This window comes from Paraburkholderia sp. GAS33 (assembly GCF_050436645.1).
In the GTDB taxonomy this organism is placed as follows: domain Bacteria; phylum Pseudomonadota; class Gammaproteobacteria; order Burkholderiales; family Burkholderiaceae; genus Paraburkholderia; species Paraburkholderia phenazinium_B.
Window position 1 is genome coordinate 344,455 of sequence record NZ_JBNDMP010000003.1, and the last position, 226,451, is coordinate 570,905.

A 226,451-nucleotide genomic window follows, 5' to 3' on the forward strand; every position below is an offset into this window, starting at 1 on the left:
GCAGACAGGCGAGCGGCTCTTCAGACGCAGGGATCCTGACGACGGCCTCTACTGCGTGCTGGATGGCCTCATGCGTATCAGCGCAGCGAGCTTTGCCGGTAAAGAAGCACTGCTTGCGGTGATCGAACCGGTCAACTGGTTTGGCGAGATCGCGTTGTTCGACGGCCGCGAACGCACGCATGATGCATACGCCGAGCGCGAGTCCGTGCTGTTTCATTTGCCGCGTGCGGAACTGGCTGGGCTGCTCGAACGTGCGCCGCAGTACTGGCATTGCTTCGGTCTGCTGTTGACGCAAAAGCTGCGCCTCGCGTTCGACGCGATTGAAGAGGCGGCGCTGTTGCCGGCGGCGCAGCGCATCGCGCGTCGCTTGCTGCTGATGGCGGGTGGCTACGGCGAACCGGGTGTTTTGCGGCGTGTGCTGAAGGTGCCGCAAGAAGATCTCGCGATGATGCTGGCGTTGTCCCGCCAAACCATCAACCAGATTCTTAAGCAGTTCGAAGCACAGGGTGCACTGCAACTGCGGTATGCTGAAATAGAAATCGTCGACGTCAAGATACTCGCGGCGCTCGCCGATCCTCATGCGAATCAACGTTCGTAGATTCAATCATGTGCGATCGCCCTACGTAAAAGCAAAAAAGGCGAGTCCGTAGACTCGCCTCCCCAACGGCATATTCGGCTTCGACTATAAGACCCCGGCGGCCGGATTATGTCGGCGACCGATCACCCTAGTTGGTTTTGGTAGCGTCGGTCTTTGCGCCGTCTGCCTTCACCGGCGCAGTGCTGGCCTCCTTGCTGCTATCCCCTGCGGCCTTTGTTTTTTCGGCATTGGCAACCGAGGCGTGCTTCTTCTTGCTGACCTGATGCGCCTTGGTCTTTTGCGTGTGAGTGGGCGCGGTCTTTTTGGCGTGAAGCTTTGCTTCGGTCTTTTCGGTGGAAGCGCTGTCTTGCTTCTTCGAGACGTCGGTCTTCGCTGCGTCCTTAGACGCCGCGCCGCCAGCTTTGAGATTTGCCTGGCCAGCCGCTTGAGTTTGTTGATCGCCTGACATCGCCGGTGCAGCGGTTTGTGCAAACGCCGTCGAAACGAGCAGGGTGGAAGCGAGGGCAGCAAGAATCATCTTCATGGTTTAACTCCGTGTGTCGCGGCTGAAAAGGTTCAGCGCTGCCGGTTTAACGCTAGCCGGATCACAGGAGTTGACGCTGCTCTGGTGACAAAACGTAACGACGGAAACAATCGCTTCTCACGGACAATGCGTAAGCGTCGAAGCTCACGCATATGAAGATTTAAGTTTTCCTTAAGAAATGCGAGAGGCGAGTGTGCGTGCGATGTGAAGCACGCTCGTGAACATGACGCCGGAGCGTGGCAACACTTGATTAGATATGCTGATCGGTACCGGCGTGTTGCTCAGAACTTCTCTATGGCGTCGCGGTAGACTCCCGCGATTTGCGGCGCGATCACCGAGTGGTCGAAGTGCTTGCGAGCGTAGCGGCGGCATGCGTCGTGACTTGGGGTGAGGCGTACGCCGAGTAGCGCATCGGCGATACCGCCGCCAAGCGCCATGTGGTCTCCGGACTGCACCACCAGATCGTCCGATAGTGGCGCCACGGCGTTCGCAGCGCCGCCTTCGGAGGTCACCAGAACCGGCGTGCCAGTCGCCAGCGATTCAATGGCCGTCAGCCCGCAGTCTCTCATGTTGACGGTCGGCACAACCGTGAGGTCTGCCGCGCGGTAATACTCGGGCAAGACGTCATCCGATACGAAGCCGGCGAGCCGAACATGTTCCTCAAGACCGCGCGCGATGATGCGCCCGTAAAGCCGGTTTTGCTCGGGACCCATGCCAGCCATCACCAGAAGTACCTCGGGCACGCTCCTCTTGACGATAAAGATCGCGTCGACCAGCTCGTCGAGGCCGATGCCCGGGACCAACGGCCGTGCGCAAAGCAGAATCGGCCGGTCGTTCGGCAGACCGAGGCGCTTACGCGCCTGCCTTTTGGTGAAACGTAACGCAAAGCGCGAGGTGTCGACGCATCCTGGCACCACGCTAATCGCTTCTTCCGGCACCTGGTAGCGCCTGTGCAGGACGTCACTGGACTCCTGCGACAGCACGATATGGCGAGTAGCGCCGCCGTACACCATGCGCTCGAGGCCGTAGCGTATCGGCCCTAACAAGGCGGCCCCGCGTTCGGTCCTGTGTTCGTCGACCCAGGAGCCGTGAAAATGCACGACACGCGGTATCTTGCCGAATTTGCCCAGGGTCGGCGCAGCCTGTGACGCAAAGTGCAACGCAACCACGTCGGGTTGACGCACCGGTTCAAGCGCGCCTTTAGGAGGGGCGCGGCGTAAAAGTTTGGCGAGGCTCGCCTGCGCGTTCGCGAAGGTCTGCACGATGGCGTTCGATGGCGCGGTTGAAACGGGCAGCGGTGGGAGCACCGGCGATTCAGCGCTCGGATCGTGTACGTTGACGCCATGACTGGGCAGTGCCGCGGCCAGGGTCTGGAGCATCCGGTCGAGACCATCGGCCCTGGCCGACGGGCGGTGCATGCCAATCTGCAAGGAATCAATCGGTTCGCTCATGATGGCGCTCGCGCTAACGATTGCGCGACTGCAGCGCAAATGTTTTCCGGTACGAGACACGTACGCTTCTGGAACGAACGGACACCGGTGCCGCATTTCCGGCTACCCCGATTGCCTACCTGCCCGACGTCCACGAGGAACTGCGGATCTTTCCAATTCATGACTGCCCCTGCGGCTTGTTTGGTGCGGCGCGCCCGGTTCAGGCAGCGCTAAGTCTTTGTGCGTGCACGGTACGTCTGCAAATCGCGTATTTCTGTGTGCTAGCGCACCCAACGCCTGGCAGGAGGCTAAGGTTTTTACAAATTGTTACGATGTCGATCGTCTTGTCGGCGCTTTTGGCCTGACATGGCCGGTTTCGCCAGAAATCCGTCAATTGAATGGATTGTCGGTGACGGCGGGTTTTGCGTCCGGTTCGTCCTTGATCTGCTCAGGTAAATGAGCTTGGGCCTGCAATGTTTCGACAACCCGATCCAGCGCCTGCTTCAAGGCAAGCGCAGCCTGCAGACCGCGTTGGTCTTTGGTCAACTCGAGCGTGCCGCTCAGCGTGACACGCGTCGTACCGTTGCTGACGGTCAGCGCGTCGCCCTCAATGTTGAGTACGTCGTTGTCGTTCGCGAATGCGTTAAACACCTTTGAGTCCTCCTGGCCGTTGATCCTTCAGTGACTCGGGAATGCCCGGAAAGCGGATCCCGCTCATCGTTTCGAGTTCGTGCACGGTTTTGATGTCGTAGCGATTCGTCGAGATGTTGTCGACCACCACCGCGAATGCCATCTGCCTCGACGGCACATACACGACCTTGAACAACTGCGTCGGCACGAAGACTCTCGTGGGTCCGATGGTTTGCAATTGCTGGCCATTGAACATCGGGCCGGTCACGACATAGGTGTCGTCGTAGCGGAAGGCGATCCCGCGTACCGAGGTTTCGATGCGCGCCCACAAACGCTGATTGTTCTCGCGATTCTGCGGTACGACATTCGCCAACGTAAACGACTGTGCCATTGCCTGCGGATTCCAACGGTTCCCGGCGGGACTCATATGACCACGGTCATAGCCACTGCGCTTGTAATCGTCGAGGGTCGCGCCCTCACCATCCGGCAGACGTGCGTCCGCAAAAAACTTGTTGGTGCGCACCATGTCCTGCGCGGCATCCATATGCGCACGGGTCAGATGTTCTGCAGACCAAAGCGGTCCATGCGTGATGCCCGAATGCAAGACCGCGAAGTCGGAGTAACAGAGCATGCGCGTCTTCGGCGCCATCCGCGCATTGGCCAGTACGGGCCATTGCGCGTTGGGCGTGAAGTCGGTGCAGGAGGAGGGTGCAGCAATCGCGTGAGCCGCGACGGCGAACAACAGAGAGGCAAACCACTTCTTCATGGGTGAGGTATAGGACGAACGAGGGGGCAAAAGTATAGCGTCGTGCGTGAGGTTCGCGCGAGCAAACCGACGCATCGACGCGTGGGATCAGAAGTGACGCGAAGCAACAGAAACAACAACCCGGCCGCTCAACCCAAACTCAGCCCTAGCTATCGAACACCCGATGTTCCGCGCGCGTGGGCTGACGATCGACAGCTTGCAGACGCCAGTATCCATTAGTGGGCGCACGCGCCGGCACACACGTCCACGCGGCCGACCCCTGCGCCGAGCTGACGCGTTGCTTGCGGTCCACGTGCAGTCCGCGCAGCGTGCAAAGCGGTGCGTCGGTGCTGGGCGCGCAGAGTGTCGTGACGCCGTCGGCGTCGCGCAGTTCGCCCCAAGGGGGCAGATCGATCCCTTGATGCGCTTCTCTCGACCACCGGCGCTCATCGGTGTCGAGCCATAGCACAGCGTAATCGTGACTGACGGTGGGATCGGAACCGTTGATGAGAATGGTCAGGCGCATGGCAGTTCCGTTTACAGAGTGCGAAGTATCGCCTTAACAGTCTAGACCGGACTTCGCGTTATGCAAGGCAAACGGCTATCGGCGGCATTGAAAAACACAATTGGGGAACGTCTTGTCCAGCTTCTAGATTTAAAGACACCGTGCAGTCATGCGCGTCTGCCCGGGAGGTGACCGGACGATCGCTCGTCCACCGTCGCGCACCCCACATTACAGGTTTGTATGGAGGCTCAGATGTCGCAACTCAAGGGTTCGAAGACCGAGGAGAACTTGAAGGCAGCATTCGCCGGCGAATCGCAGGCGAACCGTCGTTATCTGTATTTCGCAGCAAAGGCCGACGTCGAAGGCCAGAATGATGTCGCGGCGCTATTTCGCTCCACCGCCGAAGGCGAGACGGGTCATGCGCACGGACACCTCGAATATCTCGAAGCGGTAGGCGACCCAGCCACGGGACTGCCGTTCGGCTCGTCGCGGCAAAATTTGCAAGCGGCCATTGCCGGTGAAACGCACGAATATACCGACATGTATCCGGGCATGGCGAAGTCGGCACGCGAAGAAGGCTTCGACGAAATCGCCAACTGGTTCGAGACGCTCGCAAAGGCCGAGCGTAGTCACGCGAACCGTTATTCGAAAGCGCTCGAAGCACTGGTTGACTGATACGGCGCGCTACGACAGCCCGGCACGCATCGGCGCGAGCGCCGACCCTGGTTAGACAGGCAACGAAAGCCTGCGGCACGGTCCGCAGGCTTTCGTTCTTGTGGGCGCGCCGCATGGTGCGGTGCACCGTCGGCTACCAAACATAAAAGCAAACCCGCATTCAAGGAGTTCGACTCCATGCCCCACAAAGAAGGCAGCCTCGAGGCGCCCACCCGGCATCCGCTCGACTGGCTTTCGGAGGCGTTCTACGATCAGGACGCGCTTGACCAGGAACTGGCGCGCGTCTTCGATATCTGCGCGGGGTGCCGCCGCTGCGTCTCGTTGTGCGGTGCGTTTCCAGCGCTGTTCGATCTGGTCGACGCCACCGACACCGGAGAAATACACGAGGTCGATAAAGCCGAGTTCGGCAAAGTGGTCGATCAGTGCTATCTGTGCGACCTGTGCTACATGACGAAGTGTCCGTACGTGCCGCCGCATCCGTGGAACGTCGATTTTCCGCACCTGATGCTGCGCGCCAAGGCGATCGACTACAAAAGCGGCGACGTCAAGCTGCGCGACAAGTTTCTCTCGAATACCGACGCGCTCGGCCACCTCGCAGGCATTCCGGTGGTGACCCAAACGATCAACGCAGTCAATCACACCGCTGCGGCGCGCGGGATGATGGAGAGCGCGCTTGGTGTGGACAAGAACGCCTGGTTACCGAATTTCGCTCCACGCAAATTCCGCAGTGCCGCAAAGAAGTCTCGCACCGCTGCCGTGCGCGATGGCGAGCGCACGCCCGGCAAAGTGGCGATTTACGCGACCTGTTACGTGAATTTCAACGAACCGGGCATCGGTCACGATCTGCTCGCCGTGCTCGCGCACAATGAAATTCCTTACGAACTGGTGAAGAGCGAAGCGTGCTGCGGCATGCCGTTGCTCGAACAGGGCAATCTGCAGGGCGTCGCCGATAAAAAGGCCAAGAACATCCCTGTGCTCGCGAAATACGCTCGCGAGGGCTACGCGATCATCGGCGCGATTCCGAGCTGCGTGCTGATGTACAAGCACGAACTGCCCTTGATGTTCCCCGACGACGCCGATGTCCGAGCCGTCAGCGAGGCCTTCTGGGATCCGTTCGAATATTTCGTGTCGCGTCATCGCGATGGACTCCTGAAGACCGACTTCAAGAACCCGCTCGGAAAAGTGGCGTATCACGTGCCGTGTCATGCGCGGGTGCAGAACATCGGCCGCAAAACGTCCGAGACGCTGGCGCTGGTCCCCGATACGCAGGTCACCGTGGTCGAGCGCTGTTCCGGACATGCCGGCACATTCGGCGTGAAGAAGGAGTTCCACCGCACGGCGATGCAGATCGGCACGCCGGTTTTCAAGGCGATGGCGCAGCCGCACCCCGATTACATTTCATCGGATTGCCAGCTGGCCGGCCATCATATCGAACAAGGGCTCGACGAAAGCGGCTTGTCGAAAGGACAGCTTGCGCATCCGCTGACGTTGCTGCGCAAGGCGTATGGCCTCTGATACCCCCTCACTGACTGGAAGGACACCGAGATGAGCATCGCCCGTAACTCGCTGCTGTCGCTCGAAAACTATTCGAAGTCGCGTATCGCGATGCGCGCCAAGGTGATCGAGCACAAGAAAGACCGTACGGTCGCGCTCGGCAACCACGTCACGTTCCTGTTCGAAGACGAAACCACGATCCGTTATCAGATTCAGGAGATGCTCCATATCGAGAAAATTTTCGACGAGGACGGCATTCAGGGCGAACTGAACGCCTATTTGCCGCTGGTGCCGGACGGCAGCAATCTGAAGGCGACAATGCAGATCGAATACGAGAACGAGATCGAGCGGCAGGCGGCGCTGGCGCGGCTGATTGGGATTGAGGACCGCGTGTTCCTGCAGGTGGAGGGCGAGCCGCCGGTCTATGCGATCGCCGACGAGGACCTGGAGCGCGAAAACGAGCAGAAGACCTCGGCCGTGCATTTCGTCCGCTTCGAGCTGACGCCCGCGATGAAAGCGAAGCTACGCGACGGCGCAGCGCTGCAGATCGGCTGCGATCATCCGAATTATCCGGTGCCGACCGAGGCTATCGAGCCGAAGGTGCGAGCGGCGTTGATGAAGGATCTTGCGTGAGGTGCCCGACGCAGACCCTAGGGGTTTATCCCTTGCGCAAATAAGTGCGTGCCAACCTTACTGGGCAAGCTCGGCCATGTAGGATAGCGGCGTCAATACGACGATCGCGGAGGCGCGTCATGCTACGTCGATGGATGCAACCCGCCGTCGTGGCGGCGTCGCTCGGTACGCTTGCCATTGCCAGTTGCGCCGCTGACAGCGCGCCGCTTCCGCCCCCGATCGTCTATGTGGCTGACTTCGATCTCGACGTCGCCAACGTCAAGCCGGACAGCGGCCCTGGCAGCCGACTGCGGCGCTTTGGCAGTGCGTTGCCGAGCGGTCCCCTACGCTCGTCGAAAGATCCGCAAACCCATGCCAAAGAGATCGTCGCCGAAATGGCGGAGAACCTCACGGATGATCTGAGCAAAGCCGGGATCGACGCGCGCCGGATGCCACCCGGCGCGGCGTTGCCGGCTACGGGCTGGCAGGTGCGCGGCGTGTTTCTGAGCGTCGACGACGGTAACCGCCTGCGTCGCGCGATGGTAGGTTTCGGTGCGGGCCAGACTGACTTTCAGGTGGCCGTTTCGCTCGACGATCTGTCGACGCCCACTCTCCCACCGCTCTACGAGAGCACCGAACAAGGCTCGAGCAAAGATAAACCCGGCGCCGTCATCAAGCTCAATCCGTACGTGATTGCCGCGAAGTTCGTGATGGCCGGTCAGGACGAGAAATCCACGATCAAAAATACCGCACAGCAGATTTCGGACTCGGTGGTGGAGAAGTTGAAGGCCAAAGCGCAGTAAGGGCGGAACGGGGATGTCGTGAAGGCACGCGGCTGCAGCCTCCGAGGTGAGTGCCTACTTACGTCAGACGGGCCGCCCGACGGTCCCGCCACCAGCACTGGCAGGACCGCCGCACGCCTTTGCCAATCAGGCTAGATTCAGCGTTCCCGTCATATCGCCCAGCGGCGCCAAGCCGTTTTGCGCGAACGCACGATCGCGCGCCACCACCCCTTCGAGCGGCCTCAGTCCGTGCACCCGCGTGATGAAGCGCAGGATCGAATTGGTGTCGTAGACGGTGTGATCCACATAGCCCTTCTTTGCCAGCGGCGAGACGACCAGCGCCGGAATCCGTGAGCCCGGACCCCAGCGGTCGCCCTTCGGCGGCGACACCGGATCCCACCAGCCGCCGTTTTCGTCGACGGTGACGATCACCACCATGTTGTTCCACTGTGGGCTGCGCTGCAGATGGTCGATCACCGTGGCGATATGGCGGTCGCCCGATTCGACGTCCGCATAGCCCGCGTGCATGTTCAGATTGCCTTGCGGCTTATAGAACGTGACGGCCGGCAAACGCCCCGCGTCGATATCGGCGAGCAGGCGATTGGTCGACGCGTCGTCGCCCACGCCCGCGTCGCGCAGATGCTGGCGGCGCGCCTCGGTTCCCGGCGCATAGCTGACGAAGTAGTTGAACGGTTGATGGTGATACTGAAAGTCGGGCACATCGCCGGTATCGTGATGATCCATCGCGTACTGCCACGCACCCGCGTACCACGCCCAGTCGACGCCCTTATCCGACAGACGATCGCCAATGGTTGCGTAGTTCTGCGGCGGCAGCACGCGCGGATTGGACAGATCGGCCATCGATTTGTCGCCGCCCGGCGCGGGCGGCACGAAGCTCGGCTGATACGGCGGCGCCATCGTGTTGACAGCGTAACCATCGGGCGTGAACAGGCCGTCGTTGACGAACTTCGGCGGCCCATCGAGTGCGGAAGCAGGCGAGTGCGCCGCCACCTTGAGCGCTGTGCCGGCCGGATCATCGCCTTCGACCACCGAGACAAACTGCTTCGCCGCGCTGTTATGCACATCCGGCACGAGCGGCGCCTGGGCGGAAATCAGGAAGATGTGGTTCAGCCACGAGCCGCCGAAGGCCGCCATAAAGAAGTTGTCGCACAGCGTGTACTGCTGCGCGAGATTCCAGATCCGCAACGTTTCGGCGGAACTGCGGTAATGCCCCATCACCAGACCGCCCGAGTCAGCCCAGGCGACGAACTGGTTGTTGCGCCCGGCGTTGATCTGCATCTGGTTCTGATAAAAGCGGTGCCACAGGTCGCGCGTGATCACGCCGTTTGGCAAAGGCGCGCCCTGTGCATCGGTGATGCGGAATGGCTTGTTGTTCAGACCGGCGATGTCATGCTCGCCAATCATGTAGCGCTTGCCGTCCACCTCCTGCGCTTGCGGCACGAGGCCGCCCCAGATTTTCGGCAGTTGCGGCAACGGCGTCTTGCCGTCGCGATCGAGTTGCACGTAGCGCTCGGCCGGTACGGCATCGAGCGGATGCTGCACGCCCGGGAAATTGCCATACAGATTGGCGAAGCTGCGGTTCTCGGCGTAAATCACCACGATCTGCTTCACCTGATCGTGCAACGCGGCGTCGAGCCGCAGGTCGGCGGCACTGCGCGGGGTAGCGGCTGCATGCTCTTCCGTGGTGCAGCCGGCGAGGGCAAGTCCCAGCCCTACCGCCGCGATGCCGGTGAGGACCCGGCGCCGCTCGGGGTTGTCAGGGCTGTCGTCGCCGGCAAACTCCGCGTTCGCATGCGGCAGGGGCAAATCGTCTTTTTCGTTCATTGGTATGGCTCCTCAGGTCTGGTTCGCTCCCGCGTGCCGTTCGCACACGTCGACGATCCGCAATGATCGCTCGCGACGTCGTCATTTTGTGTGTCAAACGAAAGACACGGCTACAGATAGCGGTTCGACTTCGGCGACATCGTACGATGCCAGAATTCGCTTCATCCGGCCAAATTCGCCCGTGACGCTTCGCGCTATCATGCTGTCCTATAGACGATCAGCACGAACCACAGCCGGACATGGCAAAAGAAAACATGACAGGAGCGGGACGCAAACAGGCCAGGCCGCGCAGCGATGCGCCAGCCCCGCACGAAGAGGCCGCAGCACCCGTCGACCTGACCGACACTGCCGATGACGAGAGCGCCGGCGGCTCGACCTACCTCGTCCCGGGTCTGGAGCGCGGGCTGCGCATTCTTGCGGAGTTCAGCGCGCGTGAACCGGTGCTGGGTGCGCCGGAGTTATCGAAGCGCATCGGCATTCCGCGTACCACCACCTTCCGCTTGCTGCAGACGCTGGAAGCGCTCGGGTTTCTCGAGCGCGTGAACGGCGACCGCCATTTCCGGCTGAGCGTGGCGGTACTGCGGCTGGGCTTCGAATATCTGAGTTCGCTCGAACTGACGGACGTGGGCACGCCGCTGCTCGAGCGCTTGCGTGACGCGACGGGACTCAGCGCGCATCTTCTGATCCGCGATCAGCGCGACGTGGTGTTCGTTGCGAAAGCCCAGGCGCACGATCCGATGTTCAGCTCGGTCAAGGTGCATGTCGGCACGCGTCTGCCGGCGCATGCGACTGTGCATGGCCAGGTGTTGATGGGCGATCTTAGTTACGACGAACTGCGCCAGCTTTATCCGGAGCCGCAACTTGAGCGTTTTACCGATCGCACGCCGGCCACTGTGGAAGAACTCAACGAGCGGGTGCGCGAAAGCGCGGCGCAGGGCTATGCGGTGAGCGAAGCTTCGTTCGAGCGAGGCATTTCGGTGGTGACGGCGCCGGTGCGCGACCAGACTGGCCGCATCGTGGCGGCCTTGACGGTGACGGTGCCGCGCTCGGATATTGGTGACGCCAGCGAACGCGAACCGTTGATCGCAGCGGTGTGCAACGCGGCTGTTGAGTTGTCGACACGCCTCAATTACCGTCCGCCCGCAGACGATCCGACCGCGGTCGAGGCACGCCGCAGGACTATCGCGGCTAGCTAGGCCAACCGGGCGAACCGGGCAAGCGACGCCGCAAAGCGATGTGGCCGGCTGCAGGGCAACCGGCCGCTTACTCAACTCTCTAAAGAAAACGCCCGGCCGCCCCAGATTTTCTCGAGCACATCGGCGGACCTGCCACGTAGTGACAAATCCGGTAGCACTCAGAACGAGTGGTGAATACCCGTCAGAAACACCGTCTGATTACGGCTATCCGAGACGCCTGCCGTGAAGAACGCCGCGTCCGTATTCGATCCCGCACGCTCATACAGCGCGTTCACATAAATCTGCGTCGACTTCGACAGCGCATAGATATCGCCGATCTCAAACTGCGTCCAGCGATGACCATCGAAGCTCGTCGTCGCCGCGCCACCCGCTACGCTGTTAAACGGCGTGAACTGATAGTTCGCGCCCGCATCGTAGCTCTGATACGTGCTCGAGTAGCCGGGCGATTCCAGCTTCACACGCGTGTACAGACCATGCACCAGCAGGTTGCCGAACTGGTAGGACGCACCTGCACCCATGTTCTCGACATTGTCGGCCGTGTATGCCGTGGCCGCGACACCCTGGAAGTGCGTGATGCCGGTCGTGACGATCGACGGCGTGCGGTCATGTTCATTCGAGTAGACCGCGCCAGCATTGAACGGCCCGTTTTTGTAGCTGGCCTCGAAGCTCAAGGTGCGACCGGTCGCGAAGTTCGTCGTATTGCCCAGCCCCATCATCGCGCCGACCGTGAAGCCGGCAAAGCTGGTTGAGCGGAACTTCACCGAGTTGTTGAACGGCACGACACTCGTATCTGCCAGCTCATCGATATTGCCCGGGTGGAACGCATACCAGCTCGCGGCGAGATAACCCGTGCTCAACGGACCCAGCACATCGAAGTTAAACGGCGTTTGGTGACCGAGCGTCAGCGTTCCGATCTGATCGGAACTCAAACCGACATACGCCTGGCGATTCCACAACGTTCCGGGCGAAGCCATTGCGCCAGTCGTCGTATAGAAGCCGTTTTCCAACTGGAAGATGGCGTGCAGACCGCCACCCAGATCCTCTACTCCCCTCAGACCCCAACGGTCAGGCTGCATGTTGCCCTGCTCTGCGATCCATTTCGAACTTCCGCCGGCATTGCTGATGTACGCGACTCCGGCATCGAGACTACCGTAAAGCGTGACACTGCTTTGTGCCCACGCCCCTGTCGTGGCGCACATCGCTGTAAGTGCGACTGCAATGATTCTTTTCACCGTTGGTTCTCCTAATCGTGTGACGAATGGCTGGATCCCATTCCGCCGTCCGTAGTGCATTGAGTGAGGGAGCGTTGGTCCTGGTTTATGCGCCAAAACTTTGCTTCTTATTTGTTCCACCTATGGGCATATGTATCGCCTATGGAAAGTATAGGGTCTCCAGAAGTGGTCAAAATAAATTTTCGAGCCCCGAGGAAACCCGAATGCCGCGGGAGGGACGGTTTCGGTCGTGGACAAAAAAGCCTTACGGAATAGGCACGTAGGCTGACGTTCGTGGTCAGCGGAGGAAGGGAACGGTGTCCTTCCTCCGCCACATCAGTGTTTTCCCCTAACGCCGCAGATTTTTATTTTTTCTCGCTCAGACGGCTCCTATAATTGTCCATACACGAACTGATGTTCCTTGTATGGAACATGCGGGATTCAGGAGAAGGTAGCACATGACTGAAGAATGGCGTTGCGCCGGACATGCCGGCGACCTGTCCGAAGACGCGCCGCTCGAGTACAAGCTCGAAGGCACGGAGATCGGCATCTACAAGGTGGGCGATGCGCTGTACGCGCTGGAAAACGTCTGTCCCCACGCGTACGCGTTGCTGACGCAGGGATTTGTCGACGGCGATACCGTCGAATGCCCGTTGCACGAAGCCGTGTTCCATATCCCGACTGGCAAGTGCTTGAAAGAGCCGGGCGGCCGCGACCTGAAGATGTATGCGGTTCGTCTCGCCGGTGAAGAAATCCAGATCAAGGTGGAATGACATGCGAGAGCAAGCCGTGAAATTCAATCCCTCCCTGAAGCCGTGGCTCGCGCCGCAGCCGAACAACGTCGCCGGCAAAGGCGTCATCGAAAAGCCGGGCGAGGCGCAAAACCTCGTGTGGCAAACCCGCAAGGCCGAACCGACGCAATACGAGAACGACTTCGGCGATGCGCTCGAGAAGGTGTTCGATGCGGGTGCGGTGGAGTTGCAGGACGTTGTCGACGGCTTGAACCGCATCGGCTTCCGGACCCCGGAAGGCGCGGCGTGGACCGCCGAACGCCTGACCGCCGAATTCCGCCTGCTCGCCGAATAGGCGCGCTACCCAGACAACCTTGCGAAACCGTCGCACCGCCTACGCATCTGGAGTCTTTTATGACGTCCCCCACACCCCATCCCACCACGGACCACGGCACGGCCGATCCGCTTCAGGCTTACCTCGACCTCGGTCTGCGCAATTACTGGTATCCGGTCGCCCCGAGCTGGCAAGTCGGCAATGCGCCCATCGGCCTGACGCGCCTCGGCGATCAGATCGTCCTGTGGCGCGATCAGGAAGGCCGTGTCCATGCACTCGAAGACCGCTGCCCGCATCGCGGTGCGCGTCTGTCGTTGGGCTGGAATCTTGGTGGCAGCGTCGCGTGCTGGTACCACGGCATTGAAATCGACGGCGGCGGCACGGTTACCAAAGTCCCGGCCGTGTCGAACTGCCCGCTCGAAGGCCAGAAGTGCGTGAAGTCGTATCCCGTGCAAGAACATGCGGGGGCTATCTTCCTGTGGTTTGGCGACGACGCTCACAAGGAACCCGCGCCACTCGTTTTGCCGGAAGAACTGGTGAACGAGGAGTACGCGAGCTTTCTGTGCATGTCGAACTGGAAGTGCAATTACCAGTACGCGATTGACAACGTGATGGATCCGATGCACGGCGCCTATCTGCACGCGACCTCGCACTCGATGGCCGAAGGCGACAAGCAGGCCGACATGCGCGTGCGCAAGACCGATACCGGTTTGATGTTCGAAAAGGTCGGCCAGCGCGACGTCAATTTCGACTGGGTGGAGCTCGGCGAAACCGGTTGCCTGTGGATGCGCCTCGCGATTCCCTACAGGAAGAAGTTTGGCCCGGGCGGTAACTTCGGGATCATCGGCTTCGCCGTTCCCGTCGACGAGAGCAACTGCCAGGTTTACTTCTGGCGCACGCGCAAGGTATCGGGATGGCAGCGCGACGCATGGCGTTTCATGTACCGCAACCGCCTCGAAGGTCTCCATTGGGACGTGCTGGAGCAGGACCGCTATGTCCTCGAAAGCATGGCGCCGGATGCACGCAAACACGAATTCCTTTATCAGCATGACGTCGGCATGACGCGCGTGCGTCGTATGTTGCGGCAGCGCGCGCAGCAGGATTTCGATGCACTCGCCGCGCACCGTGCGCAAGCGGCCACTGCCACGACGGGTACAGCAGCAGGGCATAGCCATGCATAACGCCAACGCTGCGCCCGCGGCACTCACCGGCCGACGCGTGATCGTCACGGGCGGCGCGCGCGGTCTTGGCGCGGCGTTTGTGCGCTCGCTGGTGCAGGCCGGCGCGCAAATCGTGTTCGGCGATGTTTTGCACGACGAAGGTCGTGCGCTCGCCGAGACGCTGCAAAGCGAAGGTCACGGGGCGCACTTCCTGCCACTGGACCTCGCCGATCCATCGAACATCCAGAGCTTCGTCGTCCAGGCGGTGAAGCAGCTCGGAGGCCTCGATGCGCTCATCAACAACGCGGCAATCACCAACTCCGGCGGCAAGCTGGCCGGCGAACTGGCGGTCGATACGTGGGATGCGGTGATGAACGTCAACGTGCGCGGCACGTGGCTAATGAGTACCGCGGCGCTGCCGCATCTGCGCGACTCGTGCCGCGGCAGCATCGTCAATATCGCTTCGGATACGGCGCTGTGGGGCGCACCGAAACTACTGGCTTATGTCGCCAGCAAAGGTGCCGTGATCGCGATGACGCGTTCGCTGGCGCGTGAATTCGGCGCCGACGGCATCACGGTCAACGCGATCGCGCCGGGGCTGACCGAAGTCGAGGCCACCGCCTACGTGCCGGCCGAACGTCACGAGTATTACCTGAAAGGCCGTGCGCTGACCCGCGCCCAGGTTCCCGACGATGTGACGGGGCCGGTCCTGTTCCTGTTGTCCGATGCCGCACGCTTCGTGACCGGCCAGTTGCTGCCGGTGAACGGCGGCTTTGTGATGAATTGATCTTGTCTTGACCGAAAGGAGAAAGAGATGGCGGACACCGATTTCGAACGTAAGTCGTGGGATCAACCCGCGGAAGCCAGTTTTGCGCAATGGATGGACACACGCGTTGCACGTCTTGAAACCCGTCGCTACGACTGGGACGCACTGAAGTTTCAGGCCGATTACGACCCGAAGTATCGCCGGGCGCAAATGCGCTATGTCGGCACGGGCGGCACGGGTGTCGCGAAGGATGTCAACACGGTGCCTGCAGGGGGCTTCACGTTCTCGACCATGGTGATCCCGGCCGGCAATATCGGGCCGAGCCATATTCATATGGACGTCGAAGAAATTTTCTTCGTGCTGCGCGGCAAGATGAAAGTGATCTGCGAACGCGACGGCGAGACCTGGGAATCGGTGCTCGGCGAACGCGATCTGATTTCGGTGCCGCCGGGCGTGTATCGCACGGAAGTGAATATCGGCGAAGAGGATGCGCTGATGTGCGTGATGCTCGGTTCTCCGAAGCCGATCACGCCGACGTATCCGCCGGATTCGCCGCTTGCCAAGCTGAAGCGATAAGCGATAGGCGCTTGGGTGCGCAGCGCAAGGTGGTTGCCCGTTCGACGCTTTGCACTAGCCATACCCACGCGACAACCCTGTGCACCGCACCGTCGCCGCACTGACGTCACCTTACTTTGCACTTGCAGATAGAAACCATGTCCGCTGTCCCGTCTGTTACTGCCGATCTCGCCGCCTCGCTGGAAGCGCGTCTTGCGCGCTTTCCGCTGCAGCAGGCCGTTACCGCGGCGACGCAGACGGTGGGTTATCGCGAAGCGCAAGAGCTGGCTTCTGTGCGCGACGAGGCGTTGCCGCTCGTGCTGCTGCACGGCATTGGCTCGGGAGCAGCGTCGTGGGTACAGCAGTTTGAAGCGCTCGGTGCGACGCGGCAGGTGCTTGCCTGGGATGCGCCGGGATACGGCGTTTCGACGCCGGTCGTCCCAGCTTCGCCCCAGGCGGCGGACTACGCAGACGTCCTGCGCGGCTGGCTCGACGCGCTCGGCATCGCGCGTTGCGTGCTGGTAGGGCATTCGCTGGGCGCGATTGTCGCTGGCGCATTTGCTGCTGCAAATCCGCAGCGCGTCGCTGGCCTTTTGTTGCTGTCGCCTGCTGGCGGTTACGGCGCGGCGACAACAGACGTACGCGAATCAAAGCGCGACCAGCGTCTTGCGATGCTCGCCGAACTCGGCCCCGCAGGTCTTGCCGAAAAGCGCAGTGCGAACATGGTGTCTGCACACGCTGACGAGAACGCCCGTGCGTGGGTGCGTTGGAACATGGCGCGCATCGTGCCGCAAGGCTACGCGCAAGCGACACATCTGCTCGCCAATGCCGATCTTGCCGCCGACCTCTCGCGCTTCCACGGACTGGTCAACATTGCTGTAGGCGCTGAAGACACCATCACGCCGCCGTCCGCATGCGAACGGCTGGCCCTCGCGGCACGTACGTCCTTGCAGATCGTGCCGCGCGCCGGTCACGCCGGCTATATCGAAGCCGCTGACGCGTACACCGCGATCATCGACACGTTCTGCCGCGCGAGCGCGGCACCACGGAGCCACTGAAATGACGCCCGACACGATCAACGCCGAGCGCGCAACCGACGACGACAACGCCGAACCCGGCTACAAAGTGCCCGGTCTCGAACGCGGTCTGAAGATTCTGACTGAGTTCTCGCCACGCGAGCCGGTATTGGGCGCACCGGAATTATCCCGGCGCTTGAAGATTCCCCGCACAACGGTCTTCCGTCTGCTGCAGACGCTCGAATCGCTCGGCTTTCTCGAGCGAGCCGATAAGGACCGCAACTATCGCCTGGGCGTCGCGGTGCTGCGCCTCGGCTTCGAATATCTGAGCTCGCTCGAACTGACGGATCTCGGCTTGCCGATCATCGAGGCCTTGCGCAACGACACAGGCCTGACGAGCCACATCCTGATCCGCGATGGACGCGACGTGGTGTTCGTTGCCAAGGCGCAAAGTCACACGCCGATCTTCAGTTCGGTGAAGGTCAACGTAGGCACACGCCTGCCCGCACATGCGACGACGCACGGCCAGGTGCTGATGGGCGATCTTACGCTCAACGATTTACGCGCGCTGTACCCCGAGCCGAAGTTGCATCGCTTTACCAAACTCACACCTGAAACGGTCGAAGAGTTGTACGAACGAATTCGCGATGACGCGCAGCGCGGTTTCGCGATCAGCGAATCGTCGTTCGAACGCGGCATTTCGGTCGTGACGGCGCCGGTGCGTAACGACACGGGCCGCATCGTCGCCGTGATCACCACGACGATCCCGCGGCCGGAGATCGATGCAGCGCTGCTCGACAGCGGTCTGATCGACAAGGTGCGCGGCGCGGCTGACGAACTCTCGCAACGCCTGAACTACCGTCCCAAGAACGGGCCGGCCGCGGGCAGCAAGTATATGAAGGCATTGGGGCTCTAATGATCCAGATCGATTTGACCGGTCAGGTAGCGGTGGTGACGGGCGGCTCGTCCGGCATCGGACTCGCGACCGCCGAACTGTTTTTGCGTGCGGGTGCATCGGTCGCCATCTGCGGACGCGACGCCGAACGCCTGACGCATGCGGAGACGGCTCTGATGACGCAATTTCCGTCTGCGCAACTGCTGGCAACGCGCTGCGATGTGCTCGACGCAGAAGAAGTCAACGCCTTCGCGCAAGACGTTCAGCGCCGCTTCGGCCGCACTGACATGCTGGTAAACAACGCTGGCCAAGGCCGCGTCTCGACCTTCGCCGATACCACCGACGATGCCTGGCGCGAAGAACTCGACCTGAAATATTTCAGCGTGATCCGCCCGACTCGCGCGTTCCTGCCAATGCTGCGCGACGCGGCTGGCATGGGCAACGCGTCGATCGTCTGCGTGAATTCGCTGCTCGCGCTGCAGCCGGAGCCGCATATGGTGGCGACTTCCTCGGCACGCGCGGGTTTGCTGAGTCTCATCAAGTCACTAGCGGTCGAACTCGCGCCGCTGCGTATTCGCGTGAATTCGATTCTGATCGGCATTGTCGAATCGGGCCAATGGCGCCGCCGCTTCGAGACGCAAGCCGCGCCGGGCCAGAGTTGGAAGGACTGGACGGCAGAACTCGCACGCAAGAAGAACATTCCGCTTGGCCGCTTCGGCCGTCCCGAAGAGGCCGCACAGGCACTCTTTTATCTGGCTACTAATCTGTCGTCCTACACGACAGGCAGTCATATCGATGTCTCTGGAGGCAATGCACGACATGTCTAATAAAACCACCGTCGGCGAGCTGATTGCCGCCTTTCTCGAGCAATGCGGCGTTCGCACGACGTTCGGCGTGATTTCGATCCACAACATGCCGATCCTCGACGCGATCAACAACCGCGGCAAGATCCGTTATGTCGGTGCACGCGGCGAAGCCGGTGCGGTCAACATGGCCGATGGTCTGGCACGTGTGTCCGGTGGCCTTGGCGTCGCGTTCACCAGCACGGGCACCGCGGCCGGCAACGCAGCAGGCGCGATGGTCGAAGCGCTGACCGCTGGCACGTCGCTGCTGCATATCACTGGCCAGATCGAAACCGAATACCTCGACAAGGACCTCGCGTATATCCACGAAGCGCCGGACCAGTTGTCGATGTTGTCGTCGATCTCGAAGGCCGCCTACCGCGTCCGCACTGCCGAGACTGCACTCCCGACGATCCGCGAAGCGGTGCGCGTCGCGCAGACCGCGCCGAGCGGCCCGGTGAGTGTCGAGATTCCGATTGACATTCAGGCGGCAGAAATCGAATGGCCCGCTGACCTCAGCGCGCCGCACGTGACGACGCTCACGCACGACAGCCAGCGCGTCGTGCAACTCGCCGATGCGCTGGCCAAGGCCACGCGTCCGCTGCTGTGGCTTGGCGGCGGCACGCGTCACGCGCGGGCGGCGGTTGAGCGCCTGGTGGCGCTGGGCTTTGGCGTCGTGACCAGCGTGCAGGGCCGCGGCATCCTGCCGGAAGATCATCCGGGGACGCTCGGTGCGTTCAATGTGCACGCATCGGTTGAAAGCTTCTACAAGACTTGCGACGCGGTCCTCGTGGTCGGTTCGCGTCTGCGTGGCAATGAAACGTTGAAGTACAAGCTTGCGCTGCCTCAACCGCTGTACCGCGTCGATGCCGACGCACTCGCCGATAACCGCGGCTATCGCAACGAGCTGTTTGTGCATGGTGACTCCGCTGCGGTTCTGGAAGAACTCGCGACGCTGCTCGAAGGCCGTCTCAAGGTGGATCCTAAGTTTGCCGCCGATCTGGCCGCTGCCCGGGAGATCGCCGTAGCGGATGTAGGCAAGGGTCTCGGACCGTACAAGCGCCTCGTCGACGCGCTGCAACGGTCGGTGGGCACAGACTATAACTGGGTGCGCGATGTGACGATCTCGAACAGCACGTGGGGTAACCGCCTGCTGCAGATTTTCACGCCGCGTGCGGGGGTGCACGCCTTGGGCGGTGGTATCGGTCAAGGGATGCAGATGGCAATCGGTGCGGCGCTGGCGGAAACAGCGGCGAAGACGGTGTGCCTCGTCGGCGACGGTGGTCTGATGGTCAACGTCGGTGAACTGGCGACGGCCGTGCAGGAAAACGCCAACGTCATGATCGTGCTGATGAACGACCAATGCTATGGCGTGATCCGCAACATTCAGGACGCGCAATATGGCGGTCGCCGCTGCTTCGTCGATCTGCATCAACCGGACTTCGCGCAGTTCTGCGAGAGCCTGAAGCTCACGCATTACCGCATCAAGTCGCTCGACGACGCAGACGAGATCATCCGCGAAGGTCTGGCGAAGACGGGCCCGGTGCTGGTTGAAGTGGACATGCTGTCGGTCGGCTCGTTTGCCACCGCGTTTGCCGGCCCGCCGGTCAAGAAGCAGGAGCCAGAACATGCATGATCTTCGCCACGCGGGACATCATGCGCCCGTCGACGTTGCGATGATCGGCTTCGGGGCGATCGGCCAGGCGGTGTATCGCTCCGTTGCAGCAGATCCGCAAGTGCGCGTGTCGCATGTGATCGTGCCCGAGCGGCATGCGGCGTCGGTGCGAGAGGTGGTGGGCGCGTCGGTAGATGTGGTGTCGTCGGTGGCCGCGCTGAGCAGTCGCCCGCAGTTCGCGCTGGAATGCGCGGGCCACAGTGCGTTGGTCGACCACGTTGTTCCGTTGTTGAAAGCGGGCACCGATTGCGCGGTGGCTTCTATCGGCGCTCTCTCGGACGTGCTGCTGCTCGACGCGCTCTCGGCCGCTGCGGATGAAGGTGATGCCACGCTGACGCTGTTGTCCGGCGCCATTGGCGGCGTAGACGCTTTGGCCGCGGCGAAACTGGGTGGCCTCGACGAAGTGCTGTACACGGGTCGCAAGCCACCGCAGGGCTGGCTCGGCACACCCGCCGAAGAAATCTGCGACCTGCAGAGCCTGACGGAAGAGCGGATCATTTTCGAAGGTAGCGCCCGCGAAGCGGCACGGCTTTATCCGAAGAATGCCAACGTGGCGGCGACGATTGCGCTGGCAGGTCTCGGCCTCGATCAGACCATTGTGCGTCTGATCGCAGACCCCGCGGCGACGCGCAATGTGCACCGCATCCTGGCGCGCGGCGCATTCGGCGAGATGTCGCTCGAAATGTGCGGCAAGCCGTTGCCTGACAACCCCAAGACGTCCGCGCTGACCGCGTTCAGCGCGATCCGTGCCCTGCGCAATCGCGCGGCGCGTTGCGTGATTTGATGAGAAGTAACTGAGCGGATGACCGACATGATTCACTTCGATACCAGCCTCGTGCCCACCGGCGATATTTTCATCGGCGGCGAATGGCGGCAAGGGCGTGGCAACCCGTACAAAAGCCTGTATCCGGCAGATCAGTCGGTCAACATGGAAATCTCGACGGCCAGCGCCGACGATGCGCGCGATGCGGTCGAAGCCGCGGACATTGCATGGCGCAAAGCGGATTGGGCCGGTCTGAAGCCGCATCAGCGTGCCTTGGTTCTGTACCGTATTGCCGATCTGATCATGGCGCGTCACGAAGCACTGGCGCATCTGCAGCGGCGCGATAACGGCAAGCCGATCGGCGAAACACGCGTACTGGTGGCGAGCGCTGCCAACACGTTCCGCTATTTCGCTGCGTGCCTCGAAACGCTCGATGAAGAACTGACGCCATCGCGCGGCGACTACATGACCATGAGCGTGCATGAGCCGATAGGCGTGATCGCGGCTATCACGCCGTGGAACTCGCCGATCGCATCGGATGCGCAAAAGCTTGCCCCTGCGCTTGCGGGTGGCAACGCGGTGGTGCTGAAGCCAGCTGAAGTGACGCCGCTGGTCTCGTTGGCGTTGGCGCGCGTCTGCGAAGAAGCGGGCGTACCGAAGGGCGTATTGAGCGTGTTGCCCGGTAAAGGTTCGGTGATCGGCGATGTGCTGGTGCGTCATCCGCTCGTGAAGAAAGTGTCGTTCACCGGCGGGACCGAGGTGGGGCGTGGCATCGCGCGTATCGCCGCGGACAAGCTGATGCCGGTATCGCTGGAACTGGGTGGCAAGTCGCCAACCATCGTCTTCGAAGACGCGGATATCGATCACGCGGTGAACGGCGTGCTGTACGGCATTTTCAGTTCATCAGGCGAGGCATGCATCGCGGGCTCGCGTTTGTTCGTGCATCGCCCGATCTACGACACGTTCATGAAGCGGCTGGCTGAAGGCGCACGCAGGTTGCGCGTGGGCGACCCTTCGAGCCCGGAAACACAGATGGGCCCGTTGATTACGCCAGCGCATCGCGAATCGGTGGAACGTTATGTCGCTTTGGGGCTGGAAGAAGGTGGACGTCTGTTGTGCGGTGGCGAGCGTCCCGTCGGCGACGGACGCGAACAAGGCAACTTCTATCAGCCCACGATTCTCGAAGGCCTGTCGAACAGCGCTCGCATCTGCCAGGAAGAAATCTTCGGACCGGTGCTGGTCGCCATGCCATTCGATGACGAAGCCTCGCTAATCAAGCAGGCCAACGACAGCGTGTTTGGCCTCGCTGCCGGCATCTGGACGCGCGACTACAAACGCGCCTGGCGCGTGGCCCGCGCGCTCGAAGCGGGCACCGTGTGGATCAACACCTACAAGCTGTTCTCGATCTCGACGCCGTTCTCCGGCTGGAAAGAGAGCGGGATGGGTCGCGAGAAAGGGCGTCTCGGCATTCGCGAGTACATGCAACAGAAGAGCCTGTACTGGGGCTTGAACGACGCACCTTTGGCCTGGGCCAATGCGCCCCAGACGAATTGAGAAACAAGAGGCACGACATGACGATTCTCGGCATTGAACAGATTACCTACGGTGTGACGGACCTCGAAACCTGCCGGCGTTTTTTCACCGACTGGGGTTTGAAAGAGACTGCGCACGACGAAACCCGCGCTCGCTTCGAATCACTGAACGGCTGCACGATTCTGGCCGTGGATTCTAACGATCCGTCGCTGCCGCCCGCTTTCGAAGAAGGTCCGACGCTGCGTGAGGTGACGTGGGGTGTAGCGACGCGCGCCGAACTCGACGCGTTGCGAGGCCACTTCGCAGGTCAGCCTGGACACTTCGAAAACGACGACGCGGTGGGTTGCATCGACCCGAACGGCATGGCGATTCGTGTGGAAGTCACCCGCAAGCGCGACGTCGAAACGCATGGCTCACCTTCAAACGTGTGGGGCCAGACGTTACGCGTGAATCAACCGTCGCCGATCTATGAGCGAGCTGAACCGGTGGAAGTGGGGCATGTGGTGTTCTTCACCAACAACCTTGCCGAAACGGAGAAGTTCTATCAGGAACTGCTCGGCTTCGAGATGTCGGACCGTTACCCGGGACGTGGGGCGTTTCTGCGCTGCGCGCCGCATGGCGGACACCATGACCTGTTCCTGCTGGCGTTGCCGAACGGCAAACGTGGCCTGAATCACGTGGCCTTCACCGTGCGCGATATTCACGAAGTGTTCGGCGGCGGCATGCATATCAGCCGCTGCGGCTGGGACACGCAACTAGGGCCGGGGCGCCATCCGGTGTCGTCTGCTTACTTCTGGTATTTCCAGAATCCGGCTGGCGCGCTCATCGAGTACTACGCGGATGAGGACCAACTGACGCCCGAGTGGCAACCGCGCGATTTCGAGCCGGGGCCGACCGTGTTCGCCGAATGGGCAATCGATGGCGGCATCGACGGCAACACGCGTCGTCAGAAGAATGCGAAAGCGCCGGAGGGCAAGTTCATGACGGAGCGCAAACATGACTGACGCCGCTGCATCAAGCGCACACGCGAGCCTGGAGACACCACGCACGATCGTCGTGATCGGCGGTGGCCAGGCGGCCGGATGGGTCGTGAAGACCTTGCGCAAGGAGGGTTTCGGCGGTCGCCTTGTGATGATCGCTGATGAGATCCACTTGCCGTATGAGCGTCCACCGCTGTCGAAGGCGGTGCTGGCGGGCGAAGCGGATATCGACACCGTGCGCCTAGTCAAGCCAGGCGACTTCGACGCCCTGAATATCGAAGCGTGGCAGCCGGATACGGCTACGTCGATTGATCGTGAGCAGCGCATCGTGCGTACGCTGTCGGGCCGCGAGGTGCAATACGATCGCTTGGTGATTGCCACGGGTGGGGCCGCGCGACGCTTGCCCGATGCGCTGGTGAAGACTTCCAACATCGCTTACCTGCGCACGCTCGATGAAGCGGTCGCGCTCGGCGAACGGTTGCGCGCGAGCCAGCACGTTCTGGTGATTGGCGGCGGCTGGATCGGGCTGGAAGTGGCGGCAACGGCACGCAAGCTTGGTGTGGCAGCAACGGTCGTCGAAGGCGCGCCGCGTCTGTGCGCCCGCTCGGTGCCGCCGACTATTTCCGGTTTCCTGGCTGAACTGCATCGGGCCAATGGTGTGGACGTGCGCCTCGATTCAGGCCTTGTATCGCTCGACGATCACCCCGATAACCCCCACGGCGTGCGTGCCACACTGGCCGACGGCACCACGCTTGATGCCGATTTCGCCGTCGCGGGTATCGGTCTCACGCCGCATACGGCGCTCGCGCAAGCAGCAGGCCTTGCGATTGCCGACGGTATCGTGGTCGACCATTTCGGTGCGACCTCCGACCCGCGCGTCTTTGCATGCGGCGACGTGGCGAATCATCCGAGCGCGTGGCTAAAGCGCCGCGTACGGCTCGAATCCTGGGCGAACGCGCAGAACCAGGCTATCTCCACGGCGAAAGCCCTACTCGGCACGTTCGAGCCGTATGCTGACATTCCGTGGTTCTGGTCCGATCAGTACGACGTGAACCTGCAGATCCTCGGCGACATTCCCAACGACGCGCAACTCGTCGTACGCGGCGATCTGCCAGGCAAACGCGCCACGCTCTTCTACGTGGAAAACGGTGCGATTCGCGGGGCGATTGCGATCAACACGCCGCGCGATCTGAAACTCGCGCGCAAATGGATGAACCAGGGCCGCACGGTCGACCTTGCAACTCTCACTGACGCCAGCACGGCGCTCGCGTAACTCTTTTCGGACGGCGACAACGGCATGAGAACCATCGACAACACCATGGGGGACCGCAGCAGCGCCGGTGTCTCAGGCCCTGTAACCCGGGGCTCGATCATTGCGCGTCTGGAACGCTTGCCGGGCAATGCGATGCAGGTTCGCGCGCGAATCCTGATTGGACTCGCGACGTTCTTCGACGGCTTCGATGTGATCGCCATCGCTGCTACGTTGCCGATTTTGATCCAGAAATGGGGGCTCACGCCGTGGGAGATCGGTTTTCTGATCGCGTCGGGATCGATCGGGCAACTGTTGGGCGCGTTCGTGTTTCCTTGGTACGCCGAGCGTAAGGGGCGCGTGCGCGCGATTGCGTTGAGCTCCGGGATCATCGGCGTGACGAGTATTGCGTGCGGATTCGCGCCGACGTTTGTTGCGTTCGTTGTGCTGAGGATCGTCCAGGGCCTGGGCCTGGGTGGCGAGTTGCCGGTGGCCGCGACGTATATCAACGAAATCAGCCGCGCGCATGGCCGTGGGCGCTTTGTGCTGCTGTATGAGATCGTGTTTCCGGTGGGTTTGCTGGCGTCGAATGCGTTGGGTGCGTGGATCGTGCCGCGCGTTGGCTGGCAGGCCATGTATTTCATCGGCGGCTTGCCGTTGATCCTGTTTTTCGTGCTGCGCAGACTGGTGCCGGAATCGCCGCGCTGGCTAGCTGAGCGCGAACGCATGGCCGATGCGGATGCAGCGGTGCTGGCCTTCGAACGCGCGACCAAGGGACCGCTGGCGCCGGTTGAGCATGCAGTCGAATTCGAAGCGATGGCGAGTCGGCATCCTAAGCGCCGTATCGGCGATCTGTTTGGGCCGGCTTATCTGAAGCGCACGTTGGCGGTGGCGATGCTATGGGTGACGTGCGGATTTATTCAGTACGGGCTTTCCACTTGGCTGCCCACGATCTATCGCACGGTTTATCACGCGCCGTTGCAACTGGCGCTGAACCTTGCGGTGGCGGCTTCCGTACTCGGTGTGATTGGGTCGCTGACCTGCGCATTGCTCGTCGACAAGGTGGGGCGCAAGCCGATCATCAATCTGTCGTTTGTGTTGTGTGCGATTTCGCTGGCGCTGGCCGGTGTGTTCCACGATTCGTCGGTGTATGTGGTGGCGGCGTGTTGTGCATTTGCGCTGGGCTTCCTGGCGTGCGGGTTTATCACGGCGTATGTCTATACGCCGGAGTTGTATCCCACTAGCATCCGTGCGTTTGGCTGCGGAGTTGGCGGTGCCTGGCTAAAGGTGGCGGCGATCTTCGCGCCGGCGATCGTTTCGAAGACGATGGTGGGCGGTCATCTCGACACCGCTTTTTATATTCTCGCAGCTGTACCGTTCCTCGCCGCGCTGACGGTGCACTTTCTCGGGATCGAGACCAAAGGAAAGGTGCTGGAGCAACTGGAGGCGTAGCGGCTCTTGTAGCTCGGCGCGCTAGCGTAACGGGAAGCGCGCATCGTTCCGGCAAGAAGCCGTGCGATGCGCTTTCTCGTTACAAAGCCTTCCTATAAACCACAAACCCCGACCGGTCAGCGACACGGTCATACAGCTTCATCGCCGTCTGATTCGTCTCGTGCGTTTGCCAATAAACGCGACTTGAACCTGCCGCTTTTGCCTGTTCGTAGACGGCTTCGATCAGCGCTCGCCCGACGCCTTTGCCGCGCTCGCTCTCGAGCGTGTAGAGATCCTGCAGATAGCAGATGGGTCCGGCCATCGTGGTGTGTCGATGATAGAGATAATGCACGAGACCGAGCAGCTGACCGTCGCGCTCGGCGACCATCGCATGCATGGGTTCATAACCATCGAAAAAACGCGACCACGTGAGAAGTGTTATTTCGCGGGGCAACGCTGTCTCGCCGGAACGTCCGTAGAAGGCGTTATAGGCATCCCACAGCGGCAGCCATGCCGGAAAATCGGCGTTGGTTACTGGACGGATCTGGATTGATTGAGTCATGCACAAAGCTCCTCGGCTGCGTCGTGAAACAAAGCTTCACGACCACCGTCAGCTTAAGAACTTTGCGGCACTATTGTTAGCTCCACGGTTCAGCAATAACCTGGAGCCACGCACTTGCGCTGAGGCCCGCTAACGTGAGATTTCCGGAGCTTGTGCTGCGCCCGCATGCGCCTAGGCACGTCGCACGCGAACGCACGACATGAACGGCGGAACGATCAATCGAGCGAAGAAGCCCGCGCGAACCGCGGCGTTGGTGTTAGTTCTTCCGGCTTCCTGAATGTCGCAGCGTGTCGCGCACCTTCTTGGCGACCAGCAGCGGCATGTAATCGAACACTCGAGCATCAGTCTTATAGTTGGCCAAAGTATCGGCGTAGATCTTCGAGACCGTTTCCGTGGGCGTATTGGTTTCCGCGGCGATGGCCTGTACAACTTCGTCAACGTTGGGCTGGGGCTGAGCCATTGAGGTTCTCCGGGTTTGGCAGGGGGGAAGTGCAAACGGCAGGAGTTCCATTACAGGACGAGCTTGGCCAGGATGCCAATTGAATCGTCCTATCGCGCTTTCGGATCTGGAAAGGGAGCGATCGCAAATCGCGATCGCTATGCTCAATGTGAGTGCCGATGATGAATATCTGGGAAATGCGCATGCGTGTGCGTGATTGGTGCATGCCGGTGCGGATGCACATGCGGCTCCTCGCCGTCCCATTCGAAATCGTGTTCGTGCTGATGATGTTCGTCATGACGGTGCCGGTGGTTATGCTCCAGCACCTGGTGCGTATGCGGATGGTCGTGCCGCTCGCGGATATGCAGCCAGATGCCGAGAGCCATCAATGCCGCGGCGACCCAGAATAGCAGCGGCGGCATTTCGGGCCACAGAATCAGCGAGATCGTCACGCCGAACAGCGGCGCCACTGAAAAATATGCGCCGGTGCGCGCCGTACCGAGATTGCGCAGCGCGACCACGAACAGCACCAGACTGACCCCGTAACCGGCGAACCCGGTCACCATCGCGGCCGCCATGATTCCGGCATGTGGGAGTTGAGCGCCCAGCAGCAATGCAATGACGAAATTCACCGCTCCTGCGGTCAGCCCTTTCAGACAGGCGATGACCATCGCATCGTTGGTGGAGACCTTGCGCGTGAGATTGTTGTCGATCGCCCAGCATGCGCACGCCGCGGCCACCAGCAGGGCGCCGAGCGGCACGCTTGTAGCGCCGGGATGCCATGACAAGGCCACACCGCCCGCCACGATCGCCACCATGCCCAGAAACACCTGGGCGTCGACGTTCTCGCGAAACACGATCCATGCGATCAGCGCGGTGAAAACGCCTTCCAGATTCAGCAGCAACGAACTCGTGGCTGCCGGCGTCGCGTTCAGGCCGAGCATCAACAGAGCGGGTCCCGCGACGCCGCCCGTGACGATGGCGCCGAGCAGCCACGGGACTTCGCGCAAATGGATCTGTCCTTCGTTGGCTCGCTCGTCGTTGCTCAGTCTCAGCTTGCGTACGAGGATCGTGATAGCCAGGCCAACGCCGCTGCCGAGGTAGAAGAGTCCCGCCACCATAAACGGCGACAGGGTGCCGAGCAGCGCCTTGGCAAAAGGCGTCGCCGCACCGAACAGGGCGGCGGCGAGAAGGGCGGTGAACGGTGCGTTCAAACGTGCTGACATGGTTTTTGTCGCGATGAATCGGGCAATCAGCTTAAGGTGCCGGCGGCACCGCGTCGAGTGCTAAGCAGTTCTGGCTGGTTCGGGAAACAGGCGCTCAGAAAGAAAATCGACCCAGACCCGCAGTTTGGGCGACAACTGTCTGCTCGATGGCCATAGCACCGAGAATTGTCCGGCCTGCGCGAGGTGGTCCGCCATGACCGATTGCAACGCGCCTCTTTGCAAGGCGTCGCGCGCGAGGAACTCGGGCATATAGGCGATGCCAAGCCCCAACTCTGCCGCTGCCCGGAGCGCCTCCATGTTGTTGCAGGTCAGCGCGGTCGGAAAGCGTGTGACCGTGTCTTCCGGCAGATCGCGAAAGCGCCACGGCTCCAATTTTCCCGAAGTCGGAAAACGAAACCGCAGGCAGGCATGCTGCGCCAGATCGGCCGGCACCTGCGGCACGCCGCGCCGCTGTAGATACGTCGGCGACGCGCACAGCACAAAACAGAACGGCCCCAGCCGCCTGGCCATCAGTTGCGAATCGTCGAGCGGCCCGCTGCGGATCGCGGCATCGAAACCGCCTTCGATTACATCGACCAGACGGTCGTTAAAGTCCAGTTCGAGATCGATCTCCGGATAGCACGCCGCGAACTCCGGCACGATCGGCAGCAAAAAACGGTAGCCGATGGTCGGCAGGCTCACCCGCAGACGGCCGCGCGGGGTCGCTGTGGCTTGCAGCATCATCGTTTCGGCGTCGTGCACGGCCTCGAGAATCTGACGGCAGCGCTCGTAGAAGCGCTCGCCGTCGTCCGTCAGGCTGACGCGCCGCGTGCTTCGCTGCAGGAGTCGCACGCCAAGATGCTGCTCGAGGCGCGCCACGCTTTTGCCAACCGCCGACGCAGACACACCGAGCCGCTGCGCGGCGCCGACAAAGCTCGAAGCCTCCGCGGTTCGCACGAACGCGATCATGCCGGTCAGGTTTTCCATGGCGTCATTCGAGAGTTTTTGTCCGGATTGATCCGACTTTAGCAGTATTTATCACGTTCGAGTCCGTAACTAGACTTGCCTGACCCGTTTTCCGTGTGCGTCGGAAATCGCCAGTCCTCGGTGCCCTGTCTATCCAAAGGAAGCGTCATGTCTGACTCGATCGATCACACCGCCTCGCGAGGCGCCGCCGTGCTTGCCGCGGTTTGCGTCGCGGCGGTTATCCTGCCGCTCAGTTTCTCGGCGGGCGCCATCGCGACACCGGCAATCGGCCGCGCTCTCGGTGGCGGTCCGGTAGCGCTGAACTGGATTACCAATGCGTTCATGCTCGCGTTCGGCAGTTGTCTGATGGCGGCCGGCACGCTTGCCGATCGCTTTGGCCGCCGCAGCGTGTTTCTCTGCGGGGTGAGCGTGTTCTCGCTGATGTCGATGCTCCTCGCGCTTGCTCCTGGCATCGTCTGGGTCGATCTGCTGCGGGCAGCGCAAGGGGTGGGCGCCGCCGCTGCGCTGGCGGGCGGCTCGGCGGCGCTCGCGCAGGAGTTCGACGGCCACGCCCGGACCCGCGCGTTCAGTCTGCTCGGCACCACCTTCGGCGTCGGCCTTGCGTTCGGACCGGTGCTGGCCGGCGGCCTGATCGAACTGTTCGGCTGGCGCGCGGTGTTTGTTTCGACCGCGCTGCTCGGCGCGATGTCGCTGCTGCTCGCGGCACCCGGCATGCCGGAGACGCGCGATCCGCACGCGTCCGGCGTGGACTGGCCAGGCATGGCGAGCTTTACGGCGGCGCTCGGGCTGTTCACGGTCGCGATTCTGGAGGCGCCGGATATCGGCTGGGGCCATCCGGCAGTCGGTTCGCTGTTCGCGGCCGCAGCCGGGTCGCTCGTGGCATTCGTGCTGATCGAGCGGCATACCGTCCGGCCGATGCTCGACCTCTCGTTGTTCCGCTATCGCCGTTTCGTGGGCGTGCAGTTGCTGCCGATCGCGACTTGCTACTGCTTCGTGGTGCTGCTGGTGATCTTGCCGATCCGCTTTGTCGGCATCGAAGGATACGCGCCACTTAATGCCGGCTTGATGATGATTGCGCTTTCGGCGCCGATGCTGGTCATGCCCGCAGTCGCCGTGCGCCTGACCCGGCACGCATCGCCGGGGCTGATCTCCAGCCTGGGTCTGCTGATTGCAGCAGCGGGACTGGTTTGGCTCGGCGGCGTACCGGTAGGCGCGGAACCCGCTGCGCTGCTGGTGCCAATGGGTGTGATCGGCATTGGTACGGGGTTGCCATGGGGATTGATGGACGGTTTGTCAGTCAGCGTGGTGCCGAAGGAGCGTGCCGGCATGGCAACCGGCATCTTCAGCACGATGCGTGTGGCCGGCGAAGGACTTGCTCTGGCGATGGTCAGCGCGGCGCTGGCTGGCATCGTGGCGGCGCGCCTTACGCCGGTTGTTGCCGCGTTGGCGCCCCCTGCACCTGGCCACAAGTTAATGGCCGCTGGTAGCGGTGCGCCGCGCATGGCGATTGATCTCGCAGCCCAACGGCTTGCAACCGGTGACCTAAGCGGCGCGTCGGCGCTATTGCCTGGGGTCTCACTAGCGATGCTCCGTCAGCACTATGCAGATGCGTTTCATCTGTTGACGTATGGGTTAGCTGCCATCACGGTATTGGCGGCGCTGGCGACATTGCGCTACCTCGGCCTGGGCGATCGGCAGGGGGCGTCGGTCGCGACCACCGCGGCCACTGCAACCACCGTTACCTGCGACGACGCGCGCTGATTCACCACGGTCGTTCAATCCGCGACGTGCACGCCATCCCAACGCCGCGCTAGCCCCAGCATTATCGGCATCAACACCGCCCATCCTGCCCCGAGCGCGGCGAACGCAAGCATCGGGTCGGGAAAGCGCACCGCGCCCAGCGCTGCGCCGGCACGAAACGACAGCGGTCCGGCCAGCGCGCCCAACAGGGCAGCCAGCAGTGGGCGATGTTTCAGCCAGCCGAACACGACGTTGAACTGGACCGCGAACAGAGCCCATAGCGCGAGGAGCCACCACGGCGCGGTGCCGGGAATCAGCACGCCGTTCGGATAGACGAGTAGCCCCGTCGCGACGAGGACACTTTCCCAGACCGCCCCGATCAGCACGGCTGCAGCCACCAGCTTGAGTTCCTGCGCAGGCGCGGGCACCTGGCTGGCGTGCCAGACGACCGTGGCCATCACGAACAGCACGCCAATCCACGCCAGCCCGTGCGCCGCGCTCATCACGCAGACCATCCAGCCGGCCTGACAGACGATGAAATACAGCCACGCCTTTGGCGCGCCAGCGCGCGGAGTTCTGGCGCCGGCGTTAGCGTTGGCGGCCCGGTGAAGATCTCCAGATGACATGCGATGGCACCGTCCACGTGGTCTCATATCTCTGCTTACGTGGCAGGGTGCCGGTTGGATTCAGACGGGAGCGAGCGGTAAGCGCATCCAGCGGAGCGCGTCGAACGTAATACCTATATCGCCACGACACCCCGAGGTCATCATGCGCCGCTTTGCCTGCGCTGCCACCGCCGTTTTTCTGCTGTTCATGCTGAACGGCTGTTCCGGCGAGCCGCCCAATCCCAACCCGCGCGCCAGTGTGCCGCTTCAGACCGTGCCGGTCGATCTGCCGCGCTATATGGGCCGCTGGTACATCATCGCCAACATTCCCTATTTTGCCGAGCGTAACTTCGTGGGCGCCTATGCGGAATGGAAGTTGCGGCCCGACGGGAAGATCGACGATTCGTACCTCGCGCACAAAGGCAGCTTCGACGCCCCGCTCAAGCACTACCAGTTCCTCGATACGCCGGTGCCTGGTAGCGGCGGCGGTGAATGGAGCGTTCAGGTGTTCTGGCCGGTGCGATTCAAGCAGCTCACGTTGTATGTCGACCCCGACTACCGTTACACGATTCTCGGTTATCCGGGCAAGAACCTCGGCTGGATCTTTTCGCGCGACCCGGACATGAGCGACGAGACCTATCACGCCATGCTTGCCAAGCTCGACGAGATGGGCTACGACACTTCGCGTTTCAGGCGTGTGCCGCAGCGGCCCGAGCAGATTGGTATGCCGGGCTTTGGGTCGCCCGGTGACAAGAACTAGCACTGCCTTCATGGATGCGGTGTGTCGGGCCACGGAGTCGCATCCACTGGGCATTTGTCTGCGTATAAATCTGCATTGCCAATGAATGAGGATGTCATGCCGCCTGTCTTCGCCGCCGTGATTGCATTGATCGGGCTTGTGCTGGTGTTTTCCGCCGTCTGGGCGTGGCAGCTGAAGTCGGAAAACGCGGGCATGGTCGATCCGGTCTGGGCGTATTCGCTCGGCGCAGTCGCGGTTTTGTATGCCGTGCTGGGTAAGGGTGATTCGTCGACCCGCGCGCTCGCGGCGCTCGGCGGCCTCGTGTGGGGTGTGCGGCTCGGCACACACCTATGGCGCCGCAACTTCGGGCAGCCGGAAGATGCACGTTACCGGCGCTTTCGCGAGGAATGGGGCGATGCCGCGCCGCGCCGGATGTTCTGGTTTTTCCAGTTGCAGGTCGTGATCTCGATGTTGCTTTCCCTGGCGTTTCTGGTGCCCGCTTACCGCTCGAGCGAACCGTCGACCGTCTGGCTCGTTCTGGCCGCGGCGGTGTGGATCGCTTCGGTTGTGGGGGAGGCGATCGCGGACCGGCAACTTCAGCGTTTCAAGAGCGATTCATCGAGCCACGGCAAGGTGTGCCGCGTCGGACTGTGGAATTACTCGCGACATCCGAACTACTTTTTCGAATGCGTGCACTGGGTGTCGTACATCCTGCTGTCGATCGGCTCACCGTGGATTTGGCTAACGCTGTTGCCGCCGATTCTTATGGCGTGGCTGTTACTCAAGCTGTCCGGGATTCCCTTGCTTGAAGCGAGTCTCGCTAAAACCCGCACCGGTTACGCGGAGTACATGCGCACGACCAATGCGCTGATCCCATGGCCGCCGCGGCGCTCGCCGCGGGACTAACTGCGTGACGGAGTCGATGACACCACAACAAGACCTACGAGTCGCCGTTCGCGTCGACGTCGTGACCGCAAAAGGAGCCAGCCGATATGAGCCTCTCGACCCTTGACCCCACCCTGCCGCAGCCGCCAGCTTCGGCTCCCGCAGCCCCCGATGACGGCTGGCTGATCCGTTGCTGCGAGCGCCGCTGGCTGCCCGATCCGCTGATCCGCCTTGGCATGCGTCAACTGATGGGCCAACGTCTGCGCGACGAAGCCATCAACGACGGCGAGTTGCGGGCACGCCGACTCAACCGTCTGCTCGATGACCTGCGGACGAGTCCAATCGCCATCGAAACCCAGGCCGCCAACACGCAGCACTACGAAGTACCCGCGTCGTTCTTTCACGCGCATCTCGGCCCGCATCTGAAGTACTCTTGCTGTCTCTATCCAGAGGGTAAGGAGACGCTCGCGCAGGCCGAAACCGCAATGCTCGAACTCTATGCAACCCGCGCCGAACTGACCGATGGTCAGCGTGTGCTCGATCTGGGCTGCGGATGGGGTTCCCTGTCGCTGTGGCTCGCGGCGCGTTACCCGAATTCGCAGATCGTCGCGCTCTCGAACTCGCTCGGCCAGCGTCTGTTCATTGAAAGCCGCGCGGCGGAACGCGGCCTGACGAACCTCAAGGTCATCACGGGCAATATCGTTGACTTCGAGTTTTCCGAAGCGCAACTGGCGGGCGGTTTCGATCGCGTATTGTCGATCGAAATGTTCGAGCACATGAAGAATTACGGACTGCTACTCGCCAAGATTGCGCGCTGGATGCGCGACTCCGCGAAACTGTTCGTGCATATTTTCGTGCACCGCACGCTTGCCTACCATTTCCAGGTAGAGGATGGCAGTGACTGGATGTCGAAATACTTCTTCACTGGCGGCACGATGCCATCGGAGAATCTGCTGCTCAATTTCCAGGACGATCTGCGCGTGGAGCGGCAATGGTGGGTAAGCGGCACGCATTATGAGCGCACTGCAAACCACTGGCTGACCGCGCTCGATGCCGCGAAAGACCGTGTGATGCCCATGCTCGTCGATACCTACGGCGCGCGCGATGCCGCTATCTGGCTGCAGCGCTGGCGCATGTTCTACATGGCTGTAGCGGAGCTGTTTGGCTATGCGAACGGCAACGAGTGGGGCGTCGGGCACTATCGCTTCGAAAAGCGCTGAGCAGCGGTAGGCACTAGCGACGAAGTGGGCGAGGCGTTGTCTAAACTTCCTGCGCCTGCGCAAATTCAATCACCGTCTGCGCGAAACGCACCGCCGCCGGATTGCCGGCATCGCGGTGCGTGACCAGATGCAACGGCGCCGTGATGGCCGCGTCGCTATCAATCGGGCAATACACCACGCTCTCCTGCTGGTAGCGCTGCATCGACGCGGGCACCAGCGTCACGCCCGTACCGGCTGCTACGAGATTGATCGCGCTCAGCATGCGCGGCACCTCGCTGGCGACGCGCGGCGTGAAGCCCGCCGCTTCGCAGGCGTCGATGAAATCCGAATACATGCCGCGCGCACCGGGTCGGCGTACAAAAATAAACGGTTGATCAGCCAGCGAACCGAGTGCGACGGGACGCATCCGGCCCGACTTGGCGCGTCCTTGCAGCAGGCGATGTCCTAACGGCAGCACCAGCACCATGCTTTCTTCGAGCAGCAGATCGAAGCGCAACTCGTCGGGCGTGTCGCTCGGTTTGCGGAGGATGGCCGCGTCGATGCGGCCGCTCACCATCCGCTCGATAATTTCCGCCGCGTTGATTTCGTTGAGATCGATGGCGATGTCCGGACAGGCGTCACGGAACGCGCGAATCGCAGCCGGTGCCAGCGGGTGAAATGCCGATGAACTGGTCAGGGCGATCCGCACCGAACCAATCCTGCCGTCCGCGATGCCTTTGCCTTTGACGACAGCCTGATCCAGCGCCTGCAGCAGGGCGCGCGCATCGTCGGCGAAGGACGCACCCGCCGAGGTCAGCTCGACGCCGCGTGCTACCCGCGTGAACAGCGGAAAGCCGATTTCACTTTCGAGCGCCTGAATCTGCTGCGACAGCGGCGGTTGCTGGATATGCAGTTTCGCGGCGGCACGAGTGAATTGCCGCTCGTCGGCCACCGCCAGGAAGTAACGCAGATGCCGCAATTCCATCGCAATGCCTCGTATATGTGAAACGTATGGCAGGGGTATTTGATTGGTATTTTACATTTACCGCGATACTCCGTACGCTTGAGGCATAAGCGCAACGACATTGCACGGACCAGAGTAAGCACCAAAGAGCCAACTCTGGTCGACACATATACGTCTCAGGAGACCCATGGACTCGATGCTTTCCGGCGCGGCGACCCCCGCCCGACCAGCCGCCGTACCGGCTGCCGCGCAGGTGCGGCGTGCCGTGATCGCCTCGGTGATCGGCAACGGTCTCGAGTGGTTCGATTTTCTGATCTACGGTTATTTCGCCAAGACCATCGCGCATGTGTTCTTTCCGGTGGGCAACGTGCTGCTGTCCACGGTGCTGACGCTGGCGACCTTTGCGATCGGCTTCATCGTGAGGCCGATTGGCGGCATCGTGTTGGGCGCGTACGCGGACCGGGTGGGGCGGCGCCGCACCTTATCGCTGCTGATTCTGCTGATGGCTGCCAGCACGCTGCTGATGGGCCTGACACCGGGTTACAGCAGCATCGGCATTGCTGCGCCGTTGCTGGTGCTGCTATCGCGCGTGCTGCAAGGTCTGTCGGTGGGCGGCGAGTTCGCCACCGCAGCGGCGATGTTGTCGGAATACGCGCCGCGCGGCAAAAAGATGTTTTACGGCAGCTTCCAGATGACGTCGCAGGCGTTTGCGTTGCTGCTGTCGTCGGCGTGCGGCTATCTGCTGACGACGCATCTCGACCGCGCGTCGCTGGAAACGTGGGGTTGGCGCGTGCCGTTTCTGCTCGGCGCGCTGATCGGGCCGATCGGCTTTTACATTCGGCACAAGGTGGCCGAGTCACCCGAGTTCGTCGAGATGCGCGAGCGGCTCGGCCATGCACCGCGTCAGTCGATCCGCCAGTTTCTGCGCGAGCGTAGCGATGCATGTATGTGTGCGATGGGCGTGATCATCGTCGGCGCGGCGACCAACTATCTGTGGCACTCGTTTTTGCCGCTATATGTCGAGCGCCAACTGCATTTGCCGTTGAAGAACGCGTTGCTGGGTACCGCCGTGTCTGGTCTGATCAGCATCATTGCATATCCGCTGGCAGGCAAACTCGCGGACCGCGTCGGCGCATGGCGAGTGTTTTTCCCGGTGGTGGTGCTCTGGGCCTTGATCGCGTATCCGCTGTTCGCGTGGGTGGTCGCGCAGCCGACGCCAGAGCGCCTCTTCACCGCGCAGATGATTGCCACACTGGTGTTGAGCATCATGTCGGGCCCGCATCCGGGGATGTTGACGCAGCTTTTTCCGACCTCGACGCGTTCTACCGGGGTGGCGCTGTCGTACAACATTGCGGTCACGCTGTTCGGCGGCCTCGCGCCGTTGATCGTGACGACACTCATCAGCTTCACTGGCTCGAACCTGGTGCCGGCTTACTTCCTGATTTTTGCGGCGATCGTCTCGCTGTTGATGGTGGGCTTGAGCCGGTCCGGAAGACACCTGTGGCGCGATCCCGATGCCGTTCCGCAAGAATAATTTTATTCCTTCATTTTGATTCGAACATGACGTCTTCAGGTCCCGGCGAACGGGTACGACCGCGCAATGAATACCCAGTGCGCGAGGTGGCCGGCGCACGCTTGCGTGTTACGACGGCGCGTGGCTCCGGCACGATGCCGGTTTATCGCTCGGCAGACGAGGCGTCGGACGCGCGAGTGAGTCGCGTCGTCATCGTGCTACATGGCCGGTTGCGTGACGCCGATGCGTATCTTTTGTCCGCACAACGGGCCTTGGCTGCGGCTGACGTGGATGCTAGCGACACGTTGCTGATCGTGCCGCAGTTTCTGGCGAGCGCCGACATCGTCGCTCATCATCTCGATCAGGAAACGCTGCACTGGGACTGGACCGGCTGGATGGGTGGCGATGACGCACTCGGCCCTGTGCCGATCAGTTCGTTCGATGTGCTTGATAGTCTCGTCGAAGAGGTAGCGGATCGCTCGCGATTTGCCTCGCTGCGGGAGGTGGTGATTGCGGGGCATTCGGGCGGTGCACAGGTGGCGCATCGTTATGCGGTGGTGGGACGCGCGGCGGCGCTGCTTGAAGAGCAGGGCGTTCATTGCCGCTATGTGATTGCGAATCCGTCTTCGTACGTGTATTTCGACAAGCTTCGGCCGGATGGTGACGGCGGATTCGGTCCTGCTGACGAGAGCGCTTGCGCCGGGGTCGATACGTGGAAGTACGGCATTCATCAGCCTCCGCGTTACGCGAGCGGCGATGCGTCGTTTGATGCGCTTGAGCAACGTTACGCTCGTAGCGATGTGATCTATCTGCTCGGCGAGAGCGACTGCGATCCGCAGCATCAGGCGCTCGATCGTTCGTGCGCGGCAAATGCACAAGGGCCGCATCGGCTGGCGCGTGGACTGGCTTACTTTGATTACTTGTGCCGTCGGCATCCGCAGCTTGCGCATCGATGCTGGCAGGTGCCGGGGGTCGGGCATAACGGGCAACGGATGTTCAACTCGGCTGAGGGGTTGCTGGCGTTGTTCGATGCGAAGGCGCGGGCGGATGGGATGGGGGAGGGGCAAGGGCCTTCGACCGAGGATGGTGCGGCCGAGTGAGCGCGTTGCGGTGTGGCTTGGTACGCTGCAATCCGTACTGTGTGTTAGCGCACGCCGCTACCTCCGATGCGAATCTACCGGCTCGTCCAGCCATTCCCGTAACGCGTCTCGCACCTCCTCGATAACTGGATCCCACTGCCCTAACTGGCGTTGACGGAATAGGCGCATGGATGGATACCAAGGGCTATCCGTGCGGTCGGCGAGCCACCGCCACTCAGAATAGCCGGGCAGAAGCACCCATACGGGCAGGCCTGCGGCGCCGGCAAGATGCGCAACGGACGAATCTACAGTGATAACCAGATCCAATGTCTCGAGTATGGCGAGCGTGTCGGTAAAGTCGTCAATCATTGGCCCCAAGGTGTGTACGTCGAAGTTGTCGGCCAACGATTTGCGTTCCGCCTCAGCGTCGTCCTTTTGGACAGAGAACCACGTTATTGAGGGTAATTCAAACAATGGCCCCAGCGCGTGCAGCCGAATAGACCGGCAGCGATCATTGGCCGTGTTAGGACTACCTTTCCAGACGAAGCCGACGCGTCTGGATTTCGCATTTTCCTGGCGCGGAGCGGTCGACTCGACGTATGCGCGCCAATGTTCGCGTCGCTCATGTGTTGTCGTGAGATACGGCATTGCAAGCGGGAGCATTGATACCTCCAACTCCATGTATGCCGGTATCCTCATCATATAAGACCAGTATGCATACGAGCCGCCTGGTACGGCGGGATAGGAATAGACGGTTCGCACGCCTCCCATGCCAGCAGCAATTCCGGCTAGTGGTGGATCGACGAGTACATCGACCGTCGCACCTTGTTGGTGTAGCCATTTCGCGAATCTAAGGAACTGGATCTGGTCGCCATATCCTTGGTGGAGTACGTACAAAAATTCGCAACCCAGTAGCGGTTCGCCGTTCCACTCAGGAAAATCCGGACGGAACAATTGGCTGCTTATCGACGGATACGTATAGAAAATTTTATGTCGCTTCCAGCCTTCTTTGAAATCACCAAGGGCAAGCTGTACGCATGAGAGGAAGTACTGCACACACGTTCCCGCGTTATCAGGCCAAAGGCGAGCCGCTTCCATGGCATACGGAAGACATTCTCTGGGCAGTCCGCACATCCACAACACCCTGGCCGCGTTGTAGTGCAAAAAGTGGTTGCCAGGGTCAATGGATAACCCCTGTTTGGCGAGTCTGAATCCATCGGCATAACGGTCGTTCTGGTTCAGTGCGCTGGAAAGAAGTGTGAGGGCTTCGACATCGTTCCAGTAACGGCTGCTCAACTGTTTGACTGCACCTTCAATTTCGCCTTCGAGGCCCGTTTTGATCAGGGCGGAGATTCGCTCCAGTTCGTTTTGCAGGCTCGCGTCACTGGAGACGGAAGCGGGCCCGTGTGATCCATGCCGCCGACACACGGACATACTTCGCGTGCGACCTGTCCCGCTGATGATGTGTTGAAAACGAACCTGTCCGGTTTTCGGCGAATCTTCCCTCATCTTTACGTCTCTCTCAGTTTTTTGGTAAGTCGTTATAAGGAAAGCTAACATTCAAAAATGCGTGTGAGCGTTCGCAATAAAAGAGTAAGCGCTTGGAAACCGGGGAGCTAGCAGACGCCGCTGCTTTGTGTGAAAGGTAATTTACCGGCAACGTCAGGAAAGGCGGCGCGCCACTCGCGATTTGCGGCAGGCGGTTGAAGAGAGCCTCACAACGGTCTGGCTCGCGAGTCTGGCCGGGAGCCCAAAAGAATGAAATGCACTACGACGGTCTCGACATCGAATGCGGCACGGCGTCATACTCTGAAACTGCCTGCTCCCTCCATGTCCTGTTAGCTCGGTTTCCCCAACCCGCCCATGACCACACCCATCCCCTTCGTACCCGACCGCTTCAAGAACAACGCCGCTCACTACCTGAGCGGCCGCCCTGCCTACTCACCGCGCCTGATCCGCCGCGTGGCCGAAGCCTGCAAGCTCGACGGCACGCAACGCCTGCTCGACCTCGGCTGCGGACCGGGGCAACTCTCGCTGGCATTTTCATCATGGGTGGACTCGGGCGTGGCGCTCGACCCTGAACCCGAGATGCTACGCATCGCCTCAGGACTCGGACTCGGCGTTGCCCCAAACATCGAATACCGGTTGGGCAGTTCCTACGATCTTTCGCCAGAGTGGGGCCGTTTTCAGATTGCCGTCATCGGCCGCGCTTTTCACTGGATGGACCGGCCCGATACGCTCGCGCGTCTGGACAAGCTGATCGACCCATCGGGCGCCGTGGTGCTCTTCGGCACCTCGCACGCGAACGACGCGTCGACGCCATGGCTCGCCTCGTACCGCGCGTTGCTCGACGAATACGCGCAAACCGATCCGGCGCGCGAGCAGCGCAAATCCGATAGCTGGGAGAGTCACGAATCCGTCTTGTTCAAGTCGGCGTTTGCTTCGCTCGAACGCGTGTCGTTCATCGAGAAGCGGCGCGTCGCGCTAGAGTCGCTGATCGCGCGAGCGTTGTCGATGTCGAGCCTGTCATCAGAGCGCCTCGGTGCGCGGCTCGACGAACTGGTGACGCGTTTGCGATCTCTGCTTGAACCGCACGCCGCGGAGGGCTGGCTTGATGAGCGAGTGGAATCGATCGCGCTGATTGCGCGTCGTTAAGTTGGCGTAGAGGAGGGAAGGATGCACCAGCGCGCCATCGAAGCGCTAGCGCATCCGCAAACCGTGGTCTAGCCGCCCGAGGGCGACGTGTGGCCCAGTACGCCTGCCACGATCAAGATCGCGACCATTGCGACGGCTTCGACGGCCAGCAGCCGGTCGAAGCTGCGCCGCGCATTGCGATAGGCTTGTCCATCACCGGTCACCGTGTGTTGCAAGCGTGGTAGATGGATCATCCGGTTATAGGCACCGAGCAATACCGCCAACGTGACGAGTATCAGCTTGAGAGTCAGCACGCGTCCGTACACCACGTCGAGCAACGGCGTAGTCAGATGCGCCGTGTCCTGCGTAGCGTTATAGATGCCGGTCACGATCACAACTGCGAGCGCGCCGGTTGCCAGATGCGACAGGTACGTGCAGAACTTCACACGGTTGCCGGGCGCGACATCCGCCGCCGCTGTCGCCGCTTCGGCGCCCCTACACCACAACAGCGGCGCCGCGACAATCACACTACCTGCCCACAACGCAGTCGCCGCGAGATGCAGCACATGCACGGCTTCGCGCAGGGTGAAATCGCCTGCGTCCGCGGCGTGACTGGCCGCAGCTTTCCCCGCCACATAGACGACCATACCCGCCGCCGTTAGCCACCACGCCGCATGGCTATGACGCGCGCCGCCGAAACATGCGAGCACCACGCCGGCAAAACCCACCGACCACGCAATCCCGAAGTGCGACTGCGTCAGCACCGCGCCCACCACGGGACCAGCCTCACGCAACGGCGTACCGCTCATCACGGCAGCCTCCAGCCACAGGTACAGCACGCAGGCGAGCGAGAGTGCGCAGAGTGCAGCCAACCGCGAGCGTCCCAGCCCGGTAGCAGACGCCATGGCGCGGGTGTCATCCACCCGCGCCAGCATCGCACTGCATACGAGCGCCCCGACCGCCACCGCGAACAGCACGTCTTGCGCAGCTTCGACGACGATCTGTACGACGACGAGCGGATCCACCGTTACTTCACCGTGAAGGTGTAGTGGCCCTGCGTACGGTGGCCATCTTCCGCGACCGCCACCCACGCGACCGTGTAGTCACCCGGCGTGAGCGGGTTCAGCGCGACCGACATATGCTTCTTGTTCGCCGGATCGACCACGGCCTTCGCGCTTGTCACGGGCTTGCCCTGCGCATCGGTCACGGTGATCGCGCTGAAGGCCGGCTCGAGGCCATCGTCGAAGTCGATCGCCACGTCCTTTTGCGAGGTGGTCACGGTGGACCCGGCGGACGGCGCCTGGTGAGTCGGGTATGCATGAGCGTGCGCGAACTGTGCGACCGTCAGCGTCAGCGCGGCAACGAGGCCGCGCGCCAGAGATGAGTTCAGGAGAGTGTTTTTCATTTAGTTGAAGAGCGGCTTGCCAAGAGAGTTAGGGAAGATGTCGTCGAAGTACAGGTGCGCATCGAACAGCACGCCCACGTGATTGCCGGTCAGGTGATTGACCGGAATCTGCGCTTCGATGCCGAACTGGCCGTAGCGGTTAAGCCAGAGAAAGCCCGGGTTGATGGTGCCGGTGGTTTGACCGGCACAAGCGCCCGCCGTACAAGTGCTCATCGGCGCTTCGACGACGAGCACCATGTTCTTGAAAGGCTGCGGAATGCCGAGATCCTTCACCTGGCTTTGCAGATACGGAATGCTGTATTGCAGCGTGAAGCCCCAGCCGAATGAATTCGGCCCGTTGGCGGACGACGCCGTGGTGAGGTTCGGTCCGAGTTCGCCGGTGATCGCGAACGGCCGCAGATAGCTGAGCGAGGTGGGCAGATCGCCGAAGCCCTTGCCGAAGTAAAAGTCCGGCGTGAACGTCGAAAACGAGTTCCCAACCGACCTGGAGCCCGTGCCACCGATCTCCGCCTCGAGCCCGATCGACGCCATGAATTCATGCCGCGCGTTCGCGTAGAGCAGATATTTCGCGCCTATGGTCACGTTGTCCCAGCCCTTCGTCGAGCCGCCGTTCGGGTCGTTCTGGCTGACGTAATCGCTCGAAACGCTGAAGGCCAGGTTCTTCGTGATCAGCTTGTCCCATTCATACGAGACCGTATTGACGTTCATGTTGTCACCGTTGTCGTCCGGACTCTTGATGTGACCGAACTGGGTGTCGAATTCATCCCCGACGCCGGGGTCGTCCACGGTCAGCGTGGCGGGAAAGACGCGGTCACCCACTACCGCGTGAGCAGAAGCCGCCGGCGAACCGGCGAGGCAGGTGGCGCCCGCAGCCGCCATCAAAGCGGCGCGTGCCGGCGCCGCGTGTCGTTTGAAAAACGTACGCATGATCTAATTCTTCTCCTAATTGTCTTGATGCTGCGCCGCGTGGTTGTGCGGCGACATCCCGCGACTGCTTGCGCAGCGCGGATGCGGTTCAGGTACAGAACACGTCAGGAGAGAACGGGAGGTGCGCGCGGCTGGGCCGCGGTATAAAAGAGGGGGACGTGGACGGCGTCGCGCGTGACCGGAACCGATGCGCGCGCAACCGATAGTTCGGCCTCGAACACCGTAGCCGTGCCGGGCAGCACCGGCACGTGGGCCAGCATGCCGCAATACGCACAGGCCTGCCAATGCCAGGTAGGCGAAGGCGACGACTTGTCCGTCTTCTCGACCTGGCTGTTATCCGGGTCCGCCGAGCAGTAAGTGGCCAGCGCCTGGCCAAGTCTGTCGTGTGCCGCGAGCGCCTGCGAAACTGTCGGCGCAAGCGTGCTCATCAGGATTGCAAGCAATCCCAACAAACTGCCGATTTTCTGAAGGCGGAGGCGAAGCATGCTGTGCGTCGAGCATGAGAAGGGGCGATGATTGGCGCAGATTATGCCATGCAGGCGGCCGCGAACCTATGTGTAAACCACATGCCCGGCATCTTTACTCTGCGCATATTGGCAGCTGGCGGCAATGCGTCGCACGCGAGATGTGTGGCTGCCGCACGCCTGATGCAATTTCGTAGGAAGATTGCGATTTTCACCACGGTTCGTCTGATTCGGGAAGCGGCACAGCGCCGTTGAAACGAGCAGAAATCTGCCTATAAGGGCATTCTGGGAATAAATCGCCGCGCGGCGACGTTAGCACTATTAGCTGCGATGACGTTGCATTCAGGCGTCGGCGCTTTTGCCCGGTTCACGGCCATTTTAAATTTCAAAAAGCTTTCGCATAAGCGTACCTTTCGGACGGAATTACCGATGAGCACTCAGGCAAACTCTCCGCTAACCGACGCCAGCAGCGTGCAGGCGGTCTCTCACTACACCCGCACGGCAATGGTCCTGCACTGGATCATCGCGATCCTGATTATCTGCAATGTGGTGTTGGGGTTGAGCGCCGATTCGCTGCCCGACGACTGGGTGCGTCCGGTGGTCGACACGCATAAGTCGATCGGCATTACCGTGCTCGGCCTCGTGCTGCTGCGCATTCTGTGGCGCGTCTCGCACAAGCCGCCGGCGTTGCCGGCCGCGTTTCCCGCATGGGAGCGGATCGCCGCCCATGTCGCGCACTTTCTGCTTTACCTGTTGATGATCGGCCTGCCGCTGTCTGGCTGGCTGCACGACTCGGCATGGAAGGACGCCGCGACGCATCCGATGCGTCTGTTCAACCTGTTTCCGTGGCCGCGCATCGGCTACGTGATGAACCTCGATCCGACGCTCAAGGAAACGCTGCACGACCGCTTTGGCGCGCTGCATACGTGGCTCGGCTACGCGCTTTACGCGCTGCTGGCGATGCACGTAGGCGGTGCGCTCAAGCATGAGTGGATCGATCGCAAGTCCGTGCTAAAGCGCATGATCCCTTGAGGAACGCGTCTTCGCCTAACGACTCTGAGCCACAAGCTCAACCATTCAACCACGCAGTACCGACAGATTCAGCCGCTATTTTGAAGAGAACTCTGGAACAAGCTTTGGCGCTCGCGTCGCCTCGTATCGTGCCTCGCCCGGCCACGTTGTTGAGCACGGTGATCCATCTCAGTGTCGTGGCGCTGTGGCTGCTGCTGTTCGCGCGGGCGTTTTTTCTGCAAGGTGTGGTGGCATGGTCGACGGGGATTGCATACGTTGTCTACGACACCCTTCTGCTCGTATTCGTCGCAGTCAAGACGCTACCGCTCATGCGGCCGTTGGCACCGCTCGATCCGGCTTCGGATCGACGCAGTTTGCCCAGCATGGGCGTGATCGTCGCCTCGCATAACGAGGCAGCGGTGCTGCCGATCACGCTGGCTGCGTTGCTGCAGCAAACGCACGGCCCGGAGCAGATCGTGATTGCCGACGACGGCTCGACCGACGATACCGCCGCGCTCCTGACCGGACGCTTTGGCCTGACGGCGGCGCCGGATGGCCACCTGAGCGCGCCGAGCTCGCTGCATCCGAACCTGTACTGGCTGCGCGTGCCGCACGGCGGCAAGGCGCGGGCGCTGAACGCCGCCATCACGGAGATGACCACCGACACGGTCATGACCGTCGACGCCGACACGCTGCTCGACGACGACGCCACTTACGCCATGCGGGCGGCCTTCGCGAGCGAACCGAAGCTGGTGGCGGCAGCGGGCATCCTCGTGCCGGTCTGCGGCAAGTCCTTTTCAGGCCGCGTATTCCAGTGGTTCCAGACCTACGAGTACATGCGCAACTTCATTGCCCGCTTTGCGTGGATGCGTGCCGACAGCCTCCTGCTGATCTCCGGCGCGTTTGCCTCGTTCAAGCGCGAGGCGCTCGTCGAGGTCGGCGGCTTCGACCCGCAATGTCTGGTGGAGGACTACGAACTGATCCACCGGTTGCGTCGCTATTCGGTCGATCACGGGCTCGGCTGGGATGTGCGCGTGGTCGGCGATGCACAAGGGCGAACCGACGCGCCCGGAACGCTCGGCAGTTTCCTGCGGCAGCGGCGCCGCTGGTTTGCAGGCTTCCTGCAGACGCAGTACTGGAATCGCGATATGACGGGCAACCCGCGCTACGGCACCCTCGGCATGCTGATGCTGCCGGTCAAGGCGATTGACACGATGCAGCCCATCTACGGGTTGACGGCCTTCGTGTTGCTGCTCGCTTTCCTCGTCGGCGGCCATGGGACGCTGGTGCTGTCGATTTTTGGCGTGATCGGCGCGAAAATCGCCATCGACCTGGCTTTCTACGTCTGGTCCATCCATCTGTACCGCCGCTGGACGGGTCAGCGCGTCGGCTCTAGCGTGGGATTGGCGCTGGTCGCCGCAATAGTCGAGCCCTTCACATTCCAGTTGCTCCGCCACACTGGCGCCCTGCTGGGATGGCTGCATTTTTTACGTGGTGGCCGCGTCTGGGGCGTGCAGCGACGCTCAGGACTGGTCGCACCCGACGAAAGTTGACGGCAGGCGGGAAACCCCAGGTATTGTCAAAAACATCAATTGCGCACCTTCTAGTAGACTGACTCCCCATGTCGGCCCCAATCCTGTTGGGGGCCCATCCAGGTTTCAGACTATAAGGAGGCGTCGCCCATGCATGGAGTTCCTTCGCTGGATAGCAGCACTATCGATGCGCCTGTCGACGCTATTGCCGATGCATCTGACGAAGTATCTTCCGCGGCATTCGTCGAAGCGCGCCCTGACGCGCCTGTTCGCGATTTGCGTCGCGTTCCGATCCACCCCGATTACTGGTATCCGCTTGCCTGGTCGCATGAGGTCAAGCGGGGCAAGGCGCACGGCGTAACCTTCGCGGGCGAGCCGATCGTACTCGTGCGCACCGAGTCGGGCGTCACGTTTGCGCTGGAAGACCGCTGCGCGCATCGCCAGGTGCCGCTGCACGGCGGCGTGGTGGACGGCGAAAACATCCGCTGCTGTTATCACGGCTGGACCTACGATTGCACGGGCCGTTGCGTCGATATTCCCTATCTCGGCCGTGAGCGGCTGCCCAACGGCGTGCGCTCGTACCCGTGCCGCGAGGAACAAGGGTTGATCTTCGTGTTCCCGGGCAATCCTGCGCTGGCTGAGGAGCGCCCGTTGCCGCCGCTCGCCTCGCTTGGCGACAAGGCGTACAAGACGCGCCGCTTTGGCCGCGAAGTGAAGTGCCACTATTCGTTCATGCACGAAAACCTGATGGACATGAACCATCAGTTCCTGCACCGCAAGCAGATGGGGCAGATGCGGGCGCGGTCGCTGGGACGGCGTCGCGGCGAAGGCTGGGTCGAGGTGGACTACACGTTCGCGCGGATGGCCGGCGAGCAGCCGATCGGCGAAGCGCTGGTGTTCGGCCAGAGCCGTAAAGGCACGCAAGGCGCGGACAAGGACGTGATGACCATCCGCACCGAATATCCGTACCAGACGCTGCAGATCCGCACGTCGGATTCGACGCTCGTGATGAACCTGTGGATCGTGTATGTGCCGGTCGATAGCGAGCAGCGCGTCAACCGCACCTTCGGCCTGCTGTCCATCCGCAAGCCGGGCATTCCGGTCCTGCTCGATATGGCGTGGCCACTGCTAGTGTGGTTCACCGAGCGGATTTTCAAGGAAGACCGCTGGATCGTCGAGCGCGAACAGGAAGCGCACGATCGCCAAGGGGCGGACTGGAACCACGAGGTGTTTCCGGTCATCAACGAACTGCGCGCACTGTTGCGCGAGTGCGGCGCGCCGCCGGCTGCGGGCCATTTCAAAGGTGTGCGTATTGGGCCGGCCGAAGCAACGACCTAGGCGACGGCGGGCTCACTCGCTTTCCGCGATGCCCGCCTTGGACAAGCCTGATTCACTCTCCGCGCGGGCTGTGCGTCTGCGCTGCAGCCATGGCTCCGCAATCGACGCCACAGCGCCGATTGCGCCCATCGTCAGCGAGAGCGTCACGATCAGCAAACCCGTATGGGCGCGGCTGGCGAACACCCCTACCAGCAATCCCGCCAGCGGCTGGGTCATGTTGTTCAGCAGGATGATGACGCCCGTGGTTTTGCCGTAGTCCTGGGGCGGAATGATCTTCTGCCGGGCGCTTCGAATGTAGACATTGAACATCTTGTCGAAGCCGGTGATCAGCACGAAGCCCACCGCGTAGCCCCACGGGCCTGGGCTCGCGCCGGCCAGCACGCCTCCCAGGCAGATTGCCAGAAACGCCAGCAGACCCAACGTTTTCCTCGAAAACGAGGCGCGGGCGATCGTCACCAGAATCAAGACGGTGGCGATTGCGCCGATGGTTTGCAGCACCGCGTAAAAGCGTCCCGATTGATGATGGATGCCGGTGACCATGGCAGCGGATGTGGCCAGCGTCACGCCGATGACCAGGTTCTCGGCGGCGGCCAGCAAAATGACCTTCTTCAGACCGGGTAGGCGCACGACATGCTGTACTGCGGTTCTCAGCGGTTGGGTCCAGTGGCCTCGGGGCGGTTCTGCTGCGATAGCCTGAAAACCGCTCATGCGCTGCCACAACACAAACGACGCGTCGGCGATCAGGAACAGCACCCCGGTGGTGATGACCACGAACTCCCAGCGCCACCAGCCGAGCAGCAGCGCCGCTGCCATTGGGCCGAGCACGACGCCGAGTTGATCGGCCAATTGGGAGACCGCCAGCACACGCTCGAACTTATGCGCCTTGAAGATTTGCGGCAGCATGACTTCGCGGGCGACGAAGCCTTGGCTCGTCAGGATGCCGCAGCAAGCGGAGAGCGCAATCAGCCAGCCGATTCCGCCGAAGGCCGCGTAACCGACGACCCCTGCGATACAGACGACGGCACGGTAGGTCTGGCTGATACGCATCAGCTTGAGTGGGGAGAAGCGGTCGCTGAACGCGCCGAAGAGCGGGAAGAAGAGATAGCGCGGCAGCGCTTCAACGAAAAAGGCGATGCCGGACCACGACACTTTCTGGGTCGTCTGGAATACGACTAGTGGTACCAGGAACAGCAGAATCTGGTCGGCCAGCCGTGCAAAGAAAAGCGAGTAGAAAAATGCCTGATGGTTGACGTGCACGGTTCTTTACCTGTTGGTCACTGTGCTTCGCAGGGGTGGCGCGAGTGTGAGGGGCAGACTGAAGGATATACTGCCCGCATTCCATCGTCTGCGCGGCGTCGTATTTCCCCGGTATTGCGTCCATCTTTTGCAGCGTAGCGGCTATTACAGCGCGACCACCGTGTGGAGCTAAGCCATGAACAATCCTCTGAATTGTGTGATCCTGGACGGCAAGGCGCTCGCCGCTTTGGGCGAACAGTCTTTGTCCGCACGCGTAGCCGCGCTCAAGACAAACAACGGCACCCAGACGCCCATACTCGCCACCATTCTGGTCGGCGACGATCCGGCTTCCGCTACCTATGTGCAGATGAAGGGCAACGCGTGCCGGCGCGTCGGGATGGATTCGCGTCTGGTCAAACTGCCTGCCAGCAGCACCACGGACGAGGTTCTCGCCGAGATCGAGAAGCTCAACGCCGATCCCAACGTTCAAGGGATCTTGTTGCAGCATCCCGTGCCCGCTCAGGTCGACGAACGCCGATGTTTCGACAGCATCTCGATTCTCAAGGACGTCGACGGCGTGACGAGCCACGGCTTTGGCCGCATGGCTCTGGGCGAACCGGCGTTCGGCCCCGCGACGCCAACCGGCATCATGCGGCTGCTCGCGTACTACAAGATCGAGCTGGCCGGCAAGCGCGCGGTCGTGGTGGGCCGTAGCGCGATCCTCGGCAAGCCTATGGCGCTGATGCTGTCGAATGCGAACGCGACCGTCACCTTGTGTCATTCGAAGACGGTTGATCTCGAGGCCGAGGTACGCCGCGCGGAAATCGTCGTGGGCGCGGTGGGCAAGCCGAGGTTCATCCCGAGTCGCTGGATTAGCGATGGTGCTGTCGTGATCGATGCCGGCTACCATCCTGGCGGTGTCGGCGATATTGATCTCGATGGGCTTACGAGCCGCTGCGCGGCAGTGACGCCGGTGCCGGGCGGCGTGGGTCCGATGACGATCGCCACGCTGATCGCGCAGACCGTCGATGCCGCCGAGCGGGCAATGCGCGGCGAAGATTAGCGCGGCGAAGGCTAGCTCGCAGCCCGTCAAACCGATTGACCAAAAAATAGACGCGCGTTAGCATCATTCTATGAACGCCTCCGCCCTCTTCCTCGTCCGCTGCAAACACGCATGCTGTCAAAGCCTGCCAGAGGGAGCTTGCGTCTAGCGCGTCGGTTTGCGTCACGTTCAAGCTGGTTCCTGATGGCCACCCGTTGAAAGACTGGTGGCTTTTTTGTTTTTCGCCTTCCAAATCATACGGAAACTTCGATGTCTCTCGCCCTGTACGACACCTGGTCGCGCACTGTGCGGCCGTTCACAGCCCTGCAACCCAGTCACGTGGGTCTGTATTGCTGCGGACCTACGGTGTACGACCATGCGCACATCGGCAATCTGCGGACATATGTTTTCGAAGACGTGCTGCGACGAGTTCTTGAGCTAAACGGCTACAAGGTGCAGCACGTCGTCAATATTACTGATGTCGGCCATCTTGTCTCCGATGCCGATGAAGGCGAAGACAAGATGGAAAAGGGCAGCCGTCGCACGGGCAAGTCTGCATGGGAGATTGCGGAACGCTACACGCGTGCGTTCATGAGCGACTGGCGGGCGCTCAACCTGCTGGAACCCACGCTGTGGTGCCGCGCGACGGACCACATCGCGGAGCAGATCGCTTTCGTTGCCGAACTGGAACGCACCGGTTACACGTATCAGACGAACGACGGTGTGTACTTCGACACGAGCAGGCAGGACGACTACGGCCATCTGGCGCGCCTCGATCACGCCGGTTTGCAGGCTGGCAAGCGCGTTGCGCTAGGAGAGAAGCGCAGTGCGACTGACTTTGCGTTGTGGAAATTCAGTCCACCTGGATCGACGCGGCAAATGGAGTGGGACAGCCCGTGGGGTCGCGGCTTTCCGGGGTGGCATATCGAGTGCTCGGCGATGTCCGCCAAGTACTTGGGGCCTTGGTTTGACATTCATTGCGGTGGAGAAGACCACATCGCCGTGCATCACAGCAATGAGATTGCGCAGACGCAAGCTCGACACGGCACGCGCTCAGCCAACTTCTGGATGCATGGACACTTTCTGACCTTGGATGCCGCCAAGATGTCCAAGTCGAGTGGGGACTTTTTGAGGCTGCAGAGCTTGATCGACCGCGGGATCGATCCGTTGGCCTACCGCTATCTTTGCCTTGGTGCGCATTACCGTAGCAAGCTGCGTTTCAATCATGAGGCACTTGAGGCCGCGCAGGCGGCGTTGGACAGGCTGCGCAAAGCCTATACGAGCTGGCCCGTCGGCGGCACTGCAGATGAGGATTTTGTGGCGCGCTTTAACGCAGAGGTCAATCAGGATCTGAATCTTCCGCGGGCGTTGGCCGTGCTGTGGGAACTGGTCAGGAGCGAGCTGCCCGATGAAACACGTCGGGCCACCGTTGATGTCTTTGACGCGGTGCTCGGGTTGCAGTTGGCTGAGTGGCGGGCGGATACGTTCGAAATTCCAGCGGATGTTGCTGACCTGGCGCGTCAGCGTGGGGAGGCACGCGCACGCAAAGATTGGCCCGAGTCGGACCGTTTGCGCGAGGTATTGAGAGCGAAGGGCTGGCAGATCGAGGACGGTGCGGATGGACAGCGTTTGAGTCCGCTGGATGCTAAAGGCGCTTAGAGAGCGCAGCGCAAAGCCAGGCTCTCGCGACACCGCTTAGCAAGTCAACTGTATGCCGACTACGCTACGATGAACGCGGAACATTGCGCTCTCCCTCGCCGCTTTTCCGAGCCACATAAAACAACGCCTCTAGTGATGCTTCGTACATGAAAAACGCTCGCACCTTCTTCGACCAGATCAATCAGGATTATCTGCAGATTCATCGGAAGGAGGGCGAGCTTTTCTGGCTGACCCACACGGGCCAAAGCGATGAACATGACGCGCAGCGTGCGGCTGGTCTTGCACGCAAGACCTTCCTCGCCGACTCTCGGCTCCTCGCGCAGACCAGAGAACATCTTGCGAGGGTTGAAGCCGCCCGGCAATCCGCTGAGCGCGATGCGTTGGTGAGCGGCTTGCGCGGCTGGGTCGCCGCATTCGAAGGCAATGCGATGGGTAGCGAGCGTGCGTCTACCTTGCTTGCCGAACTGATCGCAATGGACGCCGATCTGTTTGCGCGCCGCCAAGCCTACAAGATGCATCACATCGGCGCGTCGGGCCGCACCGAAGAAGCTTCGCCCGCTGCGTTGCGTTCAAACCTCGCATCAAACCCGGACGAAGCATCGCGCAAAAGCTCACACGAGGCACTGTCTGGACTCGAACGCTGGGTGCTGGAAAACGGCTTTCTCGAGATCGTGGCGAAGCGCAACGAATTGGCGCGTGGACTCGGATATCGCGACTTCTTCGATTACCGGTTGCGCACCAATAGCGGTATGAGCCCGGAGCAGCTCTTTGCGATCTTCGATGAATTTGAACGGAATACGCGCAATACGCATTTTGCTTCGATGGATCGCCTCGTCAGCGAGTACGGCGACGAAGTCTTGCAGCCGCACAACCTGCCATTCAGAGTTCGCGGAGGCGCCGCGCTAAAGGCGGATGCTTACTTTCCCTTTAGCAAGGCGTTGGAGCGTTGGGCTGAATCGTTCCGGCGTCTTGGCGTTTCGTATCGCGGCGCACGCATCGAAATCGATCTGCTGGACCGGCCGGGGAAGTTCACTACCGGCTTTTGCGCGTCGCCCGTAGCCAGTTATCACGACGACACCGACGGCTGGGTGCCTGCCGACGTCCGCTTCACCTCGACGGCCCGTCCGCAACAAGCGGGCGCAGGACTGCGGGGGATCAACGTGTTGTTTCACGAAGCGGGACACGCCGCACACTTTTCGAACGTTGCGCTCAATTCGCCGTGCTTTTCGCACGGCTTTGCCCCGACCACACCCGCATACCTTGAAGCCCAGGCAAAGTTCTTCGAAGCGCTGCCGGGTGACCCTTGCTGGATCCGACGCTACGCGCGCAACGCGGACGGCGAGCCGATGCCTGACGAGATGATCCGTGAGCGGGTCGAGTCGAACCGGGCTTTCCTCGCTTACAACGAACGGCGCGACCTGGTGCCGACTTACTTCGAGCAGGCCCTCTATGCCATGGACGTTGCAGAGCGCACCACGGAGTCCGTGCTTGATCTGGAGCGCTCGTTGACGCAGCGCATGCTCGGTGTTTCGAGTAACACCGTCTATGTGCTGGGCATGCCTCACCCCATCTATCACGACATGGCCGTCTACTACCATGGCTATCTGCTGGCGAAGATGGCCGCGTCGCAGACCCGCGCTTATCTGACTCGCACGCTCGGCTATATCGTCGATAACCCGGAAGTGGGTCCCTTGCTGGTGAAGCATTGCTGGTCTGCCGGCAACAGTCTCACGCTCGATCAAACGCTGCGCAATATGACCGGGGAGGGTTTGACGTCGGCTTATCTGGCAGATGAATGCAACCGTTCACCGCAGGAAGCCTGGGCACTCGCGCAGGAGGCCATCGAGCGCACGGATCGGGCACTCGCAGCGCAGGCCGAAGCCGGTGGGGATCTGGATGCATCGATTTCGATCGTGCACGGTGCGCAATGCATTGCGACCAATGAGGAATCTTTACCGGCGATGTATGCGACATTTGAAGCGTGGATCGAGGATATGGCGACACACGACGTCAGATAAGACTTGTGCCAATCTCAATGATCGATTATAAAAACATATCCCGACCACAAGTCGGGACACACCTTATCTAACGTTCACTCGCGGAGGATGCTATGTCACCGTTAAACGTAATGCCGCACTGATTTACCTCATCCCCTCGCAGCACGCGCAGCTTTTCATACGCTCGCCACGGCTGCTACGAGCATTTCGCCGTACCTGTTCTCGCTTCTTTCCCTCGCTTCACTCCGCGTCCGTCGGCCTTTCGGTGTTCTCCAGAGCATCGCTGCTGCATTTCGCGCTATGGAGCGTTCGTGCGCCTGCATCGGGCGTTCCTCCGCCTCGATCGCGCTGTTCGTAAGCCACGTCGCCTAAACACATAGCCTGGCCAAAGACGTACCAAGGCCGCACCGCTCGCGTGTATGCTGGATTCGTTCGTGATCCCTGTCCGGGTCGCGCGGATTCGTGCGTTCGCGTGTGGCCTTCGATATGCACTGCAACCCGAATTTCCTATCGACAGCGAAGCAGCGATGAAACCTTCATCTTCCTTATCGGCCACCGAACGTCGTCGTCCGACACGACGGCACGCCGCTCCACGCGTGCCCGAGCGGCCTGGGCTCGACGCACTCGAAGCGCGTTGGGCAGAGCATTGGCAAGTGCAACAGCTCTATGCCTTCGACCGCACGGCGCCGCGCGAAAACGTGTTCTCGATCGATACTCCCCCGCCCACGGTGTCCGGCTCCCTGCATGTGGGGCACGTGTTCAGCTATACGCATGCCGACATCATCGCTCGTTATCGGCGCATGACGGGCAAGAGCGTGTTTTATCCAATCGGATGGGACGACAACGGTCTGCCCACGGAGCGGCGCGTCGAGAACTTCTATGGCGTGACGTGCGATCCGGATGCGGCGTACGAACCGCACTATCGTGAGCCTGCTGCGCCCGCCACGCGTCGCTCGGAGTTTGCGCGGATCAGCCGGCGTAACTTCATCGAACTTTGCCATAAGCTGACCGCCATCGACGAACGCGCGTTCAGAGAGCTGTTTGTGCGTCTCGGGATTTCGGTCGACTGGAGTTTGACCTACGCCACAATCGACGATCGATCGCAACGCACGAGTCAGTTTGGATTCCTGCGCAATCTGCAGCGAGGCGAGCTGTACAGTCAGGACGCACCATGTTTGTGGGACGTGACTTTCCAGACGGCAGTCACACAGGCTGAACTCGAAGACCGTGAGCTTGCGGGTGCGTATCACGACCTGCGTTTCGTCGATGGTCTAGGCAACGCGTTGATCATCTCTACGACGCGCCCGGAGTTAATGCCGGCTTGTGTCGCTTTGGTGGCGCATCCCGATGACGAGCGCTATCGCCATCTCATTGGAACCAAGGCGCGCGCGCCCCTCTTCGATATCGAAGTGCCGGTGCTGGCGCATCCGCTCGCTGAGCCTGAAAAAGGCACCGGACTGGCGATGATCTGTACGTTCGGCGATGTCACCGACGTGATCTGGTGGCGCGAACTCAATTTGCCGACACGCTGTGTGATAGCCAAAGACGGTCGCCTGCAGAGCGAGACGCCAGATTGGCTCGCATCGCCGCACGCGCGCGATGCTTATGTCCGCCTTGCGGGCGCATCTGTTCCTCAGGCACACAACCGGATGGTCGAAATGCTGACGGAAAGCGGCGATTTGCTGGGTCCGCCGCGACCGCTTACGCATAGCGTCAAATACTTCGAGAAGGGGGACCGTCCGCTAGAGATCATCGCAACGAGGCAATGGTATCTGCGTAGCGGCGGGCGCGACAATGTGCTGCGCGAGGAACTCCTTGAGCGAGGCGCGCAGATCTGCTGGCATCCAGGGCACATGGCCACGCGCTATGGCCACTGGGTCACAGGCCTGAATAGCGATTGGTTGATTAGCCGCCAACGGATCTTCGGTGTGCCGATTCCGCTTTGGTATCCCCTCAATGCAGCGGGCGAACCGGATTACAGCACGCCGATATGTCCGGATGCGGCGTCATTGCCGATCGATCCGCGCTCACACGTGCCACCGGGTTATACCGAGGCGCAACGCGGCCAACCGGGCGGTTTCGTGGGAGAAGCGGACATCATGGATACATGGGCAACCAGTTCGCTGACGCCGCAGATTGCAGGCGGTTGGGAGCAGGCCGACGGATGCTTTGCGAATATCTTCCCGATGGACCTGCGTCCCCAGGGACATGAAATCATCCGCACGTGGCTGTTCTACACGGTGGTGCGGAGCGGCTTCGAAGCGCAGAGCGCACCTTGGCGGCACACGATGCTTTCCGGTTGGGTTCTCGATCCGGATCGCAAGAAGATGTCGAAATCGAAAGGTAACGTGGTTACGCCACTGTCGCTGCTCGATACTTACGGCTCCGATGGTGTGCGTTACTGGGCAGCGTTGGGCGGTCCGGGTACGGATACCGCCTTCGAAGAGAAGCAGATGAAGGTGGGCCGTCGGCTTGCGCTCAAGCTGTTGAACGTTTCGAAGTTTGCGCTGGGCTTCGATGGCGAGCCGGATGACGCCATCGCGCATGGACTCGACCGCGCCATGATGCTGCATCTCGCCGCTGTGGTTGATCATGCGACGGCTGCGCTGGAGGCGTTCGAGTACAACCGGGCCATCGAACGCATTGAAGCCTTTTTCTGGTGGTATTGCGACGATTACGTCGAACTTGTGAAGGGTCGGGCCTATGGCAGTGGATCGCAAGCGGCGTCGGCACGCAATGCGCTGGCGGCTTCGCTTTCTGTGGTTCAACGGTTGTTGGCGCCGTTTCTGCCATTCGTCACGGAAGAGTGCTGGTCGTGGTGGATGGAGGGATCGGTTCATACTGCGCCGTGGCCTACGATGGATATGTACTTCGGCGCATCGAGCCGCTCGAAAGACGATTCGTTTGATGAGCTCATCCTTGCCGCTTCCGAAGTGCTAAGCGCGATCCGCAAGGCAAAATCTGAGGCTAAGTTGTCGATGAAGGCCGAGGTCGAGCGGGTCTTCGTGGAAGGCCCGGCGGCCTGCCTTGAGCTGCTTAAGATCGCTGAAAGCGATTTATGCGACGCCGGGCAGGTCAAGCAATTTGAAATGAGTGAAGCGCCCGCATTTGGCGTGAGAGTGGAGCTATCCTAGTGAAGGGTTGCGAGGGGGTACAGTCGTGTTTTGTATGAAAACGCTGCGCCGCCTCGCGCCGATTCCGATCTTTAGCCGCATCGAACAACCCAACGGGAGAAGCACGTGGACATCTCCATGCGCCGGTTAATACTCTACGTGCACGATGTCGAAGCACTGAAGTCTTTTTACGAAGCGCATTTCGCGTTACCCATCGTTGAAGAGATTCCCGGCGAATGGGTTGTCCTCAAAGCGGGTGCGATTGAACTCGCGCTACATCTTGTGGGTGAGCCGTATCGCAACACGACGGCTAAGCACGTTCACTCGAATGCCAAGATGGTGTTCTCTGTGCCATCGGGATTGAATGCGTTGCGCGACAAGCTCGTTGCAGCAGGCGTCAACATGCGCGAACTGAAACGCTACGAAGGTTTCCCCTATTTGCTTTGCGACGGAGAAGATCCCGAGGGAAATGTGTTCCAGTTATCCCAGGCGGACTAGCGGCCGAGCCGCGTCCGCATCCGAAACGAGTAGCCGGGTTGGAGTTCATCGGGCAGAATCTATTGGATGCGCACGCGGTTCGCCGCAATGCACTGGCATCCACACTCTGGAATCAAACATGTACCCATCAATCGAACCCTACAAGCACGGCTTTCTCGATACCGGTGACGGTCATCAGGTGTATTGGGAGTTGTGCGGCAATCCGAACGGCAAGCCGGCGGTGTTTCTTCACGGCGGCCCCGGCGGCGGATGCAGCCCGGAACATCGCCGTCTGTTCGACCCGGCGCGCTACAACGTGATGCTGTTCGATCAACGCGGTTGCGGCCGCTCCAAGCCGCATGCGAGCCTGGACAACAACACGACCTGGGACCTGGTCGCGGATGTCGAGCGCTTGCGCGAGATGATGGGCGTCGAGCAGTGGCTGGTGTTCGGCGGATCGTGGGGCAGCTCGCTCGGTCTGGCCTATTCGGAGACGCATCCGCAGAGGGTCAGCGCGCTGATCGTACGCGGCATCTTCACGATGCGTCGCGCCGAACTGCTTTGGTACTACCAGGAAGGTGCGTCGTGGTTGTTCCCGGACCTGTGGGAGGGCTTCCTCGCACCGATTCCCGTCGAGGAGCGCGGCGATCTGATGGCGGCGTATCGTCGCCGCCTGACTGGCACGGATGAGGCCGCGAAACGGGAGGCCGCGCGCGCATGGAGCTTGTGGGAAGGCCGCACGATCACATTGCTGCCCAGCCCCGAACTGGAGGAGCATTTCGGTGAAGACGATTACGCGCTCGCTTTCGCGCGCATCGAAAATCATTACTTCGTCAATGACGGGTTTGTGGAGGAAGGGCAGTTGCTGCGGGACGCCCATCGTCTCGCCGACATCCCCGGCGTGATTGTGCAGGGGCGGTATGACGTGGCGACGCCGGCGCGTACGGCATGGGATCTGTCCAAGGCCTGGCCGAAGGCGGACTTCCAGCTGATTCCGGATGCGGGGCATGCCTACAATGAACCGGGCATTCTAAAAGCGTTGATCGCAGCGACGGACCGGTTTGCAGGCTGAGCGGACTTAAGCTGAAAGCAGGTGTGCGCTGTCCATCGATGGCGTCGGACAGCGCATAGCCGGCCGTAAGCAAAAAATTCACTCTGCACCAGGAAATCCAACATGGCGGAGCGGCACGAATGAATGCATCGGGGGTCTCATATCAAGTCGTCAGTCCTGCTGACCAAGACGCTTACAAGCAGTTCATGACCGATTTGTTCGATGAAGAACTGGAGACGTTGCCAGATCGGTTGGCGACCGTCAGCGATCAACAGTGGGCCGAGTTCATCAAGCGTCGCGCGGGCGAGCATTCGGTGTTGTACGTCGCGCGGCACGAGGGACGACTGGTAGGCGGGGGCGGTGTCGGGCGGATCGAACAACCGAGCCGCGAACATACGGTGGGGCTAGCGCTCAACGTCGCGCGGGAGTATCGCGGTCAGGGAATCGGTCGGGCATTGTTAGTGCATACGCTCCTATGGGCCGCCCGCGCTCCGTCTGTTGAGCGCATCGAACTCGAGGTAACCGCGAACAACGCGTCGGCGATACACCTTTACCAATCGGTCGGCTTCGTTGTGGAAGGCGTAAAGCGCGATGCATTGAAGAAGGGCGAGCGCCTGATTGACCTTGTGCAGATGGCCATAACAGGACGCGACGTGCGATTGCCGAAATGCTAAGGATCGCGCTCGCTGTGCAACGGCCTCAGGTTGCCTGATCCCGTTGCGCAGTGAAGCCAGAAAGTCGCAGGACTTTTTCTACTTCGCCCTCGCGCGAATCAACCGAACCCCCCAGCCGGTGCGAATGGTCCCGTCGCTCTGTTGCAAGCCGCTTAGCGCTTCCAGAAGCTCCTCCCGAAAGCGTGCCTTAGCCGGCTCGGATAGCCGGTCGATAGTGTAGGTTTCAGTCAGCGACTCCCAAAGCTCGTCAGGGTTTGGTTCCCAATCCACATCCAGATCTTCGAATTGCAGGTCTTCAAAGTCCCTCGAGAGCAACTCCGTCCATCCCTCTACGGTGTGGGTGCGTGCATCGCCGAACGGCAACGGCGATGCATCTTCCCTGAGAATCGGCAGCAGAACTTTGTGCAGGACCTGATTCGCCTCACCGAGCAGAAACGCTCGCCCAACTACGATCGCAAACTGACCGTGCGGGCGAAGCACGCGGCGGACCTCCTTGATAACCTGCTCGACGTCATCCATCAGCATGATGGCCATGTGCGACAGTAAGCAGTCGACACTGCCCGTTTCGATGGGCATTTCCTGCGCACGCTCTTTTAACAACTCGACTTCCTTAGGGAGCGTTGCTCGTGCGACGTCCAGTTCGCCCTGACTCATGTCTACGCCAATCAGCCGCAGCGACGACTGTTGCCGGTCCGACAACAGCTTGAGCAGATATCCATCGCCGCAAGCGAGATCGAGGACGGTCAGCGGCGCAGCCGATGCCGGCACGCATCCAGCAAGCGCTGCATAAGAGGATGCATATTCGGCCACGCTCGAGCGGGCACGAAGGTGACCGAATGCTGCACTCGTGGCGCCGGCCTGACGTTGATGGAAGTCCTGCAGATACGACTCGACGGGGGATAGCACGCTCATGCGATGAGACTCCAGGGAAATATGCGTGATGCTTGGTCGACGGAAGCGATCGGGTCGAGCGGTGAGCAATTATCGAGCACCTTCGACTTTCAGACCGCCATCGTTATGCGGTGCGCAGTTGCGCCAGCTCTTCCGATATCAGCTGACCCAGCGCAGCGATATTCCGTTCAGTACGATCAGTCAGTGGCATGCCCATATTGAGCCGCAAACAATGATTGAGACTGCCGTCGGTGCAAAAAAGCTGGCCTGGCGCAAAAGCAATACCAGCCGTTAGCGCTCTGCGCAACAAGGCGACGGAATCGAAGCCGCGCGGCAATTCCACCCATAGCCAATGGCCGCCTGAAACTGCATGGCTACAGGCTTCCGGAGGAAAATGACGTTGCACGGCTGCCCGGTACATTTTTGCATAGGCTGCCAGCGTCTGACGCAAACGTCGCAAGTGCGGCTCGAACAGACCACTGGCCATAAATGCAGCCAGCGTGTGCTGAAACAGCGGCGCCGGCTCCGGCATAAATTCAAGCTCCCTACGCAAGTTAGTCACCGCGAAGCCCAGAGACATGCCGGGGCTAATCAAGTCGCTCAGGTTCGTGATGTAGTGAACCAGTCCGTCTTGATCAAACGCCTTGAAAGGCAACGGACGGCTCTTGCCGAAATACAGCTCCCCGTTGTGGTCGTCCTCGATAAGCGGCACGCCATACTTTGCAAGCAACCCGACCGTGCGGCGCTTCGCGTCGTCGCTCATGAGTCCGCCGGTGGGATGCGAAAAATTCGCGGAGAAGATACATGCCGCCACCTTCTCCCTTTTCAGCACGAAATCGAGCGTATCGGTGGAAAGACCGTGCTCCGGATGGGCCGGTATTTCGAGCACATTCAGTCCCATCGCATCGAGGTCCCATAACAGCCTCATGGAGGTTGGGGAAGCAATCGCCACTGTATCGCCGGGTTTGATTAGCACTCGCAACAACGCGCGGTGGCTGAATTTCCCGCCAGACGTGATGGTGATGTCTTCAGTACGCCAGTTGAGGCCCATCAACCGTCCCCGGCGTGCCAGCTGTTCAGCGAGCGGCGATTCAGCGCACATGTCTCCCAGGGTAAAGAACGAAGGATTACGGCGGGCTTGCGCTGTCATGATGCGTTGCAGGGCAACGACGGGATACAACTCCGGATCTATCACGGCAAACAACATGGGCTGTTCGTGAACGTGCAGCCGGTCGAGTTCTCGTAGCAAGGCGCGTTGCGCTGGCAGTGCGGGTTGTGTGGCCACTTCGGGCCGAGGCTGCGACGGCTGGCCAACAATTGCCTGACGTTCCCGAACGTAGAAGCCAGAGCGCGGGCGCGCCGCGATCAGGCCGGCGTCTTCAAGCAAGTACAGGGCATGCGTGACAGTGGCGCTGCTTCCCTTGAAGCGCGAGCATAGGGCGCGGATGGATGGCAACTTGTCGCCGGGGCGAAATTCACCTGCGCAGATTTCTGCGTGCAATTGGCTGGCAAGTTCGCCATAACGAGTCGTTCGATCCCACATCCGCTGTCCACCTGTTTTGGAAGCACAACCAATTCTAACAGTGCCCAACACCGGTAAAACAGGCTTCGACTCGAACTAAGGCGCGTCACCCAACAGGCATTTGAACTGTACCGATTGACCAAGGGATACAGACAGGAAAAACGACGCAGTGCGCCGGTTCAGATTGCTACGCCTGGTCCTATCGCGCGGCCTTACCGATGCGCAGAATGATCCCATGACACCTTCCGGGAATATTCACAATGAACCAGCAGCCACTTTGTTCAAACCAGGACCACGCAACACTGGAAGATCCAGTCCGGGAATGTCTGCATCAGGCAGCCCGACTACTGCGACTCATCCGGCATTTCCTGCGTAGTCAATGGCAATCGTCTTTAAACCGGGTTGACGCAAAGCCGGAAGATTCAGTTCAGGAACGCCTCGATCAGTCGGCCCGATTGCAGCGGCTGATACGGCATTTCTGGCGCTAGTGGCATTGCGCGAGGCCTCTTGCTGTATTCAAGGATAACTAAATAATAAGCGCATTCATCTTATGCTCTCTAAACTTGAAGAAACGACACCGGCTACCGTTCTGGGTGGCAAAATTCGCGCGTTACGGCAGCGGCTAAAACGCACACTCGACTACACGGCGGGCGCGGCGGGGATTTCGAAGCCTTTTCTTTCGCAGGTTGAGCGTGGGTTGGCCAAACCGTCAATCACATCCCTGAACGGGATCGCCAGCGCGCTCGGCGTCGCCGTGCAGTACTTCGTGGACACACCTGGCGAACAACGTCCGGTGTGCCGTGGCGATCAGCTGAAATTCTTCAGGTTTGCAGAGTCGCCGAACCTGTTTGCGCAACTCACGCGTGGATCACCTTCCCAGCAACTCGAGGCTATTCTCGTAAGATTCCCGCCCGAGCAAAGGCGACCTACGGATATGCCAACCAGTGCAGCGGAAGAGCTTCTGTACGTGATATCCGGCGAGGTGTCGTTGACCCTGGAGGGCGAGACGTTTGTCTTGCAGGCCGGAGACAGCGCCCATTATCAATCTACGTTGCCACATGGATGGATCAACAGTCAGCGTATGGAAGCTCTCGCACTTTGGGTTGGTACGCCGAAGTTATTTTAGTGGTGGCCGGTCTGGTCGATCATCTTGGCAACGGTCACCCTTGACATTCTCACTTAATAAACTAATATGTTAAATATTAACCCGTTAGTTTATGAAGGGAGGCTGCCATGAGTGAGGCACTGTCACGTCCGTCCTTGGGCGCTGCGGTCTACTATGACGATCCGTTGGCCGCGCTGGATTGGCTCGAGAAGGCCTTCGGCTTCGAACGTCAGTTTGTCGTCATGGACAACGACGGCCAGCTCGCCCATTCGGAAATGCGGTTTGGCGACAGCTATGTAATGGTGTGCCGTGCATGGGCGGAGGACATGGCGAGCCCGAAGTCCATAGGCGGGAGAAACACTCAATCCGTCCATGTGCAACTGCGCGATGGCATTGACGAGCATTGCGTCCGGGCGCGCGCAGCCGGCGCTGTGATTACACGTGAACCGGCGGATCAGTTCTACGGTGACCGCGTCTACGCGGCGCGTGACCCTGAAGGACACGTGTGGAGTTTCGGCCAGACATTGCGCGAGGTATCGCGTGAAGAGGCCGAGCGAGTGAGTGGCCACAAGATCGACGGGTGGGTGTGAGCCGATGGCACTTGCTGCAAGCGCGTCGCTGGACCGGACGCTGTCCGCGCTAGCCGATCCTAGCCGGCGCCAGGTGGTCGATCTGCTCAGCGAGAAGCCGATGCGTGCCGGCGAACTTGCTCAGGCCACCGGTCTGAGTCCGCAAGCGATGAGCCGGCATCTGCGCGTGCTGCGCTCGAGCGAGCTGATCGAGGAGTCGCACGATGGCATCGACGCACGCGTGCGTCTCTATGTCCTGAGAGCCGCACCGATGACCGAGCTGAAAGCGTGGCTCGAAGCGACCGAGCAATTGTGGTCATCGCAATTGCTCGCGTTCAAGGCACATCTGGAGGCACAGCCGTGAGCTCGCGCGTGCAGGTGTCGGTCCGCGTATCCGCTGCTCCGCACCGGGCCTTCGATGTCTTCACGCGAGACATCGCCTTGTGGTGGCGGCCCAATTCGCTCTTCCAGTTCACTCCGCGGGGCGCGGGTACGCTGTCGTTCGAGGGTGGTGTCAATGGTCGTTTGATCGAGACGCAGACGGATGGCAGCGTGTTCGAAGTGGGGCGCGTCAGGGTGTGGGAGCCTGGTGTACGGCTCGCGTTCGGCTGGACTCAGGCGAGCTTCTCCGCTGATCAGCAGACTCATGTCGAGGTGCGCTTCGAGGCGGTAGGCGACGAGACCCGCGTCACCGTCGAGCATCGCGGCTGGGATACGGTGCCGCAAGATCACGTCGCACGTCATCACTTCCCCGATGGCATCTTTCTGCGGCGTCATGGCGAATGGTGGCAAGTGCTGCTGGGTTCTTACGGTGCGCGGATGAAGCACGACGGATCTCTTGCTGTATCGCCGCCTACCGCGTGATCCTCGCCGAACATGGAAGCGTGTTTTCGCACAGCCTGTCCCGAGCTTTTAGCTAATGGGAGGAAACAGTGCATCTCTGCAGTGTAGCTAATGCGCTATCTGGGGAAGGCGATAATGATGGTCTGCCATGAGGGCTGTGGATTCCTCGCAGCGACCGCGCGAATCACCCCTTTAGCGCTGAGTCCGTCGCGCTTGCGTTGCGTCCGTGTCTGCTTCGTTAAATTGCAAAGGGCTGGCGAAAATGGCCGGCCATCGGGATACCGTTTGTTATGTATAAGAAGGGCGTAGCCTTAGAGATTCAGTTTTCCTCCGAGCGACTCAACGATGGTGCTGGCGATCCCTACTGGATCGATCTGACGCAGGCGGAAGCGCAGTCGCTTCTGCAAACGCTTCACGCGCATCTAGCTGTCAGTAGCGCAGGGACCGCGGCGCCGCTCGTCGTGAGCCTCGACGATTCGAGATCTATGCACGCGGTGGCGTCCGAAGACGCATCTGTATTGCCCGCTACTGCTCAAGACGCCCAGACGCGCGATGAGTTCAAGCAGTGGGTGTGTGTGATTTGCGGCTGGATCTACGACGAAGCGGCTGGCTTGCCCGAAGAGGGCATCGCCGCTGGAACGCGCTGGGCCGATGTGCCTGCCGACTGGCGCTGCCCACTGTGCGACGTGGGCAAGGAAGATTTTGCGTTGGTGGAGTTTTAAGCAAAGGGGCACGAATACCGGTACTCGATGGAATATCTCGGAGACTTCAAGGTCCGCTAGCGAACTTCGTTCGCCAGTACTCCTTGGCGTTCAACCACTCCGCCTGAACTTTTGCCAAGATGGCCGCGCAGGGAAGTATAGAGTGCGCTGATCCAAAGGATCGCTCCAGTGGCGAACTCGCCGGAAGGGTAGTTGGGACCGCCGCCGTTCATCCACGGGTAGGCCAATGCTACGACGATAAGCGCGATACCTGTGACGTAATGCCGGGGAGCGTGGAAAATTCGCGCTAGCGGAATCAGGTGCAGGCCGACGATGAGGACCACCGCAGGCGTACTCCATTCGGGATGCCCAAGCGCACTCAAGATGAAACTCACCGCGAAGACCGCAAGCCATTGCACGAGGTTGACCCACCTGAAGACGCGCTGCCGCGCCTTGCGTGCTTCGGGTTCTGCATTCATGTCGACATGCGGACGGAACGCGCGAAAATCGCACATAGCCCACAGAAAGAGGGTGCCTCCGGCCAGCACGATTAGCCCGAGCATCGGCCAATCTACTCCATGTGTTTGCAGGCACCACCCTGTCATCCACAGCGTGCCAAATCCGGCAAAGAACATCTGACCAACTGCCGAGCCGGTTCTGTGAGCGTAGATGGTGTTGTGTCCCACGAATATCCCCCGACAAAGGTGTGCGCACGAATTTCGCTAAAGAAGTCGCGGCGTCGCTTAACTGATTAGAGCCAAGGCGACGCTGGCGTCGCCCAACCTGGATTGCCTGCTCCGGTGTGTCTACCGAACGCATCAAGAAGTACCGTCGAGAATGCCTCGCAGATAATCCACATAGCGTTCGAATGCCCGCCTTCCTGACGTGGTCATGGCCACACGCGTGCGCGGCTTTTTGCCGACGAAGTCTTTGGTGATCTCGATGTAACCACTCTTCTCCAGAGTGGCGAGATGCGCGCCGAGATTGCCTTCTGTTGCATCGACGATGGCGCGCAATCGCACAAATTCAATCGCCTCGCGGTTCGGTAATGCTTTAAGCGCTGCCATGATCTTGAGCCGAACCGGTTGATGGATGGTTTCGTCGAGCTGATCCATTCACGCGGTCCTCAGCCAGGCACCAGCCAGTATCAACGCGCCGCCGCCGACCACCGCCATCCACAGGAGGAAGTAGGCAGGAAGCAGGTAGTAGCCGACGAGCGTGAGCACGGCGAGGGCCAAACCTGTGACCGCGAGGCGCGATCCGATCCAGAGGCCGCTCAGAAAGTAGAACAACGCGACGATCAACGAGATCAATACGGCCGACTTCTCGCCGGTGGCTGGCTGAAAGACGTTAAGCACAGCGATGTAAAACACCACAACGGCCAACGCCGACGCGAGCCAGCGCCACGACTTGTCATTGGATGCGTCCTGTTTGCCTCTTCTGCCAAGGAAAATGCAACCGCCTATGCCGATTACGTCCAGCGGGATCCAGATCTGCGAAGCGCGTGTGGGGAAAAAATGGGTCACAGCGAAGCCGACTAACCAGATCACACCCCAAAGCATCAGCATGGGCGCGAACTTCTGATAGCTATACAGCTGGCTGCTGCGATGGCTGACAGCCTCGACTTCGCGCAAGGCCTGTGATGCCTGCTCAGATGAGAGTGACATGATGGCTCCAGAAGGGTTTATGTAGAGTACTCTATAAGGCAGAGTATAAAAGTGCAAGTAGTTCGTTTGCGGGGGGCGCAAGGTCATTTGATAGAGTGGCGAGGTCACGTTAAACCACTGGCGACCATCGAATGTCTTCCCCAGCAAGCCAACCTTACCCAAACGTGGTTCACACGAGACGATTTGTCCTTTCTCCACTGACGTCCGGCCACGCGGAACGCATGTTCGAGGGATTGAGTGACGTACGCGGTTACGACTACATTCCCGATATGCCGCCCGCAAGCGTGGCCGCGTTAGAGGAGCGCTACAGACGCCTCGAAGGTCAAGCTTCTGGCGATGGCCGAGAGGTGTGGCTGAATTGGGTAATCGGCTCGATAGACGAGCCGACGCTGTACGGCTACGTTCAATTCGCGATCAGTCAGGCAGAACAGCGCGCGTTTGTCGCGTATTTTGTTTTTCCTCGCTATCAACGACAGGGGATTGCATCAGAGGCCGTAACCGCTGCCCTGTCGAGTGTTCTGACAACATTTCAGATAACGCGAATCGACGCGCAGATCGATACTCGCAACGCGGCATCGATCGCGTTAGTGGAGTCTCTGGGGTTTGTCCGCACCCGACTGATCGAACAGGCAGACGAGTTCAAAGGCGCCGTAAGCGATGAATATCACTACTCGTTCGACGCGTCTCGCATGCGCTAATCACGCGCCCTGTTCACCATGCCCCCAGAACCAGCACCCACGGTCGCAACGCACCCACCTACAAGAAGGAGTTTCCGCAGTGACCAACGATCCGGCATCCGCTACCGCCCTGACGTCGCAAAACATCTACGACGATACGACCTTCTTCGAAGGCTACAAGGCGCTTCGCGACACCGACACCGGCTTGAACGGTGCCCTGGAAATCCCTGCGTTGCATCGTCTGTTGCCCGAGCTTTCCAATTCGCATGTACTCGACCTGGGTTGCGGCTTCGGCGAGTTCGCGCGTTTCGCAAGCGCACAGGGAGCGGCCTCCGTGACCGGCGTCGATATCTCCGCGCGAATGCTCGAAGAAGCCGTCCGGCGAACAAGCGATCCGTCGGTGAGTTATGAACGCTGCCCCATCGAACAGTATCGACCCGCAGCAGATTCATTCGACCTTGTCGTCTCCTCGCTTGCGCTGCATTACGTCGAAGACTATGCCGGCGTGGTCGAGCGTGTATTTCAAGCCTTGAAACCGGGTGGCCGCTTTGTATTTTCCGTGGAGCATCCGCTCTGCACCGCCTATCCGGCAGGCTGGGTTCGGGATGACGAGGGGCACCGGCGATATTGGCCGGTCGATCACTATCGCGAGGAAGGGAAGCGAGACACGCGCTGGTTTGTCGATGGTGTCATCAAGTATCACCGGACCGTTGAAACCTACGTCAACACGTTGATCCGCGCCGGGTTGCTGCTCGAGCATCTTGGCGAGCCGGGGCCTACTGCGGAGGCATTGAAAGACCGCCCCATGCTGGAAGCCGAACGTCGCCGGCCGCCCTTTCTGCTACTGCGAGCCTTGCGGCCAACGGGCTGAAAAGTAGGAACCGCCCGCGTCGCATGTCGAATTCAATCCATTCAGCATAATTGCAAATGCGAATCATTTGCAATTATGCTGAAACTGTCCGATGATTGAGCATGCTTCACAACCGTGATTCTTTTGCGCATGCTTTCATCCGTTTCAAACGCCCACCCCGATCGCACCGTGTCATCCGCATGCACTGACGAGTCTCAGCATGCCGTCTGATTCGTCAATTGCAAACGTGGACGAGGCGGCCTCGTTGGCCCGTCCATCCGGGTCCACTCAAACCATTCGGCGCGCCGCGGAACTGGAGTTCATCCCCCAGCGTCTCGCTTACCGGCTGGCCGCTGACGTCGCTTATCCGAACGACGGCGAACTGCTCTTGTGGCGTTGTCGTTCGGAATGGCACTTTGTGTCCAAGGACGCGGCGTACGCCCGTCTGTCGCAAGCCGAACTCGCGCGGGTCAAGAGCCATCCGAATCCCGCATTGGGCAAGCGCTTTGTCGTGGGTCGCGCCGCGATGCGTGAGATTCTGGGCGACATGATCGGCTGCGCGCCCGCGGAGGTCGATCTGGTAGAGGATGCGCAGGGTCAACTGCGTGTTGCCAACGTCGGCGAGCGCGAGCCTATCGAGATCGCCATTGCCTATGCCGGAATCTGGATCGTGATCGGCGTGAGCAAGAGCCCGCTCGGCCTCGCGACCAGTGTGCCGACGCTGCCCGATAACGCTCCGAGCGGCCATCCTGACGGCGACACAGCGTCGTCCCGTCGCCAGAAAATGTCCCGGTCAATCGAGACGCGAAGCCACGTGCGTCATGCGAGTCTCACGTATGCCATGGGCGCGCAATTGATGAACGCCGACGCCCACGTACTGCAGCAAGATGCGGCTACTTTCTTCGTCGATGCGCCCGACGCGCGTCGCTGGCAGATCATCGACTTGCCGATGCCGGGCATCATTAGCGCGGCAGCTGCGGTCGCTCAACCGGTGACGCGGGTTCATGCGTTCGGCTGGATGGGGCGCGACGGCCGGGCGATCGCCGAGTAAGCTGCGCGCTAACACCAACGTTCACTCGCACCGTCCGCGGTACTGCAACTTTTCAGCAAAACCTCCCCGCAGCAAGACTCAGCGCGCCGCCGCACCGTCCGCCGCCGGCGCCGTCAGCACCTGAGTGACCAGCGCCGGATCGTGCGCAATTGCTTCCTCGCTAAACGGCACCCGCATCCAGTGTTTGCTCGCGTATTCGCGGGTCCCGTCGGCGTAATGCGGCGAAGCGGGATCGTCCGATTCCGATGACGCGAGCAGCGTATCGGCCACAACCTCTCCTTGCTCGAACCGCACCACCTGCAGGTAGCTGTTGCCGTTCGGATTGACGTTCATCGAATCGCCACGGGTATCGAACGGATGCTGCGCGCAAGCCGCCGTGAAGTACCCTTCCGTGTCGCAGCCGCCAAAGAGCGGAATGCGCTCGTCGTTGCGCTGCACGTAGAGCGCCGCGCTGCGCGGTGCATCGATGGCAATGCCGGCATTGTGCATATCGGCGAGTGCGGCTTGCATTGCCGTCGCGAGTTTCGCATGGTCCACCGCGATACCGGCCGGTGTGGTCAACGGTTGCTTCGGATCGAACGGCACGGCGTACAACTGCGCCGCCGGGATGTCCCTGAGATGTTCCCAAAAAGCGTTCCACAACGTTGCGCCGCGGGCGTCGGCATCGGCAGTATCGTTCCATGCCGCGAGAACAGCACAGGCCTGTTGCAGATCGTTTGCGTTACCTGTCACGCAAAGACGGTCGAGCACCGGCTGCTTGAAAAGGATCGCTGACATCGAGCGGCTGTCCAGTGCGGCGCGTTGCAGCGCGCCCGGCGATACGCCAGCCGGATCGGCCTGCAGTTGCGCGGCAATCGTGTGGCCGAGGCGGGTGCGCAGAGACTGCGCCGCATCGGTTGGGCCAATCACCCGCGCGTAGCCGGTCAAGGGCTCAGCCGGATTGCTGAGCCAGAAGCTGCCATTGAAATTGCCCACATAGTCACGTCGCAACAGGCTCGGCATCTGCGCGACCGGCATCGCGCCAGGCTGCACAGCACCCCGGTCGAGCTGCCAGTCGCAATCGCTGCGTGTACCGTCAAGCACGGGCACGCCCGGAATCGCGTGGGCGAACGCCTTGCCGACGGGCGGCGTGCAGCGCTCCACGAGACTGTCGGGCGCATTCGGGATGGCGCCGATATCCGCGTACCAGACGCGCGGATCGCCGCGACCAATGGCAAGCGTATTGACCCAGGGCACCGCAGCATTCCGTTTCTGGATGCGGATGAAGTCATCGAGTGAACGTGCCTGATTCCAGTCAAGGAAGTTTTCGAAGACGCGGAAGTTGTCCGCGTCGATGTCGCGCAGGGCGAACGCTTGCTGTGTGTTCCATGCGAGTGCCGGCGACATCGAACTCAGGTTGAGCATTGGCCCAAACCGCGAACGGTAGAGCGTCCGGGTGACTGGATGCACCGTGCCGTCGTCGGAGCGGACCTCAACGGTGACGCGAGTCGGCGTCATCGCTTCCACCTGTCCGTCGTACCGATACGACGTCGTCAAGCCCGGCACCAGGCTCAACTGAAACAACCCGAACCGCGACGCGGTGGACACCGTATGCGTCCACGCAACGTCCCGGTTGAAGCCGATCTCAATCACCGGTGAACCGAGAAACGACACACCGCTGACATCGAGCTTACCAGGGATGGTCAGTTGTGCCTGGTAGAAGCGGGCCGGGCCGCTCCAGAACCAATGCGGGTTACCGAACAGGATAGCGCTGCCATTGTGAGTGGCATCAGCACCAAACGCGAGGCCGTTGCTGCCCACGCCAGCGTGGCCGCCGAAATCCATCAGCGGAGCGGTGGACGCCAGGTTCTGCGAATCCGGTGAGCCTTGCGGCGAAGTCGCGGATGCCATCGGCTTTGCGCCGCCGGGCGTAGCGCCCGGCGGCTGCGCCGTAGCAATCGCGGACACAAAACGGCCCGCACCGGCTGCCAGGTTAGCCGTATAGAGACGCCGGTAGATATCCGCCGTGCTGATCTTGCCGACCCACGGCGCCGAGCGGCAGGCCGCATGCGCCCCGACGAATTCGCCCTTGGCAAGCTCATCCACATAGCGGTTATAGCCGCTCGCGAAGCCGTCTATCAGCGCACGCATTTCCGGCGTCTGGCTGTTGCGGTATCGAGCCACGGCTGCACCGTCGTCGATGAAGCGGAAGAAGAAATCGGCGTCGAGATTGGACGGCTGGCCGAACGTGTCATCGTTGGACGGCCGCGCCTTGGCGCCGAAGTAGCGCGAGCGCTCGCCCCGATAGGTAACGAAGGCATCGGCCATCGTGCACAGATTGTCCTGCGCCTGCACATAGCCGTATCCGTAGCCGAGGCTGCCCCAGTCGTGTGCCTTCAGATGCGGAATGCCGAGCGCAGTGCGGCGAATCTCGACCTGGTATGCCGGTGTGGCGGCGTCGGCGTGCGACTGGATGTCTGTAGAAGGCGTGCTGCAACTGAGCAACGCAAGGACAAAGGGAAGAGCAAGCAACAGGCGGGCGCCGCGGGTGAGAGAGGGCATCGGACGCATGGAATGGTAGCAGGGCGGGACCTCATGCTAATGCGAATGAGTCGCAATTACAAGCCTGCGGTGACTTAGATTCCTTTCAATCCACCACGAAACCGCGTTGTCAGCTTCCCAGCGCCGCCAGTTGCCGCAGCCGCCGCGCGAGCGCCTTGGAGACGACCTGGGACTCCGCACCGCTGCCAATGCCGCGGGCGGCTTCGCTCTCGCGCAGGAACGCGGCGGTTTCGGACGCCACGATTTCACGCTCGTTGTCCGAGGTGATCATGTGATACGAGTCGTCGAGATAGATCGTGCGCAGAAACGGCGAGGCAATCTTCGCTGCAACGTCATGCGCGTTGCGCGGATTGGCCGTTTCATCGTCGATAGCATGAATGATCAGGCAGTCGGTCGTGATGCCGGCGAGGCTCGCGCGAACGCGTTTTGCAAGCCGGCTCGCCTCGCGCAACGCTGGCAGCGAGATCGTAGACGGCCCGACCTCGCTGATGCCATTGCGCTGCATGGCGCGCGCGATCTTCGCGCGCAAAGCCTCGTTGCGCAGACCGAACGGCGAGGCTTCGCGATAACGCCAGCGACTGCGCAGCGGCGTGTAGTAGGCCCAGCCGAGTAAAAACCGGTACCACGGTATGGCCCAACCGTCGTACGAGAGGGTGACCGATAGCAGAACGACTGCGTGGGCCGTCGGCCGTTTGCCGACCACGGCCAGCGCGAGCGCCGCGCCTACCGACAAGCCGCATACCGACACCCGCGCATACCGCTCGGCCAGCAAGTCGAACTCACGTACGGCAGCGTCGACCCAGGCTTGCATGTCGCGTTCAGTTGAGCCCGCGCTGTAGCCATCCAGAACTGGCGCGAAAGTGGTAAATCCTTCGGTGTTCAAATGACGTGCGAGAAAGCGCATTTCGAGTGGCGAACTCGAGAGGCCGTGCAGCATGAGCACGGCGTGCTCACCGCCTTCCTGGAGGATGTGTGTGGCTTGATCCAATGCTTAAGCCTCGATTCGCAGGACCAGAAAGTCGCCGGCATGCGTCGTAAAACGCTCCCCGACGCAGTCGACAGGCTTATACGTGTGGTCGCCGCTCCTGATTCGCAGGCGATGACTGCCAGGCGAAAGGCTGTTCTGGAGGCGTTCGATATCCGCGGGATGCACGGCCGAAAAGCGGCTGCCTGGCGCCGAAGTATGCGGCAGGGCGTGCACTGTGCCGGCCGCGTGATCCGCATCCGGACGCAACGACGCTTTCCGGTCGAGCGCCTGGATCAGGATGATGGAGTCGTGATAGTGCGGCAGATGGCGCAACAGCCGATGCGTTTCGTCGATCGTGCGAAGCCGCAGCGCGCGCTTGTTATCCGCGCGCAGCAGCATTTCATACCGCGATTTGGCCACTGACGCGAACATCTCCGCGCGAAACTGTGCCCGGCGCAGGCGCTCGATCAGACAGATGATGAGAAGCGTCACCGAAGGATACGAGACGACGAGCGTCACGTCGCTGTGATCGAAAACCGAAAAGTCGGCATACGGCGGCACAAACAGATAGTCGGCGATGACCAGTCCGACGAGCATGACGGTCAAGGCGGGACCTAGCCCGAAAAAATATTCGATGAGCGCAGCGGCGACGCAGAATAATGCGCCCGGCATTGCGGGGCCGACGAACGGGCTGAGTAGCATGCGTACTCCGCTTGCTGCCGCCAAAGCGAGAAACGCGGCAAGCCAAGCCCGGGAACCGCGTGGGGCCCACCTTTTGGCGTTTTGAATTTTCACAGCACTGCGTGCTTCATGGCACGCCTAACTTATTGATTGGGGGGCAATGGTATCGCATTCGATGCCGGAGGACATGGGCTCTCACGTGAGATTTTCGCGGAAATGCAGGACATCTGGCTCTTTTCTATCCCTCTCTGCCTGTTGCGCATGTATGACATCTATTCGAAAGGTTTGGGGGTACTCAGCAATTCGCGCCGTGGAGAATACGCGTCAAAACGTGTACGTCAGCGCGAAGGTGTCTGTATTTTGCTGTACACGCCGCGTGATCGGACTCGACGCGGCGTTTCCATATAGGCGCGCGAATTTCAGTTCGACCGTGGCAATCAGCGATTTGGTGATCAGATAATCGGCCTCGGCGGTGATGTAGCCGGTGGCCGCGCCGGAATGCGCGTCGTGGACCGGCAAACCGGAAGCTGCGCTTTGACTCTGCGTGATGCCGAAAAATGTCTGCTGATACGTTCCGTTTGTCCACGTGACACCGGGACCAGCGGTCAGAAACAGCTGTTTGCCGATGGGCAGCGTGACCGTGGCATTGGTATCGACCACCAGCCCTTCACGGTTCCCGCCAATATCCTGGGCCGCAGAGTTCGACCACGTGAACGCCGATTGCGTGTAGTTGAGGAAAACCTTGGCTCGTGGCGTCGTGGGCACATTGCGTAGCCCATGCAGGTGGGCGTCTTCACTCGTCTCGCGTTCGGTGAAATCGTACTGCAGCGCCAAGCCTGCGCTCCAGTTCGCGTTGTTAACCAGATACACGCCCGCCAGCATGTCTTCTTTGGCAAAGAAGCGATTCTTGTATTCGATATCGAACGCTGGATAAGGCCTGAGGCGCATGAAGTTTGCGCCGGGATACGCGGGTTCCCACTGCGCTTCGGCGCCGAGCGTCACGGTCCAGTCTGGCGTCGGCGCGGCGTTAGTCGTGGTCTGCTGCGCGAACGACACGACGGGCGTCAGAAAGGCGGCAAGCGCCATCAGGCCAGCGCCGAGTTGGGGTGACGAAAACATAAAGCCAGTTCAGAGAAGGGAAATCTGAGGCGGGACGCTGCGGTAAACCGGTGGGGTCTTTTGCTTTGGGCCTCGTTACGTAGCCCGGAATATTCTGGGCGCGCGTGATTATGAGGCATGCCGAGCAATCTCGCACGTCCCCTGCGAATGCAGTGAACTGGGGGGATGAATACGAAGGTTTGTGTCGGAGGTGAGGTAAGCGGTGGGCGATGAGCGAGGCCGCGCTTGCCGCGCGGCCTCCGTCTTTCAAATACCTTCTATTTAGAACTGGTGACGCAAGCCGACCGTCACGGCCACTTGCGTACCGCTCGACGAGGGCGATAGCGTGTTGATCGATGCGTCGCTGAGTACCGAGCCAGCCGGTGCACCGTGGACGTGCTGATAAACACCTTCGAGGTAGACGTCGGTGCGCTTGCTCAACGAGTAGTCGGTTTGCAGCGTGAACTGATTCCATTCCGGCGATGCGCTCGTGCCGCCATTGCTGAACGAGCCGTCCGTGAACGTGTACGCGCCGGCGATGCTCAAGCTCGGGGTCAGCGCGTAATGTGCGTTCACTTCATAGTTGTCGAGCCGCAGGCCGCCACCCAAGGCGACGAAGCCATCGCCGCCGGCAAACACGCTCGACATGTTGTCGATCTGCGAATGGGTCCAGAGCAGGCCAACGGTGGCCGAGCCGAACGTATAGTTGCCGCCTGTGCCCCAGATGCGCTGGCGTTGCGCCACGAAATCGGCGCTGCCGTCATCGAGCGCCACCGCGCCGTTCTGATTCGTGCCGCTGACGCCGCCGCCTGCGTTGTTCAGTTCCAGGTAACCCGCAGCCAGGTTGAACGGGCCATGCGCATACGTCGCGCCGAAGCCATACACGCGGTTGTTCGAGAACTCGCCGGCCTTGTTGCTAAACCCGTACATGCCTTCGACGGTGACGCCGGCGTAGGTGTTACTCGTGAACTTCACCGCGTTGTTGATGCTCATCGAATCCGCAGCGAGGTTGTCGTTGTTGAACGGATGCGCAGCGAGGTTGCCGCCGTAGGTGCCGCCGGCAGACGAGATCGGCCCTAGCACGTCGTTGACGGTGTCGAACTGACGGCCGAACAAAACGGTGCCGAACTGGTCGCTTTGCACGCCCACATACGCCTGCTCGCCAAATGCATCGCCCGCGTTAAACAGGCTGCCGCTATTCAGGTTAAAACCGTTTTCCAGTTTGAAGATCGCATGCAGTCCGCCGCCGAGATCTTCGGAGCCTTTAAGGCCATACACGGTGTTTTCCGTCGAGGCGCTGGTTTCTTGCCAGTTGTTGTGGCCGCCCTGGTTGTTCGTGAACACAAGGCCCGTATCGATGACGCCGTACAGGGTGACGCTGCTTTGCGCGTGGGCGGTCAATGCAAATGCGCCTGTCAGCGCAAGTGCCAGTAAAGACTTCTTCATGCTTTTAAGCTCCGTGTTGTCGCGGGACTGCGAGGGTCAATCGCCCGAAGCGGCAATGCGGGCTTGGCGCCGCGGAGAGAAATTCGCATACGAAAACTCAATGATCGATTGCCGGTCGGGTCTAATAATTGAGAACCGGATGCTACGGGTTTGGAGATAAAAACGTTGTATAAAGTGCAGGTTCGAGCCGTGGAAGTCGTCGATTAACGTCGCCAGCACAACAATCTGTTCACTTTCAAGCCGCTATTCAGCATGATTTCGCACTCCTAGAATCGCATCCCAATGACCTGTTCGTTTCCTGTGTGGACGAACTGCCCTCAAGACGCCAGACGGGATGACGATGACGACAGTTCCTCCATTCAAGCAGCGGTACAGCGCAACTGCGATGAGCCTTCACTGGCTGATCGCCTTGCTGATCGTGGCCGGCTTCTATCTGGGCTGGATCATGACCGACATTCCCGGCTTCACGCCCACCAAGCTCAAGTACTTTTCGTGGCATAAGTGGATCGGCGTGACGGTGTTCATGCTTGCCGTAATCCGGCTGGCGTGGCGCCTGACACACCGCGCCCCGGAACTGCCGCGGGGCATGCCGCCGTTGCAGAAGCTGGCGGCGGAGGTGGCGCACGTGATTCTGTACGTGCTGATGTTCGTGATTCCGGCGTCGGGCTATCTCTACAGCTCTGCCGCCGGAATTCAGGTGGTTTATCTGGGTATCGTGCCGCTGCCGACGCTGATCGGGCCGGACACCGCGCTCAAGATCGTGCTGAAGACCATCCACATCTGGTTGAACTACACGTTGCTCGTGATCGTGGCCGCTCATACGCTGGCTGCGCTGAAGCATCACTTCATCGATCGTGACGGCCTGCTGGCGCGTATGATCCCCTTTCTCAAGTAGCCTTAGGTTTAAGGCAGATTGAAGGCAGACATGAAAACTCCTTTCCTTCGCTGGTTAGTCGCAGCGACCGCAGTGACTTCGCTGTTCCTCGGCGTGGCGCATGCGCAGGTCGATACGTCGAAGAGCACGGTAACCGCGACCTCGAAACAGATGAACGTGCCTGTCGAAGGGACGTTCAAGAAGTTCACGGCACAGCTCGATTTCGATCCGGCCAAGCCGGCGGCGGGCAGCGCCAGGCTGTCCATCGACACCGCCAGCTACGACCTCGGCGACGATAGCTACAACCAGCAGGTGCGCGGCAAGGAATGGTTCGACACCGCGCACTATCCGAACGCCACCTTCGTCTCGAGTGCGATTGCGCCGGCCGGCAGCAACCAGTTCAACGTTAGCGGCACGCTGACCATCAAGGGCAAGTCCGCAAACGTCACGGTGCCGGTCAAGGTTACCCTGCAAGGGTCGACCCAAAGCTTCGACGGCGCATTGCCGATCAAACGCAGCCAGTTCGAAATCGGCACGGGTGAATGGAAAGACACCTCGGTTGTTGCCGACGAGGTCGTGATCAAGTTTCACATCATTGCAGCCAAGAAATAAACCGCAAACCTCCCAGGAGAATCACTTTGAAAAAGCAACTTTTAGCCGTAGCAGTCGCCGCCTTGGCAGTGGGTGCATCGTTTAGCGCGATGGCTGCCGACACCACCTATACGCTCGACCCGACGCACACTTCGCCGAGCTTCGAAGCCGACCACTTTGGCGGCGTCTCGATCTGGCGCGGCAAGTTCACGAAATCCACCGGTACGGTGACGATCGATCGTGAAGCGAAGACGGGCACGCTGGAAGCGACCATCGACATGACTTCGGTGGACATCGGTAACGACACGCTGAACACGGAACTGAAGAGCTCGAAGTTCTTCGACGCGACCCAATTCCCGACCGCGGTCTACAAGGGTACGTCGATGAAGTTCAAGGGCGATGTGCCGGTTGAAGTGATCGGCGAGCTGACCCTGCACGGCGTGACGAAGCCGCTGAACCTGAAGATCGAATCGTTCAAGTGCTTCCAGCACCCGATGCTCAAGCGCGAAGTGTGCGGCACGGAATCGACGGCGACTTTCGACCGTTCGGACTTCGGTATCGACTTCGGCAAGACCTACGGCTTCAAGATGGCGACCGTTCTGCACATTCAGGCGGAAGGCGTGAAGCAGTAAGCAGGCTTTGCCCCGCCAGACGACGGCGGGTTGCATCGACGTGACGACCCGGTCCATGTGGCCGGGTCGTTTGCATTTTGGGCGCTTGCTCGTCACGAGGCAGGCCTTCTTTAGCGGCTCGTAAGGCCGCGTAATGGTCGACTGACGATCTACCTTTCGGAAAATTTCGCGAACATTGTCTTCGTGGAAGGGCATCCCTACACTCCACTCAAACGTATCAAAATGTAACTTTGTGTTTCTACTGGTAAATCACCGCGAGTTCGGCCGTGCGTCTGCCCCACAGCACAAGGCTTTAGCGCGCCAGACGATTGCCGGCGAGAAATGAAGTGGATGTTTACCGGAGGGCGAAAGATCATGAGCGACGGCGAAGCGCAGGGTTTCATCAGGGAAGTCAATCTGTCGTACATCATGCTGGCGCAACGCATGCTTCGTGAGGACAGGCTGGTCGGCATGTTTCGGCTGGGGCTGTCCGCGCAGAGCGCGGAGCTTCTCGCGACCCTGACGCTGGCGCAAACGGTCAAGCTTGCCGCCTCCGACCACGTGCTCTGTCAGTGCCGTTTTGACGACCACACGATCCTGTCCACCCTGACGCAGTCCGGAGGCCATGTGGACGTGACGCCCGCCCATACGGCCATCCTGCTCGCCAGTCAGAAAGCGGCACAGTTCGTTTAAGCCGGCTTCCGATTGCCCCTTTACCTTTCTGCGGCGGCCCGGTGACGGGCCAATAACACTGTCGTCGCGACGCGCGGGATGTCCAAACGCCTTACGCCGGCTTATCCGCCTTCAACTTTTCCCTGTTTGCAGCCGTTATCACCGTTAGGGCCTCTACGCCGCCGCTTGCCAGCGATCGGACAGCGTGGCGCAGGTTCGCTAACCGGTAACCCGCATGAATGACATGTCGCACGATGCTGCCGCGTTGTCCCTGATCGCGATGACCTCGTATCTCGGACGGCAGCCGATCCTCAACCGCGAAGGACAACTTGTCGCTTACGAACTGCTGTTTCGGCCGTTCGCTTTCTCCGATAACGCCGAACCCGCCGACGGCACGCCGCTCGACGAGACGCGCGCCACCGCCGATATCGTCATCGAGACGCTGGGCGAACTGGGAATGGAAAGCGTGTTGGCGGGCCGCGCCGGCTACATCAACGCGGGGCGCGACTGGCTGATGAACGAGATGTTCAGCCTGCTGCCATCCGCTCACTTCGTCGTTGAAATTCAGGCAACCGCGCAGTACGACGATCAACTGGTTCAACGCATCAAGGCGCTGACGCGATCCGGCTACCGCTTCGCCATGGAGGATGTTCGCGAGGCCGCCTTGGGCCACGCGGAGGTGTTCGACTGCGCTGAAGTCGTCAAGATCGATGTGCCGGACTGGACTGCGTCGCGACTGGCGCCGTTCGTTGCTGCAATGCACCGCGCCGGCAAGCGCGTCGTAGCGGAAAAGGTCGAGACACCGGACGACTACCGGTGGACCTACGAGGCCGGCTGCGACCTGTTTCAGGGCTACTACTTCGCCCATCCCCATCTGCTCGCGGTGCGCAGGATTCCGCCGCTGCGCCAGGCGCTGGTCAAACTGCTGGTGATGCTGGGCGCCGAGCCGCCGCTGCCGACCCTGGAAGACGAGGTCAAACGCAATCCCGCACTGACGATGCAGCTGCTGCGCTTCGCCAGCTCGGCGCATCACGCGTTGACGCGACGGCGCCTGCGGATCCGCGATGCGGTCCAACTGGTCGGCACCGACTGGCTGCGCCGCTGGGCCCTGCTCGCCCTGTACACGGACGGCAATAGCCGGTCTGTCGCATCCAATGCACTGGTGCAACTGGTCGGCACGCGGGGGCGCTTCATGGAACTGGCCGCGCGCAGGCTTAGGCCGCACGACGAGGAGTTCGTCGACAACGCGTTCATGACGGGCATGACCTCGCTGTTGCCTGCCGTGCTGCAGCGCAACCCCGTCGATCTGTTTTCTGAACTGCAGTTAGCGCAAACGGTGCGCGAAGCCATCCAGACGCGGGCCGGCCTGTTGGGTCAACTGCTCGCGTGTGCGGAAGCCATGGAGAGTCCGGCTGCGGCGGCAAGGGTGACGCAGATGTCCGAGGATCTCGCGCCGCTCAATGCCGCGGCGGTCGCGCTGTTGTCTGCTGCCGCTGCCAACTGGATGGCCGACCGAACCCGTTTTTGACGGCTATCGAGGTGGCCGCGTGCGGCGTATCGCTCAAGACTTGCTGCCGGACGGCTTGCCGTCATGCGGACCCATCGGACGCACAGGCCAATCGACCCAACGGTCCGGGCGAGTGGCTTCGTGGGCCTCATGCATCGGATAACGAATCCGGTTTTCCTTCTTGTCGGTTTCTCCGACCACCAGCAGCCGCACGTCCTGATCCGTGTTGTTGATGAAGGTATGGCAAATCCCGGTACCCGCCGGAAACGCCACCGAGTCACCGGGCTTGAGCGGATGCAGATGACCGTCGAGCCACACATCCGGCGTGCCCTCGATGACGAAGGCGAATTCCTCTTCGGCACTTTCCGCATGCGGATACGAGGTTCGACGTCCAGGCGGCACGCGCACATGGTGAATGCCGATGCGCTGAAGTCCAAGCTTCCTGGCAAGCGGCGCACCGATGGCAAGTAGCTCGGTACTGCCCTTGTAGTGGGCATCGTCCGGGTTTTCCAGTTCGCTCCAGTGGCGGATGAACTCGGGTCGCTCCATTGACGTCTCCTTGTATTGGCGTGCGTGATAGCGTCGCCGCGTTGTGTCGCGTGAAGCGTGCCTTAACGGACGAGCGTGCGCAAGCTCCCCACCAGCTTGCCTATCTCCGCCTCGGTGGTCAGGTAACCGACGGAAGCGCGCGCTATCTGGGTGAGACCTCGCGCGTTCATATCGAACGGTGTGTAGCCCACGCCGTTGCTGCCGATGGCCACACCTTGCGCCGCCAACGCACGTTGCACCTCTTTGGCATCGATGCCCGCCACGTTGAAGGCCACCAGCCCCGAACGTTCGCGTCCCTGATCGAGGACCGTCACGCCGTCGATCTGCGCGAGTTCGGCGCGCAGCGTCTGCGCGACGGCGTCGATGCGAGTGCGGATGTTTTCAACGCCGATATCCAGCGCCTCCTGCAGTGCATTGGCCAAACCGCAGCGCAGCGCGGACGCGACTTCGACAGATTCGAACCGCGCTGCGTCGCTGCGCACGACAGGTTCGCCGTCGTCATCGAGCGGCGCCGTTTGGGTATCGACATAGGCCGGTGTGAGCCGAGGCAGAAAGTCTTGCCGTACGTACAGCAACCCTGTGCCACGCGGACCGCGCAACGCCTTGCGGCCCGCGCCGGTCAGCACGTCGCAACCGAGTTGCTCCACATCCACAGGTATTTGTCCGACCGCTTGCGCGGCGTCGATGAAGTAGGCGATGCCATGACGTCGCGCGATCTGTCCGATGGCGGCGGCCGGGTTGATGAGGCCGCCGTTGGCCGGCATCCACGTCAGCGCGATCAGGCGCACCCGTTCGTCGAGCATCGCCTCGAGTGCCGCGAGATCGACCTCGCCGCTTTGGTCGGAAGGGATCACCTCGATCGATGCCCCCGCGCGCACTGCCGACAGGCGCATGCTGGCCAGGTTGCCGCCCCACTCGTGACGCCCAACCAGAATGCGATCGCCGGGCTGCCATGTGCCCAACGCGGCGAATGCGCTGCCCCAGGCCTGCGAGTTGCCCGTCGTTACGGCGATCTCCGCCGGTTGCGCGTTGAACAACTGCGCGGCGAGGGTACGGGCACGCTCTATTTGCGCGCGCGCTGCGACACCGGCTTCCATAGGTCCCATGGTCGCTTCGCGCCACAGATGGGCGTGGACTGCTTCCAACGTCGCTGCGGACGGCAGCGATGCGCCAGCGTGGTTGAAGTGCGTGGTGTGCTGCGTGCCCGGCGTCTGGGCCCGCAATGCGTCTACGGCTGCGTCGGTGAGGGGGGCTGACATGACTTGAAGGTTCCAGTGATGCAGGATGGATTCAGGGTTGCTTCAACGAGACGACTGCTTCGACTTCCACGGCCACGCCGGACGGCAGCGATGCAACGCCAACCGCGGCACGCGCGTGGCGGCCGGCGTCGCCGAACACTTCTACCATCAGATCCGAGGCGCCGTTGGCGATGGTGCTCTGACGGTTGAACTCCGGCGTGCTGGCGACGAAGACACCGACGCGTACGATGCGAGCCACGCGATCGAGCCGGTCGCCCGTGGCCGCCGCAAGCTGCGACAGTATGCCAAGCGCGGCGAGCCGTGCTGCCTGCACGCCCTCGTCGTCCGAGATATTGTCACCCAGGCGGCCGACGTAAGCAGGCTTGCCGTCCTTACGCGAGATCTGACCGGAAATGAATAGTAGCGAGCCGTCCTGCACGAACGGGACGTAGTTGGCCGCAGGCGCGGCGGCGGATTCGAGCGTGATACCGAGTTCGGCTACGCGGGCGGAGATCGAGAGGGTCATGTAGTGTGCGTCCTATGAATATGTGGATGGGCGTTCCATCCTATGGCGGCTGCCGTCGGCTGACGAATGAATTCTTGCCGGCCACACATGAGCGAAACTAATGCGTTCAGTTTATCGGGTCTTGCGCCGCGGTCTGCGTCAGCCAGTCGCGGAAGACCGTTACAGCTTCAGTCTCGCCCTTCGCTGCGCGCGGCGTGACGAGCCACCAGCCGATGCGCGCATCGTCGAGTACCGCATCAGGCACTGCCTGCACCAGTGCGCCGCTCGCCAGTTGCGGAGCAATCAGGCGATGCCGGCCCATGGCGACACCTTGTCCTGCGAGGGCCGCTTCCACGACGATGTTGTAGTCGTGCAGATGCACTGTCTGTGCACCGCGCAGGTCCACACCGAAGCGGGTCCCCCATGCTTGCCATTCGAAGGGCAGTTTGGCGTGTGACGCGAGCAGCGGATAGCGCACCAGGTCTTGCGGCTTGCGGGGACGGCGCGTGCCGCCGAGCAGGGTGGGAGAGCACACCACCGAGAGCCGTTCCGGCATGAGTTTGCGTGCGCGTACGTCGGCCCAGCCGCCGCGGCCGTAGCGGATGGCCAGGTCGACTTCGCCGCCGGGGACGTCGGCGAGCGCGATATCGGGCCGCAGTTGCAGTTCGATGCCGGGATGCGCTGCCGAAAACGCCTGCAAGCGGGGCGCGAGCCAGCGCGTGGCAAACGAAGCCAGCAAGCCGACCGTTAGCTTGATCCGCGCGGTTGCAGGTGCACGCGTTTCCTCGGTGCCGGTGCGCAAGAGTTCAAAGGCGGCATTCACTTTTGCAAAGTAGGCCTGCCCTGCTATGGTCAGTGCAACTGCGCGCGTGCGCCGTTCGAAGAGTGTTACTCCCAGTTCGCTCTCGAGCTTCTGGATGTGATGGCTAACCGCGCTTTGCGTGACGAACAGTTCCTGCGCCGCCAGGCTGAAACTCAAGTGCCGCGCGGCGGCTTCGAAAGCACGCAGAGCGATAAGCGGCGGCAACGGTCGCGTGGAAGGCATGAGACTCGAAAGAGGGCGTAGGGGAGTGCGTCATGCTACGCCTCGCAACCGACCGCAAGCAAGGTGACCTGCAATTCGGTTACCGCGCCAGCGCCTTCCCCCTGAAGCGCAGCACCATCTTGCAACCCGGTTGGTTATCGTGGATCTCCACATCGGCGTCATGCACTCGCGCAATGGCCGCCACGAGGCTCAAACCGAGGCCGTGACCGGCCGGCGCCTGGGCGTGCTGGCTAGGACTGCGATAGAACGGCCGCAGAACGGCTTCGCGCTCGCCGGCTTCAATGCCGGGGCCTGAGTCGGCCACGTGCACGATGGGTTCGCCTGCCTCTATCCTCGTTTCGACCGAGATTGAGCCGCCGCCAGGGGTGAATTTCAGTGCGTTGTCGAGCAGGTTTTCGATCGCGCCGAACAGCAGATCGATATCGCCCCGCACTTTGACAGGCGAAGGCGCGTGCACCGACACCGTCAGACCGCGGTCGTCCGCTACCGGCTCGTACAGATCTACGACGTCGCGGATCACGGTGTCGAGCGACACATCGCCAAAGCTCGCGCGCCGGCCGTCGGCTTCGATCTCCGCGATTCGCAGCAGGGCGGTAAAGCGATTGAGCACGACGTCCGATTGCACGATGGCCGCATCGACCGCGCTTTCGTAATCGTCGACGCTATTTGAGCGCCGGCGCGCACGCTCAAGCCCTGCGCGCAAATGGGTCATCGGCGTTCGCAAGTCGTGCGCGATCCCGGCACATACCCCTCTGACTTCGGCGACCAGCCGCTCGATCTCGTCGAGCATCGTGTTGACGATCTCCGCCAGGCGATCCAGATCGTGATGCGTGCCGCGGGTCGGCAAGCGCCGGTTTAGCTGCCCGGCCATAATCTCGCGTCCAGTCAGGCTGATGGCGCGGATGCGGCGATTGGACATTGCATTGAGCGCCGCGCCGCATCCCACGGCGAGGATGATCGTGAGCGTCAGACCGATGCACAGCATTTTCAGCAGCGTGTGATCGAAATAGCGGATCTCATCGATCGAGTGTCCGACGACGACGCGCACGCCGCTAACGGTGGGCACGATGATGCCGCGAAAGTGTTCGGTCTCGGTGCGGTCACCCTCGCGCACGATCTGCGCGTAGTTGAATGGCTTACCGTCGTGCGCTGGCGGCAGGACATGGATGTTACCGGCGAGCCACGTGCCGTCTGTATCGAAGACGCCATAGGGACGACTGCTCGCCACATCGCGTCGGCTCAACGCATCGATGTTCGCGATCGCTTCGTCGCGGCCGATGGAATGGAACTCGGCCACCTCGCCGAGCAGGCGCTCATCGACCTCGTGTACGAGGTAACCATGGGTCGCCCAGTAAAGCATCGCGAACAGCACGATCGCCGAGGTGATGAACACCGCCAGCAGCCAGCCGACGCTGCTCAGATGCATGCGTGTTCGCCGCTTACTCGCCGGCATGGAGGATATAGCCGACATTGCGCACCGTATGAATCATCACCGAGAGCCGCCCGTTCAGACTGATCTTGCGGCGTAGCTGACCGATATGCATGTCGATCACGTTGGTCTGGGCGTTGAAATGGTAGTTCCACACGGACTCGAACAGCATCGCCCGCGTGACCGGTTGTCCGGCGTGCCGCATCATGAATTCGAGCAACTGGTACTCGCGCGGCTTGAGCTCGATCACCTCACCGGCACGTTCTACCTGATGCGTGCCCATATCGAGCACAAGATCGCCGACGCTCAATGCAGACGGCTCCTTCGGTGACGAACGGCGGCGCAGCAGCGCATTCAGGCGTGCGGTGAGTTCGAGACTGTCGAATGGTTTGGTCAGATAGTCGTCGCCGCCGGCGCGTAGACCTCTCACACGCTCATCCACCGCGGACAGTGCACTGAGGATCAGCACGGGCGTTTCCTTGCCGACATTGCGCAGGGTGGAGAGGATCGACAGACCGTCGATATCGGGCAGCATGCGGTCGAGCACGACCGCGTCGAAGTCGCCATCCAGCGCGCGCAGCAGGCCGGTGTGCCCGCTCGCCACGCTATCGGCCGCGAAGCCATAGTCTTCGAGTGCTGCTGCGACTTCGAGGCGCACACGCTCGTCATCTTCGACGATCAGAATCCGAGGTCTGCGCCCCGCCGGGTAAGAGGCCGATGCATCACTTTCCAAGAGAGCGTTTTTCCGATTGATCGTGTGGCATGAAGGAGGACCGGCGCCTGGACGAAAGTGCCCATCCTAACGTGGACAAATGAATGCGTAGTGTACGGAAACTTACAAATCTAAGCGCACGTCTGCGCCGTTTTGTTTGCAGCACAGGTTGTTGGGTATCCGTAATAAGAACTTTAACTTCGTAAGTTACCCATCACTCGGTATTAATGCGCTATCGATAGCATCCCGCCTTGTCTGCTCCATCGCTCCCACCGCTCTATTCAAAAACAAGGATGCATGAATCATGCAACGGGTACGTTCAAAGCTCAATCAGAAGCCTCTGACGCAATTCGCTCTCGCGACGCTCTGCGCCGCCGGAACACAGATCTCGCATGCGCAGGCAACTGGCGATCTCGGTTCGGTACAAAGCACGGCCGTGTCGTCGTCCGCTAACGGCACGCCTGCTACGACGAATGTGGAGTCGGCGCCGGCCCAGGCGCCTTCGCAGGGTTCGCTCACGACTACCGAACCGAAGTCGATCATCAGCCAGCACTATATCCAGAACAGCACGGCACCTACGTCGAACTACAGCGACATCATCCAGATCGCACCGAGCGTGTCGAACATCGATCCGAACGGCGCGGGGCTGATGGAATCGCAGAGTCTCTCGATTCGCGGCTTTCAGGACGGTCAGTACAACGTGACATTCGACGGCATCCCGTTTGGCGATTCCAACGACTTCACGCACCACTCGACGTCGTTCTTCTCGAATCAGGTGCTGGGCTCGATCAATATCGACCGTGGTCCGGGCGACGCCTCGCAGATCGGTTTCGCAACCTTCGGCGGCACGATCGGGCTGGACTCGAAAGATCCTTCGCTCACGCCGTCGTTTTCGGTGCTGGGCTCATACGGTAGCTGGAACACGTGGACCGCCGGTGCCGAGATGAACACGGGCGACATCCAGCAATGGGGCGATGCCCGTGCGATGGTCGGCTATACGCAAACCAATAGCGACGGCTACCTGACGGATTCTGCGCAACGTCGGGAAAATGTCTACTTCAAGCTCGAAAAGCCGCTTGGCGACGACACGCTGGTCACCTTTTTCGCCACCTACAACAAGATCCACCAAAACGTGCCGCTTGGCGCGACCGCCCAGCAGATCCAGGATTTTGGCCCGAACTTCGGCCTGAACAACAATCCGGCGAGCCAGGCGTACTACGGCTACAACGTCGATCTGATCAATACCGACTTCGAATACATCGACGTTAAAACGAAAGTCGCCCAATGGGTGATCGATAACAAGGTGTACACATACGGCTACTACCATAACGGCTTTAACGGGCTCGATCCGAACGGTGAAACCCCCAATGGTACGAGCCTCGGACCGAACGACGTGCCGGGTCAGGAGATGAACAACAATTACCGCGCGTGGGGCGACGTCCTCACCGCCGAGCGGAAGATCGGCCCAGGCACGCTGCAGCTGGGCGCCTGGGTCACACATCAGTCCAACTTCCGCGACAACTTCAATGTGGACGACTCGCTGAACTTCGCGTTCCTGTCACAGAACTTCACGATGACCGATACGCTGCTGACGTTCGAGCCGTATCTGCAGTACGCATTGCAACTGCCGTATGGTTTGACGGTGACGCCGGGCGTGAAATACGTGTCGTTCAACCGGCAAATCGATTCGCCGATGAATCAGGGCTCAGGCACTCCGGTGGACTTCGGTCATACCTGGTCGAAGGTGTTGCCCTCGCTCACGGTACATGATCAGATTACCTCGGACTGGAGCGCGTATATCCAGTACGCACAGGGTTTTCTGGCGCCGAACCTGAATGTGTTCTATGTGCAAAGCCCGACGGTTTCTGGCCAGCCCGATCCGGAGCAGACGGATAACTATCAGATCGGCACGACCTTCAAGACGAACCGTTTGACCGTTTCAGCCGACCTGTACTACATCAACTTCCGCAATGCCGTGACGAGCCGCACGGTGGGCGACAACACGATCTTCACCAATGCCGGCGGCGCGGTCTACAAAGGCTTCGAATCGGAAGCGACGTTCTCGCTCGGCTACGGCTTTAGCCTGTACGCCAATCTGACGTTCAACTCGGCCAAACAGAAGAGCACCGGCGACTGGATGCCGAACGCGCCGCAACAGACCGCTGCGGCTGGCGTGCTGTATGAGCATGGTCCGCTGGCCGGCTCGCTGATCACGAAGTTTGTCGGTCATCAGTTCGGCGATACGGGCGATACCCAGCCGATTGGCGGTTTCACCGTGACCAACTTCTCGGCCGCCTACACGATCAAGAACCTCGCGCCGTGGATGCATGACACCCGTATCGGCTTCCAGATCGACAACCTGTTCAACCGCACCAGCATCGATGCGCTGGCAGGCTTTACCGCTGCCGACAATACCCCGCTGTACTGGACCATCCCGGGCCGTGCATTTATCGGCACGCTGTCCACCGATTTCTAACAGGAGTTTTCCATGACCGTCGACACTCTGCTGCACCTCGCGAACAATTCGGGCGGTGTCCTCTACGTCATCGCTGCCATGCTGTTCGTTGCCCTGACGATCATTATCGAGCGCAGCTGGTTTTTACAGCGCGCTGCCGGCAATAGCCGCGCTGCGCTCGAACAGATCGACCGGCTCGACCAGTTCAATGCGACGACGCTGGGCGCCTGCGCCGAGCAGTTCCACTCGTTGCCGACGGCCACGCTATTCGCCACCGCGGCCCGTCTTGCCGGGCACGCCTCACGTGAAGACCTCGACGCATGCCTCGAGGAAGCGATCATGCGCGAAGCACCGCGTATCGACCGCTTTCTCTGGGTGCTCGACACGGTGGTCACCTTGGCGCCGCTGCTTGGGCTGTTCGGCACGATCGTCGGCATGTTCAACGCGTTTCAGGTGCTCTCCAATCCCGGCAACGCACCGACCCAGGTGACGGGTGGCGTCGCCGAAGCGCTGATCGCGACAGCCTCCGGCCTGTTTGTGGCGATGATCGGTCTGGTGTTTTTTAACGGCTTGCACAATCGCGTGCGGGGCGTTGTGCATCAGCTCGAGACCGTGAAGGCTGCGCTCGTCAATCGCCTGGCTGGAACGTCGCAAGAAGCCTCGAAGGCCGTGCGCGAAGCACCGCGAGCCGTGGTCGGAAAACTCGCGTCGCAGGGAGCGTGACGATGAAGTATTTCGAAGCGCGCAAGGCTCGCATCGAGATCATTCCGATGATCGACATCATGTTTTTTCTGCTGGTGTTTTTCATCATGATCACGCTGCACATGATTCCGAATGCCGGTTTGCGCACGCAGTTGCCGACGAGCAGCACGACACAGTCTTTGCCGCCGCCGAAGGTGACTGTCACGCTCGCCACGGACGGCAGCCTCTCTGTCGATGGCCGCACTTTGAGCCCTGCTGAACTGACGGCAATGCTGGCGGCGCGAGCGGATGCGGGGCACACCGTGGTGACAATTGCCGGCTCGAAACAGGCGCAAATCCAGAAGCTCGTCGCGGTCATGGACGCCTGCCGTGCCGCAGGCGTCTCGCAGATCGCGCTGGCTGCGCAACCCGTGGCGAACTGATATGGCGACTGTCTCCGCCCCTGAGGTTGTGCGGGAACGGCCGCGTCTCGCGTCTGCTGCGGCGTTCGCACTGCTTGCGGAAGTGTTGCTGCTTGGCGGCGGCGTTGTGCTCCTGACGCATCGCTCGCAGCCGGTACCCGAACGGCCGCCGACATTGCTGACGCTGGCGGCGCCCACGCCTGCTCCCGTCCCGACGCCGCAACCTGCTGCGAAACCGCTGACTCCCCCGAAGCCGGAGACGCCCCAGGTCACGCACCCGGTTGTCCCGCCGCGTCATGTCCAGCACGTTGTGCATGTTGCGCCGCCTAAGGCCGTACCGGTTCCAGCACCGACGCCTGCCCCGGCGCCGATGCTGCCGTCCGCGACACCGACCGAGGCTCCGCCCGCGCCGCGTCCGCCTCCGCCACCGCCGGCTGCCGCACCCGCTGCGACGGCGCCGAACGCAAGCTTTGAGGGTGCGCTGCGCGCGGCGATTCAGGCGGCGCTGCGTTATCCGGAGTCGGCGCGCATGGCGGGCATGTCCGGCCGCACACGGGTCGCATTTCAGTATCGCGACGGCGTGGTGTCCGATGTAAGCGTGGTGGTATCGAGCGGCATCGGGCTGCTGGATCGTGCCGCGCTGGCTGCCGTGCGGGATGCGACGTATCCCAAACCCGAGCCTGCATTTGTGGGCAAAACGCTGTCCGAGCAGTTATGGGTCACCTTCAACCTCAACGACCACGATTCGTAATCGTTCGTCCGGTTGGCCCTATCTGAAACAGCCATAAACAAAATCCACTGGAGTCGACTGAAAGTGAAACAAGGAAACGTTCTGAAGAGCCTTCTTGCCGGCGCGCTAGCGTCAATGCTGGTAGTGGCGGGAGCCTGTGTCGCCGCGGAAAGCGCTCATACGCAGTTCGAAATAACCCAACACTACGGTCTAAGCGGCGCAGATCACTGGGATTACGTGGCATACGACCCGGTGCGCCACCATCTGTTCGTCAGTCGCGACACCCATGTACAGGTAGTCGATACGCGCACCGGCAAGCTGTCTGGAGAGATCGAGAACACCGACGGCGTGCACGGCTTCGCATTCGTACAGGATCGCAAGCTCGGCTTCATTACCAACGGCCGGGCGAACACCATCACTGTCATCAACCTGGATACGCTGAAGGTGATCGACACGATCAAGGCGGCAGGCCCCGACCCCGACGGCATCCTGTACGTGCCGGCGTTGCAGCGGGTGTTCGTCAGCAACGGGCACGACAACAGCGTGAGCGCAATCGATGTGGCCAGCCGCAAGGTGGTCGCGACCATGCCGGTGGGCGGCAAACCGGAGGCGCTCGCCGCGGATAACCACGGGCACGTCTTCGTCAACGTCGAGGACAAAGGCGAGATCGTCGAGATGGACGGCAACGCTGGCGCAGTGCTTACGCACTGGTCCATCGCGCCGTGCGAGGAACCGACCGGGCTCACCATCGACACCACGCAGGAGCGCCTGTTCACCGTTTGCGCCAACCAGCGCATGATGGTGATCGACTCGACCACAGGCCGTCACGTGACGGAAGTGCCGATTGGCGGTCACCCCGACACCGCCGCATTCGATCCCGCCTTGAAGCTGGCGTTCAGCTCGAATGGCGCGGACGGCACGCTGACGATCGTTCACGAGGACGATGCCGATCACTATACGGTGGTGCAAAACGTTCAGACGCTGGAAGGCGCAAAGACGATGGCCCTCGACGCCAAGGCTCATCGCGTGTATCTGGTGTCGTCTAAATTCGGCCCTGCGGAGGCGGCGACGGCAGACAATCCCCATCCTCGTCCTGCGGTGATTCCGGGGACGTTCGAAGTGTTGGTGGCGCAGCGTAAGTAGTGGCTGAAGACCGCCGGGCAGCCTCGCCCGGCGGTCGTAGTCGTCTGGGGGCGCACCTCATTCGACAACCTGGCGTGCAACGCGGGGCGCGATACATGACGCGAACCCGTCGCGCAGACGCCCCCATGCCGGATATCATAGTGATCTTCGCCCGACATTCCCGTCAGGCTCACGATCAGGGTGGCCCGTCTGGCGCTGCCCGAAGCGAAGTCATCTATGAATACCACCCCTGACGCTATCCCGCGCCCCGCCATGCGTTCCCTGACGCCCATCGAAGCGCGCGTGCTGGGTGTGCTCGTCGAGAAACAGCACACGGTGCCGGACACCTATCCGCTTTCGCTCAACGCGCTCACCGCCGGTTGCAACCAGAAAACCGCGCGCGCTCCGGTGATGAACGTCAGCGAGGCCGAGGTGCTCACCGCCATCGATAGTATGAAACGCCTCAGTCTCGTGCTGGAAGGCAGCAGCAGCCGCGTGCCGCGTTTCGAGCACAACATGAATCGCGTGCTGGGCATTCCGAGCCAGTCCGCCGCACTGCTCACGGTGTTGATCCTGCGCGGTCCGCAAACGGCCGCGGAATTGCGCCTGAACAGTTCGCGCCTGCATGACTTCGCTGATATCTCGTCGGTTGAAGTGTTTCTGGATGAACTTGCGGCGCACGAACCGGCACGCGTGGTGAAGCTGCCGCGTGCGCCGGGTGGACGAGAGCATCGCTGGGCGCATCTGTTGTGCGGAGAAGTCAGCGTGAGCGAAGAGGCCGCGCGTGGCGGCGTTGCGGAAGACCCAGCGGCATTCGCCGAGGTCGAGACACTGCGAGCGGAAGTGAAGCGTCAGGGCGAGGAGTTGGTGCGCCTTCAGACGCTCGTCGAGCATATGGCTGCGGAACTGGGCATCAGCCTCGATAAATTCTCGCGCGAGCCCTGACCGTCTGCGACGCTCAGTCAATTCTTTGCGATTGTTTGCAATTTGCAACTCAGCGCAACTCAGTCGCCCGGAAAGTCGCCGAAGGGGTTTTCCGCTTCCTTTGCTTCCGTGCGCAGATTGTATTCAGCGCGTACCGCCTGGAGCACTGCTGCAATGTCCCGCTCGAATCCTGCGGCGTTGCCGAAGTGCTTCATATCCCAATTGCAGCCGGTTTTGTCGGGCTCTTGCAGCTGCGGACGAGGAACGCGAATCTTGACGCCGTCTTCGACGACTTCCTGAAGACGATGCAGTCGCCGGTTCACTTCCTGCTGTAGCTGGGACGCGTTGAGTGTCTTGCGTATCATGTTGAAATTCGCCTCGAAATCTCAGGCTATATGGTACCGGAGGAGACATCACCATGAACACATTCCGCTTTCAGACCGTGCCGACGCTCGTCGTCGAATATGGCGCCGCACGTCGCCTCGGCAGTTTGCTGCGTGAGCAGTTTCCGGCGCTGACGCGCCTGTGTGTTGTCACGGATAGCTTTCTGCATCGCAGCGGTCTGTTGAATCCCGCCCTGGCCGATCTCGCCGCCCACGGCTGGCAGGTCACCGTGATCGACGATGTGATCGCCGATCCGCCCGAACATATCGTGCTGGAAGCCACTTCGTGGGCGCGTGACGCAAACGCCGAGATTGTGCTGGGCCTGGGCGGCGGCTCCTCGATGGACGTGGCGAAGCTGCTGGCCGTGCTGGTGCCGCAAGACCTGCAAACGCTCGGCGAAATGTACGGCGTCAACAAGGTCGAAGTGGCGCGCTTGCCGCTCGTGCAGATGCCCACGACGGCAGGCACGGGCTCCGAAGTGACCGCGGTTTCGATCGTCACCGTTGGCGAAGCGAAAAAGATGGGCGTCGTGGCGCCGCAACTGATCGCCGATTTGGCCATTCTGGACGCAGAACTCACGCTCGGACTGCCTGCCGCTGCGACCGCGGCGACCGGCATCGATGCGATGGTGCATGCCATCGAGGCGTACACGTCGGTGCGTCTGAAGAACCCAATCTCGGACATGCTTGCCGTGAAAGCGCTCCAATTGCTGTCGAGCAATCTGCTGCCTGCCTGCGAGAATGGCCAGGACCGCGCGGCGCGCGAGGCGATGCTGCTCGGCGCGACGTTTGCCGGTCAGGCCTTCGCCAACTCGCCGGTGGCGGCGGTGCATGCGTTGGCCTATCCGATCGGCGGTATCTATCATGTGCCGCATGGTCTTTCCAACGCACTCGTGCTGCCGCACGTGCTGCGCTTCAACGCGGAGGCGGCGGCGCATCTGTACGCCGAACTAGCCGGTGTGATCGTGCCGGCAGCGAGCGGTAGCGATGCTAGCCGTACCCAGGCCTTGATCGAGCATGTGGAACACCTGATTGCCGCGACGGGGATACCTGCGACGCTGCGGGCGGTGGGCATCGAACGTAGCGGTCTCGAACGGATGGCCAGCGACGCGATGCTGCAGACGCGCTTGCTCGTCAATAATCCCCGGGTCGTTTCGGAGGCCGATGCATTGGCTATCTATACTTCTGCATTCTGATTCACCCGAGTTGCTGAGGCCGCCCGCGCACTGCTACATTTGCGGCGCGCGGCGGCCCGCCGCGCATGCCATGTTGTAGAAGACTCCAACCAGATAAATCATGCGCTCACTATTTGCTCGCTGCTTCTTTGGGGCTGCTTTATTCCTCGCGGCATTGTCAGGCGCGTGCGGTGGCGGCGGAGGCGCACAGAGCGCTTCCGGCAGTTCCACCGGCAGTGCCAGCACGACTTCCAGCGCCACCGGTGCGGTCACGCTGAACGGCTCGACCAATGTATCGATTGCGGCCGCGCGAAACCTTCCGGCCTCTGCGGTGTGGGCGGTGTACTACGGCACCGCGGCACAAACCAATCCTAGCCAACTGGCTTCGAGCTTCAACGTGATCGTCATCGACGCCGATCCGGGCACGGGCAGTCCCAACTTCACGCCCGCGCAGATTACCGCGCTCAAGGCAAAAGGGGCGAAGGTGCTCAGCTATCTGAACGTCGGCGCCTGCGAGACCTGGCGAACCTACTGGACAACGGTGCCCACCGGCTTCGAGTCCTGCGGCGCGAATACAGCGGCCCAGCTCGGCCAGTACAGCGGCTACTCGGACGAGTACTGGATGAACGTCGGCAATGCAGCCTATCAGAACCTGATCGTCAACTACGTTGCGTCGCGCCTTGCGGCGACGGGTGTCGATGGATTCATGCTGGATAACATCGAAATCGTGGGCCACGGCGCGAATGCAGCGCAGGGCCCGTGCGATGCCGCTTGCGCGCAAGGCGGTCTGGACCTGGTCGCGCAGCTGCGCACGGAATTCCCAAACCTGACGATCATGCTGAACAATGCGCCGACCTCGGCCCTCAGCGGTTCAAGCGGCGGCGTGTCGTTCCCCATGCTCGTCGATGGCAACTTCGCCGAACAGGTATTCCTGCCGTCGCTCGATAGTTCGCTGTTGCAAGAGCTGCAGACGTGGAAGAGCACGGAGGCGCAGTTGCCGCGCAGCGCTTTCTTCACAGGGACACTCGACTACGTCAGCAGTTGCTCGGATAGCACGGACGCGCAAAACGGCTGGAATGCCAGCGTCGCGGCGGGGTTCAGTCCGTCGGTCGCGACCTCGGCGCTCGATCAGGTTTGCTGGTGGTCGTTCTTGCCGGCAGTGACGTCGAACTAGGCACAGGCGGTCCGCATCTTCGTTCGCTCGAAGATTGCTGCGCGGTCAATGCACCTGTGGCACGAGTTCAAGCCGATGCACCGTAGCACCCGGCAAGAACGGCGTGGTGTCGCCATGTACCCACGCCTCATGTCCCGCCAGAAAGTACGGTGAGAGCGGATTGCCGGACTGCCCGCCCGGCATTTCGAAGATACCCTCCTGCTCGCGTCCCGGCGACACGATCATCCGCTCGGACGCGCCGAACGAAGGTGCCTGCACGCGCGGCATGTTGAAGTCGCCCGGCAGCGGATCGCGTGGCGCAGCGAGCCAGCCGCGTATCCACGGTAGCCAGCCTGGGACGATCCGCGCGAACGGATGTTCGATGGCCGCGCGGTTGCGATCGCCCCAACGCGCATCCGATACGTTCACGTCCGGTGGCAACTGGTCGATTGCGTGGTCGACACGGTTGAGCATGAAGGCACGCCAGTTGGCGACGCCATCCGGCACCCATGCCTGATGGGCGGCGAGCGCTTCCATGACCGCTTCGTAGCGTGAACTTGCAGCGCGAAAACCCGTCTGCGGGTTGTCTGCGTTATTGCCAAAGCTCGCCGGGATATCCTTGTCGAGCTTGCCGAACCATGCGTCGTACAGCGAGAAATAGAACGCGCGAACGAGACGGTAGCCAATGGCGTCTGCATCGGCGCGGCCGTTCCATGCGAGCACCTGACTGCGGAATTCGGCGCGCTGCGGATGGTCGCGCAACGCATCGGCATCGAGCGCAGAGAGGGCGAGACGGCGCCAACTGTCCATCCATAGCGCGCGGTCGTCGGTCTGGATAGCCAGCATGTCGTGCTCGTTTGCATGTGGCAGCGCGAGCAGGTCATCGCGAATCTGCGACGCACGCGCACCGAGGTCGGCGCCGGCATCGCCAAGCAGCCCCGCTTCGGTGGGTGGCAGCGTATGGTTGTTCGCGGTCCACAAGCGTCCAAGCGGCGGGGCGATTCGCGAGGGGTAATTCGCCGGTTCGAGATAGCCTTGCCAGCCCTGGTAGGTGGCGGAATCAAAGGGCAGATCGTCGAACGAGTTGCTCGCGGCTGTCGCGCCGCTGGTCCAGTGCGGCAGCGGTCCAGCCAGCGTCCAGCCTATCTTGCCGTGCGAATCGGCGACCATGAAGTTCTGCGTTGGAATGCCGCTGGTTTGCGCCGTATGCAGCGCGTCCTCGACGCTGGTGCTGTCTTCGAGTCGCTGCAGGTTGACGTTGACGGCCTGCGCGTCGTGGGCAACCCAGCGCAACGCAAAAGTGTGCGAACCGACCACGATCTCGGGACCCCATTGCGTATCGGCGACCGCCAGGTCGACCGATGCGCCACCCTTCACGTCGATGTGTTCGTGATGCACCGTTGCACTTTGCCAGCTACCGTCGGGAGTCTTGTATTGCAGCGGATCAGCGGGGTTGCGCTGCAGTTCGATCAGGTCGATGAAGCGGCCGTAGCTGTTGGTGAAGCCCCAGGCAATCTGCCCGTTGCTGCCGGCGATGACGAGCGGCGCACCAGGCAGGCTGACTCCGGTTATGTGCCGCGGATGCCCGTCCGCACCTGGCCACGTGAGCGACAGGCGATACCAGATGTTGGGCAGCGAGAGCCCCAGGTGCATGTCGCTCGCGAGGAGCGCGCCGCCTTGCGCGCTGTGTGCGCCATCGACCGCCCAGCCGTTGCTGCCGATCATCGAATTGCCGGCCATCAGGTCGCTGTAGGCGAGATCCGTCGCAGGCAACGCAATGCTTGCGGTCTTCGACGCGCGGAGCCAGTCGGGGCGAGTGGCGGGCGGTGTCGCGAGGTCGACGGGGGGAGGCTTGGCGACGTCGAACGGTGCGTCCCAATGGCTTGTTGCTGGCAGCAGGAACGCGAACAGATCGGCGGGTACACGCTGGCGCAGCGCCGCGCGCGAAAGAATGCGGCTGACCTCGCCTGACTGGAGGTCGAAGTACATTGCGTAGACGACGAGGAGGGTATCCTCGGGCCGCCAGGCGGCCGGCTGGGTACGCAGTACCCAGTATTCGAATGGACGCGAAGCGAGCGACGCCAGGCCGTCGTTGACACCCGCTGTGTAACGGTCGATCAACGCGCGCTGGTCGGCGGGCATGGCGTCGATCAGCGCGCGGGCGCGTTCGCGGAAACGGTTCGGCCGGTTGCGACGGTCGAGGTCAAGCGCGGGCGCCCCGACTAGCGCGGCCATCTCGCCTGCCGCGACGCGGCGCAACAGGTCCATCTGGAAGAAGCGATCCTGCGCGTGCACGAAGCCGGTGGCATAGGCTACGTCCGCCCGTGTATTGCCATGCAGGGTGGGTACGCCGAGCATATCGCGTTCGACCGTGACCGCGGCGGAGAGGGCTGCTGCGTTATGCGTGCCGTCGAGTTGCGGGAGGCTGGCGCGTAGCGTCAGCCAGGCCGCGAGTACGATCGCGGCGAGGATCAGGACGAGGACGTAGAGCGAGCGAAGCAACCAGTTGGCGCGCGGCTGTCGGAAGGAAAGGCTCGGGCGATTCATCGCTGATGACGAATGTTGTGATTGCGGTTAGATGGCGCGGGCGCATGCACCGATGGCGTATGACCATAGCACGGGCAGGTTTTTGGGTGTGGTAGGTTCTTGATGCAGCGGGTCCTGTTCGTACGAGACTTTTCCCTGGCTATACTTCATTCTCCCGGTTCAATTAAGGGTGTGGTCTATGCGCACATCTTCGACCCAAGGCGCCGTGCTCCTTCTGATCGACCTGCAAAAGGCGATTGATCATCCTGACTGGGGTGTTCGGAACAACCCTTCTGCTGAGGCGCAAATCGGTCGACTGTTGACTCGCTGGCGTAAAGAGAAGTGGCCGGTATGGCATGTGCGGCATGATTCCCTTGAGCCTGCTTCCCACTATCGCCCTGGACAGTCGAGCCACGATTTCAAACCCGAAGTCGCTCCGTTACCCGGAGAGCCGGTTATTCCGAAGCGCACCAACAACGCGTTCATTGGCACAGGTCTGGAGGATCGCTTGCGTGAGGGCGGCCATACAGTGCTCGTAGTTGTCGGCGTGATTACAAATAACTCCATCGAAGCCACGGTGCGCATGGCAGGTAATCTCGGCTTCGAGACCTACCTTGTCGAGGATGGCTGCTTTACATTCGGCCGCGCGGCCTGGAACGGCCGCATGTGGAGCGCGGAAGACGTCCACGCCATATCGCTCGCGAACCTGCATGGAGAATATTGCACTGTGGTCTCTGCCGACCAGCTGCTAAACGACGCGGCTTAGGCGTGCACGGTCAGTCGTTATCTGCGGCGTATTGTTTGTCGAGGCGATCGAACAGCGGCTTGTCGACCAGGCGCTGGCGCTCGTTGAACGGAGCCAACAAGGTCGGGTCTTCGTCGAGCTTGCCTTCGTCGCGCAGCACGGCAAGTGCTTTTTGCATGCCGAGCACCGCGCTCTGCAACGCTGCATTCGCATACAGCACGATGCCGAACCCCAGCTCCGCGAGTGCGCTCTGCGGCATGACCGGGGTTTTGCCACCTACCACGATGTTGATCAGCTGCGGCGTGCTCAACAGGGTCGGCAGGCGTTTGATTTCGTCGAAGGTCTCGACCGCCTCGACAAACAGAATGTCCGCACCCGCCTCGGCAAAACGATGCGCGCGTTCGATGGCCGCCTCGAAGCCATGAACAGCGCATGCATCGGTGCGCGCAACGATCTGGAAATTCGCATCTTCACGCGCGTCGACAGCGGCGTGTAGTTTGCCGACCATCTCGCTCGTCGAAATCACGGCCTTGCCTGCGAAATGGCCGCATTTCTTGGGGCTGACCTGATCTTCGAGCTGGATCGCGTCGGCGCCGGCCCGCTCGAGCGTCCGCACCGTTTGACGCACGTTGAGCGCGTTGCCAAAGCCAGTGTCCGCATCGACGACGAGCGGCAGATCCACGGCGTCGCGAATCCGTGAGGTGTGTTCCGCAATGTCACTCAGGCCGATAAAGCCGAGGTCGGGCAAGCCGAACGACATGTTCGTGACGCCCGCGCCGGTGATATAGAGCGCGCTGAAACCGGCATCCGCGACGACGCGTGCGCTCATTGCATTGAAGGCGCCGGGCATGAGCAGGGCGCGGCGTTGCTGGACGGCCTCGCGAAAGGCGGCGCGCCGCGCCGCGGATGATTGTGACATGGCTGATCTCCCGGAAGATGGAGAATGAGTATGCAGGATTTACGCCGATCCGGCATCAGGCAGCGGGTTCGATCCCCTCATCGATAATCGGCCGGCGGGCCATGAACCAATAGAACAGCGCCGCACAGCCGGCAATGATGCCGCCCGAGATGAAGGCGAGGGCGTACGAACCGGTGCGGTCGACGATAAACCCGGCCACGACCGGTGAAAAAGCCCCGCCAAAGTAACCGCCGAAGTTCTGGATTGCGCTCACCGACGCGACCATCGACGACGGTGCGATATCGGCCGCGAGGGCCCACGCCGAGCCAACCACGGCAGACACGAAGGCGAGACCAACGGTAAACAACGTCAGCGTCACGTTGAGGGAGTGAGTGAAGGGCAACGCGACCGCGCACACGGCGGCGCCTGTCGCGCAGCAGGCAATCAGTAACCGCTTGGCATCGATCGGCGCCGCGAGATGGCGATCGACGATTTTCTTCGCCAGATAGCCGACCGCGATCTCGCCGACCGCGCCGCCGGCCCACGGGATGCCCGCATACACGCCCAGTTGTGCGAACGAGATGTGAAAGCGATCGAGCAGATACAGCGGTAAAAACACCAGAAAGATGTTCCAGAGCCAGATGGTGCAGAAGTAGCCGAGGATCATTCCCCAGACGCTGCGGCGCGTGAACAGCGAACGCCACTTGACTGACGACGTCGTCAGCGAGCGTTCATGACCGCCGCCACCCGCTTCGATGTAGGCGCGTTCTTCGTTCGAGAGACGCCGGCTGTCCACCGGGTTGCGATACAGCATCAGGAACAACAGCGCAAACGCGATGCCGAACGCGCCTGTCACGTGGAACAGCGAGCGCCAGCCGAATGCGATCATCAGCGCGACGAGCATGGCCGGCGCAAGCGCCGGTCCCCACTTTGACGACGAATCCCACACGCCGGTCGCAAAGCCGCGCTCCTTGGCCGGAAACCATGCCGCGGTGATTTTCGCGGAGGTCGGCCAACACGGTGCTTCGCCGACGGCAAGCAAGGCGCGCATGACCAGCAAGCCGGACATCGAACCTACTACACCCGTTAGCCACGTAGCGACGCTCCACCAGATCATGCCGATCGCGTACGCGCGCTTCGCGCCGAAGCGGTCGATCACCCAGCCTGCGGGCAATTGCATCACCGCATACGTCCACGCGAACACGCTTCCGAGCAGGCCGATCTGCGTGCGTGTCAGGCCGAGTTCGTGAATCATGCCGGGCGCGGCGATCGACAGGCTCGCGCGGTCCATGTAGTTGATGATGCCGCCGATTAGCAGCCAGATCACGACATGCCAACGGTAGTTGAGGCGGGTGGTTCCTGCAGCAGCAGCGGATACGGGAATGCTGGGTTCGTCCAAAGCTTGTCTCCGTTCGCATGGCCTTTGGCGGCCATTCATTGTCGTTACCGGCGTCTGTTCCGGCATTGTGCAACGCGAGGTGGATTCGCGTGCGCAAAGCGACCAGTGTACGGACGGAAACCGGCTGGCTCCAATCAGCAAACCGTATGGGCCGATACCGTTTGCGTTATCGGCCCCCGGTGCTTGGTCCCGCTCACGCGACTTGGTCGCTTTCGGACAAGAAATGCGTGATCTGGCGGGCGGGAATGGCTAGGGAAAAGACTTTGTAGGTTGGCGGGTATGCCTATAAAGTATGCCCGTCGGCCCTTCGACAGGGCCGCTGGCTGGCACAGGCGGACGAGGAAGCCACCAGGCAATCAGGTGAAAAGAAGAAGGGAATTCGTAAGGTTTTCGGCCTTTGAGGCAAACTCACGGCAAACGTTATTTCCTTTCATCGGATACGTTGTTGATCGTAGTAACGTATCGGATTATCTTTCGCCCGCTTACATCGATTTTTGAGGCGCTTATGTCCACGGACGCAGACACAATCACCGATGAACAGGTTGCAGCAATCGCGGACCGCATGGTCGAAGAAGGCAAACGGGTCTCCCCGGTAACGATCTGGTCGGAGGTTCGCGGAGGATCGCTGGTTGCGATCGTCGCGGCCTTGCAACGCTGGCGCGAAGCGCGCGAGGACAAAACCCTCGAACTGCAACTGCAGACCGGCTTGCCGGGCAGCCTCGCTGAAACCGTGATGAGCGCCGCCTCCCGGATCTGGACCGCATCCCAGGAGACGGCAGAGCAGGCGTTTAACCAGCGCCTGACGGTAATGGGCCAGCATCTGGAGTCTGCCTTCGCGGATCGGGACGAGGCGCATGCTGAGTACCAGAAGATGTTCGAAGAAGTCGAGGCGCAGCGCGAGCGGCTTGATGCCCTGACGAATGCGCTGAGCGCTGCGGAACAGACCGCCGCACAACTGGGTTCGGAACTCACGGCGGCGACGAGTCGCGCCGAGGCGGCTGAGGCGCGCGTCGAAGAACTCGCACAGCGTGTGTCGATTGACGAGGCCAGCCTGGAAGCGACGAAAATATCGCTCGACGAGGAACGCGCAGCGCGCGAGGAATTGGCCTCAGTTGTCGCCAGCAAGACCGATGAGATAGTGCAGATCAGCCAGGAGCGTGATTCCGCGCGCCAGGAAGTCGCGACGTTGGGTGAGACCTGTCAGGCGAAATCGCAGGAAGCGGAAAGGTGGTCGCAGGAGTCGAGCGAGGCCACAGCGCGGGCCGAGTCGGCTGAGGCGCGTATAGCGGAGCTGGTGCAGCAGGCATCGGTGGACACGGCGAATCTCGAAGCCACGAAGGCGTCGCTCGACGAGGAACGCAAGGCGTGCGAAGACCTGGTGGCGGTTGTCTCCAGCAAGAGCGACGACATAGCGAGGCTCACTCAGGAACGCGATGACGCACGGCAGGAGATCGCGGCTTTGAGCGCCACGTGCCAGGCGAAGTCGGACGAAGTGGACCGGCTGTCAGCGGAATCGAGCGCGGCTTCGTGGCGCGCGCAAGCTGCCGAGGCGCGTATCGAGGAACTTGTGCAGCGGGCGTCGGTGGAAGAGGCGAATCTGGAACTCACCCGGACTTCGCTTGAAGAAGAACGCAAGGCGCGCGAAGCGTTGGCGGCGGCTCTCGCAAGCAAGAGCGATGAGGTCTTGCAAACCGCTCAGGAGCGCGATGCTGCGCGGCAGGAAGCTGCCACGCTGACCAATGCCTGCCAGGCGAAGTCAGACGAAGTGAACCGGCTGCTAAACGAGTCAAGCTCACTGGCATGGCGTGCGCAAACCGCGGAAACGCGTGTCGAGGAGCTCATGCAGCGCGCGTCGGTGGAAGAGGCCAATCTTGCCGCTACACAGACGACACTTGAAGAAGAGCGCAGGGCGCGTGAAGAGTTGGCCGCGGTTGTGTCGGGCAAGAACGACGAAATAGCGCGGATTAGTCAGGAATACGATGCACAGCGGCAGGAGGTCGCGACGTTGCGCGACACGTGTCAAACGCAGTCATCCGAACTGAACCGGTTGCTGCAGGAGTCAGGCTCGCTCACGTCGCGCGCCCAGGCAGCCGAGGCTCGCGTGGAGGAACTTGCCCAGCGTGTGTCGGTGGAAGAGGGCAATCTGGAAGCCACCAAGGCCTCGCTCGAAGATGAACGCAGAACACATGACGAATTGACTGCGGTTATTGCCAGCAAAAACGATGAAATAGCGCGGATCACTCAGGAGTACGAGTCAGCACGGCAGGAGGTCGCAACGCTAAGCGCCGCTTCTCAGGCGAAGTATGACGAAGCGAACCGGCTGTCTGATGAACTCAGTGCGACCTCTTCTCGCGTTGACGCCGCCACCTCGCAGGCGAACGAGAGCTTCGCGCGACTCGCCGCGCTGGAGATGGAACTGAACGAGGCGCGCGCGGCACTGGCGGCGGAACGCGAAAACGCTGCGGCGCGAATCGATGGGGCATCGGCTCAAATCGACGAATTGCGGCGCATCACCGATGAACTCGACGAGACCCGCAAGCAGGTCAGCGCGTTGAGCGAAGCGAAAACGGCAACTAGCGCGGAACTGGACCGGCTTTCGCAGGACGCCTCTGCCGCGCGGGAGCGGGCCGAGGCGGCCGAACGGCATGCCGCGGAACTGGAGCAGCGTCTTGCGGAGCAGGCCGATGCTGCCGCCAAAGACGATCAACCTGGGCGGCCAACCGGTGCGCCATCGGACGGCACGGAGAGCGCGGACGAAGTCGGCGCGTTGCAACGCCAGATATCGGCCCAGGCCAAAGCCCACGCAAAGGCGCTCAGCGAACTGCGCACTAATGCCGAACAATGGGTGGCGCACGCGAAGGAGCTTCGACAACGGCTTGGCCAGGCTAGCGAGAAGATCTTGTTCATCGATGCACGCAGCACCGGAGAAGTTGCGCTGGTACGGCGGCTCTCGTCGGAACTGGAACGGCTCAAGCCGGATCACGAGTTGATCGCACGGGATGCGCAGCAACGGCTGATCGGCGCGACGATGGCCCAGCAACTTGCGCAGAAGGGCTACCGGTATGACCCGAGTACGGCGGTCATGTCGAAGGTGGAAGGCTGAGGGACGGGCCCATGCTGTCAACGCAGGTTGACGCAAGGTCGGGAATTTTGTCCATACTATGCGGATGTCTTCGCGGGGACGCTAGTCTTAGGGGTGTCTGTTAGCCGGGCCGGCCGCTCATGGCGGGTTCGCGGACTGCGGCACCCGCACGCCAACGTGGCGCGGTCCACAGATCAATGGCACTATTGTCGCCGCACTGCTAGATTTCTACTCAGCCGAATCACTGTTCGGGAGAGATCGATGGCCGACCGACCGACTTCCAACGCGTCCACGGCGCGTTCGCTGGTCCTGATTGCAGTTGTCGTGGTCGTGCTGGTCGCGGCCTTCGCCTTTACGGCCGGCTGGCTCTCGCCAGACCGCCTGACGCCGGCCAGGATCGTCAACGCCCTGGCGCCACCGGGCGGCGCCGCGCTCGGCTTCCGGCGCAATCATGCCAAGGGTATCTGTTTTACCGGCACTTTCGAATCGAATGGCACGGCCGCGGCGCTTTCCAGGGCGCCGATGCTCGCGGCCGGCTCGTTCCCTGTCACCGGGCGTTTCAATCTGGCTACAGCGGACCCCAAGGCGCCAGACGCCACGGTGCGGGTGCGCGGCCTCAGTCTGCGCATCGTCGCACCGGATGGTAGCGAATGGCGCACCGCCATGATCGACGCGCCTTTCTTCGCGGTCTCCACGCCGCAGGCCTTCTACGGTCTGCTAAAGGCTTCGGCTGACAAGAGCGATCCGGATGCCATGAAGAACTTTATCGCCGCGAACCCGGAGTTCGGCAATTTCGTCGCGTGGGCCGGCAGCGCGCCATGGACGGGTTCTTTTGCGCAAGAGCGGTACAACAGCCTCAATAGCTTCATCTTCACCAATGAGGCGGGACAGGACCAGGCCGTGCGCTGGTCCTTTGTGCCCGCGGCGCAACCCGAGGCTGTGTCCCCTGACCAGTTGAAGGCGCGTGGCGATGACTTCCTCGACACGGATATCACGCAGCGGGTGCACAGCGCGCCGCAACGATGGACGCTTGTCATCACCGTGGCCAATCCTGGCGATCCGACCGCCGACCCCACCAAGGCCTGGCCGGAGGATCGACGCAAGGTGGAAGCGGGCACGCTGGTGGTCAGCGCCATTGAGCCTGAACCTGACGGGCCGTGTCGCGATCTCAACTTTGACCCCACCGTCCTGCCGCCAGGCATGCACGTGTCGGACGATCCGTTTCCGGCCGCCCGCTCAGCCGCCTATGCCGTCTCGTTCGACCGGCGGACCGCTGAGGATAAGGACTATCCGCACACCCCAGCGGCAGGAGCCACGCCATGAATCCGATCCATGATCGCTTCACACCGTTGCAGCGCGCGCTTCACTGGCTCATGGCAATCTGCATTCTGGCGATGCTGTTTATCGGTGTCGGGATGGTGTCGACTGTCCGCCCCGACTATCTCTCGCTGGTGTCCATCCACAAGCCGCTGGGTATCGTTATTCTCGTGCTGGCGTTGGTTCGTCTCGTGGTCAGGTTGGCGTATGGCGCGCCTCCGCTGCCGGCCTCGATGCCGGAACCGATGAAACTCGCCGCGCGCCTTTCGCATCTCGCGTTCTATCTGCTGATGATCGGGCTGCCGTTGATCGGATGGGGCATGTTATCGGCCGCGGATTATCCCGTCGTGGTCTTCGGGGTACGTCTGCCATCGATCCTGCCGCATAGCAACGGCTTGCACACGCTGCTCTGGAACGCGCACAGGGCCCTCGCGCTGTGTTTCTTTGCGCTGATCGTTCTGCATCTGGCAGCGGCGCTGTTGCACGCGCTGGTTAGACGTGACGGTGTCTTTGAGGCGATGGCGCGCTGGCGGTGAGGCGCTTATAGAGGGCGATCAGGCGTCAAAGATACTCGACGTTCCCGTCGACGCTGATTGCCTGACCCGAGATGTTGCGGCCTGCGGGCGACGCCAGGAAGAGCGTCAACGCGGCGATGTCCTGGACTGTCACCATGCGTCTAAGCGAGATCTTCTCGAGGTATTCGCCTTTCATCGTGTCGAAGCTGACGCCGAGAGCATCCGCACGCGCGGAGATGACGCGATTCATGCGTTCCCCTTCGACGACGCCTGGCAGGATCGCATTGACGCGCACGTTGTTCGGGCCAAGTTCGATTGCCAAAGATTTGACCAGGCCGACGATGGCCCATTTGGTGGACGCATAAGGCGTGCGATACGGATAGCCCAGTCGTCCCGCCACCGAAGACATCGCGATGATGCATGGGTCCGACGACGTTTTCTTTAGCACCGGCACCGCTTTCCTGAGGAAATAGTACTGGCTGTTGAGGTTCGTCGTGATGGTACGGTCCCATTGGTCCGCGTCCATGTCTTCCACGGCCCCGGTCGGTCCGGCGATTCCTGCGTTGTTGATGAGGATGTCCAGGCCGCCGAGTTTGGCGTGCGCGTCGTCGACGATCCGGTCCACGTGTTCACGGTCTGCAACGTCAGCAACGCCTACATGGAGTTGCGGATTGTCGGTTTTCGCCTTGTCGACGGCTGCGGGGTCGATGTCGCAAATGTAGACGTTGGAACCCACTTCCAGAAACGCCTGCGCAATCGCAGCGCCGATGCCAGTCGCTGCGCCCGAAATCAATACGCGAAGTCCGGGGGACGGTTTGAGAAGGTCAGCTGTCCTCATACATTTCCTTGATGGTGAGCGTTGATCATCGGGGTAACGCGCATCGCTTCAACGCGATGCGATGCGGGTCCCAGGCTCATTGTTCTACATTCAACAGGGGTTCGCTCAGACTGGCCGTACGCCCTTCGGACTGGATCGCTTTTGCCAACATTGGCACGATGATAAGTCCCAGAACCGACGCGCCGACGATCACCGAAAAGCCTGACGCACTTTTCCCAGATGCGCTTTCCGCCAGTCCGAAAAGATACGGACCTACGAATCCGCCAGTCAATCCGAGGGTGTTGATAAAGGCCAATCCTGCGGCGGCCTGAATGCCGTGCAGCCGTTTCATCGAAATCGCCCAGTACAAAGGCAACACACCGCCTGCGAAGAAAGCTGTGGCGACGAATAGGGCAAGTTGCACCGGCAGCCAGTCCGACGAGATGAACAGGATCGCGCTGACAATCAGGCCGGCGGTCAAAACGGCGAGATAGATGCAATCGTTGGTTACCCGGCGATGAATGCGCGGCAGTATCAGGACACCAAGCAGAAAGCCGATGCCGACACTGCTCGAAAGCACCCCAATCATTAACGGAGACTTCACGTGCATTTGCTGGATCATCGCCGGAGTGAAGAAGACGAGACCGACAAACGCCACCTGATTCAGGAAATAGATTAGCCCGGTAAGCACGGTAGCGGGGCTTTTCAACGCTGCGACCCAATCGTCCGAAAAGATGCTGGCGTGTGCGGCATCCGGAATTGCGCGTGCCTCGAGAATCCGCGCTTCGTCATTCGACAACCAGCGCGCGTCCGACGGTTTCTCCGGCAGCTTGAACCACAGAATCACGCCGACGACGATCGTAGGGAGTCCTTCGAGTAGAAATAGCCACTGCCATCCGTGCAGGCCGGCGAAGCCGTCCATCTGCATGAAGGCGCCGCCCACCGGATTGCCTATTACCAGTGCAAGAGCAGGCGCGACGTAAATCCACCCCACAGCCACCGAACGGTCTTTCGGCGCGAACCACAGCGTCACCATGTACATCAGCGCGGGAAACAGACCCGCTTCGGCGACACCAAGCAACACGCGGATCGTATAGAACGACCATTCGCCCTGCACGAACATCATCGCAGCGGACAGTGCGCCCCATGTGACCGCAATTCGCGCGATCCAGCGGCGCGGCCCGACTCGGTGAGCTGCAAGATTGCTTGGCACTTCGAGCAGTGCATATCCGATGAAGAAAATGCCTGCACCCAGCCCATATGCGGCGGCACTGATGCCCAGATCGGCAGCAAGCCGCGCCTTCGCTAGCGACACGTTCGTGCGATCGAGGTACGACATGAAATAGATCGCGCACATGAGCGGGATCAGCCGCAACATCGCCTTATGCGTCGCGACGCGGTGTAATTCGCTACTGCTGCCACCCATTGTTGGGGTTGCCATGATGTCTCCTCCGGGGATGATTGTTCATCGTTGTTTTTGTTAGCTCTGAACGACCGGCGTGATCTCCGACGCCGGCACACTGCTACATTCAACTACTGCTACTGCTAAAAGGCCGCGCTCAAAAGTTGACCTTGTCAGCGCCTTTCAGACCAAGCATTTGTCGCGCTTCTGCTGGTGTAGCGATCTCGAAGGAAAGCTCTTCGAGAATGCGTCGAATCTTGCGCACCTGCTGAGCATTTGTTTCGGCTTTCACGCCCTTCGAAAGAAAGACGCTATCTTCCAGGCCGACCCGGACGTTTCCACCCATGATCGCGCCCATCGTCACGAAAGCCATTTGATGGCGGCCTGCGCCGAGAATTGAAAACTGGTAGTTTTCGCGCCCGAAAAGACGGTCTGCCGTGGCGCGCATGACTGTCATGTTCTCCGGCTCGGCGCCGATTCCACCGAGAATCCCGAACACCGACTGAATGAAAAGCGGTGGTTTGACCAGACCCTGATCGACGAAATGTGCGAGGTTGTACAGGTGACCGACGTCGTAACATTCGAACTCGAAACGCGTGCCGTGCTCGCCCAGTTCGAGCAGGATGCTTTTGATGTCCTTAAAGGTATTGCGGAAGATCGTGTCTTCCATCCCTTCGACGTAGTCCTTCTCCCAGTCGTATCGCCACGACGAGATTCTCGCGGCGATCGGGTGAATCGAGAAGTTCATCGAGCCCATGTTCAACGAGCACATCTCCGGCTTGGCGAGTCGCGGATAGGCGAGCCGGTCCGCGAGTGTCATCTTGGTGCTGCCGCCGGTCGTGATGTTGATAACCGCATCGGTCGCTTCGACAATTGCCGGCACGAATTGCCTGAACACATCGGGCGATGGCGTCGGGCGGCCATCGCTGGGGTCGCGCGCGTGCAGATGGAGAATTGCGGCGCCGGCCTCGGCAGCCTCGATCGATTGAGATGCAATCTGCGATGGCGTCAACGGCAGATATTCAGACATCGACGGCGTATGCGTTGCACCGGTAATCGCGCATGAAATGATGACTTTGCGATTGAGCAAGCGTGTCTCCAGAATCGTTGGCTGGCCAATCGATGGAGTGGCCTGTTGTGATATCGATACTAGTGGGATACGATTGCGCCCGTAAGGTCATTTTCGGACAGCTGGATGTGGTTGCAGGACATTCTGAGGTGAAGCGGTGTCATCGAAACTGCCGTTACTGAACGAGCGCATCTACGCGCCTTACAAGATCGCCGCGCTGGTCGAAGTGCTCAGCGAGCAGGGTATTGCGCCCGAACAGAGCCTGAAAGACAGCGGTGTCGACGCCGACAAGATTTACGACGCCTCGGCGTTGACCTCGGTCCGGCAATACGTTGCTGTCTGCAGAAATGCGATCTTGCTGGGGTGCAGTTCCGCGACGCCGTTTATCACCGGGTCGCGATTGCACCTGTCCGCTTACGGGATGTACGGCTATGCGCTGATGTCCTGCCTTTCCCTGCGTGACTATTTCCGGCTTGGCGTGAAGTACCACCGGCTTGCGACACCTACGCTTACCATCGAATGGACCGAGTATGCCGACGAGGGCATCTGGACGTTTCCCGATGCGTTTATCTCCACGCCCTCACGCGAGCTGGGTCAGTTCCTGATCGAGCAACAGTTCACGCAGCACGTGACCCATTTACAGGACGTTGCCGGTCACACCTGCCCACCGACCAAGGCGTGCTTTGCGTATCCGGCGCCCGCGCACGCGGACATCTATTCGGAGTACCTGGGTTGTCCGTGCTACTTCGATCAACCGCAATGCGAGCTTCATTACGACAGTGGCATCCTTGAACAAAAGCCTCAGCTAGCGCATCGGCTAACGGCGACGCTATTGCAGGAAACGTGTGACAGGTTGATTGGCCAGGCGAAGACTTCGGCGGGTGTTTCGGGTGAGGTCTATCAGGTGTTGATGCGTAAGCCCGGCGAGTTTCCGAGCATGGAAATCGTTGCGGATGCGTTGAAGATGACTAGCCGGACCTTGCGGCGGCGTCTCGAAGCTGAGGGCACTTCGTTTGTGGCGATTGTTGATGACGTGCGTTGCTCGCTCGCGACCGAATATCTGAAGACGACCAGTATGAGTACCGACGATATCGCGATGTTGCTCGGGTTCAGCGACCCTGCGAATTTTCGGCGGGCGCTGAAACGGTGGACGGGGAAGGGGCCGGGGGAGTTGCGTCGATAGGTCTTGCGTGATCGAAAATGCGAATCTATTAGTGCGACGAGGAATTTAAATTTTCTGAGGCGGCATCGACAGACGACTGACGATGGTCTCGACAGCCTGCTCAATCGAAACGTTAGCCGTGTCGACTACGAGATGTTCCGATTCCCATGGATCGTATTGACGTTCAAGTACGTTTTTCCATGTCGGTAGCTTGTGACCGGGAATATCGGCGTTTCGTCCCTCGACTCTTTGACGGTGCGTCGCGGCATCCGAACAAATTACCTCAATCTCGAAGATCGGCACATCTGCCTCGAGCGCAACGTTTCTCCACGCGCTACGCGTAATATGCAACGAGTTGACCGAGTCTGCGACGACAGTCAGGCCGAGGCGTAGATTGTCGGCCGCGACCGCATATGCCGCGAGATAGCCGGCAGGTCCAATATCCGCGCCGGCGTCCCCGGATGCGATAAGTGCCTGTTCCAAGGTATCAATGCGTAGATATACCGCGGCGAGTTTGCGGGCGAGCGCTTGCGCGATCGTCGTCTTTCCGGTTCCCGGCAGACCTCCGAAAGCAATCAACATTGCGATGTTCCCTGTGAGCAAGTGCGAGGCGGCCAGGTGTCTGATCACGAATAAGTTTGCAACCAATGCGCACGCGAAATCGAAAAGGCGCACACAGTGTCCGGCGTGTGTGTGGCATCGTTCTTCGCGATCGGTTGCAGGCCGAGCTTGATGAGTGTATTGAGGCTACTTTGGTTCCAAAGTGCGGCACCTGCCCAAATGTCTTTTATCGCCAGGACGGTGAACGCGTAGCGAATGACGGCCGCCGCCGTTTCGAAGGCAAGGCCTGCGCCCCAATAGGAAGGGTGCAGCCAGAACGCCAGATTCCAGCTTTCGGATTGGTCTTTTTGCACGAGCGATACTTGGCCGATGCAACGCTCTCCAGTCTGGAGGTCGATCGAGAATATATAAGCTCGCCCACTCGCCGACATCGCAAGGACCGACTCCAACCAGCTCTTCAATCTTCCTTGCCGAAGCAAGCCAGCAAGTGGAAGTTCGTGGGGAAACTCAGGCGCGCCAATCCCCACAAGCAGTGCGTCGTAATCGTAAGATGTAGCCGGCCTGAGTGAACAACGATCGGTCGGGATGACGAGAGTAGTGTTCTCCATTTTTTCGGGCGAGTATTGACTTGCGGTGAATGACCAAGACGTCGCAGGCCTTGGGCTCACAATTCATTGACTATCAATTTAGCACGATGGCTTGAACAACCGTTCAAGAGCGCTATTCGAGAGTGGCTTACATGACCAAAAGAGGAAAACCTGAACTTCTCCTTCTGCATGCGCTTCCGCTTGATGGCTCGATGTGGAGCGCGCAAATGGAGCTTCTTCCAGGCCGGACCTATGCGCCGACGCTATACCCCTTGGGCGATCGGATAGAAACATGGGCGGCCGAGGTCCTACGCCTCGTGAAAGGCGATCGTCTGATTGTGGTCGGTTGCTCGGTTGGAGGCTCCTGTGCGCTTGAAGTGGCCGCCGCTGTGCCTGATCGTGTCGCGGCGTTGGTTCTTATCGGAACCAAGGCCCAGCATCGTCCAGATGCCGCGCTTCACGCTTCCGTTCTCGATACGCTTGAGGGCCAAGGATTGGAAGAGGCCTGGCGGCTCTTTTGGGCGCCATTGCTTTCAGACACGGTCTCCATTCACGCGATCCGGGAAGCGAGGCGAATAGCGCTATCTCAGTCACCGCATGAGGTATCCCGAGGGGTAAGCGTCTTTCATAGCCGTCCGAGTCGCGATCAGGTTCTCTCTACATTTCCCGGTCCAGTTATCGTGGTCACCGGCGAAGATGACAATTTGCCGGGTCTAAAAACGAGCGCCGCACAGGCCGATTCGGCTCGAAACGGAAGTCTCTACGTTGTTCCCGGATGTGGACACTACGTGCCCTTGGAGCGCCCGGAGATTTTCAATTCCATCATGCGGGATGTGATTGCCGATCATCGCTCATGAAGCCGCGCTGACCGAGAACTCATCAAGCCAGCGGTCCCTCTTTATCTTTCCGCCGCACCGCGACCGCGATAGCGCTTCCGACGATGAGCGCAATTCCCGCGAACGACAGCGGTTGAATCGTCTCGCCCCAGATGACGTAACCGAACAGCGCCGCCCATACGATGCTCGTATAGTTATACGGCGCAAGCTTCCCAGTGTCCGCCTGGCGAAAGGCGACCGTCATCAGGAGTTGTCCTGCGGTCGCGAACGCGCCGAGCAGTGCCATGACCAACAGCGCCGCCACGGACGGCGTTCGCCAGCCGATTACGAGGGTAAAGCCGGTAACAAACGTCCCAACGAGAGTGAAAAACAGAACCGTTGTCGCCGAATCGTCGGTAGACCGTATGCGCTTGATCTGAACGATAGATAACGCACCGAAGAAGGCGCTCAGGAGCAGGAACGTCGGACCGAGCCAGCTAGAAGGACCGCCGCCCGGACGCACCACGAGCAGCACACCGCAGAATCCAACGAGCGCTGCTGCAACTCCACTTGCTGTCCATCGCTCTTTCAAGATCAGCGGCGCGAGCAGGATGACAATCAGCGTCTCCGAATACGCGAGCGCCACCGCTTCGCCCAATGGAACGTAAGGCAAGCCTGCAAAGAAGAATCCTGAAGCACCGAGAAGCGTAAGCGCACGCAGAGTCTGACCTTTGACATCGATATTGGCCAAACGCTCAGCTAGGGAAATGCGACCCCGGCAGCACATCGCCACTGCCGGCACCAGGCCGAACAGCATCCGGAAGAATGTCACTTCATTAGCCGGATATTGCAGCGCAACCGTCTTCGCCAATGCATCCACCACAGCAAAGCAGAACATCGAAGCGAGTATGCTGACGACGCTGTTCAGCGGAAGCGGGTTGGCGCCTGTTGCGCCGGACGATGGCATAGCGGTACGGAAGTATGAGCGTGTCGGTATCATCTCATACGACTGAGCACCGCCCTTTTGTTGCATTTAGAATTACCGCTCTCACTTCGACGGTTCACCTGATGCTAACAATCCGCCCGCTCGCCAACGAGTCGCACGACGACCGCGCCAATGCGCTGCGCATTTTTCTGGAATCGCCCTCGTACACCGAACTGGTTGAAGGTCGTTTGCCGTCTGCAGAAGATGTCGAGGACTTCTTCTATGGCAAACCGGACGCCAAGGATCTAGCGGACAAATCGGTGTTCGGCTTCTATGTTGGGTCGGAGATGATCGGGTGTGCTGACGTGATTCGCGCGTATCCGACTGATGACTGTGCGTGGATAGGGCTGCTGTTCTTTTCTGAAGCGCACCAGCGTCGAGGTTACGGCACAGGCGCATTGGCGTTGATAGACGCGATGGCGCATGAGTGGGGTTACCGCAGATTGCAGCTCGCAGCCATTTCAACGAACCCGGGTGGATTAGCTTTCTGGCGGCGTGAGGGCTTTGAAGAGATCCGTCGCACGACCAATCAGCGATTCACCGGCGAAGTCATCGTCATGGAACGAACTATCAAATGAGTGCGACCCTGGAGCACCGTTTGATTCAGGTTACGAGAGCGAATCAATGGAACTCGCTAATTCTTGATCGGGCGGTACAACTCGGCTTTGAGGATTGGTGGCTGACGGCTGGCTGCATTGCGCAATCCGTCTGGAATATTGCTTGCGCACGAGATATCCATGTAGGCATTCGGGATTACGACCTGTTCTACTACGATCCGGATACGTCATGGGATGCGGAAAACGAGGTCATTGGCAATGCGAGTCGCATATTCGCCGACCTCCCCGTTGAGGTGCAGGTACGCAATCAAGCGCGTGTTTCACTTTGGTATGGGCAGAAGTTTGGAATCCCGTTTGGCCCTGTAAATAGGGCTTCGGATGGCATAGATCGATTTCCGTGCGCGACGACTGCGGTTGGGGTCAAGCGCCGGCAAGGAGAGTTTCAAGTCTATGCGCCTTTTGGCCTGACGTCTCTGTTCGACGGCATATTGAGGCCCAATCACGCACTTTGGATACCTGAGGTGTACGAAGAGAAAGCCGCGCGTTGGCAGCGCGAGTGGCCGTATCTTCGGCGGGTGTCCTGGCAGTTAGTGGAATAGCATTTTTTTCGCGCCGTCATTTGACGCTAGCATGCGAGTTTTCCCTAGGATGTTTATGCCGGTGACCATGAAGCAGATCGAACCGATGCAATCTTTGCTGCGCATTCATCGCCTCCGATGGAGCCGCACGTTAAGACGATCGCGTGGGCAGATCCGGCTATATGCCGCGCTCGCATTCCTTATTGCAATCAGCCTTTCTCGACCGCTGCTCGCCGCGCCGCTAGACATCAATCAGCTTTGGAACTGGGATTCACCTGCCCAGAGCGAGGAACATTTCCGCGCCGCGCTGGCAGGTGCCGATGCAGATCAAACATTCATTCTCCAGACCCAGATCGCGCGAACCTACGGTTTACGCGGTCAGTTTGTCCAGGCACGTCAGATCCTCGACAGTCTCAAACCTGAACTGGCCCACGTCTCGTCAGAGGCACAGGCGCGCTATCACCTGGAGCGGGGCCGCACATTTGCCTCGGCCGTATCCGTTCCTGGAGGGGTGACGCCGGACATGGTGCGCGAGGCGCGTAATGAATATAGCGCGGCGTTTCGCATAGCAAACCAGCATCATCTCGACGCGCTAGCGGTGGATGCTCTGCACATGATGGCCTTCACCGATACCGCGCCGGCGGATCAGTTGCGCTGGGACGAGCGCGCGTTGACACTCGCCTTGCAGTCCTCGGATTCCACGGCGCAGCATTGGGAGGCGTCACTGCGCAACAATATTGGAAACGCGCTCAATGATCTCGGCCGCTACGCGGAGGCACTCGAACAGTTTCGCATTGCGCTCGCGCTGCGCGAACGTGAGGGAGACGCAGAGGCAACCCGTCAAGCATGGTGCTCGGTGGGTTGGACGCTGCGCCTTTTGGGCAAGAATACCGAAGCACTAGCGATTCAGCAGCAACTGCTTGCTGAATACGACGCTATCGGAGCAACAAATCCAGATGTTCTGGACGAGCTCAAGGAAATCTATCGGGCCACTGGCGACGAACGGAATGCCGCGGTGTACGCGAGTCGCCTGCAGGTGTATCAGGCGGCGCATCCTGATGCTAGTCAGTGATCGGGGAATATGTGTGCCTGATAACTCATAGACGTGCTTCCGTCAGCTCAAATGTGGCTGCAACCGCTTGTTCGATCGCGGCGAGGCTTGCCTCGGGTTTTAGCGCCATTTTGAATACTTCGCAGTGTTTCGCGTTTATGTCTTCCATGGTGCGCAGGGCTTGCTTTGGGCCTAAATACCATCGACCTCGGGCCGCGAAGTAATCCTCGAGCAGTGAGAACAAGAGCCAATGACGCCGGTAGTCACCTTCAGCATCTCCTTTAGCAGCTCGCCTTAGCATCTTCGCTGCCCAAGCCCTGCGAATCGATATCTCGGCCTCGGGTATCTGTTCAGGCCCGGCGGTGTACTGGGCGTGCACTTTCGCGAGCACGTCGTCACCGAATGCGCCTCGCTGGAATAGCACTCGACCTGCATGAATGCGGATCCAATCGGGATCGGCCTCGTCGTTTGTGGCGTGCACGAACAAGTCCAGGAATAACCCATTCCATTGCGATGCGACACGCTCCGGACCTCCGGCGTCACGAAACGCCATTACGTCGATGTCGCTCGCTGCGTCCCAGTCATCGCGTGCGCGCGAACCATAAAGAATCGCGGTATGGCAATCGTAAGTAGTCTGAAGTTCAGCAGACAGTTTCGTCAGCAAGTCTTTATTGAGCATAGAACGCCTCGCCAGAGCTCAATAGCGTTGTTAGCGGGCAGCGATCAAGATCGACCAGCAGCGACGAAAGGCACGATGCGCGAGACCGGGCGCACGAGTGTAGGCAGGGGTGCTTATGCACCCCAGGTAGACTATGTTCCATTGATAAAATCCGTTGTCCATGCAGATACAACCGCACCCGTGAGGATGGCGGCGGCAAAGAGCTATACAGCGGAAACGGGTTTTACATTGGAACGTTTAGATGGAGTCGCTAGGTTTTCGCGCATCCTAATTCAGAATAAGCTCGATACGCAAGTTGATCTTTAATGTCCAACGCCCGCTCATTACTTTGGGCAGGCGTCTTCGCACAATCATCATCGACCCGCGTAATGACGTGTCACATGCGCAAGCAGGTTGTCGACATCCTCAGCCGTGGTAGAGAACGACGTCACGAAGCGGACGACGTTGGTTTCCCAGCGATCGTGATAAAACTTGAATCCTGCCTGAAGTAGCGACTCGATCACCGCTGACGGCAATCGGCAAAACACGATGTTGGCCTCAGGCGCGCCGAGCACTTCGATGCCGCTCAACCCCGCGAGTCCCTGGATCAGGCGCTGCGCAGCGTCGTTGGCCTGGCGTGCGTTGCGCAACCAGAGATCGTCGGTCAAGTATGCGTCTATCTGGGCCGAAAGAAAGCGCATCTTCGAGAACAGATGACCCGCACGTTTGCGGCGGTAACCCATTTCGGGCGCGAGGGATGCATCGAACAGCACGATCGCTTCCGCTGCGAACACACCGTTCTTGGTTGCACCGAACGACAAGGCATCGACCCCGGCCTTCCATGTCATTTCCGCAGGCGAGCAGCCCAGCGAGACCAGTGCATTGGCAAATCGTGAGCCATCCATATGAAGTTTGATGGAGGATGCCTTGCAGACCTCCGCCAGCGCTCCGATCTCGTCGAGGGTGTAAACGCCTCCTTCTTCCGTCGCCTGTGTGATGCTGACGCACGATGGTTGCGTCGAATGGACGTCACCCACTTTCACGCGAGCCGCGCTACCAAGACTTGCGGGGTCGATCTTCGCGGATGGGCCGTCCACCGCGACCAGCTTCGCGCCATTCGCATAGAACACGGGCGCGCCACACTCGTCGTTGTTGATATGGCTCGCCGGATGGCAATAGATGTTGCCCCACGGTGGCGTCATCGCGCTCAGGCACAGCGCGTTGGCGGCGGTGCCGGTGGGCACCAGAAACACGTCGACTTCGCGCTCGAAGATTTCGCTCAACTTATGTTCGACGCGAGCCGTGAGCTCATCTGCTCCATATGGGCTCGCTTGCCCGGTGCTATTCGCCAAGATGGCTTCAATGACCTCCGGCGACGCGCCCGCGATGTTATCGCTCGTGAATCCCATAGCCGGCGTCTGGGCGCCGTCCGACCGATTACTACTGTCCATTGTCGTTTCCTTAACTCGACGGGCGGAGAACTTCCTCCCTGATTGGCGCATCGTATGTCGAGTGAGGTCGCTGGACTTGTAAAAAATTGATCGATCGTCAAGCCGTGGGCACGCTTCAGGCCCTGTAGTTCGACGGCGCGGCGCCGTAGGCCTGCCGGAAAGCGCGATTGAAATGGCTTTGATCGTAAAATCCGACTTCCTGAGCGACGGTTGCGATTGCCTGTGAGCTTCGGGACAAAAGCGCGCAAGCTCGCTCGAGACGAAGACGGAGCAACCACGCGTGAGGCGTCATCCCGACGGTCTGCTTGAATTGCTTGAGGAACTGGAACCTGCCGAGCGAGCAGAGTGCGGCCAGTTCATCCAGCGTGATCTTGTCGCCGAGGTGGTTGAAGCAGTAGTCTTTGACGCGTTCCCACTGAATGCGCGAAAGCGAGCCGCGCACCGTTTCAGGCACGATCGTGCGCGATTGGCCCAACAGACGTTCCAGCAACGTGAGCCATTCCGTCTGCATCTCAAGACTGCTCGCAGCGTTACACCACCTCATCTCATTGTGCAGGCGCAGGAGATGGCCAGCTAGCAGGGGGTCTTCGAGTAAGGCGCCTGCGAATTCCGGCGTGCGGTGAAGGCCGCCGATCTCCTCTGCCACGCTGGCGAGGAGTTCCTGTGAAAGGCGGAATGTCCTGAGCGTGGATTGGCTGCCATCCGCCGTGACGCCATCGTGGATCTCGCCTGGCGGCATCAGAACCACTGTCCCGGGTCCGTGCAGGACGGCCTTTCCGTTAACCCTCTGGCGCTGAACCCCGTCCGTCACTAGCCCCACATGTAAATCGAGGTGGAAGTGGCGGTCGAAACTGAAATCCGTGAAGCGTGCGGTACTCAGCACCAGGCCGGGTATCTCGGACACTTGCTGGAACTGGGCATACTCAGTCATGGAAAAGGGAGCGATGACGCGTGTTGTCGGGCGTTAGTAAAGTATAACGCCGCAAATCTCACCGCGAGGCCACGCCACGTCACGCGATCTGGCTGGTACGAATAGCGTATTCGATGACTCGGAAGTCGCCTTCGCTTATTGCGTGCGGCGCGGAATGAAACCGGGGCTGCCGGTCTTGACGACTTCGTTGAACCTCTGCCGCGTCTCAATCCGGTTAATCTCATCGAACGCGTCTTCTGGAAGTGCGGAAACATCCAGATTCTCTTGCGCGCGTGCTGCAGTTTTCGGGGTGGTAAGCAAAGCCCCACCACGTTGGATCGCCCACGCAAGCAGTACCTGGGCTGGCGTCTTTCCAGTTCGCACGGCAATCTGCGAAATGACCGGATCCTCGAGCGGTCCCGGCCTGATTCCGTGACCTAGTGGCGCAAAGGCCAAAAACACGATGCCATGCTCTTTGCAGAACTCCAGGAGTTCGGTTTCCGGGAGATACGGATGTGCTTCCACCTGTACCGCCGCCGGCTTGATTCGTGCGGCTTCATAGAGCGGTCGTAACTCGTCCAAACCGATGTCAGATAGTCCGATAGCCCCGCATCTTCCATGGTCGACGAGCTTTTCCATCGCGCCCCATGTGTCCAGCAAAGTCACGCCCTTGTCGTAGATGACATTACCGTTTGCATCACGCGGGTCCTGCTCATCTCCCGGTTGAAATGCAAACGGAGTGTGGATCAGATAGAGATCAAGGTAATCGAGGCCGAGCCTTTCAAGGCTTGCGTTGAAAGCTGGTTCGACTCGCTCGGGCCGATGATTGGAATTCCACAATTTTGTGGTCACGAAGATGTCTTCGCGTGCGATTCCGCCGGCGGCAAGCGCTGCGCGCAGCGCTTCGCCCACCTCGCGCTCGTTGCGGTATCGCTCGGCACAATCCAGGTGTCGATAGCCCGCTTCCAGCGCGTCTCGGGTAGCGCTGATAGTGACAGCGGGATCGGGAATCAGCGTGCCAAATCCGAGTGCGGGCATGCGGCCGCCTCCATGATTGAGCACCAGCTTTTTGCTCCGGAAATCGGAAGACTCGAGCATGATGACACCTCCGCACAACTTCACATCCCGCGATGTATAACCTGCACTTGTTGTAATTGTGGCGCAGGAGTCGTTTCGTCGATCAAGTGTAGCAAATGACGGTCAAAGCCAAAGGAAAACGTTTGCCACGGGCCTTCCGGCCCGCTCGCGTTTTTTCGGGGTTTTTAGCAGGTTTCCTTTAATGGTCTGGCGTAACGAAACTGTCATAAAGACCCTTTAGCGTGCTTGATTTCTCGTTCAACCGGTAGTCGTGAAATGCACCCCGCGCTTGCGCAGTTTCGTCGTCCCGGCGTGCCAGGAAACCCGCGTTGCGCCGGCGACCTGTGTCAGGAAGTCCCCGCCATCGATGCGGCCGATTCGAACTCCCTGGCAATGGAGATTTTCTATTCGCGGGGCGATATGGTCAGTTTGGCCGTTCTGGAGGGCGATCGCCCCATCGGTCTGATCAATCGCGATATTTTCCTGTCGCAGATGAGCAAGCCGTTCCACCGCGAGCTTTACAACAAGAAAAGCTGCATCGCGTTCATGGACAAGGATCCGCTCATTGTCGACGCGGACATGAGCATCGAAGCGCTGACGTTCAAGACGGTCGAGGTAGGTAACAAGGCGCTCTCCGATGGATTTATCGTGACGCGACAGGGCCGGTTCGCCGGACTGGCTAGCGGCTTTCAGTTGTTAGGCGCCGTGGCCGAGATGCAGGCGGAAAAGAACCGGCAAATCATGCAGAGCATCGAATATGCGAGCGTGATCCAGCAAGCGATGTTGCGCGCTTCGCGCGACGCGTTGTCGTCCATGTTGCCGGATGCCGAACTGGTATGGGAGCCGCGTGATGTGGTGGGCGGCGACTTTTATCACTTTGCTTCGTTCCCCGACGGATGGTTTGGCGCTGTAGCCGACTGCACCGGACATGGCGTGCCGGGCGCTTTCATGACGCTGCTTGCTTCGGCCTCACTCTCGCAGGCGCTTGAACGAATCGGACCACGTGATCCAGCCGCTCTTCTCGCAGCAGTCAATCGCAACGTCAAGGGGTTGCTCGGTCAAGTAAATGGGGCAGGCGAGTCGCCGCAGTCGAACGATGGCCTCGACGCAGCATTCTTCTGGTTCGACGCTGCACAGCAGCGACTCTATTTTTCCGGTGCACGCATCGCCCTTCATGTTTTGCGGCCGGATGCCGATAACTTCGAGAGCATTCCGGGCGAACGCATGGGCGTAGGGTATGTCGACAGTCTGGCGGACTATGCGTGGGCGCTGAACGCAGTCGCGCTTCCGCAGGGAAGTCTTTTGTTCGTTTCGACAGACGGGTTGATCGATCAGATTGGCGGTCCCCGAAAAATTGCTTTTGGGAGGCGCCGCGCTCTCGAGTTCATTGTCGAGAATCGTGCGCAACCATTGTCCGGCATATGTGAAGGTTTGCAGCGCGCGCTCGCCGACTGGCAGGGCGCACAATCGCGTCGCGACGACGTAACGCTATTTTTTGCACGCGCTTAGGGTAGTCCATGAATATGTTTGAACTCTTAGAACAGGATGCCGCGTTTTTCGAACTTGCTCAGAGGCGCAACCTGCTTTTTTATCACAAGGGCTACTTCTCCCATAGCATAGTCGCGGCGATGAGTGAGGTCGTGAAACTGCAACTGGAAGTGGCCGGCATCAACGCGCCGACCCGGCGCAAATTGTTTTCGTCGTTTATCGAACTCTCGCAGAACATCATTCACTATTCGTCCGATTCGCTCGCCGAGGGCGGCGGGACCGGCGGGGCCATCCGTGAAGGCGCGGTGTGCATCACGACGGACGGTGAACGTCATCTCATGTTATGCGTGAATCCTGTTGCGACGTCGGCTGTGAGCCATCTGCGCGAGAGGCTTGAGCCGTTGTGCAATATGTCGCTTGAAGAAATCAAGCAGGCGTACAAAATATCGCTGCGCTCCGATACGCCAGAAGAGAGCAAGGGCGCAGGGCTCGGGTTTCTGACAATGGCTCGCGACGCGAGCGCTCCGCTGGAATTTGCCTTTTATCCGCGTGTCGATGCCCCTGAAACCACGCTGTTTTGCCTCAAGACCATCATCTGACCTAGGGACGAGTCGGCACCATGGACAACCTTCATATCGCGGCCACGAGTACGTCGCCGGAAATCGATTTTCAATTTGACCAGAACGTTCTGACGTTCAGGGGCGAGTCTTACCCTGAGAACGCAGCCGCGTTTTATGCTCCGGTGATCGAGCGGCTTCGCGCGTACCTTGCGGGTTGCAGCGATGCCGTCATCACAGTGGAAGTCACGCTGACTTACTTCAACAGTTCGAGCACGAAGATGCTGTTCAGCGTGTTCGACGCGTTGGATCAGGCCGCTTCATCTGGGAACCGCGTGGTGGTGAGATGGTTCCGGGACGCCGAGGACGAAACCATTCTCGAGTTTGGCGAGGAACTGCAAGCCGATTTCACGGCAATCGAGTTCAACGATTGCCCGGTTGCGACGTAAGGGCGGCCACGGTGGGCTCAACTTCCTCCTCGGACGCAGCTGCGAACGACGCTCCGGACCTGTTTAAGACCGAGAGCGAGGCGCTGGAGAAGGCGCGCGCGATCCATGTGAACGCCAACGCCGACGCGGAGCAGTGTCGTCTGGCGCTGGCTGAGCTGATCGGAAATTTCGAACGCCTGATGCGCGAGACGCGCCGCCTGATTGGCCGCAGCGACCGCGCCGAGCGTGAGATGCATGCACTGACGCAACAGCTGCAATATCGTGCGACACACGATGCGCTGACCAATGTATTGAATCGTAGCGCCGTGATCGAGCGGACGATCAAAGCGCTGCGCGCCGATCGGGCCGTGATGATCCTGCTCGATATCGACGACTTTAAAAAAGTAAACGACGACTACGGACATCCTGTTGGAGATGCGGTGATACTCGGCATTGTCGACTGCCTGCGGCGCATCGTTGGTGAAGAGGGTGTTATCGGTCGCGTCGGCGGTGAAGAATTTACGGTGTTGTTGCCGGGGTATGGACTCACCGACGCACTGCAACTGGCGGAGAAGATGCGCGGGGCGATTGGTAGCCACGTCTTCCCTGCGCCGGTGAATCGTCGTATTACCGCGAGTTTTGGCGTCAGCGCAAATTCTGCTCGCACGGACTTCGATACTGCATACGGGCTAGCGGACTCCGCCTTGTATAAAGCGAAGCGAGGCGGGCGGAATCGCGTGGAGTTTGCTAATCCTCAGGTGGTTTGTCCCGCGATGCCGGGTGGGGATTGAAGGGGAATTTGTCGCGGCAGGTAGCGCAGCGACTTTTGGCTTCCGAGGCTACAACGCCGGCTTGAATCGTCCTGCATTCCGAGCCTTCTACCGTGCATTTGCCCGAAACCGAATGACCATTTCCAGGCGACTAGGCCTGAAAATCCGTCCTGCATGCACGGACGAAAAGTGCGTACTCAAGATTGGCCTTTAGCCTCGGCCAGCACCGCACGCGAAGTGTCGCCCAGTAGATAGCGGGCACCGCTGCCGCGCCGTCGGGCGACGTCTTCGGGGTTGTAGAGCGAGCAGGATTTCAACGACAGGCATCCGCAGCCCACACAGGACGCAAGCTGATCGCGCAAGGCGATCAGTCCGTCTATGCGCTCCTGGAGCAAAGGCTGCCATGCCCGCGAGAGGCGCTCCCAATCCTGTTTGGTCGGAGTGCGCTGCCCGGGCAACGCGTCAAGCGCAGATCGGATCTCCGCCAGATTCAATCCAACGGCCTGTGCGGCGCGGATAAACCCGACCCGGCGCAGCGTCTCCCTTCGATACTGCCGTTGACCGCCGTCCGTTCGGGTGCTGCTAATCAGCCCCTGTTCCTCGTAGAAGCGGATCGCACTTGTCGCCACGCCGGAGCGCTTCGCAAGCTCGCCGATGGTGATTATCGTCTCGTTCATGACGCTCCCGGGTATTTGCTCTTGACTTCAAGTTTACTTGAACTTTCACAATAGGACCTCCTTCCTTTGACTGAGAGACAGTCACATGCACAGCGACTCGGTTCGGCTCAAGTTGAGCGAGCTTCTGGATGCGAACGCACGTTTCGACCTTGCCGCAAGAGGTACAACCAATCACTGCCCAATGGCGCTTGTTGCCTTGGCGGAAATGGGGGCGTCGCCTAATCGACTGCAAGCGTTCTTCGATATGTGGGAGCGCGAGTACGCCTTGAGCGCACCGCCTGTTGACGCGACTATCTCCCGTAACGACTGGAAGCGACACGTGGGCGAACGTGAGGCATTCGGTGCTTTACGACTTTGCTTCCTGGACTGGATCGTAGACGCCGGTGCTGTTCAGGTAATCACGGCGGTGCTGCAGGCGGTTCCTTTCGCGCCTGCTACGCAGGCCTTTCATTCGCTTATCAGGCTGGCCTACGGCATCGAAGCGGGGCATGCCGGCGAGATTGCAGCGGGGCTGGCATCGTTGATTTCGTCGCATCTGCCTATTGACATTAGCCTGGACAAAAATCCGAGGGCTGAGAGTGCCGATGCTGGATTCGATCACGCCGCTCGCGCATTAAGCGGTACGGTGTTCGCCGGTAGCTCGATCACGGCACGCTTGCGCGCCGTTGCAAGCGATGTGCGGTTTGGCACGGCGGTCCTTGCGCCTCCCGCCAGTGCGGCCTTGCTGGACGATCTGGCGCGAGCGACGATTGCCGCATACTGGCGCAAACCCGACTTCACATTGCTGCACAAGGTCACGGCAACGCGCGCCGCGCGAATCGTCTTTGCCGAGCTTCACGATAGCCTCGTCGAGCAATTGCTGCCCGGCTTGTGGGTTGCGCTAAGCGCCGCTTACGCAATGATCGGCAGACCAGCCAATACGGAAACGAGCGTTCCGAATGTCGCGGTTGACTGGAGCGAGTTGTGCCAGATGGCGGTCGCCTCGGACGATGATCATGTGATCAAGATGACGTACACATGTCTTTGCGAGGACCGTCGCCAGCCGTCGCCGCTTTATCTCGCTTCGGCAGCGAGGCTGTTTGAGCCGTCGAAAGCTTAGCGTCGACGCTCGAATGCAGGTAAGAAAAGAGAAGGGAGTCGAGGCCAACATCTTCGCACTAGCCCTTGCATACCGAGTTTCTGCTGCGGTTAAATGGCATTGCGTTGTCGTGTTCCAGGTGACGCGACGATGCAAAAGTATTTTCTTCCACAAAAGGCAACCGGAAGCCCGCTCTAACCAGCGGGCTTTTGGCTTTGTCCAGTCGTTGCGTTGACTGAGATTGTGCATATTCAAAGCATGCCGAACTAATTCGCCAGCGCGAAAATCCTTACCAAATTTCAGAGACAACATTCGACAGATAGGATAGCGAATCGAACGAGCGTACGCATAGAATCGCCTCTGATTTATCAAAAAACTGACCTAAACGGAGGAGACAAGATGAGGAAGATTCGCGTGATCGCGCTGGCGGCTGCATTGTTGGCGAGTACTGGTGCGCATGCGCAAAGCGCTGGCGATTTTGTCGCGAACCTTGGATGGTTCCATCTCTCGCCGCAGGACTCGAGTAAACCGCTTACGGTCAATGCCCTTGGCACGAGCGTGACGGAGAGTGGTACGGGCGCGTCGGTTGACGACTCCGACACGTTCGGCATTACGGGCACCTATTTCATTACCGATCACATCGCCACCACCGCAGTATTCGGCATACCGCCAAAATTCCATCTGAGCGGCACCGGTTCGCTTGCGGAGCTTGGGCAGCTCGGCTCGGCCTACGAATGGAGTCCGACGCTGCTCCTGAAGTACTACTTCAACGACGCGCAGAGCCACTTCCGGCCATACCTGGGCGCAGGTGGATCGTACGTCTGGTATAGCGGCGTGAAATTGAGCCAGGCCGTGTCGAGTGGCAGCTTTCTGTACTCGAGCACCTATGGAACTGCGCTGGAGGGAACTACGACGGCGAAGCTGAGCAGTTCTTTTGCGCCGGTCATCAACGCGGGGTTCGCCTATAACATCGACAAACACTGGTCGGTGGATGCGTCGTTGTCGTATATGTGGCTATCGACGCGAGCCACTTTAACGACTCACACGGCGGAGGCTGGGACTGTGACGAGCACCACGAAGCTCAAGCTCAATCCCATCATTTCGTTTGTTTCTATCGGGTATCGCTTTTAACGGCGCTCCACATTGCCGGTCGCAATGTGGAGCAGATTATATTTGCGCTTCGATCGCGCTTTTGTCGATCACCGACCATACCTGCGCGATCTTTCCGTCGCGGAACGCGTAGAACACGTTCTCCGTGAAAGTGATGCGCTTGCCGTCGATGTGCAATCCGAGGAAAGTGCCCTTGGGAGAGCAGCTAAAGCGCAGACGGCTTGCGATAACCGGAGGTTCGGTTACCAGCAGTTCGATATCGAAGCGCAAGTCCGGAATGTCGCGAACGTCCTGCTCCAACATTTCGCGGTAACCCGACAAGCCAAACGGTCGGCCGTTGTGGATGACGTCGTCGCCGACGAACTGGCCTAGCGACGACCAATCCCGTCTATTCAGGCAATCCAGGTAGTTCCGGTAGAGGGTACTCAGGTCTGGCTCGTCCACAGTGACCTCCTTGTCGCTTGACGGCTAGGTAGGGCATCCCAGCTTCGTAGCCAGATCGTTCATATCCGATGCTACAAAGTCCCACGCCTGTGTGGGATGCAGGTCGCTCTGTTGAGCGGGTCCGTGTTCGGTTGGTCGTATGACGAATGCTGTCTTTAGCCCACACTGTCTCGCTGCGGCCAGGTCACCGTTGTGGGCTGCAACCATGCAAACCTCGGCGGGTTTCAGACCAAGGATTTCGACGGTGTCGGTATAGACTTGCGGCGACGGCTTGTATGCCCGAACGACCTCCGCGCCGAGAATCGCGTCCCAAGGAAGGGCAGCCCGTTTGGCCATGTCCACCATCAGCCGGATGTTGCCATTCGAGAGCGGCGCAATCATGAAGCGGCGCTTGAGTCTTAGCAGTCCCTCAACGGAATCGGGCCATGGGTCGAGCCGATGCCAGGCGTGGTTCAGTTCGTCGAGTTCATCGTCAGGAATTGAACCCGGATCGATTCCATAGGCGACCATTGCCTTGGCCAGGTTTTCCTTATGCAATACATCGAGCCTGACGAATGGGCGCCGTCCGCTTCGTATCTCTTCCATTGCCGGTGTGTACTCACGCCGCCACGCGTCTGCAAATTCAAACGGGTCAATCGCCAGCGCGTGTCGGCTGAGGAATGGGCCTACGTCGCGAGCGACACCATTGCGCCAATCGACAACCGTTCCGAACACATCGAACACGAGTGCCTTGATTTCAGGGTGGTCCGCCATCTCGTCTACCTCGTAACCAGTGCGATACAGCAAGTTTAGCCAGCCGTTTTGTCTCCAGTTATCTTTCGCGCTTCCTTCGATATATCATCATCGCGCCCACGCCTAATACGACAATAACGAACAGAAGGCCAGGAACGATGAAGAACGGACTGGACGAATTCCCGGTTGCCGTAACGGTGTTCGCGGATGCCGCACTGACCTCAGCCGGGGCGGACGCAGCCGCTGGGACCGACTGCGGCAGCGCGACACCATAAGCGCTTCCCTGGCGCGAGACGGGGACACTCGACGCTTGCTGGCTTGCCGCAGAGGCGACTTGAGCGGCGACCTGAGAGGCGGGCAACGCACCTGAGGCAGGCCCAAGCGCTTCCGATGCGGTCATGACAGGCGCCGCGACGATATTCGCGGGACTCTTGTCGACGGTGCTGTTCGCTTCAGCGAAAACGCCATCAATGCAGTGCACGTCAGTGCAGGCGTCGCGCTTTTGTTTCCAGGCGGCAACATCGCTCGGCGTCAGCTTTCCCTCTTGCAGAAGCCTTTGCTGCTGCTCATAGACGTCATCGTACTCATGATTCAGAATCGCGTGGTCGCAAATGATCCGCTGGGCGGGCTGGCGCGTGCTCTCGCACTGGATGTCAGTGGCCCACGAGCTTGCGCTAAACAGCATGCAGGGAATCAGAACAGCGAGTTTGATGGTGCTTGCGGGTAACGGCAATTCAGCCCCTCCGAATGCGTGATGGGTTGATGATACTCTGGACTTCGCCGCTTATTGATTGGCACCTCAGCGTTCGCACCAAGGCTGACTTGCGCTAGTCGGACAATAAGACGTTCGCACCTCAGACGTCGTTTGGCGTCACGGACGGTGGCTCGTCCTGTGCTTTGTCCTCACCGGCCAGTTGCCTCTGCGCTTTCAGCCAGTACTCGTCAGACTTGCCTTCCGGACTGCCGTCTTTCTCCCAGAGGTAAAAGGCAAGCGTTCTGATCTGCTCTTCGGTAACGGGGAAGTCCATTTAAGCCTCCGGCTTGATACGGTTGGATTGATTTGCGCGCTGTTATTGCTGCACGGCGTCGGTGTCAGTCCGTAGCAAACGCTGTGCCGCAGTGCGGAAATCGCCCCCGCCTATGCCTGGTCGGCGTGTCCTGCTGTGACGCCCACCTGTCCGGAATTGACTTTGCCGGGCAAATTGGATTCCGCTACTATGCATGTCAAAAGGGGCAGGCTCGCGACGCGACTACCCCACGATGGCACATTGGTAAAGTGACTCGTCATGCCACAACCCTCGATACGGCTCGCACGCCCGACCTCCACCGCCGACTCGCTGTTTGCGCGGCTTAGGGCACGCATTTTCCTTCTCGGTGCCTTTGTCGGTTCGATGTGGGTGATCTTTTTTCTGTCGGCCGCGTTGCCATTCCTGCAATTGAATCGACACGGAGTGGTGCCGCGTACGCTCAGCGGGCTGCAGGGCATCCTGTTCGCTCCGTGGTTGCATGCAAACGTGATGCATATCGTGTCGAACACGGGTCCACTGATCATCCTGGGCTGGCTATGCATGTGGCCGCGCATCGCGAACTTCTGGCAGGCGACAATCGGCGCAATGCTTGGCGCGGGCCTGTGCGCCTGGCTACTTGGTGCGCCTTACACGGTGCACATCGGCGCTAGCGGTCTGGTGTTCGGCTACGCTGGCTATCTGGTTGCGCGGGCTTACTACACGCGGCAGATCCTCGCGATGCTGGTGGCGCTGTTCGTGGCAGGCAGCTACGGGCTGACTATGTTCTTGGGCGTGATGCCGGTTTACCCCGGCGTGTCGTGGCAAAGCCATCTTGGTGGCGCGCTCGGAGGAATTCTTGCTGCTCGCGCAGCGGCTCGCAGTTTGCGACGCTCGTGAGCCTGGAGGTCTCGCCCGAACAACCCTCGGCGACGTGCCGGATTCAATCGATCGGCGCAGAGCCGGTCACGATTTCCCTTTTAGGGTAAAGGGAGCTAGCAGCGACTGCACATCGACCTGTTGGCCCTGGAGCATGAGCAGTCTTGCGTGGAGCACCGTGTTTTCGAGGACCAGCTTGGCCGTGCTTAGCAGGTATAGCGCGTGAACGTCGGAGACCGACATGCCTGCTTCGACCAGATGGTGACGCTCGACTAGCGAACTCATCACGAGACGTCTGAGTTCCTGCTCACCAAACGGGAGGTCCGCGTAATCGATGGGATCGTCAGCTTCCACTTCCCGCAGCATGTCAACAAGCGTTTCTGTGCTCACTTCCATGTCGGCTCCACGTAGTCGTGTCGATTGAGATCAGCTTAACCAAACTATAAGCTACGCGAAAGAGATTTTTGCGGGCATATTCGGCTTGAAGTCTTTTCGAGCGGACGTAGGGCATACGCAGCGACATCGACATCCCTCACGTCTCGAGATCCCCAAGACTAGCCGCCCTCAACCGGTCAAAATCAAGAATGGTGATCTCCCCGGATTTCAGACTCACTATCCGTTGACTCTCCAGATTCTTGAGCAACTGATTCGTGGTCTGTCGCGACAGCGACACCATTGAAGCGAGACTGTCTTGCGAGAGCCTTATCCTGTTCTGCGCCGCATTTAGACCGCCATACCCGCCCGCAATCGACAGCAAGCGGTTCGCCACGCGTTGCGCTGCCGGTAACAAGGTCATCGCTTCAGCGTTGTCGAACGAAAGCCGGAGCCTTTGAGCCATCAACAACGCAAAATCGCGCCAATAGCGAGGCGTAGTGTGAAGCAGGTCTTTCAGCGCAGCCTCGGGCACGTGCAGCAGAAGCGTCCTGCTAACCGCAGTGGCATTGTTCGGACGTGGCAACCCATCGAACAGCGAGATTTCTCCCACCCACGCAGTCGGTCCTAATACCGCAAGCAACGCCTCCTTCCCATCCACTCCGACTGTGCCGATAGCAAGCGCGCCGCCGAGCACAGCATACAGACCGTAAGACTGTTCGCCACGCCGATACAGGACTTCACCCCTTTCCAGCGTCACCAGGCTGGCGTGGCTGACCAGATAGTCCCGCAATTCGACGGACAGGCCGCGGAACCACGGCGTCGTTTCGAGTTGCGTCCGGTAGCGGTTCTGGCTGGATTCCATTGGCGCGTCGACCTGTCGTGTACCCGACAGATTTTAGGCCGGTTCGCGAACATCATGGGGACTCGCCGTTGTCCCGGGTTATCCCATGCTTGAATCATCGAATAAGGAGTGTCGACGTGGCCTCATCTAATCTCAGTCTGAAGAACGAAGTTTCATCTGCCGAATGGGAAGCGCGAGTCAATCTCGCGGCGGCGTATCGCCTCGTTGCGCTGTTCGGGTGGGACGACCTGGTGTTTACGCACATCTCGGCGCGCGTGCCCGGTCCCGAACACCATTTCCTGATCAACCCGTATGGCCTGATGTTCGACGAAATCACCGCGTCGTCGCTGGTCAAGGTGGACCTCAACGGCCGCAAGGTTGTCGAATCGCCTTATGACGTCAACCCGGCTGGCTTTACGATCCATAGCGCTGTGCACGCGGCCCGCGAAGACGCGCTGTGCGTGATGCACACGCACTCGGTCAACGGCGTTGCAGTGTCGGCGCAGGAAGCGGGCTTGTTGCCGCTCTCCCAGCAATCGCTTGGGGTGCTGGCATCGCTCGGCTACCATGACTACGAGGGCATCGCACTTAACGAAGCCGAGAAACCGCGTCTCGTTCGGGATCTCGGAAGCAACACGTATCTGATGCTGCGCAACCACGGCCTGCTGACGGTTGGCGCTTCGCCGGCAGACGCCTTCGTCGCCATGTATTTCTTTGAGGCATCCTGCATGATTCAGGTACGTGCCCAGTCGGGTGGCGCAAAGCTGACTCCGATCCCCCAGTCGATTCTCGCTGGCATCAAGGAACAGATCCGGGCGGTAACGAGCGGCACGCCAGGAGCGCTGGCATGGCCAGGCCTGCTGCGCCGGCTTGACCGTCGCAGTCCCGGATACGCTGACTAACCGTGAGAACCAGCATGGCAAAGATCTTTATCTATGGCGCTGGCTCGATTGGCTGCTATGTCGGCGGACGACTTCTTGCCGCGGGCAGCGACGTCACCTTCATCGGACGTGCGCGCGTGGCCGACCAGTTGCGCGATCGAGGCATCACACTGTCGCGGCACGACGATAGCCGCTGGCATGCGCCACCGGAGCGGATCGACGTATCAACGGACGCGGCGAGCGCCGCCGCCGCCGATCTCGTGCTTGTCACCGTCAAATCTGCCGCGACGCCTACGGCCGCTGCAGAGCTGGCCGGTGTGCTCCGCCCCGGCACGATCGTTGTGAGCTTCCAGAACGGCGTTGGCAATGCGGACGTGTTGCGTGCCGCGCTGCCACAGCACACGGTGCTGGAAGGGATGGTGCCATTCAATGTCGTCGAACGCGGCCCGGGTGCGTTTCATCAAGGCTCGGGCGGCGAACTGGAGATCCGGCATACGCCGGCCATGCAGCCGTTCGTCGAAGCATTCAGGAATGCAGGGCTGCCGCTGATTCAGCACGACGATATGCTGCCCGTGCAATGGGCCAAGCTGTTGCTCAACCTCAACAACGCAATCAATGCGCTCGCGAACCGGCCTCTCAAGGAAGAGCTTTCGCAACGCGCGTACCGGGTTTGCCTCGCTATGGCGCAGGAAGAAGCGCTCGCGCTTCTGAAGCGGGCCGGCATACGGCCAGTCAAAGTGACGCCGCTTCCCGCCACCTGGATACCGCATGCTCTTCGCTTGCCTGATGCATTATTCGAACGCGTCGGTCGCGCGATGCTGACGATCGATCCACTCGCGCGTTCGTCCATGTCCGACGATTTGGAGGCAGGGCGCGCTACGGAAATCGACTGGATCAACGGCGAGGTGGTGCGCCTCGCGCAACGTCTGGGGCAAACGGCGCCGGTGAACGAACGACTCTGCCAGCTCGTGCACGAAGCCGAGCGAGCCGACGCACGCCCTGCATGGTCAGGAAAAGCGCTGTTAGGCGAGTTGCGAACTGCGGCGAAAGCCGCTTAGCCGTCAAGATTTGCCGACGCTCCGTCGATGCCCGCTGACGTGTTCGCCCGCATGGGGGGCTAACGTAAACACATCGAATATCGCAATCACGCTTAACGCTGCCACCATCAGAAAGGCGATGCTGAAATCTGCCGGCACTAATGTTTGAGCGTCGTGGCCGTGCCACCACGAGGCGATTCGCAGCGCGATTGCGCCGGCTGCGACGCCCATCCCCATTGTCATCTGACTCATCGTGCTCGATAAGGTCGAGGCGCCGCTCATCTGCGGTTTTGGAACGTCAGCGAAACCGAGCGTATTGATGGCGGTAAATTGCAACGAACGTGCGACGCCGCTGACGAACAGTGCGCCGAGAATCCATCCATACCCCGTGGTCGGCCTTAGCAGGCTCATGCTCGCGAGCGTGACTGCGGCAAACGCGCCGTTGTAGACGAGCACGGTCCGGAAGCCGAAACGCTGCAGGATTTGCGTCGTAACGAGTTTCGTCGACAGATTGCCCGCAAACACAGCGAGCGTTAGCAAGCCCGACTGAAACGGGTTCATGCCAAAGCCAACCTGAAACATCAAGGGCAACAGAAACGGCACCGCGCCGATCGAGATCCGGAATAGCGAACCGCCAGAGATCGCCACTACGAACGTCTTGATCCGGAACGCGGACAAATCGATCATCGGATACGCGGTGCGGCGAAGATGGAACCAGGCTACCGCGCAGGCCACGAAGCCGACCACGAGAAACACCAGCGACGAGTGCCAGGACGTGTCGGCGCGGCCGATTGCCTCCATCGCATACATGACCGAGGTGCCCGCAACGCCGGTCAGCACAAAGCCCAGTAAGTCGAAAGGGCGGGAAGCCGTGTCGCGCTCCGCGCTGAGGAAACGCCAGGCCAGCACCATCCCTATCAAGCCCAGCGGCAGGTTCAGATAGAAAATCCAGCGCCACGTGAAGTATGTCGTGATGAATCCACCGAGCGGTGGCCCGAGGACCGGCGCGACCAGCCCCGGCCATGTGATCACCGAGATCGCGCGCACCAACTGTTCCTTGGGCGTGACGCGCAGCACAGCGAGACGTCCGACTGGCACCATCATTGCGCCGCCTATGCCCTGCAAGATGCGTGCGCCAGTGAATTCGACGAGATTGCCGGTCAGGCCGCAGAGTATCGATGCGCCGGTGAAGATCGCGAGGGCCGCGGTGAAAACGTTGCGAACGCCGACGCGATCGGCAATCCATCCGCTGATCGGAATAAATACGGCAAGCGTCAGCAGATAAGACGTGATACCGATACTTAGTTCTACTGGCCTGATATGAAACGATTGCGCCATCTGCGGCAGTGCCGTGGCGATAATCGAACCGTCGAGGTTTTCCATGAAGAACGCGGCAGCGACCAGCGACGTGACCAAAGTGGAACTACCGTGGCGCACGGAACCGGATGGCGAAGTCGACATCGGCCAACACTCCTGAATGGCGAACTGAAGCAATGAAGAAGGTATGAAACAGGACGGTGCTGCTATGGGGCCGACGGCGTCAGGTGCTATCCCGCTCGATCAGATTAAACCCGACGTCGACCATCTGCTCGGAGTCCGGACCGTTTTCAATCCGGTTGACGAGCATGGTCGCCGCAAGCGAACCGATTCGCGTGCCGTCGATTCTCATGGTCGAGAGCGGCGGTGTGGTGTCCCTGGCAAAATTCTGGTCACCGTAGCCAATCACACGCAGCCGTCCAGGCACTGCAATACCCTGGCTCTCGGCTTCCATCAATACGCCCAACGCAAGGCTATCCGCGCCGCAGAAAACGGCGTCGATATCGGCATCTTTTTCAAGCAAGTCCTTCAACGCCCGCCGCCCGTCCCCGAGGTTTGCCGGTGACTCGATCGTCACCACGGGGATGGTTGGGCTCGCCTTGGCGCCACCGAACGCTTCAAGGAACGCTTTGGTGCGAGCCTGCGCGCGCTGGTCGCTGGGTGTGAAGACAGCGGGGCGCCGCGCGCCACGCTTCTTCAGGAATTTTGCCGCGGCTTTGCCAACCTGCTCATGCGAGAAGCCGACCAGCATGTCGATCGGCTCGCTCGTCAGATCCCAGGTCTCGACAACCGGGATGCCGCTCGCATGCAATTTTTGCCGCGCACTCTGGGAGTGAACGACGCCGGTCAGCACGATGCCGGCCGGCCGGCGGCCAATCACTGCATCGAGCAGGGCGTCCTCGCGCGACTCGTCGTAACCGCTTTGCCCGATCAGCAACTGATAGCCCGACGCGGCAAGCTCGCTTGTGAGGGCCTCGACGGTCTCCTGAAACACGCTACCGCCCATCGCGGGGATCAGTGCGACGATGAGATCGCTGCGTGTCGATGCCAGCGATCCTGCGATGAGATCAGGGGTGTAGCCGGTTTGCCGGACCGCCTCGCGGATGCGTTCCAGCGTATCGACCGAGACCAGTTCCGGCGTATTCAGTGCGCGTGAGACGGTCACCTTGGTCACGCCGACGAGCGCTGCAAGATCGCTGAGCGTGACGCGCCCAGAGTTCTTGCGGGCGCGCCGCGAGGCGCTTCGTTCGACAGGGGCAAGCAGGGAAGTAGGCGTTTTGCTCACGTCGTTGATCACTCGGGCCCGAAAAAAGTTGCTGGTAATTGTCTCAAAAGCATACTACCATGCGCCCTATGTTACCGGTTACATAAACCGGTAACATTTGTCCGAAGATAAGCGGAACAGGTGCCGCAGGACTTGCAGAGACAGGAGACGTGTATGTCGCAGGCTGGTGAGATGATGGTGAACGAGCCGCTAATCCGGCTTAACGCCGCGGACAATGTACTGATCGCGCGCGAAGCGTTGTCCATCGGGCAACAGCTTTCCATTGGCGATGCGGCCATCCGCATGCGCGCCCAGGTTGCCGCGGGTCATAAAGTGGCGGCGCAACATATTCCGCGAGGCGCGGCCATCCGCAAATACGACACCGTCATTGGCCGGGCCGCTCGCGACATCGAGGCGGGTGATCACGTCCATACGCACAACGTCGAGTTGATCGATTTCGAACGCGATCCGGGTTTCTGCCTGGATGTGCGTCCCGTCGAGTACATTGCAGAAGCCGAACGGGCAACCTTCAACGGTATCGTGCGACCCGATGGGCGCGTCGCCACGCGCAACTTCATCGGCATTCTGGCCTCGGTCAACTGCTCTTCTACCGTCATCAAGAATATCGCCGCGTGGTTTACGCCTGAGCGGCTCGCACGTTACCCGAATGTCGACGGCGTGGTCGCCTTTGCGCAGACCAGCGGCTGCGGGATGTCTTCGCCTAGCGAACACTTCGATGTCTTGCGCCGCACGCTCGCCGGCTATGCGCGTCATCCGAATCTTGGCGGCGTGCTGATCGTCGGGCTAGGCTGTGAGCGCAATCAGGTCGGCGCCTTGCTCGAATCGCAGGGGCTTCAGGCCGGTGCCGCGGTCCACACGCTGGTCATGCAGGACGAGGGCGGCACCCGTGCGACGATCGCGGCAGGGATCGCTGCCATAGAGCAGATGCTGCCGGCCGCGAACGATATTCGCCGCAGTCCGGTGCCCGCAAGTCACATCAAGATCGGTCTGGAATGCGGCGGCTCCGACGGCTTTTCCGGCATCACGGCGAACCCGGCCCTGGGCGCGGCGATGGATATTCTGGTGCGCCACGGCGGCACCGCGATCCTTTCCGAAACCCCCGAAATTCATGGTGTCGAATACATGCTGACGCGCCGCGCGGTGACGCCGGAGGTCGGCCAGAAACTGCTCGACCGGCTTACGTGGTGGGAGCAGTACACGCGCGGCCACAACGGCCAGTTCAATGGCGTCGTAGGACCGGGTAATCAGCAAGGCGGACTCGCCAACATCTTCGAGAAATCGCTTGGTTCTGCGATGAAAGGCGGGACGACGCCGCTGCAGGCCGTCTACGAATATGCCGAGCCGATTGATCGCGCCGGCTTCGTCTTCATGGACTCGCCCGGCTACGACCCCGTCGCGGTGACCGGGCAGATCGCCAGCGGTGCAAACCTGATCTGCTTCACGACCGGCCGCGGCTCCATGTTCGGTTCGAAGCCCGCGCCCACGATCAAGCTCGCAAGCAACACGCCGATGTTCGAGCGGCTGCGCGACGACATGGATATCAACTGCGGACTGATCCTCGATGGCGAACGCTCAGTCGAAGAAATGGGCGAGGACATCTTCCAGCACATCCTGCGGGCCGCATCGGGCGAACGTACCCGCAGCGAACTGCTCGGCCTGGGCGATCACGAGTTTGTGCCTTGGCACATGGGCATCGTGAGCTGAAGCGCCGGCTCGCATCAACAACAAAATCGGAGACAGAGATTGAGCCAAGCGTTGCAACAGGAGCCCCGCAGCAAAGTGCGCTGGGTGGTGGCTGGCCTGATGTGGTCAGCCATTGCGATCAACTATATTGACCGGACGGTGCTATCCGCCGCGGCACCCCATCTTCAGTCCGAGTTCCATCTTGGCGCCATGGAGATGGGCATCGTGATGTCGGCGTTCTTCTGGTCCTACGCGCTGCTGCAACTGCCCGCAGGCATGCTTGCCGACCGCTTCGGGCAGAAGATCGTACTGGGCATGGCCGTATTCTGGTGGTCGCTCGCGACGGCCGTGACCGGACTCGCCAGCGGTTTCAAATCGCTCGTGGCGCTGAGGGTGATGCTGGGTGTGGGCGAAGCGGGCTCCTATCCGAGCAATGCGGGCATCGCGACGCGGTGGTTTCCGCGCCAGGAGCGCGCCACCGTCGCGGGCATCTTCGATAGCGGATCGAAGCTTGGCGGCGCCATCGCGCTTCCGTTGATTGCCTGGCTGCTGGCGGTCTTCGACTGGAAAGTCACGTTTGCGATTACCGGCGCGCTTGGGCTGGTCTGGTGCGTGGTCTGGGTGTTGGTGTTCAAGAACTCGCCGGCCGATCATCGGCGTGTCAGCGCATCCGAACTCGCCTACATTCGCGCCGATGAAGAAGCGCCGCGCCAGAACGGTGCCGCGCTTGCCGATGTTCCCTGGTACCGACTGTTCGCACACCGGAACATCTGGGCCATGTGTATCGGCTTCTTCATGATCAACTACAACTCTTACTTCTTCATCACGTGGTTGCCGACGTATCTCGTCAAGGAACGTGGCATGAGCATGATGGAAATGGGCTTCATGGCTTCGTTGCCGCTCATTCTTTCGATGGTCGTCGAGATCTTCGCAGGCTGGGCCTCGGATCGCGTGTATGCCTCGGGACGGCTCTCGCTCACGGCAACCCGCAAACTGTTTCTCATCATCGGCCTGTTGATGGCGTCGAGCATCGGCTTCGCGGCATTCGCCGCGTCACCTTTGGTGGCGGTCGCGTTGCTCTGCGTAGCGAAATCGGGCACGACCGTCGCTGCATCCCAGGTCTGGGCACTGCCCGGAGATGTCGCGCCACGCAACATGGTGTCACGCGTTGCGGGTATCCAGAACACCGTTTCGAACATGGGCGGCGTAGTCGGCCCGGTTGTCACGGGCGCGATCGTGGGTTCAACCGGCTCCTTCGTTGCGGCATTGCTGTTCTCGTCGGCGCTGATCGTGATTGCAATGCTCAACTATCTGTTCCTGCTCGGCAAGGTGGAACCCATCCAGTTCAATCAAGTCCCCATGGAGGCTAGAAATCGTGATGAACGCAACGTCGACGTCCGTGCTTAATCCGTTCAAGACGGCGCTCGCAAACGGCCAGAAGCAGATCGGCTTCTGGCTTTCGATGGCCGATTCCTATCTGGCCGAAGTCAGCGCGACCGCTGGCTTTGAATGGCTGTTGATCGACGCAGAGCACGCTCCGAACGACGTGCGCAGCATTCTTGGGCAATTGCAGGCCGTTGCGCCTTATCGCGCCGAACCCGTCGTGCGTCCTGTGAACGCCGATCCGGCGTTGCTCAAGCGCTTGCTCGATATCGGCGCGCGCAACCTGCTGATTCCGATGATCGATACCGCCGATCAGGCTCGCGCGAGCGTCGCCGCTGTGCGCTATCCGCCGCACGGAATTCGTGGCGTGGGCAGTGCGGTGGGACGTGCGTCGCGCTGGAGCTCGCGTGCCGACTATCTGGACATTGCGGACAGCGAAGTCTGTCTGCTCGTGCAAGCGGAGACCGTCACGGCGCTCGAGAATCTACAGGCGATCTGCGAGGTCGACGGTGTCGATGGTGTATTCATCGGCCCGGCGGATCTGGCAGCGTCGATGGGATATCGCGGCAAGCCCACTCATCCGGAGGTACAGAAGGCGATCGAGGGGGCGATTCGCACCATCGTCGCTTCGGGTAAGGCAGCCGGCACGTTGACATCGGACCAGACACTCGCGCGCCGCTATCTCGAGCTTGGCTGCACATTCGTCGCGACCGGTGTGGACATTCTCATGTTCGCGAACGCGGCTCGCAAGCTTGCCCGGGAATTCATCGAGCAATGAACCATGGCGCACGGACCCGGCAAGCCTAAGCATGGGCCGTGCAAACCAGAGCGATAAAAGCGGGGCGTAAGCCCCGTATCACGTCGGACTTTGACCATCAGGAGACAATCCATGCCCCACAACGCAATGGAGCCCGCTACCTTCGCGGAAGGGGCGACACATTCGAATGCAGCTTTGCTCAGGAAGCATTGGCACATTATTTTCGCCGCGACAGCAGGCTGGGCGCTCGACGCGTTCGACTTCACTATCCTCCTGTTTCTGATTCCGCATCTGCGCACGGTGTTCGACGTGGGTCTGCCTGCGATGGCGTTCATCGTCACCGCCACGGGTTTCGCCAAGATCGCGGGCACGATTGGGTGGGGACTCGCTGCCGACCGCTTCGGCCGAAAGTTCGCGTTTATGGCCGCCGTACTATGGTTTTCGTGCGCCGCCGGCTTGAGTGGGCTCGCATGGAGCTATGCGTCGTTCATGGCGTTACGCATCCTGTTTGGCCTCGGGTTCGGTGGTGAATGGACGGCCTCCGTATCGCTGTTGATGGAGACCGTACCCGAAAAAATCCGTCCGCTTGCCTCCGGCATCATGGTCGCGGGCTACGAGTTCGGCTACATGCTGGCGGCACTCTCGTTCCATTTTGTGTTTCCGGTGCTCGGCTGGCGCTGGATGTTTTTTATCGGCGTAGTGCCTGCACTGCTTACGCTTTTCCTGCGTCGTAACGTCAAGGAATCGGACGACTGGGTGCGTCAGCAGCAACACAAAAAGGAAGGTCGAAAGTTCAAGCCGTTCGTATTCAATCCTGCTGTCGCGCAGGCCTGGGCGTTTTCGGCAGGCATCAACTTCATGCTTTGGGCCGTACAGGTGCTTTATCCGACGTTCCTGCTCACGACTCAACATCTGGACTCAGGTTCGATATTTCCTTTTATCGTGGCTTATTCGGTCGGCTCGGTGATTGGCAAGCCGCTCTCAGGTTATGCGGCGAGCCGTTTCGGCGAGCGCTTGACCATCATCGTCTTCATGACGATCGTGATTCCGTCCACGGTCCTCTACACGCTTGTTTCCGATCACTTTCAGCTGGGTGCCGGCGCATTTCTGATGGGCATGTTTGCGAACGGACTATTCGGCATCCTGCCGCTCTATCAGGCGCGGCGTTTCCCGGTCGCAGCTCGGGCAACCGGCATCGGCATTAGCTACGCGATGACTTCGGTGAGCGTGGCTGCGCCCTACGTGATCGCGCTTGTGACGCCGTCGCTCGGACTCAGATTTTCGATGGCGTCGTTTATCGCCGCAGGGGCGTTGTTGATCATCGCCATCAGCGTCTTCAATACGTCGCGCTGGATGCCCGACGAGGAAGTTGGTCCAGAGACCCGGTCAGGTCGGGATGGTGCCGACGAAGACGCGAGGTTTGCCATAGGAGATGTAGTGAGATGATGCGGTCAAGCAGTGCCCGGCGGTGGAATCAACGGCCGGAGGATTCAAACTGGGGCGACTTCGGTCCCGACGATCAACTTGGACGGCTCAATCTGCTGACGCCAGAGAAGGTCCTCCAGGGCATACGAGAAGTCAGTGAAGGTCGCGTTTTCTGTCTGAGTTTGCCGCTCGACTGTCCGGGCGGGACGGCGCTCAATCCGCGCCGCCAACCACCCCGCATCGAGCCGACGCGGCGTGGCGGCCGCCCGAACATGACGTACCCGCTGTCACGCGATAACCCCCATCTACTGGATGTCATCTGCGACGACACGGTCCATCTGGCGCTCCAGTACTCGACGCAGTGGGACAGCCTCGCGCATATGGGGCAGTGGTTTGATCTCATGGGCGATGGTGTGCCGGAAATGGTCTTCTATAACGGCTTTCGCGCGGGAGAGGATATCGTCGGGCCGATCGATTACAGGAACGGTAACGAGCGTGTCGTAGAGCATCCTGTGGGTGCGAAGCGCCTCGGGATCGAAAACATGGCTGCGACGGGCGTGCAAGGACGCGGCGTCATGATCGACCTCAAGCGTCATTTCGGCACGAAGAAGGTCGCTGTTGGCTACGCCGAGTTAAGCGAGGCGATGGACGCTCAAGGCGTGGACGTCGAGCCAGGCGACATGGTCTGTCTGCGTACCGGTACGGATGAAGCGTTGATCGAAATGGCCGGCAATCCCGACATGAGCCGTCTGAACCAAAGTTTCGCTGCGCTCGACGGCCGGGACGAGAAATTGCGCGACTGGATTGTCGAATCCGAAGTGGTAGCGCTGATCTCGGACAACGCCGCTGTGGAGATGTTGCCGCCCAAAGCCACTGAAAGTGATCGGTATGCCTCGCATCCGTTGCATGATCTCTGTCTGTTCCGGCTGGGCGTGTATCTCGGCGAACTGTGGCATCTGAGCGAACTTGCCGACTGGTTGCACGCAAACGGACGCAGCCGGTTTCTGCTTACCGCACCGCCGCTGCGTTTGCCGGGCGCAGTGGGCTCCCCAGTGACGCCTGTGGCCACCGTGTAGGGCAGCTGGCTGCGTGATTCTCGCGTTAGAGCGAAAATGAATCCCGATGCCCCATCTTTTGAAAGAGAAACCTGCGCAATTCGCCGGGTCGCTCAATGGACTATTCGTTATCTGCAGAGGAGAGTCACATGAACAAGCCGTACCGCATCGCCGTCATCCCCGGAGATGGCATTGGCAAGGAAGTGATGCCGGAGGGGTTGCGCGCGCTGGAAGCCGCCAGCAAGAAATTCGGTATCGCGCTGGAATTCAAGCACATCGAATGGGCAAGCTGCGACTACTACGCGAGGCATGGTCAGATGATGCCGGACGACTGGAAAGCGCAACTGCAGCCCATGGATGCGATTCTGTTCGGTGCGGTCGGCTGGCCGGAGACGGTGCCTGACCATATCTCGCTGTGGGGATCGCTGCTGAAGTTTCGGCGCGAGTTCGATCAATACATCAACCTGCGTCCCGCGCGTCTCTTTGCCGGCGTGCCTTCACCGCTCGCGGGGCGCAAAGCGGGCGACATCGATTTCTGGATCGTGCGCGAGAATACCGAGGGCGAGTATTCGTCGGTGGGCGGCGTGATGTTCGAAGGCACGGACCGTGAGTTCGTGCTGCAGGAGTCCGTGTTCACGCGTCACGGCAGCGAGCGCGTCCTGAAGTTCGCATTCGACCTCGCGCAACGGCGCGAACGCAAGAAGATCACCGTCGCGACGAAGAGCAACGGCATCGCGATCAGCATGCCATGGTGGGACAAATGCGCCGCCGGCATCGCGGCGCAGTATCCGGATGTGACGTGGGACAAGCAGCACATTGACATTCTCTGCGCGCGCTTCGTGCTGAATCCGGACCGCTTCGACGTGGTCGTGGCGACCAATCTGTTCGGCGACATTCTGTCCGATCTCGGTCCCGCGTGTACGGGGACGATCGGCCTCGCGCCCTCGGCGAACATGAATCCCGAACGCAAGTTTCCTTCGTTGTTCGAACCGGTTCATGGCTCGGCGCCCGATATCTTCGGCAAGAACATCGCCAATCCGATCGCGATGGTCTGGTCGGCGGCGATGATGCTCGATTTCCTCGGCAACCACCAGGGGGCCGAGCGCGAGGCTCACGATGCGATGCTCGCCGCGATCGAGGCGGTGCTCAAGGAAGGTCCGCTTACTGGCGATCTCGGTGGCCGGGCCAACACCACGGAAGTGGGCAAGGCGATTGCCGAACGGCTCGCCTGAACAAGGAGATTTCGATGGCAACGAAATTTGAACTGAGCGACCTGATCCGCACCGAGCATTTTATCGACGGCAAATGGGTCGCTTCTATTAGCGGCAAGCGCTTCGACGTGACGAACCCGGCGACGGGCGAGGTGATCGCCACTATCGCGGATGGCGGTGAGGCCGACGCACGCGCCGCAACCGATGCCGCCGCGCGTGCGTTCCCCGCATGGCGCGATGCCCTGCCGAAGGATCGCGCGGCCGTGCTGCATCGTTGGCACGCGTTGATGCTCGAGAACGCCGACGTGCTTGGCCGCCTGATCTCGCTCGAGCAGGGCAAGCCGTTCGCGGAAGGGCGTGGCGAAGTGCTGTACGGCGCATCGTATGTCGCATGGTTCGCGGATGAAGCGACGCGCATCTACGGGGACCTGATCCCGCAGCAGCAGCGCGGCAAGCGGATGAGCGCGGTGAAGGAGCCGGTTGGCGTGGTCGCGGCCATCACGCCGTGGAATTTCCCGCTCGCGATGATCGCGCGCAAGATTGCCCCTGCACTTGCTGTGGGATGCACGGTGGTTGGCAAGCCCGCTGAGGACACGCCGCTCACCGCCCTCGCGCTCGTGATGCTGGCACACGAAGCGGGCGTGCCGCCCGGCGTGCTTAACCTGATCGCTTCATCGCGCGAGAGTGCGGTACCTGCGGTGGCGGATTGGCTGCACGATGGCCGCGTGCGTAAGATTACCTTCACGGGCTCGACGCCAGTTGGCAAGTATCTGGCGCGCGAATCGGCGGAGACGCTCAAGAAGCTCTCGCTCGAGCTGGGGGGCAACGCACCGTTCATCGTGTTCGACGATGCAGACCTCGACGCCGCGGTCGATGGCTTGCTCGTGTCGAAGTTTCGCAATGGTGGCCAGACGTGTGTATGCCCGAACCGGGTGTACGTGCAGACGTCGGTGTACGAGAAGTTCGGCGATATGCTCGCCAAACGCGTCGCCGCGCTGAAGGTCGCGCCGGCCACCGACTCCGCCGCGCAGATCGGTCCGATGATCAACGCACGTGCTGTCGACAAGATCGCACGTCACGTCGACGATGCCGTTTCGAAAGGCGCACGCGCCCTCACCGGTGGGAAGCGCCTCACGGCGTTGGGTCCGAACTACTACGCACCTACCGTTCTCGCCGATGCCACCAGCGAGATGCAGCTAAGCTGCGAGGAAACCTTTGGCCCCGTCGTACCGCTGTTCCGTTTCGAGGATGAAGCGGAAGCGATCCACGCGGCCAACGACACGCCGTTTGGGCTCGCATCGTACTTCTACAGTCAGGATGTGCGCCGCATTGACCGCGTCTCACGACAGCTGGAAGCGGGGATCGTCGGCATCAACGAGGGCGCGATTTCGAGCGAGGCCGCGCCGTTTGGTGGCGTGAAAGAATCGGGCTATGGCCGCGAAGGGTCGAAGTATGGTCTCGATGACTATCTGTCGATCAAGTATCTCTGCCAGGGTGGGCTTGATTAACTAATGGCATTCTTCGGTTCTGGCCCGTAGCAGGTGCCAGAGCCGAAGCCCAACGACGCTCCGCAGCCGTGCGCTGCGCGACTCAGCAGTGTTCCAGCGCGTAAGACAGATCGGCGATCAGATCGTCAGGATGCTCCAATCCAACGGACACGCGAATCAATCCCTCCGACACGCCTGCCTTGGCGCGTGCCTCTGCTGGCACGCCGGAATGTGTTGTGGAAGCGGGATGACAAATCAGCGACTCCGTGCCGCCCAGGCTCACCGCCGACTTGAACAGACTCAAACCGTTGATGAGTTTGAACGCCTGCTCGCGACCGCCGTTGAGCACGAAGGCAAACGTCGACCCAGGTCCGCTGCACTGACGCTGATAAACCGCCTGGTAGGTCGGATCTTCAATCAGTTCGGGATGCAAAACTTTCACCGGATGATACGGATTGCTCGCGAGCCATCGCGCGACGGCGCTGCCGCTGCGCGCGGCCTGCTCCATGCGCAGCACGAGGGTTTCCATGGAACGTGTGATCATCCATGACGAGTGCGGATCGAGTTGCGAGCCGAGCGCGCTGCGAATCGAGCGCACCTTCGTGATCAGACTACGGCTACCGGTAACACCGCCCGCGACCAGATCGCTATGACCGCCGATGTACTTCGTCAGCGAATATACGTTGAGGTCGATACCTTGCTTCACCGGCTTCTGATACAACGGCCCTAGAAGCGTGTTGTCGCAAACCGAAAGCGGACGATAGCCGTGGCGCGTTTCGAACGCGTCGATCTCGCGACGCAATCCTTCCAGGTCGAACAATGCGTTGGTCGGGTTGGCCGGCGTCTCGATGTAGCACATTCGCACGTTGCCCTTTTTCGCCGCGGCTTCGAGCGCGTCGCGGATCGCCTCGACCGAAAGCCCATCCTCGATTACTTGCGAAGTGATGCCCCATTCAGGCAGAAACTTTGAAATGAGCGTTTCAGTCCCGCCATAAAGCGGCACGGACTGAACCACACAATCGCCCGGTCGCAGCAATGCCAGCAGAATTGCCGCAATCGCAGACATGCCGCTCGACGTCACGACAGCGGACTCCGAGCCATCGAGCAACGCTAGTCGATCTTCGACAATCTCGAGATTCGGGTGATTGAAACGGCTATAGACGAGGCCCGCGCTTTCGCCTTCGGGCGAAGGCTTGCGGCCTGAGACCATATCGAAGAAGTCGGCGCCGTCCTCGGCAGTGCGGAACGCAAACGTCGACGTCAGGAACACGGGCGGCTTAACCGATCCTTCCGAAAGGAACGGATCGTAGCCATACGACATCATCTGGGTTTCTGGGTGCAGATCGCGATCGGCGATCTTGCGCTTGTGATAGTTGCCATAGGCCATGCTTTGCTCCATGTGATGTCGTAGGGAAGGTAGAACGGTGGTTGCTGTCCCAGCGCGCATTTCGCCGAAAGAGGATCGCTCTTTTTGGCTTGCGCGTGATCATGCTACTCCATGGCGGCGATTTGTAGCGAGGAGCGTGCCTGTAAACGACGGCCGGCCACCCGAAGGTGGCCGGTTTCGGTTTCCCCGCCGTTCAAACATGGCGTGGATTCAAAAAAAGGAGCCCTTAGGCAGAAGCGCGCAGCTTCTTCGCCGCTGCCACCATGTTGGTCAGCGCCGGAATGACTTCTTCCCACTGACGCGTCTTCAGACCGCAATCCGGATTCACCCACAGGCGTTGCGGCGAAATGCGCTCCGCTGCCTTCTTCATCAGTTGAACGATGTGTTCTTCGGTCGGGATGTTGGGCGAGTGAATGTCGTACACGCCCGGGCCGATTTCGTTCGGGTAGTTGAAGTTGTCGAAGGCGTCCAGCAGTTCCATGTCCGAGCGCGAGGTTTCGATCGTGATCACGTCGGCGTCCATATCGGCGATGGACGAGATGATGTCGTTGAACTCCGAATAGCACATATGGGTGTGGATTTGCGTTTCGTCATCCACACCATTGGCGGTGATACGGAACGATGCTACTGCCCAGTCGAGATATTCACCCCATTGCGATTTACGCAGTGGCAGACCTTCGCGCAGAGCTGCTTCATCGATCTGGATCACGCGCACGCCGGCCTTTTCGAGGTCCAGCACTTCTTCGCGGATCGCCAGAGCCAACTGATAGCACGACACCGAACGCGGCTGGTCGTCACGCACGAACGACCAGTTCAGGATCGTGACCGGGCCGGTCAGCATGCCCTTCATCGGCTTGCTGGTGAGCGACTGCGCGTACTTGATCCACTCGACCGTCATGGCCTTCGGACGGCTGATGTCGCCGAACAGGATGGGCGGCTTCACGCAACGCGAACCATACGACTGCACCCAGCCGAACTGGCTGAACGCGTAGCCGTCGAGCTGCTCGCCGAAGTATTCGACCATGTCATTACGCTCGGCTTCGCCGTGCACGAGCACGTCCAGACCCAGAGCTTCCTGCTCGCGCACGCTACGTTCGATTTCGGCGCGCATCGCAAGTTTGTAACCGGCTTCGTCCAATGCGCCGCTCTTGAACTGGCTGCGCGCATGGCGGATCGTGCCGGTCTGCGGGAACGAGCCGATCGTCGTGGTCGGGTAAGCGGGCAGGTTCAGCAATGCGGCTTGCTTGTCAGCGCGTGCCGGATAGGCGTTCTTGCGCTGGCCCAAGGCCGGATTGATCTTCGCGAGGGCGGCTTTGACAGCGGGGTTGTTCACGCGCGGCGATGCGCGGCGAGCGGCAATCGCGGCACCGTTAGCCGCCAGCTCTGCCTTCACCGCGTCGCGACCGTTGTTCAGCGCGGTAGCCAGCACCTTCAGTTCGCCCAGCTTTTGCAGCGCGAAGGCGAGCCACGAGCGGACTTCCGCATCCAGCTTCTGTTCGCTTGCCAAGTCCACCGGCACGTGTAGCAGCGAGCACGACGGTGCGATCCAGAGGCGCTCGCCCAGTTGCTTCGCGACCGGCTCGAGCCAGTCCAGCACGCTGTTGAGGTCCGTCTTCCAGATGTTGCGGCCGTTGATCACGCCGAGCGACAGCACGCGGTCCTGCGGCAATTGTGCAATCACGGTGTCGACTTCGGCGCGCGCATTGATCGCATCCAGATGCAGGCCTTGCACCGGCAGCTTCACAGCCAGCGAGAGGTTGTCGAGCAGCTGGCCGAAGTACGTCGCCAGCAGCAGCTTGACCTTGCTGTTTGCGAGAGCCTGGTAGGCGGTGACATACGCTTGCTGCCATTCAGCAGACAGTTCGGTCACGAGAATCGGCTCGTCGATCTGCACCCATTCGACACCTTGCGCTGCCAGCGTGGCCAGCAGTTCAGCGTAGACTGGCAGCAGACGCGGCAGCAGGGCGAGCTTGTCGGAATCGTCCTTGGCCTTGCCGATTGCCAGATAGGTCACGGGGCCGATGATCACCGGCTTGGCCTTGACGCCTTGTGCCTTGGCTTCGCCCAGTTGTTCGAGCAGACGCGATGCATCCAGTTTGAATTCGGTGCTGGCGCTGAACTCGGGGACGATGTAGTGATAGTTGGTGTCGAACCATTTGGTCATCTCACCGGCGGCAACACCACCGCAGCAGGCAGCGTGGTCTTCGGCACCTTTGGCCGAACGGCCGCGGGCGACGCGGAAGTAGTTGTCGAGGGTATCGCCATGGAAGCCTTGCACCCGTTCCGGCAGGTTGCCGAGGGTGAAGCTCATGTCCAGCACCTGATCGTAAAAGGCGAAATCGCCGACGGCCGCAAAGCCTAGGCCGGTCTGGTTCGTCCAGTGACGCTCGCGCAACTGCGCGCCCAATGCCTTCAGTTCGCCGAGCGAGGACTCGCCTTTCCAGTAGGACTCGAGCGCGAACTTCAGTTCGCGCTTTGCGCCGATACGGGGAAAGCCTAGATTGTGTGTCGTTGCCATCGTGTCGCCTTGATTCGGTCGGTTGCGGATCAGAGCATCCTAACGAAGGCGTCTTATGAAGTAAAATGGTGATAATTCACCTAACCATTAGTTTCGCTCATGTGCAATCATGCTTGAGAGAGTTCATCTGGCCATCGTCCAGGCCGTGGACAAGCACGGCTCGCTGACCGCGGCGGCGGAGATCCTGTGCGTGACGCAGTCGGCACTCAGCCACTCCATGAAGAAACTGGAGCAGCAGCTGGGGACGGATATCTGGTTGCGCGAGGGGCGTAGCCTGCGTTTGACCCAGGCCGGTCAATACCTGCTTGCGGTAGCTAACCGCCTGCTGCCGCAACTGGATCTCGCCGAGGAGCGCCTCAAGCAGTATGCACAGGGCGAGCGGGGCGCGCTGCGTATCGGCATGGAGTGTCATCCCTGCTATCAGTGGCTGCTCAAGGTGGTCTCGCCCTACCTCGCGCGCTGGCCGGACGTGGATGTGGACGTCAAACAGAAATTCCAGTTCGGCGGGATTGGCGCGTTGTTCGGCTATGAGATCGACCTGCTCGTGACGCCGGATCCGCTCTACAAGCCGGGTTTGCGTTTCGAACCGGTGTTCGACTATGAGCAGGTGTTGGTGGTGAATCGCGAGCATCCGCTTGCCAACGTCGAGTATGTGAAGCCGGAGCAGTTGACGCGAGAAGTGCTGGTGACTTACCCGGTAGAGACCGACCGGCTCGACATCTATAATCAGTTTTTGATGCCGGCAGGTGTCACGCCCCGTCGCCATAAGGCGATCGAGACCACCGACATCATGCTGCAGATGGTGGAAAGCGGCAGGGGCGTCGCAGCGCTGCCGCGCTGGCTGGTGGAAGAATATGCCGGCAAGATGAGTCTTGTCCCGGTGCGGCTTGGGCGAAAAGGCATCGCCAAGCAGATTTTCCTGGGCGTCCGCGAAACCGACATTGAAATCGATTACCTCAAGGCCTTTATCGAGCTGGCGCGCAAGCCGGCGGTGGCTTTGACTGAAACACAGGACACGCCATGACACAGTCTCCCGAACGCTCCGCGCTCTACGCACATGCTGCTACGCGACCCCATCCACGGTGATATCGAACTCGGCAGCCTCGAGACCGCGATTCTCGATCTGCCGGTGATGCAGCGGCTGCGCGGCATCAAGCAGCTTGGTACGGCGCACCTGGTTTATCCCGGAGCGCTGCATACGCGCTTCGATCATTCCGTCGGCGTCTGCGCGGTAGCGCATCGTATCGTGGCGAGTCTGCGTCGCTCGGGGCTGCAGGTTCCCGCCGAACTGGAAGATGCGATTGGCGTTGCCGCGTTGCTCCACGACGTCACGCATGTGCCGTTCGGCCACACACTGGAAGACGAGCGCCGGCTCTTCGCGCGGCACGACAAAGGCTCGCGCCTCGCGGACATGTTCGCGGGCGAGCTTGGACATGCATTGGACGGCCTGGGCATTCGCGATGCCGTGGGCAGTCTGCTTGGCCTGCCATCGCCTGAAAGTGTGCCTCATTGGGCAAAAGACATTGTCTCGGGCAGCATCGACGCCGACCTGCTCGACTATCTCCGCCGCGACAGCTTCTTTGCTGGCCTGTCCCACGATTACGATGACCGGATCTTCCGCTGCTTCGCCGAGCACGACAACCGTCTCGTGATCCGACTCGCCAAGCATGGCATGGACCGTTCCGACGCCCGTTCGGAAATCATCGGCGTGCTCCGGCTGCGCTACTTCCTGACCGAGCGTGTCTACTACCACCACACCAAGGTCGTGGCGGGCGCGATGATTTCGAAATCGGTGGAGATCGCGCTCGATCATGGCGTACTCGTCGAAAGCGATCTGCTTGAACTTAACGACTGGACATTGCTGGACCGTCTGGCGCGTTGCGGTATCGCGGATGCCGCCGCCCTCGCGCGCCGCACGTTGAATCGCGATCTGCTCAAACGCGGCTACGTGGTCTCTGGCCGCAGCGTGCCGCCCGCATTGCGAAAGGATTGGGTGGCGCGATATCACGTGTCGCACACGCAGCGCGCGCAAACCGAGAGGGAGCTGGCAGAGAAACTGGGTGTGCCCTTCGCGGATGTCGTGTTGTACTGCCCGGCATTGACCGCCATGAAGGAAGCCGCCGTGCCCGTCGAAACCAGTCGCGGCCTCGAGCTTCTGAACGACGCCGGCAGCGGCACCACCACGGAAATATGCGCACTGCAGGACCGGTATGCGGACCTCTGGCGCTTCTACGTATTCGTTCCGGCAGAGGCAGTCGGGCGCGCCGCGCCGATTGCCTCTGAGATGTTCCAGACGCCGTGTGAACTCCACATTGCAGCCCGCGTTTGAGAAAAGCGCCGCTCGCATGTGACCTCACAGCGCCGAGCATTACCGCAGCCGATCATCGCCATAAAGAATAACGATTGTTGTTGATCTGGAATTTTCTCGTTTCTAGGATGGGTCACCGTAACAAGTACAAGCCGGCAACGCGGGGAGACTGAATATGGACGCGCAGGTGAAGCCAGAACGAGCAATCAGGACAGTAGAAGATGCGATTCGCCTGGTGGAGGCGAGCCGGCTGACGCATATCAAGGTCGGCTTATCCGACGTCGACGGCATTCTGCGCGGCAAATATCTGCGGAAGGATAAATTCCTCGGGGCCCTGCGTTCAGGGTTCGCATTCTGCAATGTCGTACTGGGCTGGGACGTGGATGACCAGATGTACGACAACACGAAGTATACGGGCTGGCACACCGCTTATCCGGATGCTCTGGTACGCATCGTGCCGGAAAGCTGCCGGCGTTTGCCGCTTGAACAGGGCGACGGCGAAGACATGTTGTTTTTCCTGTGCGAATTCGTAGAGGATGCCGAAGCAATCTGCCCGCGAGGCTTGCTGAAGCGCGTATTGAAGCGCGCAGCGGATATGGGATTCGAAGCTTTTTCTGCACTCGAATATGAATTCTTCATGTTCGACGAGACGCCGCATTCGGCGCGTGAAAAAAATTATCGTGGCCTGAAAAACTGGACCCCTGGCAACTTTGGCTATTCGGTTTTGCGCAGCACGGTTGAGGGCGATTTCTACCGGCAATTGCTCGATTTGTGCGAGCAGATGGATATGCCGATCGAGGGCCTGCATACCGAAACCGGTCCAGGCGTGCTGGAGGCCGCCCTCGCGGTGGACAAGGCGTCCGATATGGCGGACAAGGCTATCCTGTTCAAGACTTTTACCAAGGCGCTGGCCCAGAAGAACAATCTGATGGCCACCTTCATGGCGAAATGGTCGCACGACCATCCGGGACAGAGCGGTCATATCCACGTCTCGTTGCGCGAGATCGGTACTGGAAAGTCGGTGTTCCACGACGCAGGTCGTCCTCACAACATGAGCGCGAAGCAGGCCAATTTTATGGCGGGCGTACAGCGCTATCTGCCCGAATTCATGTCGATGTTCGCGCAGACCGTGAATAGTTATTCGCGTCTGGTGCCGGGCTACTGGGCCCCGCTCGATGCAACCTGGGGCGTGGAAAATCGAACCACGGCGTTGCGGCTGATCCCGGGTTCGGAGAAATCGCAGCGCGTTGAAGTGCGCATCGGTTCGGCCGACGCGAATCCCTATATCGCGCTGGCAGCCGCGTTGGGCGCTGGTTTGCGTGGTATCGAGCAGGGCCTGGAGCCAGAACCGATCGTCCAGGGCAACGCTTATACGCAAGAGTTTCCAGCCCATCTGAGATTGCCCAACACCCTGTGGGATGCCGCACAGCGACTGCGCAACTCCGAAGCCGCGAAGGCCCTGTTTGGCGAAGCGTTCGTCGAGCACTTTGTCGCCACTCGCGAATGGGAAGAGCGGCAGTTCCGTCGGCATGTGACCGATTGGGAATTGGCACGTTACTTCGAGATTATCTGAGTCCAGGAATCCAGGCCCACCATGATGAAAGATGAGTTGATTACCATTAGCCCGATTGACGGCAGCGAATTCGTGCGCCGCCCTTATGCGAGCGAGTCGCAGATCGGGGAAACGCTGCAGCGTGCGCAGCTTGCCCAGAAGGCATGGGCTGCAACGCCGCTCTCGGAGCGGCTGGCACTCGTTGGCCGTGCTATAGATCACTTTGTCGAGAACAAGGCAGCTATCGCCGAAGCGATTACCCGACAGATGGGACGTCCGCTGCGCTACACCGCTGGTGAGGTAGACGGCTTCGCCGGGCGGGCGCGTCATATGATGGCGATTGCAGAAGATTCATTGAAGCCCGTTCAGGTGGAACCGCAAGCCGGCTTTACGCGGTTTATTTCGCGTGAACCGGTTGGCGTGGTGTTGACTATCGCGCCGTGGAATTACCCTTTGCTGACGGCGGTCAACAGTATTGTGCCGGCCCTGCTCGCAGGCAACACGGTGATTCTTAAGCACTCCGACCAGACGCCGTTGTGTGCCGAACTGATCCATCAAGCTTTTGTTCAGGCCGGAGCACCCGAAGGTGTATTCCAGTATCTGCATGTCGACCATGAACGTGTGCGTCGCTTGATACGCTCGAACGAGATCGGCTTTGTCTGCTTCACCGGTTCAGTTAGCGGCGGTCGGATCGTCGAGGAAGCGGCAGCAGGGCGCTTTATTGGCGTTGGGCTGGAGTTGGGCGGTAACGATCCGGCCTATGTGCGAAGCGACGCCAAGCTTGATCATGCAGTGGAGACGCTCGTCGACGGGGCCTTCTTCAATTCAGGCCAGTCGTGCTGCGGCATCCAGAGAATCTATGTGGCTCAGCCTCTGTACAAGGATTTTGTCGAGCGTGCGGTGGCGCTGACGAACCAATATGTATTGGGTAATCCGCTCGATGCGCAAACCACGTTGGGTCCAGTGGTGCGAACGTCGGCAGCGGATGGGGTGCGTTCAGTGATCGCCGAAGCACTCGCCAAAGGCGCCAAAAATCTGATCGCCGAAAGCCAGTTCGGCATGTCGCGCACTGGTACGCCGTATGTGGCGCCGGGTGTGTTCGTGGATGTCGATCACAGCATGACGCTGATGAACGACGAATGCTTCGGCCCGGTGGTGGGCATCATGCCTGTGTCGGGAGATGATCAGGCCATCGAACTGATGAACGACAGCCCCTACGGTTTGACCGCAGCTGTATTCACCACCGACGAAGAAGCCGCGCTATCGATCGGTCGGCGCGTCGAAACGGGTACGTTCTTTATGAACCGCTGCGACTATCTCGACCCGGCGCTCGCCTGGACCGGCGTGAAGAACACGGGCCGTGGTGCGACGTTGTCGGCGGTCGGTTACGAGCACCTGACGCGACCCAAATCTTTTCATCTGAAAACCGGCCTCTGACCGAGACCTTCGAAGGAATTTCGTATGTCACTTCCCTCCGTGAACTGGAATTACCCGACTGCGGTGAAGGTCGGTGCTGGCCGTGTGCGCGAATTGCCGCAATGGTGTGAGAGCCTCGGCATGCGCCGGCCGCTTCTGATCACCGATCCGGGTCTGGCGGCGTTGCCGCTCATCGGTAGCGTGCTCGATCACTGCCGGTCCGCCGGTCTCGAATGCGGGCTGTTTCACGATATCAAGGGCAATCCGACCGGCAAGAATGTCGATGATGGCGTGGCGATCTTCAAGGCCGGCGGTCACGACGGTGTGATCGCCTTCGGCGGCGGCTCGGCCCTCGACGCGGCTAAGGCCGTAGCGCTGATGGTTGGGCAAGAACGTCCGCTGTGGGATTTCGAGGACGTCGGCGATAACTATCTGCGCGTCAACGTGGCCGGTATGGCGCCGGTGGTGGCCGTACCGACTACTGCCGGAACCGGTTCGGAAGTCGGACGCGCTTCGGTGATCACCGACGACCACGCCCACGTGAAGCGGATCATCTTTCACGCGAAGATGTTGCCTGCGGTCGTTATTCTCGACCCTGAGCTGACGGTTGGCCTGCCTGCAAAGCTGACGGCAGCGACTGGCATGGATGCGCTCTCGCATAACCTCGAAGCCTACTGCTCGCCGTTTTATCATCCGATGGCCACAGGCATCGCGCTCGAGGGTATTCGTTTGATCAAGCAGTTTCTGCCGCGTGCGGTCAAGGATGGCCACGATCTCGAAGCGCGCTTGCAGATGCTGGTGGCGTCGAGCATGGGCGCTACGGCGTTTCAGCGTGGTCTCGGCGCGATGCATGCGCTGGCCCATCCGCTCGGTGCGTTATATGACGCTCACCATGGCATGCTGAACGCCATTCTGATGCCGTATGTGCTCAAGGCCAACGAGGCCGTCATCGCCGAGCGGATCGAATTGTTGGCGCGCTACCTTGAACTGGCGCAGCCGTCGTTTGCATCGTTCCTCGACTGGGTGTTGGCGATGCGCGAATCGCTGGGCATTCCCCATACGCTGAGTGAGATCGGCATCGGTGCGCAAGACGCGGCGAAGGTGGGCGAAATGGCGGTGGTCGACGGGTCCGCCGGGACTAACCCGATTCAGTTTAGTGCTGCAGACTACAGCCGCATTTTTGTAGCGGCAGTAGAAGGCATGTTGTAACGCCAGTCGCAACGAGTCGGTGTTATTGGGGGATGGCGTGGCAAGAATCGGGATTGGCGGCTTTCTACACGAGACGAATACCTTCGCCGCCAGCCGCGCGCGCTTCGCTACCTTCGTCGAAGCGGACGCGTGGCCCGGTTTGCTGGTTGGCGAGGAGATGTTCGGCGCGGTCTCGGGCGTGAATCTGGCAATCGACGGTTTTATCCGCGCTGCGCGGACCTCACATGAACTGGTGCCGCTATTGTGGGCTTCGGCAAATCCAAGCGGCCCGGTAACAGAAGACGCATTCGAAGCGATTGCCTTCATGCTCGACCGGATGATCCGCGATGCGGGTCCGCTAGACGCGCTGTTCCTCGATCTGCACGGCGCGATGGTGAGTGAACATCTGGAGGACGGCGAGGGCGAGTTGCTCCGGCGCTTGAGGCAAAGAGTCGGCGCCGCGCTTCCGATCGTCGTCGCGCTCGATTTCCACGCCAACATCACGCCCGCCATGTTCGAACATGCGAGCGGCCTGCTGGCATACCGCAGCTACCCGCATGTCGATATGGCGCAGACCGGGCAGCGTGCGCGGGAGTTAATGGACCGGTTGCTCGGCGGCAGAGTGCTGCACAAGGGCTACCGCCAATTGCCCTTCCTGATTCCCATGCCTTGGCAAAGTACCTTGGCTGAACCGATGCGCAGTCTGGTTGCACTCGGTGATTCACTGGCATCGGAACAGGTTTTTTCTGCCGAGTTTGTGCCGGGCTTTCCACTTGCCGATATTTATCACAGTGGACCGAGCGTGATCGCGTATGGTCACGATCGCAAGGCGGTCGAGCGCGCGGTCGAATCGTTGACGCAAGCTGTTCTCGCGAGGCAGGCCGATTTCGGTGGCCGTTTATATTCGCCCACGGACGCGGTTGCGTATGCGATTGAGCAGGGACTACGTGGGGAAGCCGGCGCTATCATCCTGGCCGATACCCAGGACAATCCTGGCGGCGGGGGGAGTGGCGATACGACCGATATCCTTCACGAACTGTTGCGGCAAAACGCGCAACGGGTTTGCGTCGGCGTAGTGTGCGACGCGGGATTTGCCGACGCGGCGACGTACGCTGGTGTTGGCGCTGTGATCGAGATCCCGCTCGGTGCAGCGAGTGGCATCGGGGCGCCGCCGCTGCAGGTGCCGTTTGAGGTGCTTGCGCTGGGAACGGGCCGTTTCACCGGCACAGGACCGTTCTACCTTGGCTGTCATATGGATCTCGGGCCCATGGCTCGGGTGCGTTGCGGTGGCCCCCTGGGCATCGAGGTCGTGGTATCGAGCCGCAAACAGCAAGCTGCCGATCGCGCCATGTTCCGCCATCTCGGCGCTGATCCGGCTGACTACCGCATTCTGGTTCTAAAGAGCTCGGTTCATTTCCGGGCCGACTTCGCCGAGCTTGCGGACGAAATTCTGGTGGTGGCCGCGCCCGGCGCCAATGCCGCAGACTTGCGGCAGTTACGCTACGAAAAACTGAGGCCCGGCGTCACGCTGCTTTGAAATCAGCCTAACACGATAGACGGCAGCAACCACGGCGCGTTGGCCTCGATGATTGGCAAGAAGCGATCCTTTAGCAATTGCACGCTGTCCTGAGCGAGTTGCTGCGGTAGCAGGCCTAGATCGTCTTGACGGGCAACCATGGTGAGTTCGCGAAAGAACTCCTCTCCGGGAACTGGCGCCAGGCGAAACGCCTGGGAGAACTGCCTATCTGCGGTCAGCCCCGATTGCAGCAAACACAGTGGCGTCGTGATGGTCCAGCCGGCATTGGCCATCACGAGAGACATGATCGCGAACGTGTTGTCGAGTTGCAGGCGCACGGGTGGCCGAAATCCCCATTTTTCCAGCTGCGTTTCGATACTTCGGCCTATTACGCTGGTATTGCTGTAGCGAATGAAGTCGTCTCTGACCTGCAGGCTGCGCAAAGAAGGAACCGCTCCTTTGAAATTGCTGGGCAACACCAGAACAAAGGGCTCACGCAGAATGCGCTGGCGGTACAGCGAAGGGTTTTTCGACACCACGTCATCGGAGATGATGATGTCGACCTTTCGCGCGAGCAACGCTTCGGCATGTTGATGCGATAGACCGGTCACCATCGACCAGTTGGCGGTGCGTTGCCGTATTGCGGCCAGCAACTCGGCGCCGATGCTGGTGGCCATGGAATCGACCAGTGCGATGCGAATGTGTTTGAGCGGTTCGCCGTGGGGCTTGTGGAACTCCTGACTCAAATGCCTGGCGTCGTCCAGCAGCGTAAGCGCGCGGTTATAAAACTGACGACCCACGGGTGTGAGCATCGGGGGACGCTGCGAGCGATCCAGCAATTGCAGATTGAGCGCCTGCTCCAGGTTCGATAAAGTTTGAGAGACGGAGGACTGTGTGATTTTGAGCCGCTGACCGGCAGCCGTCATGCCGCCGGATTCGACGATAAGCACGAAGACCTCGAGCGCCTTCAGATCGAAATTGATTCCATTTTGCATAAGACCGGCTGATTCGCCACGGGAGGTGGTCAGGAGCGGGTGAGGGGCGTGACGCTTCCAGGTAGTGTACTCGCCGTTAGCGATGGTAGAGAAATGTGGAACCTAAAGCGTGAAAAAAATGGATGTCCTTTGATCGCCTTGCCGTGCTGCAACAAGGCGATCGATCTCGGAGTGCATCATTCAGACTAAAGCCGGAACTAAAACTGCTCCTTGCCGAAAAGCGACTTCGCATTGTTCTGGTCGATACGCTGGGTCGGCACCGTGACATTGCGTGGCACCTCGGTCGCGCAGTCGATCAGGATCTTCTTGGCAAGTTCGAGCGCCTGCGCGGCTCCCGTGGGATAGGTGTAAGTCGCAGCCCATTGACCGTCCGCGACCGCGCGGATGCCGCCTGACGGCCCCGGCAAACCATCCGTGCCGATGATCTTCACCTGATCGGTCTTGCCAGCTTGCTTCGCTGCGATATATGCCCCCGCTGCCGCGAGATCGTTGCTGGTGTACACCAGTTTGATGTCCGGATGCGATTGCAGCATGGCGGAGAAGACGGTCACAGCCTGGTCTTCCATCCAGTCTACGGGCTGCACCGCGACGAGCTTGATCTTGGGATTCGCGGCAATGCCAGCCTTGAATCCTTCGAGTCGCTCAATGGCGGGCGACGAACTCGGCAGACCTTCGAGAATCGCCGCTTCGCCACCATCGGGCAGTAACGTCTTCGCTGCCCACTCGCCCGCTTCTTTCGCGATCTGACGGTTGTCCCCGCCCACGAAAGCCGTGTAGTTGTCGCCTGTGGTCTTGCGGTCGAGTTCGATCACGGGCACGCCGGACTTGTAGACGGCCGTTACGGCAGGCGTGAGCGGCGCGGCCTCGAACGGCGAGATCATCAGCAGATCGACGTGCTGGGTCTGGAAGTTCTCGACCTGCGACACCTGCGTGTTCACGCTGGCCTGTCCGTCCGCGATCACGAGCTTGAACTTCGGGTAGTTCTTCACGAGGCGCTCGAGCTCGTGATTGACGTGCTCGCGATACGGCTCCTTGAAGTTGGCCTGGCTAAAGCCGATCACGTAATCGTTATTCGGCCCGCACTCTTTCGCGAGCGGCGTACCCGCAGCCCACGCGCCGGAGGCGACAGCCGCGCCGGCAACAAGCAAAGTCGTCTGCAGAAGTGTTTTCATGTGTCCGTCTCCAAATCGTTTTGAAAGATGCCGGACGCAACTCCGATCTTCGCCGCCGGGAGCCGCGCGAGAGACTACCGCTTCGAACCTCCGCGGCCGACGACGTAGGTTTGCAGTGCTGCGGCGATCACGATGATTGCGCCCGTCGCGAGAAGCTGCATGGCGGCACTGACGTCATTGAGCTGCAGGATATTGGCGAGCGCCCCCAGCATGATGGCGCCTGCAATCGTGCCGATCATCGAACCGGCACCGCCGAACAGGTCGGTGCCGCCGATCACGACGGCGGCGATCGCGTTGAGCTCATAGCCCAAGCCGTCGTTAGGGCTACCGAATGAAAACTGTCCCGCGTGAACGATGCCGGCAATCGCGGAGGCGAAACCGGTGAGTGCGTAGACCGAGATCTTGATCGCGCTGACCGGAATGCCGGACAGACGCGCCGCCTTCTCATTGCCGCCGACAGCGACGACATAGCGCCCATAACGCGTGTTGTTAAGCAGGAACGCAGCGATGACCGCGAGCACCACGAACACCAGCGTAGCAACAGGGAAAACACCGCCGATTCTCTCGCCGAGCACCCCGAAGGCCGGTGGCGCGTTGCCAGGGCCCACGCCATATTGGATGTTGATGAAAGCGTTATTGGAGGCGATCAAAGCGAAACCGCGCGCTGCCTGCAGACCGGCGAGCGTGACGATAAACGCCTGAATGCGAAACGCGGTAGAGATGGCTCCCTGAATGGCGCCGAATATCACCCCCGTCACGACGACCAGTGACAACGTGCTCCAGAGCCCCCAGCCCTGGTTGATAAACAAGGTCGCGGTCAATACCGAGCAGAGTCCGAGCACCGCGCCAACGGAGAGATCGATGCCGGCCGCGATAATCACGAACGTCATGCCGAGCGCAAGAATGCCGGTTTCGGAGATCGACCGGATGATATTGGCGATGTTGTCGGGCGCAAGAAACAGGATGTGGCCGTGCCTGCGCGGCGAACAGATAATGCCGGCGGCCATCACGAGTATGAGTCCCAGCAGGCTCTGAAACCGGACTAGATAAGTGAGCAGGCCACGTGGACGGTCTCCGGCTGTCGTGGATGTCGGTGTCGTGCTCATGCGGCCAGTCCCTCCCCTTCACTGACGCGCCGGATCGCCTCTTCGCTGGGATTCGGGCCGAATTCCTGAATCGTCTGTCCTGCGTGCATCACAATGATCTTGTCGCACAGGCCGATCAGCTCAGGCAGTTCCGAGGACGCCACCAGCACGCCAAGCCCCTGTTCCGCGAGGCTGCGCAAGCGCCGGTAGATTTCAGCCTTGGCGCCGACGTCGACGCCGCGCGTCGGTTCGTCGAGCAGCAGCAAACCTGGATCGCTCATCAGTTCCTTGGCGAACACGACCTTCTGCTGGTTGCCGCCCGAGAGGTTGACGACCTTGGCTTCGGGGCGCCGCGGACGTACGTCGTAGTCTTCAAGGGCGCGGATCACCTCGCGCCGTTCGAGTGCACGTGAGACGAGGCCAAAGGGCGTGACGCGCTTTAGCGTCGACATTACTGTGTTCTGCGCGACGGTGTGATTGAGGATCAGTCCGGTGCCGCGCCGGTCGTCAGTGACATAAGCAATTCCCGCCTGACGGGCGGCCTTGATATGGCCGAGTGCAGTTGGCCGGCCACGCACTTCGACGAGTCCACGCCAATGTCCACTTGTGCCGAAGCCGTACAGGGTCGACAGGAGTTCTGTACGTCCCGCTCCCATGATGCCCGCGAGACCGACAATCTCGCCTTCGTGGACGGTCAGCGAAACATCGCGCGGCACCTGCCAGCCGACACGCGGGATGTTGGACTCGAAGGCAGCGTGTTCGAGTCGCAGGATCGGTGCCCCTATCTTTTCTGAGCGCGGTGGGAACAGATCGGAGAACGGGCGCCCGACGAGAAGCTGGACAAGCGTAGCTTGCGGCGCATCCGGGGCAGTCGTGCCGACCACGGCGCCGTCGCGCATCACCGTCACGCGGTGCGCGATGCGCGTCACCTCCTCAAGCCGGTGAGAGATATAAACGATCCCGACGCCGCGTTCGGATAGCTCTTTCACGACGGAGAAGAGATGGTCCGCTTCGACAGCCGACAAAGCGGCGGTGGGTTCATCCATGATGAGGATGCGTGCATTGGCCGACAAGGCTTTGGCGATCGCGACAAGCTGGCGCTCGCCCATCCGCAGGCTCGAAACCGGCAGACTGGCATCCAGCGACACGCCTGCATGAGCCAGCAGATCCTGCGCTTTGCGCCGCATGGCGGCGCCGGCCAGCACGCCCCAACGGGTCATTTCGTTGCCGAGGAACAGATTGCCCGCGATGTCGAGGCCCGGAACCAGATCGAGTTCCTGCGGGATCATGGCGATTCCCGCAGCATGGGCGTCGCGAGGGCTCGCGAAGTTCAGCGGATTGCCGTCGAGTTTGATGACACCTGCATCGGGCCGAACTGCGCCCGACAATACCCCCATCAACGTGGATTTGCCCGCGCCGTTTTCGCCGAGCAGAACGTGCACCTCGCCGGCCGCGACGTCGAAATCGACCCCCTTCAGCGCATGAACACCGCCGAAGCGTTTGCGGATTCCCAGTAATTCCAGGTGGCAAGCCGTCATGGCATGCCGGCGCGAGCTTGACGTACGGGCATACGCAGGTTCTTTTCCGGTGTAGGCGGGCGTCCCCAACGCAGGGGTTTGTTAATTCCTTACTTCCCCAACAAGCCTACGAAAAGCTAAGCGCTCCTACAAGCGCTTGCTTCTCGATACTTACCCTGATATTTGGCAAATGCCCGGTTGTCCGAGGCATTGCGTTCAGTTCATTAAACCCTGCGCTTAATGCGCCCCGCTTACCTGACGGATCGTGTCCAGTTCAGCGAGCACCGTTTCGGACAGCTTCAACTGCGCCGCCCGCAGGTTTTCGCGCAAATGCCCGACCGACGAGGTACCCGGAATCAGCAGAATGTTAGGCGAACGATGCAAGAGCCACGCGAGCGCGACCTGCATTGGCGTTGCACCGATCGATTCCGCGACCTTGGACAACCCCGACGACTGAATCGGCGTGAATCCGCCAAGCGGGAAGAACGGCACGTACGCGATGCCCTTGGCGGCGAGTTCGTCGACCAGCGCGTCGTCTTCGCGCTGCACGAGGTTGTAATGGTTCTGCACGCAGACAATCTCCGCGATGCCCTGCGCCTCGGCAACCTGCGTCGAGGTCACGTTGCTCAGCCCGATGTGGCGAACCAGGCCTTGACGCTGAAGTTCGGCCAATGCTTCGACCTCCCTGGCAATCGAACCTTCCGCTGGACCGTGGATCTTGCCCATGATCCGCATATCGACGACCTCGAGCGTGTCGAGACCCAGATTGCGAAGGTTATCGTGGACGCCGCGTTCGATATCTTTCGGGTCGGTTGCTGCTAGCCAGGCACCGTCGTCGCCACGAACCGCGCCCACCTTGGTGACGATGACGAGATCGTCGGGATAAGGGTGAAGCGCTTCGCGAATGATCTGGTTGGTGACATGCGGCCCGTAGAAATCGCTCGTATCGATGTGGTCGACGCCCGACGCAATGGCTTCGCGAAGCACCGCGATGGCCGCGTCACGATCCTTCGGGGGACCAAATACGTTGGGGCCCGCAAGCTGCATGGCGCCGTAGCCCATCCGTTTGACGGTGCGGCCGGCAAGCTTAAAAGTGTCTACAAGAGTAGGTGTAGTCATAACGCCCTCCTTTGGCGAGTGATGGGACGCAGTATGGTCGTGATTGCGTTGTTTGAAAATCCGATCTAAATTGCACGGGTTGTTCAAAATTTTGCACAATCGCCATGGAATTGAATGATCTTGCCGCTTTCGTCTCTGTGGCGCATGCCGGGGGTTTTCGCGACGCTGCCCGCATCAGCGGCGTGTCGGCGTCGAGCCTGAGCATCGCCGTGCGCCGGCTCGAGACGAAGTTCGGTCTGCGTTTGCTCAACCGGACCACACGCAGTGTGGCGCCGACTGAGGCGGGGCTACGCCTGCTCGAAACGCTGACGCCCCTGTTCAGCGAGATGGAAGCGGCGCTGGATGTCCTGAACGGGTTTCGGGAGAAGCCGACCGGCACGCTCAAGCTCAACGTGCCGTCGAGCGCGGCGCGGATTGTCTTGCCCAGCGTCATTGCGTCGTTTCTGAAGGCCTATCCCGACATCCGCGTGGAGGTTGTGGTGGAGGACGGCTTTGTCGATGTGCTTTCGATCGGCTGCGACGCGGGTATTCGCTACGACGAGCGGCTTGAGCAGGACATGATCGCTGTGCCGATCGGACCGCGTGTGCAGCGTTTTGCTACGGCTGCGGCGCCGGGGTATCTCGATGTGCATGGGAGACCCGAACATCCGCGCGAACTGCTTTCGCATGCTTGCCTGCGTGGGCAGTTTGCTGGAGGCGCGAAACCGACGTGGGATTTCGAACGGGACGGTGAAGTAGTGCGGTTGGATCCTTCGGGGCCGCTGCTTGTCCGGCCGGGGGCTGCAATGGACCTGGCGATCAGCACTGCGGTGGCCGGGGTAGGGGTGATTCACCTGTTCGAGGATATGCTGCGCCCGCATCTCGAGAGCGGAACGCTCGAGCCAATTCTGGAGCCGTGGTGGCAGCGTTTTCCGGGGCCGTTTCTCTACTACCCGGGGCGGCGGCATTTGCCGGCGCCGTTGCGGGCTTTTGTGGATTTTTTGAAGGCGGGTGAGGGATCGAACTAGCGCTCACCCGAACTTCATTCAACCCGTCATATCAGCCAATGGCTAAGGAAAGCGGCTACTGCGTGGCGTGCTTGAACGATTCCAGTTCGCTCGTAAACCGTTGAGTCCTGACGCCGTTGCTTCCGTAGTACTCCTCGACGGACTTAACCCAGCGGCCGGTTTCGGGCACGTACCAGAACGCCTTGTAGAGACGGCCAGTGACGGCCGTCGGCGCGGCCTTGCGGGTCTGCGCTATAACGGTCGTTCCTCCCTGCGTGGAGAAGGCGCCTCCCGTTGCGGATTGAATCGGCGCAGTCTCCGCGGTCCAGTCTCCTTCGGCTTCGACCTTGATCGCGTCAAACTTTCCCGCGGGCACTTCTACGGATTCGGGGCCGACCACCTTGAACCGGCTGTCGAACGACTCCGATGCGTGCTGCACATTCGGATGCGCCTCGGTGTATTTCACTTCCCACGTCTTGCCGACGGTCAGCGGGAACGATAAAGGCCGATTGACCGTAGTTTCGGAGCCGTTCACGTTACGCGAACGGCTCCAGTCCGAGCCCGCGATCAGTTCTTTTGCGGCCTGGGTCGTGCCAACCTGCTTCGTTTCGAAGTAGATATGATCGGACGTGGTCCGCAGTACGACGATCTCGTCATGACTCTGGTGCCAGCCGTTAGGGCCGTTCTCGATCGTATTGACATACGTCCAGGTGTCGCCCTCGCTGAGTTTGGGGGCAGCGACGGACTCTGCGTGCACAAGCGTGGGAGCAACAAGGGAAATCAGCAGCAGGATGGTTCTTGTCGTTTTCATGGTCTTTGGTTTTTCTCAATTGGTCTGCCGGACGATTCTAGTTACCCAATCTTTCGGTTAGCATTCAGGCCGGTTTTACCAAAACCGGTGTTCCCGATCTCTTTCCACATCTGCCAGAACCTGGGCCCACGTACGCGGTTTGATACCATTCACGCTTTTCAAGATGGGCCGAAACCAGCGTGAGTCGCCAATTTGTATCGTCCGTACGTGAATTCTGCCGCCTGTGGGCCGGCCGGCTTGCACGTTTGCTGGGGGCCACCCTTCTTCTCGTCGTGGAGTTGATCGGGTTCGCCGCTCGCCTGCTCAAACCCTTGCTGGTCAAGGTGCTGTTCCATCTACGTCATCCGACGCGGCGCGGTGTTCTGCTTACGTTCGCCACACCGCCTGCGCTCGTGCTGCTGTATGTGATTGTGCTGATTCCGTTCACGCCGAGCATTAGCGATATCCGCAAGGCGCGGGTCGACCAGCCGGCGCAGATTCTCTCGGCCGACGGCAAGCTGCTCGCTGAATTCAAGCCTTCGAACCGCGAATGGGTTTCGCTCGCCGATATCTCGCCCCACATGGTCGACGCACTGATCTCGACCGAAGACCACCGCTTTTACCAGCACCATGGTATCGACTGGCGGCGCACGGGATCTGCGGCATTGCACACGTTCGGCGGCGACCGCCAGGGTGGTTCGACGATCACCCAGCAACTGGCGCGCAATCTCTATCCGGACGAAATCGGCCGCGCTCCGACTCTCACGCGCAAAGTGAAAGAAGCGATCACCGCGCTAAAGATCGAGGCGGCTTATAGCAAGGACCAGATTCTCGAAACGTATCTGAACACGGTGCCGTTTCTGTACAACGCGTACGGCATCGAAATGGCTTCGCGCACGTACTTCGGCAAATCCGCGGATCAACTGGATATTCTGGAAAGCGCCACGTTGACCGGCATGTTGAAGGGCAACAGCTATTACAACCCGGTGATCAATCCGGACCGCGCGCTGGAGCGCCGCAATACGGTGCTCGCGCAGATGGTCAAATACGGCCGTCTCTCGCAGGCGACCTACGCAACATTGAGCCGCAAGCCTCTGCGCGTCGATTTCGAACGGCAGATCGAACCGCCGGGACCTGCTCCGCACTTCGCGCAGCAGTTGCGTAAGTGGCTGATCTCGTGGGCCGATCGCAACGACTACAACATTTACTCAGATGGACTAATTGTTCATACGACGATCGATTCGCGTCTGCAGTCGATGGCGACCGCGGCGGTTGTCTCGCAGGGCAATGCGTTGCAATCGGTCGCCAATGGGGCGTGGAGCGGACGCTCCGGCTGCTCGCCGCAAAGCGATCTCTTCAAGAGTTTCATCCGCGAGACGCCGGATTACAAGGCTGCGATCAGCGCCGGTCAAAGCGACGACGATGCGCTTCAGCATCTGGGCGCTGACCGTACATTCGTGCGCACGCTGTGCCACGATAAGACCGAAGTGCAGGCAGGTTTCCTCGCCATCGATCCGCGTAACGGGCAGATCAAGGCATGGGTGGGCAGCCGCGATTTCACCGACGAGCCGTTCGATCACGTTCAGCAGTCACGGCGTCAGCCCGGTTCGACGTTCAAGCCTTTCGTGTACGGTGCCGCTTTCGCAGATGGCGCGAAGCCCACGGACACCTTCATCGATCAGCCGATCGAAATCCCGCTGAAGGGCGGCGAGATCTGGCGTCCGAACGACGATGCGCCGCCGAGCGGCAAGCCGATGACACTGCGCGATGCGCTCGCTTATTCGCGCAACCGCATCACCGCGCAGTTGATGGAGCAGGTTGGGCCGGACAAGGTGGTCCGGCTCGCGCGCGCGATGGGCGTGCGCGACAGCGAACTCGCCCCTGTGCCATCGCTTGCACTGGGCACGAGCCCGGTGACGATCAAGGAAATGGTCTCGGCGTATGGCACGATTGCGAACGACGGCGAGTATCTCGAGCCGCGCATGGTGACGAGCATCGAGGATCACAATGGCAACGTGCTCGCGCAATTCGAGCCCGCTTCGCCGGAGCGGGCGTTGCCGGCTGCGGCGGATAGGACGCTGCTCGATGTGATGCGCGATGTCGTGAATCGCGGTACTGGTTCCGCTATCCGTTCGCGTTTCGGCATTCGCGCGGATGTGGCGGGCAAGACCGGCACGACGCAGGACAATGCCGACGGCTGGTTCATCCTGATGCATCCGCAACTGGTGGCGGGTGCGTGGGTTGGCTTCGACGACGGGCGTGTCACGTTGGGCAGCAATTATTGGGGCGAAGGCGCGCATACCGCGTTGCCGATTGTCGGGGATTTCTATCAGCGTGCGCTGCGAGCGCGGCTGATCGACTCGCGAGTGAAGTTTGCGACCGAGGTGCAGCCGAGTCTGTTCGATGAGTTCCGCGACAAACTGAATGCGTGGGTGAGCTATCTGTTTGCATCGAAGCCGAAGACGCAAACTGCGCCTGCACCGCTGCGTCATGTGGCACCGAAGCCGGCGCCGGTTACTTCGCCTTCGGCATCTGTGCCGTCATCGGCATCGTCGGGGACGTCTGCGGCCCTATCGGCTCCTGCAGCTTCAGTGCCGCGTGAAGTGCCGCCTTTGCTCGGCGCCCCTGGCGCAGCTGCATCGGCGCCTGCGGCTGCTTCGAATTCTGGCTCGAGCGCTATACCCCCTGCAGCGGTGCTCTCGCCGGCATCGGCCGCCGAGTTGATGGGCGTGCCGCAACGCAACGGCGGTTTCCCCGTTGAAGGGCCAGGTTCGTCGCCTACACCCTCACCGGATGTACCTGAGGGCGATTCTGGGTCGAGCAGGCAGTGAGCCCAGCGCACTTTCTACGCGATGTGCGCGGCGAAGCCGACCTGTTCAGGAGCAATCTCAGGTCGAAGCGTGCATTCGGGAATGTCGTATTCGCCTGCATTCTGCTGGCGATACGGTATCGGGTTCGTATTCCAAAGGTCGTCGAGACGTTGTCCGAGTTTGTCGCAGGTTTCCAAAAACCGTTCGTCGTCCATACGGCTGGTCCGATAGACGACGAACGGCGGCAACACGTCGAAGCCGGGGTAATACAGTATCCCGTGCTGAATCGGGAATAACACGTCGTCGATGGGTCCGTTGATACCTCGCGGGCCGTAGTGCGATTCCCATCCACCAGTGGTGACGATCAGCATCGCCCTCTTGCCCGTCATCGAACCTTCTCCGTAGCGATCGCCCCAGTGAGAATTGGAATGTTCTCCTACTCCATACGCGAAGCCATACGCATAGACGCGCTCTACCCAGCCTTTCAGGATCGCCGGCATCGAGAACCACCACAGCGGAAACTGCAGGATGAGTGCATCCGCCCAGCGCAACTTGTTCTGTTCCAGGACGATGTCCTGACTCTGCCTACCGCTCTCGAACGCAAGTCTGGACTCATGCGACGGATCAAAACGTGTACCGGCTGGCCGATCGATGCTGTCGTCCTGGTCGAGCGACGCTTTCCAGTTCATTGCGTACAGGTCTGATACTTGTACCGTATGCCCCGCATCTTCAAGACGCTTGATCGAGAAGTCCTTGAGCGAACCATTCAATGATCGAGGCTCGGGATGGGCATACACGATAAGAATATTCATGACTTGGCCTCCATTGCAAAGAGAGGCAGGATAGGTCTCGGTCGGGTATATTAGAAATGAATATCCAATATTGCAGGTATTAACGTGAATAATCTCAGGCGGCTGGACCTCAACTTGCTAGTCACGCTGGATGTCCTGCTCTCGGAACACAACGTGACGCGTGCAGCTGAGCGGCTGAATTTTTCGCAACCATCGGTCAGCGTGCATCTCGCCAAGCTAAGGGATATCTTTGGTGATCCACTGCTGTTGCCGGGGCCGCGCGGCATGCGGCCCACCGCGAGGGCGGAATCGCTGCGCGAGCCTTTGCGGCAAGCGCTTGAAGCACTGGAGAGAACAGTCGCCCCAGCCAGCCCCTTTGATCCAGCCACGGCGAGTCATACGTGGCGCGTCGCCGCTGCCGACTACGGGGAATCGACGATCCTGCTGCCGGTGTTGGCCGGCTTGCGCTCGGCGGCCCCTGGCACCCGGCTGGCGGTTGTGGAGATGTTTCCGTCGCGCATTGCCAGACAAGCGGAACGGGGGGAGATCGATCTTGCTTTCCATACCAGCGAGGGGTCACCCGCCGGATTGCATCGCCGGGTGTTGTTTGCGGAGCGGTACGTGCTGGTCGGTCGTGCGGGACATCCGCGCCTGAAGCGGCGACCAACGCTCGCGCAATTCTGCGAGCTTGAGCACGTAATCGTGTCGCAGGACGGCGCCGGGTTCCGTGGCGTTACCGACGAAGTGCTTGCAGAAGCAGGAATGTCACGCCGGGTTGTGCTTTCGGTCCCGCACTTTCTCTTCATGATGTCGGTTTTGGCGAGCACAGACCTCGTCGCGATGTTGCCATCGCGCCTGACTCGCAATACGTCAACGTTGCGCGTGGTCGAGCCGCCGCTGGAGGTATCTGGCTACGAGATGGCCATGCTTTGGCATGAGCGCTCCCATCGCGATCCTGCGCATCGATGGTTGCGCGATTACATTGCAGATTCAGTGTGATCTGCGTCGCTGCGGCACGGAATATGCCGCTGCTATTATCTCCCGCACCGCAAACAAACCGCCCTGAGTGGAATGTCCAATGAGCGCACCGATCTCCGATGATGGAAATAGCCAACGTTCCGGCCCGCGCGCCGACGCGCCCTTCGCTTCGCCTAAGCCGACTTTAGGCGAATTGTTCGGTGCGTTCTTCATGATCGGGCTCACTGGCTTCGGCGGTGTGTTGCCCTGGGCGCGCCGCATGCTCGTCGAGCGCCGTGGCTGGTTGACTGATCGCGAGTTCGCCGAAGTGCTACCACTGGCACAGCTCCTGCCCGGACCGAACGTTTCGAACATCGCCACCATCATCGGACGGAAGTATCACGGCGCACTCGGCGCGGTGACGGGTGTATGCGGGCTTTACCTTGCCCCTACGATCATCACCGTGGGCGTCGGCTACGCTTACGCAAGCTGGGGTAACGCGGCCGTTACGACACACCTGCTCGCAGGCTTGATGCCTGTAGCGACGGGTCTGGTGATTGCGACGGTGCTCAAGCTGCTTGTGAGCTTGCCACGTGACCTTCGGAACCTGGTACTGGTGGTCGCGATGTTTGTCGCGGTCGGCTTGCTGAAGCTGCCACTGCTGCTGGTTCTCGCGGTGCTTGGCCCGTTTGGCTCGTGGCTGATGTGGCGTGCGCTGCGCGCCGAGGCTTCAACGAAGCCTCGCGCGGAGTAAGCCTGATGACCTCCAGACTGACCGATCTCGCGCTCCACAGTGCGCTGTGGTCCGTCCTCGCCGTGGGCGGGATGAACTCCACACTGGCCGATATTCAACGTTACGCAGTGGATACGCGTCACTGGCTCACTGCCCAGCAGTTCGTCACGTTCTTTTCGGCCATGCAGGCGGCGCCGGGTCCTAATGGCATGGCGGTCTCGCTGATCGGTTTTCAGGCAGCCGGGCTGGCTGGCGCGCTGGTCGTGACGATTTCCATGATCGTGCCGTCCGCGTTGCTCGCTTACTTTGTGAGCGGCTGGGTCGAACGGCGCAACGATTCACTTGTTGTGAAGGCGGTTCGCCGTGGTCTCGCGCCTGGGACAGTGGGTCTGCTCGCTTGCGCATCCTACGTTTTCGTTCGGGAAATCGACGTCAATATCGGTCGTGCCGTGTTGACGATCGTGACGGTGGTCGTCGCTTATCGCACGCGGTTCAACCCGATCTGGCTGGTTGCGGTGGGTGCGGTGTTGGGGCTGGCGGGGTTCGTCAAATAGCGGGCAAGGTCAAGGTCAAGGTCAAGGCGTGTCGGAAGCGGGGTGCCGAAACCTCTCCCGCGGAATTTCCGCAATCGCGGCGATTTCGATCATCAGTTCCGGACGATACAGTCGCTCAACCTGAACCGTGGTGGTGACAGGAAACGGTGCGGCGAAAAACTCCTTGCGGATATCTCCTGTACCCATGAACGCATCGATATCCGTTGCGTAGTGCACCAGTGATATCACGTCGGCCATTTGTCCACCCATGACCGCTAAAACATCGCGGATGTTCTCCAGCACCTGGCGCGTCTGCGCGCGCATATCGTTGTGGCCCACCACCTGTCCGCTTCTATCGAGCGAGATCTGACCTTTCAGGTGCACGATATGGCCGTCACCCTGGATGACGGCCATCGAGAACGCGCCAAACGGTGACCATAATTCGGGCGGATTGAATGCCTGCACCATTGTCGAACTCCGTTGACGGATTGCTCCCGGAGATTATGCCCCGTCTCGCTCAGTGCAACGAAAAGAACAACCCCGCAATCGCAGCGCTCATCAAATTCGACAACGTACTCGCCGTAAGCGCTCGCAGTCCATGTCGCGCCACTTCAGAGCGTCGCTCAGGCGCCACCGCACTGAAACCCCCAGCCAGAATCGCGATCGAAGAGAAATTCGCAAAGCCGCACAGCGCGAACGATACGATCGCAATCGTCTTCGGATCGAGAATCTGCAGTCCCGCCGCGGCGACCTGGACGCTGTCCTTCAGGTACGGGGAGAGGTCGCCGTAGGCAACGAACTCATTGAGAATCAGCTTCTCGCCGATAAAGTTGCCGGCAAGCGGCGCGTCGTGCCACGGCACGCCGATCAACCAGGCGAGCGGCGCCAGAAGCGTGCCGATGAGACCCTGAAGCGTCACATGTGCGAAGCCGAACAGCGCCGCGATGCCTCCGACGGACGTGTTGACGAGCGCGATGAGTCCGATGAACGCAATCAGCATCGCTCCGACGTTGATGGCGATTTTCAGGCCAATGGTTGCGCCAGAGGCGGCCGCTTCGATGACGTTGGTCGAACCCTTCTCGTCGAAATCGAGCCCCTCTATCGTCGTCTGGCTCGGCTCGACAGTGGGATACAGCAGCTTGCCGAACAACAGGCCGCCTGGGACCGCCATGAACGACGCGGCCAGCAGGTACTCCATCTTCACCCCGAGGCCGGCGTACGCGGCGAGCACAGAACCCGCAACGGAAGCCATGCCGCTCGACATCACAGCAAAGATCTCGGCACTGGTCATCTGCCGGACGAACGGCTTTACCAGCGCAGGCATTTCGCTTTGACCGAGGAAGATGGTTGCAACCGCCGAGCAGGCTTCAATGCGGCTCACGTCGAGCAACTTCTCCAGCGCGATGCCGACGACGGTGACGATCCACTTCATGACCCCGACGTAATAAAGCACTGCGATCAGTGCTGTCACGAAGATGATCATGGGCAGCACACGTAGCCCAAATACGAAGCCACCCGCGCCGAAGAGCTCGAACATCTTGTTGTCGACCAGACCGCCAAAGATAAACGACACACCATGGTTGCCCATTTCGAGCACCCGGTTGACTCCTGCAGCGGCTGCCGCAAGGGCAGTGCGTCCGAAGGGTACGAACAGCACCAATGCGCCGATTGCCAACTGGGTCGCAAGCGCAGCGACCAGGGTGCGCGGCCGAACCGCGCCGCGATTGTTCGACAGCAAATAGGCGATCAACAGCAATATCAACATGCCACAAAGGCTGCGGACAATATCCACGTGGTTCCCCTCGAAATTTAGTTGGCCGGCACGCCGTCTTTCCAGTGCGGCCAGTCCTTGACGATCGCATTCACGAGCGGCGATCCGGCGAGATACAGGTTGTTCAACGCCGGGACAAAGCCTCCCTGATTCTGGTAATCGAGCAGGTTGTCGACGTTCGATACGCCTTGCGGAGGCCGGTCGAAGTCCGAGCCAGCACGCAATACCGCCACACGTTGCGTGTCGGCGAGCCCGGCAGATGCCGCGCGTTTGATGACCTCGAAAGTGGCGTTATCCTCCTGCTGCGTCGTGCAGTACACGCCCTTGCCGTCGGTCAGGAGTTTGGTCCAGTCGCGAGCGCGCTGTCCGATGGCATTCCCGGAGAACCAGGTATCGCCCGCGAGGGTGTCACACTGAATGACACTCGGGCGTTGATTGGCGGGCGCGCTCGAGTATTTCGCGCGATACGCTGCAGCCTGCGGGCTGTCTGTCAACGTCACGTCGCGCGAAAGACCATAGGCCTTTTGCAGTAGCGCCTCGTTCAGTTGAAACACTTCGGTGCGGTAGTCCAGCGGCGGCTTTTCATTTTCGCTTTTGGTATTGATGCCAAGGTAGCCGGACTTCCAACCTGGCGGAATTTCACGTGCATCCAGTTCCCACTGAATGCCGAAGTCCACCAGGTAGCGCGCCCATGCGGCTGAGCCGAGGGTGCCCTGCGCCGGGTCGATGCCGGCGATACCGGATACAAGGAAGTACGTCTTGCGCAAGTCGAACTGTTTCGAGTACACGAGCGCGGACATCGACGCCGCCGCATTCGTGTGCCCCATGCCGGTCGTCAGGACACAGACGCCGTCGTGGGTGCAGTGGACTTCGGGATAGTCAGGGGACAGCCCCGGCACCTTGATGCTCTCCATCGGGCCGAGGTGGTCCAGCCATACTTTGCCCTCCGGTCCAAACATGGAGATGATCAGAACCTTGACCGGGCGTGGGTGATGCGCGTTGTCCCCTGCGGCATGCACGCCGGCAACCAGCGACACGGCGAGTCCCAGTCCGGCGAGCATTCGTAGAAATTTCGTCTTCAACATGAGATCTGTATTCCTAATGGGTTGTTCAAACTTGTCTGGCGTCTGCGACTTCGCTCATGGTGCGATCGTCGATCGCGCCGGATGATGCAGCATACGATCAGAACTGATAGCCGACACTCGCGTAATAACCCCAACCGGTCGCGCGGTTGGCAAACGGGCCATTCCCGAAGTCGAGATCGCCGCCAGACCATTGGCCGCCATCGTGGAAGTACCGGGCTGCGGCCCAGAAGCGCCAGTGCGTGAATGAATAGAGCAGCACGTTCGTTTCGACGAAGGCCGTGTCCGTGCGGCTGGTGCCGCCGGTCTCCTCGCGCAGCTTCGAGCCGAAGTCATAGTTGAAGAAGCCGACGTACGTCAGATTGCCGCCATGAAAGCTTCCGAGCGGATAGATGTATTTCATCTGGGCGCGATAGCCGTCCCACGAGTTTTCATTCGCCGCGCCGTAGTTCTCCCATTGCCTGCGCACGTAGAGATTTGCGGACAGGATCAACGGCGTGTGCGTGTCGATATCCGTGCCGATGCCGCTATACAGGGTGTTCTGACGGCCGCCGATGTTGTAGCCCTCGTCATAGATCCAGTCGAACGCCAGATACCATTCCTTGAACGGACCAAAACCGAGGTGCCTGCCGACGAGGTCGTCGATCGATACGCGCGGTTCCTGCTCACTGAACAGGGGAGAGCCGCGGTCCCACATGCCGGTGTCATGCGTACTGCCTACTCCGAACACCTTTGGTGCGTCGATATACCCGTATAGGTCGAACGGGCCTTTTCTGCCGAAGTACTCGTACTCCAGATACATGTCGTTGGTCTCATAAGGTCCGAAGCGGATGTCTTTTGAGCCGATCACGCCGAGACTTTGATGAAACCATGACGATAGATAAGGAGACGCGGCGGCCGGTTGCGCTGCGGTATTGGGGACGACGGTGCCGCTTTCCGCGAGAGTCGGGTCGGTAGACTCGTCGGCCCTGGCTGTTTGAACTACGAAGAGGCTGACCGACATGAGCGCTGCGATCAGGGCAGCAAGCTTGCAATGGCGCTTCACGGCAGCCATCCACTTATTTCCAGCTATTTCATTTGGATGCCTAATTGTTATCATCTGATCGAATCCTTACCGTTATTAATATTTACGATGACTGCTGCCGTGCAAGTCTCTTCAGTCCTTGGCAGAAGCACCGCTAGATTGCACAGGCTGCATGCTTCGAGTGCGCTCGCGCCCCAATGTCGACCAGTTGGTCAGGTTAAGCGCACGCTATGCATGTAGGCGGCGATTGAACGCACGAAGCATGCCAAAGTTGTCTAGTTGGTCAGGATTCAGGATTGAGGAACTGCACGCCAGGGAAATCCTGACGCCGTCTGATGGATAGATGCGAAATGGATAGGTGAGCGTGAGATTGGCGAGTGTTGGCGGACTCGTTGCGGGCGACGTGGGCGCGTAATGGCCGTCGTGCCCTAATGTGCTGCTTTTATAGCTCGTCCCAAAGTCCGGTCGATGCGCGCGTTCATTGCTCGCAGGAACTCTAAAAGCTCGGGAGGCTCCTGGATATCGTATTCGACTTCCAGCGTGCACAGCCAGGATGCGATCGTGTGCAGATCATGCGCTCCCGTATGCACGATGCAGCGCTGCGAATCGAGCGGTGCCAGTTGCCCTACGAGTGGACAGATGCTTTGGGCGAGCGCCTGCATCGGCGCGTGAAGGATCACCTTGGCGCGCACCGGGTAAGCCGCCGTTGAAACCGAGCGCGAGACATAGGCAGCCAGATCACCCTTGTCCGGCCCATTACGAGGTTCGAAACGCGCTCCGCTCGAAATCGGCGGAACTACCCGGTCGACACGGAATGTGCGCCAGTCTGCCCGGCTGACGTCCCAGGCAACGAGGTACCACCGCGACTCCGCGTTGACCAGGCCTTGAGGTTCGACCGTGCGCTGGCTGACCTGGGCTTTGCCATCCCTATAGTTGAATTGCAATTGCTCGTGGTCCGCACACCCGCCGGCTAGCGTAGCCAGCACGGCCTGGTCGACCTTGGGGCCCGTCTGGGCCAACTTCTGGATAGATGCGAAAAAAGCCCTCGCCTTGCGGTTGTGGCCTGGAGGCATCAAATGCTCCAGCTTGACGAGGGCGGAGAGCGCCGACTCTTCGACGTCTTCCACACCGCTAGCAGCAAGCGTTCGCAGCGCCAGCGAGACGGCCAGTGCTTCGTCCTCCTCGAACAGCAAGGGCGGCAGGGTGGTCCCGGCTTCCAGGCTATATCCGCCATCCGGCCCCGGCGTCGCGCCGATCCGGTAGCCCAGACCGCGCAAGTGGTCGACGTCGCGACGCACGGTCCGCTCGGTGACGCCAAGGCGCTCGGCCAGCACGGCACCGTGCCACGACGGGGAACTCCTGAGCATCCCCAGCAGACGCAACAGTCTCGTGGAGTTTTGCAACATTTCGGCGTCGCCCTTCGTAGATGCGGACAACCTTTGTCCGCAATGATCCGTAGATTAGCAGTAACAGCAGGCCAGGACGATACCCGTGGATGCTGGGGAAAGAAGAGGCAATACCCGGACGGCGATGAACCTGATTTTCAGTTTGTAGGAGTACGAATAACAACGCTTCGTTTTCACTGAGGAAACTGTCATGAACATCGATTTTCCGAGCGACGTTTCTAAGCAAACGCGTCTTCATCGTCTGTCGGGACTACCTTTTTCCGGTGGGAGGGAGGTCAACCCTCTGCATATTTCCGATTGGCTGAGGAGTGGCGTGCGCGTCGCGAGCATGCAACCGGTGCTGTGGCTTAGCGTGTTGCTGGTCTGCGCCGATCTCGCGACGTTGCTGGGGTTTGTGCCGCAGTTGTATCCAGTGGCGGTGCTGCTGGCGCCACTCGTGATGGGTGGGTTGATGTTCGTGCAGGACGGCGCTAGCAAGGGGCAACCGGTGTCGCTGCGCGAGACGTTTGCGGCGCTGATTCGGCGCAGCAACGCGTTATGTCTGATCGGTTTGTATGGGGCGGCGATCGTTGCTATCGGCTATGTGGTTCTGCTGGCAACGTTCCATCTGTCTTTGAACGTGTCGGTTACGGCGAGTGGGGTGCATAACGTCTCGATCAGCTTTGGCGGCGACCATGGCGTACGCGGTGCGCTCGAATCGCTGCTGGGGGTGTCCATTTTCGCCGTCGCGATTGCTTCGGCCTGCTTTGCCCCGGCTCTGGTGATCTTGCACAACATGACGCCGCACGGAGCAATGCTCGCAAGTCTGAATGGCGCGGCGCGCAACTGGCCGGTGATGGTGATGTACTTCGCGGCGATGACGGTGGCCGTGCTGTTCGCACCGATGGTTCCGCTGGTGTTGCGTGCATTGGTGTTGACGCCGTTGTTGACCGCATTGCCGCTGCTGTCGATTTATGGCGCTTACAGAGACGTGTTTTTGGGGCGATGAGCGGGGCGTGGGCGGTGCTTGATGTTCCTGGCGAGCCATTGTCCGGGGGATACTCAATCCCCTATGGCTCTCCCGCCCTAAGCCCGCACCACCCCCATCTCCCCACGCGCATAAGCCACACAGCGCCGTGCAAGGATTTCAGTCGGATCCACAAGCCTCACAGCCCGACCGCCACCCGAATATATCTTCGCCTCAGGCAGCAGCAACGGCAATTCAGTACACCCAAGAAGAATTACCTCAACGCCGCGCCCGCTTAGTTCATCGACAGCTGCGCGAATATCGTCGAGGCACTCGCCAGTAGTAAACCCCGCCTTAACACCACACTCCCCATAAATCGCATTCATCACCCGCATCTGCAGATCATCGCTCGGAACGATCTGCCTCAGCCCACGCGCCTCGAATGCTTTTTTATAGACCCCACTCCTGATAGTCCCAGTGGTAGCAAGCAACCCAACCTCACGCAGATCGGGAAACGCCAGCTTCAGATATTCGACGCTCACCGTCAGCATATTGACGATCGGTACGTTCAGATACGGCTGTATCCGTTCGACAAACGCATGAGCGGTATTGCAAGGGATGGCGATAATGTCCACCTCCCCCGCTTCCAGCTTCTTGCACGTCGCGTACAACGACACCGTCGGGTCCTGCCCGTCACCCAGCAGATTCTCCGTCCGATCCGGAATCTGCGGGTTCTGTTCAACGAGCAGTTTGATGTGTTCCTGATCACGCGTCGCCGGCGTGCTACGCACCAGCTTTTGCATGAAGTCAACGGTGGCAGCAGGACCGACACCACCCACCACGCCAACCTTGAACGCACGGTTGTTGTGGCTAAAGGATTGCCCTACAGACGCGTATTGCGCGTACACCAGGTTCGAATCGACGATCGGGACGTCCAGCGCCGCAATCTGACTCAACACGAGACCAATTTCAGTCATCCCAGGCAAAATCACGTCCGCCCCCTGCGCGATCAGATCCTGACACGCCTCGCGCAATAGTTCGACGGGCCGTCCACCAAGGTTGCCGCTCTTGATCCCAGCCTCGCCATAGACAGCTTCGGTGACGGGATCCATATCAGCTGAACTACGCTGACGCGGATGCAGCACTTCGAACTCCGGTGCCCGGAAGTACCGCTCAAAAAGCCCCTCGTCGCGAATGTAGTCCGAGGTCAATACACCCACGCGCCGCGCCGATGGAAACGAGCGAGCTACATGGCAACGCAGCGCATCCAGCATGTCGACGATCTGCACCGACGTGTTCTCCTGCAACTCATCGATGAACGTGTGGCTCAAAAAGCAAGGCAGAAGAACACTCGTGACGCCGCGCTTTTCGAAATCGCGGATCATGTCGAAGATATACAGCTTCCGCTCTGTCGTCGCGGCGCGAGATGGGCTTGCATTGCGAAACGGACGCTGTTCGAACAGGACGTCGAAATGCTCCGCATCACTATGCGCGGGACTTGCCTGAATCAGCTTGAAAAGTACATCCGCGCCGGCGAGCGGCCCAAGCCCGCCGATCACGCCAAACACCCGCCTGTTAGCTAACTTCCTTGCTGTCATTGGACTTCGCTCTGAAGTTGTTCAAACTGCGGGGTGGGAGCGACAACTTCGCTGCTGCTGCGGCGCGCCTCCCATTTTGCGATCACGGCAGTCGCCACGCTGTTGCCGATCACGTTGGTCATCGTGCGTCCCATATCGAGAATCTGGTCGATCGCGAGGACCAATACGACCCCCTCGGCGGGCAAGTGAAACAGCGGTGCCACGGCTGCGACCACCACAACCGACCCTCGCGGCACGCTTGCCATGCCCTTGCTGCTTAGCATCAACACTAGCAGCATGAAGATCTGCTGCGACAGCGGCATGTCGATACCGAAGGCCTGGGCAATGAAAATTGCCGCAAACGATTGATACATCATAGACCCGTCGAGGTTGAATACGTAGCCCAGCGGTAGCGTAAATCCAACTACTTTCTTGTCGATGCCGAATTTCTCGAGTTGCTCGGTCAGGCGGGGATAGGCCGCTTCACTGCTGGCGGTCGAAAACGCTAGCATGGCCGGTTCGCGCACAGCCTTGAGCAAGCCTCCGATCTGCTTGCCCAGAAACAGGTAACCCACGCCAATCAGGAGCGTCCACAGCAGTAGAAGACCCAGGTAGAACGAACCAATCAGCTTACCGTAAGTAAGCAATACGCCCAGGCCGCGCAGCGTCACGGCGGACGCGATCGCACCGAACACCCCAAACGGCGCAGCGCGCATGACGTAATCGGTGAGTCGCAGCATCACGGGTACCATGCCGTCGATTGCCTGCACAACCACCTTTACGCGTGCGTCGTGCTTTAGCGCGCCTAGCCCCAGGCCGAAGAACAGCGAAAACACGAGTATCTGCAAGATGTCGTTGCGCGCCATCGCATCCAGCAGACTGGTCGGAAACGCGTGGGTAATGACGTCCTTGAAGTTCAACCCCGCGGTATTGAGGCCGGTGTTCACGTCGCTGCCGCTCACCACCATGTGCAGCGCTGCGCCCGGTTGCAGAGCATTGGCGAGTACTAATCCGAGGGCGAGCGACACGAGCGACGCACAGATAAACCAGCCGACCGTACGCAGTCCAATGCGCCCGACCTCCTGACCGCTCTCCATGCCAGCCAGTCCGGAAACGAGCGTGGCGAAAACCAGCGGCGCGATGATCATCTTGATCAGCCGCAGAAAGATATCCGTGATGATCGAGAAATAGCCGGCCAGGGTTTTTGCCGAGTCAGCATCGGGGGCGCCGGCGTGACACACGTAGCCTGCTGCGACGCCGAGCACCATGCCGACGGCGATATAAAGCGTAAGGCGATTTTTCATAGCTGTCCTTTTTTTCGTCGACTAGGACGAACATCCGCTTCCGCACGGCTTCCTATACAAAAGCGTGCATATCGCCTTCTCGCGCGACCGAATCGCGGTGATGAGAAGACTTGGACGGATACTAGAGACGAAAAAAATGAACGTGATGCGGGCTTGACATTGCACTATGCGGCAGCCGCATAGATATCGTGAAAGGAGCCCTGGCGTGCCTCAAGCCTCGATGCGGGACTCCAGGTATTCCCAGATGTCCTTCACGAGAGGCATCTCGTTGTTGCGATCGCGGTAGAGGCGCAATTGCAGATCGAGTTGCCACGTACGGTCGCCGGCGGTCACGAGCGTGCCGCTATTCAACTCTGTTTCGATCAGGCTACGCGGTAGCCAGGCGATGCCTTCGCCGTTAAGCGCGAGTTTCTTTAGCACATCCGCCATATCTGATTCGAAGTGCGGAGTCAGTGCTGGATTTTTGGTCGCCCTGTGCAGCAGCAGGTGCAGGCAACGGGCAAAGTAGGTGGTCGCGCTATAGCCAATCAACGGTAAGGGACGGCCCGGCGTCCCTGGAAGACGGAACGACGGTGTCGAGCGCTGGCTGGGTGCGCAGACGGGCAGGAAGACGTCGTGTCCGACGGTGAGGTGAGGATAGCGCGTGGCGTCGAGATGCAGGGGCAGGTCAGGGTGCTCGTAAGCAAGCATCAGCTCGCAGTTACCGTTCACCAGCATCAGAATCGAATCGTGGACGTTGGTCGGGACAATCCTTACACGCAGTCCGCTAAAGCGGCTTTGCAGCGAGCGCAGCCAGTCCGGCACAAAGCCAACGGAGATGGCGTGGCCGGCGGCGATCTGCAATCCGGTCCCGGGCATGCGCTGCTCGCTGCGGATAATCGCTCGCGTGTCGAACAGCTTGCCCAGGATGTCCTCAGCGGCTTCCCGGAACAACGCGCCAGCGGGCGTAAGCGTGGGCGGATAGGTGCTGCGGTCGATCAGTTCAGCGCCGATCCACTGTTCCAGCGCCTGAATGCGCCGGCTGAGCCCGGATTGGGTGACATTGCGCACTTCCGCCGCGCGCGAAAAGCTCTGGTGCTGCGCGAGCGCGATGAAATCCTCGATCCACTTGACTTCCACGTTAGCTCCTCGACAACGTGTGAATTGGCTGGCCTGCCAGACTCCCCGTCGACCGATTCTAGCGTCGCCATTTTTTATCGCCAACCGACTGTGGACGCCACGCGTCGGAGCGTAGAGCGACTTTTTCTGCGCGATAGATCGGTAAAACTAAAGCGCGTATCTGATAACGTCTTTCGAGTTTTCAGAGTGCATGTGACGTATTAAATACGTGATCAAAATGACGGCTTGCTGAACGATATTTCGCGGCGCGAGATTCGGTTCCAGACGAAGTATTCACATGTGGCAATCATCCAACACCTGCCAAATAAATCGCTGCGCAGGAGATGGAAAAAAACCGGAGATCCCCTCTGTGTAGGGTTTCCAATCCTTTCAGGTTGCTGAAAGATAGAATTTCAATATGGGTCTGTTTTTTATCATGAAACCATCAGATATATTTGCGCCGCGGTAGTCGATCAGGTCTGTAAACATCAACCAGCTGTTATCCGGACATTAATGTCGCGTTGAAAGTACAGGCTTGAGCGCAATAGCCTTCGGTTTGCGAATCGTCTCGCGGGATAGTAAATCGAGACCAATATCTTTAATTGGATAAATTTTCATGAAAAAAACAATTCTTGCAGTCGCGTCTCTCGCAGCCATGACGTCGATCGCCCATGCGCAAAGCAGCGTCACCTTGTACGGCGCGCTCGATACGAGTATTGCGTACTTCGGCAACCAGCAGGGCACCAACCATTCGGGTGGGACCTTCGAGATGGCGGCAGGCAATATTTCGCCTAACCTGTGGGGCTTGAAAGGCACGGAAGATCTGGGCGGCGGTTTGTCGGCCATCTTCAAGCTGGAAAGCGGCTTCAACATCGACAATGGCCGTCTCGGCCAGGGTTCGCGCATCTTCGGCCGTACCGCGATGGTCGGTTTGACGGGTGACAACACCGGCACGATCTCGCTCGGCCGTCAGTACGATCCGCTGATCGACCTGATCCAGCCGCTGACGAACGACGACACCTTCGGTCCGACCTTCGCCACGCCGGGCGACATCGACAACTACGACAATAGTTATCGCACCAACAACTCGATCAAGTACACCACGCCGAATTATGCAGGCCTGCAAGGTTCCGCCATGTATGCGTTCGGTGGTGTGCCTGGCAGCACCGCGAGTGGCCAGACCTACGCGGCGGCTCTCGCGTACAACCACGGTCCGTTCGGTTTCGCCGCAGGTTACTTCCACGCCAATAGCGATCACGGCACGGCAGCATCGTTCGACGGCCTGAACCCGGATGCAGCCAGCTTTGCGGTGGATTCGGAAGCGATCTCTGGTGGGTTCGTCTCGGCGAACTCGATGCAGATCATCCGCGCCGCGGGCGATTACGTGTTCCGGAATTTCACGTTCGGCGTTTCGTATAGCAACGTGCAGTACAACAACTACACGACTTCTTTCGGTGACCAGAACAACACGAAGTTCAACACGGGCCAGGCGTTCGTGAACTATCAGCTGACACCGGCGATGGTTCTGGGCGTGGGCTACGACTACACGAAGGGCAGCGGCAACAACGTGACAGTGTCGTATAACCAGTTCAGCTTCGGCGCCGACTACTTCCTGTCGAAGCATACGGACATCTATGCGCTGGCCGGTTATCAGAAGGCATCGGGCAATACGATCAGCGCATCGTCGGGCGACGTGGTCGCAGCGGTGGCGTCGATGGGCGACTTCGGTAACGACGCGTCCACCAACAAACAGGCTATGGGCATGATCGGTATCCGTCACAAGTTCTAAGCTGCGGTTCGCAGATAGCGGACATCGAAACGACAAAGCCCGCCTGGTTTATCCAGGCGGGCTTTGTTACTGATGCGGAGTGCCTGATCGACCTCAGGCGTCCTCACGAACTCTTAAGGCCGTTCCCCGCGCGCCAGCCTTGCCTCGATGTCGTACACCACCGGCATCAGATCGGCGACGCTGTCGACCACATAGTGTGCGCCTGCATTGCTCAAGCGTTGGGTTGCCGCGGCGCGGCGTTGGGCAAATTCCTGAGGCGCCAGCGCCTTCACATCGGCTTCGGCCATCCCGAACGCATTGCCGCTCACGGCCACGCCCACCGCCCACGTTCCGCCGTTGATGCCTTCTTCGATGCCCACTTCGGTATCGTCGACCTTGATCGCATTCTTCGCGAGCCATACGCCGAGTTGCGGCAACGTCTTGTAGATCATGTACGGCGAAGGACGTCCCTCCGGCGTATCGCCGGTGCAAACGAGGCTATCGGGTGAAAACCCCTGCGCAGCAGCGCCCGGCGTGATCTCAGCCATGATCTCGCGCGTGTAGCCCGTCGTCGTACCGATGCGGATATCCTCAGAACGCAGCGCCGTCGTGACGTCCGCGACGCCCGGGATCACCTGGCTATAGCTTGCGGCTACCGCGATGTTCTTCGGCACGAAGACGTCGTAGACGGCGTCGATATCCCGCTCGGTCGGCGCGCGGCCGTATTTGTCGGCCCACGCCTGCGACACCCTCGGCAGGGCCATCAGCGCGGCGATATGCGGACGCTTGGCCATACCCATCGGCCCGCGCGCCTCGTCGATGGTGATCGACACGCCGAACTGTTCGAATGTCTCGACAAACGCGCCCATCGGCGCCAGCGAACCATAGTCGACCACGGTTCCGGCCCAATCGAAGATTACTGCTTTTACGTGTTTCATTGATGTCGCATCCTGAGAAGAGTCTGGGCCGTCGATTTCAAACCTGTTCGGCGAGCAGGTGGCGTTCATTGAGCGCGGCGACCGGGGGCGCGGCGTGCTCCACGCCCATCGTGCGCAACGCCTGAGCGCTCGCTACGACGACGCGTCGCATGACATCCGCGTCCACCTGGCCGATACATCCCACGCGGAAGCTGTCCACCACGGTCAGCTTGCCTGGGTAGATGATGAAACCTTGCTGCTTCATCAATTCGTAGAACTGCTCAAACCGGAACGCCGGATCCGCGGGTGCAAAGAACGTCACGATGATCGGCGAGCGCCAGTGCGCGTCGAGCAGCGGTTCGAAGCCGAGTTCCTGCATGCCGGCGACCAGCACATCGCGGTTGTTGGCGTAGCGTGCCAGCCGGCCAGGCTGACCGCCTTCGATGGCGTGCAGCCTGAGCGCCTCGATGAATGCCGCGACGGTGTGCGTGGGCGGTGTGAAGCGCCACTGTCCAGTGCGGTTCATCACGTCCCATTGGTCGTACACGTCGAGGCTCAGCGAATGGCTGCGGCCCTTCGCCTCCTGCAACGCGCTCTTGCGCGCGATCACGAAGCCGAAGCCCGGTACGCCTTCGATGCACTTGTTTGCCGACGAAACGAACGCTTCGCACTGCAGATGCCGCACATCGAGCGGCACTGCGCCGAACGCGCTCATGGAGTCGATCAGCAGCTTGCGGCCTTTCTTTGCTGTGGCTGCGGCGATTTCTTCGAGCGGGTTGAGAATCCCCGAGCTGGTCTCGCAGTGCACGGCGACAACGTGTGTGATGCCTGGTTCGGCGTCGAGCATGCGCTCGATTTCGCTGCCGCGCGGCGGCAGATAGTCACCCTTGTCGAGCACGGTGCAACGGCGGCCCAGATAGCCGAGCGTGGTGGCGATGCGCTTGCCGTAGGCGCCGTTCGCCAGCACCAGCGCATGTCCGTCACGCGGGACCAGGCTGCCGAGCATGGCTTCGACGCAGTAGCTCCCGCTGCCCTGCAGCGGCACGCAATCGTAGTCACCGGCGGTGTCGCCGGCGATTTCGAGGAGGCGGCGGCGAAGCAGCGCGGTCATCGCGCGGAAATCGCCGTCCCACGATCCCCAGTCGCGCAACATCGCTTCCTTGGTCGAGAGCGCCGTGGTAAGCGGTCCCGGTGTCAACAGATACGGCTCCCCTTTGGCGGGGGCGGCGCACGAAGTAACGGAATGGTCGACTGGGGTGTCCATGCTTGACGTCCGATGAGGATCTCAGTGCTTGGCAGAGTACAGAATCCGGGTTCATCGGTAAAATCGATATAATCGATGTGTATATCACTGAAATTTATAGCCTAGGACGAGACGCAGATGCAATACGCTCAATTGCGGGCGTTTCACGCGGTCGCGGAGCACGGCGGGTTTTCGAAGGCGGCGCAGGCGTTGTCGCTGACGCAGCCGGCCATTTCCGATCACGTGCGGCGGCTCGAGCAGGATTTTGGGGTCAAGCTGTTTGATCGCGGGCCTCGTGGCGTCGAGCCGACCGAGCTTGGACGGCGCCTCTTCAGTGTGACGCGGCAAATGCTGAGTTGCGAGCGCGACGCTCGTCAATTGCTCGATTCCGCGGGCGGACTGGCTTCCGGCACGCTGTCGCTCGTGGCGGACGCGCCTGACCTCGCGGTCAAACTGATCGGCGCGTTTCGCAAGCAGTACCCTGGCATCGTGGTGACGCTGTCGATCGCGAACGCAGCCGAGTGCATGCAGCGCGTGCTATCGAGCGCGGTGGACGCGGCCATTACCGCCGCGCCGCAGGTCCACAGCCGGCTCGAATCGCGCATATTGCGGCGCGATCCACTGGTCGCGATGGTGCCCGCCACAAGTCCAATCGCGAAGAAGCGCAAGCTGACCTACGCGGAGTTCGTCAAGGAGCCTGTGATCTTCCGGGAAGCGCAATCGGTGACGCAGCAGTTGCTTGAGATCGAACTGGTGCGACAGTCGTTGCAGGTCGAACCGGTGATGTACGTGGACGGCCGCGAGGCGCTAGAGGAAGCGATCGCGCAGGGCATGGGCGTGGGCGTGATCGCGTCCGCGGAATTCAACGAATCGCGCCGCATCAGAATGATTCCGCTGCAGGACTGCCAGGTCGAGATGATCGAGTCGCTCACGCGGCTTGCCGAGCGGCCCGCGTCGAACCTGCTGAATGCGTTGTTCAAGACCGAACTTGAGTAGCGCGGCGTGTCACATCGAATGGAAAATGTAATCTCGATGCGGCTCAGTGGTCTGCTCAATTTGATGGCGTGCATGCTACGCGATTAGCGGTTTGCGATGATCCGGCAACGCCGCGTCTGAAGCGTCGGAAGTTGACAATGTTTTACAGCTTTGCCCATTCTGAGATGCTATCGTCGTTGCGGATGGCGTGCGGCGAACTGCCATCAGCGAATTCATATCGACCTTCAACATATACGGTGATTGCCATGGGTATTCTGGATACGGTAGGTGAGATTGCAGGCGCAGTCGTGGCAGTAGAAGCAGCTGAAAAAGTCGATCCGGATGCGGGTCTGCTGACAAAAGGCATCGCAGCAGTCGCCGGCTTCAAAGGCGCTGGCGCGCTGGAGTCGCTCGCTGAGAAGAAAGAAGGCGAGGGCAGCGAGCAACAGGCGTCTGACACGGATGCGGACAGCGCAGCTCCGCAAGCCTGAGTTTGAGTTGAGTTGTTCCCAGACCGGTCGCTCGCTCGAGCGGATGGTCTGGCGCCTGATCGCGTCACATGCCGCTCAGTGATAGAGTTTCGTCTCCGATCTACCGTTTTGGATGGCGCAAAGCCAGTGCAGGTTGCGACCGGCTCGCCAGGGAGGAGACAGCATGTCCGTTCTAGGCTTCAGTCACTACAACCTTCGGGCCAGCCGCGCGGTACTCGATACCCTGCGCAATTTTTATATCGAGGTGGTGGGGTTGCAACCCGGCACCCGACCGCCGTTTCAGAACTTTGGATACTGGCTTTATATCGGCGACGAGGCCGTGCTGCACCTTTCCGAAGCCGACGCGGACGAAGTACGTCCTCCCAACGTGACCAACACGTTCGACCACGTCGCATTCACCTGCCGCGACCTGCGCGGGTTCGAAGCACATCTGACTGAACTGAAGATCCCATATCGGCAAGACGATGTGCCGTTAACCGGGCAGCGGCAGTTGTTCTTTAAGGATCCAGCGGGCAACGGGGTGGAATTGAACTTCGCGCAGAGCGATCTTTGAAATGCCGGCCATGGAAAATACCTGGCAGTTCCAACTAAGAATCGCTGTTTCCCCAGAGCTTGCGGCGAGCCTGCGCGGCGATCCCGCGAGCCAATCATACGCACTGCTTGGCGATGTTCTGCGCAAACACAACGCGTCGTTGAAGTGTCAGTTCGATGCGTTTGCCGACTACGTTAGTGAGGCCGAAAAACGCGGCGTCGAAAATTATCCGCTCTACCATTGGACCAAAGAGACTATCGAGAAGCCTGAGAAAAAGGCCCGCTATCTGCGATCCTTTACGCTCTACGTAGATGGAGAAGAGGTCTACAGCAAGGAGCGCGCCGATCCTTTGCAGGCGGAACTCGACGCCCTTGTCGGCCTTGGCGGGATAGAGAGCGTGGTGAAGTTCGATACCAATCCGGCGAACAACCCGCAGCCGCCCGCGCGGTGATAAGGGCGCGTCTGGCCCCGCATGGACCTGCCGTCCGGCACCCCATCGATGTTAAAAAAGCGGCGTCGTGCAACGCACGACGCCGCTAAAGGTTCTGGCGCTTTACGAGGGCTATACCAGAACCTGAGAGAACGGTTTAGAAGGTCGCCCAGTCCGCATCCGCCGTAGCGGCGCCTGCCGTGTCCGGGTGTTTGTCTGCAGTAGCGGGGCGATCATCTGCCAATCTTGCGGGCGTTGCCCGATGCCTGGTGACAACGCGTGAAGGTGCCGGGCGAGCCCTGGTTTGCGGAATCGTCCTGATCGGCGCGGATGTCCCGGTGTCGGTCAGCTTGAATGCCGAGACCGCATCCTTTAGCCTGTTAGCCTGCTCTTCGAGCGACTGGGCCGCCGCTGCCGCCTGTTCGACGAGCGCTGCATTCTGCTGGGTGACTTCGTCCATCTGGCCTACAGCCTGGTTCACCTGTTCGATACCGCGGCTTTGCTCTTCGGATGCGGCCGTGATCTCGCCGACAATGTCTGAAACCTGCTTGATCGCCTGCTTGACCTGTCCCATGGTCGTGCTGACTTCGGTCGCCTGCTTCGCGCCGTCCTGAATCATCGTGACGGATGAGCTGATCAGTTCCTTGATTTCCTTCGCTGCTGCAGCCGAGCGTTGAGCCAGACTACGCACTTCGCTGGCGACTACGGCAAAGCCCCGGCCCTGTTCGCCGGCGCGTGCAGCCTCGACGGCTGCGTTCAACGCCAGGATGTTGGTCTGGAAAGCAATGCCTTCAATGACTCCGGTAATCTCGGAGATCTTGGTCGAACTGCTGCTGATCTGGCCGATGGTGCCGACCATTGTCTGCACAGAGTCGTTGCCGGTATCGGCCATGTCCGTGGCCCGGGTTGCCAAGGTGTTCGCCTGGCGTGCATTGTCCGCGTTCTGCTTTACCGTTTCGGTCAACTGCGTCATGCTCGCCGCCGTTTCTTCGAGCGACGCCGCCTGTTCTTCCGTGCGCGAAGAAAGATCGGTGTTGCCGCTCGCTATTTCGCGCGCCGCTACGCTGACCGATTCGGTGGACGTCTTGATTCCGCGTACGGTGTTGCTAAGATTCCGGTCCATTTTGCCGAGCGCGTCGAGAAGCTCACCGAATTCGCCGCGTGAGTCGCTCTCGATGCGGTTGTCCAATTGCCCGTCAGCGATGTGGTTTGCTGCGTCGATCGCTTTTCGGAGAGGTCGCAAGATCACGCGCAACAGATAGACCGAAACGCCAATAGCAACGACGAGACCAATACCCACCAGGACGATGGCGATCGACAGCAATGTTCTATACAACGACTCGCCGTCGTCGGAGTACTGCTTCGCTTCCTCTACGTTGATCTGCGAGTCATCCCTGAGCAGGCCGGCGACCGCATCGGCCGCGTCGGCGCTCCGGTTGATCACGTCGCCGGCGGCATCGAAGTTGCCGGCCTTGAAATCCGAAACGGCTTCGTTGGTCTGCGCCTGAAAGTCCTTCAGGCCGCTCGCGATCTGGTCGGCAACCGCACGTTCCTTGTCGCCGGATACGCCTGCCGGATAGTATGTGGACCACTGCTTGTCGATAATGGCCAGATCGGCCTCGACGGTCGTGGCGTTTTTCGCTACATCTTCAGGCGACCTGGTCACCTGCATGCGCCGAAGCTTGGCGCGGATATCCAGCTCCGCGGCGCGCACATCCGAAAGCTGGGCGATCGGGAGCACGGCGGTGGAGAAGGTATCACTCATGTTCGAGTTCAATCTGGCCAGTCCGTTTGCGCCGGACAAGCCGACCGCGATATTCACGGCGACGCATGCGCCAAGCGACACGATGATCTTGAACCTGATGGTGTGGACGAACTTGTTCACTTCATTTCCTGTAAGAAATCACTTCCTGTAAGAAATCACTTCGAATTCCGCAGCGTTTCATTCGACATTAAGGCGTCTGCTGATCCAGCAAGTCTCTACAGGTATACGGTTTCAAATGATCGAAGCTAAAGGGCTTTTCGCGTCAGGCGTTGCTGGAATTCTTGTAGGGATTTTCCGCCTAAGGATTTCCTTACCTTCGGTTCAGCGTCCCCGTCGCGCAATTTCCACGCTTCCTGACTGCGCCGGTCGGGCCCACCGCCTAGTATCAGTTATCGAAAACCAATCAGTGGTGGCGACCATGATTTCTCGCCTGTCCGAACGTGAAAATGCGATTGAGCATATCAACGCGATTTGCCTGCGCCTGTTTGATATCTGGTGCCAGCGTCGAAGCACGACCGCGCTGACTTATCTGCTGCACTGCTGGCCGCTCATGGATAGCCGGCCTGCGACAGTCCGGCGTCTCCACAAGACGCTATCGGAACTGCGCAGGACGCACCTTGAAACGATCGACGCCGAGACCGAGCAGGCGCTGTTCGAACTGGCAGACTGGACAGACGAAATTCTGCAGGACGCACCATTGCCGGATCGCAGCCTGCCAATGGCTAACAGGGAACTCGTGCACGCAATCTCGGGTTAAGGTCAAGCTGACCGGACATATTCCGCCGGCTGGCGGATCAAATTGATGATAAAAATATTGATTGCGGATGACCACGCGATTGTGCGCGGGGGATTGAAACAGATTATCGCTACCACCGACGATATCGTCGTGACCGGAGAAGCGGCGCAAGGCTCTGAAGTGGTCGACAAGCTGCGTATCTGCGAAGTAGACCTGCTGCTGCTGGACATGACGATGCCAGGCATCAGCGGCGTCGATCTGATCCGGCGGGTGCGCGTCGAGCAGCCTGCGTTGCCGGTGCTGGTGCTGAGCATCCACAACGAGGCGCAGGTCGTATCGCGTGCTCTGCGTGCCGGTGCGACGGGCTATGTGACGAAAGACAGCGACCCCGATGTGCTGCTGGCCGCGATTCGCAAGCTGGCTGCGGGCGGTCGATTTATCGACCCGAAGCTGGTCGACGCGATCATCTTCGAGACGCACTCGGGCGACGCGCCGCCGCATGAGGTTCTGTCCGACCGCGAATTTCAGGTGCTGCAGATGCTGGCCGCAGGCACAAGCATCAACGAGATTGCCGAGACCCTCGCGCTGAGCGCGAAAACCATCAGCACGCACAAGATGCGGCTCATGCAAAAGCTCGGTCTCGCCAACAATGCGGAATTGATTCTTTATACGGTCAGACACGGACTCGCTGCTGAATAAGCGGGTTCGCGCGTAGCGCGCGGCACGGGGTGTGCGTTTCGTGGAGCCGGTGCTCAAGGGTAGCAATGCGCCCTAAGCCGGCACCTCCGCCATATCCCGGTGTTTCTCGCGAAGAATGGTCAAGCAACAGAACTCAATCCGGCCACCTCCACTGGCCGTGAAGGGCCGGGCATGAAACGGCTCGTGGATATCCCACAGTACCGACTGGTCGAGCGCTTGCGTCGCAGCGTTGCGCTGCGGCTGTATGTCGTCGCCTTCGCGTTTGGCTGCATCGTGACCGTGAGCTCGACTGCGCCACAGTTGTATCGTGATCACCGCACTGGCGTCGAGTTCGCGCGCGCGGCGGCGAAACTCTTCGCGATCCAGGGTGCCGGCATCTTTTCGGTGGCGTTGCTGGTGGCTTGCGCGGCGGATCGACTTATCGTGCGGCATCTGCGCGTAATTGCGCTAGCGGCCCGCAGCAGAGACTATCGCGAAGCGTTACGCCCGCGCCCGCTCGCGCTCGCACGCCGCCGCACCACGACGCTCGACGAACTCGACCGTGTCGTGTTGGCCCTCAACGCATTGAGCACGCACCTCTATTGCTCGCATCTGATCCGCGATGAACTCGAGGCGCGCGTAGCTCAACTCGCTACACAACTCGCTCGGGCAAAGGATGATCTGAACGCACAGACGAATGAGCGCGTGCGTACCAGGGCGAATCAACAGGAACTGCTCGAGTCGCGCGAGAAATTACGTGAGTTCGGCGCGTACATGGAAGCGACGCGCGAAGACGAGAGAAAACGCATTGCCCTGGAAATCCACGACGAGTTGGGGCAACTGCTGACGGCGCTAAAGATGGACGTGTCGTTGCTGAAGATGCGTTTGAGCGCACCGGATCTGCTTGAGAAAGTGGCCGACATGCACGTGCTCGTCGACCGGACGATCTGGATGGTGCGCAACGTCGCCAATCACTTGCGCCCTGCCGCACTCAATTTCGGTCTTGCCTCGGCACTCGAATGGCTTGCCGAAGATTTCGCGCGGCGCAACACGATACCGTGTCTGTTTCGTATGAACGGCAGCGAGCCGGTGCTTCCCGAAGCGCATGCAACCGCAGTGTTTCGCGTCGTTCAGGAATCGCTCACTAACGTGGGCCGCCATGCCCGGGCTTCGCACGTCCATGTCACGCTCACGCGCACCGAACGTGGCTTCGATCTGCACGTCAACGATGACGGCTGCGGATTCGAGCCGGAGACGGCGCGCAACGGCTATTCGTATGGACTTTTGAGCATGAGCGAACGTGCCCGTCTGATTGGGGCTTCATTGCGGATCGACAGCGCGCCGGGTGCGGGCACCACGGTGTCGGTGAACGTTCCACTCCACGTTGGAAGGCTCACATGACCGGCAGAATATCAAATACGCATATTGTTAAATCGAAGTAGGCATTTCCTGATTTGCAGTAAGGATATCCCGAATCATATTTCCGCTTATATGAGGATTTCCCAATTTAACTCGTAAAATTCGCCATATTGCATATTATTGGCTTAAGAGTTGTACTGGTTCGTCGTAAACATGATCGTGAAGTCAGGGCCTGCCAGAGGGCCTCGCGTATGGGATCGTCCGGGTAGGGCCATTTTGCATCACGGCCTTCCCGATAGGCAATTGGGATATGCGGTAAAAAATACCGAAATCATTGATTCGATTATGTAACAGTTGAATCGATTTTGCCGGTGAACGTATGTTTTATAGAAACAGTTTCATCTTGATGGGGAATCAGCAGCATGCAAGACAGACGAGAGATCGATCCAGTTTCGCCCGGAGATAACGGGCTGGTCGAGCCCACGCAGGGGCAGCAAGGCGACGACGAGTTGATTGATCTGCTTGCCACCTTGTCCAAAACCAACGGCAATGCGGTGATCCAGCAAGGCGCACGGATTGCGGTGATCGGCGAATTGCTGGCGGCCTTGCTGAGTCATCTGCCCCAAACGATGCGTAACGAAGTCGACAAGTCATTCCGTGACAGGGTCGAATTCCTGTTGTCGCTGGCCGACGATAGCCGTTTGCCGGAACAGTATCAGTCGGCGCTGCTCACCGAAGTCAATCGCTACCTGTATGCAAGTAAATAGCGTGCAGCGTCCAGCTGCATGGCTTTCTCGTCTCCCGTCTAATTGACACTCCCCTCGAAGCTTCTGCGTGCGCGTTAGGCGATATGGCACGGCGCTCCCTCGCGCAAAGCTTACGTGGAGTGTGCCGACTGAAGACTCGAAGATTCCGTGTTTTCCTCGACGAATGGAGCGACACCGCGCGCAAGTGCAAGTTTGCCGATCCGTTTCCAGAGTGGTGACACTGAAGAGGAACAGATTGATATCCTGTGCGGATGACCGCACCCTTTCCCAATCTGCACCTCCCTGCGACGGCGCGCCTCCAGCTCCGTCCGCTCGACGTTTCCGACGCGCAGCGCATCTTTGAAATCTGGTCCGATCCGGAAGTGATGCGCTTCTACGACGTGGCGCCGCTGACCCGCTTCGAACAGGCCGAGCACGTGGTGGCGAGGCTCATGCAGGACACGGCTGAACAAACGGGCATCCGCTGGGCGATCGTGTCCACGAACGATGGATGCGTCATCGGGACCTGCGGATTCCGGCTCAACTTCGCGTTCCGATCGGCAAGTCTCGGCTTCGAACTGGAGCGCCGGTACTGGCGTCAGGGCTTGATGCGCGAAGCGCTCGATGCCGCAATCACCTACGCCTACGATCAGCTCGCGATGAACCGCATCCAGGCGACAACGGACCTGGATAATCATGCGTCAGCGGGGCTGCTGGCAAGCCTGGGGTTTGTCGAAGAAGGCGTAATGCGGCAATGGGGCTACTGGAAAGACGCGTTTCACGACGTGCGTCTGCTGTCGCTGATCAAGTCGGATCGTCGCGAGTGCTGCCAGCCGGCGCAGACCTCTGCCAACGGCGGGTGACCGGCTAACCGCTCAGCCGCCTGAGCGGACCGGCACCTAGGCTTGCGGGACTTATCAACCCTGGCTCGCGCCAGAAAACGCATTATTTTCTGCCCGCCACAATATCCCCGCTCCCCAGTCGTCTACAGACGTATGGAAACGCCGCCGCCCCCGGACCCGATGCTCGAACGAGACAACGACCTCACTGCAACCATTTTGCGTGAGCGTACGCGGCTTGGGCATTTCATCCGGCGCCGGGTGCGTGATCCGAGCGACGCGGAAGACATCTTGCAGGATGTCTTTCATGAGTTCGTGCAGGCCTACCGGCTGCCCGCGCCGATCGAACAGGCCAGCGCCTGGCTGTTCCGCGTGGCGCGCAACCGCATCATCGACGTGTTTCGCAAGAGGCGGGAACTGCCGTTGGTCGAACCCGCCACAGAGCCGGATGACGAAAGCGAATACCGGCTCGACCTTGCGCTGCCGTCACAGGATGCCGGCCCGGAGGCGGCCTATGCGCGGTCGGCGCTGCTCGATGCGCTACAAGCCGCGCTCGACGAACTGCCGGCCAATCAGCGCGACGTTTTTGTCGCGCACGAGCTCGAAGGGCGCAGCTTCAAGGAACTGGCTGGCGAGAGCGGCGTCAGCGTGAACACGCTGCTCGCACGCAAGCGTTATGCGGTGCTGCATCTGCGTGCCAGCCTGCAAGCCGTGTATGACGAACTGGAAATTTAAAGGAGCAGGTGATGAGATTCAAAGTGAGATGCTTCGGCAAAGCACTGCTGGCCCTGGTGGCGATCGCGGTGCTTGGATGGATCGTAATGTCGCTATGGAATTGGGTGATCCCGGCGATATTCGTCGGCGGCCGTTCGATTGATTTTCTGCACGCGATAGGTTTGCTGGTGCTGAGCCGCATCCTGTTCGGCGGGTTCCGCGGCCGTGGCGGCTGGCACGGCGGTGGACGCGGACATTGGCGCCGCTGGGAGCGCATGACGCCGGAGGAACGCGAGAATTTCCTCAAGGGCTTCTCGCCCCGGGACCGCAGGGCGCAGTCGCAGGAGGACAACCCATCGTGAGCAAGACATCGACAGCTGCCGCCTGCAAGCAGGCACCGGGCGTGATTGCGCCGGTGGTCGACTTCAGGCGTTGCGAAGGGAAGGGCGATTGCGCGGTGGTTTGCCCTGAGAACGTGTTCGAGATTCGTAAGATCGACGCTGAAGATTACAATCAGTTAGGTATGTTGAATAAATTCAAGCTGCGGGTGCACGGTCTGAAGGTCGCTTATACGCCGAATGCGGATGCATGCCGTTCCTGCGGGTTGTGCGTGACGGCGTGCCCGGAGCGGGCTATTACATTGGCGCGACATTGGCGCGGGTGAAGTGACGTGAATTGTGACATTCGCAACCTGCACCGCCCGCCAGCGTCCCCGCACGACAAACGCTATGCTATGCGTTTCGCCCAACCGAGGACCGCTCGATGACATATTCACCAGGATCCATGATTACCTTCCGCCGTCCCGATGGAAAGGATGTTGAAGGTTATCTCGCCAAGCCGCAGAACCCCGTAGGTGCTCCCGCCATTGTTGTGATTCAGGAATGGTGGGGCTTGAACGACCAGATTCGCGGCGTGGCCGACCGCCTTGCGCAAGCCGGCTATCTGGCGCTCGTTCCCGATCTCTACCGCGGCAAGATGACGGTCGAGAAGGAAGAAGCGCACCATTTGATGAGCGGCCTCGACTTCGGCGACGCCGCTTCCCAGGATATTCGCGGCGCCGTTGAATACCTGAAGCAACACGCGGACCGTGTGGCCGTCACCGGCTTTTGCATGGGCGGCGCGCTGACGCTGCTGGCGCTCGGCCAGATTCCCGAATTGTCCGCCGGGGTGGTGTGGTACGGCTGCCCGCCGCTCGACTACATCCAGGCTGACAACATCAAGGTGCCGGTGCAAGCGCACTGGGCTACGCAAGACGCGTTTTTCCCGCCTGATGCGGTCGAGGCGGTCGAAGCCAAGCTGCGCAACGCGAAAGTCGATCTCGAGTCGTACCATTACCAGGCCCACCACGCGTTCGCCAACGAGACGGCGGTCGGACCCGGCCGTATCGCGGAGACCCAGTACGATCCGGTCTGGGCTCAACTGGCCTGGGACCGCGCTCTGACTTTCTTTGGCCGCACGCTATGGCCGCAGAAGGCTTAAGCTAGTCCAACTTTCGGCGGCGGCGAGCCGCATCATTCTTCAGCACGCTCGCCGCAGCATTGAACGCCTTCCCTCCTCCCCCTGTCTCACTGTTGCGCTGACCCGCAATCCGGCGCATTGCGTCTTCTTGGCGCATCGGCATCCCCGGCAAGAACTGCGGCGCGCCAGACTTCTGCCGGGAATCGTTCGGAAAAAGATTCCCTGCAAAAGCGGCAAGTGACGACTAACGTACTACGGTACGACCGCGCAGAATCCCCGTTTTCGCATGTGAGCTTCGTTGCCTCGTAACGCAGCGCATGCAGCGGCGGTTCTGCTTCACAACTGCTTGAACGGCCGCGGCAGCAGCCAGCGCGGTATCGCAACGTAAGGAGTGAGAGATGCAGCTAGGCATGATTGGATTGGGGCGCATGGGCGCCGACATGGTGCGGCGTCTGACCGCCGGTGGTCAGACCTGCGTGGTCTACGACGTAGCGCCGGCGGCGGTGGAGAAACTCAAGCAGAGTGGCAGCGGCATCGAGGGAGCCTCGTCCCTCGAAGATCTGGTCAAGCAACTGGCGAAGCCACGCGCCGTCTGGTTGATGGTGCCGGCCGCGGTGGTCGATTCGACGCTGGCGAAACTGACGCCCTTGCTCGAGCCGGGCGACATCGTGATCGACGGCGGCAACTCGTTCTATCACGACGACATTCGCCGCGGCAACGAACTGGGTAGCAAGAAGCTTCACTATGTGGACGTCGGAACGAGCGGCGGCGTGTTCGGCCGCGAGCGCGGCTATTGCCTGATGATCGGTGGCGAGACGCCGATCGTCGAACACCTCGCGCCGATTTTCTCGACGCTGGCGCCGGGACCGGGCGCGGCCGTCCCGACACCCGGACGTCCCAAGGACGCGGGTACGGCGGATCAGGGCTATCTGCATTGCGGGCCGCAAGGCGCCGGCCACTTCGTCAAGATGGTTCACAACGGCATCGAATACGGGATCATGGCGGCTTACGCGGAGGGCTTGAACATCCTCCACAACGCCAACGCCGGCAAAAAGACTGCGGAAATCGATGCGGAAACCTCGCCGCTGCACGGCCCGGAGTTCTATCAGTACGACCTGAATTTGCCGGAAATCACGGAGGTCTGGCGCCGCGGCAGCGTGATCGGCTCATGGTTGCTCGATCTGACCGCTGCATCGCTGGTCGGCGACGCAGGCCTTGAACAGTACTCTGGGCGCGTGTCGGACTCGGGCGAGGGGCGTTGGACCGTTAACGCGGCGATCGACGAAGGCGTGCCGGTGCCGGTGCTGAGCGCGGCCCTGTTCGCCCGCTTCAGCTCGCGCGGCGAGGCGGATTTCGCTAACCGTGTGCTGTCGGCAATGCGGCACGATTTCGGCGGCCATATGGAGAAGGCAGCCGCCAAGACCGGCAAGCCGATCGCGTAAGAAACCGGCGCCCGCCGCGAGGCCAGCAGGCCTGCGCGGCGGCGCCGACGGGTCGGTCGCGTTTTGCAGGATACAATTCGGCAGCGCCCAAATTGCCCCAAACCGACCTGATCCATTCATGCTGAATCCTACCCGGACCTATCTCCTGGGTCCGCTGCTAAAGGGCGTTTCTCGCTCCTTTTACCTCACGCTGCGTATCTTGCCTGCTGGAATGCGCGACCCAATCGGCCTCGCGTATCTGCTCGCGCGCGCCGCCGATACGATCGCGGACACCTCGCTGATTCCGCCGGAGCAACGTCTGGAACTGCTGCTATCGCTGCGCGCTCAGGTCAACGGTGCGGCTGACGAAGGCACGTTTTTGCAGCGGATGTCCGTCGAAGTGGCGGGCCAGCAGACGCAATCGGATGAGAAGGTGTTGCTCGAATTGCTTGGACCGGCGCTCGCCATTCTGTCGCAGTTGAACGAGTCGGATCGCACGGCCGTACGCGAGATTGTCTCGACGCTAACGGAAGGCATGGAGTTCGACCTGCGCACGTTCCCGGACGAGCGTTCCGGCCAGATTGTCGCGCTTGAGCATGTGTCGGAGCTGGATCGTTACACCTATCTGGTCGCGGGCTGCGTGGGCGAGTTCTGGACCCGGATGACATACGCGCACCTGCCGGGGACGCTCAAAGCTGAGCCCGAAACGATGCTCGCACGCGGAGTGCGGTTTGGCAAAGCGCTGCAGATGACCAACGTGCTGCGCGATTGCGGCAAGGATCTGCGGATCGGCCGCTGCTACCTTCCCACCGAAATGCTGGATCGCTTCGGCCTCACGCCGCGGGACCTGCTGGAGCCCGGCAATTCGGTCCGTGCGCAGCCATTGCTATTCGAACTCGTGCGGATGTCGTTGGCACACTTCCGCGAGGCCGTCGACTACACGCTGGCGATCCCGCGCCTGTCCATTCGCTTGCGCCTGGCGTGTTTGTGGCCGGTGCTGATCGGTCTGGAGACGTTGCTCCTGCTGGTTCAAAACGAGGCGTGGCTCGATCCGGCGAAGGTCTCAAAGATCCAGCGCAGCAAGGTGTATGAGGTGATCGGATATTCGACGGCGCTAGCGGCCTCGAATACCGCGCTGCGCCGCTGGACTGGGAGCCTGATTGAGCGGATCGAGGCGCGCTTGCAAAGCTGACAAGGCCAAACCGGCCTTTGCAGAAAATCACGTTTTCCGGTCAAGCGTGCGCGCTCGCGCGGTGGCATGATATCGACCTCACGTCCCCTTCCATACGCCTGCGCCGAACATGTCGAACCTGATCGTTCATGGCGGTCTCCCGCTCCGCGGCGAGATCGAGCCATCCGCCAACAAAAATGCCGTCCTGCCGATTCTCTGTGCCACGCTGCTGACCAATCAGCCCTTGCGTCTGATCGGCGTCCCGGAGATTACCGACGTCAAGAAGATCCTCGAGATTTTCCGCACGCTCGGCAGCGAAGTGTCGATGGATTTCCAGACCGGCGTTCTCGAGCTGCATCATCACGCCACCACGTTCGATCCCGTCACGCACAAGCTGCCGGAGGAGATGCGTTCGTCGATCATGCTCGTGCCGCCCTTGCTGGCCCGTTTCGGCGTGGCGCGTCTCGAGAACGACGTGAAGGGTTGTACGCTCGGCGTGCGCGAGATCGATCCGCACGTCGAGGTGTTCGAGCGCTTCGGCGCGCGGGTGACGCGCACGGCCGAGTCGCTGATCGTGCGTGCCGACTCGCAGATGAGCGCGAATCACCACTGGCTGGATTACGCGTCGGTCACCACCACCGAGAACTTCGTGCTGTGTGCCGCGTCGGCAAGCGGCACGTCGACGCTCGTCAATGCCGCGTCCGAGCCGCACGTGCAGGAGTTTTGCCGTTTCCTCGCAATGCTGGGCGTCGAGATTGACGGCATCGGCACATCGCGCCTGAGCGTTTCGGGCGGCGGCAAACTGGGCGGCGGCGAATTCCGCTTCAGCGAGGATTTCCACGAAATTGCCACGTTTCTTGCACTGGGCGCGATCACCGGCGGCGACATCGTAGTCAGGAATACCGCGCCCGAGCAGTTTCCGCTGATCGATCGGACATTCGCCAAGTTCGGCGTGGACGTGGTTCATCGTGACGGCTGGTCGCGTGCATTCCGCGAGGGTCCGTTGCGGGTGCGTCGGCCTTTCACACAGAACATTCTCACCAAGGTCGAAGCGGCGCCCTGGCCTTATCTGCCCGTGGATCTGCTGCCCATTTTCATCGCGCTCGGCGTCAAGGCCGAAGGCAGTGCGATGTTCTGGAACAAGGTCTATGACGGCGCAATGGGTTGGTCCGTCGAGCTTTCCAAGTTCGGCGCACACGTGTTCCTGTCCGACCCGCACCGCCTCATCACGTTTGGTGGCCTGCCGTTGACGCCGGCCAGGGTCGAAAGTCCGTACATCATTCGTGTCGCCATCGCACTGTTGATGGTCGCGGCGAGTATCGAGGGGCGCTCGGAAATCATGAACGCGTTGCCGATTCGTCGCGCGCATCCGCACTTCGTGGAAAACCTGCGCTCGGTAGGCGCAAACGTGGAATGGACCAGCAGCGAATAAGCATGCCGCTACTGCGCTGAGGGCCACTGGCCGACAATCACCGCCGCGTATCGTCACGCCCGGCTCGGCACCGATTTCATTGCACGGCGTAGCCCTTTCCCTGCATACAGCCGGCGTAGGCGCGCCAGTAGCGCGTCATTGGCGGCTCGGGCGGTGGCATTGGCGGCGGCTTAACCTCCGCCGCGGTTTGCGGGTCGCTGGCACCGCCTAATTGCGGGACGCCGTTCTTGTCGGTTTTCGGCATCGGTTCGCTCGCCTGCGCCGTGGTGGCCGGCGCGCCGCTGGCCGGCATCGCAGTGGCCGGCATGCCGGTAGCCGGCGAAGCGCCTGTGGTTGTCGCACTGGCCGACGCGAGGGATGTTCCGCTAGCAGGCAGCGGCGGTTGCGATACCACGCCGCCTCCGCCTATTCCGGGGGCGCCGGACGCGAGCTTGGGCGGCATTGCAGATTGCGCTTGCCGCGTGATGTTGACGTTGGTTTGACGGCTGGCCATGCCGTAGCACGTGGCGGCGTCGGCGTTCTGCTGCCAGGGGCTCTGGCTGCGAATCGGATAAACCACCGGCTGCCACGCCGACGCGGCACCGCTCAGCGTGAGCAGCGTCAGGCCCATGATGGGTAGGGTGATTTTCATCGCGGAGCCTCCTGGTGCGGTCTCGCTGCAATCCGTGTCTGGATCCACTGCCCCAAGGGGCGTGTTGCGACGTGGACCCATCCCCCTATGCGGCTCGCGCTCGACCGGCGATAGATTTCAGTCGAGCGTAACACCGTGCCCTGACGGCACGCGCTGCGAAATATCGGCTCCGTCGGCCATTCTGAAGCTCAATTAGGGCAGGGTGATCCCTCGCGTGGGTAGGGTTCATTGGGACGGCACGGCTGGCCGTTCAGCCCTTATTGCTTCCCGCCAACCGGTTCGAGCGCGACCGACAGCGCGAGACGTCCGGTTTCCACGCCCATCGTATTGCGCATGGGCGGCGCACGGAACGATTCGAGCTGGGCGCGCTGCGCAGCTGTGCCGATGTCGAGTTGCGTCAGCAACTGTGCCACCACGGCGTAAAGCACAGTCGTATTCCCGTCTTCGACTTTGACGGCAATTCCCAATGCACCCTTGGCGCCAAGCCGCGCCGTCTGCTCGTTCGGCCGCACGCCGATGGCGTAGCTTGCCTCGGCGCCGAGCTTGCCGACCAGCGCCCCATCGAAGCTGCGCATCAACGCGGTACAAAAACGTCCTTCGCCCGCGACCATTTCCGGGTACCGGGTCATCGCGCGGTAGATGCGCGCAAGCGCCGCGCTGCGCGCAGATGCTTCAGACGATTGAGCCGCCGCGTCGGCGAGCTTTGCGTAAAGCCGCGCGAGACGCTCGAGCGGGAAAGCAGGCGTGGGCAGATTGCAGCCGTCGACAGCCCACTGGACCGCCTCGTCGGGCAGATCGCAGACGTCGGCGACGGTGTGCTTCACGCGAAGCTGCAGCGGATGATCGGCCTTGTGATAGTCCTGCACGTCCGCGCCGATCGCCTGCGCGCCCGCGAGCATGCCGGCGTGCTTGCCGGAGCAGTTGCTGCATACCGCACCCGGCGTGAAATCGCGCTTGATCCACGACCGGTAAACGGCGTCGGATATAGGCGCATGGCCGCCGCAGCGCAGGTCGGCTTCGCTCGCATTGGCTTTCGCAATCATCTGCCGTGCGCGTTCAATATGCCGGTCCTCGCTATTGTGCGAGCCGCACATCAGCGCGAGGTCGGCCTCCTCGAAGCCGAAGCGTTCGAGCGCGCCGGTTTCGAGTACCGCCAACGCCTGCGCTGGCTTGGCTGCGGAACGCGCCAGCGTCATGCGCGAAGGGTCGCCAAATCCGTAGAGCAGACCGCCCCGCGCATCGACCACCGCCACATGTGCAATATGCGTGTTTTCGATCGCGTCGCCACGATAAGTCGTAGCCGCAACCGGCCCATTTACGCGCCCAGTCATTGATGTGCTCCTGATAATCATCGGAATGCAGTCGATTTTACTTTTTATATTGCGCAGACCAAACCGGACCGCGGCTTGAGGCCGAATTTCGCCATGTCATTAGCATGTCAGCAAATGGACGTAACAATGCCGGCGTGGCGTTGCAGTCTTCGTGGATACCCGATAATGGCGCGCGGATCGTACGATCAATCCGGGGTGACTTGCCGCAGATGTAGATGGCCTAGTCCGACAGGCCGGCAAGAATGCGGTCGATTTCGCCGAACTGTGCCGGCGACAATTGATGATTCTCCATGACGCTGCGCAGGCGCTTGCGCCAGTAAGCGCGCGGCAACCCGGACTGGTCGAGGTCGGACGCCGACAAGCGCCCAAGCACGAGTTTGATATGCGCGAGTTCGCTGTGGACGAGTTTCGCGGAGTGTGCGCCTGACATTTTCGACTGCCCGTCGATGCACAAGCCTTCTTCAGAGACTATTCCCATGGTCCTTGCCGCCGAGCTGTGTGACGCCGCGCAAAAAATCCCCGGAACGCGGCGCCTCTCGAATTCGGCCTCCTGTCGCTATTTTTGTGGCGAGGCGAGCCGCGAATCCGGAGCGCCAGATGCTGACCGATTAATCGTTCGGCACTACCGAACCACGTTCGGCAATAAGTTCATCTTAATTTCCGATTTAGTGACTGTCAATATGAGATGTGGGATGCTACCGGGTAGCTTCATCAACGGAATCAAAACAGAAAATGACAGATGCAGTTCAAACTGCTGAGGACCGATACGCGCTACGCAGTGTCAACCGCGCGCTCGATGTCCTGGAGGCCTTGGGGAAGGCCGCCAGCGAAGGTATGACAGTCGCTGGGGTCGCCGAACAGATCGGGGTGTCGAAGAGTACGGCGTTCGCGCTGCTGCAGACGCTCCTGATGCGCAATTTCGTGACCGACGTCCGCCTCGGGGGCTCGCGCCGCTACCGGTTGGGGCTTTCGCTCGTCTATCTCGGCGATCGCGCGGCGGAAGATATCGGCGTGTCGCAACTGGCCATGCCGGTGCTGCGTGAGCTCACCGAACTGACTGGACTGACGTCACGCCTCGCGATCCTCGATCAGGGCTACGCGGTCGCGATCAACCGCGTCGACGCGCCCGGCATTCTGCGAATCGCGTCGGCGCTTGGGCAACGCGAATTGCCGCATTGCTCGGCGCTTGGCAAATCGCTGATGGCCCTGCTGCCGCCGGCAAGGGTGGTCAAACTGCTGGCGCAAACCGGCATGCCGCGCCGCACCGAATACACCCTCGTGACACCCGCCGAACTGATGAGCGACCTGATGCTGGTCGCCGAGCGCGGCTATGCCTTCGATAACGAAGAGGACAACATTGGTGTGGTGTGCATCGGCGCGGCCATTACCAATCGCGAAGGCGAGGGCGTCGCCGCGATCAGCGTGACCACGCTGAAAAGCGGTTTGAGCGATGAGGATCTGCATGAGCTGGGTCGGACGATCCGCAGGCATGCGGACCGCGTGAGCAAGATGCTGGGTGCCGAAGTGGATCCGGAAGTCTACGCGGTGTAAATAACCAGGCCACGACATCGAGCGTATTGCCCGGAGCGCGACACCGCAATCAGGTGTGGGAGGGTTGCGCGCGTCAGGCTTCGGCACGAAGGAACCTCATGCTGACAGAATTTCTTGCCCTGTTCGACTTGCACGGCGTGGGCGACTACCTGCCCGCGTTGCTAAAAGGCGCCGCCACCAGTCTGGCGCTGACTGTTTGCATCACGTTGATCAGCTTGCCACTCGGACTGCTGATCGCACTCGCCAAACTTGGCCGCTCGCGGCTGCTGCGGTGGTGTGCTTCGATCTATATCGAAGTGATTCGCGGAACGCCCGCGCTGCTGCAACTTTTCTATATCTACTTCGTTCTGCCGTCGTTCGGTATTCGCTTCGATCCGTTCGTGGCCGGAGTCATCGGGCTGTCGATCAACTATTCGGCTTATCTGGCCGAGGTGTATCGCGCCGGCATCGCTGCGGTTCCGCGTGGCCAGATCGAAGCCGCCAAAGCGCTCGGCATGTCGCGCCGCAAGATGCTGCGTCTGATCGTGCTACCTCAGGCCATCCGCGTGGTGATTCCGCCGCTCGGCAACTACGGCATTTCGCTGTTCAAGGACACCTCGCTGGTATCGATTGTCACCGTCAAGGAATTGATCTTTACGGGGCAAATCATTTCGTCGACGAATTTCCAGTACGCCACGGTGTTCACCATCATTGGCGCGATTTATCTGGCGTTCTCTTACCCCAGCGCGCTGGCGGTGCGCTGGCTCGAACGGCGCATGAATGTCGGTAACAAGGCGAAGCCCATAGATCATGGCGCTCCTGATGCCACGGTGGGTACGCCATGATCCGTCTTGACGGTGTGAACAAGCGCTTCGGCGACCACCATGCGCTGAAGGACGTATCGCTTAGCGTCGCGAAGGGTGAGGTGCTGTGTGTCGTCGGACCGTCGGGGTCGGGCAAGTCGACGATGCTCCGCTGCATCAACCATCTGGAAACCGTCGACAGCGGCACGATCTATTTCGATGAAGCACCCGTTTACCAAGGCCTCAGTAACGGCCGCCGTCATGCCGATAGCGACAGGGAGGTTGAAGCGATTCGGGCCAAGGTCGGCATGGTGTTTCAATCGTTCAACCTGTTCTCGCATCTCAGCGTGATCGAAAACATTACGGTTGCGCCCGTTCATGTACTGGGTCGTTCGTTATCCGATGCAACGCAAGCCGCCTATGCGTTGCTGGACAAGGTCGGCCTGCGGGCGAAAGCGAACGACTATCCGCACGAGTTGAGCGGTGGCCAGCAGCAACGCGTGGCGATTGCGCGTGCGCTCGCCATGCAGCCTGAAGTCATGTTGTTCGATGAAGTCACGTCCGCTCTCGATCCCGAACTGGTGGGCGAGGTCTTGCGCGTGATGCGCACGCTTGCCGACGAAGGCATGACGATGGTCGTTGTCACTCATGAAATGGGATTCGCGCGTGAGGTAGCCGACCGGATCGTCTTCATGGCCGATGGACGGATCGTTGAAGAGGGGCACCCTGCGGCGTTCTTTGCGGCGCCTCAGCAAGCACGCACCCGGGATTTTCTGCGTTCGTTGTGGGAACGGAACCGGCAGCTCGGCGGAACAGCCAGCCTGTAGCACTCCAAACTTAAGACCAACGATTCAGGAGTTTTCCATGAGAGTGGCGACGCTGATGCTTGCATCGATAGTGACAGGCTTGCTGTCCGTCTCTACAGTCTGGGCCGCCGACGAAGCCGCGACCAGCAGCGCGCGTTTCGACGGCGGCGACGGCTCTTACCGGCGTGCCGTCGAGAATGGCATTACCCTGGTTATTGCAGCCGACCCCCCGTCGACGTTCCAGGACAACAAGACCAATAGCTTCGACGGTGCGGACGTGCGCATCTTCCGCGAAATCACCAAACGCCTCGGGATCACCAAGGTGAACTGGGATATCGTGCCCTTCGACGCGCTGATTCCCACCTTGCTGTCCGGGCGGGGCGATGTGATCGTCGATAACCTGCATGAGACGGAAGCGCGGTTGCGCGTCGTGGCGTTCACGAGTCCGGCCTACTGGTACGGCTCGGGCATCGCAGTCGCGCGCGGCAATCCCCTGAAGATCCACAATTGGGCCGACTTCGCAGGCCATACCGTGGGCACGCTGCGCGGCGGCATCAACCACGAACTGCTCAGCCAGCGTACCGATCTGAAGGAAATGAAACTGTATGCGAGCAACGAGGCGGAATTCGCTGACCTGATGGCGGGACGCATCGACGTGGCGATGGAAGACGGCATCAAGATCTCACAGTTCCTTGAGGCGCATCCCGCCGTCGCGATGGAGATGGTGCACGACTACCAGCCGCGTCCCAAGGAATATGGCTACGCTCGTTACACGCTGCGCAAGAACGATGTGGATCTGAACAATGCGGTCTCGCGTGCGCTCGATGAAATCCGTGCAGACGGCACGCTGGGAACGATCATCAGACAGTTCGGCTATAGCGACCGCAATCTCTGGTACTTCCCGGTCAAGAACTGAACCGCAAGGGGGCGGCAATCCGCCGCCGCCCGTAAAAAACCGGCTATCCCGAACCAGGACGTACAATCACGCCTTCGCAAAACGTCCAGCTCTCGCCGGGCGCCGCGCGGCGTATGCCGTTCCTTGAATTGAAACCAGAAATATTCGTGACTTCTTCCTCAAACTCCTCGTTGTCCCGCTCGCGTAAATCGCTGACCATCATCCAGACGCTCGTCATCGTCGGCACGGCTGGACTGATCGGCTCCTTGCTGGTCAAACTGCTGGTCTAGTTTTGCCAAAGCACGAAGTGAAAAGGCAAAAGGCCGTTCCGACTCATATCGGAACGGCCTTTTCTTTTGCTTCAACCGGGAATCAGGCGGCGTTCGATCTCAGGCTCAGGCGGCCACCGCTTCCAGCTCTTCCACTGAAGCCGTGAGCAGCACCGGGATCGATTTCGACGTCGGCGTACCGGCCCCGTCTGCGACCGACGAAAGCGGCACCAGCGGATTCGTCTCCGGATAGTAAGCGCCGAGACAGCCGCGCGGGATGTCGTACTCGACGAGCAAAAAGCTGTCCGCCCGGCGCTCGATGCCGTCGTCCCACACGCTCGTAATGTCCACGCGCTGGCCGGCCACGAAGCCGAGCATCGCGAGGTCGTCCTTGTTGGCGAAGAGCACGCGCCGCTGGCCGTAAACACCGCGATAGCGGTCGTCCAGACCGTAGATCGTGGTGTTGTACTGGTCGTGGGAACGGGTGGTCATCAGCGTCATCAGGCGCTCGCCATGGCGGCTGCGGGCGCGGTGAATCGGCGTGTCGAAGGCAATCGCGTGCACGAGGAACTGCGCCTTCTTGCTAGGCGTGTTCCAGATCCGGTCGCGCGAGGCGACCCCGAGGTGGAAGCCACCAGGATGCTTGAGCCGCTCGTTGTAATTCTCAAAGCCGTCGAACACTTTTTCGATGCCATCGCGGATCAGCGCGTAGTCATTCATTTGCGCCAGCCAGTCGACCTTGCTGCTGCCGAGCGTCGCGTCCGCCATGCGCGCCACGATGGCGATTTCCGACAGCAGATTCGGCGAAGCCGGCTTGTTCATGCCGTACGAGATGTGCACCATGCTGAACGAATCTTCGACGCTCACGCCTTGCGCCACGCCGTTCTGCATGTCGATCTCGGTGCGGCCGAGCGTCGGCAGGATCAGCGCGTCGCGGCCGTGCACGAGGTGGCTGCGGTTCAGCTTGGTCGTGATATGCACGGTCAGGTCGCACGAACGCATGGCTTCCCACGTGCGCGGCGTATCCGGCGTCGCAATCGAGAAATTGCCGCCCAGGCCGATAAACACCTTCACCTTGCCGTCGAGCATTGCCTGAATCGAATTCACGACGTCGAGGCCGTGTTCGCGCGGCGGTTCGAAGTCATAGACCCTGCCGAGGCGGTCGAGGAACGCCTGGGTTGGACGCTCTTCAATCCCCACCGTGCGGTCGCCCTGAACGTTCGAGTGACCGCGCACCGGGCACAGACCGGCCCCGCGCTTGCCGATCATGCCGCGCATCATCATCAGGTTCGACAGGAGCTGGATCGTCGGTACTGAATTCTTGTGCTGCGTGAGGCCCATGCCCCATGTGGAGATGACCGTTTTGCCCTTGACGTAGATGTCGGCGAGCTTGAGCACGTCCTCCATCGGCACGCCCGATTCGGCGACGATGGCGCCCCAGTCTTCCGCGCGCAGATCGTCGGCGAAGGCGTCGAAACCTACCGTATGTTCGGCGATAAACTCCACGTCCAGCACGCGTTCGCCGCCGCTCGCGAGCGCCGCGTCGTCCAGCTCGATTACGCGCTTGGCGACACCCTTGATCAGCGCGAAGTCGCCGCCCACCTTCGGGCGAATGAACACCGAACTGATCTTGGTGCTGCCCATGGTCAGCATTTCGACCGGATGCTGCGGGCTGGCGAAGCGCTCGAGGCCGCGTTCCTTGATCGGATTGATCGACACGATCGTCGCGCCGCGCTTTGCGCACTCGCGCAGTTCGCCGAGCATCCGCGGATGGTTGGTGGCCGGGTTCTGGCCGAAGATCAAAAGCGTGTCGCTGTGCTCCAGGTCGTCCATCGTGACCGTGCCCTTGCCGACGCCTACCGTGCCCGGCAAGCCGCGGCTCGTCGCTTCATGGCACATGTTCGAGCAGTCGGGGAAGTTGTTGGTGCCGTACATGCGCACGAACAACTGGTACAGAAAGGCGGCTTCGTTGCTGGCGCGCCCCGAGGTGTAGAAAGCGGCGCGGTCGGGATCGTCGAGGGCTTTCAGATGACGCGCGATCAGTTCGAACGCCGCATCCCATTCGATCGGCACATAGCGGTCGAGCAAGGCGTCGTAGACCATCGGGTCGGTCAGGCGGCCGTGTTGTTCGAGTTCGTAGTCCGACTGCGCCATCAGTTCTTCGATGGTGTGCTGCTCGAAGAACTCCGGTGTCACGCGCTTGCTGGTGGCCTCGGCGGCTACCGCCTTGACGCCGTTTTCGCAGAATTCGAAGGTGGAGGCATGTTCGCGGTCCGGCCACGCGCAGCCCGGGCAATCGAAGCCGTTTGGCTGGTTCTGCTTGAACAGGGTCTTGTAGTTGACGCCAGCAACCCTTTCCTTGATGAGATTGATGGCGACGTACTTCAGGGCGCCCCAGCCGGCGGCGGGGTGGGTGTACGGTTCGATGCGCGCTTCGGGTTTTTTCATGACCTTGCTGCCGGTAAACAGGCGGATTTGCCGATAAACCGAAGCCTACTGTGTTCCGAAAAGTTGGCGGAACACAGAAAACGGGAAAGGGAAGGGATACAGTTTTCGGCGATTTGGCATAAACTGCGGTCATTTCCTTTGCCACGCGCCGCCCGCCCGGTCGCCTCGTCCCTTGAAGCTCTACGAAAAACTCGCCGATGAAATCGGTGCGGCCGTGCGCCGCGGCGTGTTCGCCGCCGGCGAGCGGATCCCGTCCGTGCGCCAGGCGAGCCAGCAGCACGGCGTCAGCATCAAGACCGTGCTGCACGCCTACGCGTTGCTGGAAGGCCGCGGCCTGATCGAGACGCGCCCGCAGTCGGGCTACTTCGTGCGTGAGCTGGCAGTCCCGCCGCAGACCGTGCGCGATCACACGGCGGCACCGCCCGCGCCCGCCTCGGAGGTCGACGTGAGCCGGCTGGTGCTGTCGACCTTGCGCAGCATCCGTGCTCACGACGCTGTACCGCTCGGCTCGCCGTATCCTGATCCCACGCTGTTCCCCTGGCGGCGCATCAACCAGTACGCCAACGCGATTGCCCGGCGTCACGCGAGCTGGAACCTGATCGACGACCTGCCGCCCGGCAATCCCGAACTGATCCGCCAGATTGCGCGGCGCTACGCGGAAAACGGCGTGCCGGTGGATCCGAACGAGATCATCGTCACGCTCGGCGCGACCGAGGCGATCAATCTGAGCCTGCAGGCGGTGGCGAAGCCGGGCGATACGGTGGTTGTCGAGTCGCCGACTTACTACGCTATGCTGCACGCCATCGAGCGTCTCGGCATGCGCGCCATTGCGGTGACGACGCATCCAACCGACGGGATCGACGTCGAGGTGCTGGCCGGCATTATCGACAAGCAGAAGATCGCGGCGTGCATGGTGATGCCGAATTTCCAGAATCCGCTCGGTTTTCAGATGCCGGATGAACGGAAGAAGCAGCTCCTCGACCTGCTCACGCAACACGATATCCCGGTGATCGAGAACGACGTCTATCAGGAGCTCTACTTCGGCGACGCGCGGCCTTCCACGCTCAAGCAGTACGACACCAAGGGACTGGTGTTGCACTGTGCTTCGTTTTCGAAGAGCCTGACTGCGTCGTACCGGATCGGCTGGGCGATGCCGGGCCGTTACCGCGCGCAAGTGGAAAAGCTCAAATTCCTGAACACGTTGACGACGCCGTCGGTGCCGCAGGTGGCCGTGGCCGACTATTTGCGGCAGGATGGATACGACCGCCATTTGCGCCACGTGCGCAAGTTCTACCATCAGCAGGCTCGCTTGATGAGCGCGATGGTGCTGCGTTTCTTTCCGTCCGGTACGCGCGTTTCCGCGCCGCAGGGCGGCTACGTGCTGTGGGTGGAAATGCCGGAACGCGTCGATTCGATGCGGCTCTACCGGACCGCGCTTGCGCGCGGCATCACGGTCGGGCCAGGCTACATGTTTTCGACCCGCAACGATTTTCGCCACTTTATCCGGCTGAATTACAGCTATCCCTGGACTGCGCAGACGGAAGCGGCGCTCAGGACGCTGGGCGGCCTTGTTACAGAGATGGCCTGAGGGGGCTCCGATGAACGACGAAGTTGATCCGATGCTGGTAGCAATATTGATGCAGCTGTGGCGCGCGGAGCAGGAGACGCCCGGCCGCGACTGGTCGCTGGCGAAGCTCTCGAAGCAGGCAGGTGTGCCGATGAGTACGCTGCGGCGTCACCTGACGGCGCTGGCCGACGGCGGCATCGCCGAGACAACTTTGAACGAGGAAGGCACCGGCACCGCGCGATTGAGCGACGCGGGGCGGAGTTTGTGCGCTGATCTGTTCCGCGATCCGGCAGAGTGAGCGAACTGGCGTGCCGGCAGCGAGCTTTCAGGCAAGCGTGATATTCTGCAACTGGTTGTGTAGCTAATCATATGGGGGTCGTAAGCGCGTTCCCTACGCCCTCATGATTAAACACGACAGAAACCAGAGCTCCGCCGTTGCGGCTATTTCATCATGAAGCGAATTGCAGCCTTTACTCTTGCCACCTGGTCGGCCGCGGCCATTCTTTACTTTGGCCAGCACTCTGTCGCGCTGATTGCGCTAAGCGGAGTGGTCGTGCTGGGCGGTTTCGACCTGCTGCGTCCTTAGCACGGCGGACACTCCGCACGCGCACGGGCCGTCACTTATCGCTGATTCGCCCTTCACTCGCCGCCACGCAATTTGACGGCGATTTCATGCCACTCGCGCACTCCGTCTTGCAGCTCGCTGCATAGTTGGGCGTCGACTTCGCCCAGTCGCTTCCATAGCTCGTTCAACTGCTTTTCCCGCAACTGGAATACCGCCGCAGCGGCCATTTTCCTGCTACCCCGCAAGCGTTTTTCGGCATCGAGGCATTCCAGGTAGAGTCGAGCCACTTCTGGATCTGCCAGATCGACCGGGCGCAGTTCGACACTGCTCAAGCGTACGTTCATGATTCCCTCTGATATTTTTTATCGCCGCAACTGACCAGCGAGAGGCTGGGTGAGCGGTCAATCGCGCCGTGACGAAGCGGCGTCGTTAGTGGTGCTAGGCAGTATGCAGGGTCCGTGCTTGACGTTGCAAGGGCAAATCCACCGATTCAACCGTCCTTGAAGACGCAAACGTTTTACTTCGTACGGTAGCGCGCATTTCGTCATGCGCGTCGCATCTCGTCGCTTGTGATGTTCTCATTTCATTAAGCCACCCGCAGCTTAAGCCGTGCGAATTGCGTCGATCACGAGTTGCGTCGCGGGACGGATCCGGCGGTTCTTCCTGAGGATCAGCCCATAGGGGGCGAGGCGGCCGCGCAGCGGTGTGGCGAGTGCGGCCATGGTCCCCAGATCGACGTAGTACTGCGCTACGGAAGTGGGCAGCACCGCCAGCATGTCGGAGTCGAGCAGGAGTGACAGCGTGGTCAGGATCGACGAAGTCTCCACCGTGCTGATGGGAGGCGCCACGCGCGACTCGCGAAAGGTCTGGTCGATGATCTGCCGCATCGGACTGGGATGCGGCTGCACAATCCAGGGGTATTTCGCCAGTTCGTTGAGCTTCGGACGAACCGTTGCGTGCGCAACCGGATGATCAGGCCGCGCGACGATCGACAAGGCCTCTTCACCCAAGGTTTCGAAACTCAGGTCGAGCGCAGGAAAGCCATCGGGGATGCGCCCAAGCATGATGTCCAGCTGGTCCTGCTGCAGCGCCTGCACGAGTACGTCACTGGTATCGATCTGCACCGAGATCTGCAGGCGCGGATGCGCAGCCTTCAGCGCAACGATGGCGTGTGTCAGTAGTTCGGGTGCCGGCGCCATCACTGCACCGATGCGCACCTTGCCGATATCGCCCGCCTCGATTGCCGCCAGCTCGTCGCGCAATTCATCGAGGTCTTCGAACACGACCCGCGCGTAGCGCATCACCGCTTCGCCGAAGATGGTCGGCTCCATGCCGCGCGCGTGCCGCACGAACAGCGAGACGCCAATGGTGTCTTCGAGCTCTTTGAGCGCCTTGGTGGCGGCGGGCTGCGTCATCGCAAGCTCATCGGCCGCGCGACGAAGCGACTCCGTTTCCGAGAGCGCCACCATCAGTTGCAGGTGACGCAGGCGCAGCCGTTTGCGAATGGTCGAGGCAGGCGCAATCATGCGAGCGATAACTCCAGGGAATAGGCCGATTCGATTAATTCACTAGTCAGTTATCGCATAGTTTCGCACACTAGCGAAGCTTAGGCGCTACTGGAGGCGTCCGCGCAATGACTGCGTGCGGCGCACAAAACAAGACTCAGGAGACGAATCAATGAACGCGACAAGCGGCGTGGCGCTCGAGAGCGCCATCGCGAAGGCACGCACGAGACTGCTGCCTTTCCTCGTGCTGATGTACATATTGGCTTTTATCGATCGCGCCAACGTCGGCTTTGCGAAGAACGTGCTGCAGGCCGACACGGGCCTGAGCGATGCGGCGTTCGCCTTCGGCGCCGGCATCTTCTTCATCGGCTATGCCGTGTTCGAAGTGCCCAGCAACCTGTTGATGTACCGGCTCGGTGCGCGTGTCTGGATGAGCCGCATCATGGTCACCTGGGGGCTTGTCTCGGCGTGTACCGCACTGGTCCACGACGCATCGAGCTTCTACGCATTGCGGGTCCTGCTCGGTATCGCTGAGGCAGGCTTCTTCCCCGGCATCATCCTGTTTCTGTCCAGCTGGTTTCCGGCAAACACGCGCTCGCAAACCATGGGCGTGTTCTATTTCGGTTTCCCGCTTGCCATGCTGTTTGGCAGTCCGGTATCGGGCGTGTTGCTCGATATCTCCAACCCGTTCGGCTTGCATCCTTGGCAGTGGCTGTTCGTGGTGGAGGGTATCGCTGCTTCCGCGGTCGGCGTGATCGCATTCTTCTATCTGACCGACCGTCCCGCCGATGCCCGCTGGCTCGATACCCCGCAACGCGATGCATTGGTTGCTGCCTTGCGTGTGGAGGACGAGCATAAACGCGCACATGGTCCCGCCTCTGTGCTGGCGGCACTGCGCGATCCACGCGTGCTGTTTCTCAGCCTCATTTACTTCGCTGTCCAGATGAGCGTGTACGGCGTGGTCTTCTACCTGCCCACCCGCATCGCCGGCCTGACTGGTGGCCACGTCGGCACGAAGGTCGGCTTGCTGACCGCCATCCCGTGGATCGCGGCGATTGTTGGCACCTTTATCGTTACGCGCACAGCGGACCGCCATGGCCATCATCGTAACTGGGCCGCGGCGATGCTCACGCTCGCGGCGCTCGGCATTGCCGCCTCCGCGGTGACCTCATCGGTCGTACTCGCGATTGCCGCGTTTTGCGTCGCGGCAATCGGTTTCGTCGCCGTGCAGCCGCTTTTCTGGACTTTGCCGACGGGCTACCTCGGTGGCGCGGCCGCCGCGGGCGGAATCGCACTCATCAATTCGATTGGCAATCTGGGCGGCTTCGTCGCGCCGAATCTCAAGGCTTTTGCCGAGCGCCTCGTAGGCTCGCCGCAGGCCGGCATGCTTTCGCTGGCGGTGGTCGGCCTGATTGGCGCCGCGTTGCTGCAGTGGTTCAAGTCGACCTCGCCGGAGACCGTTCGCCTGCCTCAAGAATCCACCGCATCGCTTGGCAAACGGCCGAGCCACTAATCTTTCCAAGGAGTTGACGTTTATGAAGATCAAACACATTCGCACCCGCGTCTTTGAATGGAAAGGCAAGGTCGTGCCGCCGCAAGCGCATTTCTGCACCAACGCGGTCGATATTCTCTTCGAGCGTGGCGATGCGATGGGCTCGTTCCGTTTTCACGGCTGGCTGGTGGTGGAAGTGGAGACCGACGATGGCATCGTTGGTATCGGCAACTGCGCGCTCGCGCCGCGCGTGGCCAAGCAGATTATCGACGAACATCTCGCCCCGATCGCGCTTGGCGAAGACCCGTTCGACAACGAATACATCTGGCAGAAGATGTACCGCCGTACGCTCGCCTGGGGCCGCAAGGGCATCGGCATGGCGGCGATCTCGGCGATCGATATTGCGCTGTGGGACATCATGGGCAAAGCAGTCAACAAGCCGGTGTTCAAGCTGCTCGGTGGGCGCACCAAAGAGAAGATCTGGTGCTACGCCTCCAAGCTTTATAACAACGACGATCGTGATGCTTTCCTCGGCGAAGCAAACGGCTATCTCGAGCAGGGTTTCACTGCGATGAAGATGCGCTTCGGCTACGGTCCCAAGGACGGCCCGAAGGGTATGGCGAAAAATATCGAGCAGTTGCGTCTGTTGCGCGAACTCGCGGGCGATGAGATCGACATCATGGTGGAGTGCTACATGGGCTGGACGCTCGAATACGCGCGCCGCATGCTGCCGCGTCTCGCCGAATTCAATCCACGCTGGATCGAGGAACCGGTGATTGGCGACGACGTCGAGGGATATCAGGAACTGAAGAAGATGAACATCATTCCCGTCTCGGGCGGCGAGCATGAGTTCACGATCTACGGCTTCAAGGACCTGCTCGAACGGCGCGCGGTGGACGTGATCCAGTACGACACGAATCGCGTCGGCGGCATTACCGCTGCGCGCAAGATCAACGCGATGGCCGAAGCGTGGTCCGTGCCTGTGATCCCGCACGCGGGGCAGATGCACAACTATCACCTGACGATGTCCACGACGGCGAGCCCCATGTCGGAGTTTTTTCCGGTGTTCGATGTGGAAGTGGGCAATGAACTGTTCTACTACATTTTCGAAGGTGAGCCGCAGCCGGAAAATGGCTTTCTGCAACTATCCGACGAAACGCCTGGGCTTGGCATTACGCTAAGCGACAAGTATCTGAAGGACTTCAATATCATCGGATAAAGCGTAGAAATCGGCCTCACACCGGTAACCCTTTCGACCTAAGTGGGCTATCGAGCAGAACACTTTTCCGAGACCTGCCTTTCTCCATACGAGTCCACTGTTTTTACTCGATTTTGGCGTGAAAGTACTACCAAAGTGCGAATAGACTCGCCGTAGTCGGCTCGAACCGCGCGCATTCGTCTGAGCGAAACAATGCGTCTCGCGGCTTGGGGGGAAAGGCAAACAGTATCAACGGGGATCGGGCCCGGAACCATGTGAGTTGCCGATGACAACCGTACGAGACTCAGCGGTGCCTCTTGAACGCGTGATACGCAGCACCCCCGTGGTGCCGTCTGTCACCGCGTCGGCGCGCTCAGTCGAAGCATCGGTTGCTCAATCCATTTTCCACGAACCCTGGTGGCTCGATATCGCGACCGGCGGTAACTGGAGCACGGTGAAAGTCGTGCGCCGCAACGAGGTGCTCGGGGAATTGCCTTATTATCCGACCCGCATGGGGGTGTGGCGGATTTCACATCTTCCGCCGCTCACGCGGACGCTGGGTCCGGTCATCAAACCCATGGGCCTCGACCGCACGCACGAGCAGCATCACCGGCTGAGCGTCACCTCGGAGCTGATCGATCAACTGCCGCATTTCGACAGCTTCTTCCAGTTGTTCGATCCACGCACTGAAGATGCGCTGGCGTTCGCCTTACGCGGATTTACCGTCTCGGCGCGCTACACGTTTCAGATCGCGCCGGATTGCACGGTGCCCGAGACCTGGGCTCGTCTGCATGGCAAAACCCGCAATGTCATCCGGAGTGCAGAGCGAAATCTCACGGTCGCGCCCATCGCGACGCCTAGCGAATTCCTGCAGTTCTACGAAGCAAATCTGCTTGAACGTTCGCGCACGAATGCCTACGGATCGACCGTGATGCGGCAACTGGTCAACGCGTTCGTCGCTCGCAAGGCGGGCCATCTGCTGGGGGCTTATGGCCCGGGTGGGCGGCTGGTTGCAGCTATCGGTCTGGTGTGGGACCAGCATTCGATGTATTACCTGCTCTCGTCGCGTGCCCTTGGCGCGCATGGCGGGTCGATCAGCCTGCTGATCTGGATGGCGATCCAGCATGCGCTCGAGCGCAAGCTGACGTTCGATTTCGATGGATTTTCCAGCCCCGCCACCTTCAACTTCCTGGATGGCTTTGGTGGAGAGCTGAAGCAACGGCTTGGGGTGGAACGGCTGAGTACGATGTATTCGGTCGCGCGAATTCTCAAGCGCCGCATTGCGCCGGGTTCGGCGGCGGTGTTCGCGCCTAATCTTTGAGTGTCGCGCTGTTCGTCTAGTGGCTTCGTTGCGTACGTGACAAGCCACGCAACGAGCGCCGATCCAGTGCCCCTGTTCCCGTTTCTAAGCCGCTTCCTGCGTGCGGCTCGCCGGGCCGATCATCGCTTCTGCCAGTTCGATGGTATTCGACGCGAACAGCGCCGGCGTCCAGCGCTTCGCTGATGCCAACGCGTTAGCGGAGAAGCGTTCGCGCAACTCGCTGTTCGTGCCCAGTTGCATGATCTTTGCCGCTAGCGCCGATTCGTCATCCGGCTCGACGATAAAGCCGTTGACGCCGTCCTGCACCAGTTCGTTCGCCACACCGCAAGCGTGTGTGACGATGGCCGGGGTGCCCGCTGCAAAGGCCTCGTTGATACACAAGCCCCACTGGTCGAACTTGCTGGCGAGCACGACGAAATCCGCCAGCGCGTAGAGCCCCGGCATATGGGGATTCGGCACGGAACTCAGAATGAGCACATGTTTGGCCAAGCCGAGCCGGTCGATCTGCTCCAGCAGTTGCGCCTTGCATGGACCTTGCCCCACCAGCACGAGAGAGATGCCGCGCAGATGCAGTCCCGCGTGAAAGAATGCGCCAATCAGCAGATCGATATTCTTGCGCGCCACGAAGCGGCTGACGCACAACACGTAGCGCGGCGGCAGCGTAAAGCGTGCGCGAATCTCGTCTGCCGCCGAGGCGGCCTCGCGGGCCATTCTGGAAAAGTACTCCACGTCGATCACGTCGAAGCCCACGCGCGAGCGTTCCATTGGGATACCCAACGATTCCGCGTAGACGCGGTGTTTTTCACCAGCGACAAGGGCCGCGTCGAACCTCGACACCAGCAGACGTTTCGCACGTTCCTTGATGGTGTAACGTTTGCCGTCGTCGGCTTTCGAGTCCGACATATAGATCAGCGAAAAGCGGCGCGTCAGTGCTTTGAGCACGCACAGCACGATCGAATAGTTCGTGTTGTAGCCCAATGTGACGACGACGTCCGGAGCAAACTTGCGGAAGACCGCCAGCAACTCGGCCGCCACGCGGAAGGTGTGACCATCGCCTTCGCCCGCGTCCTTGATCAACGTAACGCAGTTCGCAGGATGGGTATTGAAGAAGGCCGCGCGGCGATCCTGAGGGAAGCCGTACACGCCGGATTTGCCGAATACCTCGACGAGAAATACTTCGTGGCCGCGGCTGTTGGCAAGACGGAGAAGCGCTTGATACCGGGGCACATGGTAGTCACCCAGATTGCCGACGACGAATAGGACTCGCATGGAAGGGCTAACGGATCGGGATAAGGTTGGCAGGATGCTCATGGCGCAAGCATGTCACTTGTCTCCTTGACCGATTGAGGCGATCGGAGTGTTTTGCGACTACGTTGCCGGTTAAGCGTAGTGTCCTTGTGGGCATCCTAACCTGCTGGCGGCCTTGCCCAAAGAGTTGTCCGGGGACGGCGAGGGTTTGGCGGACAAGTCAGAGTGGCGGACCCCATTTCTCGACGGGACGCTTACGGATCGCGCCCATTCGCCGCTATCCCGCCCGCGCACGGGTAGTGCGGGACAAGACAGGGTGAGCCTGGCGCGATGGGTGATCGCTAAATGCGATCGCGATAGCCCCGGAGGGCTTCTTTGACGCGCCAACGAGAGGTAGCATGACGCCTGCCAGACGCCACGCGGTCCAGCCGCACGTCATCCGCTCCTTTCCGACAAGCTCTCCGAACCGGACCGCCTCTCGCCATGAAGACCCCGTTGATGATCCTGACCGCCGCGCTGACTGTCAGCAGCGGTGCGTTTGCTGCTGATAGCGCCACGTTGCGTCTCGGCATTGACCCGAGCTATCCGCCGATGGACTCCAAGGCGCCGGACGGCAGCGTGAAAGGCTTCGACGTCGACCTCGGCAATGAAATCTGCCGGCGCATCCATGCCAGATGCGAGTGGGTGGAACTGGAGTTCTCCGGGATGATCCCGGCACTGCAGGCGCGCAAGATCGACGCGATCATGTCGTCGATGGCGATTACCGAAAAGCGCCAGCAGCAGATCCTGTTCTCGTCGAAACTGTTTCAGTTCAAATCGCATCTCATTGCGAAGCAAGGCTCGGGATTGAGCGACGCGCCGGCGTCGCTGGCGGGCAAGCAGATCGGCGTGCAGTCGGGCACGCAGTTCGAAACCTATGCGCAAGCCCACTGGGCGCCCCATGGCGTGGGCGTGGTAGCGTATAAGAGTCAGGACGAGGTCTTTGCGGACCTGGTGAATGGCCGCCTCGACGGCGCCCTGCTGGGTACGGTGGAAGCGGATCAAGGCTTTCTGCGTACACCGGCCGGCAAGGGCTTCGCGTTTGTCGGGGCACCGCTGTCGATGGGCGACCATGGCACAGGCATCGGTCTGCGCAAGGACGAAACAGCCCTGCAGGCGTCGATCAATGACGCGATCGCTTCGATGTTGAAGGACGGCACGTATGCGAAGATTGCGCACAAGTACTTCGACTTCGATCCGTACGGCAGCGATTGAGCATCGATCGCTGCGCTCGCGCCGCTGCACAGACATAGAACAGTCATAGATAACGTTGGTCTCTCCGCATTCGCGATACGCTCATGAAGAAACAATCGATCCCTCTGCTGTCCCCCGCCATTGGCACTCATCGTGAACTGGTGAGCTTTCACTTTGGACCCGAGGACAGTGGTCAGAAAATCTACATACAGTCGACCCTGCACGCGGACGAAACACCCGCGATGCTGACGACGGTCCTGCTGAAGCGGCGTCTGCTCGAACTGGAAGCGCAGGGCGCGCTGGCTGCGCAGATCGTAGTGGTGCCGGTGGCGAACCCCGTCGGGCTCGGCCAATACGTGTTGGGCCAGTTTCTCGGCCGCTTCGATCTGGCCAGCGGCAAGAACTTCAACCGCAATTTCCTGATGTTCCCGCGTCTGCTTGAACGCGCCAAGGAGTCGCTCGGGGCGGACCCGGTGGCGAACATCCAGATCGTTCGGCAACTGATGAACGCGGAGCTGAACGAGCAAAAACCGCTGACCGAGTTCGAATCGCTGCAAGTGGCGCTGCAAAAGCTTTCGTTCGATGCGGATGTCGTGATCGATCTACATTGCTCGCTGGAAGCCGTGATGCATCTGTACACGAGCGAGGTGGGTTGGCCCGATTTCGAGCCGCTTTCGCGCTATCTCGGCGCACGCGCTTCGCTGCTCGCCACGGACTCGGGCGCTGCAGCGTTCGACGAGATGTATAGCCTGCTGTGGTGGCAACTGCAGCAGAAGCTGCCGGCGCATCAACCGGTCGGTACCGGCACGGTTGCGGTGACGGTGGAATGCCGCGGACAACGGGACGTCTCGTATGCAGTGGCGCAGCAGGATGCCGATGCGCTGGTCGATTACCTGATGTGGCGTAAGGCGATTCGCGGCGAGCCAAAGGCGCTGCCCGAACTGCTCGCGCCTGCCACGCCGCTCGCGGGCAGCGAGCAGTTCTATGCACCGGTGAGCGGAATACTCGTGCACCGCGCGAATATCGGCGACAGCATTCGTGCGGGCGATCCGCTATTCGACATCATCGATCCGCTGACCGACGAGACGACCACCATCAGCAGCAAGACAGATGGCATTTTCTATATGCGTCGTGCGATCCGCTTCGTGACAGCGGGCGCGCCGCTGGGCCGCGTGACGGGAACGAAGCCGCTGCGCACCGGCGTGCTGCTGGGCGCGTGATTCGTCCGGGGAGCGGGGGTGTTACCTATGATGCGTTAACGCGTTACTCGATACGCGTTATTTGCGGCCTACCAGATACTGCACGCCCGCCGGTCCATAGCGCTCTGAATGCGCGATGTGCGCCGGCAGATGGAACACGTCGCCCACCTTGTAGAGCCGCTCTTCATCTCCAACGCGCAGGCTGATTTCGCCTTCGAGAATCAGCGCTTTCGCTTCGAACGAATGCTCGTGCACATCGAGCGCGCCGCCGGGCTCGCGCGTCACGGTGACGAACTCCTTGAACCCCTCTTTTTCGAGGGTGCCGACAAAGGCTTCGCGTTCCATAAAACCTCCCTGGTGATATCAGCGGTGCTGCGCGCAGCCGCACTGCTGAACGCGCCGGGCAACGACGGGCACACGCCGCTTAACAACAGCGACGCGTGCAAGTTCGATGCCCGGCGGCACCTCAGCGGTTTCAGACTACCCTCAACGTCGGCGCGATAGCGGCCGGGTCGCTGATACTCGGACGGCCGTTTTCGACGTGGCCGGCGAGGCGGCGGCTGTAGCTGGCGTCGTCATTGCTGCTGACAGTCAGATCGTACCAGTGGTGGCTCGACGCCAGCACCCATGCTTCCTCGATCTCCGCGCCGGCCGGCACGATCACCTGACGCGGACGCGCACCGTACGCATTGTCGATCACCGTCAGGCGCGCGGTGCCTTTGCCCTTGTTGGTGAACTTCAGGTACACGTTGCCGTTTGCCACGTCGTAGTGCGTGCGGACTTCCGGCAGCGACGGCTTGTTGTTCCTGCTCTGCGTCTCGACGGCATTGCCTGCAAACTTGCGGACAAAGCCATTCGGGCCGAACGCTTCGAACGTGTAGACGCCGATCGTCGAGGTCAGATCGAAAGTCTCCGTCAACGACTTGCCTGCTTCGACGGTATAGCGCCACGGGCCGTCGGTGCGGTTGGTGGCATAGACGTAGAAGTGCGCACCGTGGGTGCCGGTGTTGGCGAGATCGATCGTGAAGGTGTTCGCCTTGACGTCCACCTTGCCATTCACGTGCAGCTCATACGGCAGTGCACGGGCAAAACGGATACCCGACTCCTGCGCGTCGAACGGACCCGGCGTGGCCGGCACGACCGGCGCCGGATTCACGGCGCACTGGTTGTTGGCCATGTTGATGTAGTTGCTGGTGTCCGGCAGCGGCGGCATCGTCGCATCCGGCGTGCGGAAGTCGAACGCCGTCGTCAGGTCGCCGCATACGGCGCGGCGCCATTCCGTGATGTTCGGCTCCGTCACGCCGAAACGCTTCTCGATGAAACGGATCACCGACGTGTGATCGAACACCTGCGAGCAGACAAAGCCGCCCTTGGTCCACGGCGAGACGATCGTCATCGGCACGCGCGGTCCGAGGCCGTACGGCAGGCCGTCGGCAGTGTAGCTGCCGCCGCGCAGCGGATTCACCACGTTGTGGATTTCGCCGGCCACACTGACCGTCGACTGACCTTGGGCTGCAGTCGTTGCCGGTTGCGGCGGCACGAGGTGATCGAAGAAGCCGTCGTTCTCGTCGTACATGATGAACAGGACGGTCTTGCTCCAGACTTCCGGATTCGACGTCAGCGCTTCGATGATCTGCGAGGTATATTCCGCGCCATAAGCGGGCGTGTAGCTCGGGTGTTCCGAGTACGCTGCCGGCGGGCACAGCCACGATACCTGCGGCAGGTTGCCTGCGAGCACGTCGTTCTTCAGATCGACAATCGTGCGCACTGTCTGTGCGCGCTCGTAAAGTGCCGAGCCCGGTTGTGCGTTGATGAAGTTGACGAAGTTCTGCAGGATGTTGGTACCGTAGTTGCCGTTCAGCGGATCGGCGCCGGTCAGCCCTTGCTGGTAAACCTGCCACGAAATGCCCGCAGCCTGCAGACGTTCCGGATACGTCGTCCACGAGAGCAGTGCGTACTTCGGCGGGCCATCGCCGTCCACGTAATCGTTGTTGTCGAGCAGCGGTCCGCCCATCGTGCCGCTCGGGTCGACCATGCCGGTCATCAGATACGAGCGGTTCGGGTGTGTCGGGCCGGGCATCGAGCAGAAGTAGGCGTCACAGATGGTGAACGCGTCGGCTAGTGCGTAGTGAAACGGAATGTCGCTACGCAGGTAGTAGCCCATCGTCATGTCGGTCTTGTACTGCGGCCACTGGTTGTACGCGCCGTTGTTGATGGCATAGTGCGTCGGGTACCAGTTGTGGTCGAGATCGCCGATACATTGTGCGCTGGTGGTCTGCGTGTTCAGGTGGAACGGCAGAACCGGTTGCGCCGCGTTCTCTTTCGACGGCTGATACCACACCGGCTGTTGGCCGCCCGGCAGCGGAATCGGGAAGCGGTCGTTGTAACCACGTACTCCGCGCATGTGGCCGAAGTAGTGGTCGAACGAACGGTTCTCTTGCATGAATACCACGATGTGCTCGACATCCTCGATCGTTCCGGTGCGCGAATTGGCCGGGATCGCCAATGCATTGCGGATCGATTCAGGGAATGCGGCCAACGCGGCGGCGGCACCGGCGGATGATGCAACGGTCTGCAGGAAACGGCGACGGCTGTTTGAGGTCATTGGTTATCACCTTCTGCGGGGGGAAAGAATAGCGCGTCTCGATGCGCTGGGGGTAATCCGTTGGTTAATTGCTGTGGCCACTCTGGTCGCTGTCGCCGGGCGCATAGCGCAGCACGGGAGTAACCTGCTGGCTGTCTCCTGCGAGGCTTGCTTCCACGCTTTGCACAGCGCTGTCCGATGCGGCGGTGGTACCAGGTGTAGCGGCGCCTGCTAGCGCGGCTGACGCGCCCCATGCGGGAGGCGTCGCCGCCAGGTTTGTCTGAGGAGCTGAGGGTGTGGCCGCGGGTGTGACTGAACTGGTTGCGGCGTTGCTTTGACCGACGCTTGCCGAACTGCTTTCGTCCGGACCACAGGCGGTCAACAAAACGGTTGTGAGTGCAACGACTACGGCCGTGGCCGCGACCTGGAAATTTCGCATGTCTGCATCCTCGTTCGGGGTAGCGGGATGCAGTCTCCAGTGACTTGAAGAAAATATTATGAAATACGGTGTAACGTTTGCGCGCTGCGAATTTGATGGCTATTTGTTGGAATTCGGAAAGTGATTAGAAATTATGGCGAACGCCTATCTGGCGATTTTTCCTTGCTGTTTCATTAAATCGGTAAGATCGAAGCAGTAAAAACGGCGGATGTAAAAATGACGCGCATCGAAAAAACTTTCGATTCCTTCCAGCTCGAATACGAGTGGCTCGAGGCGGACGGCTTCGGCGGTTTCGCATCGGGAACAGTCGGCACGGCGCGGACGCGCCGCTATCACGCGCTGCTGCTGACGGCGATGCATCCACCTGGCGGGCGCGTTGCACTCGTCAATGGTGTCGAAGCGTGGCTCGAAGCAGACGGCAAGCGTTATCCGCTCACGATGCAGCGCTATGTACCAGACGTGGTGTATCCCGATGTGTCATCCAGCCTGCTCGGTTTCGATACGCAACCTTGGCCGACGTGGCGTTTCCAGCTCGACGGCGAAGCGGTACTGATCTTTGAGGTCTTCGTTGCGAAGGCGAGCTGCGAGACGGTCCTGCGTTGGCGTCTTGCGCCGGGCAGTGCTAGCGCAGAAGCCGCAAGCCGTTATACGTTGAACGTGCGGCCGCTTTTGTCGGGACGCGACTATCACGCGCTGCATCACGAAAACGCCGCGTTCAACTTCAATGCACAGACGGATGATGCCCGCGCCAAGGTGAGCTGGCAGCCATACGGTGACCTGCCGGCGATTCACGCGTCGACCAACGGAACGTACACTCACGCGCCGGACTGGTATCGAAACTTCTGCTATGTACGCGAGCGCGAACGTGGCCTCGATTTCAGCGAAGATCTTGCGACGCCCGGTGTGTTCACTTTCTCACTCGCCGACGGTGCCGCACTGATGATCCTGCGTGCAGGCCCGCAAGCCGATGACACGCCGGCTGTCGAACGGGCGCAGGCGCTGGCCGATGGCGAATTTGCGCGTCGCAGCGCATTCGCCTCGCAACTGCATCGCTCTGCGGATGCTTACCTCATCGCGCGTGAAAAAGGCAGCACGCTGGTCGCGGGCTTCCCGTGGTTTACCGATTGGGGCCGCGATACGTTCATCGCGATGCGCGGCTTGTTGCTGGCATCGGGCCGTCACGAAGCGGCAAAGTCGATCCTGCTCGAGTGGACCAGCACGATCTCCGAAGGCATGTTGCCGAATCTCTTTCCCGACTACGGCAGCACGCCGGAATACAACGCCGTCGATGCGTCCCTATGGTTCGTGGTTGCGGTGCACGACTACCTGGCCGCGGAGCACGCTTGCGACGACACACGCAAGCGTCTGCAGCAGGCGGTCGAGGAGATTCTCACGGGGTACAGTCGTGGCACCCGTTTCGGCATCCGGGCCGATGACGATGGTCTGCTCCGTGCCGGCGTGCCAGGTGTGCAACTGACGTGGATGGATGCGAAGGTCGGCGACTGGGTCGTAACGCCGCGTATCGGCAAGCCAGTAGAAGTGCAGGCGCTGTGGATCAACGCGCTGCGCATTGCTGCGAAGTGGAATCCGCAGTGGCAGGAGCCAGCGGCGCGTGCCTCGCAAGCATTTGCGCAGCGCTTCACGGATCCGGCGAGCGGTGCTTTGTTCGACAACGTCGACGCGGACCACGTGCCGGGCAAAATCGATCGCTCGATCCGGCCGAACCAGATTTTCGCGGTGGGAGGCTTGCCGTTTCCGCTGCTCGAAGGCGCCGCAGCGCGTGCGGTGGTCGAACAGGTCGAGACGCACCTGTTGACGCCGCTTGGCCTGCGCACCCTGGCGCCGTCCGATCCCGCCTATCGGGGACGCTACGCGGGCGGTCAGGTCGAGCGTGACAGTGCTTATCACCAGGGGACAGTGTGGCCCTGGCTGATCGGGCCGTTCGTCGAGGCATGGTTGCGCGTGAATCAACCGGCCGAGGGTGCGCGGGCGCAGGCGCGCACGCGCTTTCTTGCGCCGCTGATCGAGTATCTCGACCGCGACGGCCTCGATCACCTCTGCGAGGTAGCCGACGGTGATGCACCGCATCATCCGGGCGGCACGCCGTTTCAGGCGTGGTCGCTGGGGGAATTGCTGAGGGTGAAGCGGATGCTGGCGAATGGGTGAACCGCGAGGCGGACTGCGGAGCAGGCACGGGACAAGCACCGGATAGGCCCCGGATAAAGCCCACGCCGGCGCACCCTTTGGGCAAAACGCGCTAGGATGTGAGTCCCACCGCCAAGCTCGAAAAGCAAGGGACCGCTCCATGCCGCCGCTGCGTGCCGCCAATCTGCTCGCAACCATCGAAGGCACCCGCCTGCACTCCAGGGAATGCGCCCGCTGGCAGCGCTGGGGGCCCTATCTGAGCGAGCGCCAGTGGGGCACCGTGCGCGAGGACTACAGCCCGAATGGCACCGCATGGGACTACTTTCCCCACGACCACGCCCGCAGCCGTGCTTATCGCTGGGGCGAGGACGGCATTGCCGGCTTCGGCGACGACAAGCTGAACTGGTGCGTCTCGCTGGCGCTCTGGAATCGCCAGGATCCGATCATCAAGGAACGCCTGTTCGGCCTCACCAACTCACAGGGCAATCACGGCGAGGACGTCAAGGAACTGTATTTCTACCTCGACGGCACGCCCACCCACTCTTATATGCGGATGCTGTACAAGTATCCGCACGCTGCGTATCCGTATGACGATCTGGTGCAGGAGAACGCGCGGCGCGGCGCCGATATGCCCGAATACGAGGTGCTTGATACCGGCGCATTCGACGACAACTGCTATTTCGACGTGCACGTCGAATACGCCAAGCACACGCCCGAAGACATCGTGATGCGGGTCACGGTCGAAAACCGGGGCGACAAGTCTGCCTCGCTCGATGTGCTGCCGCAGATCTGGGCGCGAAATACGTGGTCGTGGAAAGAAACGAAGGACCGCCCATCGCTTTCGAAGCAAACAGCGAACGGCGCGACGTCTCTGCTGGGGCGCCAGCCAGGACATGATCCGTTTGTGGTGACCGCGTGGTCGAAAGACGCGCCCGAACTGACGTGGCTGTTCTGCGAGAACGACACCAATGTCAAACGCCTCTTCAATATGGACGGCTCGGGTCCGTTCAAGGACGGCGTCAACGATTACCTCGTGCATGGCGACGCGCAAGCGGTACGGTCCGACACCGGCACCAAGGCAGCGGCCCACGTGCCGCTCGAACTCCCGCCCTACGGCCGCGCGGTGATTTATATGCGCTGGCGTCCCGAGTCCGCACCGGATGACGTGCCGCTCGATGTCGACGCGCTGTTTGCTCGCCGCCTTGCCGAAGCCGACGGGTTTTATGCGGCGTTGCAGCATGAAATCCACGATCCCGACGCACGGCTCGTGCAGCGGCAGGCGCTCGCCGGCATGCTTTGGTCGAAGCAGTACTACCAGTTCGACGTCCAGCGCTGGCTGGATGGCGATCCGGCGCAGCCCACACCTGACGCAAATCGAAAGCGCGGCCGCAACGCCGACTGGCGTCATCTGTGCAATGCGGACATCGTCTCGATGCCCGACAAGTGGGAGTACCCGTGGTACGCATCCTGGGATCTCGCCTTCCATGCCGCGGCCTTTGCGCTCATCGATCCTGAATTCGCCAAGCGGCAGTTGCTGTTGCTGGTCAAGGACCGTTATCAGCATCCCAACGGACAGTTGCCGGCCTACGAGTGGGCCTTGGGCGACGCCAATCCGCCGGTGCACGCATGGGCTGCGTGGCGCGTCTATGAAATCGACCGGGCGCTGATGGGCAAAGGCGATCGCGATTTCCTCGAGTTGGTGTTCCACAAACTGCTGCTGAATTTTTCGTGGTGGGTGAACCGCAAGGACGCCGACGGCCGCAATATTTTCCAGGGTGGCTTTCTTGGGCTGGATAACGTCGGCATCTTCGATCGCTCGTCGCCGCTGCCGACCGGCGGTCACATTGATCAGGCCGACGGTACCGCGTGGATGGCGGCGTATGCGCTCGATCTGATGCGCATCGCGCTGGAACTGGCGTTTGCCAATCACGTGTTCGTCGATATCGGCGTGAAGTTCTTCGAACACTTCCTGTATATCGCAGAGGCAGTCAGTTGCGACGACGACTGCGAGACCGGCTTGTGGGACAGCGCCGACGAATTCTTCTACGACAAGCTGAGACTGCCCGACGGCACCAGCGAGCCGATGCGGGTGCGTTCGATCGTCGGTCTGATCCCGCTGTTTGCGGTGCATGTGCTCGAAGAGCGCCTGCACGGCAGTCTACCCGGGTTGCGGGAGCGACTGTTCTGGTTCCTCGAGCACCGTCCCGATCTGGCCAAACTGGTGTCGCGCTGGGATGAAACTGGCAAGGGCAACACCCTGCTGCTGTCGCTGCTGCGCGGACACCGGATGAAGGCGTTGTTGCGGCGTGCCCTCGACGAATCAGAATTTCTTTCCGATCACGGCGTGCGGGCACTCTCGCGGGTACACCGCGACGAGCCGTTCGTCTTCAGACACAACGGCGACAGCTTTTGCGTTAAATATCTGCCGGCCGAATCGGACTCGCGTGTATTCGGCGGCAATTCGAACTGGCGCGGACCGGTCTGGATGCCAGTCAACTACCTGCTGATCGAGTCGCTGTACGAGTTTCACCGCTACTACGGCGACGATTTCCGCGTGGAGTTTCCGACCGGTTCCGGCCAGAAGTTCTCGTTGCGCGAAATCGCCGATCAGCTCGCACGGCGTGCCACTACGCTATTTCTCAAGGACAGCAACGGCGAGCGTCCGGTGATGGGCGCGTATCCGCTGCTGCAGGCCGACCCGCGTTCGAGCGATCTCGTGCTGTTCCACGAATACTTTCACGGCGACAATGGCCGTGGCGTCGGCGCTTCGCACCAGACCGGCTGGAGCGGGCTCGTTGCGTTGCTGCTGCAGCCGCGTATGGCGGGCGAGACGGGCGAAGTGCCGGCCACAACGGACGCCGAGGCTGCCTTGGTCGCCAAGTAGGTTCTGCAGCAAAACGAAGGGGGAGGGCAGGGTTAAGCGTATTACAGTCACCCTGCAGACAGACGATTCGTAACTGATTTTGAACTGTGCGGCGGCGGCCCTGGTCTTTCTTCTATTGCCACGTCTGTTCCACTGGCTTACTTCGATCAAGTGAACCCTATGTCGACTCCTTCGAACGCACCTGATTCAAGTTCCTCCTCTGCCGGCGCGCAGTCTTCCACTCCTACCGTACCGGCAGGCAAACACCCGGCGCCGCCGTGCACCCTCGTGATCTTCGGCGCAGGCGGCGATCTCACCAAACGCCTGCTGATGCCCGCGCTGTACAACCTTACTGTAGACGGCCTGCTGGATCCGCAGATGAAGATCATCGGCGTGAATCACGGCCAGGTCGAAACCAGCGCGTGGCGCGACGATCTGTACAAGGCATTGCAGCAGTTTGCTGCCGACAAGGCCAGCACCTTCCACACCTCGAAGCTTGACGACAAGGCGTGGAGTTCGCTGGCGCAGCGCCTCGAATACATGGCGGGCGAATTCGAAAGCGACGATACGTTTTCCGCCCTGAAACAGAAGCTCGAAAACACGCCTGGCGGCAACGTAGTGTTTTATCTCGCCGTCAGTTCGCGCTTCTTCAAGCCGATTGTCGAGCACCTCGGTAAAGCTGGCCTGCTCAAGGAAGGCGACGACGGCAAAGGCTTCCGTCGCATTGTGATCGAGAAGCCGTTCGGTACGGATCTTGCGTCCGCTCGCGATCTGAACGAACATATCCTGAGTAATGCGAAGGAAGAGCAGGTCTATCGTATCGACCACTTTCTCGGCAAGGACACCGTGCAGAGCATCATGGCCGTGCGCTTTGCGAATGCCTTGTTCGAACCGATCTGGCGGCGCGAGTACATCGACTGCGTGCAGATCACGGCATCCGAGACGATCGGCGTGGAAGGGCGTGGCTCGTTCTACGAACAGACCGGCGCGTTTCGCGACATGTTGCCAAACCATCTGTTCCAGCTGCTCGGCATGGTGGCCATGGAGCCGCCCAATTCCTTCGACGCCGAAGCAGTGCGCGACAAGAAAGCCGATATTTTCGACGCTATCCAGCCGGTAAAACCGGATGACGTGGTCTTCGGACAATACGAGAAGGGACCGGCAGGGCCGGGTTATCGGCAGGAGCCCGATGTGGCGCCCGACAGCCAGACGGAGACGTATGCGGCGGCGCGCGTGCTCATCGAAAACTGGCGCTGGTCCGGCGTGCCGTTCTATCTGCGTACCGGCAAGCGGCTTGCGGCGCGTCGCACGGAGATATCGGTGCAACTGAAGACGGTGCCGTTCCGGCTGTTTCGCGACACTCCTGTGGATGCGCTGACGCCTAACGTGCTGACCTTGCGCATCGATCCGACGCATGGCACGAGTTTCGATTTCAATGTGAAGGCGCCGGGGCCAATCATGCAGATGGGCGCTGTGCAGTCGTCCTTTAACTACGGCGACTTTTTCGATGAACAGCCGAACGTCGGCTACGAAACGCTGTTGTACGACTGCATGCTCGGCGACGAGACGCTGTTTCAGCGTGCCGATAGCATCGAAACGAGCTGGGCCGCGGTGGACGACGTGTTGCATCCGAAGAGCGGTCCGCTGCCGGTGCACGGCTACCCCGCGGGCAGTCAGGGTCCGGCCGAGTCGGATGCGCTGCTGGCGCGCAGCGGCCATGCATGGCGGCCTTTAAGCAAGGACAAGGACGCGGACGCGAAGAAGTAAGGCTCAACATCACACTAACAGGGGACCACTGTGGCGACACGTAAGACCAACGTCAAAGGTAACGTCAAGAGCAGCACAGGCAGCGCCGTTAAAACCACTGCCAAACGTGCGGCGAAGAAGACCGCGGTGAAAGCCGCGGCTAAGCCTGCGGCTAAAAGTACCGTCAGGCACGGCGGGGGGTACATCCTCTCCATCGATGTGGGCGGCACCGGTTTGAAGGCCGCGATCATCGACACGCACGGCAAGATGG

216 protein-coding genes and 1 pseudogene (2 of these 217 only partly in view) are annotated in these 226,451 nt (G+C 60.7%); 129 read left to right on the top strand and 88 right to left on the bottom strand.

Annotation, left to right across the window (positions count from 1 at the left end; translation table 11 throughout):
* Positions 1 to 598: the 3' portion of a Crp/Fnr family transcriptional regulator gene (locus P3T24_RS11760; protein WP_429434698.1), read on the top strand. It extends 119 nt beyond the left edge of the window; 598 of the gene's 717 nt are visible here — the last part of the coding sequence; its start codon lies off the left edge, out of view; the stop codon is at positions 596 to 598.
* A gap of 127 nt (positions 599 to 725) precedes the next feature.
* Here the strand turns inward: P3T24_RS11760 and P3T24_RS11765 are convergent, their stop codons facing one another.
* The 5 genes from P3T24_RS11765 to P3T24_RS11785 form a co-directional block, all read right to left on the bottom strand.
* Positions 726 to 1,121: a hypothetical protein gene (locus P3T24_RS11765; RefSeq protein ID WP_429434700.1), complete on the bottom strand. Its 396-nt coding sequence runs from the start codon at positions 1,119 to 1,121 to the stop codon at positions 726 to 728.
* 281 nt (positions 1,122 to 1,402) lie between these two features.
* Positions 1,403 to 2,572, bottom strand: coding sequence for a glycosyltransferase family 4 protein (locus P3T24_RS11770; RefSeq protein ID WP_074266939.1), 1,170 nt, complete (start codon positions 2,570 to 2,572; stop codon positions 1,403 to 1,405).
* A 369-nt stretch (positions 2,573 to 2,941) separates the two neighbouring features.
* Positions 2,942 to 3,202, bottom strand: coding sequence for a hypothetical protein (locus tag P3T24_RS11775; RefSeq protein WP_429287400.1), 261 nt, complete (start codon positions 3,200 to 3,202; stop codon positions 2,942 to 2,944).
* Positions 3,195 to 3,947, bottom strand: coding sequence for a DNA/RNA non-specific endonuclease (locus P3T24_RS11780; protein ID WP_429434703.1), 753 nt, complete (start codon positions 3,945 to 3,947; stop codon positions 3,195 to 3,197). Before P3T24_RS11780 ends, P3T24_RS11775 begins: the two co-directional genes overlap by 8 nt.
* Before the next feature lie 145 nt (positions 3,948 to 4,092).
* Positions 4,093 to 4,452 (bottom strand): DUF3564 domain-containing protein, encoded by a 360-nt coding sequence (locus tag P3T24_RS11785; RefSeq protein ID WP_074266942.1) that lies wholly within the window; start codon positions 4,450 to 4,452, stop codon positions 4,093 to 4,095.
* Positions 4,453 to 4,683: 231 nt separating this feature from the next.
* On the opposite strand from P3T24_RS11785, the gene P3T24_RS11790 reads away from it, so the two are divergent.
* The 4 genes from P3T24_RS11790 (at position 4,684) to P3T24_RS11805 (ending at position 8,015) form a co-directional block, all read left to right on the top strand.
* Positions 4,684 to 5,106: a rubrerythrin family protein gene (locus P3T24_RS11790; RefSeq protein WP_074266943.1), complete on the top strand. Its 423-nt coding sequence runs from the start codon at positions 4,684 to 4,686 to the stop codon at positions 5,104 to 5,106.
* Between the two features lie 177 nt (positions 5,107 to 5,283).
* Positions 5,284 to 6,621, top strand: a complete 1,338-nt coding sequence (locus P3T24_RS11795) for a heterodisulfide reductase-related iron-sulfur binding cluster (protein WP_074266944.1) — start codon at positions 5,284 to 5,286, stop codon at positions 6,619 to 6,621.
* Between the two features lie 30 nt (positions 6,622 to 6,651).
* A complete protein-coding gene (locus P3T24_RS11800) occupies positions 6,652 to 7,233 on the top strand; it encodes a DUF3501 family protein (protein WP_074266945.1) in 582 nt (193 codons plus the stop codon).
* A 119-nt stretch (positions 7,234 to 7,352) separates the two neighbouring features.
* Positions 7,353 to 8,015 carry a DUF4410 domain-containing protein gene (locus P3T24_RS11805; protein WP_429406010.1) on the top strand — a complete coding sequence of 221 codons (663 nt, stop codon included), beginning with the start codon at positions 7,353 to 7,355 and terminating at the stop codon, positions 8,013 to 8,015.
* A 126-nt stretch (positions 8,016 to 8,141) separates the two neighbouring features.
* On the opposite strand, the gene P3T24_RS11810 is transcribed toward P3T24_RS11805, so the two are convergent.
* Positions 8,142 to 9,839, bottom strand: a complete 1,698-nt coding sequence (locus P3T24_RS11810) for an acid phosphatase (RefSeq protein WP_429434706.1) — start codon at positions 9,837 to 9,839, stop codon at positions 8,142 to 8,144.
* Between the two features lie 239 nt (positions 9,840 to 10,078).
* On the opposite strand from P3T24_RS11810, the gene P3T24_RS11815 reads away from it, so the two are divergent.
* Positions 10,079 to 11,035, top strand: a complete 957-nt coding sequence (locus tag P3T24_RS11815) for an IclR family transcriptional regulator (protein WP_074266948.1) — start codon at positions 10,079 to 10,081, stop codon at positions 11,033 to 11,035.
* Positions 11,036 to 11,193: 158 nt separating this feature from the next.
* Here P3T24_RS11815 and P3T24_RS11820 read toward each other — a convergent pair whose 3' ends face one another.
* Positions 11,194 to 12,327 carry a porin gene (locus P3T24_RS11820; RefSeq protein ID WP_429434709.1) on the bottom strand — a complete coding sequence of 378 codons (1,134 nt, stop codon included), beginning with the start codon at positions 12,325 to 12,327 and terminating at the stop codon, positions 11,194 to 11,196.
* 377 nt (positions 12,328 to 12,704) lie between these two features.
* On the opposite strand from P3T24_RS11820, the gene P3T24_RS11825 reads away from it, so the two are divergent.
* From P3T24_RS11825 to P3T24_RS11890, 14 genes are all read left to right on the top strand, one after another.
* Positions 12,705 to 13,019, top strand: coding sequence for a non-heme iron oxygenase ferredoxin subunit (locus tag P3T24_RS11825; RefSeq protein ID WP_429434712.1), 315 nt, complete (start codon positions 12,705 to 12,707; stop codon positions 13,017 to 13,019).
* A gap of 1 nt (position 13,020) precedes the next feature.
* On the top strand, positions 13,021 to 13,332 hold the full coding sequence (locus P3T24_RS11830; RefSeq protein WP_074266951.1) for a recombinase-like helix-turn-helix domain-containing protein: 312 nt from the start codon (positions 13,021 to 13,023) through the stop codon (positions 13,330 to 13,332).
* A gap of 59 nt (positions 13,333 to 13,391) precedes the next feature.
* Entirely contained in the window at positions 13,392 to 14,492 is a 1,101-nt protein-coding gene (locus P3T24_RS11835; RefSeq protein ID WP_074266952.1) for an aromatic ring-hydroxylating oxygenase subunit alpha, read from the top strand.
* Positions 14,485 to 15,258 (top strand): SDR family oxidoreductase, encoded by a 774-nt coding sequence (locus P3T24_RS11840; RefSeq protein WP_429434714.1) that lies wholly within the window; start codon positions 14,485 to 14,487, stop codon positions 15,256 to 15,258. The genes P3T24_RS11835 and P3T24_RS11840 overlap by 8 nt, the downstream gene beginning before the upstream one ends.
* Positions 15,259 to 15,285: 27 nt before the next feature.
* Positions 15,286 to 15,813 (top strand): cupin domain-containing protein, encoded by a 528-nt coding sequence (locus tag P3T24_RS11845; RefSeq protein ID WP_074266954.1) that lies wholly within the window; start codon positions 15,286 to 15,288, stop codon positions 15,811 to 15,813.
* 137 nt (positions 15,814 to 15,950) lie between these two features.
* Positions 15,951 to 16,850, top strand: coding sequence for an alpha/beta fold hydrolase (locus P3T24_RS11850; protein WP_429434716.1), 900 nt, complete (start codon positions 15,951 to 15,953; stop codon positions 16,848 to 16,850).
* A 1-nt stretch (position 16,851) separates the two neighbouring features.
* A complete protein-coding gene (locus tag P3T24_RS11855) occupies positions 16,852 to 17,724 on the top strand; it encodes an IclR family transcriptional regulator (protein ID WP_074266956.1) in 873 nt (290 codons plus the stop codon).
* On the top strand, positions 17,724 to 18,530 hold the full coding sequence (locus tag P3T24_RS11860; RefSeq protein WP_429434719.1) for an SDR family oxidoreductase: 807 nt from the start codon (positions 17,724 to 17,726) through the stop codon (positions 18,528 to 18,530). Before P3T24_RS11855 ends, P3T24_RS11860 begins: the two co-directional genes overlap by 1 nt.
* Positions 18,523 to 20,181 (top strand): thiamine pyrophosphate-binding protein, encoded by a 1,659-nt coding sequence (locus tag P3T24_RS11865; protein WP_429434722.1) that lies wholly within the window; start codon positions 18,523 to 18,525, stop codon positions 20,179 to 20,181. The genes P3T24_RS11860 and P3T24_RS11865 overlap by 8 nt, the downstream gene beginning before the upstream one ends.
* Positions 20,174 to 21,004 (top strand): aspartate dehydrogenase, encoded by an 831-nt coding sequence (locus tag P3T24_RS11870; protein ID WP_429406022.1) that lies wholly within the window; start codon positions 20,174 to 20,176, stop codon positions 21,002 to 21,004. The genes P3T24_RS11865 and P3T24_RS11870 overlap by 8 nt, the downstream gene beginning before the upstream one ends.
* A 27-nt stretch (positions 21,005 to 21,031) precedes the next feature.
* Positions 21,032 to 22,537, top strand: coding sequence for an aldehyde dehydrogenase (locus P3T24_RS11875; RefSeq protein ID WP_429434725.1), 1,506 nt, complete (start codon positions 21,032 to 21,034; stop codon positions 22,535 to 22,537).
* A gap of 17 nt (positions 22,538 to 22,554) precedes the next feature.
* Positions 22,555 to 23,520: a VOC family protein gene (locus P3T24_RS11880; protein WP_429287387.1), complete on the top strand. Its 966-nt coding sequence runs from the start codon at positions 22,555 to 22,557 to the stop codon at positions 23,518 to 23,520.
* Positions 23,513 to 24,769: an NAD(P)/FAD-dependent oxidoreductase gene (locus tag P3T24_RS11885; RefSeq protein ID WP_429434727.1), complete on the top strand. Its 1,257-nt coding sequence runs from the start codon at positions 23,513 to 23,515 to the stop codon at positions 24,767 to 24,769. Before P3T24_RS11880 ends, P3T24_RS11885 begins: the two co-directional genes overlap by 8 nt.
* Positions 24,770 to 24,793: 24 nt before the next feature.
* Complete coding sequence (locus P3T24_RS11890; RefSeq protein WP_429434730.1) at positions 24,794 to 26,197, top strand: MFS transporter; 1,404 nt, start codon at positions 24,794 to 24,796, stop codon at positions 26,195 to 26,197.
* Between the two features lie 79 nt (positions 26,198 to 26,276).
* Here the strand turns inward: P3T24_RS11890 and P3T24_RS11895 are convergent, their stop codons facing one another.
* The 4 genes from P3T24_RS11895 to P3T24_RS11910 form a co-directional block, all read right to left on the bottom strand.
* Positions 26,277 to 26,738 carry an N-acetyltransferase family protein gene (locus P3T24_RS11895; protein WP_429434732.1) on the bottom strand — a complete coding sequence of 154 codons (462 nt, stop codon included), beginning with the start codon at positions 26,736 to 26,738 and terminating at the stop codon, positions 26,277 to 26,279.
* A gap of 256 nt (positions 26,739 to 26,994) precedes the next feature.
* On the bottom strand, positions 26,995 to 27,198 hold the full coding sequence (locus P3T24_RS11900; RefSeq protein ID WP_074266963.1) for a DUF3562 domain-containing protein: 204 nt from the start codon (positions 27,196 to 27,198) through the stop codon (positions 26,995 to 26,997).
* 143 nt (positions 27,199 to 27,341) lie between these two features.
* On the bottom strand, positions 27,342 to 28,403 hold the full coding sequence (locus tag P3T24_RS11905; protein ID WP_429434734.1) for a DMT family transporter: 1,062 nt from the start codon (positions 28,401 to 28,403) through the stop codon (positions 27,342 to 27,344).
* 60 nt (positions 28,404 to 28,463) lie between these two features.
* Complete coding sequence (locus P3T24_RS11910; protein WP_429434737.1) at positions 28,464 to 29,369, bottom strand: LysR family transcriptional regulator; 906 nt, start codon at positions 29,367 to 29,369, stop codon at positions 28,464 to 28,466.
* A 147-nt stretch (positions 29,370 to 29,516) separates the two neighbouring features.
* Between P3T24_RS11910 and P3T24_RS11915 the strand changes: the two genes are divergently transcribed.
* A complete protein-coding gene (locus P3T24_RS11915) occupies positions 29,517 to 31,130 on the top strand; it encodes an MFS transporter (RefSeq protein ID WP_429434740.1) in 1,614 nt (537 codons plus the stop codon).
* 14 nt (positions 31,131 to 31,144) lie between these two features.
* Here the strand turns inward: P3T24_RS11915 and P3T24_RS11920 are convergent, their stop codons facing one another.
* Positions 31,145 to 31,735: a DUF2878 domain-containing protein gene (locus P3T24_RS11920; RefSeq protein ID WP_429434742.1), complete on the bottom strand. Its 591-nt coding sequence runs from the start codon at positions 31,733 to 31,735 to the stop codon at positions 31,145 to 31,147.
* Positions 31,736 to 31,877: 142 nt separating this feature from the next.
* Here P3T24_RS11920 and P3T24_RS11925 point away from each other — a divergent pair, with 142 nt between their 5' ends.
* The 3 genes from P3T24_RS11925 (at position 31,878) to P3T24_RS11935 (ending at position 34,558) form a co-directional block, all read left to right on the top strand.
* A complete protein-coding gene (locus P3T24_RS11925) occupies positions 31,878 to 32,474 on the top strand; it encodes a lipocalin family protein (RefSeq protein ID WP_429434744.1) in 597 nt (198 codons plus the stop codon).
* A gap of 96 nt (positions 32,475 to 32,570) precedes the next feature.
* Positions 32,571 to 33,359 (top strand): DUF1295 domain-containing protein, encoded by a 789-nt coding sequence (locus tag P3T24_RS11930; protein WP_429434747.1) that lies wholly within the window; start codon positions 32,571 to 32,573, stop codon positions 33,357 to 33,359.
* A gap of 86 nt (positions 33,360 to 33,445) precedes the next feature.
* On the top strand, positions 33,446 to 34,558 hold the full coding sequence (locus tag P3T24_RS11935) for an SAM-dependent methyltransferase (RefSeq protein WP_429434748.1): 1,113 nt from the start codon (positions 33,446 to 33,448) through the stop codon (positions 34,556 to 34,558).
* A 40-nt stretch (positions 34,559 to 34,598) separates the two neighbouring features.
* Here the strand turns inward: P3T24_RS11935 and P3T24_RS11940 are convergent, their stop codons facing one another.
* Complete coding sequence (locus P3T24_RS11940; protein WP_429434750.1) at positions 34,599 to 35,522, bottom strand: LysR family transcriptional regulator; 924 nt, start codon at positions 35,520 to 35,522, stop codon at positions 34,599 to 34,601.
* A gap of 175 nt (positions 35,523 to 35,697) precedes the next feature.
* Between P3T24_RS11940 and P3T24_RS11945 the strand changes: the two genes are divergently transcribed.
* Complete coding sequence (locus P3T24_RS11945) at positions 35,698 to 37,035, top strand: MFS transporter (protein ID WP_429287459.1); 1,338 nt, start codon at positions 35,698 to 35,700, stop codon at positions 37,033 to 37,035.
* Between the two features lie 26 nt (positions 37,036 to 37,061).
* Positions 37,062 to 38,114, top strand: coding sequence for a hypothetical protein (locus P3T24_RS11950; RefSeq protein WP_429434752.1), 1,053 nt, complete (start codon positions 37,062 to 37,064; stop codon positions 38,112 to 38,114).
* 57 nt (positions 38,115 to 38,171) lie between these two features.
* Here P3T24_RS11950 and P3T24_RS11955 read toward each other — a convergent pair whose 3' ends face one another.
* Entirely contained in the window at positions 38,172 to 39,602 is a 1,431-nt protein-coding gene (locus P3T24_RS11955) for a hypothetical protein (RefSeq protein WP_429434755.1), read from the bottom strand.
* A 354-nt stretch (positions 39,603 to 39,956) separates the two neighbouring features.
* Between P3T24_RS11955 and P3T24_RS11960 the strand changes: the two genes are divergently transcribed.
* Complete coding sequence (locus P3T24_RS11960) at positions 39,957 to 40,748, top strand: class I SAM-dependent methyltransferase (protein ID WP_429434758.1); 792 nt, start codon at positions 39,957 to 39,959, stop codon at positions 40,746 to 40,748.
* A 68-nt stretch (positions 40,749 to 40,816) separates the two neighbouring features.
* On the opposite strand, the gene P3T24_RS11965 is transcribed toward P3T24_RS11960, so the two are convergent.
* From P3T24_RS11965 to P3T24_RS11980, 4 genes are all read right to left on the bottom strand, one after another.
* On the bottom strand, positions 40,817 to 41,752 hold the full coding sequence (locus P3T24_RS11965; protein WP_429434760.1) for a copper resistance D family protein: 936 nt from the start codon (positions 41,750 to 41,752) through the stop codon (positions 40,817 to 40,819).
* A 2-nt stretch (positions 41,753 to 41,754) separates the two neighbouring features.
* Positions 41,755 to 42,132: a copper resistance CopC family protein gene (locus tag P3T24_RS11970; RefSeq protein ID WP_429434762.1), complete on the bottom strand. Its 378-nt coding sequence runs from the start codon at positions 42,130 to 42,132 to the stop codon at positions 41,755 to 41,757.
* Positions 42,133 to 43,059 (bottom strand): hypothetical protein, encoded by a 927-nt coding sequence (locus tag P3T24_RS11975; RefSeq protein WP_429287375.1) that lies wholly within the window; start codon positions 43,057 to 43,059, stop codon positions 42,133 to 42,135. It lies immediately after the preceding gene.
* Positions 43,060 to 43,163: 104 nt separating this feature from the next.
* Positions 43,164 to 43,544 carry a DUF2946 domain-containing protein gene (locus P3T24_RS11980; protein ID WP_429434765.1) on the bottom strand — a complete coding sequence of 127 codons (381 nt, stop codon included), beginning with the start codon at positions 43,542 to 43,544 and terminating at the stop codon, positions 43,164 to 43,166.
* Between the two features lie 408 nt (positions 43,545 to 43,952).
* Between P3T24_RS11980 and P3T24_RS11985 the strand changes: the two genes are divergently transcribed.
* The 3 genes from P3T24_RS11985 to P3T24_RS11995 all read left to right on the top strand — a co-directional run bounded on the left by P3T24_RS11985 (position 43,953) and on the right by P3T24_RS11995 (position 47,404).
* Positions 43,953 to 44,555, top strand: coding sequence for a cytochrome b (locus tag P3T24_RS11985; protein ID WP_429434767.1), 603 nt, complete (start codon positions 43,953 to 43,955; stop codon positions 44,553 to 44,555).
* An 80-nt stretch (positions 44,556 to 44,635) separates the two neighbouring features.
* On the top strand, positions 44,636 to 46,087 hold the full coding sequence (locus tag P3T24_RS11990) for a glycosyltransferase family 2 protein (protein ID WP_429434770.1): 1,452 nt from the start codon (positions 44,636 to 44,638) through the stop codon (positions 46,085 to 46,087).
* A gap of 129 nt (positions 46,088 to 46,216) precedes the next feature.
* Positions 46,217 to 47,404 carry an aromatic ring-hydroxylating oxygenase subunit alpha gene (locus P3T24_RS11995; protein WP_074266983.1) on the top strand — a complete coding sequence of 396 codons (1,188 nt, stop codon included), beginning with the start codon at positions 46,217 to 46,219 and terminating at the stop codon, positions 47,402 to 47,404.
* A 12-nt stretch (positions 47,405 to 47,416) separates the two neighbouring features.
* Here the strand turns inward: P3T24_RS11995 and P3T24_RS12000 are convergent, their stop codons facing one another.
* A complete protein-coding gene (locus tag P3T24_RS12000; RefSeq protein WP_429434773.1) occupies positions 47,417 to 48,661 on the bottom strand; it encodes an MFS transporter in 1,245 nt (414 codons plus the stop codon).
* A gap of 175 nt (positions 48,662 to 48,836) precedes the next feature.
* On the opposite strand from P3T24_RS12000, the gene P3T24_RS12005 reads away from it, so the two are divergent.
* The 7 genes from P3T24_RS12005 (at position 48,837) to P3T24_RS12035 (ending at position 58,653) form a co-directional block, all read left to right on the top strand.
* Positions 48,837 to 49,703 carry a tetrahydrofolate dehydrogenase/cyclohydrolase catalytic domain-containing protein gene (locus tag P3T24_RS12005; RefSeq protein WP_429434775.1) on the top strand — a complete coding sequence of 289 codons (867 nt, stop codon included), beginning with the start codon at positions 48,837 to 48,839 and terminating at the stop codon, positions 49,701 to 49,703.
* Between the two features lie 249 nt (positions 49,704 to 49,952).
* Complete coding sequence (gene cysS / locus P3T24_RS12010) at positions 49,953 to 51,341, top strand: cysteine--tRNA ligase (protein WP_429434777.1); 1,389 nt, start codon at positions 49,953 to 49,955, stop codon at positions 51,339 to 51,341.
* A 146-nt stretch (positions 51,342 to 51,487) separates the two neighbouring features.
* Positions 51,488 to 53,359: a M3 family metallopeptidase gene (locus P3T24_RS12015; RefSeq protein WP_429434780.1), complete on the top strand. Its 1,872-nt coding sequence runs from the start codon at positions 51,488 to 51,490 to the stop codon at positions 53,357 to 53,359.
* A gap of 506 nt (positions 53,360 to 53,865) precedes the next feature.
* Positions 53,866 to 56,472, top strand: coding sequence for a valine--tRNA ligase (valS, locus tag P3T24_RS12020; RefSeq protein WP_429434783.1), 2,607 nt, complete (start codon positions 53,866 to 53,868; stop codon positions 56,470 to 56,472).
* A gap of 105 nt (positions 56,473 to 56,577) precedes the next feature.
* A complete protein-coding gene (locus P3T24_RS12025) occupies positions 56,578 to 56,949 on the top strand; it encodes a VOC family protein (RefSeq protein ID WP_429434785.1) in 372 nt (123 codons plus the stop codon).
* A 118-nt stretch (positions 56,950 to 57,067) separates the two neighbouring features.
* Entirely contained in the window at positions 57,068 to 58,000 is a 933-nt protein-coding gene (pip, locus tag P3T24_RS12030) for a prolyl aminopeptidase (protein ID WP_429434788.1), read from the top strand.
* Positions 58,001 to 58,119: 119 nt separating this feature from the next.
* The gene (locus P3T24_RS12035; RefSeq protein WP_429406068.1) at positions 58,120 to 58,653 is read left to right on the top strand and encodes a GNAT family N-acetyltransferase; all 534 of its coding nucleotides are present in this window, start codon (positions 58,120 to 58,122) and stop codon (positions 58,651 to 58,653) included.
* A gap of 78 nt (positions 58,654 to 58,731) precedes the next feature.
* On the opposite strand, the gene P3T24_RS12040 is transcribed toward P3T24_RS12035, so the two are convergent.
* A complete protein-coding gene (locus tag P3T24_RS12040; protein WP_429434789.1) occupies positions 58,732 to 59,565 on the bottom strand; it encodes a class I SAM-dependent methyltransferase in 834 nt (277 codons plus the stop codon).
* Positions 59,566 to 59,668: 103 nt separating this feature from the next.
* A complete protein-coding gene (locus P3T24_RS12045) occupies positions 59,669 to 61,087 on the bottom strand; it encodes a PLP-dependent aminotransferase family protein (protein WP_429434791.1) in 1,419 nt (472 codons plus the stop codon).
* A gap of 529 nt (positions 61,088 to 61,616) precedes the next feature.
* Here P3T24_RS12045 and P3T24_RS12050 point away from each other — a divergent pair.
* The 5 genes from P3T24_RS12050 (at position 61,617) to P3T24_RS12070 (ending at position 64,305) form a co-directional block, all read left to right on the top strand.
* Entirely contained in the window at positions 61,617 to 62,192 is a 576-nt protein-coding gene (locus tag P3T24_RS12050) for a helix-turn-helix domain-containing protein (RefSeq protein ID WP_429434794.1), read from the top strand.
* Positions 62,193 to 62,299: 107 nt separating this feature from the next.
* The gene (locus P3T24_RS12055) at positions 62,300 to 62,761 is read left to right on the top strand and encodes a VOC family protein (RefSeq protein ID WP_429434797.1); all 462 of its coding nucleotides are present in this window, start codon (positions 62,300 to 62,302) and stop codon (positions 62,759 to 62,761) included.
* 4 nt (positions 62,762 to 62,765) lie between these two features.
* A complete protein-coding gene (locus P3T24_RS12060; RefSeq protein WP_074266994.1) occupies positions 62,766 to 63,104 on the top strand; it encodes an ArsR/SmtB family transcription factor in 339 nt (112 codons plus the stop codon).
* Entirely contained in the window at positions 63,101 to 63,604 is a 504-nt protein-coding gene (locus P3T24_RS12065; RefSeq protein WP_429434800.1) for an SRPBCC family protein, read from the top strand. The genes P3T24_RS12060 and P3T24_RS12065 overlap by 4 nt, the downstream gene beginning before the upstream one ends.
* 269 nt (positions 63,605 to 63,873) lie before the next feature.
* Complete coding sequence (locus P3T24_RS12070; RefSeq protein ID WP_429434802.1) at positions 63,874 to 64,305, top strand: rubredoxin; 432 nt, start codon at positions 63,874 to 63,876, stop codon at positions 64,303 to 64,305.
* A 56-nt stretch (positions 64,306 to 64,361) separates the two neighbouring features.
* On the opposite strand, the gene P3T24_RS12075 is transcribed toward P3T24_RS12070, so the two are convergent.
* From P3T24_RS12075 to P3T24_RS12085, 3 genes are all read right to left on the bottom strand, one after another.
* Positions 64,362 to 64,919 (bottom strand): hypothetical protein, encoded by a 558-nt coding sequence (locus P3T24_RS12075; protein WP_429434805.1) that lies wholly within the window; start codon positions 64,917 to 64,919, stop codon positions 64,362 to 64,364.
* A 183-nt stretch (positions 64,920 to 65,102) separates the two neighbouring features.
* Entirely contained in the window at positions 65,103 to 65,399 is a 297-nt protein-coding gene (locus P3T24_RS12080) for a winged helix-turn-helix domain-containing protein (RefSeq protein WP_074266998.1), read from the bottom strand.
* Positions 65,400 to 65,951, bottom strand: a complete 552-nt coding sequence (locus P3T24_RS12085) for a hypothetical protein (RefSeq protein WP_074266999.1) — start codon at positions 65,949 to 65,951, stop codon at positions 65,400 to 65,402.
* Positions 65,952 to 66,082: 131 nt separating this feature from the next.
* Here P3T24_RS12085 and P3T24_RS12090 point away from each other — a divergent pair, with 131 nt between their 5' ends.
* The 3 genes from P3T24_RS12090 to P3T24_RS12100 all read left to right on the top strand — a co-directional run bounded on the left by P3T24_RS12090 (position 66,083) and on the right by P3T24_RS12100 (position 68,529).
* Positions 66,083 to 66,649 carry a GNAT family N-acetyltransferase gene (locus P3T24_RS12090; RefSeq protein WP_429434808.1) on the top strand — a complete coding sequence of 189 codons (567 nt, stop codon included), beginning with the start codon at positions 66,083 to 66,085 and terminating at the stop codon, positions 66,647 to 66,649.
* 79 nt (positions 66,650 to 66,728) lie between these two features.
* Positions 66,729 to 67,499, top strand: coding sequence for a class I SAM-dependent methyltransferase (locus tag P3T24_RS12095; protein WP_429434810.1), 771 nt, complete (start codon positions 66,729 to 66,731; stop codon positions 67,497 to 67,499).
* 199 nt (positions 67,500 to 67,698) lie between these two features.
* Positions 67,699 to 68,529 carry a 4'-phosphopantetheinyl transferase family protein gene (locus tag P3T24_RS12100; protein WP_429434813.1) on the top strand — a complete coding sequence of 277 codons (831 nt, stop codon included), beginning with the start codon at positions 67,699 to 67,701 and terminating at the stop codon, positions 68,527 to 68,529.
* A 78-nt stretch (positions 68,530 to 68,607) separates the two neighbouring features.
* On the opposite strand, the gene P3T24_RS12105 is transcribed toward P3T24_RS12100, so the two are convergent.
* The 5 genes from P3T24_RS12105 to P3T24_RS12125 form a co-directional block, all read right to left on the bottom strand.
* Positions 68,608 to 71,070, bottom strand: a complete 2,463-nt coding sequence (locus P3T24_RS12105) for a penicillin acylase family protein (protein ID WP_429434815.1) — start codon at positions 71,068 to 71,070, stop codon at positions 68,608 to 68,610.
* 109 nt (positions 71,071 to 71,179) lie between these two features.
* Positions 71,180 to 72,007 carry an alpha/beta hydrolase gene (locus P3T24_RS12110; RefSeq protein WP_074269264.1) on the bottom strand — a complete coding sequence of 276 codons (828 nt, stop codon included), beginning with the start codon at positions 72,005 to 72,007 and terminating at the stop codon, positions 71,180 to 71,182.
* A 54-nt stretch (positions 72,008 to 72,061) separates the two neighbouring features.
* Positions 72,062 to 72,832, bottom strand: coding sequence for a DUF4118 domain-containing protein (locus tag P3T24_RS12115; RefSeq protein ID WP_429434817.1), 771 nt, complete (start codon positions 72,830 to 72,832; stop codon positions 72,062 to 72,064).
* A gap of 210 nt (positions 72,833 to 73,042) precedes the next feature.
* Positions 73,043 to 73,837, bottom strand: coding sequence for a MipA/OmpV family protein (locus tag P3T24_RS12120; RefSeq protein ID WP_429434820.1), 795 nt, complete (start codon positions 73,835 to 73,837; stop codon positions 73,043 to 73,045).
* 261 nt (positions 73,838 to 74,098) lie between these two features.
* Entirely contained in the window at positions 74,099 to 75,262 is a 1,164-nt protein-coding gene (locus P3T24_RS12125; protein ID WP_074267004.1) for a porin, read from the bottom strand.
* A gap of 340 nt (positions 75,263 to 75,602) precedes the next feature.
* On the opposite strand from P3T24_RS12125, the gene P3T24_RS12130 reads away from it, so the two are divergent.
* The 5 genes from P3T24_RS12130 (at position 75,603) to P3T24_RS12150 (ending at position 79,538) form a co-directional block, all read left to right on the top strand.
* A complete protein-coding gene (locus P3T24_RS12130; RefSeq protein ID WP_429406088.1) occupies positions 75,603 to 76,157 on the top strand; it encodes a cytochrome b in 555 nt (184 codons plus the stop codon).
* A 30-nt stretch (positions 76,158 to 76,187) separates the two neighbouring features.
* Positions 76,188 to 76,748, top strand: coding sequence for a YceI family protein (locus P3T24_RS12135; protein ID WP_429434822.1), 561 nt, complete (start codon positions 76,188 to 76,190; stop codon positions 76,746 to 76,748).
* Positions 76,749 to 76,774: 26 nt separating this feature from the next.
* Complete coding sequence (locus P3T24_RS12140; RefSeq protein ID WP_074267006.1) at positions 76,775 to 77,359, top strand: YceI family protein; 585 nt, start codon at positions 76,775 to 76,777, stop codon at positions 77,357 to 77,359.
* Between the two features lie 351 nt (positions 77,360 to 77,710).
* Positions 77,711 to 78,031, top strand: coding sequence for a flagellar transcriptional regulator FlhD (gene flhD / locus P3T24_RS12145; RefSeq protein WP_429287457.1), 321 nt, complete (start codon positions 77,711 to 77,713; stop codon positions 78,029 to 78,031).
* Positions 78,032 to 78,245: 214 nt separating this feature from the next.
* Positions 78,246 to 79,538 (top strand): EAL and HDOD domain-containing protein, encoded by a 1,293-nt coding sequence (locus P3T24_RS12150; RefSeq protein WP_429406090.1) that lies wholly within the window; start codon positions 78,246 to 78,248, stop codon positions 79,536 to 79,538.
* A 33-nt stretch (positions 79,539 to 79,571) separates the two neighbouring features.
* On the opposite strand, the gene P3T24_RS12155 is transcribed toward P3T24_RS12150, so the two are convergent.
* The 6 genes from P3T24_RS12155 to P3T24_RS12180 form a co-directional block, all read right to left on the bottom strand.
* On the bottom strand, positions 79,572 to 80,066 hold the full coding sequence (locus P3T24_RS12155; RefSeq protein ID WP_074267008.1) for a cupin domain-containing protein: 495 nt from the start codon (positions 80,064 to 80,066) through the stop codon (positions 79,572 to 79,574).
* 62 nt (positions 80,067 to 80,128) lie between these two features.
* The gene (locus P3T24_RS12160; protein WP_429434826.1) at positions 80,129 to 81,325 is read right to left on the bottom strand and encodes an aminotransferase class V-fold PLP-dependent enzyme; all 1,197 of its coding nucleotides are present in this window, start codon (positions 81,323 to 81,325) and stop codon (positions 80,129 to 80,131) included.
* Positions 81,326 to 81,356: 31 nt separating this feature from the next.
* Positions 81,357 to 81,830, bottom strand: a complete 474-nt coding sequence (locus tag P3T24_RS12165) for a RidA family protein (RefSeq protein WP_429434829.1) — start codon at positions 81,828 to 81,830, stop codon at positions 81,357 to 81,359.
* Positions 81,831 to 81,936: 106 nt separating this feature from the next.
* Positions 81,937 to 82,854: a transcriptional regulator GcvA gene (gene gcvA, locus P3T24_RS12170; protein ID WP_429434831.1), complete on the bottom strand. Its 918-nt coding sequence runs from the start codon at positions 82,852 to 82,854 to the stop codon at positions 81,937 to 81,939.
* A 79-nt stretch (positions 82,855 to 82,933) separates the two neighbouring features.
* Complete coding sequence (locus P3T24_RS12175; protein WP_429434834.1) at positions 82,934 to 84,280, bottom strand: sensor histidine kinase; 1,347 nt, start codon at positions 84,278 to 84,280, stop codon at positions 82,934 to 82,936.
* A 13-nt stretch (positions 84,281 to 84,293) separates the two neighbouring features.
* A complete protein-coding gene (locus tag P3T24_RS12180) occupies positions 84,294 to 85,016 on the bottom strand; it encodes a response regulator transcription factor (protein WP_429434836.1) in 723 nt (240 codons plus the stop codon).
* Between the two features lie 283 nt (positions 85,017 to 85,299).
* Between P3T24_RS12180 and P3T24_RS12185 the strand changes: the two genes are divergently transcribed.
* The 6 genes from P3T24_RS12185 (at position 85,300) to P3T24_RS12210 (ending at position 91,350) form a co-directional block, all read left to right on the top strand.
* Positions 85,300 to 87,471 carry a TonB-dependent receptor gene (locus P3T24_RS12185; protein ID WP_429434839.1) on the top strand — a complete coding sequence of 724 codons (2,172 nt, stop codon included), beginning with the start codon at positions 85,300 to 85,302 and terminating at the stop codon, positions 87,469 to 87,471.
* 12 nt (positions 87,472 to 87,483) lie between these two features.
* On the top strand, positions 87,484 to 88,173 hold the full coding sequence (locus P3T24_RS12190; protein WP_074267015.1) for a MotA/TolQ/ExbB proton channel family protein: 690 nt from the start codon (positions 87,484 to 87,486) through the stop codon (positions 88,171 to 88,173).
* A 2-nt stretch (positions 88,174 to 88,175) separates the two neighbouring features.
* A complete protein-coding gene (locus tag P3T24_RS12195) occupies positions 88,176 to 88,574 on the top strand; it encodes an ExbD/TolR family protein (protein WP_122157354.1) in 399 nt (132 codons plus the stop codon).
* 1 nt (position 88,575) lies between these two features.
* The gene (locus P3T24_RS12200; RefSeq protein ID WP_429434841.1) at positions 88,576 to 89,304 is read left to right on the top strand and encodes a TonB family protein; all 729 of its coding nucleotides are present in this window, start codon (positions 88,576 to 88,578) and stop codon (positions 89,302 to 89,304) included.
* A gap of 63 nt (positions 89,305 to 89,367) precedes the next feature.
* Positions 89,368 to 90,426, top strand: coding sequence for a YncE family protein (locus P3T24_RS12205; RefSeq protein ID WP_143787651.1), 1,059 nt, complete (start codon positions 89,368 to 89,370; stop codon positions 90,424 to 90,426).
* 216 nt (positions 90,427 to 90,642) lie between these two features.
* The gene (locus tag P3T24_RS12210; RefSeq protein ID WP_074267018.1) at positions 90,643 to 91,350 is read left to right on the top strand and encodes a YceH family protein; all 708 of its coding nucleotides are present in this window, start codon (positions 90,643 to 90,645) and stop codon (positions 91,348 to 91,350) included.
* 59 nt (positions 91,351 to 91,409) lie between these two features.
* Here the strand turns inward: P3T24_RS12210 and P3T24_RS12215 are convergent, their stop codons facing one another.
* Positions 91,410 to 91,694, bottom strand: coding sequence for a hypothetical protein (locus P3T24_RS12215; protein WP_074267019.1), 285 nt, complete (start codon positions 91,692 to 91,694; stop codon positions 91,410 to 91,412).
* 53 nt (positions 91,695 to 91,747) lie between these two features.
* Here P3T24_RS12215 and P3T24_RS12220 point away from each other — a divergent pair, with 53 nt between their 5' ends.
* Complete coding sequence (locus P3T24_RS12220) at positions 91,748 to 92,908, top strand: iron-containing alcohol dehydrogenase (protein ID WP_429434844.1); 1,161 nt, start codon at positions 91,748 to 91,750, stop codon at positions 92,906 to 92,908.
* A 100-nt stretch (positions 92,909 to 93,008) separates the two neighbouring features.
* A complete protein-coding gene (locus tag P3T24_RS12225; protein ID WP_429434847.1) occupies positions 93,009 to 94,061 on the top strand; it encodes an endo alpha-1,4 polygalactosaminidase in 1,053 nt (350 codons plus the stop codon).
* A 45-nt stretch (positions 94,062 to 94,106) separates the two neighbouring features.
* Here P3T24_RS12225 and P3T24_RS12230 read toward each other — a convergent pair whose 3' ends face one another.
* Positions 94,107 to 96,587: a penicillin acylase family protein gene (locus tag P3T24_RS12230; protein ID WP_429434850.1), complete on the bottom strand. Its 2,481-nt coding sequence runs from the start codon at positions 96,585 to 96,587 to the stop codon at positions 94,107 to 94,109.
* A 178-nt stretch (positions 96,588 to 96,765) separates the two neighbouring features.
* Between P3T24_RS12230 and P3T24_RS12235 the strand changes: the two genes are divergently transcribed.
* A complete protein-coding gene (locus tag P3T24_RS12235; protein WP_429434852.1) occupies positions 96,766 to 97,332 on the top strand; it encodes a cysteine hydrolase family protein in 567 nt (188 codons plus the stop codon).
* A gap of 10 nt (positions 97,333 to 97,342) precedes the next feature.
* Here the strand turns inward: P3T24_RS12235 and P3T24_RS12240 are convergent, their stop codons facing one another.
* Together P3T24_RS12240 and P3T24_RS12245 are read right to left on the bottom strand one after the other, a co-directional pair.
* On the bottom strand, positions 97,343 to 98,230 hold the full coding sequence (locus tag P3T24_RS12240; RefSeq protein WP_074267023.1) for an isocitrate lyase/PEP mutase family protein: 888 nt from the start codon (positions 98,228 to 98,230) through the stop codon (positions 97,343 to 97,345).
* Between the two features lie 55 nt (positions 98,231 to 98,285).
* Entirely contained in the window at positions 98,286 to 99,608 is a 1,323-nt protein-coding gene (locus tag P3T24_RS12245) for an MFS transporter (protein WP_429434855.1), read from the bottom strand.
* A gap of 505 nt (positions 99,609 to 100,113) precedes the next feature.
* Between P3T24_RS12245 and P3T24_RS12250 the strand changes: the two genes are divergently transcribed.
* The 3 genes from P3T24_RS12250 (at position 100,114) to P3T24_RS12260 (ending at position 104,543) form a co-directional block, all read left to right on the top strand.
* Positions 100,114 to 102,711 (top strand): DNA-binding protein, encoded by a 2,598-nt coding sequence (locus P3T24_RS12250; protein WP_429434858.1) that lies wholly within the window; start codon positions 100,114 to 100,116, stop codon positions 102,709 to 102,711.
* Positions 102,712 to 102,951: 240 nt separating this feature from the next.
* Positions 102,952 to 104,013: a catalase family peroxidase gene (locus tag P3T24_RS12255; RefSeq protein WP_429434860.1), complete on the top strand. Its 1,062-nt coding sequence runs from the start codon at positions 102,952 to 102,954 to the stop codon at positions 104,011 to 104,013.
* Positions 104,010 to 104,543 carry a cytochrome b gene (locus tag P3T24_RS12260; protein ID WP_074267027.1) on the top strand — a complete coding sequence of 178 codons (534 nt, stop codon included), beginning with the start codon at positions 104,010 to 104,012 and terminating at the stop codon, positions 104,541 to 104,543. The genes P3T24_RS12255 and P3T24_RS12260 overlap by 4 nt, the downstream gene beginning before the upstream one ends.
* A gap of 25 nt (positions 104,544 to 104,568) precedes the next feature.
* Here the strand turns inward: P3T24_RS12260 and P3T24_RS12265 are convergent, their stop codons facing one another.
* From P3T24_RS12265 to P3T24_RS12275, 3 genes are all read right to left on the bottom strand, one after another.
* Positions 104,569 to 105,360, bottom strand: a complete 792-nt coding sequence (locus tag P3T24_RS12265) for an SDR family oxidoreductase (RefSeq protein WP_429434862.1) — start codon at positions 105,358 to 105,360, stop codon at positions 104,569 to 104,571.
* Positions 105,361 to 105,436: 76 nt separating this feature from the next.
* Positions 105,437 to 106,780, bottom strand: coding sequence for an MFS transporter (locus P3T24_RS12270; protein ID WP_429434864.1), 1,344 nt, complete (start codon positions 106,778 to 106,780; stop codon positions 105,437 to 105,439).
* A gap of 118 nt (positions 106,781 to 106,898) precedes the next feature.
* On the bottom strand, positions 106,899 to 107,831 hold the full coding sequence (locus P3T24_RS12275) for a 3-keto-5-aminohexanoate cleavage protein (RefSeq protein WP_429287345.1): 933 nt from the start codon (positions 107,829 to 107,831) through the stop codon (positions 106,899 to 106,901).
* 136 nt (positions 107,832 to 107,967) lie between these two features.
* Between P3T24_RS12275 and P3T24_RS12280 the strand changes: the two genes are divergently transcribed.
* The gene (locus P3T24_RS12280) at positions 107,968 to 108,993 is read left to right on the top strand and encodes an AraC family transcriptional regulator (protein WP_429434866.1); all 1,026 of its coding nucleotides are present in this window, start codon (positions 107,968 to 107,970) and stop codon (positions 108,991 to 108,993) included.
* Between the two features lie 45 nt (positions 108,994 to 109,038).
* On the opposite strand, the gene P3T24_RS12285 is transcribed toward P3T24_RS12280, so the two are convergent.
* Both P3T24_RS12285 and P3T24_RS12290 read right to left on the bottom strand, forming a co-directional pair.
* A complete protein-coding gene (locus P3T24_RS12285; RefSeq protein WP_429435306.1) occupies positions 109,039 to 109,554 on the bottom strand; it encodes an AAA family ATPase in 516 nt (171 codons plus the stop codon).
* A gap of 44 nt (positions 109,555 to 109,598) precedes the next feature.
* Positions 109,599 to 110,141, bottom strand: a complete 543-nt coding sequence (locus tag P3T24_RS12290; protein WP_429434869.1) for a GNAT family N-acetyltransferase — start codon at positions 110,139 to 110,141, stop codon at positions 109,599 to 109,601.
* A gap of 131 nt (positions 110,142 to 110,272) precedes the next feature.
* Here P3T24_RS12290 and P3T24_RS12295 point away from each other — a divergent pair, with 131 nt between their 5' ends.
* On the top strand, positions 110,273 to 110,977 hold the full coding sequence (locus tag P3T24_RS12295) for an alpha/beta fold hydrolase (protein WP_429434872.1): 705 nt from the start codon (positions 110,273 to 110,275) through the stop codon (positions 110,975 to 110,977).
* Between the two features lie 22 nt (positions 110,978 to 110,999).
* Here P3T24_RS12295 and P3T24_RS12300 read toward each other — a convergent pair whose 3' ends face one another.
* Positions 111,000 to 111,902 (bottom strand): DMT family transporter, encoded by a 903-nt coding sequence (locus tag P3T24_RS12300; protein WP_429434874.1) that lies wholly within the window; start codon positions 111,900 to 111,902, stop codon positions 111,000 to 111,002.
* Positions 111,903 to 111,916: 14 nt separating this feature from the next.
* Here P3T24_RS12300 and P3T24_RS12305 point away from each other — a divergent pair, with 14 nt between their 5' ends.
* The 3 genes from P3T24_RS12305 (at position 111,917) to P3T24_RS12315 (ending at position 114,127) form a co-directional block, all read left to right on the top strand.
* Positions 111,917 to 112,498, top strand: a complete 582-nt coding sequence (locus P3T24_RS12305; RefSeq protein ID WP_429434876.1) for an N-acetyltransferase family protein — start codon at positions 111,917 to 111,919, stop codon at positions 112,496 to 112,498.
* Entirely contained in the window at positions 112,495 to 113,076 is a 582-nt protein-coding gene (locus P3T24_RS12310; RefSeq protein WP_429434878.1) for a nucleotidyltransferase family protein, read from the top strand. Before P3T24_RS12305 ends, P3T24_RS12310 begins: the two co-directional genes overlap by 4 nt.
* Positions 113,077 to 113,143: 67 nt before the next feature.
* Positions 113,144 to 114,127: a tetratricopeptide repeat protein gene (locus P3T24_RS12315; protein ID WP_429434880.1), complete on the top strand. Its 984-nt coding sequence runs from the start codon at positions 113,144 to 113,146 to the stop codon at positions 114,125 to 114,127.
* Positions 114,128 to 114,152: 25 nt separating this feature from the next.
* Here P3T24_RS12315 and P3T24_RS12320 read toward each other — a convergent pair whose 3' ends face one another.
* The 4 genes from P3T24_RS12320 to P3T24_RS12335 form a co-directional block, all read right to left on the bottom strand.
* Complete coding sequence (locus tag P3T24_RS12320) at positions 114,153 to 114,785, bottom strand: nucleotidyltransferase domain-containing protein (protein ID WP_429434883.1); 633 nt, start codon at positions 114,783 to 114,785, stop codon at positions 114,153 to 114,155.
* A gap of 353 nt (positions 114,786 to 115,138) precedes the next feature.
* The gene (locus P3T24_RS12325; RefSeq protein WP_429434885.1) at positions 115,139 to 116,215 is read right to left on the bottom strand and encodes a threonine aldolase family protein; all 1,077 of its coding nucleotides are present in this window, start codon (positions 116,213 to 116,215) and stop codon (positions 115,139 to 115,141) included.
* 115 nt (positions 116,216 to 116,330) lie between these two features.
* Positions 116,331 to 117,146: an AraC family transcriptional regulator gene (locus tag P3T24_RS12330; protein WP_429434887.1), complete on the bottom strand. Its 816-nt coding sequence runs from the start codon at positions 117,144 to 117,146 to the stop codon at positions 116,331 to 116,333.
* 135 nt (positions 117,147 to 117,281) lie between these two features.
* A complete protein-coding gene (locus P3T24_RS12335) occupies positions 117,282 to 118,223 on the bottom strand; it encodes an aldo/keto reductase (protein ID WP_429434890.1) in 942 nt (313 codons plus the stop codon).
* 255 nt (positions 118,224 to 118,478) lie between these two features.
* Here P3T24_RS12335 and P3T24_RS12340 point away from each other — a divergent pair, with 255 nt between their 5' ends.
* From P3T24_RS12340 to P3T24_RS12355, 4 genes are read left to right on the top strand one after another with little or no spacing between them, the layout of a single operon-like run.
* Positions 118,479 to 119,711, top strand: a complete 1,233-nt coding sequence (locus P3T24_RS12340; RefSeq protein ID WP_167379428.1) for a SpoIIE family protein phosphatase — start codon at positions 118,479 to 118,481, stop codon at positions 119,709 to 119,711.
* Between the two features lie 14 nt (positions 119,712 to 119,725).
* On the top strand, positions 119,726 to 120,289 hold the full coding sequence (locus P3T24_RS12345) for a SiaB family protein kinase (protein WP_074267043.1): 564 nt from the start codon (positions 119,726 to 119,728) through the stop codon (positions 120,287 to 120,289).
* Between the two features lie 20 nt (positions 120,290 to 120,309).
* The gene (locus tag P3T24_RS12350; RefSeq protein ID WP_074267044.1) at positions 120,310 to 120,696 is read left to right on the top strand and encodes a DUF1987 domain-containing protein; all 387 of its coding nucleotides are present in this window, start codon (positions 120,310 to 120,312) and stop codon (positions 120,694 to 120,696) included.
* Positions 120,697 to 120,707: 11 nt separating this feature from the next.
* The gene (locus P3T24_RS12355) at positions 120,708 to 121,466 is read left to right on the top strand and encodes a GGDEF domain-containing protein (protein WP_429435309.1); all 759 of its coding nucleotides are present in this window, start codon (positions 120,708 to 120,710) and stop codon (positions 121,464 to 121,466) included.
* 176 nt (positions 121,467 to 121,642) lie between these two features.
* Here P3T24_RS12355 and soxR read toward each other — a convergent pair whose 3' ends face one another.
* Positions 121,643 to 122,122, bottom strand: coding sequence for a redox-sensitive transcriptional activator SoxR (gene soxR, locus P3T24_RS12360; RefSeq protein ID WP_429406130.1), 480 nt, complete (start codon positions 122,120 to 122,122; stop codon positions 121,643 to 121,645).
* A gap of 85 nt (positions 122,123 to 122,207) precedes the next feature.
* Between soxR and P3T24_RS12365 the strand changes: the two genes are divergently transcribed.
* Positions 122,208 to 123,221 (top strand): questin oxidase family protein, encoded by a 1,014-nt coding sequence (locus tag P3T24_RS12365; RefSeq protein WP_429434893.1) that lies wholly within the window; start codon positions 122,208 to 122,210, stop codon positions 123,219 to 123,221.
* 378 nt (positions 123,222 to 123,599) lie between these two features.
* Positions 123,600 to 124,331 (top strand): OmpW/AlkL family protein, encoded by a 732-nt coding sequence (locus P3T24_RS12370; protein ID WP_429406132.1) that lies wholly within the window; start codon positions 123,600 to 123,602, stop codon positions 124,329 to 124,331.
* 36 nt (positions 124,332 to 124,367) lie between these two features.
* Here P3T24_RS12370 and P3T24_RS12375 read toward each other — a convergent pair whose 3' ends face one another.
* The 4 genes from P3T24_RS12375 to P3T24_RS12390 all read right to left on the bottom strand — a co-directional run bounded on the left by P3T24_RS12375 (position 124,368) and on the right by P3T24_RS12390 (position 126,514).
* A complete protein-coding gene (locus P3T24_RS12375) occupies positions 124,368 to 124,754 on the bottom strand; it encodes an ester cyclase (RefSeq protein WP_429287330.1) in 387 nt (128 codons plus the stop codon).
* Positions 124,755 to 124,778: 24 nt separating this feature from the next.
* Entirely contained in the window at positions 124,779 to 125,507 is a 729-nt protein-coding gene (locus P3T24_RS12380; protein WP_074269270.1) for a haloacid dehalogenase type II, read from the bottom strand.
* Positions 125,508 to 125,565: 58 nt separating this feature from the next.
* The gene (locus P3T24_RS12385; protein ID WP_254368950.1) at positions 125,566 to 126,219 is read right to left on the bottom strand and encodes a hypothetical protein; all 654 of its coding nucleotides are present in this window, start codon (positions 126,217 to 126,219) and stop codon (positions 125,566 to 125,568) included.
* A 121-nt stretch (positions 126,220 to 126,340) separates the two neighbouring features.
* Positions 126,341 to 126,514 (bottom strand): DUF2934 domain-containing protein, encoded by a 174-nt coding sequence (locus tag P3T24_RS12390; RefSeq protein ID WP_074267051.1) that lies wholly within the window; start codon positions 126,512 to 126,514, stop codon positions 126,341 to 126,343.
* A gap of 258 nt (positions 126,515 to 126,772) precedes the next feature.
* Here P3T24_RS12390 and P3T24_RS12395 point away from each other — a divergent pair, with 258 nt between their 5' ends.
* A complete protein-coding gene (locus P3T24_RS12395) occupies positions 126,773 to 127,390 on the top strand; it encodes a rhomboid family intramembrane serine protease (protein WP_429434897.1) in 618 nt (205 codons plus the stop codon).
* Positions 127,391 to 127,456: 66 nt separating this feature from the next.
* Here P3T24_RS12395 and P3T24_RS12400 read toward each other — a convergent pair whose 3' ends face one another.
* Positions 127,457 to 127,765: a hypothetical protein gene (locus P3T24_RS12400; protein WP_074267053.1), complete on the bottom strand. Its 309-nt coding sequence runs from the start codon at positions 127,763 to 127,765 to the stop codon at positions 127,457 to 127,459.
* Between the two features lie 136 nt (positions 127,766 to 127,901).
* A complete protein-coding gene (locus P3T24_RS12405) occupies positions 127,902 to 128,606 on the bottom strand; it encodes a Crp/Fnr family transcriptional regulator (RefSeq protein ID WP_429434900.1) in 705 nt (234 codons plus the stop codon).
* 116 nt (positions 128,607 to 128,722) lie between these two features.
* Here P3T24_RS12405 and P3T24_RS12410 point away from each other — a divergent pair, with 116 nt between their 5' ends.
* Positions 128,723 to 129,487 carry a class II aldolase/adducin family protein gene (locus tag P3T24_RS12410; RefSeq protein WP_074267055.1) on the top strand — a complete coding sequence of 255 codons (765 nt, stop codon included), beginning with the start codon at positions 128,723 to 128,725 and terminating at the stop codon, positions 129,485 to 129,487.
* A gap of 14 nt (positions 129,488 to 129,501) precedes the next feature.
* Positions 129,502 to 130,524: a 2-dehydropantoate 2-reductase gene (locus P3T24_RS12415; protein WP_429434903.1), complete on the top strand. Its 1,023-nt coding sequence runs from the start codon at positions 129,502 to 129,504 to the stop codon at positions 130,522 to 130,524.
* A 3-nt stretch (positions 130,525 to 130,527) separates the two neighbouring features.
* Here P3T24_RS12415 and P3T24_RS12420 read toward each other — a convergent pair whose 3' ends face one another.
* Both P3T24_RS12420 and P3T24_RS12425 read right to left on the bottom strand, forming a co-directional pair.
* Positions 130,528 to 131,964 (bottom strand): MFS transporter, encoded by a 1,437-nt coding sequence (locus P3T24_RS12420; RefSeq protein ID WP_429434906.1) that lies wholly within the window; start codon positions 131,962 to 131,964, stop codon positions 130,528 to 130,530.
* A 79-nt stretch (positions 131,965 to 132,043) separates the two neighbouring features.
* Positions 132,044 to 133,105: a LacI family DNA-binding transcriptional regulator gene (locus P3T24_RS12425; RefSeq protein WP_429434908.1), complete on the bottom strand. Its 1,062-nt coding sequence runs from the start codon at positions 133,103 to 133,105 to the stop codon at positions 132,044 to 132,046.
* 174 nt (positions 133,106 to 133,279) lie between these two features.
* On the opposite strand from P3T24_RS12425, the gene P3T24_RS12430 reads away from it, so the two are divergent.
* From P3T24_RS12430 to P3T24_RS12460, 7 genes are all read left to right on the top strand, one after another.
* Positions 133,280 to 134,809 (top strand): UxaA family hydrolase, encoded by a 1,530-nt coding sequence (locus P3T24_RS12430; RefSeq protein ID WP_429406475.1) that lies wholly within the window; start codon positions 133,280 to 133,282, stop codon positions 134,807 to 134,809.
* Positions 134,810 to 134,908: 99 nt separating this feature from the next.
* Positions 134,909 to 136,195: an MFS transporter gene (locus P3T24_RS12435; protein ID WP_074269272.1), complete on the top strand. Its 1,287-nt coding sequence runs from the start codon at positions 134,909 to 134,911 to the stop codon at positions 136,193 to 136,195.
* Positions 136,167 to 136,949, top strand: a complete 783-nt coding sequence (gene hpaI, locus P3T24_RS12440) for a 4-hydroxy-2-oxoheptanedioate aldolase (RefSeq protein ID WP_429435312.1) — start codon at positions 136,167 to 136,169, stop codon at positions 136,947 to 136,949. The genes P3T24_RS12435 and hpaI overlap by 29 nt, the downstream gene beginning before the upstream one ends.
* A 111-nt stretch (positions 136,950 to 137,060) precedes the next feature.
* Positions 137,061 to 138,374: an MFS transporter gene (locus P3T24_RS12445; protein WP_429434910.1), complete on the top strand. Its 1,314-nt coding sequence runs from the start codon at positions 137,061 to 137,063 to the stop codon at positions 138,372 to 138,374.
* Entirely contained in the window at positions 138,371 to 139,429 is a 1,059-nt protein-coding gene (locus P3T24_RS12450; RefSeq protein WP_429434912.1) for a cyclase family protein, read from the top strand. Before P3T24_RS12445 ends, P3T24_RS12450 begins: the two co-directional genes overlap by 4 nt.
* A gap of 128 nt (positions 139,430 to 139,557) precedes the next feature.
* Positions 139,558 to 140,640: a tartrate dehydrogenase gene (locus P3T24_RS12455; protein ID WP_429434914.1), complete on the top strand. Its 1,083-nt coding sequence runs from the start codon at positions 139,558 to 139,560 to the stop codon at positions 140,638 to 140,640.
* Between the two features lie 14 nt (positions 140,641 to 140,654).
* Positions 140,655 to 142,127, top strand: coding sequence for an NAD-dependent succinate-semialdehyde dehydrogenase (locus P3T24_RS12460; RefSeq protein WP_429434917.1), 1,473 nt, complete (start codon positions 140,655 to 140,657; stop codon positions 142,125 to 142,127).
* An 82-nt stretch (positions 142,128 to 142,209) separates the two neighbouring features.
* Here the strand turns inward: P3T24_RS12460 and P3T24_RS12465 are convergent, their stop codons facing one another.
* Entirely contained in the window at positions 142,210 to 143,493 is a 1,284-nt protein-coding gene (locus tag P3T24_RS12465; protein ID WP_429434920.1) for a cystathionine gamma-synthase family protein, read from the bottom strand.
* Between the two features lie 226 nt (positions 143,494 to 143,719).
* Complete coding sequence (gene metE / locus P3T24_RS12470; protein WP_429434923.1) at positions 143,720 to 146,011, bottom strand: 5-methyltetrahydropteroyltriglutamate--homocysteine S-methyltransferase; 2,292 nt, start codon at positions 146,009 to 146,011, stop codon at positions 143,720 to 143,722.
* 109 nt (positions 146,012 to 146,120) lie between these two features.
* Here metE and P3T24_RS12475 point away from each other — a divergent pair, with 109 nt between their 5' ends.
* From P3T24_RS12475 to P3T24_RS12500, 6 genes are all read left to right on the top strand, one after another.
* Complete coding sequence (locus P3T24_RS12475; RefSeq protein ID WP_429434925.1) at positions 146,121 to 147,035, top strand: LysR family transcriptional regulator; 915 nt, start codon at positions 146,121 to 146,123, stop codon at positions 147,033 to 147,035.
* 33 nt (positions 147,036 to 147,068) lie between these two features.
* Positions 147,069 to 148,340, top strand: a complete 1,272-nt coding sequence (locus tag P3T24_RS12480; protein WP_167379429.1) for an HD domain-containing protein — start codon at positions 147,069 to 147,071, stop codon at positions 148,338 to 148,340.
* A 154-nt stretch (positions 148,341 to 148,494) separates the two neighbouring features.
* A complete protein-coding gene (locus P3T24_RS12485; RefSeq protein ID WP_429434928.1) occupies positions 148,495 to 149,892 on the top strand; it encodes a glutamine synthetase family protein in 1,398 nt (465 codons plus the stop codon).
* Positions 149,893 to 149,916: 24 nt separating this feature from the next.
* A complete protein-coding gene (locus tag P3T24_RS12490; RefSeq protein WP_074269274.1) occupies positions 149,917 to 151,308 on the top strand; it encodes an aldehyde dehydrogenase family protein in 1,392 nt (463 codons plus the stop codon).
* Between the two features lie 24 nt (positions 151,309 to 151,332).
* Positions 151,333 to 152,496 carry an iron-containing alcohol dehydrogenase gene (locus P3T24_RS12495; RefSeq protein WP_133893896.1) on the top strand — a complete coding sequence of 388 codons (1,164 nt, stop codon included), beginning with the start codon at positions 151,333 to 151,335 and terminating at the stop codon, positions 152,494 to 152,496.
* A 37-nt stretch (positions 152,497 to 152,533) separates the two neighbouring features.
* Positions 152,534 to 154,012, top strand: coding sequence for a M81 family metallopeptidase (locus tag P3T24_RS12500; protein WP_429434930.1), 1,479 nt, complete (start codon positions 152,534 to 152,536; stop codon positions 154,010 to 154,012).
* A gap of 2 nt (positions 154,013 to 154,014) precedes the next feature.
* On the opposite strand, the gene P3T24_RS12505 is transcribed toward P3T24_RS12500, so the two are convergent.
* From P3T24_RS12505 to P3T24_RS12525, 5 genes are all read right to left on the bottom strand, one after another.
* Positions 154,015 to 154,986: a LysR family transcriptional regulator gene (locus P3T24_RS12505; protein ID WP_074267069.1), complete on the bottom strand. Its 972-nt coding sequence runs from the start codon at positions 154,984 to 154,986 to the stop codon at positions 154,015 to 154,017.
* Between the two features lie 197 nt (positions 154,987 to 155,183).
* Positions 155,184 to 156,158 carry a substrate-binding domain-containing protein gene (locus P3T24_RS12510; RefSeq protein WP_074267070.1) on the bottom strand — a complete coding sequence of 325 codons (975 nt, stop codon included), beginning with the start codon at positions 156,156 to 156,158 and terminating at the stop codon, positions 155,184 to 155,186.
* 74 nt (positions 156,159 to 156,232) lie between these two features.
* Positions 156,233 to 157,264, bottom strand: coding sequence for an ABC transporter permease (locus tag P3T24_RS12515; RefSeq protein WP_074267071.1), 1,032 nt, complete (start codon positions 157,262 to 157,264; stop codon positions 156,233 to 156,235).
* The gene (locus P3T24_RS12520) at positions 157,261 to 158,781 is read right to left on the bottom strand and encodes a sugar ABC transporter ATP-binding protein (RefSeq protein WP_074267072.1); all 1,521 of its coding nucleotides are present in this window, start codon (positions 158,779 to 158,781) and stop codon (positions 157,261 to 157,263) included. The genes P3T24_RS12515 and P3T24_RS12520 overlap by 4 nt, the downstream gene beginning before the upstream one ends.
* Before the next feature lie 216 nt (positions 158,782 to 158,997).
* Positions 158,998 to 159,879, bottom strand: a complete 882-nt coding sequence (locus P3T24_RS12525) for an aldo/keto reductase family oxidoreductase (protein WP_429434934.1) — start codon at positions 159,877 to 159,879, stop codon at positions 158,998 to 159,000.
* Positions 159,880 to 159,983: 104 nt separating this feature from the next.
* Here P3T24_RS12525 and P3T24_RS12530 point away from each other — a divergent pair, with 104 nt between their 5' ends.
* Positions 159,984 to 160,886 (top strand): LysR family transcriptional regulator, encoded by a 903-nt coding sequence (locus P3T24_RS12530; RefSeq protein ID WP_074267074.1) that lies wholly within the window; start codon positions 159,984 to 159,986, stop codon positions 160,884 to 160,886.
* Between the two features lie 55 nt (positions 160,887 to 160,941).
* Here the strand turns inward: P3T24_RS12530 and P3T24_RS12535 are convergent, their stop codons facing one another.
* Positions 160,942 to 161,676 carry a hypothetical protein gene (locus P3T24_RS12535; protein WP_074267075.1) on the bottom strand — a complete coding sequence of 245 codons (735 nt, stop codon included), beginning with the start codon at positions 161,674 to 161,676 and terminating at the stop codon, positions 160,942 to 160,944.
* A gap of 272 nt (positions 161,677 to 161,948) precedes the next feature.
* Between P3T24_RS12535 and P3T24_RS12540 the strand changes: the two genes are divergently transcribed.
* Entirely contained in the window at positions 161,949 to 164,486 is a 2,538-nt protein-coding gene (locus P3T24_RS12540) for a penicillin-binding protein 1A (protein ID WP_429435314.1), read from the top strand.
* Between the two features lie 14 nt (positions 164,487 to 164,500).
* Here the strand turns inward: P3T24_RS12540 and P3T24_RS12545 are convergent, their stop codons facing one another.
* Positions 164,501 to 165,277 (bottom strand): NAD(P)H-dependent oxidoreductase, encoded by a 777-nt coding sequence (locus tag P3T24_RS12545; protein WP_429434937.1) that lies wholly within the window; start codon positions 165,275 to 165,277, stop codon positions 164,501 to 164,503.
* Positions 165,278 to 165,361: 84 nt separating this feature from the next.
* Here P3T24_RS12545 and P3T24_RS12550 point away from each other — a divergent pair, with 84 nt between their 5' ends.
* The 3 genes from P3T24_RS12550 to P3T24_RS12560 all read left to right on the top strand — a co-directional run bounded on the left by P3T24_RS12550 (position 165,362) and on the right by P3T24_RS12560 (position 167,500).
* A complete protein-coding gene (locus tag P3T24_RS12550; RefSeq protein WP_429406170.1) occupies positions 165,362 to 166,255 on the top strand; it encodes a LysR family transcriptional regulator in 894 nt (297 codons plus the stop codon).
* Positions 166,256 to 166,334: 79 nt separating this feature from the next.
* Positions 166,335 to 166,967, top strand: coding sequence for a chromate transporter (locus P3T24_RS12555; RefSeq protein ID WP_429434939.1), 633 nt, complete (start codon positions 166,335 to 166,337; stop codon positions 166,965 to 166,967).
* A gap of 5 nt (positions 166,968 to 166,972) precedes the next feature.
* The gene (locus tag P3T24_RS12560) at positions 166,973 to 167,500 is read left to right on the top strand and encodes a chromate transporter (RefSeq protein ID WP_429406174.1); all 528 of its coding nucleotides are present in this window, start codon (positions 166,973 to 166,975) and stop codon (positions 167,498 to 167,500) included.
* A gap of 21 nt (positions 167,501 to 167,521) precedes the next feature.
* On the opposite strand, the gene P3T24_RS12565 is transcribed toward P3T24_RS12560, so the two are convergent.
* The 5 genes from P3T24_RS12565 to P3T24_RS12585 all read right to left on the bottom strand — a co-directional run bounded on the left by P3T24_RS12565 (position 167,522) and on the right by P3T24_RS12585 (position 172,762).
* Positions 167,522 to 167,947, bottom strand: coding sequence for a RidA family protein (locus P3T24_RS12565; protein ID WP_429434942.1), 426 nt, complete (start codon positions 167,945 to 167,947; stop codon positions 167,522 to 167,524).
* 49 nt (positions 167,948 to 167,996) lie between these two features.
* Positions 167,997 to 169,271: a NupC/NupG family nucleoside CNT transporter gene (locus P3T24_RS12570; RefSeq protein WP_429434945.1), complete on the bottom strand. Its 1,275-nt coding sequence runs from the start codon at positions 169,269 to 169,271 to the stop codon at positions 167,997 to 167,999.
* A 17-nt stretch (positions 169,272 to 169,288) separates the two neighbouring features.
* On the bottom strand, positions 169,289 to 170,335 hold the full coding sequence (locus tag P3T24_RS12575) for a purine-nucleoside phosphorylase (RefSeq protein WP_429434948.1): 1,047 nt from the start codon (positions 170,333 to 170,335) through the stop codon (positions 169,289 to 169,291).
* Positions 170,336 to 170,432: 97 nt separating this feature from the next.
* Complete coding sequence (locus P3T24_RS12580; RefSeq protein WP_083611586.1) at positions 170,433 to 171,386, bottom strand: nucleoside-specific channel-forming protein Tsx; 954 nt, start codon at positions 171,384 to 171,386, stop codon at positions 170,433 to 170,435.
* Positions 171,387 to 171,784: 398 nt separating this feature from the next.
* Entirely contained in the window at positions 171,785 to 172,762 is a 978-nt protein-coding gene (locus P3T24_RS12585) for a helix-turn-helix transcriptional regulator (RefSeq protein WP_429434952.1), read from the bottom strand.
* Positions 172,763 to 172,952: 190 nt separating this feature from the next.
* Between P3T24_RS12585 and P3T24_RS12590 the strand changes: the two genes are divergently transcribed.
* Positions 172,953 to 173,750, top strand: a complete 798-nt coding sequence (locus tag P3T24_RS12590) for a BPSS1780 family membrane protein (protein WP_429434955.1) — start codon at positions 172,953 to 172,955, stop codon at positions 173,748 to 173,750.
* A 77-nt stretch (positions 173,751 to 173,827) separates the two neighbouring features.
* On the opposite strand, the gene P3T24_RS12595 is transcribed toward P3T24_RS12590, so the two are convergent.
* The 3 genes from P3T24_RS12595 to P3T24_RS12605 all read right to left on the bottom strand — a co-directional run bounded on the left by P3T24_RS12595 (position 173,828) and on the right by P3T24_RS12605 (position 177,708).
* Positions 173,828 to 175,306: an aspartate/glutamate racemase family protein gene (locus P3T24_RS12595; protein WP_429434957.1), complete on the bottom strand. Its 1,479-nt coding sequence runs from the start codon at positions 175,304 to 175,306 to the stop codon at positions 173,828 to 173,830.
* On the bottom strand, positions 175,303 to 176,589 hold the full coding sequence (locus P3T24_RS12600) for a dicarboxylate/amino acid:cation symporter (protein ID WP_429434960.1): 1,287 nt from the start codon (positions 176,587 to 176,589) through the stop codon (positions 175,303 to 175,305). The genes P3T24_RS12595 and P3T24_RS12600 overlap by 4 nt, the downstream gene beginning before the upstream one ends.
* 210 nt (positions 176,590 to 176,799) lie before the next feature.
* A complete protein-coding gene (locus P3T24_RS12605; RefSeq protein WP_074267088.1) occupies positions 176,800 to 177,708 on the bottom strand; it encodes a LysR substrate-binding domain-containing protein in 909 nt (302 codons plus the stop codon).
* A 595-nt stretch (positions 177,709 to 178,303) separates the two neighbouring features.
* Here P3T24_RS12605 and P3T24_RS12610 point away from each other — a divergent pair.
* On the top strand, positions 178,304 to 179,476 hold the full coding sequence (locus tag P3T24_RS12610) for a porin (RefSeq protein WP_074267089.1): 1,173 nt from the start codon (positions 178,304 to 178,306) through the stop codon (positions 179,474 to 179,476).
* Between the two features lie 113 nt (positions 179,477 to 179,589).
* On the opposite strand, the gene phnX is transcribed toward P3T24_RS12610, so the two are convergent.
* The gene (phnX, locus tag P3T24_RS12615; RefSeq protein ID WP_429434964.1) at positions 179,590 to 180,393 is read right to left on the bottom strand and encodes a phosphonoacetaldehyde hydrolase; all 804 of its coding nucleotides are present in this window, start codon (positions 180,391 to 180,393) and stop codon (positions 179,590 to 179,592) included.
* A gap of 37 nt (positions 180,394 to 180,430) precedes the next feature.
* Complete coding sequence (locus P3T24_RS12620) at positions 180,431 to 181,636, bottom strand: 2-aminoethylphosphonate--pyruvate transaminase (protein ID WP_429434966.1); 1,206 nt, start codon at positions 181,634 to 181,636, stop codon at positions 180,431 to 180,433.
* Positions 181,637 to 181,753: 117 nt separating this feature from the next.
* On the opposite strand from P3T24_RS12620, the gene P3T24_RS12625 reads away from it, so the two are divergent.
* The 4 genes from P3T24_RS12625 to P3T24_RS12640 all read left to right on the top strand — a co-directional run bounded on the left by P3T24_RS12625 (position 181,754) and on the right by P3T24_RS12640 (position 184,064).
* Positions 181,754 to 182,611 carry a LysR substrate-binding domain-containing protein gene (locus tag P3T24_RS12625; RefSeq protein ID WP_429287293.1) on the top strand — a complete coding sequence of 286 codons (858 nt, stop codon included), beginning with the start codon at positions 181,754 to 181,756 and terminating at the stop codon, positions 182,609 to 182,611.
* Positions 182,612 to 182,856: 245 nt separating this feature from the next.
* Positions 182,857 to 183,081 carry a hypothetical protein gene (locus P3T24_RS12630; protein WP_074269277.1) on the top strand — a complete coding sequence of 75 codons (225 nt, stop codon included), beginning with the start codon at positions 182,857 to 182,859 and terminating at the stop codon, positions 183,079 to 183,081.
* Positions 183,082 to 183,244: 163 nt separating this feature from the next.
* Positions 183,245 to 183,634 (top strand): VOC family protein, encoded by a 390-nt coding sequence (locus P3T24_RS12635; protein WP_074267093.1) that lies wholly within the window; start codon positions 183,245 to 183,247, stop codon positions 183,632 to 183,634.
* Between the two features lie 10 nt (positions 183,635 to 183,644).
* Positions 183,645 to 184,064 (top strand): hypothetical protein, encoded by a 420-nt coding sequence (locus tag P3T24_RS12640; RefSeq protein WP_074269278.1) that lies wholly within the window; start codon positions 183,645 to 183,647, stop codon positions 184,062 to 184,064.
* 136 nt (positions 184,065 to 184,200) lie between these two features.
* On the opposite strand, the gene P3T24_RS12645 is transcribed toward P3T24_RS12640, so the two are convergent.
* Complete coding sequence (locus tag P3T24_RS12645; protein WP_429434970.1) at positions 184,201 to 185,928, bottom strand: methyl-accepting chemotaxis protein; 1,728 nt, start codon at positions 185,926 to 185,928, stop codon at positions 184,201 to 184,203.
* A gap of 115 nt (positions 185,929 to 186,043) precedes the next feature.
* Here P3T24_RS12645 and P3T24_RS12650 point away from each other — a divergent pair, with 115 nt between their 5' ends.
* From P3T24_RS12650 to P3T24_RS12705, 12 genes and pseudogenes are all read left to right on the top strand, one after another.
* On the top strand, positions 186,044 to 186,565 hold the full coding sequence (locus P3T24_RS12650) for a hypothetical protein (protein ID WP_429434973.1): 522 nt from the start codon (positions 186,044 to 186,046) through the stop codon (positions 186,563 to 186,565).
* A gap of 45 nt (positions 186,566 to 186,610) precedes the next feature.
* On the top strand, positions 186,611 to 187,243 hold the full coding sequence (locus tag P3T24_RS12655; RefSeq protein ID WP_429287290.1) for a response regulator: 633 nt from the start codon (positions 186,611 to 186,613) through the stop codon (positions 187,241 to 187,243).
* A 627-nt stretch (positions 187,244 to 187,870) separates the two neighbouring features.
* Positions 187,871 to 188,623 (top strand): annotated as a pseudogene (locus P3T24_RS12660) (sensor histidine kinase); the annotation flags it as partial.
* A 380-nt stretch (positions 188,624 to 189,003) separates the two neighbouring features.
* Complete coding sequence (locus tag P3T24_RS12665) at positions 189,004 to 189,348, top strand: hypothetical protein (RefSeq protein WP_429434975.1); 345 nt, start codon at positions 189,004 to 189,006, stop codon at positions 189,346 to 189,348.
* Positions 189,349 to 189,599: 251 nt separating this feature from the next.
* On the top strand, positions 189,600 to 190,190 hold the full coding sequence (locus P3T24_RS12670) for a GNAT family N-acetyltransferase (RefSeq protein WP_429434978.1): 591 nt from the start codon (positions 189,600 to 189,602) through the stop codon (positions 190,188 to 190,190).
* A 132-nt stretch (positions 190,191 to 190,322) separates the two neighbouring features.
* A complete protein-coding gene (locus P3T24_RS12675) occupies positions 190,323 to 190,901 on the top strand; it encodes an RNA polymerase sigma factor (RefSeq protein WP_429434980.1) in 579 nt (192 codons plus the stop codon).
* Between the two features lie 11 nt (positions 190,902 to 190,912).
* Positions 190,913 to 191,242 (top strand): hypothetical protein, encoded by a 330-nt coding sequence (locus tag P3T24_RS12680; RefSeq protein ID WP_074267099.1) that lies wholly within the window; start codon positions 190,913 to 190,915, stop codon positions 191,240 to 191,242.
* Positions 191,239 to 191,544: a 4Fe-4S dicluster domain-containing protein gene (locus P3T24_RS12685; RefSeq protein WP_429434982.1), complete on the top strand. Its 306-nt coding sequence runs from the start codon at positions 191,239 to 191,241 to the stop codon at positions 191,542 to 191,544. The genes P3T24_RS12680 and P3T24_RS12685 overlap by 4 nt, the downstream gene beginning before the upstream one ends.
* Before the next feature lie 98 nt (positions 191,545 to 191,642).
* Positions 191,643 to 192,359, top strand: coding sequence for a dienelactone hydrolase family protein (locus P3T24_RS12690; RefSeq protein ID WP_429434985.1), 717 nt, complete (start codon positions 191,643 to 191,645; stop codon positions 192,357 to 192,359).
* A 377-nt stretch (positions 192,360 to 192,736) separates the two neighbouring features.
* On the top strand, positions 192,737 to 193,780 hold the full coding sequence (gene gnd, locus P3T24_RS12695; protein ID WP_074267102.1) for a phosphogluconate dehydrogenase (NAD(+)-dependent, decarboxylating): 1,044 nt from the start codon (positions 192,737 to 192,739) through the stop codon (positions 193,778 to 193,780).
* Between the two features lie 118 nt (positions 193,781 to 193,898).
* The gene (locus P3T24_RS12700; RefSeq protein WP_429434988.1) at positions 193,899 to 194,951 is read left to right on the top strand and encodes a phytoene/squalene synthase family protein; all 1,053 of its coding nucleotides are present in this window, start codon (positions 193,899 to 193,901) and stop codon (positions 194,949 to 194,951) included.
* Positions 194,952 to 195,060: 109 nt separating this feature from the next.
* Entirely contained in the window at positions 195,061 to 196,362 is a 1,302-nt protein-coding gene (locus P3T24_RS12705) for a UDP-N-acetylglucosamine 1-carboxyvinyltransferase (RefSeq protein WP_429287285.1), read from the top strand.
* A 76-nt stretch (positions 196,363 to 196,438) separates the two neighbouring features.
* Here P3T24_RS12705 and P3T24_RS12710 read toward each other — a convergent pair whose 3' ends face one another.
* From P3T24_RS12710 to P3T24_RS12720, 3 genes are all read right to left on the bottom strand, one after another.
* The gene (locus tag P3T24_RS12710) at positions 196,439 to 196,993 is read right to left on the bottom strand and encodes a hypothetical protein (protein WP_074267105.1); all 555 of its coding nucleotides are present in this window, start codon (positions 196,991 to 196,993) and stop codon (positions 196,439 to 196,441) included.
* Between the two features lie 257 nt (positions 196,994 to 197,250).
* Positions 197,251 to 198,324 (bottom strand): asparaginase, encoded by a 1,074-nt coding sequence (locus P3T24_RS12715; protein ID WP_429434991.1) that lies wholly within the window; start codon positions 198,322 to 198,324, stop codon positions 197,251 to 197,253.
* A 220-nt stretch (positions 198,325 to 198,544) separates the two neighbouring features.
* Positions 198,545 to 198,802, bottom strand: a complete 258-nt coding sequence (locus P3T24_RS12720; RefSeq protein WP_143787652.1) for a hypothetical protein — start codon at positions 198,800 to 198,802, stop codon at positions 198,545 to 198,547.
* A 254-nt stretch (positions 198,803 to 199,056) separates the two neighbouring features.
* Between P3T24_RS12720 and P3T24_RS12725 the strand changes: the two genes are divergently transcribed.
* From P3T24_RS12725 to P3T24_RS12745, 5 genes are all read left to right on the top strand, one after another.
* On the top strand, positions 199,057 to 199,875 hold the full coding sequence (locus P3T24_RS12725; RefSeq protein ID WP_074267108.1) for an IclR family transcriptional regulator: 819 nt from the start codon (positions 199,057 to 199,059) through the stop codon (positions 199,873 to 199,875).
* 98 nt (positions 199,876 to 199,973) lie between these two features.
* Positions 199,974 to 200,699, top strand: coding sequence for an ectoine/hydroxyectoine ABC transporter permease subunit EhuD (gene ehuD, locus P3T24_RS12730; protein ID WP_429287282.1), 726 nt, complete (start codon positions 199,974 to 199,976; stop codon positions 200,697 to 200,699).
* Positions 200,696 to 201,484, top strand: a complete 789-nt coding sequence (locus P3T24_RS12735) for an amino acid ABC transporter ATP-binding protein (RefSeq protein ID WP_429434994.1) — start codon at positions 200,696 to 200,698, stop codon at positions 201,482 to 201,484. The genes ehuD and P3T24_RS12735 overlap by 4 nt, the downstream gene beginning before the upstream one ends.
* Positions 201,485 to 201,521: 37 nt before the next feature.
* On the top strand, positions 201,522 to 202,379 hold the full coding sequence (locus P3T24_RS12740; RefSeq protein ID WP_429434997.1) for a substrate-binding periplasmic protein: 858 nt from the start codon (positions 201,522 to 201,524) through the stop codon (positions 202,377 to 202,379).
* A 146-nt stretch (positions 202,380 to 202,525) separates the two neighbouring features.
* A complete protein-coding gene (locus tag P3T24_RS12745) occupies positions 202,526 to 202,648 on the top strand; it encodes a hypothetical protein (RefSeq protein ID WP_302050863.1) in 123 nt (40 codons plus the stop codon).
* A gap of 105 nt (positions 202,649 to 202,753) precedes the next feature.
* On the opposite strand, the gene P3T24_RS12750 is transcribed toward P3T24_RS12745, so the two are convergent.
* The gene (locus tag P3T24_RS12750; RefSeq protein WP_429434999.1) at positions 202,754 to 205,075 is read right to left on the bottom strand and encodes an FdhF/YdeP family oxidoreductase; all 2,322 of its coding nucleotides are present in this window, start codon (positions 205,073 to 205,075) and stop codon (positions 202,754 to 202,756) included.
* Between the two features lie 172 nt (positions 205,076 to 205,247).
* Between P3T24_RS12750 and P3T24_RS12755 the strand changes: the two genes are divergently transcribed.
* The 3 genes from P3T24_RS12755 to P3T24_RS12765 all read left to right on the top strand — a co-directional run bounded on the left by P3T24_RS12755 (position 205,248) and on the right by P3T24_RS12765 (position 207,228).
* Positions 205,248 to 206,663, top strand: a complete 1,416-nt coding sequence (locus tag P3T24_RS12755; protein ID WP_429287278.1) for a PLP-dependent aminotransferase family protein — start codon at positions 205,248 to 205,250, stop codon at positions 206,661 to 206,663.
* Between the two features lie 10 nt (positions 206,664 to 206,673).
* A complete protein-coding gene (locus tag P3T24_RS12760) occupies positions 206,674 to 206,940 on the top strand; it encodes a helix-turn-helix domain-containing protein (RefSeq protein WP_074267114.1) in 267 nt (88 codons plus the stop codon).
* Positions 206,941 to 207,093: 153 nt separating this feature from the next.
* Positions 207,094 to 207,228 carry a hypothetical protein gene (locus P3T24_RS12765; protein WP_297351763.1) on the top strand — a complete coding sequence of 45 codons (135 nt, stop codon included), beginning with the start codon at positions 207,094 to 207,096 and terminating at the stop codon, positions 207,226 to 207,228.
* 53 nt (positions 207,229 to 207,281) lie between these two features.
* On the opposite strand, the gene P3T24_RS12770 is transcribed toward P3T24_RS12765, so the two are convergent.
* The gene (locus P3T24_RS12770) at positions 207,282 to 207,551 is read right to left on the bottom strand and encodes a hypothetical protein (protein ID WP_074267115.1); all 270 of its coding nucleotides are present in this window, start codon (positions 207,549 to 207,551) and stop codon (positions 207,282 to 207,284) included.
* A gap of 258 nt (positions 207,552 to 207,809) precedes the next feature.
* Positions 207,810 to 208,733, bottom strand: coding sequence for a LysR family transcriptional regulator (locus P3T24_RS12775; protein WP_074267116.1), 924 nt, complete (start codon positions 208,731 to 208,733; stop codon positions 207,810 to 207,812).
* 151 nt (positions 208,734 to 208,884) lie between these two features.
* Here P3T24_RS12775 and P3T24_RS12780 point away from each other — a divergent pair, with 151 nt between their 5' ends.
* The 3 genes from P3T24_RS12780 to P3T24_RS12790 all read left to right on the top strand — a co-directional run bounded on the left by P3T24_RS12780 (position 208,885) and on the right by P3T24_RS12790 (position 212,723).
* Complete coding sequence (locus tag P3T24_RS12780) at positions 208,885 to 210,225, top strand: MFS transporter (RefSeq protein WP_429435002.1); 1,341 nt, start codon at positions 208,885 to 208,887, stop codon at positions 210,223 to 210,225.
* Between the two features lie 22 nt (positions 210,226 to 210,247).
* A complete protein-coding gene (locus tag P3T24_RS12785) occupies positions 210,248 to 211,423 on the top strand; it encodes an L-rhamnonate dehydratase (RefSeq protein WP_429435005.1) in 1,176 nt (391 codons plus the stop codon).
* A gap of 265 nt (positions 211,424 to 211,688) precedes the next feature.
* Positions 211,689 to 212,723: a GNAT family N-acetyltransferase gene (locus P3T24_RS12790; protein WP_429287274.1), complete on the top strand. Its 1,035-nt coding sequence runs from the start codon at positions 211,689 to 211,691 to the stop codon at positions 212,721 to 212,723.
* Between the two features lie 84 nt (positions 212,724 to 212,807).
* Here the strand turns inward: P3T24_RS12790 and P3T24_RS12795 are convergent, their stop codons facing one another.
* On the bottom strand, positions 212,808 to 213,992 hold the full coding sequence (locus P3T24_RS12795) for a glycosyltransferase family 4 protein (protein WP_074267120.1): 1,185 nt from the start codon (positions 213,990 to 213,992) through the stop codon (positions 212,808 to 212,810).
* A gap of 462 nt (positions 213,993 to 214,454) precedes the next feature.
* Between P3T24_RS12795 and P3T24_RS12800 the strand changes: the two genes are divergently transcribed.
* Positions 214,455 to 215,225, top strand: coding sequence for a transporter substrate-binding domain-containing protein (locus P3T24_RS12800; RefSeq protein ID WP_429406224.1), 771 nt, complete (start codon positions 214,455 to 214,457; stop codon positions 215,223 to 215,225).
* A gap of 83 nt (positions 215,226 to 215,308) precedes the next feature.
* Positions 215,309 to 216,424: a succinylglutamate desuccinylase/aspartoacylase family protein gene (locus tag P3T24_RS12805; protein ID WP_429435007.1), complete on the top strand. Its 1,116-nt coding sequence runs from the start codon at positions 215,309 to 215,311 to the stop codon at positions 216,422 to 216,424.
* A 57-nt stretch (positions 216,425 to 216,481) separates the two neighbouring features.
* Here the strand turns inward: P3T24_RS12805 and P3T24_RS12810 are convergent, their stop codons facing one another.
* The 3 genes from P3T24_RS12810 to P3T24_RS12820 all read right to left on the bottom strand — a co-directional run bounded on the left by P3T24_RS12810 (position 216,482) and on the right by P3T24_RS12820 (position 219,426).
* Entirely contained in the window at positions 216,482 to 216,748 is a 267-nt protein-coding gene (locus tag P3T24_RS12810; protein ID WP_429435010.1) for a cupin domain-containing protein, read from the bottom strand.
* Between the two features lie 130 nt (positions 216,749 to 216,878).
* Positions 216,879 to 219,008, bottom strand: coding sequence for a phosphocholine-specific phospholipase C (locus P3T24_RS12815; protein ID WP_429435012.1), 2,130 nt, complete (start codon positions 219,006 to 219,008; stop codon positions 216,879 to 216,881).
* 64 nt (positions 219,009 to 219,072) lie between these two features.
* Positions 219,073 to 219,426, bottom strand: a complete 354-nt coding sequence (locus P3T24_RS12820; RefSeq protein ID WP_429406228.1) for a hypothetical protein — start codon at positions 219,424 to 219,426, stop codon at positions 219,073 to 219,075.
* A gap of 216 nt (positions 219,427 to 219,642) precedes the next feature.
* On the opposite strand from P3T24_RS12820, the gene P3T24_RS12825 reads away from it, so the two are divergent.
* The 4 genes from P3T24_RS12825 to P3T24_RS12840 all read left to right on the top strand — a co-directional run.
* Positions 219,643 to 221,592, top strand: coding sequence for an amylo-alpha-1,6-glucosidase (locus P3T24_RS12825; protein WP_429435015.1), 1,950 nt, complete (start codon positions 219,643 to 219,645; stop codon positions 221,590 to 221,592).
* 139 nt (positions 221,593 to 221,731) lie between these two features.
* On the top strand, positions 221,732 to 224,455 hold the full coding sequence (locus P3T24_RS12830; RefSeq protein WP_429435018.1) for an MGH1-like glycoside hydrolase domain-containing protein: 2,724 nt from the start codon (positions 221,732 to 221,734) through the stop codon (positions 224,453 to 224,455).
* A gap of 159 nt (positions 224,456 to 224,614) precedes the next feature.
* Entirely contained in the window at positions 224,615 to 226,201 is a 1,587-nt protein-coding gene (gene zwf / locus P3T24_RS12835) for a glucose-6-phosphate dehydrogenase (protein ID WP_429435021.1), read from the top strand.
* 126 nt (positions 226,202 to 226,327) lie between these two features.
* Positions 226,328 to 226,451: the 5' portion of an ROK family protein gene (locus tag P3T24_RS12840; RefSeq protein ID WP_429435317.1), read on the top strand. It continues 689 nt past the right edge of the window; only the first 124 of its 813 coding nucleotides appear in the window; its start codon is at positions 226,328 to 226,330; the stop codon falls past the right edge of the window.

Excerpts from the sequence above, each read along its gene's own strand:
- P3T24_RS12795 (WP_074267120.1), bottom strand. The coding sequence starts at position 213,992 with ATGCGAGTCCTATTCGTCGTCGGCAATCTGGGTGACTACCATGTGCCC.
- P3T24_RS12285 (WP_429435306.1), bottom strand. The coding sequence starts at position 109,554 with ATGTTGATTGCTTTCGGAGGTCTGCCGGGAACCGGAAAGACGACGATC.
- P3T24_RS12450 (WP_429434912.1), top strand. The coding sequence starts at position 138,371 with ATGATGCGGTCAAGCAGTGCCCGGCGGTGGAATCAACGGCCGGAGGAT.
- P3T24_RS12580 (WP_083611586.1), bottom strand. The coding sequence starts at position 171,386 with ATGGCTGCCGTGAAGCGCCATTGCAAGCTTGCTGCCCTGATCGCAGCG.
- P3T24_RS12675 (WP_429434980.1), top strand. The coding sequence starts at position 190,323 with ATGGAAACGCCGCCGCCCCCGGACCCGATGCTCGAACGAGACAACGAC.
- P3T24_RS12720 (WP_143787652.1), bottom strand. The coding sequence starts at position 198,802 with ATGGGAATAGTCTCTGAAGAAGGCTTGTGCATCGACGGGCAGTCGAAA.
- P3T24_RS12505 (WP_074267069.1), bottom strand. The coding sequence starts at position 154,986 with ATGCAAAATGGAATCAATTTCGATCTGAAGGCGCTCGAGGTCTTCGTG.
- P3T24_RS11765 (WP_429434700.1), bottom strand. The coding sequence starts at position 1,121 with ATGAAGATGATTCTTGCTGCCCTCGCTTCCACCCTGCTCGTTTCGACG.
- P3T24_RS12075 (WP_429434805.1), bottom strand. The coding sequence starts at position 64,919 with ATGTTCTTTGCCGGATTTGGCACGCTGTGGATGACAGGGTGGTGCCTG.
- P3T24_RS12510 (WP_074267070.1), bottom strand. The coding sequence starts at position 156,158 with ATGAAAACACTTCTGCAGACGACTTTGCTTGTTGCCGGCGCGGCTGTC.
- P3T24_RS12315 (WP_429434880.1), top strand. The coding sequence starts at position 113,144 with ATGAAGCAGATCGAACCGATGCAATCTTTGCTGCGCATTCATCGCCTC.
- P3T24_RS12455 (WP_429434914.1), top strand. The coding sequence starts at position 139,558 with ATGAACAAGCCGTACCGCATCGCCGTCATCCCCGGAGATGGCATTGGC.
- gcvA (WP_429434831.1), bottom strand. The coding sequence starts at position 82,854 with ATGCCTTCCACGCGACCGTTGCCGCCGCTTATCGCTCTGCGTGCTTTC.
- P3T24_RS12195 (WP_122157354.1), top strand. The coding sequence starts at position 88,176 with ATGAAGTATTTCGAAGCGCGCAAGGCTCGCATCGAGATCATTCCGATG.
- P3T24_RS12485 (WP_429434928.1), top strand. The coding sequence starts at position 148,495 with ATGGACGCGCAGGTGAAGCCAGAACGAGCAATCAGGACAGTAGAAGAT.
- P3T24_RS12480 (WP_167379429.1), top strand. The coding sequence starts at position 147,069 with ATGCTGCTACGCGACCCCATCCACGGTGATATCGAACTCGGCAGCCTC.
- P3T24_RS11975 (WP_429287375.1), bottom strand. The coding sequence starts at position 43,059 with ATGCGTACGTTTTTCAAACGACACGCGGCGCCGGCACGCGCCGCTTTG.
- P3T24_RS12265 (WP_429434862.1), bottom strand. The coding sequence starts at position 105,360 with ATGAGGACAGCTGACCTTCTCAAACCGTCCCCCGGACTTCGCGTATTG.
- P3T24_RS11890 (WP_429434730.1), top strand. The coding sequence starts at position 24,794 with ATGAGAACCATCGACAACACCATGGGGGACCGCAGCAGCGCCGGTGTC.
- P3T24_RS12220 (WP_429434844.1), top strand. The coding sequence starts at position 91,748 with ATGAACACATTCCGCTTTCAGACCGTGCCGACGCTCGTCGTCGAATAT.
- P3T24_RS12575 (WP_429434948.1), bottom strand. The coding sequence starts at position 170,335 with ATGTTGAAGACGAAATTTCTACGAATGCTCGCCGGACTGGGACTCGCC.
- P3T24_RS12120 (WP_429434820.1), bottom strand. The coding sequence starts at position 73,837 with ATGTTTTCGTCACCCCAACTCGGCGCTGGCCTGATGGCGCTTGCCGCC.
- P3T24_RS12790 (WP_429287274.1), top strand. The coding sequence starts at position 211,689 with ATGACAACCGTACGAGACTCAGCGGTGCCTCTTGAACGCGTGATACGC.
- P3T24_RS12700 (WP_429434988.1), top strand. The coding sequence starts at position 193,899 with ATGCTGAATCCTACCCGGACCTATCTCCTGGGTCCGCTGCTAAAGGGC.
- metE (WP_429434923.1), bottom strand. The coding sequence starts at position 146,011 with ATGGCAACGACACACAATCTAGGCTTTCCCCGTATCGGCGCAAAGCGC.
- P3T24_RS11910 (WP_429434737.1), bottom strand. The coding sequence starts at position 29,369 with ATGGAAAACCTGACCGGCATGATCGCGTTCGTGCGAACCGCGGAGGCT.
- P3T24_RS12310 (WP_429434878.1), top strand. The coding sequence starts at position 112,495 with ATGAGTGCGACCCTGGAGCACCGTTTGATTCAGGTTACGAGAGCGAAT.
- cysS (WP_429434777.1), top strand. The coding sequence starts at position 49,953 with ATGTCTCTCGCCCTGTACGACACCTGGTCGCGCACTGTGCGGCCGTTC.
- P3T24_RS12530 (WP_074267074.1), top strand. The coding sequence starts at position 159,984 with ATGGAATTGAATGATCTTGCCGCTTTCGTCTCTGTGGCGCATGCCGGG.
- P3T24_RS11870 (WP_429406022.1), top strand. The coding sequence starts at position 20,174 with ATGCATGATCTTCGCCACGCGGGACATCATGCGCCCGTCGACGTTGCG.
- P3T24_RS12475 (WP_429434925.1), top strand. The coding sequence starts at position 146,121 with ATGCTTGAGAGAGTTCATCTGGCCATCGTCCAGGCCGTGGACAAGCAC.
- P3T24_RS12585 (WP_429434952.1), bottom strand. The coding sequence starts at position 172,762 with ATGTTGCAAAACTCCACGAGACTGTTGCGTCTGCTGGGGATGCTCAGG.
- P3T24_RS11855 (WP_074266956.1), top strand. The coding sequence starts at position 16,852 with ATGACGCCCGACACGATCAACGCCGAGCGCGCAACCGACGACGACAAC.
- P3T24_RS12710 (WP_074267105.1), bottom strand. The coding sequence starts at position 196,993 with ATGAAAATCACCCTACCCATCATGGGCCTGACGCTGCTCACGCTGAGC.
- P3T24_RS12810 (WP_429435010.1), bottom strand. The coding sequence starts at position 216,748 with ATGGAACGCGAAGCCTTTGTCGGCACCCTCGAAAAAGAGGGGTTCAAG.
- P3T24_RS12200 (WP_429434841.1), top strand. The coding sequence starts at position 88,576 with ATGGCGACTGTCTCCGCCCCTGAGGTTGTGCGGGAACGGCCGCGTCTC.
- P3T24_RS11845 (WP_074266954.1), top strand. The coding sequence starts at position 15,286 with ATGGCGGACACCGATTTCGAACGTAAGTCGTGGGATCAACCCGCGGAA.
- P3T24_RS12045 (WP_429434791.1), bottom strand. The coding sequence starts at position 61,087 with ATGTGGGATCGAACGACTCGTTATGGCGAACTTGCCAGCCAATTGCAC.
- P3T24_RS12590 (WP_429434955.1), top strand. The coding sequence starts at position 172,953 with ATGAACATCGATTTTCCGAGCGACGTTTCTAAGCAAACGCGTCTTCAT.
- P3T24_RS12230 (WP_429434850.1), bottom strand. The coding sequence starts at position 96,587 with ATGAATCGCCCGAGCCTTTCCTTCCGACAGCCGCGCGCCAACTGGTTG.
- P3T24_RS12005 (WP_429434775.1), top strand. The coding sequence starts at position 48,837 with ATGAACAATCCTCTGAATTGTGTGATCCTGGACGGCAAGGCGCTCGCC.
- P3T24_RS11860 (WP_429434719.1), top strand. The coding sequence starts at position 17,724 with ATGATCCAGATCGATTTGACCGGTCAGGTAGCGGTGGTGACGGGCGGC.
- P3T24_RS11825 (WP_429434712.1), top strand. The coding sequence starts at position 12,705 with ATGACTGAAGAATGGCGTTGCGCCGGACATGCCGGCGACCTGTCCGAA.
- P3T24_RS12335 (WP_429434890.1), bottom strand. The coding sequence starts at position 118,223 with ATGCTCGAGTCTTCCGATTTCCGGAGCAAAAAGCTGGTGCTCAATCAT.
- P3T24_RS11995 (WP_074266983.1), top strand. The coding sequence starts at position 46,217 with ATGCATGGAGTTCCTTCGCTGGATAGCAGCACTATCGATGCGCCTGTC.
- P3T24_RS12370 (WP_429406132.1), top strand. The coding sequence starts at position 123,600 with ATGAGGAAGATTCGCGTGATCGCGCTGGCGGCTGCATTGTTGGCGAGT.
- P3T24_RS12185 (WP_429434839.1), top strand. The coding sequence starts at position 85,300 with ATGCAACGGGTACGTTCAAAGCTCAATCAGAAGCCTCTGACGCAATTC.
- P3T24_RS12270 (WP_429434864.1), bottom strand. The coding sequence starts at position 106,780 with ATGGCAACCCCAACAATGGGTGGCAGCAGTAGCGAATTACACCGCGTC.
- P3T24_RS12465 (WP_429434920.1), bottom strand. The coding sequence starts at position 143,493 with ATGGCCTATGGCAACTATCACAAGCGCAAGATCGCCGATCGCGATCTG.
- P3T24_RS11950 (WP_429434752.1), top strand. The coding sequence starts at position 37,062 with ATGACGTCTTCAGGTCCCGGCGAACGGGTACGACCGCGCAATGAATAC.
- P3T24_RS11940 (WP_429434750.1), bottom strand. The coding sequence starts at position 35,522 with ATGGAATTGCGGCATCTGCGTTACTTCCTGGCGGTGGCCGACGAGCGG.
- P3T24_RS12740 (WP_429434997.1), top strand. The coding sequence starts at position 201,522 with ATGAGAGTGGCGACGCTGATGCTTGCATCGATAGTGACAGGCTTGCTG.
- P3T24_RS11930 (WP_429434747.1), top strand. The coding sequence starts at position 32,571 with ATGCCGCCTGTCTTCGCCGCCGTGATTGCATTGATCGGGCTTGTGCTG.
- P3T24_RS11985 (WP_429434767.1), top strand. The coding sequence starts at position 43,953 with ATGAGCACTCAGGCAAACTCTCCGCTAACCGACGCCAGCAGCGTGCAG.
- P3T24_RS12565 (WP_429434942.1), bottom strand. The coding sequence starts at position 167,947 with ATGGTGCAGGCATTCAATCCGCCCGAATTATGGTCACCGTTTGGCGCG.
- P3T24_RS12770 (WP_074267115.1), bottom strand. The coding sequence starts at position 207,551 with ATGAACGTACGCTTGAGCAGTGTCGAACTGCGCCCGGTCGATCTGGCA.
- P3T24_RS11830 (WP_074266951.1), top strand. The coding sequence starts at position 13,021 with ATGCGAGAGCAAGCCGTGAAATTCAATCCCTCCCTGAAGCCGTGGCTC.
- P3T24_RS12395 (WP_429434897.1), top strand. The coding sequence starts at position 126,773 with ATGCCACAACCCTCGATACGGCTCGCACGCCCGACCTCCACCGCCGAC.
- P3T24_RS11895 (WP_429434732.1), bottom strand. The coding sequence starts at position 26,738 with ATGACTCAATCAATCCAGATCCGTCCAGTAACCAACGCCGATTTTCCG.
- P3T24_RS12820 (WP_429406228.1), bottom strand. The coding sequence starts at position 219,426 with ATGCGAAATTTCCAGGTCGCGGCCACGGCCGTAGTCGTTGCACTCACA.
- P3T24_RS12750 (WP_429434999.1), bottom strand. The coding sequence starts at position 205,075 with ATGAAAAAACCCGAAGCGCGCATCGAACCGTACACCCACCCCGCCGCC.
- P3T24_RS12330 (WP_429434887.1), bottom strand. The coding sequence starts at position 117,146 with ATGACTGAGTATGCCCAGTTCCAGCAAGTGTCCGAGATACCCGGCCTG.
- P3T24_RS12050 (WP_429434794.1), top strand. The coding sequence starts at position 61,617 with ATGCTCTCTAAACTTGAAGAAACGACACCGGCTACCGTTCTGGGTGGC.
- P3T24_RS12250 (WP_429434858.1), top strand. The coding sequence starts at position 100,114 with ATGTCCACGGACGCAGACACAATCACCGATGAACAGGTTGCAGCAATC.
- P3T24_RS12535 (WP_074267075.1), bottom strand. The coding sequence starts at position 161,676 with ATGAAAACGACAAGAACCATCCTGCTGCTGATTTCCCTTGTTGCTCCC.
- P3T24_RS12085 (WP_074266999.1), bottom strand. The coding sequence starts at position 65,951 with ATGTCACTCTCATCTGAGCAGGCATCACAGGCCTTGCGCGAAGTCGAG.
- P3T24_RS12655 (WP_429287290.1), top strand. The coding sequence starts at position 186,611 with ATGATAAAAATATTGATTGCGGATGACCACGCGATTGTGCGCGGGGGA.
- P3T24_RS12350 (WP_074267044.1), top strand. The coding sequence starts at position 120,310 with ATGGACAACCTTCATATCGCGGCCACGAGTACGTCGCCGGAAATCGAT.
- P3T24_RS12165 (WP_429434829.1), bottom strand. The coding sequence starts at position 81,830 with ATGACCCTCTCGATCTCCGCCCGCGTAGCCGAACTCGGTATCACGCTC.
- P3T24_RS12400 (WP_074267053.1), bottom strand. The coding sequence starts at position 127,765 with ATGGAAGTGAGCACAGAAACGCTTGTTGACATGCTGCGGGAAGTGGAA.
- P3T24_RS11915 (WP_429434740.1), top strand. The coding sequence starts at position 29,517 with ATGTCTGACTCGATCGATCACACCGCCTCGCGAGGCGCCGCCGTGCTT.
- P3T24_RS12490 (WP_074269274.1), top strand. The coding sequence starts at position 149,917 with ATGAAAGATGAGTTGATTACCATTAGCCCGATTGACGGCAGCGAATTC.
- P3T24_RS12725 (WP_074267108.1), top strand. The coding sequence starts at position 199,057 with ATGACAGATGCAGTTCAAACTGCTGAGGACCGATACGCGCTACGCAGT.
- P3T24_RS12635 (WP_074267093.1), top strand. The coding sequence starts at position 183,245 with ATGTCCGTTCTAGGCTTCAGTCACTACAACCTTCGGGCCAGCCGCGCG.
- gnd (WP_074267102.1), top strand. The coding sequence starts at position 192,737 with ATGCAGCTAGGCATGATTGGATTGGGGCGCATGGGCGCCGACATGGTG.
- P3T24_RS11815 (WP_074266948.1), top strand. The coding sequence starts at position 10,079 with ATGGCAAAAGAAAACATGACAGGAGCGGGACGCAAACAGGCCAGGCCG.
- P3T24_RS12150 (WP_429406090.1), top strand. The coding sequence starts at position 78,246 with ATGAATGACATGTCGCACGATGCTGCCGCGTTGTCCCTGATCGCGATG.
- P3T24_RS11865 (WP_429434722.1), top strand. The coding sequence starts at position 18,523 with ATGTCTAATAAAACCACCGTCGGCGAGCTGATTGCCGCCTTTCTCGAG.
- P3T24_RS11960 (WP_429434758.1), top strand. The coding sequence starts at position 39,957 with ATGACCACACCCATCCCCTTCGTACCCGACCGCTTCAAGAACAACGCC.
- P3T24_RS11770 (WP_074266939.1), bottom strand. The coding sequence starts at position 2,572 with ATGAGCGAACCGATTGATTCCTTGCAGATTGGCATGCACCGCCCGTCG.
- P3T24_RS12105 (WP_429434815.1), bottom strand. The coding sequence starts at position 71,070 with ATGCCCTCTCTCACCCGCGGCGCCCGCCTGTTGCTTGCTCTTCCCTTT.
- P3T24_RS12190 (WP_074267015.1), top strand. The coding sequence starts at position 87,484 with ATGACCGTCGACACTCTGCTGCACCTCGCGAACAATTCGGGCGGTGTC.
- P3T24_RS12610 (WP_074267089.1), top strand. The coding sequence starts at position 178,304 with ATGAAAAAAACAATTCTTGCAGTCGCGTCTCTCGCAGCCATGACGTCG.
- P3T24_RS12545 (WP_429434937.1), bottom strand. The coding sequence starts at position 165,277 with ATGAATATTCTTATCGTGTATGCCCATCCCGAGCCTCGATCATTGAAT.
- P3T24_RS11840 (WP_429434714.1), top strand. The coding sequence starts at position 14,485 with ATGCATAACGCCAACGCTGCGCCCGCGGCACTCACCGGCCGACGCGTG.
- P3T24_RS12715 (WP_429434991.1), bottom strand. The coding sequence starts at position 198,324 with ATGACTGGGCGCGTAAATGGGCCGGTTGCGGCTACGACTTATCGTGGC.
- P3T24_RS12215 (WP_074267019.1), bottom strand. The coding sequence starts at position 91,694 with ATGATACGCAAGACACTCAACGCGTCCCAGCTACAGCAGGAAGTGAAC.
- P3T24_RS11955 (WP_429434755.1), bottom strand. The coding sequence starts at position 39,602 with ATGAGGGAAGATTCGCCGAAAACCGGACAGGTTCGTTTTCAACACATC.
- P3T24_RS12380 (WP_074269270.1), bottom strand. The coding sequence starts at position 125,507 with ATGGCGGACCACCCTGAAATCAAGGCACTCGTGTTCGATGTGTTCGGA.
- P3T24_RS12815 (WP_429435012.1), bottom strand. The coding sequence starts at position 219,008 with ATGACCTCAAACAGCCGTCGCCGTTTCCTGCAGACCGTTGCATCATCC.
- P3T24_RS12240 (WP_074267023.1), bottom strand. The coding sequence starts at position 98,230 with ATGTCACAATCATCCGCGGCGCGGCGCGCCGCCTTTCGCGAGGCCGTC.
- P3T24_RS12055 (WP_429434797.1), top strand. The coding sequence starts at position 62,300 with ATGAGTGAGGCACTGTCACGTCCGTCCTTGGGCGCTGCGGTCTACTAT.
- P3T24_RS12825 (WP_429435015.1), top strand. The coding sequence starts at position 219,643 with ATGACGCGCATCGAAAAAACTTTCGATTCCTTCCAGCTCGAATACGAG.
- P3T24_RS11810 (WP_429434706.1), bottom strand. The coding sequence starts at position 9,839 with ATGAACGAAAAAGACGATTTGCCCCTGCCGCATGCGAACGCGGAGTTT.
- P3T24_RS12035 (WP_429406068.1), top strand. The coding sequence starts at position 58,120 with ATGAATGCATCGGGGGTCTCATATCAAGTCGTCAGTCCTGCTGACCAA.
- zwf (WP_429435021.1), top strand. The coding sequence starts at position 224,615 with ATGTCGACTCCTTCGAACGCACCTGATTCAAGTTCCTCCTCTGCCGGC.
- P3T24_RS12210 (WP_074267018.1), top strand. The coding sequence starts at position 90,643 with ATGAATACCACCCCTGACGCTATCCCGCGCCCCGCCATGCGTTCCCTG.
- phnX (WP_429434964.1), bottom strand. The coding sequence starts at position 180,393 with ATGAAACACGTAAAAGCAGTAATCTTCGATTGGGCCGGAACCGTGGTC.
- P3T24_RS12515 (WP_074267071.1), bottom strand. The coding sequence starts at position 157,264 with ATGAGCACGACACCGACATCCACGACAGCCGGAGACCGTCCACGTGGC.
- P3T24_RS11820 (WP_429434709.1), bottom strand. The coding sequence starts at position 12,327 with ATGCACTACGGACGGCGGAATGGGATCCAGCCATTCGTCACACGATTA.
- P3T24_RS12135 (WP_429434822.1), top strand. The coding sequence starts at position 76,188 with ATGAAAACTCCTTTCCTTCGCTGGTTAGTCGCAGCGACCGCAGTGACT.
- P3T24_RS12650 (WP_429434973.1), top strand. The coding sequence starts at position 186,044 with ATGATCGAAGCTAAAGGGCTTTTCGCGTCAGGCGTTGCTGGAATTCTT.
- P3T24_RS11935 (WP_429434748.1), top strand. The coding sequence starts at position 33,446 with ATGAGCCTCTCGACCCTTGACCCCACCCTGCCGCAGCCGCCAGCTTCG.
- P3T24_RS11875 (WP_429434725.1), top strand. The coding sequence starts at position 21,032 with ATGATTCACTTCGATACCAGCCTCGTGCCCACCGGCGATATTTTCATC.
- P3T24_RS12225 (WP_429434847.1), top strand. The coding sequence starts at position 93,009 with ATGCGCTCACTATTTGCTCGCTGCTTCTTTGGGGCTGCTTTATTCCTC.
- P3T24_RS11885 (WP_429434727.1), top strand. The coding sequence starts at position 23,513 with ATGACTGACGCCGCTGCATCAAGCGCACACGCGAGCCTGGAGACACCA.
- P3T24_RS12600 (WP_429434960.1), bottom strand. The coding sequence starts at position 176,589 with ATGAAAAATCGCCTTACGCTTTATATCGCCGTCGGCATGGTGCTCGGC.
- P3T24_RS12290 (WP_429434869.1), bottom strand. The coding sequence starts at position 110,141 with ATGGAGAACACTACTCTCGTCATCCCGACCGATCGTTGTTCACTCAGG.
- P3T24_RS12405 (WP_429434900.1), bottom strand. The coding sequence starts at position 128,606 with ATGGAATCCAGCCAGAACCGCTACCGGACGCAACTCGAAACGACGCCG.
- P3T24_RS11850 (WP_429434716.1), top strand. The coding sequence starts at position 15,951 with ATGTCCGCTGTCCCGTCTGTTACTGCCGATCTCGCCGCCTCGCTGGAA.
- P3T24_RS12420 (WP_429434906.1), bottom strand. The coding sequence starts at position 131,964 with ATGTCGACTTCGCCATCCGGTTCCGTGCGCCACGGTAGTTCCACTTTG.
- P3T24_RS11790 (WP_074266943.1), top strand. The coding sequence starts at position 4,684 with ATGTCGCAACTCAAGGGTTCGAAGACCGAGGAGAACTTGAAGGCAGCA.
- P3T24_RS12670 (WP_429434978.1), top strand. The coding sequence starts at position 189,600 with ATGACCGCACCCTTTCCCAATCTGCACCTCCCTGCGACGGCGCGCCTC.
- P3T24_RS12365 (WP_429434893.1), top strand. The coding sequence starts at position 122,208 with ATGCACAGCGACTCGGTTCGGCTCAAGTTGAGCGAGCTTCTGGATGCG.
- P3T24_RS12690 (WP_429434985.1), top strand. The coding sequence starts at position 191,643 with ATGACATATTCACCAGGATCCATGATTACCTTCCGCCGTCCCGATGGA.
- P3T24_RS12300 (WP_429434874.1), bottom strand. The coding sequence starts at position 111,902 with ATGCCATCGTCCGGCGCAACAGGCGCCAACCCGCTTCCGCTGAACAGC.
- P3T24_RS12345 (WP_074267043.1), top strand. The coding sequence starts at position 119,726 with ATGTTTGAACTCTTAGAACAGGATGCCGCGTTTTTCGAACTTGCTCAG.
- P3T24_RS12735 (WP_429434994.1), top strand. The coding sequence starts at position 200,696 with ATGATCCGTCTTGACGGTGTGAACAAGCGCTTCGGCGACCACCATGCG.
- P3T24_RS12430 (WP_429406475.1), top strand. The coding sequence starts at position 133,280 with ATGGTGAACGAGCCGCTAATCCGGCTTAACGCCGCGGACAATGTACTG.
- P3T24_RS12555 (WP_429434939.1), top strand. The coding sequence starts at position 166,335 with ATGAGCGCACCGATCTCCGATGATGGAAATAGCCAACGTTCCGGCCCG.
- P3T24_RS12160 (WP_429434826.1), bottom strand. The coding sequence starts at position 81,325 with ATGTCAGCCCCCCTCACCGACGCAGCCGTAGACGCATTGCGGGCCCAG.
- P3T24_RS12305 (WP_429434876.1), top strand. The coding sequence starts at position 111,917 with ATGAGCGTGTCGGTATCATCTCATACGACTGAGCACCGCCCTTTTGTT.
- P3T24_RS12060 (WP_074266994.1), top strand. The coding sequence starts at position 62,766 with ATGGCACTTGCTGCAAGCGCGTCGCTGGACCGGACGCTGTCCGCGCTA.
- P3T24_RS11800 (WP_074266945.1), top strand. The coding sequence starts at position 6,652 with ATGAGCATCGCCCGTAACTCGCTGCTGTCGCTCGAAAACTATTCGAAG.
- P3T24_RS12640 (WP_074269278.1), top strand. The coding sequence starts at position 183,645 with ATGGAAAATACCTGGCAGTTCCAACTAAGAATCGCTGTTTCCCCAGAG.
- P3T24_RS12155 (WP_074267008.1), bottom strand. The coding sequence starts at position 80,066 with ATGGAGCGACCCGAGTTCATCCGCCACTGGAGCGAACTGGAAAACCCG.
- P3T24_RS12665 (WP_429434975.1), top strand. The coding sequence starts at position 189,004 with ATGCAAGACAGACGAGAGATCGATCCAGTTTCGCCCGGAGATAACGGG.
- P3T24_RS11905 (WP_429434734.1), bottom strand. The coding sequence starts at position 28,403 with ATGTCAGCACGTTTGAACGCACCGTTCACCGCCCTTCTCGCCGCCGCC.
- P3T24_RS12630 (WP_074269277.1), top strand. The coding sequence starts at position 182,857 with ATGGGTATTCTGGATACGGTAGGTGAGATTGCAGGCGCAGTCGTGGCA.
- P3T24_RS11980 (WP_429434765.1), bottom strand. The coding sequence starts at position 43,544 with ATGCTTCGCCTCCGCCTTCAGAAAATCGGCAGTTTGTTGGGATTGCTT.
- P3T24_RS12260 (WP_074267027.1), top strand. The coding sequence starts at position 104,010 with ATGAATCCGATCCATGATCGCTTCACACCGTTGCAGCGCGCGCTTCAC.
- P3T24_RS11805 (WP_429406010.1), top strand. The coding sequence starts at position 7,353 with ATGCTACGTCGATGGATGCAACCCGCCGTCGTGGCGGCGTCGCTCGGT.
- P3T24_RS12780 (WP_429435002.1), top strand. The coding sequence starts at position 208,885 with ATGAACGCGACAAGCGGCGTGGCGCTCGAGAGCGCCATCGCGAAGGCA.
- P3T24_RS12090 (WP_429434808.1), top strand. The coding sequence starts at position 66,083 with ATGTCTTCCCCAGCAAGCCAACCTTACCCAAACGTGGTTCACACGAGA.
- P3T24_RS11880 (WP_429287387.1), top strand. The coding sequence starts at position 22,555 with ATGACGATTCTCGGCATTGAACAGATTACCTACGGTGTGACGGACCTC.
- P3T24_RS11970 (WP_429434762.1), bottom strand. The coding sequence starts at position 42,132 with ATGAAAAACACTCTCCTGAACTCATCTCTGGCGCGCGGCCTCGTTGCC.
- pip (WP_429434788.1), top strand. The coding sequence starts at position 57,068 with ATGTACCCATCAATCGAACCCTACAAGCACGGCTTTCTCGATACCGGT.
- P3T24_RS12175 (WP_429434834.1), bottom strand. The coding sequence starts at position 84,280 with ATGCATCTGAGCAGCGTCGGCTGGCTGCTGGCGGTGTTCATCACCTCG.
- P3T24_RS12255 (WP_429434860.1), top strand. The coding sequence starts at position 102,952 with ATGGCCGACCGACCGACTTCCAACGCGTCCACGGCGCGTTCGCTGGTC.
- P3T24_RS12125 (WP_074267004.1), bottom strand. The coding sequence starts at position 75,262 with ATGAAGAAGTCTTTACTGGCACTTGCGCTGACAGGCGCATTTGCATTG.
- valS (WP_429434783.1), top strand. The coding sequence starts at position 53,866 with ATGAAACCTTCATCTTCCTTATCGGCCACCGAACGTCGTCGTCCGACA.
- P3T24_RS11945 (WP_429287459.1), top strand. The coding sequence starts at position 35,698 with ATGCTTTCCGGCGCGGCGACCCCCGCCCGACCAGCCGCCGTACCGGCT.
- P3T24_RS11835 (WP_074266952.1), top strand. The coding sequence starts at position 13,392 with ATGACGTCCCCCACACCCCATCCCACCACGGACCACGGCACGGCCGAT.
- P3T24_RS11920 (WP_429434742.1), bottom strand. The coding sequence starts at position 31,735 with ATGTCATCTGGAGATCTTCACCGGGCCGCCAACGCTAACGCCGGCGCC.
- P3T24_RS12460 (WP_429434917.1), top strand. The coding sequence starts at position 140,655 with ATGGCAACGAAATTTGAACTGAGCGACCTGATCCGCACCGAGCATTTT.
- P3T24_RS12320 (WP_429434883.1), bottom strand. The coding sequence starts at position 114,785 with ATGCTCAATAAAGACTTGCTGACGAAACTGTCTGCTGAACTTCAGACT.
- P3T24_RS12100 (WP_429434813.1), top strand. The coding sequence starts at position 67,699 with ATGCCGTCTGATTCGTCAATTGCAAACGTGGACGAGGCGGCCTCGTTG.
- P3T24_RS11780 (WP_429434703.1), bottom strand. The coding sequence starts at position 3,947 with ATGAAGAAGTGGTTTGCCTCTCTGTTGTTCGCCGTCGCGGCTCACGCG.
- P3T24_RS12495 (WP_133893896.1), top strand. The coding sequence starts at position 151,333 with ATGTCACTTCCCTCCGTGAACTGGAATTACCCGACTGCGGTGAAGGTC.
- P3T24_RS12130 (WP_429406088.1), top strand. The coding sequence starts at position 75,603 with ATGACGACAGTTCCTCCATTCAAGCAGCGGTACAGCGCAACTGCGATG.
- P3T24_RS12235 (WP_429434852.1), top strand. The coding sequence starts at position 96,766 with ATGCGCACATCTTCGACCCAAGGCGCCGTGCTCCTTCTGATCGACCTG.
- P3T24_RS12390 (WP_074267051.1), bottom strand. The coding sequence starts at position 126,514 with ATGGACTTCCCCGTTACCGAAGAGCAGATCAGAACGCTTGCCTTTTAC.
- P3T24_RS12620 (WP_429434966.1), bottom strand. The coding sequence starts at position 181,636 with ATGGACACCCCAGTCGACCATTCCGTTACTTCGTGCGCCGCCCCCGCC.
- ehuD (WP_429287282.1), top strand. The coding sequence starts at position 199,974 with ATGCTGACAGAATTTCTTGCCCTGTTCGACTTGCACGGCGTGGGCGAC.
- P3T24_RS12340 (WP_167379428.1), top strand. The coding sequence starts at position 118,479 with ATGCACCCCGCGCTTGCGCAGTTTCGTCGTCCCGGCGTGCCAGGAAAC.
- P3T24_RS12070 (WP_429434802.1), top strand. The coding sequence starts at position 63,874 with ATGTATAAGAAGGGCGTAGCCTTAGAGATTCAGTTTTCCTCCGAGCGA.
- P3T24_RS12705 (WP_429287285.1), top strand. The coding sequence starts at position 195,061 with ATGTCGAACCTGATCGTTCATGGCGGTCTCCCGCTCCGCGGCGAGATC.
- P3T24_RS12325 (WP_429434885.1), bottom strand. The coding sequence starts at position 116,215 with ATGGACAGTAGTAATCGGTCGGACGGCGCCCAGACGCCGGCTATGGGA.
- P3T24_RS12805 (WP_429435007.1), top strand. The coding sequence starts at position 215,309 with ATGAAGAAACAATCGATCCCTCTGCTGTCCCCCGCCATTGGCACTCAT.
- P3T24_RS12830 (WP_429435018.1), top strand. The coding sequence starts at position 221,732 with ATGCCGCCGCTGCGTGCCGCCAATCTGCTCGCAACCATCGAAGGCACC.
- P3T24_RS11925 (WP_429434744.1), top strand. The coding sequence starts at position 31,878 with ATGCGCCGCTTTGCCTGCGCTGCCACCGCCGTTTTTCTGCTGTTCATG.
- P3T24_RS11795 (WP_074266944.1), top strand. The coding sequence starts at position 5,284 with ATGCCCCACAAAGAAGGCAGCCTCGAGGCGCCCACCCGGCATCCGCTC.
- P3T24_RS12525 (WP_429434934.1), bottom strand. The coding sequence starts at position 159,879 with ATGACTACACCTACTCTTGTAGACACTTTTAAGCTTGCCGGCCGCACC.
- P3T24_RS11900 (WP_074266963.1), bottom strand. The coding sequence starts at position 27,198 with ATGGCTCAGCCCCAGCCCAACGTTGACGAAGTTGTACAGGCCATCGCC.
- P3T24_RS12295 (WP_429434872.1), top strand. The coding sequence starts at position 110,273 with ATGACCAAAAGAGGAAAACCTGAACTTCTCCTTCTGCATGCGCTTCCG.
- P3T24_RS11785 (WP_074266942.1), bottom strand. The coding sequence starts at position 4,452 with ATGCGCCTGACCATTCTCATCAACGGTTCCGATCCCACCGTCAGTCAC.
- P3T24_RS12040 (WP_429434789.1), bottom strand. The coding sequence starts at position 59,565 with ATGAGCGTGCTATCCCCCGTCGAGTCGTATCTGCAGGACTTCCATCAA.
- P3T24_RS12435 (WP_074269272.1), top strand. The coding sequence starts at position 134,909 with ATGTGGTCAGCCATTGCGATCAACTATATTGACCGGACGGTGCTATCC.
- P3T24_RS12415 (WP_429434903.1), top strand. The coding sequence starts at position 129,502 with ATGGCAAAGATCTTTATCTATGGCGCTGGCTCGATTGGCTGCTATGTC.
- P3T24_RS12625 (WP_429287293.1), top strand. The coding sequence starts at position 181,754 with ATGCAATACGCTCAATTGCGGGCGTTTCACGCGGTCGCGGAGCACGGC.
- P3T24_RS12445 (WP_429434910.1), top strand. The coding sequence starts at position 137,061 with ATGCCCCACAACGCAATGGAGCCCGCTACCTTCGCGGAAGGGGCGACA.
- P3T24_RS12775 (WP_074267116.1), bottom strand. The coding sequence starts at position 208,733 with ATGATTGCGCCTGCCTCGACCATTCGCAAACGGCTGCGCCTGCGTCAC.
- P3T24_RS12680 (WP_074267099.1), top strand. The coding sequence starts at position 190,913 with ATGAGATTCAAAGTGAGATGCTTCGGCAAAGCACTGCTGGCCCTGGTG.
- P3T24_RS12520 (WP_074267072.1), bottom strand. The coding sequence starts at position 158,781 with ATGACGGCTTGCCACCTGGAATTACTGGGAATCCGCAAACGCTTCGGC.
- P3T24_RS12595 (WP_429434957.1), bottom strand. The coding sequence starts at position 175,306 with ATGACAGCAAGGAAGTTAGCTAACAGGCGGGTGTTTGGCGTGATCGGC.
- soxR (WP_429406130.1), bottom strand. The coding sequence starts at position 122,122 with ATGAACGAGACGATAATCACCATCGGCGAGCTTGCGAAGCGCTCCGGC.
- P3T24_RS12560 (WP_429406174.1), top strand. The coding sequence starts at position 166,973 with ATGACCTCCAGACTGACCGATCTCGCGCTCCACAGTGCGCTGTGGTCC.
- P3T24_RS12765 (WP_297351763.1), top strand. The coding sequence starts at position 207,094 with ATGAAGCGAATTGCAGCCTTTACTCTTGCCACCTGGTCGGCCGCGGCC.
- P3T24_RS12015 (WP_429434780.1), top strand. The coding sequence starts at position 51,488 with ATGAAAAACGCTCGCACCTTCTTCGACCAGATCAATCAGGATTATCTG.
- P3T24_RS12760 (WP_074267114.1), top strand. The coding sequence starts at position 206,674 with ATGAACGACGAAGTTGATCCGATGCTGGTAGCAATATTGATGCAGCTG.
- P3T24_RS12800 (WP_429406224.1), top strand. The coding sequence starts at position 214,455 with ATGAAGACCCCGTTGATGATCCTGACCGCCGCGCTGACTGTCAGCAGC.
- hpaI (WP_429435312.1), top strand. The coding sequence starts at position 136,167 with ATGAACGCAACGTCGACGTCCGTGCTTAATCCGTTCAAGACGGCGCTC.
- P3T24_RS12110 (WP_074269264.1), bottom strand. The coding sequence starts at position 72,007 with ATGCTGCACGGCCTCTCGAGTTCGCCACTCGAAATGCGCTTTCTCGCA.
- P3T24_RS12785 (WP_429435005.1), top strand. The coding sequence starts at position 210,248 with ATGAAGATCAAACACATTCGCACCCGCGTCTTTGAATGGAAAGGCAAG.
- P3T24_RS12080 (WP_074266998.1), bottom strand. The coding sequence starts at position 65,399 with ATGGATCAGCTCGACGAAACCATCCATCAACCGGTTCGGCTCAAGATC.